The organism is Emticicia sp. GW821-FHT11C11, from assembly GCF_058808615.1.
The window spans coordinates 980,418-1,211,103 of sequence record NZ_JBXARV010000002.1 but is presented as its reverse complement, the minus strand read 5'-3'; the positions used below and the strand labels follow the sequence as shown (position 1 = coordinate 1,211,103).

The 230,686-nt window shown below is 41.0% G+C and carries 181 protein-coding genes and 1 pseudogene (2 of these 182 only partly in view); 85 read left to right on the top strand and 97 right to left on the bottom strand.

Features of this window, described 5'->3' with window-relative positions; genetic code table 11:
* Both AC1RRY_RS15015 and tpiA read left to right on the top strand, forming a co-directional pair.
* A protein-coding gene (locus tag AC1RRY_RS15015; protein WP_492819375.1) for a GNAT family N-acetyltransferase crosses the window boundary here: on the top strand, positions 1–634 show its end. It extends 1,280 nt beyond the left edge of the window; the window shows 634 of its 1,914 coding nt (coding positions 1,281–1,914); the start codon falls outside the window, past its left edge; the stop codon is at positions 632–634.
* Positions 635–689: 55 nt separating this feature from the next.
* On the top strand, positions 690–1,451 hold the full coding sequence (gene tpiA, locus AC1RRY_RS15010) for a triose-phosphate isomerase (protein WP_492819377.1): 762 nt from the start codon (positions 690–692) through the stop codon (positions 1,449–1,451).
* Positions 1,452–1,485: 34 nt separating this feature from the next.
* Here the strand turns inward: tpiA and AC1RRY_RS15005 are convergent, their stop codons facing one another.
* The 7 genes from AC1RRY_RS15005 to AC1RRY_RS14975 form a co-directional block, all read right to left on the bottom strand.
* Positions 1,486–2,172, bottom strand: coding sequence for a TVP38/TMEM64 family protein (locus tag AC1RRY_RS15005; protein ID WP_492819379.1), 687 nt, complete (start codon positions 2,170–2,172; stop codon positions 1,486–1,488).
* Positions 2,173–2,235: 63 nt separating this feature from the next.
* Positions 2,236–2,835 carry a hypothetical protein gene (locus AC1RRY_RS15000; protein WP_492819381.1) on the bottom strand — a complete coding sequence of 200 codons (600 nt, stop codon included), beginning with the start codon at positions 2,833–2,835 and terminating at the stop codon, positions 2,236–2,238.
* Positions 2,828–3,298 (bottom strand): hypothetical protein, encoded by a 471-nt coding sequence (locus AC1RRY_RS14995; RefSeq protein WP_492819383.1) that lies wholly within the window; start codon positions 3,296–3,298, stop codon positions 2,828–2,830. Before AC1RRY_RS14995 ends, AC1RRY_RS15000 begins: the two co-directional genes overlap by 8 nt.
* Positions 3,299–3,457: 159 nt before the next feature.
* A complete protein-coding gene (gene proB / locus AC1RRY_RS14990; RefSeq protein ID WP_492819385.1) occupies positions 3,458–4,495 on the bottom strand; it encodes a glutamate 5-kinase in 1,038 nt (345 codons plus the stop codon).
* 89 nt (positions 4,496–4,584) lie between these two features.
* Positions 4,585–5,331 (bottom strand): ribonuclease III, encoded by a 747-nt coding sequence (gene rnc / locus AC1RRY_RS14985; RefSeq protein ID WP_492819386.1) that lies wholly within the window; start codon positions 5,329–5,331, stop codon positions 4,585–4,587.
* A gap of 9 nt (positions 5,332–5,340) precedes the next feature.
* A complete protein-coding gene (gene fabF / locus AC1RRY_RS14980) occupies positions 5,341–6,588 on the bottom strand; it encodes a beta-ketoacyl-ACP synthase II (protein WP_492819387.1) in 1,248 nt (415 codons plus the stop codon).
* Positions 6,589–6,670: 82 nt separating this feature from the next.
* Positions 6,671–6,907, bottom strand: a complete 237-nt coding sequence (locus AC1RRY_RS14975; protein WP_492819388.1) for an acyl carrier protein — start codon at positions 6,905–6,907, stop codon at positions 6,671–6,673.
* A 230-nt stretch (positions 6,908–7,137) separates the two neighbouring features.
* Here AC1RRY_RS14975 and kdsA point away from each other — a divergent pair, with 230 nt between their 5' ends.
* The 3 genes from kdsA to AC1RRY_RS14960 all read left to right on the top strand — a co-directional run bounded on the left by kdsA (position 7,138) and on the right by AC1RRY_RS14960 (position 9,625).
* Positions 7,138–7,953 (top strand): 3-deoxy-8-phosphooctulonate synthase, encoded by an 816-nt coding sequence (kdsA, locus tag AC1RRY_RS14970; protein ID WP_492821287.1) that lies wholly within the window; start codon positions 7,138–7,140, stop codon positions 7,951–7,953.
* A 167-nt stretch (positions 7,954–8,120) separates the two neighbouring features.
* Positions 8,121–8,450, top strand: coding sequence for a DUF3467 domain-containing protein (locus AC1RRY_RS14965; protein ID WP_492819389.1), 330 nt, complete (start codon positions 8,121–8,123; stop codon positions 8,448–8,450).
* A 206-nt stretch (positions 8,451–8,656) separates the two neighbouring features.
* The gene (locus AC1RRY_RS14960) at positions 8,657–9,625 is read left to right on the top strand and encodes an alpha/beta fold hydrolase (RefSeq protein WP_492819391.1); all 969 of its coding nucleotides are present in this window, start codon (positions 8,657–8,659) and stop codon (positions 9,623–9,625) included.
* A 111-nt stretch (positions 9,626–9,736) separates the two neighbouring features.
* Here the strand turns inward: AC1RRY_RS14960 and AC1RRY_RS14955 are convergent, their stop codons facing one another.
* The 11 genes from AC1RRY_RS14955 to AC1RRY_RS14905 form a co-directional block, all read right to left on the bottom strand.
* Positions 9,737–10,408, bottom strand: coding sequence for a hypothetical protein (locus AC1RRY_RS14955; protein WP_492819393.1), 672 nt, complete (start codon positions 10,406–10,408; stop codon positions 9,737–9,739).
* A 15-nt stretch (positions 10,409–10,423) separates the two neighbouring features.
* The gene (locus tag AC1RRY_RS14950) at positions 10,424–11,725 is read right to left on the bottom strand and encodes an LVIVD repeat-containing protein (RefSeq protein WP_492819395.1); all 1,302 of its coding nucleotides are present in this window, start codon (positions 11,723–11,725) and stop codon (positions 10,424–10,426) included.
* Between the two features lie 221 nt (positions 11,726–11,946).
* Positions 11,947–13,167: a serpin family protein gene (locus tag AC1RRY_RS14945; RefSeq protein WP_492819397.1), complete on the bottom strand. Its 1,221-nt coding sequence runs from the start codon at positions 13,165–13,167 to the stop codon at positions 11,947–11,949.
* A 33-nt stretch (positions 13,168–13,200) separates the two neighbouring features.
* On the bottom strand, positions 13,201–13,656 hold the full coding sequence (locus tag AC1RRY_RS14940; protein WP_492819399.1) for an META domain-containing protein: 456 nt from the start codon (positions 13,654–13,656) through the stop codon (positions 13,201–13,203).
* A 291-nt stretch (positions 13,657–13,947) separates the two neighbouring features.
* A complete protein-coding gene (gene lhgO / locus AC1RRY_RS14935) occupies positions 13,948–15,147 on the bottom strand; it encodes an L-2-hydroxyglutarate oxidase (protein ID WP_492819401.1) in 1,200 nt (399 codons plus the stop codon).
* A 202-nt stretch (positions 15,148–15,349) separates the two neighbouring features.
* Entirely contained in the window at positions 15,350–16,606 is a 1,257-nt protein-coding gene (locus tag AC1RRY_RS14930; protein WP_492819403.1) for a YdcF family protein, read from the bottom strand.
* Positions 16,607–16,671: 65 nt separating this feature from the next.
* Positions 16,672–18,198, bottom strand: a complete 1,527-nt coding sequence (locus tag AC1RRY_RS14925; RefSeq protein ID WP_492819404.1) for a RagB/SusD family nutrient uptake outer membrane protein — start codon at positions 18,196–18,198, stop codon at positions 16,672–16,674.
* 14 nt (positions 18,199–18,212) lie between these two features.
* Positions 18,213–21,470 carry a SusC/RagA family TonB-linked outer membrane protein gene (locus tag AC1RRY_RS14920; protein WP_492819406.1) on the bottom strand — a complete coding sequence of 1,086 codons (3,258 nt, stop codon included), beginning with the start codon at positions 21,468–21,470 and terminating at the stop codon, positions 18,213–18,215.
* A gap of 193 nt (positions 21,471–21,663) precedes the next feature.
* A complete protein-coding gene (locus tag AC1RRY_RS14915; RefSeq protein WP_492819408.1) occupies positions 21,664–23,781 on the bottom strand; it encodes a carboxy terminal-processing peptidase in 2,118 nt (705 codons plus the stop codon).
* A gap of 139 nt (positions 23,782–23,920) precedes the next feature.
* Positions 23,921–25,219, bottom strand: a complete 1,299-nt coding sequence (locus AC1RRY_RS14910) for a UDP-N-acetylmuramoyl-tripeptide--D-alanyl-D-alanine ligase (protein WP_492819410.1) — start codon at positions 25,217–25,219, stop codon at positions 23,921–23,923.
* Between the two features lie 176 nt (positions 25,220–25,395).
* Positions 25,396–25,884: a hypothetical protein gene (locus tag AC1RRY_RS14905; RefSeq protein WP_492819412.1), complete on the bottom strand. Its 489-nt coding sequence runs from the start codon at positions 25,882–25,884 to the stop codon at positions 25,396–25,398.
* A 234-nt stretch (positions 25,885–26,118) separates the two neighbouring features.
* Between AC1RRY_RS14905 and AC1RRY_RS14900 the strand changes: the two genes are divergently transcribed.
* From AC1RRY_RS14900 to AC1RRY_RS14875, 6 genes are all read left to right on the top strand, one after another.
* Positions 26,119–27,384, top strand: a complete 1,266-nt coding sequence (locus tag AC1RRY_RS14900; RefSeq protein ID WP_492819414.1) for a M14 family zinc carboxypeptidase — start codon at positions 26,119–26,121, stop codon at positions 27,382–27,384.
* Positions 27,362–28,144, top strand: a complete 783-nt coding sequence (locus AC1RRY_RS14895) for a carboxypeptidase-like regulatory domain-containing protein (protein ID WP_492819416.1) — start codon at positions 27,362–27,364, stop codon at positions 28,142–28,144. Before AC1RRY_RS14900 ends, AC1RRY_RS14895 begins: the two co-directional genes overlap by 23 nt.
* A 7-nt stretch (positions 28,145–28,151) precedes the next feature.
* On the top strand, positions 28,152–30,929 hold the full coding sequence (locus AC1RRY_RS14890; protein ID WP_492819418.1) for a family 78 glycoside hydrolase catalytic domain: 2,778 nt from the start codon (positions 28,152–28,154) through the stop codon (positions 30,927–30,929).
* A 9-nt stretch (positions 30,930–30,938) separates the two neighbouring features.
* Complete coding sequence (locus AC1RRY_RS14885) at positions 30,939–31,499, top strand: transposase (RefSeq protein WP_492819420.1); 561 nt, start codon at positions 30,939–30,941, stop codon at positions 31,497–31,499.
* A gap of 95 nt (positions 31,500–31,594) precedes the next feature.
* Entirely contained in the window at positions 31,595–33,058 is a 1,464-nt protein-coding gene (locus tag AC1RRY_RS14880; protein ID WP_492819422.1) for a UDP-N-acetylmuramoyl-L-alanyl-D-glutamate--2,6-diaminopimelate ligase, read from the top strand.
* A gap of 131 nt (positions 33,059–33,189) precedes the next feature.
* Positions 33,190–34,647, top strand: a complete 1,458-nt coding sequence (locus AC1RRY_RS14875) for a serine hydrolase (protein WP_492819424.1) — start codon at positions 33,190–33,192, stop codon at positions 34,645–34,647.
* A 15-nt stretch (positions 34,648–34,662) separates the two neighbouring features.
* On the opposite strand, the gene AC1RRY_RS14870 is transcribed toward AC1RRY_RS14875, so the two are convergent.
* From AC1RRY_RS14870 to AC1RRY_RS14830, 9 genes and pseudogenes are all read right to left on the bottom strand, one after another.
* Positions 34,663–35,268: an OmpH/Skp family outer membrane protein gene (locus tag AC1RRY_RS14870; RefSeq protein ID WP_492819426.1), complete on the bottom strand. Its 606-nt coding sequence runs from the start codon at positions 35,266–35,268 to the stop codon at positions 34,663–34,665.
* 109 nt (positions 35,269–35,377) lie between these two features.
* Positions 35,378–36,448, bottom strand: a complete 1,071-nt coding sequence (leuB, locus tag AC1RRY_RS14865; protein WP_492819428.1) for a 3-isopropylmalate dehydrogenase — start codon at positions 36,446–36,448, stop codon at positions 35,378–35,380.
* A gap of 62 nt (positions 36,449–36,510) precedes the next feature.
* Positions 36,511–36,897 (bottom strand): annotated as a pseudogene (locus tag AC1RRY_RS14860) (GxxExxY protein).
* 29 nt (positions 36,898–36,926) lie between these two features.
* Positions 36,927–38,444, bottom strand: coding sequence for a hydroxymethylglutaryl-CoA lyase-like TIM-barrel protein (locus AC1RRY_RS14855; RefSeq protein ID WP_492819430.1), 1,518 nt, complete (start codon positions 38,442–38,444; stop codon positions 36,927–36,929).
* 51 nt (positions 38,445–38,495) lie between these two features.
* Positions 38,496–39,092 carry a 3-isopropylmalate dehydratase small subunit gene (gene leuD, locus AC1RRY_RS14850; RefSeq protein WP_492819432.1) on the bottom strand — a complete coding sequence of 199 codons (597 nt, stop codon included), beginning with the start codon at positions 39,090–39,092 and terminating at the stop codon, positions 38,496–38,498.
* Positions 39,093–39,152: 60 nt separating this feature from the next.
* A complete protein-coding gene (gene leuC / locus AC1RRY_RS14845) occupies positions 39,153–40,553 on the bottom strand; it encodes a 3-isopropylmalate dehydratase large subunit (protein ID WP_492819434.1) in 1,401 nt (466 codons plus the stop codon).
* 218 nt (positions 40,554–40,771) lie between these two features.
* Positions 40,772–41,614: a helix-turn-helix transcriptional regulator gene (locus tag AC1RRY_RS14840; RefSeq protein WP_492819436.1), complete on the bottom strand. Its 843-nt coding sequence runs from the start codon at positions 41,612–41,614 to the stop codon at positions 40,772–40,774.
* A 3-nt stretch (positions 41,615–41,617) separates the two neighbouring features.
* Positions 41,618–42,376, bottom strand: a complete 759-nt coding sequence (locus AC1RRY_RS14835) for an ABC transporter ATP-binding protein (RefSeq protein WP_492819438.1) — start codon at positions 42,374–42,376, stop codon at positions 41,618–41,620.
* A 70-nt stretch (positions 42,377–42,446) separates the two neighbouring features.
* On the bottom strand, positions 42,447–43,178 hold the full coding sequence (locus tag AC1RRY_RS14830; protein WP_492819440.1) for an MlaE family ABC transporter permease: 732 nt from the start codon (positions 43,176–43,178) through the stop codon (positions 42,447–42,449).
* A 124-nt stretch (positions 43,179–43,302) separates the two neighbouring features.
* Here AC1RRY_RS14830 and AC1RRY_RS14825 point away from each other — a divergent pair, with 124 nt between their 5' ends.
* A complete protein-coding gene (locus AC1RRY_RS14825; protein WP_492819442.1) occupies positions 43,303–44,010 on the top strand; it encodes an SDR family oxidoreductase in 708 nt (235 codons plus the stop codon).
* 110 nt (positions 44,011–44,120) lie between these two features.
* Here the strand turns inward: AC1RRY_RS14825 and pdhA are convergent, their stop codons facing one another.
* From pdhA to recF, 3 genes are all read right to left on the bottom strand, one after another.
* Complete coding sequence (gene pdhA / locus AC1RRY_RS14820) at positions 44,121–45,137, bottom strand: pyruvate dehydrogenase (acetyl-transferring) E1 component subunit alpha (protein WP_492819444.1); 1,017 nt, start codon at positions 45,135–45,137, stop codon at positions 44,121–44,123.
* A gap of 213 nt (positions 45,138–45,350) precedes the next feature.
* Complete coding sequence (rpsJ, locus tag AC1RRY_RS14815) at positions 45,351–45,656, bottom strand: 30S ribosomal protein S10 (protein ID WP_101724935.1); 306 nt, start codon at positions 45,654–45,656, stop codon at positions 45,351–45,353.
* A 184-nt stretch (positions 45,657–45,840) separates the two neighbouring features.
* A complete protein-coding gene (gene recF, locus AC1RRY_RS14810) occupies positions 45,841–46,944 on the bottom strand; it encodes a DNA replication/repair protein RecF (RefSeq protein ID WP_492821289.1) in 1,104 nt (367 codons plus the stop codon).
* Positions 46,945–47,071: 127 nt separating this feature from the next.
* Here recF and AC1RRY_RS14805 point away from each other — a divergent pair, with 127 nt between their 5' ends.
* The 6 genes from AC1RRY_RS14805 (at position 47,072) to AC1RRY_RS14780 (ending at position 53,615) form a co-directional block, all read left to right on the top strand.
* Complete coding sequence (locus tag AC1RRY_RS14805; protein WP_492819446.1) at positions 47,072–48,424, top strand: sugar porter family MFS transporter; 1,353 nt, start codon at positions 47,072–47,074, stop codon at positions 48,422–48,424.
* 313 nt (positions 48,425–48,737) lie between these two features.
* Complete coding sequence (gene atpD, locus AC1RRY_RS14800; protein WP_492819448.1) at positions 48,738–50,243, top strand: F0F1 ATP synthase subunit beta; 1,506 nt, start codon at positions 48,738–48,740, stop codon at positions 50,241–50,243.
* A 5-nt stretch (positions 50,244–50,248) separates the two neighbouring features.
* Complete coding sequence (atpC, locus tag AC1RRY_RS14795) at positions 50,249–50,491, top strand: ATP synthase F1 subunit epsilon (protein WP_492819450.1); 243 nt, start codon at positions 50,249–50,251, stop codon at positions 50,489–50,491.
* A 164-nt stretch (positions 50,492–50,655) separates the two neighbouring features.
* Positions 50,656–51,645, top strand: a complete 990-nt coding sequence (moaA, locus tag AC1RRY_RS14790; RefSeq protein WP_492819452.1) for a GTP 3',8-cyclase MoaA — start codon at positions 50,656–50,658, stop codon at positions 51,643–51,645.
* Between the two features lie 57 nt (positions 51,646–51,702).
* Positions 51,703–52,146 (top strand): peptidylprolyl isomerase, encoded by a 444-nt coding sequence (locus AC1RRY_RS14785; RefSeq protein WP_492819454.1) that lies wholly within the window; start codon positions 51,703–51,705, stop codon positions 52,144–52,146.
* 92 nt (positions 52,147–52,238) lie between these two features.
* On the top strand, positions 52,239–53,615 hold the full coding sequence (locus AC1RRY_RS14780; protein ID WP_492819456.1) for a protein-disulfide reductase DsbD family protein: 1,377 nt from the start codon (positions 52,239–52,241) through the stop codon (positions 53,613–53,615).
* Here AC1RRY_RS14780 and aat read toward each other — a convergent pair.
* From aat to AC1RRY_RS14755, 5 genes are all read right to left on the bottom strand, one after another.
* Complete coding sequence (gene aat / locus AC1RRY_RS14775) at positions 53,605–54,243, bottom strand: leucyl/phenylalanyl-tRNA--protein transferase (protein ID WP_492819458.1); 639 nt, start codon at positions 54,241–54,243, stop codon at positions 53,605–53,607. The genes AC1RRY_RS14780 and aat overlap by 11 nt on opposite strands.
* Positions 54,244–54,303: 60 nt before the next feature.
* Positions 54,304–55,311, bottom strand: coding sequence for a toxin-antitoxin system YwqK family antitoxin (locus AC1RRY_RS14770; RefSeq protein WP_492819460.1), 1,008 nt, complete (start codon positions 55,309–55,311; stop codon positions 54,304–54,306).
* Positions 55,312–55,483: 172 nt separating this feature from the next.
* The gene (locus tag AC1RRY_RS14765; protein WP_492819462.1) at positions 55,484–55,981 is read right to left on the bottom strand and encodes a DUF2911 domain-containing protein; all 498 of its coding nucleotides are present in this window, start codon (positions 55,979–55,981) and stop codon (positions 55,484–55,486) included.
* Positions 55,982–56,053: 72 nt separating this feature from the next.
* Positions 56,054–56,791: an ABC transporter ATP-binding protein gene (locus AC1RRY_RS14760; protein WP_492819464.1), complete on the bottom strand. Its 738-nt coding sequence runs from the start codon at positions 56,789–56,791 to the stop codon at positions 56,054–56,056.
* Positions 56,792–56,862: 71 nt separating this feature from the next.
* Entirely contained in the window at positions 56,863–59,322 is a 2,460-nt protein-coding gene (locus AC1RRY_RS14755; protein WP_492819466.1) for a hypothetical protein, read from the bottom strand.
* 232 nt (positions 59,323–59,554) lie between these two features.
* Between AC1RRY_RS14755 and AC1RRY_RS14750 the strand changes: the two genes are divergently transcribed.
* Together AC1RRY_RS14750 and AC1RRY_RS14745 are read left to right on the top strand one after the other, a co-directional pair.
* On the top strand, positions 59,555–60,214 hold the full coding sequence (locus AC1RRY_RS14750; RefSeq protein WP_492819468.1) for a phosphatidylserine decarboxylase family protein: 660 nt from the start codon (positions 59,555–59,557) through the stop codon (positions 60,212–60,214).
* Between the two features lie 29 nt (positions 60,215–60,243).
* The gene (locus AC1RRY_RS14745) at positions 60,244–60,594 is read left to right on the top strand and encodes a YraN family protein (protein WP_492819470.1); all 351 of its coding nucleotides are present in this window, start codon (positions 60,244–60,246) and stop codon (positions 60,592–60,594) included.
* Here the strand turns inward: AC1RRY_RS14745 and ruvB are convergent.
* A complete protein-coding gene (gene ruvB, locus AC1RRY_RS14740) occupies positions 60,591–61,616 on the bottom strand; it encodes a Holliday junction branch migration DNA helicase RuvB (protein WP_492821291.1) in 1,026 nt (341 codons plus the stop codon). The two genes, AC1RRY_RS14745 and ruvB, sit on opposite strands and share 4 nt — an antisense overlap.
* Before the next feature lie 161 nt (positions 61,617–61,777).
* A complete protein-coding gene (locus AC1RRY_RS14735) occupies positions 61,778–64,345 on the bottom strand; it encodes a PKD domain-containing protein (protein ID WP_492819472.1) in 2,568 nt (855 codons plus the stop codon).
* A 399-nt stretch (positions 64,346–64,744) separates the two neighbouring features.
* Between AC1RRY_RS14735 and AC1RRY_RS14730 the strand changes: the two genes are divergently transcribed.
* From AC1RRY_RS14730 to AC1RRY_RS14710, 5 genes are all read left to right on the top strand, one after another.
* On the top strand, positions 64,745–65,797 hold the full coding sequence (locus tag AC1RRY_RS14730) for a PorP/SprF family type IX secretion system membrane protein (protein ID WP_492819474.1): 1,053 nt from the start codon (positions 64,745–64,747) through the stop codon (positions 65,795–65,797).
* Between the two features lie 350 nt (positions 65,798–66,147).
* Entirely contained in the window at positions 66,148–67,626 is a 1,479-nt protein-coding gene (locus AC1RRY_RS14725; RefSeq protein ID WP_492819476.1) for an APC family permease, read from the top strand.
* 277 nt (positions 67,627–67,903) lie between these two features.
* The gene (locus AC1RRY_RS14720; protein WP_492819478.1) at positions 67,904–68,908 is read left to right on the top strand and encodes a hypothetical protein; all 1,005 of its coding nucleotides are present in this window, start codon (positions 67,904–67,906) and stop codon (positions 68,906–68,908) included.
* 200 nt (positions 68,909–69,108) lie between these two features.
* Positions 69,109–71,022: a hypothetical protein gene (locus AC1RRY_RS14715; RefSeq protein WP_492819480.1), complete on the top strand. Its 1,914-nt coding sequence runs from the start codon at positions 69,109–69,111 to the stop codon at positions 71,020–71,022.
* A 457-nt stretch (positions 71,023–71,479) separates the two neighbouring features.
* Positions 71,480–72,889 carry a hypothetical protein gene (locus AC1RRY_RS14710; RefSeq protein ID WP_492819482.1) on the top strand — a complete coding sequence of 470 codons (1,410 nt, stop codon included), beginning with the start codon at positions 71,480–71,482 and terminating at the stop codon, positions 72,887–72,889.
* A gap of 95 nt (positions 72,890–72,984) precedes the next feature.
* Here AC1RRY_RS14710 and AC1RRY_RS14705 read toward each other — a convergent pair whose 3' ends face one another.
* The 3 genes from AC1RRY_RS14705 to msrA all read right to left on the bottom strand — a co-directional run bounded on the left by AC1RRY_RS14705 (position 72,985) and on the right by msrA (position 75,940).
* A complete protein-coding gene (locus tag AC1RRY_RS14705) occupies positions 72,985–73,389 on the bottom strand; it encodes a small multi-drug export protein (RefSeq protein WP_492819484.1) in 405 nt (134 codons plus the stop codon).
* Between the two features lie 388 nt (positions 73,390–73,777).
* The gene (locus AC1RRY_RS14700) at positions 73,778–74,992 is read right to left on the bottom strand and encodes a pyridoxal phosphate-dependent aminotransferase (RefSeq protein WP_492819486.1); all 1,215 of its coding nucleotides are present in this window, start codon (positions 74,990–74,992) and stop codon (positions 73,778–73,780) included.
* A gap of 297 nt (positions 74,993–75,289) precedes the next feature.
* Positions 75,290–75,940, bottom strand: a complete 651-nt coding sequence (msrA, locus tag AC1RRY_RS14695; RefSeq protein ID WP_492819488.1) for a peptide-methionine (S)-S-oxide reductase MsrA — start codon at positions 75,938–75,940, stop codon at positions 75,290–75,292.
* 174 nt (positions 75,941–76,114) lie between these two features.
* Between msrA and AC1RRY_RS14690 the strand changes: the two genes are divergently transcribed.
* From AC1RRY_RS14690 to gldJ, 3 genes are all read left to right on the top strand, one after another.
* Positions 76,115–76,996 carry a PPK2 family polyphosphate kinase gene (locus AC1RRY_RS14690; protein ID WP_492819490.1) on the top strand — a complete coding sequence of 294 codons (882 nt, stop codon included), beginning with the start codon at positions 76,115–76,117 and terminating at the stop codon, positions 76,994–76,996.
* 186 nt (positions 76,997–77,182) lie between these two features.
* Entirely contained in the window at positions 77,183–80,533 is a 3,351-nt protein-coding gene (gene mfd, locus AC1RRY_RS14685) for a transcription-repair coupling factor (RefSeq protein ID WP_492819492.1), read from the top strand.
* Positions 80,534–80,628: 95 nt separating this feature from the next.
* Entirely contained in the window at positions 80,629–81,903 is a 1,275-nt protein-coding gene (gene gldJ / locus AC1RRY_RS14680) for a gliding motility lipoprotein GldJ (RefSeq protein ID WP_492819494.1), read from the top strand.
* An 89-nt stretch (positions 81,904–81,992) separates the two neighbouring features.
* Here gldJ and AC1RRY_RS14675 read toward each other — a convergent pair whose 3' ends face one another.
* Complete coding sequence (locus tag AC1RRY_RS14675; RefSeq protein WP_492819496.1) at positions 81,993–82,679, bottom strand: ComF family protein; 687 nt, start codon at positions 82,677–82,679, stop codon at positions 81,993–81,995.
* A gap of 36 nt (positions 82,680–82,715) precedes the next feature.
* On the opposite strand from AC1RRY_RS14675, the gene AC1RRY_RS14670 reads away from it, so the two are divergent.
* The 9 genes from AC1RRY_RS14670 (at position 82,716) to AC1RRY_RS14630 (ending at position 96,862) form a co-directional block, all read left to right on the top strand.
* Positions 82,716–83,072: a hypothetical protein gene (locus AC1RRY_RS14670; protein ID WP_492819498.1), complete on the top strand. Its 357-nt coding sequence runs from the start codon at positions 82,716–82,718 to the stop codon at positions 83,070–83,072.
* Complete coding sequence (locus AC1RRY_RS14665; protein WP_492819500.1) at positions 83,069–83,836, top strand: exodeoxyribonuclease III; 768 nt, start codon at positions 83,069–83,071, stop codon at positions 83,834–83,836. Before AC1RRY_RS14670 ends, AC1RRY_RS14665 begins: the two co-directional genes overlap by 4 nt.
* 157 nt (positions 83,837–83,993) lie before the next feature.
* Positions 83,994–87,320, top strand: a complete 3,327-nt coding sequence (locus AC1RRY_RS14660; RefSeq protein ID WP_492819502.1) for a DUF4175 family protein — start codon at positions 83,994–83,996, stop codon at positions 87,318–87,320.
* A gap of 197 nt (positions 87,321–87,517) precedes the next feature.
* The gene (mnmG, locus tag AC1RRY_RS14655; RefSeq protein WP_492819504.1) at positions 87,518–89,380 is read left to right on the top strand and encodes a tRNA uridine-5-carboxymethylaminomethyl(34) synthesis enzyme MnmG; all 1,863 of its coding nucleotides are present in this window, start codon (positions 87,518–87,520) and stop codon (positions 89,378–89,380) included.
* Between the two features lie 74 nt (positions 89,381–89,454).
* On the top strand, positions 89,455–91,077 hold the full coding sequence (locus AC1RRY_RS14650) for an Ig-like domain-containing domain (RefSeq protein WP_492819506.1): 1,623 nt from the start codon (positions 89,455–89,457) through the stop codon (positions 91,075–91,077).
* 548 nt (positions 91,078–91,625) lie between these two features.
* The gene (locus AC1RRY_RS14645; RefSeq protein ID WP_492819508.1) at positions 91,626–93,425 is read left to right on the top strand and encodes a tetratricopeptide repeat protein; all 1,800 of its coding nucleotides are present in this window, start codon (positions 91,626–91,628) and stop codon (positions 93,423–93,425) included.
* Between the two features lie 174 nt (positions 93,426–93,599).
* Entirely contained in the window at positions 93,600–94,829 is a 1,230-nt protein-coding gene (locus AC1RRY_RS14640; RefSeq protein ID WP_492819510.1) for a M48 family metalloprotease, read from the top strand.
* Between the two features lie 155 nt (positions 94,830–94,984).
* A complete protein-coding gene (gene accD, locus AC1RRY_RS14635; RefSeq protein WP_492819512.1) occupies positions 94,985–95,827 on the top strand; it encodes an acetyl-CoA carboxylase, carboxyltransferase subunit beta in 843 nt (280 codons plus the stop codon).
* Between the two features lie 57 nt (positions 95,828–95,884).
* A complete protein-coding gene (locus tag AC1RRY_RS14630) occupies positions 95,885–96,862 on the top strand; it encodes a radical SAM protein (protein WP_492819514.1) in 978 nt (325 codons plus the stop codon).
* A 7-nt stretch (positions 96,863–96,869) separates the two neighbouring features.
* Here AC1RRY_RS14630 and AC1RRY_RS14625 read toward each other — a convergent pair whose 3' ends face one another.
* Positions 96,870–97,154, bottom strand: a complete 285-nt coding sequence (locus tag AC1RRY_RS14625) for a putative quinol monooxygenase (RefSeq protein WP_492819516.1) — start codon at positions 97,152–97,154, stop codon at positions 96,870–96,872.
* 183 nt (positions 97,155–97,337) lie between these two features.
* Here AC1RRY_RS14625 and AC1RRY_RS14620 point away from each other — a divergent pair, with 183 nt between their 5' ends.
* The 3 genes from AC1RRY_RS14620 (at position 97,338) to fbaA (ending at position 100,232) form a co-directional block, all read left to right on the top strand.
* A complete protein-coding gene (locus tag AC1RRY_RS14620) occupies positions 97,338–98,012 on the top strand; it encodes an SGNH/GDSL hydrolase family protein (RefSeq protein WP_492819518.1) in 675 nt (224 codons plus the stop codon).
* A 40-nt stretch (positions 98,013–98,052) separates the two neighbouring features.
* The gene (locus AC1RRY_RS14615; RefSeq protein ID WP_492819520.1) at positions 98,053–98,970 is read left to right on the top strand and encodes a polysaccharide deacetylase family protein; all 918 of its coding nucleotides are present in this window, start codon (positions 98,053–98,055) and stop codon (positions 98,968–98,970) included.
* A 179-nt stretch (positions 98,971–99,149) separates the two neighbouring features.
* Entirely contained in the window at positions 99,150–100,232 is a 1,083-nt protein-coding gene (fbaA, locus tag AC1RRY_RS14610; RefSeq protein ID WP_492819522.1) for a class II fructose-bisphosphate aldolase, read from the top strand.
* A 60-nt stretch (positions 100,233–100,292) separates the two neighbouring features.
* On the opposite strand, the gene AC1RRY_RS14605 is transcribed toward fbaA, so the two are convergent.
* Entirely contained in the window at positions 100,293–101,096 is an 804-nt protein-coding gene (locus AC1RRY_RS14605; RefSeq protein ID WP_492887644.1) for a Rossmann-like and DUF2520 domain-containing protein, read from the bottom strand.
* A gap of 599 nt (positions 101,097–101,695) precedes the next feature.
* Here AC1RRY_RS14605 and hemE point away from each other — a divergent pair.
* Positions 101,696–102,721, top strand: a complete 1,026-nt coding sequence (hemE, locus tag AC1RRY_RS14600; RefSeq protein ID WP_492819524.1) for a uroporphyrinogen decarboxylase — start codon at positions 101,696–101,698, stop codon at positions 102,719–102,721.
* A gap of 184 nt (positions 102,722–102,905) precedes the next feature.
* Here hemE and AC1RRY_RS14595 read toward each other — a convergent pair whose 3' ends face one another.
* The 4 genes from AC1RRY_RS14595 to AC1RRY_RS14580 form a co-directional block, all read right to left on the bottom strand.
* Entirely contained in the window at positions 102,906–104,213 is a 1,308-nt protein-coding gene (locus AC1RRY_RS14595) for an energy transducer TonB (RefSeq protein WP_492819526.1), read from the bottom strand.
* Complete coding sequence (locus AC1RRY_RS14590) at positions 104,206–104,787, bottom strand: RNA polymerase sigma factor (protein WP_492819528.1); 582 nt, start codon at positions 104,785–104,787, stop codon at positions 104,206–104,208. Before AC1RRY_RS14590 ends, AC1RRY_RS14595 begins: the two co-directional genes overlap by 8 nt.
* A gap of 108 nt (positions 104,788–104,895) precedes the next feature.
* Positions 104,896–105,732: a hypothetical protein gene (locus tag AC1RRY_RS14585; protein WP_492819530.1), complete on the bottom strand. Its 837-nt coding sequence runs from the start codon at positions 105,730–105,732 to the stop codon at positions 104,896–104,898.
* 107 nt (positions 105,733–105,839) lie between these two features.
* Positions 105,840–106,622, bottom strand: coding sequence for an enoyl-CoA hydratase/isomerase family protein (locus AC1RRY_RS14580; RefSeq protein ID WP_492819532.1), 783 nt, complete (start codon positions 106,620–106,622; stop codon positions 105,840–105,842).
* Between the two features lie 172 nt (positions 106,623–106,794).
* Here AC1RRY_RS14580 and AC1RRY_RS14575 point away from each other — a divergent pair, with 172 nt between their 5' ends.
* Positions 106,795–108,783, top strand: a complete 1,989-nt coding sequence (locus AC1RRY_RS14575; RefSeq protein ID WP_492819534.1) for a KUP/HAK/KT family potassium transporter — start codon at positions 106,795–106,797, stop codon at positions 108,781–108,783.
* A 20-nt stretch (positions 108,784–108,803) separates the two neighbouring features.
* Complete coding sequence (locus tag AC1RRY_RS14570) at positions 108,804–109,865, top strand: NAD-dependent epimerase/dehydratase family protein (protein WP_492819536.1); 1,062 nt, start codon at positions 108,804–108,806, stop codon at positions 109,863–109,865.
* 60 nt (positions 109,866–109,925) lie between these two features.
* Here AC1RRY_RS14570 and AC1RRY_RS14565 read toward each other — a convergent pair whose 3' ends face one another.
* From AC1RRY_RS14565 to AC1RRY_RS14550, 4 genes are all read right to left on the bottom strand, one after another.
* Positions 109,926–113,333 carry a DUF7133 domain-containing protein gene (locus tag AC1RRY_RS14565; protein WP_492819538.1) on the bottom strand — a complete coding sequence of 1,136 codons (3,408 nt, stop codon included), beginning with the start codon at positions 113,331–113,333 and terminating at the stop codon, positions 109,926–109,928.
* 109 nt (positions 113,334–113,442) lie between these two features.
* Positions 113,443–115,848, bottom strand: a complete 2,406-nt coding sequence (locus AC1RRY_RS14560; protein ID WP_492819540.1) for a TonB-dependent receptor — start codon at positions 115,846–115,848, stop codon at positions 113,443–113,445.
* A gap of 377 nt (positions 115,849–116,225) precedes the next feature.
* Positions 116,226–116,753 (bottom strand): YceI family protein, encoded by a 528-nt coding sequence (locus AC1RRY_RS14555; RefSeq protein ID WP_492819541.1) that lies wholly within the window; start codon positions 116,751–116,753, stop codon positions 116,226–116,228.
* Positions 116,754–116,914: 161 nt separating this feature from the next.
* A complete protein-coding gene (locus AC1RRY_RS14550) occupies positions 116,915–117,958 on the bottom strand; it encodes a quinone-dependent dihydroorotate dehydrogenase (protein WP_492819543.1) in 1,044 nt (347 codons plus the stop codon).
* Positions 117,959–118,385: 427 nt separating this feature from the next.
* Here AC1RRY_RS14550 and AC1RRY_RS14545 point away from each other — a divergent pair, with 427 nt between their 5' ends.
* The 5 genes from AC1RRY_RS14545 (at position 118,386) to rpoN (ending at position 126,895) form a co-directional block, all read left to right on the top strand.
* Positions 118,386–119,006 carry a TetR/AcrR family transcriptional regulator gene (locus AC1RRY_RS14545; RefSeq protein ID WP_492819545.1) on the top strand — a complete coding sequence of 207 codons (621 nt, stop codon included), beginning with the start codon at positions 118,386–118,388 and terminating at the stop codon, positions 119,004–119,006.
* 22 nt (positions 119,007–119,028) lie between these two features.
* Entirely contained in the window at positions 119,029–120,357 is a 1,329-nt protein-coding gene (locus AC1RRY_RS14540; protein WP_492819549.1) for a TolC family protein, read from the top strand.
* Between the two features lie 56 nt (positions 120,358–120,413).
* Positions 120,414–121,586, top strand: a complete 1,173-nt coding sequence (locus AC1RRY_RS14535; RefSeq protein WP_492819555.1) for an efflux RND transporter periplasmic adaptor subunit — start codon at positions 120,414–120,416, stop codon at positions 121,584–121,586.
* A gap of 156 nt (positions 121,587–121,742) precedes the next feature.
* The gene (locus AC1RRY_RS14530) at positions 121,743–125,132 is read left to right on the top strand and encodes an efflux RND transporter permease subunit (protein ID WP_492821295.1); all 3,390 of its coding nucleotides are present in this window, start codon (positions 121,743–121,745) and stop codon (positions 125,130–125,132) included.
* Positions 125,133–125,422: 290 nt separating this feature from the next.
* The gene (gene rpoN, locus AC1RRY_RS14525) at positions 125,423–126,895 is read left to right on the top strand and encodes an RNA polymerase factor sigma-54 (protein ID WP_492819557.1); all 1,473 of its coding nucleotides are present in this window, start codon (positions 125,423–125,425) and stop codon (positions 126,893–126,895) included.
* A gap of 65 nt (positions 126,896–126,960) precedes the next feature.
* Here rpoN and AC1RRY_RS14520 read toward each other — a convergent pair whose 3' ends face one another.
* Positions 126,961–127,644, bottom strand: a complete 684-nt coding sequence (locus AC1RRY_RS14520; RefSeq protein ID WP_492819559.1) for a response regulator transcription factor — start codon at positions 127,642–127,644, stop codon at positions 126,961–126,963.
* Between the two features lie 66 nt (positions 127,645–127,710).
* The gene (locus AC1RRY_RS14515) at positions 127,711–129,645 is read right to left on the bottom strand and encodes a sensor histidine kinase (RefSeq protein ID WP_492819561.1); all 1,935 of its coding nucleotides are present in this window, start codon (positions 129,643–129,645) and stop codon (positions 127,711–127,713) included.
* A gap of 152 nt (positions 129,646–129,797) precedes the next feature.
* Here AC1RRY_RS14515 and AC1RRY_RS14510 point away from each other — a divergent pair, with 152 nt between their 5' ends.
* Genes AC1RRY_RS14510 through AC1RRY_RS14500 form a run of 3 tightly spaced genes read left to right on the top strand, consistent with a single transcriptional unit; the run spans position 129,798 to position 133,044 of the window.
* Positions 129,798–130,646 (top strand): SGNH/GDSL hydrolase family protein, encoded by an 849-nt coding sequence (locus AC1RRY_RS14510; protein WP_492819563.1) that lies wholly within the window; start codon positions 129,798–129,800, stop codon positions 130,644–130,646.
* 15 nt (positions 130,647–130,661) lie between these two features.
* The gene (locus AC1RRY_RS14505) at positions 130,662–131,963 is read left to right on the top strand and encodes a flavin-containing monooxygenase (protein ID WP_492819565.1); all 1,302 of its coding nucleotides are present in this window, start codon (positions 130,662–130,664) and stop codon (positions 131,961–131,963) included.
* Positions 131,964–131,967: 4 nt separating this feature from the next.
* Entirely contained in the window at positions 131,968–133,044 is a 1,077-nt protein-coding gene (locus tag AC1RRY_RS14500) for an aminotransferase class I/II-fold pyridoxal phosphate-dependent enzyme (RefSeq protein WP_492819567.1), read from the top strand.
* Here AC1RRY_RS14500 and pyrR read toward each other — a convergent pair.
* Positions 133,041–133,574, bottom strand: a complete 534-nt coding sequence (pyrR, locus tag AC1RRY_RS14495; protein WP_492819569.1) for a bifunctional pyr operon transcriptional regulator/uracil phosphoribosyltransferase PyrR — start codon at positions 133,572–133,574, stop codon at positions 133,041–133,043. The genes AC1RRY_RS14500 and pyrR overlap by 4 nt on opposite strands.
* Positions 133,575–133,709: 135 nt before the next feature.
* On the opposite strand from pyrR, the gene pth reads away from it, so the two are divergent.
* The 3 genes from pth to AC1RRY_RS14480 all read left to right on the top strand — a co-directional run bounded on the left by pth (position 133,710) and on the right by AC1RRY_RS14480 (position 135,697).
* Complete coding sequence (gene pth, locus AC1RRY_RS14490) at positions 133,710–134,270, top strand: aminoacyl-tRNA hydrolase (RefSeq protein WP_492819571.1); 561 nt, start codon at positions 133,710–133,712, stop codon at positions 134,268–134,270.
* A 241-nt stretch (positions 134,271–134,511) separates the two neighbouring features.
* Complete coding sequence (locus AC1RRY_RS14485; RefSeq protein ID WP_492819573.1) at positions 134,512–134,973, top strand: hypothetical protein; 462 nt, start codon at positions 134,512–134,514, stop codon at positions 134,971–134,973.
* A 178-nt stretch (positions 134,974–135,151) separates the two neighbouring features.
* Entirely contained in the window at positions 135,152–135,697 is a 546-nt protein-coding gene (locus AC1RRY_RS14480) for a hypothetical protein (RefSeq protein WP_492819575.1), read from the top strand.
* On the opposite strand, the gene AC1RRY_RS14475 is transcribed toward AC1RRY_RS14480, so the two are convergent.
* The 6 genes from AC1RRY_RS14475 to purQ all read right to left on the bottom strand — a co-directional run bounded on the left by AC1RRY_RS14475 (position 135,694) and on the right by purQ (position 140,406).
* A complete protein-coding gene (locus AC1RRY_RS14475) occupies positions 135,694–136,446 on the bottom strand; it encodes a TPM domain-containing protein (protein ID WP_492819577.1) in 753 nt (250 codons plus the stop codon). The two genes, AC1RRY_RS14480 and AC1RRY_RS14475, sit on opposite strands and share 4 nt — an antisense overlap.
* A 37-nt stretch (positions 136,447–136,483) precedes the next feature.
* On the bottom strand, positions 136,484–136,918 hold the full coding sequence (locus AC1RRY_RS14470; RefSeq protein WP_492819579.1) for a TPM domain-containing protein: 435 nt from the start codon (positions 136,916–136,918) through the stop codon (positions 136,484–136,486).
* Positions 136,919–137,006: 88 nt separating this feature from the next.
* On the bottom strand, positions 137,007–137,588 hold the full coding sequence (locus AC1RRY_RS14465) for a LemA family protein (protein ID WP_492819581.1): 582 nt from the start codon (positions 137,586–137,588) through the stop codon (positions 137,007–137,009).
* Positions 137,589–137,701: 113 nt separating this feature from the next.
* Positions 137,702–138,982, bottom strand: a complete 1,281-nt coding sequence (locus AC1RRY_RS14460; RefSeq protein ID WP_492819583.1) for a DASH family cryptochrome — start codon at positions 138,980–138,982, stop codon at positions 137,702–137,704.
* A 123-nt stretch (positions 138,983–139,105) separates the two neighbouring features.
* Positions 139,106–139,717, bottom strand: a complete 612-nt coding sequence (gene udk, locus AC1RRY_RS14455; RefSeq protein ID WP_492819585.1) for a uridine kinase — start codon at positions 139,715–139,717, stop codon at positions 139,106–139,108.
* Positions 139,718–139,719: 2 nt separating this feature from the next.
* On the bottom strand, positions 139,720–140,406 hold the full coding sequence (gene purQ / locus AC1RRY_RS14450; RefSeq protein ID WP_492819587.1) for a phosphoribosylformylglycinamidine synthase subunit PurQ: 687 nt from the start codon (positions 140,404–140,406) through the stop codon (positions 139,720–139,722).
* A 157-nt stretch (positions 140,407–140,563) separates the two neighbouring features.
* Here purQ and AC1RRY_RS14445 point away from each other — a divergent pair, with 157 nt between their 5' ends.
* Positions 140,564–141,712, top strand: a complete 1,149-nt coding sequence (locus AC1RRY_RS14445) for a nitrilase-related carbon-nitrogen hydrolase (protein ID WP_492819589.1) — start codon at positions 140,564–140,566, stop codon at positions 141,710–141,712.
* Between the two features lie 6 nt (positions 141,713–141,718).
* On the opposite strand, the gene AC1RRY_RS14440 is transcribed toward AC1RRY_RS14445, so the two are convergent.
* Both AC1RRY_RS14440 and AC1RRY_RS14435 read right to left on the bottom strand, forming a co-directional pair.
* Entirely contained in the window at positions 141,719–142,096 is a 378-nt protein-coding gene (locus AC1RRY_RS14440; protein ID WP_492819591.1) for a DUF983 domain-containing protein, read from the bottom strand.
* Between the two features lie 7 nt (positions 142,097–142,103).
* Complete coding sequence (locus AC1RRY_RS14435) at positions 142,104–142,898, bottom strand: sulfite exporter TauE/SafE family protein (RefSeq protein WP_492819593.1); 795 nt, start codon at positions 142,896–142,898, stop codon at positions 142,104–142,106.
* Between the two features lie 220 nt (positions 142,899–143,118).
* Here AC1RRY_RS14435 and AC1RRY_RS14430 point away from each other — a divergent pair, with 220 nt between their 5' ends.
* The gene (locus tag AC1RRY_RS14430) at positions 143,119–144,732 is read left to right on the top strand and encodes an amidohydrolase family protein (RefSeq protein WP_492819595.1); all 1,614 of its coding nucleotides are present in this window, start codon (positions 143,119–143,121) and stop codon (positions 144,730–144,732) included.
* Positions 144,733–144,778: 46 nt separating this feature from the next.
* Here the strand turns inward: AC1RRY_RS14430 and AC1RRY_RS14425 are convergent, their stop codons facing one another.
* The gene (locus AC1RRY_RS14425; RefSeq protein ID WP_492819597.1) at positions 144,779–145,513 is read right to left on the bottom strand and encodes a glycosyltransferase family 2 protein; all 735 of its coding nucleotides are present in this window, start codon (positions 145,511–145,513) and stop codon (positions 144,779–144,781) included.
* Between the two features lie 304 nt (positions 145,514–145,817).
* Between AC1RRY_RS14425 and dinB the strand changes: the two genes are divergently transcribed.
* Positions 145,818–146,858, top strand: a complete 1,041-nt coding sequence (gene dinB, locus AC1RRY_RS14420) for a DNA polymerase IV (protein ID WP_492819599.1) — start codon at positions 145,818–145,820, stop codon at positions 146,856–146,858.
* Positions 146,859–146,910: 52 nt separating this feature from the next.
* Here the strand turns inward: dinB and pyk are convergent, their stop codons facing one another.
* On the bottom strand, positions 146,911–148,362 hold the full coding sequence (pyk, locus tag AC1RRY_RS14415) for a pyruvate kinase (RefSeq protein WP_492819601.1): 1,452 nt from the start codon (positions 148,360–148,362) through the stop codon (positions 146,911–146,913).
* Between the two features lie 541 nt (positions 148,363–148,903).
* Between pyk and AC1RRY_RS14410 the strand changes: the two genes are divergently transcribed.
* Both AC1RRY_RS14410 and AC1RRY_RS14405 read left to right on the top strand, forming a co-directional pair.
* Positions 148,904–150,055, top strand: a complete 1,152-nt coding sequence (locus tag AC1RRY_RS14410; RefSeq protein ID WP_492819603.1) for a 2-isopropylmalate synthase — start codon at positions 148,904–148,906, stop codon at positions 150,053–150,055.
* A 111-nt stretch (positions 150,056–150,166) separates the two neighbouring features.
* On the top strand, positions 150,167–151,210 hold the full coding sequence (locus AC1RRY_RS14405) for a S66 peptidase family protein (RefSeq protein ID WP_492819605.1): 1,044 nt from the start codon (positions 150,167–150,169) through the stop codon (positions 151,208–151,210).
* Between the two features lie 66 nt (positions 151,211–151,276).
* Here the strand turns inward: AC1RRY_RS14405 and AC1RRY_RS14400 are convergent, their stop codons facing one another.
* A complete protein-coding gene (locus AC1RRY_RS14400) occupies positions 151,277–153,811 on the bottom strand; it encodes a M14 family zinc carboxypeptidase (protein ID WP_492819607.1) in 2,535 nt (844 codons plus the stop codon).
* A 181-nt stretch (positions 153,812–153,992) separates the two neighbouring features.
* On the bottom strand, positions 153,993–154,382 hold the full coding sequence (locus tag AC1RRY_RS14395; RefSeq protein WP_116983209.1) for a TraR/DksA family transcriptional regulator: 390 nt from the start codon (positions 154,380–154,382) through the stop codon (positions 153,993–153,995).
* A gap of 307 nt (positions 154,383–154,689) precedes the next feature.
* Between AC1RRY_RS14395 and AC1RRY_RS14390 the strand changes: the two genes are divergently transcribed.
* Both AC1RRY_RS14390 and AC1RRY_RS14385 read left to right on the top strand, forming a co-directional pair.
* A complete protein-coding gene (locus AC1RRY_RS14390) occupies positions 154,690–155,967 on the top strand; it encodes a Glu/Leu/Phe/Val family dehydrogenase (RefSeq protein WP_492819610.1) in 1,278 nt (425 codons plus the stop codon).
* A 175-nt stretch (positions 155,968–156,142) separates the two neighbouring features.
* The gene (locus tag AC1RRY_RS14385) at positions 156,143–156,562 is read left to right on the top strand and encodes a nucleoside-diphosphate kinase (RefSeq protein WP_492819612.1); all 420 of its coding nucleotides are present in this window, start codon (positions 156,143–156,145) and stop codon (positions 156,560–156,562) included.
* 114 nt (positions 156,563–156,676) lie between these two features.
* On the opposite strand, the gene AC1RRY_RS14380 is transcribed toward AC1RRY_RS14385, so the two are convergent.
* Positions 156,677–157,570, bottom strand: coding sequence for a sugar phosphate isomerase/epimerase family protein (locus tag AC1RRY_RS14380; RefSeq protein WP_492819614.1), 894 nt, complete (start codon positions 157,568–157,570; stop codon positions 156,677–156,679).
* 118 nt (positions 157,571–157,688) lie between these two features.
* Between AC1RRY_RS14380 and AC1RRY_RS14375 the strand changes: the two genes are divergently transcribed.
* Positions 157,689–158,501 (top strand): helix-turn-helix domain-containing protein, encoded by an 813-nt coding sequence (locus AC1RRY_RS14375; protein WP_492819616.1) that lies wholly within the window; start codon positions 157,689–157,691, stop codon positions 158,499–158,501.
* A 2-nt stretch (positions 158,502–158,503) separates the two neighbouring features.
* On the opposite strand, the gene AC1RRY_RS14370 is transcribed toward AC1RRY_RS14375, so the two are convergent.
* The 3 genes from AC1RRY_RS14370 to AC1RRY_RS14360 form a co-directional block, all read right to left on the bottom strand.
* Positions 158,504–159,490 carry a Gfo/Idh/MocA family protein gene (locus AC1RRY_RS14370; protein ID WP_492819618.1) on the bottom strand — a complete coding sequence of 329 codons (987 nt, stop codon included), beginning with the start codon at positions 159,488–159,490 and terminating at the stop codon, positions 158,504–158,506.
* A 272-nt stretch (positions 159,491–159,762) separates the two neighbouring features.
* Positions 159,763–160,992 (bottom strand): isocitrate dehydrogenase (NADP(+)), encoded by a 1,230-nt coding sequence (locus AC1RRY_RS14365; RefSeq protein ID WP_492819620.1) that lies wholly within the window; start codon positions 160,990–160,992, stop codon positions 159,763–159,765.
* Between the two features lie 162 nt (positions 160,993–161,154).
* Positions 161,155–164,367, bottom strand: coding sequence for a carboxypeptidase-like regulatory domain-containing protein (locus AC1RRY_RS14360; RefSeq protein ID WP_492819622.1), 3,213 nt, complete (start codon positions 164,365–164,367; stop codon positions 161,155–161,157).
* A gap of 132 nt (positions 164,368–164,499) precedes the next feature.
* On the opposite strand from AC1RRY_RS14360, the gene AC1RRY_RS14355 reads away from it, so the two are divergent.
* From AC1RRY_RS14355 to AC1RRY_RS14345, 3 genes are all read left to right on the top strand, one after another.
* Positions 164,500–165,543 (top strand): DUF3089 domain-containing protein, encoded by a 1,044-nt coding sequence (locus AC1RRY_RS14355; RefSeq protein WP_492819624.1) that lies wholly within the window; start codon positions 164,500–164,502, stop codon positions 165,541–165,543.
* Between the two features lie 166 nt (positions 165,544–165,709).
* The gene (locus AC1RRY_RS14350; RefSeq protein ID WP_492819626.1) at positions 165,710–166,777 is read left to right on the top strand and encodes a mannose-1-phosphate guanylyltransferase; all 1,068 of its coding nucleotides are present in this window, start codon (positions 165,710–165,712) and stop codon (positions 166,775–166,777) included.
* 7 nt (positions 166,778–166,784) lie between these two features.
* On the top strand, positions 166,785–167,357 hold the full coding sequence (locus tag AC1RRY_RS14345) for a hypothetical protein (protein WP_492819628.1): 573 nt from the start codon (positions 166,785–166,787) through the stop codon (positions 167,355–167,357).
* Between the two features lie 72 nt (positions 167,358–167,429).
* Here AC1RRY_RS14345 and AC1RRY_RS14340 read toward each other — a convergent pair whose 3' ends face one another.
* Entirely contained in the window at positions 167,430–169,994 is a 2,565-nt protein-coding gene (locus AC1RRY_RS14340) for a TonB-dependent receptor (protein WP_492819630.1), read from the bottom strand.
* Positions 169,995–170,450: 456 nt separating this feature from the next.
* On the opposite strand from AC1RRY_RS14340, the gene AC1RRY_RS14335 reads away from it, so the two are divergent.
* The 6 genes from AC1RRY_RS14335 (at position 170,451) to secDF (ending at position 180,295) form a co-directional block, all read left to right on the top strand.
* Positions 170,451–171,401, top strand: a complete 951-nt coding sequence (locus AC1RRY_RS14335) for a sensor histidine kinase (RefSeq protein WP_492819632.1) — start codon at positions 170,451–170,453, stop codon at positions 171,399–171,401.
* The gene (locus tag AC1RRY_RS14330) at positions 171,398–172,153 is read left to right on the top strand and encodes a LytR/AlgR family response regulator transcription factor (protein WP_492819634.1); all 756 of its coding nucleotides are present in this window, start codon (positions 171,398–171,400) and stop codon (positions 172,151–172,153) included. Before AC1RRY_RS14335 ends, AC1RRY_RS14330 begins: the two co-directional genes overlap by 4 nt.
* Positions 172,154–172,177: 24 nt before the next feature.
* Positions 172,178–174,994, top strand: coding sequence for a PQQ-dependent sugar dehydrogenase (locus tag AC1RRY_RS14325; protein ID WP_492819636.1), 2,817 nt, complete (start codon positions 172,178–172,180; stop codon positions 174,992–174,994).
* Between the two features lie 23 nt (positions 174,995–175,017).
* Positions 175,018–176,700, top strand: coding sequence for a carboxylesterase family protein (locus AC1RRY_RS14320; protein WP_492819638.1), 1,683 nt, complete (start codon positions 175,018–175,020; stop codon positions 176,698–176,700).
* A gap of 142 nt (positions 176,701–176,842) precedes the next feature.
* Positions 176,843–177,217, top strand: a complete 375-nt coding sequence (locus AC1RRY_RS14315) for a hypothetical protein (protein WP_492819640.1) — start codon at positions 176,843–176,845, stop codon at positions 177,215–177,217.
* A 102-nt stretch (positions 177,218–177,319) separates the two neighbouring features.
* Positions 177,320–180,295: a protein translocase subunit SecDF gene (gene secDF, locus AC1RRY_RS14310; RefSeq protein ID WP_492819642.1), complete on the top strand. Its 2,976-nt coding sequence runs from the start codon at positions 177,320–177,322 to the stop codon at positions 180,293–180,295.
* A gap of 69 nt (positions 180,296–180,364) precedes the next feature.
* Here secDF and AC1RRY_RS14305 read toward each other — a convergent pair whose 3' ends face one another.
* On the bottom strand, positions 180,365–181,249 hold the full coding sequence (locus AC1RRY_RS14305) for a MerR family transcriptional regulator (protein ID WP_492819644.1): 885 nt from the start codon (positions 181,247–181,249) through the stop codon (positions 180,365–180,367).
* A 289-nt stretch (positions 181,250–181,538) separates the two neighbouring features.
* Between AC1RRY_RS14305 and prfB the strand changes: the two genes are divergently transcribed.
* A protein-coding gene (gene prfB, locus AC1RRY_RS14300) for a peptide chain release factor 2 (RefSeq protein ID WP_492819646.1) occupies positions 181,539–182,613 on the top strand; the annotation gives its coding sequence in 2 pieces (ribosomal slippage) (positions 181,539–181,598 and positions 181,600–182,613; 1,074 coding nt in all).
* Positions 182,614–182,674: 61 nt separating this feature from the next.
* On the opposite strand, the gene lgt is transcribed toward prfB, so the two are convergent.
* On the bottom strand, positions 182,675–183,565 hold the full coding sequence (gene lgt, locus AC1RRY_RS14295) for a prolipoprotein diacylglyceryl transferase (protein WP_492819647.1): 891 nt from the start codon (positions 183,563–183,565) through the stop codon (positions 182,675–182,677).
* Between the two features lie 255 nt (positions 183,566–183,820).
* On the opposite strand from lgt, the gene argC reads away from it, so the two are divergent.
* A complete protein-coding gene (gene argC, locus AC1RRY_RS14290) occupies positions 183,821–184,789 on the top strand; it encodes an N-acetyl-gamma-glutamyl-phosphate reductase (protein ID WP_492819649.1) in 969 nt (322 codons plus the stop codon).
* Between the two features lie 154 nt (positions 184,790–184,943).
* On the opposite strand, the gene AC1RRY_RS14285 is transcribed toward argC, so the two are convergent.
* A complete protein-coding gene (locus AC1RRY_RS14285) occupies positions 184,944–185,465 on the bottom strand; it encodes a KdsC family phosphatase (protein ID WP_492819651.1) in 522 nt (173 codons plus the stop codon).
* A 185-nt stretch (positions 185,466–185,650) separates the two neighbouring features.
* The gene (ahcY, locus tag AC1RRY_RS14280) at positions 185,651–186,964 is read right to left on the bottom strand and encodes an adenosylhomocysteinase (protein WP_492819653.1); all 1,314 of its coding nucleotides are present in this window, start codon (positions 186,962–186,964) and stop codon (positions 185,651–185,653) included.
* 339 nt (positions 186,965–187,303) lie between these two features.
* Between ahcY and AC1RRY_RS14275 the strand changes: the two genes are divergently transcribed.
* On the top strand, positions 187,304–189,061 hold the full coding sequence (locus AC1RRY_RS14275) for an SMP-30/gluconolactonase/LRE family protein (protein WP_492819655.1): 1,758 nt from the start codon (positions 187,304–187,306) through the stop codon (positions 189,059–189,061).
* A gap of 69 nt (positions 189,062–189,130) precedes the next feature.
* Here the strand turns inward: AC1RRY_RS14275 and AC1RRY_RS14270 are convergent, their stop codons facing one another.
* The 4 genes from AC1RRY_RS14270 to AC1RRY_RS14255 all read right to left on the bottom strand — a co-directional run bounded on the left by AC1RRY_RS14270 (position 189,131) and on the right by AC1RRY_RS14255 (position 193,693).
* Positions 189,131–190,255, bottom strand: a complete 1,125-nt coding sequence (locus AC1RRY_RS14270) for a Gfo/Idh/MocA family protein (RefSeq protein WP_492819657.1) — start codon at positions 190,253–190,255, stop codon at positions 189,131–189,133.
* A gap of 20 nt (positions 190,256–190,275) precedes the next feature.
* Complete coding sequence (locus AC1RRY_RS14265) at positions 190,276–191,184, bottom strand: TolB family protein (RefSeq protein ID WP_492819659.1); 909 nt, start codon at positions 191,182–191,184, stop codon at positions 190,276–190,278.
* Between the two features lie 72 nt (positions 191,185–191,256).
* On the bottom strand, positions 191,257–192,846 hold the full coding sequence (gene nadB / locus AC1RRY_RS14260; RefSeq protein WP_492819661.1) for an L-aspartate oxidase: 1,590 nt from the start codon (positions 192,844–192,846) through the stop codon (positions 191,257–191,259).
* A gap of 76 nt (positions 192,847–192,922) precedes the next feature.
* Complete coding sequence (locus AC1RRY_RS14255; RefSeq protein WP_492819663.1) at positions 192,923–193,693, bottom strand: SDR family NAD(P)-dependent oxidoreductase; 771 nt, start codon at positions 193,691–193,693, stop codon at positions 192,923–192,925.
* Positions 193,694–193,870: 177 nt separating this feature from the next.
* Between AC1RRY_RS14255 and AC1RRY_RS14250 the strand changes: the two genes are divergently transcribed.
* From AC1RRY_RS14250 to AC1RRY_RS14215, 8 genes are all read left to right on the top strand, one after another.
* On the top strand, positions 193,871–195,265 hold the full coding sequence (locus AC1RRY_RS14250; RefSeq protein WP_492819665.1) for an MBL fold metallo-hydrolase RNA specificity domain-containing protein: 1,395 nt from the start codon (positions 193,871–193,873) through the stop codon (positions 195,263–195,265).
* A 172-nt stretch (positions 195,266–195,437) separates the two neighbouring features.
* On the top strand, positions 195,438–196,322 hold the full coding sequence (locus tag AC1RRY_RS14245; protein ID WP_492819667.1) for an NAD kinase: 885 nt from the start codon (positions 195,438–195,440) through the stop codon (positions 196,320–196,322).
* Positions 196,323–196,391: 69 nt separating this feature from the next.
* Entirely contained in the window at positions 196,392–197,432 is a 1,041-nt protein-coding gene (locus AC1RRY_RS14240; protein ID WP_492819669.1) for a DUF6089 family protein, read from the top strand.
* 22 nt (positions 197,433–197,454) lie between these two features.
* Entirely contained in the window at positions 197,455–198,234 is a 780-nt protein-coding gene (gene porG, locus AC1RRY_RS14235) for a type IX secretion system protein PorG (protein ID WP_492819671.1), read from the top strand.
* 181 nt (positions 198,235–198,415) lie between these two features.
* On the top strand, positions 198,416–199,171 hold the full coding sequence (gene uppS, locus AC1RRY_RS14230) for an undecaprenyl pyrophosphate synthase (RefSeq protein ID WP_492819673.1): 756 nt from the start codon (positions 198,416–198,418) through the stop codon (positions 199,169–199,171).
* Between the two features lie 11 nt (positions 199,172–199,182).
* Positions 199,183–201,840: an outer membrane protein assembly factor BamA gene (gene bamA, locus AC1RRY_RS14225; protein ID WP_492821297.1), complete on the top strand. Its 2,658-nt coding sequence runs from the start codon at positions 199,183–199,185 to the stop codon at positions 201,838–201,840.
* Between the two features lie 137 nt (positions 201,841–201,977).
* Positions 201,978–202,535 (top strand): OmpH/Skp family outer membrane protein, encoded by a 558-nt coding sequence (locus AC1RRY_RS14220; protein ID WP_492819675.1) that lies wholly within the window; start codon positions 201,978–201,980, stop codon positions 202,533–202,535.
* Positions 202,536–202,542: 7 nt separating this feature from the next.
* Positions 202,543–203,142, top strand: coding sequence for an OmpH/Skp family outer membrane protein (locus AC1RRY_RS14215; RefSeq protein ID WP_492819677.1), 600 nt, complete (start codon positions 202,543–202,545; stop codon positions 203,140–203,142).
* 69 nt (positions 203,143–203,211) lie between these two features.
* Here the strand turns inward: AC1RRY_RS14215 and AC1RRY_RS14210 are convergent, their stop codons facing one another.
* The 4 genes from AC1RRY_RS14210 to AC1RRY_RS14195 form a co-directional block, all read right to left on the bottom strand.
* A complete protein-coding gene (locus tag AC1RRY_RS14210) occupies positions 203,212–204,447 on the bottom strand; it encodes a thioredoxin family protein (RefSeq protein ID WP_492819679.1) in 1,236 nt (411 codons plus the stop codon).
* Between the two features lie 181 nt (positions 204,448–204,628).
* Positions 204,629–205,657, bottom strand: a complete 1,029-nt coding sequence (locus AC1RRY_RS14205) for a sugar phosphate isomerase/epimerase family protein (RefSeq protein WP_492819681.1) — start codon at positions 205,655–205,657, stop codon at positions 204,629–204,631.
* Positions 205,658–205,689: 32 nt separating this feature from the next.
* The gene (locus AC1RRY_RS14200) at positions 205,690–208,419 is read right to left on the bottom strand and encodes a PQQ-dependent sugar dehydrogenase (protein WP_492819683.1); all 2,730 of its coding nucleotides are present in this window, start codon (positions 208,417–208,419) and stop codon (positions 205,690–205,692) included.
* Between the two features lie 27 nt (positions 208,420–208,446).
* Positions 208,447–208,806 (bottom strand): DUF3471 domain-containing protein, encoded by a 360-nt coding sequence (locus AC1RRY_RS14195; RefSeq protein WP_492819685.1) that lies wholly within the window; start codon positions 208,804–208,806, stop codon positions 208,447–208,449.
* Positions 208,807–208,918: 112 nt separating this feature from the next.
* Here AC1RRY_RS14195 and AC1RRY_RS14190 point away from each other — a divergent pair, with 112 nt between their 5' ends.
* Positions 208,919–209,683, top strand: a complete 765-nt coding sequence (locus AC1RRY_RS14190; RefSeq protein WP_492819687.1) for an NUDIX hydrolase — start codon at positions 208,919–208,921, stop codon at positions 209,681–209,683.
* A 47-nt stretch (positions 209,684–209,730) separates the two neighbouring features.
* Here the strand turns inward: AC1RRY_RS14190 and glpK are convergent, their stop codons facing one another.
* The 3 genes from glpK to AC1RRY_RS14175 all read right to left on the bottom strand — a co-directional run bounded on the left by glpK (position 209,731) and on the right by AC1RRY_RS14175 (position 213,665).
* Positions 209,731–211,227, bottom strand: coding sequence for a glycerol kinase GlpK (gene glpK / locus AC1RRY_RS14185; RefSeq protein WP_492819689.1), 1,497 nt, complete (start codon positions 211,225–211,227; stop codon positions 209,731–209,733).
* Between the two features lie 67 nt (positions 211,228–211,294).
* On the bottom strand, positions 211,295–212,554 hold the full coding sequence (gene fucP, locus AC1RRY_RS14180) for an L-fucose:H+ symporter permease (RefSeq protein WP_492819691.1): 1,260 nt from the start codon (positions 212,552–212,554) through the stop codon (positions 211,295–211,297).
* A gap of 190 nt (positions 212,555–212,744) precedes the next feature.
* Positions 212,745–213,665 (bottom strand): sugar phosphate isomerase/epimerase family protein, encoded by a 921-nt coding sequence (locus tag AC1RRY_RS14175; protein WP_492819693.1) that lies wholly within the window; start codon positions 213,663–213,665, stop codon positions 212,745–212,747.
* Positions 213,666–213,936: 271 nt separating this feature from the next.
* Between AC1RRY_RS14175 and AC1RRY_RS14170 the strand changes: the two genes are divergently transcribed.
* Positions 213,937–214,443, top strand: coding sequence for an RNA polymerase sigma factor (locus AC1RRY_RS14170; RefSeq protein ID WP_492819695.1), 507 nt, complete (start codon positions 213,937–213,939; stop codon positions 214,441–214,443).
* Positions 214,444–214,592: 149 nt separating this feature from the next.
* Here the strand turns inward: AC1RRY_RS14170 and AC1RRY_RS14165 are convergent, their stop codons facing one another.
* The 11 genes from AC1RRY_RS14165 to AC1RRY_RS14115 form a co-directional block, all read right to left on the bottom strand.
* Complete coding sequence (locus AC1RRY_RS14165) at positions 214,593–214,949, bottom strand: phage holin family protein (protein ID WP_492819697.1); 357 nt, start codon at positions 214,947–214,949, stop codon at positions 214,593–214,595.
* A 152-nt stretch (positions 214,950–215,101) separates the two neighbouring features.
* Positions 215,102–218,140, bottom strand: a complete 3,039-nt coding sequence (locus tag AC1RRY_RS14160; protein ID WP_492819699.1) for an efflux RND transporter permease subunit — start codon at positions 218,138–218,140, stop codon at positions 215,102–215,104.
* A 111-nt stretch (positions 218,141–218,251) separates the two neighbouring features.
* Positions 218,252–219,301 (bottom strand): efflux RND transporter periplasmic adaptor subunit, encoded by a 1,050-nt coding sequence (locus tag AC1RRY_RS14155; RefSeq protein ID WP_492819701.1) that lies wholly within the window; start codon positions 219,299–219,301, stop codon positions 218,252–218,254.
* A gap of 11 nt (positions 219,302–219,312) precedes the next feature.
* Positions 219,313–219,891 (bottom strand): NAD(P)H-dependent oxidoreductase, encoded by a 579-nt coding sequence (locus AC1RRY_RS14150; RefSeq protein WP_492819703.1) that lies wholly within the window; start codon positions 219,889–219,891, stop codon positions 219,313–219,315.
* Between the two features lie 30 nt (positions 219,892–219,921).
* Entirely contained in the window at positions 219,922–221,268 is a 1,347-nt protein-coding gene (locus AC1RRY_RS14145) for a TolC family protein (protein ID WP_492819705.1), read from the bottom strand.
* A gap of 84 nt (positions 221,269–221,352) precedes the next feature.
* A complete protein-coding gene (locus tag AC1RRY_RS14140) occupies positions 221,353–221,787 on the bottom strand; it encodes a PaaI family thioesterase (RefSeq protein WP_492819707.1) in 435 nt (144 codons plus the stop codon).
* Between the two features lie 53 nt (positions 221,788–221,840).
* A complete protein-coding gene (locus AC1RRY_RS14135) occupies positions 221,841–222,458 on the bottom strand; it encodes a TetR/AcrR family transcriptional regulator (protein ID WP_492819709.1) in 618 nt (205 codons plus the stop codon).
* Between the two features lie 162 nt (positions 222,459–222,620).
* Positions 222,621–224,165 (bottom strand): bacillithiol biosynthesis cysteine-adding enzyme BshC, encoded by a 1,545-nt coding sequence (bshC, locus tag AC1RRY_RS14130; RefSeq protein WP_492819711.1) that lies wholly within the window; start codon positions 224,163–224,165, stop codon positions 222,621–222,623.
* 204 nt (positions 224,166–224,369) lie between these two features.
* Positions 224,370–226,136 carry an AMP-dependent synthetase/ligase gene (locus tag AC1RRY_RS14125; RefSeq protein ID WP_492819713.1) on the bottom strand — a complete coding sequence of 589 codons (1,767 nt, stop codon included), beginning with the start codon at positions 226,134–226,136 and terminating at the stop codon, positions 224,370–224,372.
* A gap of 58 nt (positions 226,137–226,194) precedes the next feature.
* Entirely contained in the window at positions 226,195–228,687 is a 2,493-nt protein-coding gene (gene priA / locus AC1RRY_RS14120) for a replication restart helicase PriA (protein ID WP_492819715.1), read from the bottom strand.
* A gap of 232 nt (positions 228,688–228,919) precedes the next feature.
* Positions 228,920–230,260: an Nramp family divalent metal transporter gene (locus tag AC1RRY_RS14115; RefSeq protein ID WP_492819717.1), complete on the bottom strand. Its 1,341-nt coding sequence runs from the start codon at positions 230,258–230,260 to the stop codon at positions 228,920–228,922.
* 148 nt (positions 230,261–230,408) lie between these two features.
* Here AC1RRY_RS14115 and AC1RRY_RS14110 point away from each other — a divergent pair, with 148 nt between their 5' ends.
* On the top strand, positions 230,409–230,686 hold the 5' portion of the coding sequence (locus AC1RRY_RS14110; protein ID WP_492819719.1) for a metal-dependent transcriptional regulator. 379 nt of this gene lie beyond the right edge of the window; only the first 278 of its 657 coding nucleotides appear in the window; its start codon is at positions 230,409–230,411; its stop codon lies beyond the right edge, outside the window.

Below are 230,686 nucleotides of genomic sequence, written 5' to 3'. Positions count from 1 at the left end.
GCTAAACAAAGAGATACTGATGCGTTTGCATGAATCAGGCATAGCAGCACCCTCTTACACACTGCTTCACGGCAAATATGCCATTCGTACTAATATTACTAATCATCGTACACGACAGGAAGATTTAGATTTATTGATAAACACCATCATTAGCATTGCCGAAGGGCTAGTTGTAAAAATCATTGAGTTCGATATGAATAATCCAGTGCATCAACAGGCATTTAAGGAAATTAATTATAACTGGATAAACCGATACTTTAAAGTGGAACAGGGAGATCTGGACTCGCTGGAAAACCCGGAAAAGTATTTCCTGGCTACCGGCGGTGCTGTGTTACTGGCTTGCTGGGGGGATGAAGTCCTGGGAACATCTGCCCTGAAACCTATGCCCGGCAACAGTTTAGAGCTCTGCAAAATGGGTGTAAGTGATGCCGCAAAAGGTTTAGGTATTGGTTTCTCCATAGGGCTGGCCGCTATCAGGAAAGCCAAAGAACTGGGTGCTAAAAGATTGTATCTGGAAACAAACTCACAACTTAGCCCTGCTTTAAATCTTTACAAAAAGCTGGGTTTCACAAAGGTTGAAAACTTCTCTTCGCCCTATGAGCGTGCAGATGTAGCCATGGAAATGTACTTATAGTTTTTCATGAAAAACTGTTATCTTCGCAATTCAAATAATCAAAGACAATAATTATATGAGAAAAAAAATTGCCGCTGGCAACTGGAAAATGAATAAAACTTTTGAAGAAGGCCAAATCCTTTTATCAGAAGTAGTTAATATGGCTAAAGACGAAATCGTGAACCCTAACGTGCAGATTGTAGTTTGTGTTCCGTTTCCGTACTTAGGCACTTTCGGAAAACTGATTGATACTTCTAAAGTGGCTTTGGGTGCTCAGAACTGCTATCCAAAAGCTTCAGGAGCTTATACCGGCGAGGTTTCCGTGCCTATGCTACAATCAGTAGGTGTGCAGTACATCATTATCGGTCACAGCGAACGTCGTCAGTATTTCAATGAGTCTGATGCATTTCTTGCTGAGAAAGTAAATGCCATCCTTGAAGCCGGATTAACACCCATTTTCTGCTGCGGTGAAACCCTTGAACAACGCAACGAAGGTATCCACTTTGATTTCGTGTCAGGTCAGTTAACCAATGGTCTTTTCCATTTATCAGCTGATGATCTGAAGAAAGTAGTTATTGCTTACGAACCGATCTGGGCTATCGGAACAGGCGTAACTGCCAGCAACGATCAGGCGCAGGAAATGCACAAAGTGTTGAGAGACCATCTGGCTTCGAAATACGGTGCTGAAGTAGCGGAAGAAATCAGCATTCTCTATGGTGGTAGTGTAAACGGAGCAAATGCAGAAGAACTATTTGCCTGCCCAGATGTAGACGGTGGCCTGGTAGGCGGTGCTTCGTTAAAATCGAGAGAGTTTGTAAATATTGCTAAATCGTTCTGATATATACAAGCGTGTCAGGGCTTGCTCTGACACGCTACTTAACAGATTCGGATTTCTTTTTGCGTGGCTGAAGAAAATAAAATATACCTGCTACCGACGCCACTAATAACACAATCAATAGTATCTTCTGCATACTCCCCTCATTTGGGTTCTCTAATAGCTTTCTGATTTCATTGGCTTGAAGCCCCGTCCAGACAGCCAATAGTGTCCGAGGAATCATTCCCAAAAAACCTCCCAACAAGATATTCCTGAGCTTAGCGCCCGACAATGCAAATACAAAATTAGTTAAGACAAAGGGTATTACCGGCGATAACTTGGCAAAGAAGATAATTTTAAACTCCTGCTGCTGAATGTTCTCCAATATTTCCCTTACTTTTTTGTTCTCGGATAAATAATTTCTGAACCGATCTTTATCCAGCTGACGTACAATGGCATTTATCAAAAAAATTGCTGCCATATTCATGACAAATAGAGGTACAATAGCTCCCCAACCCAAAAAATAACCAAAAACCAATGCCAGAAAAGTAGGTGGTGTAATAGCCAATGCACAGGAAACACAGCAAAGTGCTGTAATAAGTGCCCATGTTTGGGCAGTATAGATTCCTATTGATGCCTCATGCCCAATTACCCAAACAGTAATAATTGAGGTGAATATCAACGGCACAACCGTTAAAAATATAGATGAAACAAGGGCAAAAGAATATTTTTCGGCGTTTTTCAAGTGAGAAGAATTATAATTATACGCCGCAAAAATAAGCGTTAAAAAGACCTAAAGCTAAAGATATCAAAGAAGAAATCCGAAGCGGACAACAATAGGTGAGTTGTTCCCCCCTAATCCCTGCGGACTGACAAATCCACGATTCGGGTATCCGAGATTATACATCAGTGAGATAAAACTCCCTCTGTTACCCCCACGACCCTGATAGAAACCGGCGCCTATGAGCGGCGAGCCCTCCCATTTCTTTTTTACGTCGGTATACGGTGTATTCGGATTAAAGGAATAAAACTGATTCGAGTAGGCATTCATCATCTCATACTCTGCATGAAGAAAAACAGATCTGAATACCTGCTGCCTTACAAAAAGCTTGGGGCCATAAACAAAATTTCCGTTTCCATTAAAAACACCCTGATAGATAATGTTAGCGCCCAATCCGGCAACTGTTCCTTTTTCGCCCAGTTCGTATCCAACCATGGGTGACACATCAATATAAAAAGCGCCAAAGAAACCCAGCCATAAATTGCCGCCATAGCGTAGTTTTTCTTTCCAGATTGGTTTGGGTTGTTCAAAAAATACGGGTTTCTCTTTTTCCTGAGGCTCTTCTTCCTGCGAAAATGCCGCAAAAGCACAAATAAGTAAGGTAAGGGTTAAAAAAGCTTTACGCATGTGTTAAGGCTGTTTCTTGTAAAAAATCAGGCAGTTTAATGGTCTCCAACAATTGTTCTTCAAGCATATTTGCCCACTCTAGTAAATAAACGATTACATCTTCACGAACATTGTGACGCAAATAGCGTTTTTCTAAAGGTAACCTCGACAAAATCTCTTTATCCGAAAGTTTCTCCAGATTCTTCAGGTCTTCTAAAGAAAATCCGGCTGTCAGCATTTCAAAAATAATCAGGTCTATCGGCATGGCGCTTACGCCGCAATAATCATTCAGTTGCTCGTTCCAGTCACCTCGACCCTGCATGGCATAGGCATGTTTTTGCGCTTTGTTTTTTTGCGTAATCTCCTGAGCCAGATTACCGCAATTGCAACTACCCATGTGTCCCCACATATAATGACTGCCCGATTGTAATTTATCGGCCGTACGGCGAAGTGCCTCTATTATTTCTATTCTTGCCTTTGCCATAGTCTTAATATTTGCAAGGTTTCTACTTTATATCAAAATTAATAAAGTTTAAGACTTCTGCTTATCCGATTTCCGGAAATCCTTTCGCTTGACTGACGAATGGTTGGTTATCTCAAAAGAATCAATAAGCGAACTACAACTTCGCTTCACAAAAAGGCCTCAAATCAAAACTATATCGTTGGCATTGGCTACTTCAAAGTTTTGCGTGCTCAAGTTGGCTTGTAACTCGGCTGAGGTTACTTTGATACGTGCTACACCTACCATAACCCCATGTCCGTCTGTTATTTCTACTACCTCCCCTACCTCAAATTCGCCTTTTACTTTTCTGATGCCCACTGCCAGCAGACTATTCCGTTTTTGAAGGGCCTTTACTGCTCCGGCATCAATTTGCAAGGTACCTACGGTAAGGCTTCCACTAGCCAGCCATTTATTACGCGACGACAGATTAGCCTCTTGCGATAAAAATTCACTACCGGCCTCCCCTTGTAATGCTTTCAGGATACCATCCTGCGTTTTCATACCGAAGATTATCACCCTGATACCCATGCGAGTCGCCAGTTTGGTAAATGTCAGCTTTGATGCCATCCCCCCTGAGCCCAGGGCGGATTTACTGTTATCTACCAGGCCAAGTATCCGGTTATCTATGGTCTCAATTTTTCTGATAATATTCTTCTCTTTATCTAACAGCCCTCCGACAGAAGTACAAATCATCAGCGTTTCTGCGCCAAATCCGGTGGCTATTAGTGTGGCCAGCTCGTCGTTGTCCGAAAACTTCAACTCACGGTTGCTCACCACGTCGTTTTCATTGGCAATAGGAATAATCCCGTTTCTCCACAATTCCTGATAGGTTTCTTTTAGCTGTAAAAACTGTTCACGGTTACCAAAGTGCTGGCGTTCGCACAAACTCTGGGCAATCTGTATGTTGTATTGTGAAAAATACTTTGAATAAATATTCAGCAGAAGCGGATTACCAATTGCCGCTGCAGCTTTTCTTTCGGCAATTTCACCAGAATATTCTTTAATAAAATGCTTCCCTGCCCCTACCGCTCCGGACGACACAATTACGATATGATACCGCGCGTGCAATTCCGAAACCTGGCGGGCTATATCGGCAATAATGGTTTCGTCTGGCTCACCATTGGCCTGAGTAATAGAGGCTGTTCCGAATTTAATGATAAGAATAGGCAATTGGCTCATTTGAAGGGGCTTAATACGGGTAACTCAATACTGTTGTCTCTCTACTATCATAGTAACCAAAAAAGACGCAAAGTTTTGCGTCTTTTTTGTTATGAAGATTTTATTTCTAAACTTTCACAGGCCCTTCGGGCTGCTTCCTGTTCGGCTTTTTTCTTGTTCCAGCCACCTCCTGTGCTAATGGCTTCTCCGTTTACTTTTACCTGAGCCACAAACTCTTTATGGTGATGCTTGCCGTTTTCCTGCACAATCTCAAAAACAATTTTCTTGCCTTCCTGTTGTGCCCAGCTTAGCAGAATACTCTTATAGTTGGTGTTCGTCTGAATAACCGTATCAAGATCAAAGTAATTGGCAATCAGTTTTTTCAGAATAAATGTTCTTGTAAAACGGAATCCTTTGTCAAGATAAATGGCCCCAATCAAGGCTTCCATGGCATCGCCATACATCGAAGTACGATTATGCGCAATGCGCTGGCCGTCAAACTGAATCAATTTCTCTAAACCGATTTTCCGTGCTACCTGATTCAACGATTCACGGTTTACAATTCTTGACCGGATTTCAGTTAAGAAGCCTTCGTCTTTGAACGGATACTTCTTGAAAAGATACTCGGCCACTATCATTCCCAGCACTGAGTCACCCAGATATTCGAGTCTTTCGTTCGATTCACGAAACCCCCCGATATTGGTTTCCTTTGACGCTGAGGTATGTCGAAAGGCTAATTGATAGAGCAAAGGATTACTCGGCTTATCACCAATAATTTGCTCTACAGCTTTTCTAAACTCTCGTTCTTTTGAACTTGTTTTGAAAAATCCCCAAAAATTACTAGCCTCCGACAACACGTTTCGAAATTAGATTTTCTTAAATATTAGCGTAGCATTATGTCCGCCAAAGCCAAAACAATTACTCAAAACTACATCAATTTTTTTTGATTTCGCCACATTTGGAGTTAAATCTATTCTTGAATCGATCACTTCGTCGATATTGAACAGATTTATGGTTGGAGGAACAACCTGATTCTGAATAGCTAAAACAGCCGCAACAGATTCAACCGCTCCTGCGGCTCCGAGTAAGTGCCCTGTCATTGATTTGGTTGAACTGATACTCATGTTATAAGTATGGTCACCAAACAATTGCTCAATGGCTTTAATTTCCTGAGGATCACCCAATGGTGTTGAGGTACCGTGCGTGTTGATATAATCAACTTCTTCCGGCTTCATATTGGCGTCTTCAAGCGCATCCTGCATTGAAAGGAATGCACCGTAACCTTCAGGGTGTGGGGCAGTAATGTGGTAGGCGTCTGACGACATCCCCCCCCCTACTATCTCACAATATATTTTGGCTCCACGTGCTACTGCATGCTCATATTCTTCCAGAATCAACGCTGCACCGCCATCACCCAAAACAAAACCGTCACGGTCTTTGTCATAAGGTCTCGAACCTGTTGCAGGGTCGTCGTTTCTTTCAGACATGGCACGCAAACCGTTGAAACCACCAATACCCGCTTGAGTAATGGCCGCTTCAGAGCCACCGGAAATACAAATATTAATTCTACCTAGTCGTATGTAATTAAATGCGTCTATAATTGCATTGTTGGTAGAAGCACATGCCGATACAGTAATGTAGTTAGGGCCGCGGAATCCGTATTTAATTGAGATTTGTCCCGAGGCACTGTCGGCAATCATTTTCGGAATGAAAAATGGATTAAACTTGGGTGTTCCGTCACTATTAGCAAAGTTAATCACCTCTTCTTCAAAGGTTTTCAGACCGCCAATACCCGACCCCCAGATAACACCGGCTTTATTTCTATTGATTTGTTCTAAATCAAGACCAGAATCTTTCACAGCCTCGTCGGCTGCTACCATCGCATACTGGGTAAATAAGTCCATTTTACGGGCATCCTGCCTTGGTATAAATTGCGTGACGTCAAAATTTTTAACTTCGCACGCAAATTTTGTACGGAATTTACTGGCATCGAACTTGGTGATAATGGCTGCGCCACTTACTCCGTTTGATAATCCATGCCAGAATTCCTCTACCGTGTTACCGATAGGCGTTATAGCCCCCAATCCTGTTACAACTACTCGTTTGAAAGCCATAAAATGAGATTTGAAGTTTCAAAGTTATAAAGTTTCAAGTTTCAGGCTAACATCATGAAACTTGAAACTTGCAACTCGAAAATTATTTAGAATTTTCTTCCAAGTATGTAATAGCCTGACCAACGGTCTGGATATTTTCTGCCTGGTCGTCTGGAATTGATACGTTAAATTCTTTTTCAAATTCCATTATCAATTCTACAGTGTCTAGTGAATCTGCCCCTAAATCATTGGTAAATGATGCCTCAGGAGTTACTTCCGACTCTTCAACGCCGAGTTTTTCTACGATAATTTTCGTTACTTTAGATGCAATTGCTGACATTTTGAACTGTAGTTTGGTGAAAAACGACTGCAAAGAAAGTGCTTTTCGGTGAAAACAACAAAATACGGGAAAGTTTTTTAGTATCGGAAAACTTCCGACATTTGTATTTGTTTCTCTATTAAAGCCTGAAATACAAAAGAAATTTTGGAAAAATGGTTGAGAATAGAAATATTCCATCAATTAATTCTGAAAAACCTATTTAAAAGTAGGTTAAAAAAATAATTAAAGTGCTGAAAGTCAATCAATTAAAAAATCAGAGTTCTGGCAATTTCTTTCTAATTGCCGGCCCTTGTGTGGTAGAAGGCCATGATATGGCTCTTGAAATTGCCGAGAAAGTAAAGAAAATTACCGACCGCCTGGAGATTCCGTACATCTTCAAGGCTTCGTATCGTAAAGCGAACCGTACCAAATTAAATTCATTTACCGGTATCGGAGATGAGCTTGCCCTGAATATTTTAAAAAAGGTAGGCGATACTTTTGCCTTGCCGACTGTAACCGATATCCATGAGTCGGACGAAGCCGCTCTGGCTGCTCAGTTTGTTGATGTTTTGCAGATACCGGCCTTTTTGTGTCGTCAGACAGAGCTACTGGTAGCTGCCGCACAAACGGGCAAAGCCGTAAATGTAAAGAAAGGACAATTTATGCACGGCTCAGGCATGGGCTTTGCTGTAGAGAAAATTAACGCTGTAAACCCCGAAGTGCAGGTAATGCTGACAGACAGGGGTAATTCTTTCGGCTATTCTGATATTGTGGTAGACTACCGCAATATTGTTGAAATGCAGGCATTTAACGTACCTGTTGTGATGGACTGCACGCATTCTCTTCAGCAGCCGAATCAGTCATCTGGTGTTACGGGTGGTAAGCCCGCCTTGATTGAAACCATCGCCAAGGCTGCCATTGCTGTTGGCGCTGACGGGATATTCATAGAAACACATATGGACCCTTCGATAGCGAAGTCGGATGGTGCCAACATGCTCCCATTGGACAAGCTGGAGGCACTTTTAGAAAAACTGGTCAGAATACGCGAAGCTATTGCCAAAAAATAGTTTTTTCACCCTAAAGAGCTCCAAATAAGGCTTTTTATGAGCCAAAACGTCATTCTACCACTCAATAACAATTGCCGATTCTATTTCTTTTTTTCATAAAAGATTCGTTACTTTTGTTATATTTACAGGTCAGTTTGTCTCCTAACCACTAAATATTTTTTATGCACATGGCAAAAAAGAAAGATGCTCTGGAAGAGCCGGAACAACAAATAAATATAGAACTATCGGAAGAAATGGCAGAGGGGGTATATGCGAATCTGGCGATGATTGCTCATTCAAATACTGAGTTTGTAATAGATTTTATCCGTCTGATGCCGGGCGTTCCAAAGGCAAAGGTAAAGTCACGTGTGATTCTCACTCCGGAACACGCCCAGCGTTTATTAACCGCTCTGCAAGATAATATTTCAAAATATGAAGATAATTTTGGCACTATTCGCCAAACGAACGAGCCCATGCCGTTTCCGATGAATTTCGGCGGCCCGATGGGTGAAGCCTGATATTTACCGGCTCCTCAGCAAAAAAGCCTTGGATTCAGTTCTATGGCTTTTTTTGTTCCGGGTTAATGAGATGAACAAAAAAAAGACCCTGTGAAAACAAGAATCAAGAGTAAGAATATCGTTTTGGCTACAGAAATAAATATATTACATTAGATTAAACAAAGCTGTGATTCTACTAATACCTTTCTTTCGAAATACCTGACAAAATGAAGCCATTAACCTTTACACTACTACTGATTATTTCAACCACCCGGCTTTCACTGAGCGCCCAAAGCTATCAGGATTACAAGCAATCATACAAGGATGTGGTATATAAAATTTCAGAGACCGGAGACTCTCTGCTGCTTGATGTTTTTCTACCTGATATGCCCAATTCAAGTCGGAAAATTCCGGTCGTGATACTCATACATGGGGGCGCATGGGCAGAAGGAAACCGTTTGTTGGAAACCATCTATTATATGCAAGAGCTAAAGAAGTCTCTCAATAAAGCAGGGTTTGGCGTAGTAAGCCTTGACTATAGACTGGTGAGTAAGACCGTTCATTTTCCAGCCCCAATCGCTGACTGTAAAGATGCGATACGCTGGGTAAGAGCCAATGCCTCAACATACAACTTTGACCCCGACAACATCGGTTTGTGGGGCGGTTCTGCAGGAGGGCATCTGGCATTGCTGGCTGCCTACACAAATGATCAGCAATGGATGGGAGATTCAGGGTTGGCTCCGGTTTCTGCTCATGTAAAATATGTGGTTGATAATTTCGGCCCAACAGACATGAATGAAATTCTCAGAACAGAAGCAAGCAGGTTCTCTATCTTTTTAGCCAGAATCTTTACGCGTAAATTACTGCCAATCAGAGAAAAATTAATCTACGCGATTACCGGCTATTCTATAAATGATGACAAGGAAAAAGTAATTGAAACTGCCCGATTGTATTCACCCTTACTGTATGTTAGTTCTGCGGTGGTTCCTACAATTATATTTCATGGCACAAAAGATAAGGTTGTTCCTATCGGCCAGTCAGAAAAGTTATACCAGTTATTGAATACCAGTGGTGTTAAAACTGAATATGTGGTAGTTAAAAACGGTGATCATGGATTCAATAATATATCCAAAGCCGAGACCGACGCATTGGTTCAGCAGGTGGTAAATTATGTTATCGCACAAACGCAACGATAGACATTAAGTTTCATTGAAACGCTAAGCATGCTTCAGCTACATGCATTAAAAAACCAGTGAAGTTTCCTCCACTGGTTCATTTTTTTGACCTGAGCGCTGGATAAGCCCTCATTAAAACTCTATCCCAAGCCTGAGAATCAGCCTTTTATACTTTCTTTCTTCTTTCGATTCATTCCAGTAAATGCCATCTCCCTGCCGCTCTTGTCTATATTCTGCCTGCTGGAAACGATACCCCAGATTAATGAGCCATGCTGACCCACTTCTCATAGGCAAACGATAACCTACTGTCGGGCTGATTAACAACCCTCCGGTGGTCTTAAACCCTGTATTATCTTCATTCAGCCAGGCTGTAGAATAGCCTACGTCCAGTCCGCCCATCAAACTACTGCTTCCTTCCCTTTTCTGAACTATATTTCTGCGTACACCCAGCGCTAAGGGCATCAGTATCGTTTCGCCGTATCCATCTACGCCAACTGTTATACCCGCTGCCGTTTTACTGTCAATGTATACCCCATTGAATGTTTGTGCAGAAAAGTTTATTCTTTTATTTACCTGGTATTGCACGGGAGAACTGGTGAGTGGTACAGGGTATGGGTACCATCCTCCATAATACACCTGGTGTTTAGTTCTGCCAAACAAGGCGCCAAACTCAGTCATGTTTACGAACTTATACTTTTGGAAAAATTTCTCTTTCGTTTCCTGTGCTACTGCACAATTGCTGCCGATAGCAAGTGTAACAAGCAAAAGGCATACTCTGGTTATATAATACTTATTATTTTTCATCTGATGTACTGCTGATTAAGGGTTAGTTTTTACCGGAATTACACTCAACAATTTCATGTCTTTCGGATTAGTGGCATCGTACTGGTACAAGCCATCTTTACCTACCATCAGCAGGTGCTTTCCATCCAGAGGAATCACATCAAATGCGTCCATTCCCTTAATATGTTGCTGCAATTTGATATCAGAAGCACTGGTAGCATCAAACGATTTCAGCCCGTATTTACCCTCAGAAATAAAAAGAGTCGGGAAATCTACACCCAATCCTGCCGGGTTCTCCAGTTCGTAACTTTTAATTAATCTGGGCGACGAAAGATTGGCCACATCTATTACATCAAGACGATTGGGAGCAGCCCCACACCATCCTGTACGAAGCGTTACATAGGCTATGTCGTCATGAACCACAACAGGGTCGCAGGCACGGGCGTGCTGAAACATTGACATCAACTCCGGCTTGGAAGGGTTCTTATTGTCGAAAATATATAAGCCCGTGTTGGAGCCTATGAATAGTTTATCTTCATACGGAAAAATGGTTTCGATACCCCACGACAAATTAATCTTGTTTTCCTGAACAGGCTGATTTAATGTTTTAATATTAAAAAGAACAAGGTCGCTTTGAGATACCGTATAAAGGAAATCGTTATACAGTGTAAATCTTGCCATAGAGCCTCCCCGGCCGGTACTGCTTACCGACGAACCATTTGAAGCTGTTGGCCCTCTGGAACCTGAATAACTGCCTAAATCAAAATAATCATAATATATCGGGTTAGGATTAACTACCGTAAAACCACAGTTTGAGCGAAATTTGTCGGTTATGATTTTTACCTCATAGTCGGTCACAAATTTGTTATTAACATTATAGTACCAGGTTACACCATCGGCCATGCCACTAACGAAAACATCTTTTACCCTGCCTGTTTCTTTGATATTCTTAATGTCGGTAATATCAAAAGTAACTAAGTCCATGTAGCTGTCCGTATATAAGGTATTGTCTTTTACGGCCATGTCTATTACTCCCGGTATTTTCAGAAAACCAATATTTTCGGGTTTCTGTGGGTTAGAATTATCAATGATGTGCAGCCCTTTCTTGATCTCGTTTACGAAGATGTAATTGTCTTTCACATAAATCTTCCCCAGATTGCCCAGCTCCTTTGGTATTTGTAATTGTATGCCTGTTCGTATCTGGTCAACAGGAAGAGAAACCGACATAGTGGTTCTATACGTTCGGGTTGTTTCGCAATCGTCTGTACAAGACGTATTACCTGCAGCCATGCCCATACCGAGTATAACCCAAAGACATTTTAAGTAGATTTTTTTCATAGTTCTAATCATTATACAGTTTATAGAAAAAAACCATGTGTATAGAGAATAATCTGATATCACATGGTCTGGGGATTTATTTTAATATGATTCCGGTTAATTTCCCGGGCTGATTCATACAAAACAAGGTTTGTATGTTTGGACTTCTTTTCCGGTTCGATGAACTCCGAAAACACGAATGCAGATGCCGGGGCATGAAGCCCCGGCATCTGCACTAAAAATTAAAGATTTGATATTTTACCCGAAAAGAGAATCGTATTCGACTGCTTCTCACTGATAACAAACAGGAACGGACGGTTACAAATTACCTTAGGATAAGCCGGCAAAGAAGTAACCACAACGCCAATAGTTGTTACGGCAGCGGCCTCGGTACCTTTTTCGTCAATGCCTACATACGTATTTTGTTTCACCATACCCACTTTTAGCTGGCCGGCCGAGCCTGCCATTTTTGATAAGTCGGCTCCATTGGTAAAGGCGGCATTAATACCCATTTCCATCAATACTTTTTTCAGATCTGCTTCATATTCCAAAGTGAATTTCGGCAAACCCACCATTACCTGTTGTTCTCTTAATGCGCCGTTGAGCTCTTTCCATTCAGTGGTAGAAAAACCGGCTAACGTTGCATCGGTTGATTTATCGGGCAGAATCACTGTCATTACATAATTACCATCTCCATAAGGTAACTCTACGGCCTGATAATTATCGCGTTTGGCATACTTCACATTTTCGGTCATGTTCATCATTTTCACACTCTTCGTTCCTTTTGTACCTGTGAAGTTCTCGTTTTGAGTATTGGCTTCTTTGAACCGGGTTTTCCAATCGCCTTTAAAATAAAGGGCGTTCATCAGAAACAACATCTGGTCAGAATCTATTTCTTCCAACACTTTCTTGATTTTACCGTTGGTGTTATCACTAGCCCAGTTGTTAATTTTGTCGACAGTACCTTTATCACCAAAGTTTTCGATAAAAGCGCCGGCATTAAAGTACGTTTTCAGATTGTCGATATACGACTGATTGACCTTAAAATCGTTTCGGTACCAAACCGAATTGGCAATGGTATTTTTTACTTTTGGGTCACTAAGGGGCAGGTTTTCTATCAGATCTTTATAGATACCATTTGTGACAGACAAATCAGACGAAACCCTCAGGGCTTTCTGAATCTCGTCTTTTGTTTGGGTATCTGCTCCATTGAGCAGCATGCCTAATGCAATGTGTAGACTTAGCGGGGAAACAAAATAACTTTTATCGGGTGCCTCTATGGCATCGTGTTTTTTCCAGAAATCAAAAGCAAACTCACTGGTCTGGTCTGAAAAAGTACCGGGTATTGCCTTCAGCTGATTGTTAGCTTTCTCCGTATCTAGCGATATCTGGTTTTTCTCACTGCAGCTTACCACAGTAAGCGCGCAAACGGAGGCTAACAATGCAATTTTAAGCGTTTTCATAGTTTGGTTGGTTTTTAAATAATCAGGTTATACTTATTTTTTCTCGAAGTATAAAGCTTCGTTTGCCGGTGCAGAAAGATACAACACAAGAATGTTTTTGTCTTTAAAATCATATCTTTCCACTCTCTTCAGGCTTTCATAATAAGTCATTTCAAAAGAAGTGGCTTCAAAAGTACCAGCTATTTTGGTAGTACCCACTGCCGGAACTTTCATTGTTTTTTTGCTCTCATCAACTTCTGGTTCTGCAAAATAAAAGTTTACTGAGCTTCTGCCGTTGATCGTGAGTTTGTTCTCTTCATTCTTAATCTCCATCGACACATCATATTTGGGTGCCTCACCATCCGCATATCCTTTAAATCGCCATTGTCCTAAAAGATTTGATGTCTTTAAGGCATCAAACGAGGGGTTGTTGCTGGCTTCTATGGTCTCACTTTTACATGACACCATCCATAACATACCAGCCATTAATATAATAATCGCCTTTTTCATCGGAATAATTTTCTTTCTGTTGCTTTTAATTACCGTTTAAACCGGGTTGTAATACTCAGTCGGCCAAGGGAATGAACAAACGAGAATGTTCTTCCCCTGACTTAAACAAGTGTTTTGACTGAGGCTCAGTACCCTTTTCAACTTCATAGATACTTTTTTATCAATAATGGTTGGAATAACCCCTGTTTTTATCCGATAAAATGTCAAAAAGCCCGGGTGTGTCAGACACACCCGGGCTTAATTATCTGCAGAATCTACATGCAAATGAATCTGCTGTCTACCGAAAACGGTTCAGAATCGTTTCAAAACCAGTTGGCTTACTGTCTGGCCGATTGAAAGAGAAGAGGTTGCAGCCGGTGATGGCGCATTGCACACATTCACTGCACGCTCGTTTTCGAAGATGGCAAAGTCGTCTAACAATCCTCCATCATAATCACAAGCCTGGGCTCTTACACCGGCACCGCCGGGAATCAGATCATCTTCCTGAATTTCGGGTATTAGCTCCTGTAAAGCCTTTGTAAAGGCAGCTTTAGAAAATGAGCGGTACATTTCACCTAAACCTGTTCGCCAATACTTAGCGGCCACTTTACGGAAACCACGCCAGGCGAGCGTTTCAAACAGTTCACTTAAATTGATGTCTGATTTTTTGTAGCCTTCTCTCGCAAATGCCAGCACAGCATTCGGCCCGGCCTCCACCCCACCGTGAATCATACGGGTGAAATGCACGCCTAAAAACGGGAAGTTAGGGTCTGGAACGGGATATATCAGGTTTTTAACCAGATATTGTTTTTCGGGTTTTATTTCAAAATATTCTCCCCTGAATGGCGTAATCCTCAATCTTTCGGCACGCTCGTCGGTCATTTGTCCTACCTTGTCAGAGTATAGCCCTGCACAGTTTACCACCAATCTGGTTTCATACGAACCTCCATCGGTATTTACAACTGAACTATTCCCTTGAGAGGTGATACCCGTTACTTTTTGTCCGAAAACTATTTCTCCACCCAATTCAAGTGTTTTTTGCAGATATTTTTCACAAACTTCGGTGTAATCTATGATTCCTGTCTGAGGCACAAAAAAACCTTTCAGACCATTTACATGCGGCTCATATTCTTTCAGTTGTTCCTGATTGAGCATTTTAAATCCTTCCAGACCATTCTGTTTTCCACGCTCAAAAAGCCCGTCAAGAATTGAAATCTGTTCAGGGCGGGTAGCCACCACTATCTTACCGCACAGGTCGTATTTTATGTCTTCATTCTGGCAGAAATCAAGCAGCATTTCATATCCTCTGATACAATTGGTTGCCTTTAAACTGCCGGGTTTGTAATATAAGCCTGAATGAATAACGCCACTGTTGTGTCCTGTCTGGTGTTGGGCAACCTTGTTTTCTTTTTCAATAATCAACAGTTTCAAGTCTGGTTTGCCCTGTTTGATTTTCAAAGCGGTGGCAAGCCCGACAATTCCTCCACCAATAACAATTATATCGTAGGTCATATTCAGATTAATAAAGCGGTTTTTGCTGCAAATATACAACAAACCCCTGTTTTATTTGAACTAAAGGCCTCTAAAAAGCAGACATGGGGGCCGTTAAGTATTTGCTGACCATTATTTTCATTTGCTCTCCATTCAACACCGACATAACAAAAATGTCATCCATTGATATGGATGACATTTTTGTTATATACTGAACGCAATTCTAAGGATCAAGCGGATCATAAGGATCCATATGCAAACACTCGATTACCGGATAAAACTCAATTACGTGATTTGAAAGTTGCTTTTTACGGGTATAAGGAGTATAGCCTAGCTCGCGCATATTTCGTGCATCAAAACTATTTACAGCTGAATATTTTGTTTGCGACATAGAGGTTACAAACAACGATGGCATGTCCACAGGAATACCATAGCGGATCATCAAACGAACGGAGTTTCGAATGTTTGTAGTAGTATGTCTTGCCTGTGGCTCAGCAATAATGGCCGAAGCCGGAATATTATACTTTTCCATCAGGTATTTTTTCATTTCTACTGCTTCATTGTACGTTGTCTTGAATGGATAGCAGTAACCGCCTGTTGGAATAATAAAGGGTGCATCGCCTGCCAGATAACTGCGGGCGGCTGCATCACAATGTAGTTTTCCTTCATGGCCAATAGGTATGTATAACTCAGGGCCGGCTCCGGGAAGTACAATGGCCGCATATTTGTATTTCTTCCAATCGGTCTTTTTAATTTGTTCAAAGGCCGCTTTGTTTACGCCTTTCTCCAAAGGTTCAAGACGCGCCGGTTCATCCCGATCATTTGCCTGCATCAATTGCATGGCTACAGCCAACGACGGTTTATAAAAAACATCAAAGCTGTTGCTGGTTTCACTGAGTGATGCCATCATGTCTTTCAACATGATACGATAAGAACGGGAGTTTACGACATAACTTGCGGAGTCAATGTGCGGATATCTCATTTTTTTACCAATGCCAAACTGATTGATAATGTAATCCATACCATAAAAGCACTGGTTCCATGCTTTGGCCAATAAGACCTCGTTTGATAAGCCAACAAAACGCTGATAATAACCAGAGGGACGCAAGTGCCCATCAATCATTTTATCGAAAACTTTTTTATTGGCATCATAAACCGAGCGTAGTTCTTTCGCAAGTGCGGCCGTATCTTGTTTCCAGAAGAAATCATTCAGCAACGATGAGGGACGGGAACAAGTATCTGCCACATGTGCTTTCAATACCTCCACTTTCTTTTGCAGAAAACTTTTCAAAGCTGCATTACTGGTCAGTATCGTTTTTACTTCCGGGGTTTTATCAATAACCGTAATCAGGTAAAAATTTTTGTCAACTGTTAAATCACCTGAAGAAAGCAGAAGGTAATTTTTATTGTATCCTTGTCCTGCCGCATTCATTATGAACAGTATAGCAAAGGAGAGTGTGTACAGTAATTTTGTTTTCATAGTTCATCTATATTAAAAAAGTAAAGAGGGTAATGCAGAATCTGCATTACCCTCTTATATTAAAATCAATAACCCGGGTTCTGATACATTTTTACAGGATCAAGTTTCTGTTCGTCGAAAGGAATCGGGAAGTAGATATCCTTTGTTGACACGTTTTTCAAATCAGAAATACCGTAATCGGCCTGAGTTTTACTTTTGAAATAGTCTACAAAACCCTGAGGACTATCACCAAAAGCACGGAGTAAATCAAATAGCCTGTGGTTTTCAAAAGCAAGCTCTGATCTGCGTTCGTGCAGGATAGCCAGTTTCAAAGTAGGATATTTAGCATGATAGGCTGCATCAGACGCTGCGTAGTCAGGCAAACCTGCACGCTTACGCGCCTGGTTCAAATAGCTAATTGCATCTGTAGTGTTTCCTAGTTTTTCATTTACTTCGGCAAGCATCAATACGATGTCTGCATAACGCATTAAAATAAAATCATTACCTCCCCAGCTATTTGCACCGGCAGCATCGCTTGCATCGCGATACTTGGTAACAAACCAGGCTTTTGCGCTAGCATGATCCGCCCATTTCACCGAGAAATCTTTTCTGATGTCTCCTGTTTCATATTCGTTCACTAAGTCAGGATTAACAAAAAAGCCACGACCGGTTGATGGTCTTTTAGAGTTAATTGTTTCACCGATCGACTGATTACGATACGCAATACCAGAGGCATAGTTCTGATCGCCTTGTCTGTAAACAATCTGGAAAATAATTTCCGGGTTAGTATTCTTTTTCGCAACATCGAATACATCTGCGTACGGGACATCTGATAATTGTCCGAAGCTTCGCATCGCATAAGCGGCTTCCAGATACTGTTTTGCTTTCGTGAAGTTCGCTTGTTTATCATTCGTCAAGACCGATCCCATGGTAAGATAAACTTGTCCAAGTAAACCGTTGATTGCCGCCTTACATGTACGGCCTTTGCCTGCTGCAGCCTGAATGTTCGGTAAATCCGAACTCAATGCGCTTGTCAGGTCATCGGTAATCTGTTTGTAAACAAGTCCTTTTTCTACTCTGAACGTGCTGGCTACGATTTCGTCATAAGAAGTCACGAATTTAGTTACCATCGGTACATCTCCCCATTTGCGCACCAAATGGAAATAGGCCAAAGCACGAAGGAAAAGCGCCTCTGATTTATAGATAGCACGATTCTTTTCGTCGGTGAACCTGATGGCCGGATTGTCGATGTTCGACAATACATAATTGGCACGTGATACTATGGTATACAAGGCATTCCAATGGCCTGTCATTTCAGGATTAGTAGGTACCAACGTGAAGTTAGTGAACTGGAAAGGCGTACCTGCTGACGACTGGTTGTCTGTACGGCCTGCATTATCAGAACGTTCTTCGCTGTATAAATCGCTCGTTTCTCCAAGAGCGCTGTTGCTCCTGATTGCGTTATACACGCCCGCTACTGCTTTTTGAACATCTATTTCTGAAGAGAAAAATTTATCGCTGGTAATAGCATTAGGGTTTTCTATTTCCAGATAATCCTCGCACGACGAAAACACAAACGCAACTAATATTAATAATAAGCTAATCTTTTTCATGATCCAAATTTGTTTTAGAATTGAACTTTTAATCCGGCATTGAACGACCTCATCAACGGATATTTACCATAATCTACACCCGGAGTCAGGTTTGATCCGTTGTTATAATCCACTTCCGGGTTATATCCTCTGTATTTTTGAGCGGTGAACACGTTATCAGACGAAACGTATATACGTACATTTGAAATCGCATTCTTTGTAAGTGCTGCCGTGTTCCAATTGTAGCCGAGGGTTATGTTGGTAATTCTAAAGAACGAACCATCATTCAAATAAAATGTCGACAAACGTGTACTGTTACTTTGTGTACCACCACGCGCAGCACGGTAGATTTCGCCATTACCTGGTCTTTCAGGTGTACGGAAACGTTGGTCTACAATAGCATACTGGTTGCCTGATCCTTCCATGTTCAGGTTGTAATAGTTCTGACCGTCGAGCACCATGTTACCGTGTGTACCGTTAGCAGATACCGAAATGTCAAATTTCTTGTAACGCCCTGAAAGGTTGAATGCATAAATGAAATCAGGATAAGGGTTGCCAATGATTGTTTTGTCAAGATCATTCACAATACCATCTTTGTTTGTATCTTCAAATAGCAGGTCACCCGGCTGAATTTTTGTACTTTGCGCTGCTGAACGTGCAGGAATGTTGTCATTTACATCCGGGGCATTATTGATAGCATTTGCTTCTTCCTGCGTTTTCACCATACCTGCTACTTTAAATCCGTAGAACATACCGACCGGTTGACCTTCCATGGTGATGTGTGTATCATAACCACGTTCAGCACCTCTGGTAAGAATAGTAGAGGCTCCTCCTAAGTCAAGTACTTTGTTGCGGTTCACAGAGATATTTCCGCTGGCACGCACTTCATAATCGTTAGATGATAGGATAACTCCGTCCAATTGAAGATCGAAACCACGGTTATTGATTTTTGAATCCGGTAGGTTGGTCAGCATCGAAGTAGAACCTGACACAGCCGTAATCGATTTTGAGAACAAAAGGTTGTAAGTGTAGCTATCGTAGTAGTTAGCTATAACCTGCAGACGATTGTTGAATAAGCCTAAATCAAGACCAATGTTGGTTTGCGACGTTGATTCCCAACCTAATTTATCATCGCGGAAAGCTCCCGGATACATGGCTGTTTGCACGGCATTACCGATAACCGTACCGGTTTTACCCACTACCTGCTGAAAATTGTAAGCACCAATACCGTTGTTTCCACTCACACCCCAACTGGCCCGGAACTTCAATGAAGTTCTTTCACCCACCAGGTTTTTGTAAAACGATTCATCAGAAATCGTCCAGCCACCGGAAACAGAAGGGAAATAAGCCCAACGGTTTTTAGGACCAAAAAGTGAAGAACCATCACCACGGAAGGATGCCGTTAAGTGATAACGATTTAAATAATTAACGTTCAGACGTCCGAAACCGGAAGACATAGCATATTGAGTGATACCCGTTGAACCTCCTCTTGAAAAGTTGGCAGGGTCCGAACCACCACCTGTGATGTAAGGCACTTTGTCATCCGTGAAACCATTGGCAGTTACATTAATTACATCAGTAATGTGCGACTGAGTAGAAGCCCCCACCACACCACTCAAACTGAAATCGCTAACTCTTTTATTGAAGTTCAGTGTAAATTCTGTCAAATAATCGCGCTCATCTGTACGGGTATTTTGAGCATTGGCCGCAGTAATTGCCTGAGGTGAGTAAGGAGCATTAACACCTGATGTGATACTTGTAGGACGGTAGTACTCCCAATTGTTTGTATAGTTATACGTGCCAAAAGACAATTTAGCTGTCAAGGCCTCTATGATTTTGTACTGTCCGTATACATTGTAAGTTGATCTCGTTGTTTTACGGAAGTTCTTCACCATCTGTGTGTAAGCCATCGGGTTTTCGATGTCGCTTTGAAAAGCATAGTCGTTTGACTGTGATGACATTTCGTATTGTGCCGGAGTGCCATCTTCGTTGTATGCTTTAAGGAAAGGAAGATAGATCAGAGCTGCTAAGCCCGGGCTTTGATGGAAACGCCCTTCGCTTACTTCGTTGTTTTTTGTATCAGTATACGCCAGATTAGCCCCTAACGTTATTCTTTTTGAAACATCAACATCAATATTAGAGCGCAAATTGTATTTCAACATGTCGGTGTTGAGCATAATACCTTCCTGATTTTGATAACCACCCGAAACGGCATAACGCACTCCGGTTCTGCCACCTGCAATAGACAAATTGTGTCTGTGGTTCATGGCATTGCGATAAAGTTCATCTTGCCAATCGGTGTCGTATTCAGGTTTTTTGATTGTCCCTGTAGCAAAATCATACATATAATCAGGGATTCTGATTGTGTTCGCATTTACGTTGTTGGTCCGGGTTGTACGTACGGTGTTGTTGTCCTTTACGTATTCGTCTGACCAAACTTTACCCTGCGAAATCACCAAATCTTTGTAGGTCTTGTTGTGAGCATCTACAAACAGATCAAAAAATTGTTCCGCATTCAGCACTTTCACTTTGCGCGAAAGCTGGTTAATTCCAAACTGGTAATCGTACGTTACCATGGTTTTACCTTCTTTTCCTCTTTTTGTGGTAATCAGAACCACTCCACCTGAAGCCCTTGAACCATAGATGGCAGCTGAAGCCGCGTCTTTCAAAACTTCAATAGATTCTATATCTTCCATGTTAAGGAACAAATCCCCGTTAGCCGGATAACCATCAATCACGTACAATGGATCTGAACTTGCATTGATGGAACTTGTACCACGCACACGAATTTTTGTGGTGTTATAAGGTGCACCGCTCACTTGAGAAATCTGAACACCTGCTACTTTACCTACCAATGCCTGGCCAACGGTTGGTGTAGTAAGGTTAAGTTCACTTGCTTTTACGCTGGCAATAGCGCCAGTGATATCGCTCTTACGCATCGTTTGATAGCCCACTACTACCACTTCCTGCAGTGAATTCACATCATTTTCCAATGCAACATTTACATTAGGGCTAGCTGATACTTCAACTGTTTTGAAACCGATAAATGAAATAACAAGAGAAGTTGCATCGGCAGAAACAGATAGTGCAAATTCTCCTTTTGCATCAGTCAGTGTTGCTGTTTTTGTTCCTTTTACCTGAACCGTAGCACCCGGCAACGGCTGGCCTGTTGCAGCCTCCGTAACTTTACCTTTTACCTGACGGCCTTGTGCCGCAGCAGGTAGCGCATAGTATGCTAACAATACAAGGCATGTTAACGTTGTGAGAATTGATTTGAGTACTTTTTTTTCCATTGTGAGATGTTTTAGAATAAATTTCCCGCAAAAGAAAGAACCCACTATTAACACTAAATCACCATCATGTAATCTAATTGTTATTAAGTAGGGGGGTGAAGAATAAAGTAGCAGTAAAACCAGAGCTGATATAAATAAAAAAAGAGGCTGCCAAAAGGCAGCCTCTTTTTTTATTTATTATTATGGAATCAGCTTAGTTTTTAACCGCCATTCCTTTTTGTTGAATCATGTCATCCATCACATTGATGGTCTCGTTCATGTATACATCTTTCTTAAGGAAATTAATCCAGAAGTCGTTACGGTCTTTTTTCAGGGAATCAGAATTAATGATTGTCAGGTCGCCAGCCAGATTAGCTACTGATAAGTCTGCTTTCAATTTGGTTAAGTCTCTCACCTTACCCGCTACATCTTTTATCTCTTTCAGTTGTACTTTATATTTCTGTAATTCTAACGAGCGTGATGTTTTACGGTTATCAGCCAGAATATTAGTATTGTTCTCTATTTCTTTGAAAACATTATTGGCTGAAAGGCGCTCTCTGCTTTTTTGTTGTAAAAGAGCTAAATCAGGAGCACTTGTCCAGGTCTGGTAGTTTGCCTTAGGCATTTCGTCCCAAATCAATGCATTGGGGGTGTCTTTTTCGCGCATTTTGTAGGCTTCATATAAGCCCGTTAAAACGATGTCAGACTCCACTCCTTTCAGCTGGGTTGCACCCCCATTTACACGGTAATACTTTTGCAATGTAAGATGCACTGCGCCTAAATCACCGGCTCCGCTGCCATTACTCATGCCCCCCACAGGAAACGCTCTTTGCACGGTACCTTTACCAAAAGTTGATGTCGAACCAATTACCACCCCACGTTTATAATCCTGAATTGCCGACGCAAAAATCTCGGAAGCTGAAGCGCTACGTTCATTGACCAAAACAGCCAATGGGCCATCATACAAAACAGACGGATCGTTGTCACCCATTTGTGAAGGACGCCCCGCGCGGTCACGAACCTGAACTACCGGGCCGGTTTTAATAAACAAACCCACCATGTTTACCACTTCCTGCAAACTTCCGCCTCCATTGTCACGAATATCAATGATAATACCGTCTACTCCTTCTGCCTTCAGCTTTTCTACTTCTTTCGCTACATCTTTTGAGCAACGAGCCGCCTGCGGGCGTTGAAAATCGGCATAGAATGCCGGTAAATCTATTAGCCCTATTTTGTATTTGCCCGAGTTGATAACAGCACTTCTGGCAAAAGTTTCATCAAGCTTTAATTCGGCACGGGTAATTGGCACAACTTTTTGAGTACCGTCAGGTTTCTGTATTGTCAGCCTCACCTCTGTTCCTTCTGCACCCCGTATTACTTTTACCGCATCTTCAGTGGTGAAGCCCGTAATATCTTCAGGTTCAACTGCTCCCTGACCAACTTTCAGAATAATATCATTCGCCTGTATCTCGCCCGATTTCCAGGCAGGCCCGCCAGCTGTTATACTTCTGATCTTTATTTTGTCGTCTTCCTGCATCAATAAAGCTCCGATTCCGAAGAAGCGGCCACTCAGTCTTTCATCAAACGCACGCTTTTCTACCGGAGGGAAGAAATCCGTATGCGGATCCATTTCGTTAGTAATCGTTCCTACAAAAACCGCAAACCTCTCATTTTCATTAAATTTATTCTTCAGGCGGTCAAAATATTTGTCCATTGCCTTTTTCACTTTGTCACGGGCTTCCCGTTCCAGCACTTCATTACTTTTGGCAACAAAATCTGCTTTGGTTTTACTTTTCTCCTGCTGTTCGAGCAAATCATTGTATCGCTCTATGGTTTGCCATTTCAGATATTTTCTCCAGCGGTCTTTTCTGTCGGCCTCGTTTGAAGCAAAGTTTACTTTGTCCCAATCCAATTCTATATTTTCTTCTTTGTCAAACGAAAACGGTTTGTCTATCTGCTGTTTATAGATATCTTCGGCCTCTACCAAGCGTGCTTTGTAGATTTCTTCTACCGCTGTAAAGAAGTCTAAAGACGAACCGTGAATTTCGTCATCGATTCTGCTTTCGTATTTACGCAGTTTGCTGATATCTTTTTCGAGCAACACCCTCTTGCTTGGGTCTAGTCTTTTCAGATACTCTTCAAATATTTCTTTAGAAAACTGATCGTCGATTTTCTTCGGGCTGTAATGCCCTTGCTCAAGCATTGCCCCTACCGTACGCAGAATGATTTCGTTTTTGGTGGGTGGGTCATCATGCAAAGGCATGGCTGCCATAAAAACAGCACCAATGATTCCGCCTACAAGAGCTAATGATAAAATGTGTGGCTTTCTCATATATAAGATCTCCTCGGGTTAAATAATATTCGTTAAATTTTCCTTACTCAAAAATCAATCTATTCTAGAACGAAAATTTACCAAATAAATTTCGGCAGATTATTTAAAATTGATAAAAGGATATTTTCAGGTATAAACGCTACTGAAAACAGGGTAGCGTACTTTCCAGGCCCATTCCGCGGGAACCCTTAATGAGTATAAAGGAGTTTTGTATGTGCCTGTCTAATAGCCAATTATGTAGTGAAAATTTATCTGGAAAATAAAACGCTTTCGGAAGATGGTCTAGTGCCGAGGCCATTAGTTTTCCGGCCAGAATCACCAGATCAAAATCTCCTTTGGCTACCAGTTCACCGATAGCCGTATGCTCGGCCGGAGCATCTTCACCCAACTCCAGCATGTCGCCAAGAATCACCACTTTCTGCTTGTCGGTTTTCAGATTGATGAAGTTCTGAATAGCCGCCGACATAGAAGACGGATTAGCATTATAGGCATCTAACAAAATACTATTGGTTCCTTTCTGAATAATCTGAGAACGGTTGTTGTCAGGATTATAGGCACTAACGGCATCGGCGGCGGCGTCAATCGTAACACCGAAGAATGCGCCGATAGCTACTGCTGCTGCTATATTTTCAAAATTATACCAACCCGGCAGATTGGTAGTGTATGTCTGTGGGTCAAGATTCGGCTTCTGAATAGAAAAAACAACCGCCGGTGAATCTTTTACCAATACCAGTTTATTGTCATTCAGGTACTGAACGCTGTGTTTAAAATTCCGGCTTTGCGCCATAGCCAGCAAACTCTCGTTTTTAGCATTGACAAAGACTGTTCCACCGGATTTCTCCAGAAAATCATACAACTCACCTTTGCCTTTCTTTACGCCTTCTACTCCACCGAAACCTTCCAGATGCGCTTTACCGACATTGGTGATAAACCCATGCGTGGGCTCACAGATATTGCATAAGTCTCTTATTTCTCCCTGATGATTCGCTCCCATTTCAATGACTGCAACTTCGTAGGAATCATCAAGCCCCAAAAGTGTAAGCGGTACGCCTATGTGGTTATTCAGGTTTCCCTTTGTATAATAGGTTTTGTATTTTTTCGATAATACAGTTGCGACCAACTCTTTTGAAGTAGTTTTGCCGTTAGAGCCTGTCAGCCCGATAACCGGTATGCTGAATTGCTGGCGATGGTAATTGGCAAGTTTCTGAAAGGTATGGAGCACATCATTTACCAGAATACAGGCCTCGTTAGTAGCGTATTTTTCTTCATCTATTACTACATATTTTGCTCCTTTCTCCAGTGCCTCATGTGCAAACCCATTGGCATTGAAATGATCGCCTTTCAATGCAAAAAACATAACTCCTTCACTGATTTTGCGCGTATCTGTCGAAAACCCGGCACAGGTCTTCCATTTTTCATATAATTCAGCTATCGACATTACTCTGTTCTTGTAAGATTTTAATTTTTGTAAATTTAGTGTTAAACTCTAAAAAAACGCTCAAAGCACAATTCATTTCTTTTGCAATCAGGCTTTAGGAATCTTGTTCTGTATTAAAAAACAAAAAGTCCCCGAATTTCGGAGACTCTTATGCCTATTAACAAAAAACATGATGCTTATTTATTAGTTACTTCCCCTTTAGGGTCAATGATTTTATCGAAAATCTTAGAACCGTTCGACAACTGAATATGAAACGCATTGGCTTCATAAAACTCTCCGAACTTTTCTTTCAGGTCTACTTCCAGCACGTGGTCTAATATGGCATCACATTCTACACCAGTGCCATGTTCCAATGAAACCACCAGATAGACTGTTAGTGGGTACGATTTACGCATCACTCCATCCCAAATAACTTTGTAGTTGCTGGTCACACAACCGCCTGTTACCCATATTTTCAGGATATCGTTTTCACGTTTTACATCTTTTATTTCAAAATGTCTGCTTTCTCCAGAGGTGCGAGCCTGCATAATTGCGTTATACTTTGTTTCGCTTACTTCAAAGGCAACTGTGCTTTTGTCGGGGGTGGGCTCGGTTGCTTCAGGTTTACATGAGATAATTGTTAGCAGCGCGATCAGGCTAACAAAAATTTGTGTGATAGCTTTCATAATTCTTAATTTAAATAATAGTATAAAATTAGCTTTTAGTGAATGATTCTCTTTTGGGCAAAGTAGTTGGAATTATCCATGAAATATTAAGATGAGTGTATTATGCCCTCCGGCGGCTTGTGGTTTGAAAATAAATCATATTTTTGTTTTTATACTCAATAAAGTACTGATTTTATGGTTCTTCCTCTCAAACGCCTTACCTTTGTTTTTATAGCTTATTTTTTCTTAAACAGTATGTCGTTAATTGCCCAAACGCAGAATTTCTCACAGGCTTTGTTTGAAAAATACGATGCTTTCAAAGAGCCTGCTCTTACTCACAGGCGTTTCAAACATAAAGACCTTGTTCCGTTAATTCAGAAACTGCCTTTTGAAAAACAGGTGGTCGGGAAATCGTTTGAAGGACGAGACCTTTATCAGATAAAACTGGGCACCGGGCCGGTTAAGGTTTTGTTGTGGTCACAAATGCATGGTGATGAGCCTACGGCAACAATGGCACTGACAGATATCTTTTTATTCTTTCAGGCAAAAAATGATGGCTTCGAAGCGCTGCGACAAAGCATACTGACTAATACTACCCTCTATTTCGTACCCATGCTTAACCCTGACGGAGCCGAGCGCTATCAGCGACGCACCGCCACTGAAATAGATATGAACCGGGATGCACTGCGTTTTCAGACACCTGAAGGGGCATTGCTGAAAAAATTGCAGGATGAACTCAACCCTGAATTCTCTTTTAATCTGCACGATAAAAACACACGTTATAGTGCCGGAAAAAGCAATAAACAGGCAACCGTTTCTTTTCTGGCCACCGCTTATGATTTTGAACGAAGTTGGAACCCGACGAGAACCAGAGCCATGCAGGTAATCTGCCACATGAGTGAGGCTTTGCAGCCGTTTATTCCGGGGCATTTAGGCCGTTGGAGCGACGAACATGAACCCCGTGCTTTTGGTGACAACGTATCTAAATGGGGAAGCAGCCTGATACTCATTGAGTCGGGTGGTTATAAAGATGATACCGAAAAGCAGTTTATAAGAAAACTGAATTTCGTGGCCATTCTTACGGGTCTGCAGGCTATTGCTGAGAAATCTTACACCCACTATACACTTGCCACTTATGAGGCTTTGCCTAATAACGACCGCTATCTGTATGATTTGCTGATACGGAATGCCGAGTTTGATTATAATGGTAAAATAGTAACTAAAGACATAGCCGTTGACCTGATAGAAAAAAATACGCGCAATGCGACGAGTTTTAGCATCACGAGCGTTATTGAAGAAATGGGCGACCTTTCTACCTTCTGGGGTATTAAAGAAATTGATGCTGCCGGGCTAAGAGTAAGGCCTCTGGCCGATTTCCCCGAATTAATAAAAACCTACGCTTTATCAAAACAAGCTACTCAGGACAAAACCCTGAACCTGAACGAAAAGGCAAACTTTGTGCTGGCAAAGGGCAATGAAGTTAAATACGTAATTCTGAATGGACAAATTAAACAGCCGTAAAGGCAACAATAAATTAGCCGGTCTTTTTTTCTTTCTGTTGTTGGTAAATACAAATGTATTGGCTCAGCAAACATATGTTCTGGGCAGAGCTATTGACAAGACAACCCAAAAGGGGATTCCCTCCGCAACTGTTGTTAACAAAAATACCAAACAAATTACCCGCACAAGCGAGAACGGAAATTTCTTAGTAAAAGCATCCAAAGGCGATTCTATTAAGATCTCTTCAGTTGGCTATAAAAATGCAGGCATTGCCTGGGACGGGGTTACCAACGAACCCACGATAGAAATGCCTCAGGATGCAATCATACTGCCTGAAATAACTATAAAAGACAGACGATTGGAGGTGATCAGAAAACAGATTGATGAATTACTGGCAGCACCCGAAGCATCTACCAAATTCAAATGGAAAGATATCTCTAATCTCATCAACACCAATGTTTCTTCTCCGGGTGGCGGAATCGGCATTTCGATTGACGGACTCTATCAGCTTTTCAGCAAAGAAGGCAAGACACGCCGCAAACTGGAAGCCATGAAGCAGGAGGATTTACGAAAACTGCTTGTAGAGTATAGATACAATTCTGAATATGTTTCTTTTGTTACCAAACTGAAAGGGCAGGAATTAAAGGATTTTATGAAGTATTGTAACCTCCCCGACAACTTTGTACTTACTGCAAACGACTATGACTTAACGTTTGAGGTATTCCAATGTCTGGATGAATTCAAGCGGCGAGCTACTATAAGAAGGATTACGCAACCTTAATACCCATATGCAAAAACTCACTTTTTCTTTTTTCTGCTTTCTGTTTTTCCATTTTTCTTTTGCTCAAACTATTGAAAAGCTTCGTTGCGAGTATTCTGAAAACCCATTGGGCATAGATACACAAAAGCCTCGTTTGTCGTGGCAAATATCCTCCCCTATCCGTGGCACTAAACAAACGGCTTATCAGATCCTTGTCGCCGATACGGAAGAAAATCTGAAAAAAGACAATGGAAATATCTGGAATTCAGGCATGGTAAAATCAGGCCAGTCGCTGTGGATTAGCTATGCCGGAAAACCGCTGGAATCGCGCAAAAGATATTTCTGGAAAGTAAAAATATGGAATGAGAAAAATAAAGTTAGCACCTACAGCACCGCTGCCTGGTGGGAAATGGGTCTTTTACAGAAAAACGACTGGTCAGCCCATTGGATTGGTAAAAAAGGTACCGAAGGCAAACCGCCTAAATCGGTTGAATTACAAAAAGAGTTTCAGTTAAATAAACGTGCCGTTAGAGCCCGGATATATGTGACAGGTCTTGGCGCTTACCACCTGATATTTAACGGTAAAAAAGTCGGTCAGGATTACCTGACTCCCGGCTGGACACACTACCTGAAAACCGTTCATTATCAGACTTACGAAATTGATGCCGAAGACCTGACCATTGGTACAAACTTCATTACTGCCACCCTCGGCAGTGGCTGGTGGAGCAGTGGCTTAGGTTGGGGCGGAGGTAAATTTGCTTATAGTGATGGTCCATGCCGATTGCTTTTCCAGATGGAAATGGAATTTTATGACGGCTCTCGTCAGACCGTTATCTCTGATGGCAACTGGAAGACCCGTCTTTCTCCTATTGTATCCAATTCACTCTATAATGGTGAAGTATATGAAGGCCGACTGGAATATGGCAAAGACTGGGAAAACGCCACTATACTTGATGAATCAGATAACAGAACCACTCTCTTTGGCCCTAAGCCCGAAGACAACAGAAGTGATGAGGCGGAAACATTCAGCACCAAAAACGTGAAACTGATTGCAGCCGTTGCGCCTCAGATTCAGGTAATGCAGGAGATAAAAGCCGTTAAGATAACCGAGCCTCGTAAGGGGCGTTATGTATTTGATTTCGGGCAGAACCTGGTGGGCTTTACACACCTGAAAGTAGAAGGCAAAGCCGGAAAAGAAATTGAAATGAAATTTGCAGAATTGCTGACTGATAAAGGTCTGGCTGATCAGGCTAACCTACGTAGCATCAGACCAACCGATAAGTATATTCTGAAGGGTTATGGCGTAGAAGAATGGGAACCTAAGTTTACCTATCATGGATTCCGTTATGTTGAAATAGAGGGGCTGCCTAAGAAACCCGACGAAAACACACTTGTGGCAAAGGTGATTTATAACAATGTTCCATTTACCGGAAGTTTCGCTACCTCTAATGACCTGCTCAACAGCATTTACAAAAATATTACCTGGGGGCAGCGTGGTAACATGCACAGCGTGCCTACCGATTGTCCGCAAAGAGATGAGCGGTTGGGCTGGATGGGAGACGCACAGATTTTTGCTCCCACCGCCAGTTATATCATGCAAATGAATGGCTTCTTTGCCAAATGGGTGCGCGATATCACCGACTCTCAACACTCATCCGGTTATGTGTATGACGTCAACCCTAAAATTGTAGTAGGTGGGCCTTCGAAACCCGCATGGGGCGATGCACTGGTGATTGTGCCTTACAGAATGTATCAGTTCTATGGCGATAAAGGCATTATTGAAGAAAACTACACCGCCATGAAAAACTGGGTAGAATATTTGAATAACCACCCAAACACCAAACAAAACGGCATATATCATTTTCAGGCAGGAGATTTTTATGGCTATGGCGACTGGGTGCCGGTTGAAAAATCACCAACCAAACCTATTGGTGGTAGCTATCAGTTTTTCTCGAACAAATTGTTAGCCGAAATGGCTATGATAATCGGTAAAACTGCCGATGCGCAAAAATATGAAGCAATAGCAAAGAAAGTAGCCGACAAATACAATGAGCTCTATTTTGATGCGCAAAGTAAAAACTATGAGGGTAAAACACAAGGCGCTAATCTGATTCCGTTGAGCCTGGGTATTACCAAACCGACCGACCGGGCAGATGTAGCTAAAAACATTGCTGCCAATGTAAGAGAGAAAAATGACCACCTGACAACCGGATTTCTTTCAACAGAAATGCTGTTACCAACCCTGAGCGATGCCGGCGAACACGAGCTGGCCTATAAAGTAGCCACCCAAAAGACATACCCCAGTTGGGGATACATGATTGAGAAAGGCGCTACTACCATGTGGGAGCTATGGAACTCTGACACCGAAAAACCAGAGGGCATGAACTCGCGTAATCACTTTGCTTATGGTTCTATCGGCGAGTGGTTTTATTCTTATCTGGCTGGTATCAGATTAGACCCGCAAAGTGCTGCCTTCAAACATTTCGTGATTGCCCCTATGCCCGCCGGAGATCTGAAATGGGTGGAAGGGAAGTACGAATCAAGTTATGGATTGATTACCTCAAACTGGAATATTCAGGATTCTAAATTTACACTCAAAGTGAGTATTCCTGCCAATACTTCAGCACAGATCCAATTGCCGTTGGCGGGCAAAGCCTCTCCTGTTATTAAAGAAAGTAATAAACCGATATTAGTTGGTAACAAGGCCCCGAAGATAAAAATACCCGGAGTTACGTTCCTGAATATTGAAAAAGACAAAGCCATTTTTGAAGTACTAAGTGGCGAGTATACGTTTACGGTGGAATAATTAATTATTATGTCCTATCATCCAGATATTCATCCCCGTCGTTCGATTCGTTTACAGGGCTATGATTATTCAAAAGAAGGCCTGTATTTCATAACCATTTGTACTAAAGATTGGCTTTGCATTTTTGGTGAGATTAAGGAAAACCAAATGATATTGAATGAATTAGGAAAAGTTGCGCATAAATGCTGGATGGGTATCCCGGGTCATTTTCCAGATGTTTTTCTGCACGAATTTATTATTATGCCTAACCATGTACATGGCATTATAGAATTACGACCTGATTATCTAAAACCAAAAGTAGGGGTTCAAAATTTTGAACCCCTACAACCAAAAATCAATCAATATCAGAAAATCATACCGCGTTCCATTGGCTCAATTGTCAGAGGGTTTAAAATCGGGGTAACAAAATCGTATCGAGAAAATGCCTTTCCAATTTCTCTTCCTCAAAATCAACTATGGCTAAGAAATTATCACGAACATATCATAAGAAACGAACAGTCTTATAATACCATTTCCAACTACATCTGCAATAATCCATTAAATTGGAAAGAAGATAAATTTTATATGTGATATATTTGCAAAGGGTACTTATTCATAGGGGTTCAGAATTTCGACCCCCTATCATGGTAACTATTCCTTAATAACTAATCAACCAAACGATTCATATGATCCTAAGCGATATCCTATATAAAGTTTCTCTGCTGGCTGTTTCAGGTAAAACAGATATTGAGATTAAAAATATTGTCTTTGATTCTCGTCAGGTACAAAACGGAAGCCTTTTCGTAGCTATTGGCGGCACACAGGTAGACGGACACAATTTCATAGAAAAAGCTATCGAATCAGGTGCCTCTGCCATTATCTGCGAACGGATGCCCGATATTTTATACGAAAATATCTGCTATCTGCAAGTTGAAAACTCTTCCCGTACAATGGGCCTGGCAGCTGCTAATTTCTATGGCAATCCGTCAAAAAAACTAAAACTGGTGGGTGTAACCGGCACCAACGGTAAAACGTCAACGGTTACTTTGCTTTTCCGCTTGTTCCGGAAACTCGGATATCGTTGTGGCTTGCTATCTACTGTTCAGAATCAGATTGATGATGACATTATTCCGTCTACACATACTACACCCGACTCTGTAAAAATCAATGAACTGCTCCATGACATGGCTCAAAAAGGTGTTCGCTATTGTTTTATGGAGGTCAGTTCTCATTCGGTAGTACAGGAGCGCATCGCCGGGCTTCATTTTGCCGGTGGAATATTTACGAATATCACTCACGACCATCTCGACTTTCACGAAACCTTTAGTAATTATATAAAGGCAAAAAAAGGATTTTTCGATCAGTTGCCCGCATCGGCTTTTGCGTTGGTCAATACCGATGACAAGAACGGAAAAATCATGATTCAGAATACCGCAGCAAAAAAAGAAACCTACTCGCTGAAAAACATCGGCAGTTTTAAAGGCAAGATTCTGGCCTGCAGTTTGTTCGGGCTACAGATGGATATTGATGGGCGTGAAGTGTGGTTTAAGTTAATCGGTGCCTTTAATGCTTATAATCTGCTGGGCGTATACGGTGCCGCTGTATTGCTTGGCGAAAATGCCGATGAAGTACTTATGCAGCTTTCAGACATCACGCCGCCATCAGGCAGATTCGAGCAGGTTGTTTCACAAAACCATATTGTAGGCATTGTAGATTATGCGCACACGCCGGATGCCCTGAAAAATGTACTGGAAACCATTGTTGATCTGCAGGAAGGCAACCAGCAGATTATCACGGTTGTGGGTTGTGGCGGTAACCGCGATGCTGCCAAACGCCCCATTATGGCTGAAATCGCCAGTCGCCTCAGTAACCGGGTTATTCTGACTTCTGACAATCCAAGAAACGAAGACTCCTGGTCTATACTCGGACAAATGGAAAGCGGTGTTCCGGTAATTTATGTTAATAAAGTACAAACCATCGAAGACCGTCATGCGGCAATCTTTGAAGCGGTCAGAATTGCCCGTCCACAGGATATAATCCTGATAGCTGGTAAAGGCCACGAAACATATCAGGATATAAAAGGTGTGAAGTATCATTTTGATGATAAGGAAGTGCTACAGGAAGCTTTTACCGAGATTTGGGGGAAGTAATTAAGCATTAATTTTATAAACGGGGTCTGGTAGTAATCTATCAAACCCCGTTTTTGTTTTAATCTGTAACCTTTTCGCACATCCAGCGTTTACAGGTATATTTTCATTAACCGCTTTATCACCTATTCTGTATGCCATTAAGCTTCTCTTTCTTCAAGCCACTTCTTTTACTGGCAGTATTATTCGCTTTTAATGTTGCTTATGCACAAAATAAGGTTCAGGAAATAGAACAATATATTCAGCAATATGTTGATAATGACTTGTTTAATGGAAATGCGCTGGTAGTTAAGAACGATAAAACAGTCTTTCAGAAATCATACGGCTTTGCCAACAAGGAATGGAATATTGCTAATAGTGCCGACACAAAATTCCGGATTGGTTCTATAACCAAGCAATTTACAGCCATGCTTATTATGCAGTTGAAGCAAGCCGGCAAGCTTAATCTTCATGAGAAAATCACTACTTATCTGCCTTGGTACCCTAAAGAAACGGGTGACATAATCACCGTACATCACTTGCTGACACATAGCTCGGGGCTACCTAATTATACAGACAATGCTGATATTATTAATGACATTAATACTCATAATTACTCTGCTGAGGAAATCGCGAAGAAATACTGTGTCGGAAAACCGGAGTTCGAACCCGGAACAAAATTCAAATACTGTAATACGGGTTACTATTTGCTGGGTTTAATTATAGAGACTCTCACCCAAAAAGTCTTTAGAGAAGTATTGCAGGAAAAGATATTAGACCCTGCAGGCATGAAAAATACAGGAATGGATGTGCCAACTCAATTAATAGCTAATAGAGCTGCCGGGTATAGTTTTGGATTTGAAGGATATAATAATGCCGATTATATCAATCCTGCAACGGCCACTTACGCCGCAGGAGGGCTTTACTCCACTACCCAAGACCTCTACTTATGGCAACAGGCGTTGTATGGTGATAAATTACTATCGAAAGAAAATAAGGAATTGATGCTTACACCTAATCTTGGAAATTATGGTTATGGAATGTATATAGTAAAAACAAAAACCGATACCATTATTGGCCATAATGGTGGCTTGAGTGGCTTTTCTTCAAGCATGCTCCGCTTCATGCATGATCATATCGTTGTCATACTTTTCGATAATACCCGGGTTGATAAACGGGGAAATCTGGAGAATATCACTTCTGGCGTAGTCAATATCTTACAAAATAAACAACCCGCACCATTACTAAAATCAATGCGGGTAATCATGATTAATGCGATTGAGAAAAGTAGTGGCGAAGAACTGGTTGTGCTCTATAAAAAGATAAAGTCTGAAAAGACCACGTACGATATATCGGGAGGAGACACCTTTCTGAACAATCTGGGCTATCACCTGCTGACGCACAACAGAGTGAAAGATGCTATAGCCTTCCTGAAATTTACTACTGAAGAGTATCCTGAATCTTCAAATGCCTTTGACAGCTACGCAGAAGCATTAATGAAAGACGGCCATAAGGAAAAAGCAATGCAAATGTATCGTCGATCACTTCAGCTAAATCCAGACAACAGCAATGCTGCTGCTCAGATTAAAAAGCTTGAGCAAGCATCAAAATAAGTACAGAGTCTAATCCTATTTTTTAGGTGCGGGTTTTTTTGCAGCCGTTGTCGGCTTAGGAGCAGGAGCTTGTGGCTTCGGTGGTGGTGTTGAGCCTAATTTCAACAAAATGGCATCAGACAGGTTGTCATTGTCGTTTGCATAAAGCAATACAGGGGTCGACTCTCTGTTGGCGCCATCTACGTTTCTTCTGAAAACAAATTTATATCCTTTTTCGGCAGCTACTTTCTTGGTAGTGGCATCTACTTTATCGCGAATCTCTTTATATCTCGTTTGGATCAGGTTTTGCAGTTCTGCTTCGGCACTTGCCTGATAGTCGTCAGCTACTTTTTTCAAATCCTGTACCTCTTTCAGAGCACCATTTAATGACTCGGTAGTTACATTCGTAATGTCTTTCAGCGACTGCTGATACAACGCATATTTTCCCTGATACACTTTAGCTTTTGCTTCTAATTGCGCTGTGAACTCCTCCCGTTTTGTAGCTACCTGGTTCTGCAAATCTTTAACCTCTTTTAGATTTACCATTACATAGTCATCATACACATACCCGATTTTTGGGAGTTGAGCAAACGATACCTGACTAACCAAAGCAGTAATAAGAACAAGAAATAACTTTTTCATTGGAGGCGTTTAAGTGATTTTTTATCAAAATTAGCTAATAATTCTAAAGAAAAAAAGAGCGAGCCACAGAAGGCTTCTGTGGCTCGCTTATTAATAAAACCTCTGCAGGTTATATTCTTTTTAAAATCTCCTCTCCTATTGCATCAGTTCCCAGAATCATTTCTTTAGGCGTAGATGCATCGGCAATATCACCGGTACGGAAGCCCGCTTTCAATGTCTGTTCAACTGCCGAAATAATAGCTTCACTTTCGGCTTTCAAGCCAAATGAAATATCAAGCATCAACGCTGCCGATAAAACCGAAGCCATCGGATTTGCCAGACCTTTACCCGTAATATCATGTGCTGAACCATGAATTGGCTCATAAACACCGGTGCTGTCACCTATAGAAGCAGAAGCCAGCATACCCATAGAGCCTGCAATCTGTGAGGCTTCGTCAGTTAGTATATCACCAAAAAGGTTTGCTGTAACTACTACATCAAATTGTTTCGGATTCTTGATCAGCAACATGGCTGCTGAATCTACGAATTGATGCTCAACCGTTACTTCCGGATATTCTTTCGCTACTTTTTGCACTACTTCTCTCCACAAACGACTGGTTTCCAATACATTGGCTTTATCAACCGACATCACTTTTTTGCCACGAGTCATCGCAGCATCAAAGGCTTTACGCGCTATGCGTTCCACTTCGTAACGGCTGTATTCGGCAATGTCATAGGCAGTATCACCATCGTTTTTACGGCCTTTTTCTCCGAAATAGATATCTCCCGTCAACTCCCGGAAAAACAGTATATCTGAACCTTTCAGAATCTCAGGTTTAATGCTTGATGCGCCCAATAGTTCGTCAAACAATTTAATAGGACGCAGGTTGGCATAAAGACCTAATTCTTTACGCATTTTTAAAAGACCTTGCTCCGGACGAACTTTAGCTGATGGATCATTGTCATATTTAGGGTGGCCTACTGCTCCGAAAAGCACGGCGTCAGCGGCGCGCATTTTTACCAGGGTTTCTTCCGGCAGCGGGTCTCCTGTGGCTTCAATGGCTACGTGGCCAATGAGGGCCTCATCGTAAGTGAACTCGTGACCGAATTTCTGAGCTATCTTCTCTACTACTTTTTTTCCGACGGCTGTTACTTCCTGCCCGATTCCGTCTCCGGGAACAACTAAGATATGTTTTTTCATTTAGACTGATTATTTGTTTAACCACGGAGTTACTCAGAGTTTTGCACGGAGTTTCACGGAGTTTATATTACGAATCTTTTTATTCCTTCTTTTAAACTTGTCACATTAAAATTCATTAAGTACCCTAATTTATATTTACCTAATCTCATATAAGTTAATACTTGAGCCCGATGAATATCATTGATGGCCTCAACGGATTTTATTTCTAGTACTATTTGATTTTCAACTAAAATATCTATTCTGTATCCACATTCAAGTTTTACTTCTTCAAAAACCAATGGCATCGGCTTTTCTTTTTCGGCAAAAATGTTCGCCTAAAACAATTTATAAAACAAACATTCTTTATAGGCACTTTCTAAAAGTCCTGGCCCCAAAGCTGAATGAACCTCATAAGAAACTTTTAATATCCTACCAGATAATTCATTTAACTCTGTGTAACTTAGTGCCATAACTTCGTGAAACTCTGTGGTTAAAAAAATTAAAACTGAACCAAATTCAACATTTTCTGGGTGGCTTTAATGGCTGAAACCGTCTGGTCAGAATCAAGGCCGTGGGTTTTAAATTCCTTATTGTTGTGCTCCCAGGTAATGATTGTTTCACAAAGCGCATCCGTTTTACCTCCGGGCGGAATCCGCACGGCATAGTCCGTCAGCATGGGTAGTATTATTTTCTTTTTGTCATAAATCTTCTTCAGCGCATTCATAAATGCATCATACTGGCCATCCCCCTGTGCATTTTCCTCAAATACAACCCCATCAATTTTCACCTGTAAGGTTGCCGAGGGGCGAAGATTTCTTGAATGAGTCAATACATAGTTCATTACCTCTACTCTCTCTTCAATAGCGTTGGTATCTATTACGTCAGAGATAATATAAGGCAGGTCTTCTCTGGTCACAACCTCCTTTTTATCGCCCAGTTCAATAATACGTTGTGTAACCTTTTTTAGGTCGTCAGGAGGGAGTATAATACCGAGCTCCTGCAGATTTTTCTCAATATTCGCCTTGCCCGAGGTTTTACCTAGCGCATATTTGCGTTTGCGACCGAACCGCTCAGGCATCAGGTCATTGAAATACAGGTTGTTTTTATTGTCGCCATCGGCATGAATACCCGCTGTTTGGGTAAATACATTCTCTCCAACCACTGGTTTATTAACCGGCACCCGGAAACCGGAAAACGTTTCTACAATTCTGCTTACAGAATACAAAGACTCTTCAACAACCGATGTTTCTACGTCAGGGAAAAAATCATTCAAAACTGCAATGGTACTTGCCAAAGGCGCATTCCCCGCACGCTCACCCATACCGTTCACAGTCAGGTGTAATCCCCTGGCACCCGCCCGCACGGCTTCCATTACATTGGCTACACTAAGATCGTAGTCATTGTGCGCATGAAAATCAAAATGATGATTGGGATACCTCTGAACTATGGCATGTACAAATTCGTATGATTCTTTAGGAGTAAGCACTCCCAATGTATCGGGCAACAATACTCTTTCTATGGGTTGCTTTGTGAGAAAATCAAGGTACTGAAATACATAGTCACGGGAATTTCTCATGCCGTTGCTCCAGTCTTCCAGATACACATTACATTTAATATCTTTCGATTTTGCCAAAGCAATCACCTGGGCTATCTCATCAAAATGCTGTTCCGGTGTTTTCTTTAGCTGATGCGTAAGATGATTCAATGAGCCTTTGGTGAGCAGGTTCATTACTTTAGCTCCGGCTTCCAGCATCCAGTTAACTGACGTCCCTCCGTCTACAAAGGTTAAGACCTCTATTTTGTCGAGCAGTCCGTTTCCTGCTGCCCAGGATGTAATTTTCTTTACGGCCTCAAACTCCCCATCCGACACTCTGGCAGAAGCGACCTCCAGGCGGTCTACTTTTACTTCTTTTAATAATAGTTGGGCAATGGTAAGTTTTTCGGTAGAAGAAAAAGACACTCCGCTGGTTTGTTCACCATCGCGGAGTGTGGTATCCATTATTTCTATATATTTCATTTTGCTGTTGCTTAAAGCAGTGGTTTTGTTGTCTCCTGTGCCGGTAGCTGATTAGTAGAGACTTTTTTCAGCAAATGTTTTTATTTCGTCTTTCATGGCTTGCAGATAATCGAGGTCGTCATAGCCGTTTATCAGGTTATCTTTCTTATATCCGTTAATGGCAAAGTTTTCTTTTTCGCCGGTAGATACAATCGTGATGGTTTGCTCAGGCAAGCTTACTTCCAGTTCTGCTTTAGGGTCTGCTTCTATGGCCAGAAATATTTTATCCAGAAACTCAGGACTTACCTGTACAGGCAGAATGCCCACATTGATGGAATTACCCTTGAAGATATCAGCAAAGAAGCTTGACACCACACAACGGAAGCCGTAGTCATAAATAGCCCAGGCAGCGTGTTCACGGCTTGAGCCACTTCCAAAGTTGCGGCCACCTACCAGAATCTTGCCAGAATATATTGGGTTGTTCAACACGAAATCCGGTTTGGGAGTATCGTCTGAATTATAGCGCCAGTCTCTGAACAGGTTGTCGCCAAAGCCTTCACGTTTAGTCGCTTTTAAGAAACGGGCAGGTATGATCTGGTCAGTATCCACGTTTTCGATAGGCATGGGCACTGCCGTACTTTTCAATACTGTAAATTTATCGTAAGCCATTTGTCGTAATATTTTAATGTCAGACGCGTCGTTGGCTTGCCTGACAATCGGTGTTTTTGTTTAGATTAATTCTCTTGGATCGGTTACCTTTCCGGTTACAGCTGCTGCTGCTGCTACCAAAGGACTTGCCAGCAAGGTACGTGCACCTGGCCCCTGACGACCCTCGAAGTTACGGTTTGAAGTAGACACCGCATATTTACCTGCCGGAACCTTGTCGTCGTTCATAGCCAGACAAGCCGAGCAACCCGGTTGACGCAGTTCGAATCCGGCTTCCTGTAATACATCCAGAATGCCTTCCTCTTTAATTTGAGACTCAACGATATGTGAGCCCGGTACTAACCATGCCGTTACATTGTCTGCTTTTTTGCGACCTTTCACAATCGATGCAAAAGCGCGGAAGTCTTCAATACGACCATTGGTACAGCTGCCTAAGAAAACATAATCGATAGACTTCCCTATGATCTGCTCGTTTTCTGCAAAGCCCATATAACCTAACGATTTTTTATAGCTGGCTTCGCCGTCTTTTACCTGACTGGCCATTGGAATATTTTGTGAGATACCTGTACCTAAACCAGGGTTTGTACCATAGGTGATTTGTGGTTCAATATCTGCGGCATCAAAAGTATACTCTAAATCGAAAACGGTGCCTTCATCGGTCGGTAGGGTTTGCCAGTATGCCACCGCTTTATCCCATGCTTCGCCTTTAGGCGCCAACTCTCTGCCTTTCAGATAATTGAATGTAGTTTCGTCAGGCGCTATGATACCTCCTCTGGCACCCATCTCGATTGACATATTACAAACCGTCATACGGCCTTCCATACTCATGTTTCTGAAAACCTCACCGGCATATTCTACAAAATAACCCGTTGCCCCTGCTGCCGTTAATTGAGCAATAATATAAAGCGTTACGTCTTTTGGCATAACTGCCGGCCCTAATTTGCCATTGATGGTAACACGCATCTTTTTAGGTTTCGGCTGCATGATACATTGCGAAGAAAGCACCATTTCAACCTCGGAAGTACCAATACCAAATGCAATAGCACCGAATGCTCCGTGGGTAGACGTATGAGAGTCGCCACAAACAATAGTCATGCCCGGTAAGGTAATACCGTTCTCTGGTCCTACTACGTGTACAATACCGTTTTTCTGATGCCCAAGGCCCCAATGAGAAATACCGTATTTGGCTGTGTTGGTCTCCAGCGCTTTTAACTGATTGGCTGAAAGCGGATCTGAAACCGGCAGATGCTGATTAATGGTAGGTGTATTATGGTCGGCGGTAGCAAAGGTACGATTCGGGAACAGTACATCAATTCCTCTGGTTTCCAGACCTAAGAAAGCCACAGGGCTTGTTACTTCATGAATAAAGTGACGGTCGATAAAGAATACATCGGGGCCGTCTTCAATTTTACGAACGACGTGCGCATCCCATACTTTGTCGAATAATGATTTTGGTGTTGACATTTTATATTTAAGCGTTTTTATTTCGTGATTATCGGAGAGGTAATTTATTAACCTGTCTATTTTATAAATCCCGTCCTTACATTAATACCGGCGAAATCTTATTGTTGGTAATCTGATATTTACCAATCGTTGGATTCGCCAGAATTTAACAATACAAAATTGAGTATAATAAATCAATAAGGATTAACGTAATACGACCAAAAAATAATGTTTTTGGTTCATTGGTTTTTCTTGGGCGTAAAACCGTATTTTTCTTTGAAGGCTTTGATGAAATGAGAAACGCTCTCGTAACCAATCTCAAGGCTGATTTCGGAGACGTTTTTAGGTGTATTTTGCAGAAGAAAAGAGGCGTATTCCAGCCGTCTGTTTTTAATCCATGCGGCGGGTGAGGTATGGAATTGTAATTCGAAATCTCGCTTAAAAACCGACAGACTTCTACCTGATATTCGAGCCAGCTCGCTGATAGACAGTGGTTTAAGATAGTAGTTTTCGAGCAGATAGGCCAGGTCTATTTTCTGACCCTGATAAATTTTGAAGAGCGTTTTCTGGAATTGTCCTGTGCGGTCAAGCTCAAGCAGATGCAGCATTAACTCGTTGAATTTCAGTCTCAGAAACTGATTGAGTAGGTTGGTTCTGGCACTGAAAAAGGGAATGAGCGAATCGACAAACTTATCAAAGTTCTCGTTGCTTTCAAGGCTGAGTATTTGTTCAATCGTACCGTCCGGAGAGTCTTCGAACAGTGAAAGGTTTTGTCCCACAAATTCTTTCAGCAGGTTTTCAGGAAAGAAAAAAACAAGGCTGCGGTAGTTGCTATCAATCGATTCGTTCATGGAATAGCACCCACGCTGGAAGAAAAGAATCTGCCCCTTTTGCACGTGAATGTCCTGTGTAGGAGAAATAAACTTCTTTTCGCCATCCAACACATAAACAATGGCGTGCTCTTCAAAGAAAATCTCATTGCGCGATGGATAGACATTGTTTCTATATGCCACGAATGTCATTTCCTGAATCTTGAGTAATTCAAACTCATTGGCGCTGATGGAAGACGGAACCCTGAGCATTGCCTATTTCTTTTTATCACCTCTCATTTTCTGCAAGGCTTTATTGGAAAAAACGAATTCTTCCAGCTCCGGAGTGGTAACATCAAGAATGGTCTGGCTGCTGCCCTCCCATATTTTTTTCCCTTTGTATAGAAACATAATGTAGTCGCCAATCGAGAGAACCGAGTTCATATCGTGCGTAATAACTACAGTGGTAGTTCCATACTCTTCGGTTATCTCCTGAATCAACTCATCAATCTTAATAGATGTAAGCGGATCAAGGCCGGAGTTGGGTTCATCGCAAAACAGATATTTCGGGTTCATCACAATTGCCCGGGCTATGCCTACCCTTTTTTTCATCCCGCCTGATATTTCCGACGGCATGCGGTTTCCTGTTCCCTCCAACCCTACTCTTTGCAAACAAAACTCTACCCGATCTTTTTTCTCTTTTTCCGGCATTTCGGTGAGCATGTCTAAAGGGAACTGTATATTCTGATGCACGGTTTGTGAATCGAATAGAGCCCCCCCCTGAAAAAGTACCCCCATTTCGCGGCGGATATCTTTCTTGTCTTCCTCTTCTCCCAGATAAAAATCACGGCCATCATAAAGCGTCAAGCCACCTTCCGGCCGCACCAGGTCGAGCATACATTTCAGAAGTACGCTTTTTCCGGTGCCACTTGCCCCAATAACCAGACTTATCTGTCCTTTTTTAAAAACACCACTTACATTATCTAAAACCTTGCGGTCGTTGAAAGACTTTGAAATGTTTTTTACTTCTATCATATAATCTCAATCCTGAAAAGAATGCTGTAAAGAGTAATAAAAATTAGGACTATATGGTCTCATATACTCCTCAGGTCAATAATTCAGCCAACAGATAGTCGGCAATTAAAACAGCTATACAACTATTGGTTACGGCTGACGTACTGGCCTGCCCTACTTCTAATGCGCCACCCCTGGTATAATATCCTTTAAAGGCGGAAATAGTAGAAATCAGAAATCCAAACACAAAGGCCTTTATAATGGCAATGAAAACGTTGAATGGAACAAAGGAGTATCTGATACCATATATGTAATCTTCAGGGGTAATGATTCCCGTTAGTGTTCCGGCAAGGTATCCTCCCAGAATTCCAAGAAATCCGGAAAGAATAGCTAATAATGGAAACGTAAACATGGAAGCCAATAATTTGGGCAGCACCAAATACGACGCCGAGTTGATACCCATTACCTCCAGCGCATCTATCTGCTCGGTGATTTTCATGGTTCCCAGTTCCCCGGCAATGTTCGACCCTATTTTTCCTGCCAATACTACGCACATAAAAGTAGATGAGAGCTCAAGCAGGGTCATGTCTCTCACGATATTACTTACAACATATACCGGTATTAATGGGCTCACCAGATTGGCTCTGGTCTGCACGCAGGTAACGGCTCCGATGAATATGGCTACAATGGAAACAATCAGAATTGAACTGACACCAATACCCAGGCACTCGTCCATAAACCTATTCCAATAAACTCTGAATGTTTCACGTCGGCTAAATAGTTTACCCAGAAATATTAAATATTCTCCTACTATTGATAACATACTTTTAAAATAAGTTTTTAACGATCTTTGCAAAGATAACGAATAGTTAATAACGAATTTTACTTCATAAGGTTTATATTCAAAAACCAAAGCCATACCACAAAACACTTTAACAGAGCATATCATGAGTAGAAAATTGATAGTAGTTTCAGGCGGTACCAGAGGAATCGGTCGGGCCATTGTCGAAATCTTTGCAAAAAACGGCTTTGATGTCGTTGTCTCAGCCAGAAAAGAGAATGATTTAAATGAATTACAGAACCACATAACAACCCAATATAAGGTTAACTGTTTTACCCACGTGGCCGATCTGGCCGTAAAACAAGAGGTGTTGGGATTGGTGCGTTTCGTTCAATCGCTTAACAGACCCGTAGATGTATTGGTTAATAATACCGGCAATTTTATTCCGGGAAATATTCATGAAGAAGAAGACGGTGTACTGGAAAGCCTGATTGAAACAAATCTGTATAGCGCCTATCATCTTACCCGAGGACTTATAACGAATATGATTGCACAAAAAAGCGGCTATATATTTAATATGTGTTCTGTAGCCAGTTTGGTGGCTTACCCTAACGGAGGGTCATACAGTATTTCAAAATTTGCCTTGCTCGGTTTCAGTAAGTGCCTTCGGGAAGAGATGAAACCTTATAATATTAAAGTGACGTCTATCATGCCGGGAGCTGTATTGACCGATAGCTGGGCGGGCGTGGACATTCCGGCTGAAAGGTTTATGCAAACAGAAGATGTAGCCAAAACCATCTGGACAGCCTATAGCTTATCTGACGGAGCCGTGATTGAAGAAATTGTGATGCGCCCGCAGAAGGGGGATTTGTAGCATACAAAAGCAATAAAGCCGACCAGTCAAGGTCGGCTTTATTCAATATTTTATGAAAACCATCAGCGAATAAATTCGATGAAGGTTCATGTAATGAGTCCAATCATTAACTACTCTCTCAGGAAAGGATAATCTGATTGTACATAGATATCATCAAATGCAGTTTCAGCTTTAGGGTATTGAGATTCTTCTGCAAATTTTACAGATTCTTCTACTTTCGCTTTCACACGGATATCGATTTCTTCCAATTCTGCTTCGGTAGCAATGCCGTTAGTTAAAATACGGTCGCGGCAAAGTTCTACCGGATCACGGCGTTTCCATTCTTCCACTTCGTCTTTTGAACGATATTTCTGCGGATCCGACATTGAGTGACCGCGGAAACGGTATGTTTTAAACTCAAGGAAAGTTGGGCCTTCGCCTGCTCTGGCACGGTCGGCGGCACGTTTTACGGCCTCGTGTACCATCTCTACATCCATAGCGTCAACCGGTTCGGCAGGCATGTCATAGGCCTCACCAATGGTGTAAAGCTCTCTTACATTAGAGGTACGCTCCACAGATGTACCCATAGCATAGCCGTTGTTTTCAACTATAAATATTACCGGTAGTTTCCAGGTCATAGCCATGTTAAAAGCCTCGTGCAAAGCTCCCTGACGAACGGCGCCGTCACCAAAATAACACATACACAGGTTTTGTGTGCCTTTATATTTTTCGGCAAACGCAATACCTGCACCCATCGGAATCTGCGCACCTACAATTCCGTGGCCACCTATAAAGTTTACTTCTTTATCAAAAATGTGCATCGATCCCCCTTTACCTTTGGTTGTGCCGGTTTCTTTTCCGTACAACTCAGCCATAATTCTGTTAGGGTCGGTACCCAATGCTAAAGGATGGCCGTGGTCTCTATAGGCTGTAATCCACTTGTCGTCTTTGGTTAAAGCTGAAACCGCTCCTGAAGAACAGGCCTCCTGCCCGATATATAAGTGACAAAATCCACGAATCTTTTGCTGTCCGTATAACTGTCCGGCCTTTTCTTCAAATTTTCTTTGAAGAAACATAGACTCGTACCAATACATATATGTTTCTTTAGAATATTTTACTTTTGGTGCTTTTTCTTTCGTAGCTGCCATCTCTGATTCTTTTAATAATTAAACGTTATTTTGCTTAGTATGAAGCAAATTTAGGAATTAAATCATTATCGACGAAAAATATTGAGATATTCTGTTCATTTATATAGCTAATCAGGGGAAATTATCATCTGAGTACAGGATACTTTGTAAAGTAAAAAAACAAAAAAAGCCTCTGAGTTGTCTCAGAGGCCTATCGCATCAATTAAGAGATAACTACACTTTAATCTCTACGTCAACACCACTTGGTAATTCCAACTTCATCAACGCGTCAACAGTTTTCGGGCTAGCCGAATAAATGTCGATCAGACGTTTGTAAGTACATAACTGGAATTGCTCACGTGATTTTTTGTTAACGTGCGGAGAACGCAATACAGTGAAGATTTCTTTGCGAGTAGGCAACGGGATTGGCCCGCTAACAACTGCTCCTGTAGATTTTACAGCCTTCACAATTCTCTCTGCCGATTTGTCCACCAGGTTGTGGTCAAATGACTTTAATTTGATTCTGATTTTTTGTGACATTGGTTCAAAATTTTTTAGATGAACCCCTCCGAAAGAACCATTTGCTTCAGAAAGGGGCAAAAAAGACACTGCATTAACGCAATGCGGGTGCAAAATTACACCGATTTTTCGTATTTCTAAAGGTAAATATGAAAAATTGCAGAGAAAAGGTGTAATGAAAACGGAGAACGCGAAATATTTCGCGTTATGATGCTATCGTTTTAAGGTTAGCAATTGTGAAATATTTCACTTCGGCATCAACCTGCTCCAGAATTTTCTGCGTGCGCTCAGGCCGGGCATCAGTGATAAAAACCTGCCCGAAAATATGGTTATTAATGTTATCAATCAGGCTGTGGATCCGCCGGTCGTCGAGCTTATCAAAAATATCGTCCAGCAGCAAAATGGGTTTTACCTCTTTCAGCGCTTCAATCATTTCAAACTGAGCTAATCGCAACGCCATTACAAACGATTTCTGCTGCCCCTGTGAACCGAACTTCTTGATAGGATAAGCATCAATCTCAAAAACATAATCGTCTTTATGGATGCCTTTGGTGGTACGTTGTGCCCTAATGTCTGTCTGGCGATTCTGGCGGAATTCCTGCTGAAAATCATCACCGGCTACTTCTGACTCATACACAATTTCTACCTCCTCCCTGCCCTCGCTTATCAAGGCATAATGTTTTTTGAAAACCGGCAGGAAAGTATCCATAAATTCTTTCCTTTGTTTATAGATATACAACGCCAGTTTGACCATAGGATCAGAATAGGTATCCAATAAGTCGTGGTCAATAAAGTTGCGCTCGGCGAATATTTTCAAAAGGCTATTTCTTTGCTCAAGAATACGATTATATTGCTGATAATTGGTGAGGTACTCATTATCCATCTGCGAAAGCACCCCGTCAAAAAAACGTCTTCTTTCTTCGCTTCCTTCTTTAATCAGTTCGGTGTCGTCAGGTGCAATCAGCACTACAGGAAACTGCCCTATATGGTCGGCTATACGTTCGTAGGGTTTCTTTTCATACATAATCACTTTGCGCTGTCCCCGCTGAATAGAGCAGGTAATCTGATGGCTGTGACTATTTTTTTTGAAAATACCGTCAATCAGCATATAATCGGCCTCATGATTAATACTGAGTACATCCTGATGATGAATAGCACTTTTGCTTAGGGCAAGAAAATAGATGGCGTCAAGCAGATTTGTTTTCCCACTTCCATTCTCACCCACAATACAATTTACCTGCGGTGAGAAAGTAAACGTGGTTTCTTCGTAATTTTTAAAATTAGATAGATAGATTTTCTCTAAAAACATGCTACTGACTTCGATAACAAACAACAGAGACTGAGCGTCTCTATACCAATCCATTTTACGAAATTACATAATATTTCCTGAAAATTCAGTTTATTTGTATAACCCAATCTATTTAACCTATGTATTTATGAACAAAAATCTTCTACTTTATTTTATTGCCGCAGTAGCCGCTACCGGTGGGTTATTGTTTGGTTTTGATACTGGTGTCATCAATGTGGCTCTCCCCTCTCTGCGCGAACGCTTTAACCCAAGCCCAGAAACCGAAGGCTGGATTGTGGGCGCTGTTCTGGCTGGAGGCATGCTGGGGCCTTTCATCAGCGGGCCGTTGACTGATGTGCTTGGCCGGAAAAAGATAAACATTGTGGCTTCATTGATTTTTGTGATCGGCTCTGTTATCACAGCCGTTGCTCCGAGTATTTCGTTTCTGATTATCGGCCGTTTGTTTCTGGGGCTAGCCATTGGTATTGTGGCCTCAACAGTGCCACTGTATCTGGCAGAAATTGCCCCGACTCATATGAGGGGGCAATTGGTTACATTCTTCCAGCTGGCTATTACCATCGGTATATTATTATCTTATGTTGTAGGGTTTTTCTTTGCCGAACAAGCTGACGGCTGGCGTAATATGTTCTGGGCAGGGTTTGTCCCGGCTGCTATTCTGTTTCTGGGTATGCTCTTTGTACCCGAAAGCCCTCGCTGGCTGATAAGCAAAGGTCGCGATGCCGAGGCGTTGACTGTATTGAACCGTTTGAGGGAACCTGCACAGGCTGAGCATGAATTGACACAAACCAAAAGAATAGTAGAGAACGAAAAACACAATAAAGCAGACTGGAAAATGCTTTTCAGCAAGCGTTTACGTATTCCCTTGTTTATTGCAGTAGGTATTTTCTTCATTCAACAGTTTTCAGGCATTAATGCCATCATCTACTTCTCGACCGATATTTTCAAAAATGTATTTCCGGAAGGAAACACCGCCGCACTGGCGACAGTGGGTGTAGGTATTACCAATTCAATAGCGACTGTCTTTGCTGTTTTGTTTCTGGATAAATGGGGCCGCAAACCCTTACTCTATACCGGCCTGATAGGTACGGCCATTTGTTTATCAAGTGTAGGGCTGGCTTTTTATTTGAAAGATTCGCTCGATGCCGGTCTGCAGCAATTCATGCTGGTTGGCGGTGTTTATACCTATATTATTTTCTTTGCCATCAGCCTTGGCCCCCTGGGATGGCTTTTGATTTCGGAGATTTACCCTTTAAAAATACGAGGCTTTGCCTCAAGCATGGGTAGTTTCAATCACTGGGTTTTCGATTTTTGTGTAGCCTATACCTTCCCGATTATGGCCGCTACCTCTCTCGGTACCAATGGTGGTATATTTGGTATTTATACCGTTGTAGTATTATTCGGTCTGCTTTTTGCCCGCTTTGTTGTTTTTGAAACCAAAGGTATGAGTCTTGAAGACATTGAAGAGAAATGGAAGCAATAGCCGCCTGTAACTTTTTTACGTTATATTTTAATACGGCTTTAATTCCATGCGCCAAGGGGTAATATCAGGCTTATAAGGCCGATTCTCAGGCTGTTTAATAAGACAAACTCACGGATTTTTACTACGAACCTTCTTTTGATTTTTTTAGAATACAGTTCGGAAATGGGTATGTTATCTAAAAAAAATACAAAATCCTTGTCAAGATTTTGCTTTTGCAAAGTAGAGTTATTAATTTTGCGTCCCAAAACGAGATGTTGCCGTTTTTAACTCTCATCTTGCTTTCAATCTATCTAAATTTTAAAATACTCCATAAATGGCTAATATTGGTAAAATCTCACAGATTATCGGACCCGTGGTTGACGTGAGTTTTGAGGGAAAAGATTCGTTTATCCCCCCTATTCTTGACGCCTTGTCAGTAACGAAGGCAAATGGTCAAAAAGTGATCCTGGAAGTACAACAACATCTTGGCGAAGACCGTGTACGTACCATTGCAATGGAAGGTACTGAAGGTTTACAACGTGGAATGAATGTTGTGCATTTAGAGTCACCGATTACTATGCCGACAGGCGACGCCATCAAAGGTCGTTTGTTCAATGTGGTAGGTGAGGCTATTGACGGTTTGGAACAAGTTACTACTCCGGGTATGTCAATCCACCGTGCTGCGCCTAAGTTTGAAGAATTAGCAACTGCAACTGAGGTTCTTTTTACAGGTATCAAGGTTATTGACCTTCTTGCTCCTTACGTAAAAGGTGGTAAAATCGGTTTGTTTGGTGGTGCTGGTGTAGGTAAAACCGTATTGATTCAGGAGTTGATTAACAATATTGCCAAAGCGTATGCAGGTCTTTCTGTATTTGCAGGTGTTGGCGAGCGTACACGTGAAGGAAATGACTTACTTCGTGAAATGATTGAGTCTGGTATCGTTAAATACGGTGACGCTTTCAAACACTCAATGGAAGAAGGTGGCTGGGATTTGAGCGTAGTAGATAAAGAAGCTTTGAAAGATTCACAAGCAACGTTTATCTTCGGCCAGATGAATGAGCCTCCGGGAGCACGTGCACGTGTTGCTTTGTCAGGTCTTACAGTTGCGGAGCACTTCCGCGATGGTGACGGCGAAGGCAAAGGTCGTGATATTCTTTTCTTTATCGATAATATCTTCCGCTTTACACAAGCTGGTTCAGAGGTATCTGCCCTATTAGGACGTATGCCATCTGCGGTAGGTTACCAACCAACACTAGCGACTGAAATGGGTAACATGCAAGAGCGTATTGCTTCTACTAAACGTGGTTCAATTACCTCAGTACAAGCGGTTTACGTACCTGCCGATGACTTGACTGACCCGGCTCCTGCCACAACATTTACCCACTTGGATGCTACCACGGTATTGAGCCGTAAAATCTCTGAGCTTGGTATCTACCCTGCGGTTGACCCTCTTGATTCTTCGTCACGTATTCTTTCTGCTGCCGTGTTAGGAGAGGCACACTATAACACTGCACAACGTGTAAAAAATATCTTACAACGTTACAAAGAGTTACAGGATATCATCGCCATCCTTGGTCTGGAAGAGTTGTCAGAAGAAGATAGACTAACCGTGTCTCGTGCACGTCGTGTACAACGTTTCTTGTCACAACCTTTCTTCGTGGCTGAGCAGTTTACAGGACTAAAAGGTGTATTGGTTGATATCAACGATACTATCAAAGGCTTTAACGAAATCATGGACGGGCTCCACGACAATCTTCCAGAATCAGCTTTTAACCTGGTTGGAACGATCGAAGATGCTGTTGTGAAAGGTGAAAAATTGATTGCAGAAGCGAATAAATAAGAACAATGAACTTAGAAATAATTACCCCCGATAAAAAAGTATATACTGGCGAAGTAACCTCTGTTTCTTTTCCTGGTAGCGAAGGTCGTTTTCAGGTATTGAAAGACCACGCTCCTATTGTCAGTACACTTGCCAAAGGTGATTTGGTAATCGAAGCAAATGGTAAAAAACAAACATTTGTAGTAGATGGTGGCGTGGTAGAAGTAGTGAAAAACAAAATTCTGGTACTTGCGGAAGCAGTAGCCTGATTTTTTAGATATGATTAAAAGAGGCTTGGGAGACCAGGCCTCTTTTGTTTTTATAGGAATGTGAGTACTTTTACTGAATGATTTGTTATAGTATTGAGTGATTGGGCGATTCAATGATTTTTTTCAATCACTCATTCACTAAATGGCTCAATTATTAGTCCAATATGCTCATAGATAATCACGGCAGGCCCATCAACTATCTGAGATTGGCAGTTACGGATCGCTGTAATCTGCGCTGCTTTTATTGCATGCCCGAAGAGGGCATACAATACCTGCCCAAGCCGCATTTATTAAGCTATGAGGAGATGCTTCGTCTGGTAACAATACTGGCTTCAATGGGCATCAGCAAAGTACGCATTACCGGTGGTGAGCCATTCCTGAGACGAGACCTGATGCCATTTCTATGGAAGCTGTCAGAGATTGAAGGTATTAATAAAATCAATATCACAACCAATGGTGTGTTAACCGCCCCGCTTGTACCTGAGCTAAAACAACTGGGAGTTAATTCTGTTAATCTGAGCCTGGACTCACTCGACCGCCAACGTTTTTTTGAAATTACGCGCCGTGACGAATTCCCGAAAGTTTGGCAGACGTTGGAGACCCTTCTGGAACATGAGATTCCGGTAAAAATCAATACGGTGGTGATGTCGGGGAAAAATGATGAAGACATTCTTTCGATGGTTGCACTGGCCCGGGACAAGAATATATCGGTTCGGTTTATAGAAGAAATGCCGTTTAATGGGGCCGGGCTACGACCCGAACAAATTCAGAATTTCTGGAGTTATGAGAAGATTATAAACTTAATCCGGTCGGTTTATCCGGAGATGTACCGGGTAGCTGACGAGGCCAACTCAACTTCTTACAATTACCGGATTCCGAACTTTAAAGGGAGTATTGGCGTTATTGCTGCTTTCAGTCGTACTTTTTGTGGCACCTGCAACCGGATCAGGGTAACCCCCACCGGTGTTTTTAAAACCTGCTTATATGATGACGGCGTTTTTAATGTGCGGGATATGATGCGTCAGAAACTTTCTGATGAACAAATTAAGTTATTGATTAGTGAGGCGCTGCAGCAACGGGCTTCAGATGGTTTTGAAGCCGAAAGGAACCGGAAAAGCCTGGTTTCTGAATCAATGACTACCATTGGAGGTTAAAAAAATTTATTTTTATAATTACTAATTTTTAAACGGGTCGTCGTAACGGCAACTATTATGTTAAAGGCAGAAATGATTACCGATAAGGGCACAATGCTTATCGAATTTTACGAAGAGGATGCACCTATTGCAGTTAATAATTTTGTAACGCTTGCAAAGAAAGGATTCTACGATGGATTGAAGTTCCACCGTGTTATTCCGGATTTCATGATTCAGGGTGGTGACCCAACCGGAACAGGTGCGGGTGGCCCGGGATATACGATTCAATGTGAATTAACCGGCAACAACCAGTATCACGACAAAGGTGTTCTTTCAATGGCACACAGAGGTCGTAACACAGGCGGTTCTCAATTCTTTATTTGCCATAATCGCTTCAATACGCAACACCTCGACCGCAACCATACCTGCTTCGGAAAGGTTGTTGAGGGTCTTGAAATAATTGACACGATTCGTCAGGGAGATAAAATTCAGAAAATAAATATCACTGAAACAGAAGCGTAATTCATAAAAGTTTGTTAAAAACTGCTCGTTCTGAAATATTTCCGGGCAGTTTTTTGTTTACCTTAGAAATAAGTACCAACAACAAAAACCCTATGCAAGAAAGTAATACATTGATTGGATTTCTACTGACCGCCTTTCTGGCTGGCTTTGCCTCTATCTTCATGCCTTGTATTTATCCAATAATGCCTATGACCGTAAGCTTTTTTACCAAGCAGTCGCAGGGTACCGGTAAAGCCACATTCTATGGATTATCCATTATGTTTGTCTTTGCCATTATAGGCCTTGTTGCCACGCTTTTTGGCGCACCATTTCTTAATTTCATTAGTACTCACTGGCTGCCCAATCTTATCTTCTTTGTCATTTTTGTTATTTTCGGAATATCCCTTTTAGGCGCTTTCGAGATTGTATTGCCTCACGGAATGGTAAATAACATCGACAGAATGTCAGAAAAAGGTGGTTTGCTAGGTATCTTCTTTATGGCCTTAACGTTGGTGGTGGTCTCTTTTTCTTGTACGGCTCCATTTGTTGGTTCCTTGTTGATTCTGGCAGCAAAAGGTGAAGTGTGGCGACCTTTGTGGGGTATGCTGGCCTTCGGACTACCTTTTGGTGTAGTATTTACTTCTCTGGCTATGTTCCCGCAATGGCTGAAAAGCCTGCCAAAATCTGGTGGGTGGATGAACGAAATGAAAGCCGTTTTTGGTATTCTTGAATTTGCTCTGGCTTTGAAATTCCTTTCGAACATTGACTTAACTTATCATTTCAATCTGATTTCGCGTAATATTTTCCTTATAATCTGGATTGTTATTTTCGCAGCAATAGGGTTATATATATTGGGAGTTATCCGTTTACCTAAAGATAGTAAGGTTACTAAATATAGTTTTCAGCGCGTTGCTTTTGCAGTGTTGTTTTTTGCGTTTGCAGCCTATATGGTGCCCGGTGTTGTAAAAGGAAAAGAGCTTAGTCTGTTGTCAGGGCTGCTGCCACCTAAAACATTAAGCAATGCTCCTATTGATGGCTCGAAGCTTCGCGCACTACCGCATGACTTACAGGGTTTCTACGATTATGACGATGCTCTTGCTTACGCCAAAGAAGTAAACAAGCCGTTGTTTATTGATTTTACAGGATATGCCTGTGCCAATTGCCGCAAGATGGAGGAAAACGTGTGGCCAAAACCGGAAGTTCTTGAAAGACTAAAGAACGAATTTGTGATTGCTTCGTTATATGTAGATGATAAAAAGGCTCTGCCGAAAGAAAAACAATATGTTTCTAAGTATGACGAAGAACTAAAAGAAACAATTGGCGACAAAAACATTGATTTTGAGATTACCAAGTATAACAATAATGCGCAGCCTTATTATGTTATTGAAGATACAAATGGTAAGTTGATTGTTAAACAACCCATCGGTTATAGCTCTACAGCCGATTTCATTAAGTTTCTAGACGAAGGAATTACTAATTTTAAGAAGTAATATCATCGGTCGATACATTGAAAAAATGCTCTGCATCTGATTCTGCAAATCTTATTTTGCTATCAGTTGCTTTTTTCAGCATTCGCATGTACTCTACCTTACTGATTTCAATGGCTCCGAAGCGCTTTACGTTGTCGTTGATAAACTGGGTGTCGAGCAATTCAAAACCTTGTTTAATCAGTAGCTCCATCAGATAATTAAATGCGACCTTAGATGCATTAGGCGCCGTATAAAACATCGATTCACCAAAAAAGGCAGCCCCGATAGCCACGCCATATAGCCCTCCTACCAATTCGTTATTAAGATACGCTTCAATGCTGTGCGCAAATCCTATCTGATGCAAACTGGTATAGGCTTCAATGATTTCATTCGAAATCCAGGTCTCTTCCGAATCCGGGCGAGGTTTGGAGCAAGCTTCCATCACTCTGCGGAAATTATGGTTTATCCGAATTTCAAATAATTGTTTATTAAGAACAGGTCTGAGCGATTTGGGAGGTTTATACGTGTGGATGGGAATAATGGCCCGGGGATCGGGAGAGTACCAGTAAAGAGTTCCATCCGAGTCGGCCATTGGAAAAATACCATTTACGTAGCCATAAATCAGATCGTCAGCAGACAGTGGAGTCATGAGGTTTTTGTAAGACGCTTAACAAAGATAAATACAAAATTGAGACGAGCAATACATCTCTCAATTCTTCTTAAACTTCGGCGACTCATAAATCATTTTTCCTCTTTCGTCGTATTCTCTGATTATGTAAGACTCAAACTTGGTATCGAAACAGTCTTTGCCGTATTGTACTTCTTTTTTGCGTCTGTTTCCTGTAGGATAATACTCTACCCACTGCCCTACTCTCACGCTATCGTCCATCATACCTTGTTCGGCCAACGTTCCGTTTTCGTTAAAAAGAAAATACTCGCCACTTACCTTATCATAGTTTACTGGTATCACTTCCTTCATTTTCTGCTGCGAGCCATCGTAATAACTTATGCGGGCATCGCGTGCAAAACCTTTATCATAGTATTCTTTGTTGAGCAGATTATTGTTTTTGTCATATAATTCCCAGCGGCCATGTTTCGTACCCATGTAGTACCACCCCTCCTCTACCAGCAAATCACCCTGATACTTTTTGTAGGGTCCATGCATTAAATCATTTTTGGTTTTATCCCGGCCTATCCCCTCCACAATTCTATTCGCCTTGTGGTCGAACCAATACAAATGGCGGCTGTAATTGTCCGGTTGTTTGTATTCCTGCAAAGTATAAAACTCTACATAGGTAAGCATACTGCTACTGCCTTGACTAACCGTCTGCTTTTTAACTTTTATGCCTTCATAATCACGGCCATTAAATTCTTTTTTATAACTTCTCAGCTCTTTTCTTACTTTCTTAATACCCTTTGAAATTTTTAAACCCAGATCCGGCAATGTTTCTGTAGCCAATTTCCGGGCATCTTCTGTGTTCGAAATACTAAAACTGCCTGAAGGCAACGATGTATTCTGCGACCCTAAAGCAGACGAAGCACCTGCTGAACCGGAAGCCGATCCGGACACCTTGGGGCCGCTTACTTCAACAGCATTTTTTAATATATCTTTGGCTGTTCTTCTTTTCGCTGTTGGCACGGCACTTGGCGTTTGTGCCATGGCATGTGTTGCAACCAGAAAAGAAATACTAACGATGATAACGGGTAGACCTCTCATTTTTTATAAATACCTTTTTCTTCTATATACAAACGAATGCCCTGCTGAAAAATTTTATTGCTCTTATTTCTGCCGGGTAAAAATAACTTATTTCACGCCAGACTCAAGCATCAGAACGCAAAAAAAGCAGAAGCACACGCCTCTGCTTTTTATCACTACACTTACCTAAACCCTAAAACTCCATGGGAACACTAACACTTGTCGTGTCCCAGGCGATGGTTAAAACCTTATCATCAGTAGTGATTGTTAGCTTTTCAACCGGCTGAGCCAATGTTTTTACAGGCACTGCTACTTCTACTACGTTTTTGTCTTTGATTTTTTCGTAGCCATAAGCACCCCATTGTTTCAACTCACTGTTCAATATGATTGTCCACTCTTTTTCTCCCAATTTAGAGAAAAGTGTGTATGTTCCTGCTTTTACTGATTTACCACCAAACTTCACATCTTTATGAAAGGTGATTTCAGTTGCTTCGTCAGCTCCTGTTCTCCATACGGTTCCGAATTTTTCAAGACCGCCAAAAATAGTACGTCCTTTTTTTGATGGTTGACCGTAAGTTACCTTTACATTTTTACTTTCAGCCGTTACATGTGGACTGGCTCTTTTCTCCTGAGCAAAAACTAAAGATGTAATTGTAAATAGAAATGATAGTAGTAATACTGTTTTTTTCATAGTTGTTAAAATTAGTTATGGTATATGGGATTAACGAAAAAGGAACTTGTTTAGTTTAATATCGCTTTGAAATTATTCTTTTGTTTTCTCGGCAAATAATTTGGCCATTTCCCGTGGATTGGTTGGTTGGGCGTTTATTTTATCTGATTCTACCAGGCCATCTCTCAGGCGGACAATCCGGTGTGAGTACTTGGCAATATCTTCTTCGTGTGTTACCATCACAATCGTGTTTCCTTTCGAATACAGCTGGTCAAATAATTCCATGATTTCGTAGGATGTCCTGGTATCCAGGTTACCGGTAGGTTCGTCAGCTAATAATATACTCGGATCATTTACCAGAGCCCTGGCAATAGCCACACGCTGGCGCTGGCCACCCGACAATTCGTTAGGTTTATGATGCGCGCGGTTCTCCAAACCTACGTTTTTCAAAGTCTGCATGGCTTTTTCTGTACGTTGCGACTTTGTGTATCCGGCATATATAAGTGGCAATGCCACGTTTTCTAAAGCAGATTGACGAGGCAAAAGATTGAAAGTCTGAAAAACGAAACCAATTTCTTTGTTTCTTACTTCGGCCAGCTCATTCTCACTCATGCGGCTTACATCGTGATTGTTCAGCACGTAGCTGCCGGCAGTTGGAGAATCCAGACAACCAATAATATTCATTAATGTAGACTTACCAGAACCCGAAGGCCCCATGAATGCTACATACTCTCCCCTATCTACAGAAATTGTAACCGATTTCAGGGCATCTATTATTTCGCTACCCATAATGTAGCGCTTCGAAATATTGGTAGTCTCGATTATTTTCATTTGCAATTATGAATGAGTGAGTATATGAGGTGGCTTGCAAAACCTCGGTATTTCATTTCAAATATATTCCATCATTCAAAACCAACCTTGCTTTTTTCCATCAATGCTTTTTGGGCTTGATAGGTGGAAAAAAATGCTTGATAATCGGTTGGCGGTATTAATAGCTGTAGCTTTTCCAGACCATCTTCGGCGTAATTTTCCATTCCTATTTTCAACGATTGCAACACATACAACTTCCATAGCCCGGCATTATCGTCGTTTAATTGAAGTGCCTTAAAAATAAGATTGTATGCATCATTAGGCCGGTTAAGTTTTGTATTATAAAAATCAGTCACTTTATTGATAACGCCCGGATTCAGCGGATTAGCAGAAATGGCTTTGTCGAAATCATTTTTGGTTTGGGCATTCTTAAGCGACTCTTCTGCCTGGGTCTGTAGATACTCGGTCAATATTGACTGGTAGTCCTGCTTTTGTAATACCTCTACCGAAACTCTGTCGCTGGCAAGGGTTAAATGTTTAATAGCCTTATCAAAAATTCCTTGTTGCAAATACCACATACCCACTACCTGATTATATAATCGTTTTTTTGCTGTTGAATCATTTGCTAAAATCGTTAGTTGTTTGATTCCCTCTATTTTATTCTCTCGATAATAATTCTGCGATGCAATGGCAAATTCTAAATCTTCATAAAAATCCAGATTGTTCGCCTTTTGCTGCATTCGTTTTAAGTCCCGGGCCGCATACGGTGCTTTCTGTGTATTACTTACAGTACTATTATAAATCAGCGCAAACCGGCTTACACTCAATGATGAGTCTTCCGATAGCTTCAACTGGGTTTCGGCTTTATCAAATTCCCCAATTTTCAACGCCCTGAGATTTGCCTGTAGACTTGCGTCTGTACTATTGCTCGCGTATACGCGATTCTCAGCATTCTCGTTTTTGCTGTATTTTACCTGAAATGCCAGAATGTTTGCTTCGGCTAAATCGCACTCTGTACAATTTTGCTTAGCCAGTTCCAGATAATGCCTGGTCGAGTCTATTACTTTTGTTTTTTCATACAACCACCCTAGGTTGGTTAACAACGGTTGGCTATCCGGAAATTTTCTTACGCCTTCTTGCAAAGTAAAGAGCGCATCAAAAAACATATCCTTCTCTTGCAGAATTTTACTTAACCCGGCATAAGCATACGGGCTTGGATTTTTCTCAAGCGCACTTTTCAAAAACACTCCGGTGTTTTCTTTATCACCAACAGCCATCGCCAAAGTTGCTAAAGCATAATTCGATTTGTGATTCCGTATATCAGCGTGAAGTGCTTCTTTATAAAATGCTTCTGCATAAACCAGATCATTGCCCGCCTTGTAGTAATCGGCAACAGTATTGAAGTATCCGGCCGTTGCCTGATGGTATATGTAAAAGTTCTTTAACGAGAAAAGAGTAACCATACCAACTATAGCCCCTAAACGAAAAAGTGAAAATTCTAAAAACTGCGGCTTATACAAAATCCGATGAACGGGTAATCCTTTTTGCATGGCCTGTATAAAATTGAGAATAACAAACATTGCAAATGCAAAGCTAATTACGAGGTGAGCCGTTAAGATAAAATTCTGCAGCGCATCTATGAGTGGATCATTGCCCGATGCGAACACCAGACCAATGGTGGCAGTGGCAATAATTGCCAACCCAAGGTAGAGCCATGCACCGATGGTTCTGAAATGAAAACTGTCTGACTCCTCCGTGATATTTCTGAAACCCCAGATACCCAGAACCGTAGAGATTATATAAAGGATAATCGGATTGACGGACAGGATATTCCAGTCAATATATTTATGTCTCTCCAAAAATATGAGCAGCACATTCAGCAGGTAAATTCCTGAGATAATCAAAAAGCGCCCCAATGAGCTTTTCCCTCTGATGCCCGAATTTGACACAACCCAAACAAGCCCGGCTACTACTTCATGACCAATCAGCAAAATGAACAACGCAGTTAAAACCATAGCTGCCAGCAAGCCATAAGATGCCAGAGCTAAAAACGGAAGATGTGTCTTTGAAAAATAACCTATTACTCCGGCAGCAATAATACTGAGAAGTAAGAACGCTAAAGCTCTTTGGGGAAACCCTACCCTTGGTGCAAAATTATTAAAGTAAAAGGCTAAGCCCGCATACCCAACAAAGGCCACAATAAACCCGGACTGATTAGTGATGTTAAACACTGTCTCCAAATGAAAGGTAATCAGGATTCCGGCCAGCACTACCATTCCCCCTAAAAACCAATACCGGGGCATGGCAGAAACGGCAGCCAGCAATAAAATAAGGCCGATAGTATATAACCCTATAAATCCATACGTAGCTAATGTATTAATTTCCATCATGGAGGCGATAAATCGCTCTTTTACCAGATACGCATTCCCATTAATGGTAAATTTTAACTGTCCGTCAGAAAAACTGTCGGTTATTTTAGGTATTTCGTCTAACTCGCTCAGAATATCCCAATGCAATACGTTGTCTAAACCCAAGTAGGTGTATACAGACATTGCAACTATCGAAAAAAGCAATAATATCAAAACCGTTACAAAAATACCTCTTTCTGTTTTAGGCCAATTTTGCCAAAAAAACCACTGATGCATAAACGCTTTAATGTTTTTCCACCTGAAAACCCACTTATCCACAGGTTATTCACATGTTCTTATAAATATTTGAGCTGTGAAGATAACGCAAAAACATTGTTTGATTATATTTGCGCATCCAAAAAACCAATATATTAACATGACACTGCATAAAGAGGGTACAGGAACTATTTCTTTGACTATAATCGGTTTAGTAATAATTAACGGATTGGTAAGATATTTTTTACCTGACAACTCGCTTGTTCATAATATACTCATCGGTGCCAGCATCGTTTTTCTTTTTATTATACTTCAGTTTTTTCGTAAACCAACGCGTACTACAACCGTAAATCCCAAGCAAATAATTGCACCTGCCGATGGAAAGGTAGTGGTTATTGAAGAGGTAGTAGAAACAGAATACTTTAACGCCCCGCGCCGGCAGGTATCTATCTTTATGTCGCCCATCAATGTTCATATCAATTTCAATCCTTTATCAGGCATTGTTTCTTATTTTAAGTATCATCCCGGAAAATTCCTGTTTGCCTGGCATCCGAAATCAAGTACTGAAAATGAAAGAAGTACTATTGTGGTAAAACATGAGAATGGCACTGAGGTTTTGTTCCGTCAGATAGCAGGCGCCTTGGCCCGCAGACTATGCTGGTATGTGAAAGAAGGACAAAAAGTAGAACAGGGAACTGAATTCGGTTTCATAAAATTTGGCTCAAGAATTGATATATTCTTACCTCTGGATGCTAAAATTCTGGTAAATATTGACGATAAACCTGTAGGTGGAGAAACCGTTATTGCCGAATTATATTAATCTTATTTTTGCTGTAACTTTTGCGATAAATGGCTCAACATAACGACACCGGAGACAAAGCGGAAGAAATGGCAGCCGGATTTCTGCGTAAAAAAGGCTATGAAATCCTCGACAGAAATTACGTTTTTGGTAAGGGGGAAATAGATATTATTGCTAAAAAAGACGACTGGCTGATATTTGTAGAGGTAAGAGCACGTTCTGAAGTATTGCATGGGTTTCCGGAACAAACCATTTCAAAGTCAAAGGCAGGGCTGATTATTAAAACAGCCGAAAATTATGTTTTTCAAAAAAACTGGCGTGGCAAAATTCGCTTCGACATCATAGCTATTATTGTCGGCTCTACTTTTGAAATCCGTCAATTTGAAGACGTATTTTTTTAAAACAGCTCCCCCATTTTGTATTTAGGTAGAATATTCAGGTGTTTAAATGCTTTTTCTGTCGCCTCCCGGCCGCGGGCAGTTCGTTTCAGATATCCTTCCTGTATCAGAAACGGCTCATAAACCTCTTCAATAGTTTCGGCTTCTTCGCCTACTGCGGTGGCAATGGTCGACAAGCCCACCGGCCCCCCCTTAAATTTATCAATAATAGTCTGCAGAATCCGGTTATCCATTTCGTCCAGCCCATCCTGATCAACATCCAGTGCGGTCAGTGCCATTTCTGCAATGGCAAGTGTAATTTTACCATCACCTTTCACCTGTGCAAAATCGCGTGTGCGTCTTAGTAAATTATTAGCTATACGTGGTGTTCCCCTGCTTCTACGGGCAATTTCAAAGGCCCCATCTTCACTGATCGGCGTATTTAATATGTAAGAAGATCGCTTAATAATTTTAGTTAGCAAAGCAGAATCATAGTATTCTAAGCGGGAATTAATACCGAATCTGGCACGAAGCGGTGAAGTAAGCAACCCGGCTCTGGTTGTAGCGCCAATCAATGTAAATGGATTCAGGCCAATCTGCACACTGCGTGCATTGGGGCCGGAATCAAGCATGATATCTATTCTGTAATCTTCCATTGCTGAATAGAGATACTCTTCAACAACCGGATTCAGGCGATGTATTTCATCAATAAACAGCACATCAAACGGTTCCAGATTTGTCAACAATCCGGCTAAGTCACTCGGTTTATCCAAAACCGGGCCAGAGGTTATTTTTATATTGGTGCCTAGTTCGTTAGAAATGATATGTGATAATGTGGTTTTTCCTAAGCCCGGAGGACCATGCAGCAACACATGATCAAGCGCTTCTCTTCTTTGTTTTGCTGCCAGAACAAAGACTTTCAGATTTTCCAGAATTTTGTCCTGCCCGGCAAAATCATCAAAAGAAAGAGGCCGCAGCGCTCTTTCTATCTCTTTTTCAACGGGCGACATTGTCTCACTATCACCTTTTATATAATCTTTCCGCATGAACTCTCTGAGAAACGCTCTCTTTTTTTCTATCAAATATACAACATTTTCGAGGGTTTAGTACTTAAAAACCCTTTAACTGTTGTCGTTCTATAATTTATAATTACGCCCTCGAAAGTATAAAGAGCGCTTGAAATGAAGAATCTATTATTTGAAAAATGCTATTTGACTAACAGGATGCCACCGGTTTTAGTTATTTTCGGTCGATACGGGAAGTAGCGACTTTTATAACTCACTACAAAGGCATAAAGCATGGGCGCCATTATTTGCCCCTTATAGGTTCCATCCCACATGTTTTCAGGCTCAAGAGATTCAAAGATAATTTCGCCCCACCGGTTATAAATCTTGAGGTCGAAATCTGATATATGAGCATTGGGGAGTTCAAATTTGTCATTGACACCGTCGCCATTGGGGGTAAATACTTCCGGCACAAAAAGCCTTGGCTCGCATCCTTCTTTCACCAAAACGGTGTCAGCTGTGGCACAGGCAACAATTTCTCCGCCTCGGGTCTCAAACGTGTTAGACACCAAAACCCGGTATCTAGCTAATGCGCTCACCGTAATGGTTGGTGTGGTTTCTCCGGTCGGGCTCCACAAATACTTTGGGTTATATGCCCGTTGTACTTTAGGGTCTAGCACTAAAGTAGCTCCTTCAAGCACACACACAAAGGCCGAGTCAGGTAGATTAATACGTGGCAATGGCTTAATATAAACCGTGTCGGTCACTATAAATGTGTTACATTTTTCTTTAAGCAGATTTCCCAATATCGGTATATTGATATTTTGGCTGAGAAGCGTTTCTGAAAAAACCTCTACAGTCATCTTAATAATGTATCGCCCTTCTTTTTTATAAATATGCGACACCTCTTTCCCTTTTGCTGTATTACCATCGCCAAAATCCCACGACACCTCCGCTTTCATTGGGCTACAGACGCCTTCTGTCTTAAAAATAGTTGGCTGGTCCTGGCAGGTGCCCTCAAAGGTTGCGCTCAGGCCATCCCCATCCTGTTGTTGTTTTGCGTGCACTACGTTTGGTAACCCAACATGACTTGTACCTAAAACCTCGGCACCAAAACCATTGTTAATGGATATATATCTTATTACTGTGGCATTCCCTACCTCTTCCGGTCGGGAAATATACGGAATCCTCTCGCTACCGTCTACAGCCATATAGATAGCTCCTCCGGAACCGACATTAGTCGGACCCATTTGTAACGCCCCAAAGGCCATCGTTACAGACGAATCTATTTTTATTATTTGGGCAGCAATGGTTGCTGTATCTGCCAGATTAAGGTTCAGTTGATACAAATACGACTTCTCTCCTTTTGTGGGATCCCCCCTTAATGTAGTATATAGGATGTCGCCACTTTGTGAAAACTCTACACCATAAACTACCGGCGGGGCTTTCACTCTCAAATTGATGGTGTGCGTATAGGTCAATTCTCCTGTTTCGGCATCAATTTCATATATTTCTACATAGTTTTTTCCATTCTTCACAAAAGTCATTGCCAGTTTTTCTCCATCAGGTGATATCTTCATATAACCCGTTGTATCTGAAGGCACCATCCCTATTGCCTGAATTGTCTCCTTCGTTCCAGTAGAATCTATCTTTAATATTCTGAATTCGTTGGTGTTGCTATTGTGGGTATAAACCAGAAAACCCTTTTCATCTTGTGTCTTTCGTGCAGCAATTTGTTGCGTGCTGGAGATACTTACCGGAATATCTTTTTCTACTACAGCTCCCTGCCCATTGTTACGCCGGAGATCAACAACGCTGTATGACAGCATGCCCGTAGTTTTATTTAAAGTATATACATAATACAGGTGATGCGGGCATTCATTACATGTGCTTTTAGGAATAATGATAGACGACTGCGCAGATGTATTAGTGCCCCCCAAATCGCTACTGGTCAATGGCGGAACAAACGCCAGTGGTTTATCATCCTTACCATATATTTTTACTCCGTCGGTATAGAGAACCAGACTCCCTTTGGGGTCATATACCATCGCCACGCCTTCCGGAGAATCGATCGGGTTGTCTTTCGTGGACTCCACAGGAATATATATCGGATCTTCCTCATCCGGGTCTTCAAACAAATCTCCCTGATTCGCCAGCGTATCTCTAGGTAATGTCGTTGCAGGATTTATACCAAACTCTAATGTAGCACCGGTACCGAAATACCATTTTTCGCCACCTCCGCCACCTGATGACTGCAAACAAAACTTTACATTGATTTTGGCAACTCTGGAACATTGGCCTGTGGGGTCAAAGACTTCTACAGAATAACAACCGGAAGAGTCTACATCTATGGTAGGAGTCGTTTCCCCATTAGGAAACCACAGATAGGTAACACCTGCAGGAGCCGGAGAGCCCCCTTGCAATAAGTTGTAGGGGTTTAATTTAAGCGTCTTACCGTCACAAATAGTAGTATCTGCACTCGTTTTCTTAAAAAATTTAGGTTGTACCGGCGGTTCACTGATTGTAATTTCTTTAGTAACTGGCGGTTGCTCAACTCCCCCTACGGTTCTGATCAAGGTTACGGTATAAGTACCTGCTTGTGAATACGTATAATTCGGATTGCGGGTGGTGGCAATATCTGACGTCGTGTTTAGGTCGCCAAAATCCCACTGCCAGGCTGTAGCATTTTTATCTTCGTCGAAAAAAACAGTAGGCTCACTGCAATCTGCACTAGCAGCACCACCCCCAGGATTAGAAACAGGAGGACTCACGCACTTTTTTCCGCCAACATAAAACTGACAAAAAGAAAAATGCGATATAAAAGATAATGTGGTCGTGATTAATAAAACCCTTAGATTAGTACCAATACCCCCCCGCATAGTTCGTATACATTATGATAAATACTAAATCAAAACAGAAAGTTACGGTTTATTCTAAAAATTTAACGACAGGCAAAGTAAATTTATTTGATAACTGCGGTTAAACATTTCATGCTACTAAACCAGATTTTTTGTAACCTTTACACCAAATACCATGTTCAAGACGTTAATTTATAAACAACTGCTACAAGAGCATTGTTTTGTATTATATACTATTAGTAAAACCAGACCTTTGCTTTTGGAATAGATTTTGCTTTAGTTATTCTTCATTATTTGCTATTGAAACCGGCAATGAGAAAATTATATTTAAGGATTATCATTTTGTGTTTTATATGCTTTAATTGTCTGGCGCAAGACCCGCAGTTTTCGCAGTTTTATGCTGCACCACTGTTTCAGAATCCTGCTTTTGCCGGAGGAGCCTATGCCACCAGATTAATAGCCAATTACCGTAATCAATGGCCTTCTATTAATGCCAATTTTGTTACGGCGTCTTTTTCTGTTGACCATTATCTTGAAAACCTGAATAGTGGAATCGGCTTGTTAATAACCAACGATTCACAAGGCCCCAACAGACTCCAAAGTACTGATATAAGTGCTGTTTATGCTTACCAAATACGATTAAGTGAAGAGAATTTCCTTCGATTAGGTGTGCAGGGTACCTACTCAAACAAAAGCATGAGTTATATGGGGCTTACCTTTGGAGATCAATATGATAACCGGGGATTCATCAATGGAAGCACAACTATTGATCCGCTGGGGCCTAATGGCAGCAATGTGCCCACTATTCATTTTGCAGATTTCAGCACCGGTGCTTTGTTTTATAACAGTAATTATTGGATAGGGTTATCTGCACACCATATTAACCAGCCGAATTATATTTTCCAGACATCTGAAAACAGCGCAAAATCATATCTGCCTATGAAATTAAGTGTCAGTGGCGGTGTGAAAATACCCTTGTTTAACCCATATACCACGGCCGCAAATGCCGACAAAGAATTATCTGTGTCGCCTGCTTTTTTATATAAAAGACAGGGCAAATTTGATCAGCTGGATCTGGGCTTTTATGCTACCTATTCACCCTTAACGCTAGGACTTTGGTACAGGGGTATTCCGATTAAAAAGAAAGACATTACCCGTACTAATCATGATGCACTGATTTTCTTAGTTGGTGTGCGCCAGGATAGTTTTTCAATTGGTTATAGCTATGATATCACCGTTTCAGGTTTAGGCATTTCAACCGGTGGCTCGCATGAAATTTCTATCGCCTATCAGTTCGAACCGGTTATCAAGAAGAAAATCAGAAGCAAAAAAATTAAAAAGGAGTTGTCTTGTCCTAAGTTTTAATCATTAGAATATTGCTGCAGAAACTACACTTCAACAGCCTATCCACCTCCCGCTCTTTATTTTACAGATTTCAATTCGTTATCAAATACACCTTTCTTCCGCAAAGACGCTCTTTCCGTTTGATCGTTTGAAAACCTCTCCTTTTTTATTCTTTCAGGGTAGTAAAAACCGCTGCATTTTTGAAGATTAAAATTTAAAATGCTGGATGATGGAATGCGATTTTTTTAAGTAAAAAGCTGAAAAATAAAAGATTATTTCGTTTTTTGAATAAACAGTTTGGAGATTCAACCCATTTTTGCATTATATTGCAATATAATTCGAAAACAAACCAAAAACATCCTAGAAATCTTATGGAAAACAGTATTTGGCGTAAAAAGCCAATGTCTGCTTACGAGGCAGATATTAAAAATAACCAACTCAAGCGGATAATGGGTAAGTGGAGTCTTACCGCCATTGGAATTGGGGGTATTATTGGAGGGGGTATATTTGTATTAACAGGTACTGCTGCTCATTACCATGCCGGACCGGCATTAGCACTTTCATTCATAATAGCTGGTATCGGTTGTGTTTTTGCCGCTCTTTGCTACTCTGAATTTGCTTCTATGCTTCCGGTTGAAGGCTCGGCTTATGCTTATGCCTATGGTACTATCGGTGAGCTTTTCGCATGGATTATCGGATGGGGATTGATTTTGGAATATGCCATGGGCGCCATGACGGTAGCCGTGAGCTGGTCGGGATACTTCAATAAGTTGGTTCATTTGTTTGGTATTGATATTCCTTATTATTTACGTAACGACCCTTGGTCGGCGGCATCTTATGCACAAGCCAATGGTCTTGAGCCCGCAGGTTTTGCTCTTAACTTACCTGCTTTTATTATTACCTGGTTAGTAACCTGGATTCTGGTAAAAGGTATCAAAGAAGCAACGAACACCAATAATATGATTGTAATCCTGAAATTAGCTGCGGTTATATTTGTAATTATTGTAGGGGTTTTCTTTGTAAATTATGATAACTGGAAGCCTTTTATTCCTGAGCCAAGACTGGTTATGCATGAAGACGGAATAGCCAAGGAAGCCTACGGTTGGAAAGGTATATTTAGTGGTGCTGCGGCAATTTTCTTTGCCTATATCGGTTTCGACGTGGTTTCTACTTCAGCCGGTGAAGCCATTAATCCTAAAAAAGACATTCCTTTTGCCATTATTGCTTCTTTGTTAATTTGTACTATTCTATATATTCTGGTTTCTTTAGTGTTAACCGGAATGATTAATTATAATGATATTGTAGGTGATGCACTTAAAGCACCGGTGGCTATTGCTTTCGATAAAGTAGGGCAACCCTGGGCTGTATTTATTATTACTGCTGCGGCCACAGCCGGTTTGATTTCGGTAATGTTGGTAATGATGTTGGGCCAGACCCGTGTATTTTTAGGCATGGCAAAAGATGGTTTATTACCGAATTTCTTTAAACAAGTACATACAACCTGGCAAACCCCTTGGAAAAGTACGCTTCTGGTAGGGCTTTTGGTTTCTTTAGTGGCCTCTTTCACCCCTATCGGTATTTTAAGTGATATGACTAGCTTCGGTACTTTGTTTGCTTTTGCTATGGTTTGTCTGGCGGTTTTACTTCTTCGCTTCAGAGAACCGAATCGTGAAAGACCGTTCAAAACTCCGATGGTGTTTATAATCGGCCCACTAGGTATCATAACTAACTTTGCTCTGATGCTTCTTTTAGACAGCAAAGCGCAACAGTTTGCTGTTGCCTGGATGGCAATCGGATTTATTGTCTATTTCTTATATAGTCGCAAGAAGAGTAATCTGAACAAGTTATAAAAGTTAATGTCTATATTTAAAAAAGGGCTTTCTAAATATATTAGAAAGCCCTTTTTTATTGTGTATAATCGTTTTCCTATATCATTACCGGTCTTTTTTAGTTTATGATTAAGTCTGTTTAAACATGTTTGGTTTAATTTTGTTTTTATAAAAAATGTGATGCATTTTTTACTCTACACATAGTTTTAATAATTTTGCAAGAAACTGATCAAAAAAATTCCAATGGCTGCTAATCATGCGCCAACTCAGTAGGTATAGCATTCCTTGTTCATATTCTATGAAAACAATTGACATACCCTTAAAGAAAAATCAAAAAATAGATGCGTGTATCAGTTACTTTGGCAAACCCTACCAGACCATTGTTACAATCTTTAGTTTATTAGAGCACAATGCCGAATACCTTGATAAAATTTATTTAATTGTTGATAAAAACCAACCTTATCCAGATGCCTGGGAAGGGATTTCGAAGATAAAATATCTGTTTAAAAAAAGAGGATTAATCATTTATTATCCAGATCATTTTTTGCCCTATATAGAAGATCACGATCCGGCTGCTTTGACGGAAAGTCAACGAAAAAGTATTCGATATCAATTTGCCTTAGAAGCTACCAATAAGCCTTTTCTTTTATTATTGCATAATGATATATTGTTTCGTGATAAAATCATTGACAAGCTTCTAAATACATATTACGAGTCTAATGACAGCCGATTGGTCGGAGTTGGCCCCATTGGACAATGCTGGAATTGCCCCGCTTTCAGTGCCCGTGTTTGTAATTCTTTAAAGTTTCCTACCTATATTCCTACTCAGGAAGAAGCCATGATGTTATATTCAACTTACGAGTCTCCAAGAAAAGAACGAGGTTTGCGTACTATCCATGAAGGCCGGTTTTTTCCTATGCCTGAATGCCGGCTAAATGAGCATTTATGCCTGATAAATACTGCCCTATATCATGAAGCAACCCTACCGAAAGGATTAGCTCCTTATTTTGGCGGACTCTGGAACGGAAGCGATACTGCCAGTGCCTGGTTTTACAATCTGGTTCATAATAAATATAATTTTAAACATTTCTATTATGAACCACGGGCAATACATGCTCCCTTTAGTAGCAGTAATAATGGTATTGGAGCAGATACAAAACGGGACATCTATGATTCTATAGAAACGCAGTCTTTTCAATATATGAAAGCGCACTATTTTTCTGAAAAATTTAAATGGTCAACGATTATTTCGGGCAAAGCTTTCGGTTTTTGGAAGAGGTTACAATTGAAATTGATGCTTTAATAAACCATAGAAAAACCGCATAAATATTAATTTTCTTTTTGAGGACTCTCTTTTTTGTGCTAATATGCGCCTCCCTTTTTAATTATCAAGACTTAATTTCTTAAAGGAATATAGCTACCTTTATCCGCCCTTTAATACCTTTTCTGCGCTGTCAGGAAAACGTCTTATAAATATTATCCGGAAAAAGATTATACAGAAAAATGATGCGGTTTTTAAAATCTGAGATTCAACTAATTTACATAAAGCTTTTCTATATACTAATACTTCTTATCTTAGTATTTCCTCATTTCAGAACTTATGAAAAACCAGAAGAAGGCCTTGATAATTCCTGGAGAATTGCGCTTGAACTTGTAAAAGAAAAAGGGCTCATTTATGGACAAGACGTTATCTTTACTTATGGCCCTTTAGGTACATTAACTCAACGGCTCGCTATTAGCAGCACTCCTCAAGAAATTTTCCTGTTCGATATCTTCTTTTTAATCAATCTTGGCATTTTATTTTATTTTCTACTTCCCAAGCCATTGCGATTATATCAACTTATTATCCATTTCGTTATCTTCCTTTTTGTTTCTTCCATATTTGGCGAATGGATTCATTTTCTTTTTTTCTACTGTTTTGCTTTTTTCGGAATCCGTTTTCTTTTCGTCAAAAACCATTGGCTTCTGTCTTACTCTATTTTTATTGGCATCGTTACTTTCTATACAAAAGCCAACTATGGAATTATCAGCTTGGGCACCGCAGCAATATTAATTGTCTATTTGTTTTTAACCAAACGGCTTACAACCAAAGAATTTACCCTGTACCTTATTGGTAGTATTCTGATTTTGTGGTTTATGTCGGTGGTATTGAAAACCAATCTTCCGGGCTATATTTCTTCGAGTTTTAAGGTGATAGACGGATACAATGAAGCACAGTCGTTATTTGTGCCCGGCCGGCTAAGAATAATCTCTATGGCTTTTATAATCTGGGGGGGCTTGATTTCGGGTGGCGTTTATTATGCCGTAAGATATCTTAGAAACCAGGGGAAATTAACTGTCCCTTTTCTTGACACTGTTTTTATCTGGTGCTGTAGTGTGGTTTTTTCATTTGTATTAATCAAATACTCGTTTGTAAGAGCTGACAACGGGCACATTACTGCCTTTGTTAAATTGGTAACCTTACCACTTCTTTTTTTGCCGGTTTTCAGCAAGAGTAATTTGCTAAAGACTTGTGGCTGGTCTTTAATTGCCTTAAATATTTGCTCTTATTTAATTCTTTACCGCCCCATTTTTGGCGAAATCCGGTTTTCAATTCTCGAAAACCTGCATACTAAATACTATGTGCTTCCCGAATACTTCCGCAATATTTCTAATAAACCAAAATATAATTTTTCAAGTTCTTATCCGGTCGACGTACTTAAATTGATCGGCAACCGGCCTGTTGATATAGTACCTAACGAGGTTTCTGAGATTTATTTTAATAAACTTAATTATGAGCCTCGTCCGACGCTTCAGTCTTATCAGGCTTATAATGAATACCTTGACACTAAAAACAGAGAGAAGTACTTGTCGGCAACCGCCCCAGATTTTGTGGTTTATGGAGTAGAAAGTTTAGATCAGAAATACGCATGGGGTGATGAAACGCAAACGCTGTTGGCGTTATTGGAACGCTATAAAGTAGTGAAAGCCTGGAGAAACCGGCTATTATTACAAAAACAACCCTCTATAAAACCGTTAATACCGGTAAAGAGTCAAGTTTCAACGCTCAAAATGGGTGAAGAATACAGCGTTCCGTCTGATAGTTCGGCTAATATCATTAAGGTTTTAAAAGTAAAGAGTTCCTACAATTGGTTTGGAAAACTTCTTAATCTTTTCTTACAACCCTCTCATCTTACTTTGACCATTACAACAGAAGACGGTAAAAAGACATCTTATAATACCGTCCCTATTTTGTTGGAAAAGGGTTTAATTGTTAACTCCAAAATAGAAAATGTACAAGATGCCCGAGAATTCTTTGAAAACGCCATTGTTCCAAGTAAGTCTATAAAATCAATCAATATAAACGAAAATGTCAATTTCTCGGCTGGTTTTTCAACTGAATTGATATTTGAACTTGTTTTTTATAAAAAGGAATAGTCTTTTAAATGTCCAATTTTTACTTTACTTTTACGAAGCACCTTAAACCGTGTATTATACTTGGCTTTTGTGTAGAATTACATAAGGCGTACTGTTTTTTGATTTCGGTTGTCTGTTAAAAATTAAATACACTGTCATTAAACACCTCTGGAAACCCTCTTCGTTTTTTATGATTTTTTTTAACCCTATGAAGTCCCAAACGTAACCTTTTTTTCTCTTACTATTAAAATCTATACCAACCAGAATCATGTACGCACGTAAATCCTCCATTTATTTGCTTCTCCTGTGTGTTCCGTTTATTAGCTTTTTATTCATTTTTTTCTTTTTTGGATCGAATATTCCCTTTGAAGATGATATACGTATTTTACATTCCGTTTTGATTGATTTGCCTGATGCCAGTGGTTTATCCAGAAAAATCACCTTGTTTTTCCACCCCCACAATGAGCATCCGGTGGTCATGTATAAGCTTGCCATATGGGTTTATCATTTCATATTCTCCGGCATCAATATTAAAACCATTAACTTAATAGGCAATCTTCTGTTCTTATTGTCTTTTGTCTTTTTTTACCGCCAGCTAAAAATTATCAAAGCATCCTGGACCTGGTTAATACCGATTCCCTATATAATACTCTCATTGTTTTCGTATGAAAACGCTCTTTGGGCGCTTTGTTCTTTCCAACACACAGCCATTCTAACTTTTTTTATTGGGGGTTTATATTACTGTGTTTTATACCGCGAAAACACCTCTAAGTTTTATCTGGGTCTGTTCTTTTTGCTTTGCACCAGTCTGAGTAGTGGAAACGGTTTTTTAGGCTTTATTATCGTGTTTGTTACTTTATTGTTTGAAAAACGATTCAAAAGCGCGCTCATAGTTGGTATTCTTCTGGGTATGGTTAAGTATTTTATTCTAAACGGTCTGCCTTTTAATCAACCTATGGCATTCCAAGAGATTTTGCGTTCTCTCTCTATTTTGTCCGGCTCTATCATTGAAACCTCAGAAAAAACCTACATTGTCTTTTTATTGGGTATTATCGTTCTTTCCACTATCTCTCTGTTTGTATTGTATACCTTCTTTGCTAAACATACGCGCGAAGACCGGCTGTATTTTATCATCACAAGTGGAATCTGCCTCTTTGTTATTGGAACATTCCTTGGCTTAGCTGCATTTAGACCCATTCGTTCTTCTGAATTTGCCGATAGATACCGTGTTTACACCCATTTACTCTGGGTTGGCCTATATTTGTTTTTAATTCCTTTCTTTATTAAATCTAATTTCCGTCAATATTTTTCCCGTCTGGCAATAGTGGGTGGTGTTTTCTATATTCTTTATTCTTTTTATTCTGCATTTCCCCGGGTATTGATTGCTCATCATCAAAGACAAGCTATTTCTTTCAACTATTATAACGCCCATACATGCTTTAGCGGGTGTTCTTATATAGACTATTTTGATAAAACTTTTAATACTCTGGCCGATAAAAATATCTATCATTTACCCCTGCCTGTTTATAGTTACAATGGCGTGGAAAACAGCCCATTGATATCTGCTTTAAAAGTTAAAAGTATGAACGCTGAAACACTTTCACTGGCATCAGAAACCGGTAACTATGCTAAGGAAGGTGCCATTTTTTTACTTCTGACCAACTCTCGAAATTCTTCTATGCTTGTTCCGGTATTGAATATGCGTAACAGACAGTTTCTAAGACCCGAGAAAACGTTTTTTAAGGGTTTCAGAGTTGAACTTCCTAAAAAATGTTATCCTGAAGATATTTACACTATATCCATAGCCACCTGGAAAAGCGATAAATTTGTTGTTTCTAAAAGCAAGTTTTTATTTGATAACCGGCAAAGCCCTGCTTTGTCAAATTAATCTTCTGCTTTGGACATTGCGGCAGTCTTATAGTGAAAACAAGAAAGCCGGATAGTGTATCACTATCCGGCTTTCTTGTATGTTTCTTTCAATTATTATCCCGTAAAAATATGTCGTGCATAATACAGAAATAAACTCTGTATAACACCCCAGACACATGCGCTTATAAGCATGTTTAAAAGAATTTCTTTCTTTTGATACCTGAACGCTATTGCTAAAATCGCCCCAAGTATCGGACTAAAAAGTATCGGTGTCAGAAAAGAAATACCTATCAATCCGAATTTCCTTCTAACCCTTATCGCTATCCTGTTTGATCTGGTAAATACACGCCGTTTTGTTTTTCTTTGAAAAATACCAGAAAATAATTGCCCTATCTGGCTTCCAAAGAACGTTATCAGCGACACGGTAATCATCATGCCAACAACCGAACAGATGGCGGTCTCAACCCACGTAATTTTCAGCGCTAACCCTGTTATCGGGCCTCCGAAAAACTTTATCATACTCGCCAAAATTACCGAAATATACTTAGCCACTTCCATTGTTTATCTTCTTTTATATGATAATTGCTTATCATCTTTCTTCCCTATGGACTTTAAACAGTAACACCAAAGTTTCAATAAAGGTTAAACAAAAAGTTATTTTTATTGATTTTTGTTTAAAATTATAAAGAACCGCCCATGTGTGAAACTAAATCTGATAAGATTAATCTTTTCTTCATTTTTCTCAATAAATAATCCCCTATCAAATGTGCTATACACGATTTGCTTCTACATGCGTTTGTTCAATTTACCTCGTTTATACATTTTAAATGTATTATACTTTTAAAGTTGTTCTGATTAAAAAAGGCATCTTTTCAGATGCCTTTCTACGACCACCCAATCTCTTTTATTACTTCAGCGTTGCTAAGGCTGCTTTTACTCGGGCCATAGCCTCTGTAAGTGCCTCATCTGATGCCGCAGTTGAAATTCTCATACACTTAGGGGCTCCGAATGAACCGCCTCCCACCATGGCCACGTGTGCCGTCTCAAGCAACCACATACATAGCTGGTCTGCATCCTGAATCGTTACTTTACCATCAGACTTGCCAAAGTAAAAACTAACGTCAGGAAATGCGTAAAACGCGCCCTCTGGAACATTTACCTTCAGACCGGGAATATCCTTCAACAAGCCAATCACCAACTCTCTACGGCGCAAATACGCCTCTTTCATCATTTGTGGTGCCGACATATCTTCCCAGGCCACTACAGCGCCTCTTTGAGAGATAGAGCTTGTTCCGGATGTTACCTGTCCTTGTAGTTTCTCTACGCCATCAGCAATCCATTTAGCTGCTGCAATGTACCCTAAGCGCCATCCGGTCATGGCAAAACCTTTTGCGAAACCGTTTACGGTAATTACTCTGTCTTTAATTTCAGGAATAGATCCGATACTGAAATGTCCTTCTTCGGTGAAATTGATGTATTCATAAATCTCATCTGCCAGCACAAATACATTTTCATGATATTGAAGCACTTTCGCTAAAGCTCTCAACTCTGCTTCACTGTAAACCGACCCGGTAGGGTTGTTTGGCGATGCATACATAACTACTTTCGTACGGTCAGTAATAGCTGCCTCCAGTTGTTCAGGTGTCACCTTGAAATCATTCTCAAATGCCCCTTCAACAACTACCGACTTTCCTTCGGCCAGTTTTACCATTTCAGAGTAACTGACCCAGTAAGGGGCAAGAATTACGACCTCGTCGCCCGGATTCACCAGACACTGTATTACGTTAGCCAGTGAGTGTTTAGCTCCTGTAGAAATAACAATATTTTCAGGCTTCCAATCCAGATTGTTTTCCCGCTTGAGCTTGTCTGCAATTGCCTTACGGAGTTCTGGAATACCCGCTACCGGTGTGTAGTGGTGGAAACCATTATCAATAGCTGCCTTGGCAGCATCACAAATGTGCTTTGGAGTTTTGAAATCTGGCTCTCCGACAGATAAATTAATGACTTTGTGTCCCTGGGCCGCTAATTCGCGCGATTTTTTCGACATACCAAGCGTGGCTGATTCTTCCAACGCATTGATTCTGTCAGCGAGTAAATTCGCTGTTTCAACTAATGCAGACATGATTTTTTGAAATGAAAAGTATAATATTTTTTTATCTTCCAGCTCAAGTCATTAGCTTTTCTATTGATGGCTAAGTACTTATCACTAAAATTCGGCTGCAAAATTAGCTTCTTTAAAAGAGAAATGCCATCTTTTTCTATTGTTTTCACAATTTTTGCTCTCCGGCTACTTATAAGCCTTTCAAAACCTCTTTTTAGTTATATTCAAAATCTGCATTTATGTGCACAAGAAAACCCGACATAAATAAAAAGCGCCCATATTCTGTCTGAATATGGGCGCTTGTATCAAGCTGTTTTCTTATTGTTTTTTCTTTGCCAATTTATCTTTGAAAACCTTTTCGAATTTTTCAACTTTTGGTCTTACAACCAGCTGACAGTAGGGTTGTGTGCCATTTTCGTTAAAATAGTTCTGATGATAATCTTCAGCTACGTAAAAGTCTTTCTCCGGCTCAATGGCTGTTACAATTGGTGCATTAAAAATACCTGCAGAATTCAACTCTGTTTTATATTTTTCAGCCAATGCTTTCTGTGTTTCATCATGGTAAAAAACAACTGAACGATATTGCGTGCCTATATCATTTCCCTGACGGTTCAATGTAGTGGGGTCATGTGTTTTCCAGAAAACCTCCAATAGTTCTTCGAAAGATATTTTCTTTGGGTCATAGGCAATACGCGTAACCTCTACATGGCCTGTTGTGCCTGTACAAACCTCTTTATAGGTAGGGTTTTTTGTGGCTCCGCCCATGTATCCCGACTCCACCTTTACAACACCTTCCAGCCTCTGAAAAACGGCTTCTACACACCAAAAACACCCTGCTCCGAACGTCGCAACAGCTGTACCCTGTACTGTTTCCTGATTCATTTTCTTGTCTTTTTTATTATTTTGATAGCCTGTCAGAGCCATGACACCAACAATGACTCCGAGAAATATGATTGATAGTATCTTCATTGTTTTAACAAAATTTCCTGATTGAACGTTTACTAAGAATCAAACGAATTATTCGGCGTTTCAGTTTACAAAAGCATTTGAATTTTCTGCCTTGGTTAAAAACCAAAATCAGGAAACAATATATACATTTAAGAAAAAATACATCGCAATCTGTTACCTGACCTGTGTAATTCTATGAAAAAAATTGACACTCACGATTTCCTGTTTGATGGCGCCGGTAAATTTTCAATTGACCAGACCAAAACCAAAATTAAAGATTTTTATGAGAACAAAGAAGATTATGACACTTCTTTAGCTGATATGAAACGGCAGATAGACGAGCTTCAGAGCATGATGTATGCGCATAACAGATATGGTGTATTGGTTATCTTACAGGCCCTTGATGCCGCGGGGAAAGACGGCACTCTGAAAGCTGTTTTCTCGGGTATTAATCCTCAGGGACTTAAGTGTTACTCTTTTAAAAAACCTACTGAGACCGAGCTGGAACATGATTTCCTTTGGCGAACTAACCTGCACTTGCCAGAGAGGGGTAGTATTACTGTCTTTAACCGTTCTTACTACGAAGAAGTCCTGGTCGTAAAGGTGCACCCGGAAATAGTCACAAAAAGTCAGCGCTTACCCCATGAACTAACCGATGACCTTGACAAATTATGGAAAAAGCGGTATGAAGACATTAAAAACCTGGAGATTTATCTGCATCATAACGGCATCAGAGTAGTGAAATGCTTTCTGAATGTATCGAAAGAAGAGCAGGCGCAAAGATTAATTGAGCGGATTCAGGACCCGACCAAAAACTGGAAATTTGATGAGAATGATTTGAAAGAACGGACTTTCTGGAATGAATATCAGCAGGCTTATGAAGACCTCTTTAAAGCCACTGCAACCGACAAGTGCCCCTGGTATGTGATTCCGGCCGATGACAAGAAAAATATGCGCTTAATTGTCGCGAAAATCGTTCTTCAGGAGTTGAAAAAACTACGCATAGGTTATCCGGAAATAGATGAGACTCGTCGAGATGAATTAAAGAACTTGATAGATATTATTCAATCTTCATAATGTTCTTCGTCTTAGGTATTCAGAAAAACAAATGCTGATACCTGAGCTAAAACGATATTCGGAATTGCTTCATAAAGTATTACTATGCCCAAAAGTAAGTATGTCATTTATTTTATAATTTTGCAGTAAAATTCAGGACGCAGAAAACACATTCGCGTCCCTTTACTATTTACAAAAAATTGCCCTGTGGAAGTAAAAGAACTACTAAAAGTTTATAGTGAAGACAGTTTTATACGAACTGCCGTTGAAAATATAAGAACAAATAGCTCCCTGCAATTAAAAGGACTCTCCGGCAGTCTGGATGCTATTCTTGCAGCTGTAAACTACGAACTCAATCCTCAGCATAATCTTTTTATTCTGAACGATAAAGAAGATGCCGCCTATTTCTATAATGATTTGCAGAATTTGTTAGGCGAAGAAAACGTGTTTCTTTTTCCGATGTCATACAAGAAGCCTTATGAGTATGAAGAAATCGACAATGCGAATGTGCTTCAAAGATCTGAAATTCTGAATCAACTGAATAACGACAAGGCAAACCTGCTTATAGTTACTTATCCGGAAGCTCTGTCCGAAAAAGTAATTAACCGGAAATCGCTGATTGCCAATACTTTACAGATTAAGATAGGAGAGACCCTCGACATTAATTTCATATCAGAATTACTTATTTCTTATGACTTCGAAAAGACTGATTTTGTGTATGAGCCTGGTCAGTTTTCTATCCGTGGGGGTATTGTCGATATTTTCTCTTACGCATCGGAGTATCCGTACAGAATTGAACTTTTCGGAGACGAAATAGATAGCATAAGATTGTTCAACCCGGAGTCGCAACTATCGATGCAAACAGTCAGTCAGATTAACATTATCCCTGATGTTCAGAGCAAATTAATCAAGGAAACGCGGGAATCGTTCTTCAATTTTATTCGCCAAACAAGTGTTATCTGGATAAAAGACGCATCTTTTTGTTTTGAAGTAATTGATGAATGTTTCCAACAGGTAGAAAACCATTTTCAACAGATTTTAGCACGCAGCGGAGGCATACAGATTATTCAAAACCCTGAGGCGTTATTTGAAACCCGCCGTGGAATACAGAACGAATTCAGGAAGTTCAAGATTATCGAATTTGGTACCAAAAGTTATTATAAAGAGGCCGAAAAAATATCATTTCAAAGCAAAAATCAGCCTTCATTCAGCAAAGATTTCAAGCGCCTGATTGATAATATCAAAGAGAATCAATCAAAACAGTTTACTACTGTTATTACTGCTGAATCAGTCAAGCAATTAAGTAGGCTGCATTCCATTTTTGAAGAGATTGATCCCTACACCAAATTTCAATCGCTACAGGTTTCATTGAGAGGAGGGTTTATAGACGAACAAACGAAAGTAGCTGTTTATACAGACCATCAGGTGTTCGACCGGTATCACCGCTTTAAGGTTCGCGACAAGTTCAGCAAATCTAAGGCGCTCACAATGAAAGAGTTAAAGTCATTGCAAACCGGTGACTTCGTAACTCATATTGACTACGGTATCGGTCGTTTTGCCGGGCTGGAAAAGATAATGGTCGGCGATAAAGAGCAGGAAGCCGTAAGACTTATTTACAGAGACAACGACATCCTTCTGGTTAATATCCACTCTTTACACAAAATAGCCAAATATTCCGGCAAAGAAGGCGCACCTCCGGTCATGAGCAAACTGGGTTCTGCGGAGTGGGAAAACAAGAAATCAAGGGTAAAAAAGCAGGTAAAAGACATAGCCAAAGAGCTGATTGCTCTCTATGCCAAACGCCGCATGGCGCCCGGGTTTGCTTTTTCAAAAGATGGATTCATGCAGGCAGAACTGGAATCTTCTTTCTTTTATGAAGATACTCCCGACCAGGCTAAAGCTACCAGCGATGTGAAAGAAGATATGGAAAAGGCGTATCCTATGGACAGGCTGGTGTGTGGCGACGTAGGCTTTGGGAAAACCGAGGTGGCCATCAGAGCGGCTTTCAAGGCCGTGGCAGATAGCAAACAGGTAGCTGTTTTGGTGCCTACTACGATTCTGGCCATGCAACATCATAAAACGTTTGCTGAGCGCCTCTCAAAATTGCCGGTGAATGTTGACGAAATAAGCCGTTTCAGAACAACTAAAGAGATTTCGGAAACATTAAAGAAACTCAAAGAGGGTAAAACAGATATTCTGATCGGAACACACCGGATACTAAACAAAGACATAGAGTTCAAAGACCTGGGTTTGCTTATTATTGATGAAGAGCAAAAATTTGGTGTAAAAGCCAAAGACAGGTTGAAAGAATTGAAACTGAACGTAGATGTGTTAACACTTACGGCGACCCCGATACCCCGAACATTGCATTTTTCATTAATGGGTGCCCGCGATTTGTCGGTTATTTCTACACCACCACCTAATCGACAACCTGTTACCACAGAAGTACACGTTTTCAGAGAAGAAATGATCCGCGATGCCATCAGCTATGAACTAAAACGCGGAGGGCAGGTATATTTTGTTCATAATCGGGTAAATGATATCGAATCGGTCGCTAATATTATATTAAAGCTTGTTCCTGATGCTAAAATCGGTGTCGCTCACGGACAAATGGATGGTGACAAGCTGGAAAAAGTGATGATGAAATTCATTGAGGGTGACTATGATGTGCTGGTTTCGACCAATATTATCGAGTCCGGTCTTGATATCCCTAACGCCAACACAATTATTATCAATCAGGCGCAGAACTTCGGTATGTCAGATTTGCATCAGATGCGGGGCAGGGTAGGGCGGTCAAACCGCAAAGCATTCTGCTATCTGCTTACACCCCCTTCATCGGTTTTGTCGAGTGATGGCCGTAAAAGATTGCAAACACTGGAAGAATTCTCAGATTTAGGCGATGGGATCAAAGTTTCCATGCGGGATTTAGATATCAGAGGAGCCGGAAATCTGCTGGGGTCTGAACAAAGTGGGTTCATTAACGACCTGGGATATGAAACCTATCATAAAATTCTGGATGAGGCCGTTCAGGAATTGAAGGAAACCGTATTTAAAGACCTCTTTATGAAGGAATTAACGGCTTCTGCTGCTGATTTGCGACTGCCAGATTGCCAGATTGAAACTGATCTACAGATAATTATTCCGGAAAATTACGTAAGTAATATCTCTGAACGTCTTTCTTTGTATAACCAACTTGATAATATTGAAAAAGAAAATGAGCTGACCGCTTTTCAGTCATCAATCATTGATCGATTCGGTCCAATGCCTCCGGAAGTTGAAAATATTGTGAAAATGGTCAGAATCAGATGGAAAGCAGAACAGTTAGGATTCGAAAAATTAACTTTAAAAAACAATATCCTAAAATGTTATTTCGTTTCCTCAGAGAAAACTGAGTATTTTCAAGCAGACAAGTTTGGTAAAATTCTGGATTACATAAAAAATAATCCGAAGAGGTGTTCACTGAAAGAACTAAAATCAAAACTTCTTCTTACTGTTGAAAATTTACAGACCATCGACGATTTAGATGTACTATTAAGCAGATTTGTTGGAAAAGATTGATCTTTCGTAAAGTTTGACGCTCTTTATACTAAGATATATACGCCAAATAACCTATTTTTGCAAAACGAATTCTATTAACACAAATCATTCTGAAAATGAAAAGAATACTTTTTAGTTCGATTACAGGTGCTTTAGCCCTAACGCTTATACTAAGTGGTTGTTCGAGCAAAAAAAGAACCAGCATTAATCCGGGGAAAAACAGTAACGCTACCGGTATTGCTTACGCTAAAGAAAATAAAGGGAGAAAAGCTAGAAATGGACAAGCTGCTGATGGTTTTCAGGTAAATTCTTTCAAAGGTCAACCGGCCGGGCCGAATCTTGTATTTATAGAAGGCGGTCGTTTTACGATGGGAACGGTAGAGGAGGATGTGACCTACTCGCGCGATAACCTCGAAAGAACGGTAACGGTATCTTCTTTTTATATGGATGAAACCGAAATAACTAACCTGAACTGGCTTGAGTATCTTCACAGCATTCTGAAAGATTCTTCACAGGAGTTTTATGAGTCTGCATTACCCGATACTACTGTTTGGCTAAATAAATTATCATTCAACGATCAGTACACCGATCAGTACCTGCGCTATCCGGGTTTCAGACTTTATCCGGTTGTAGGTATTACATGGGTTCAGGCCTCAGACTATTGCAAATGGAGAACCCGTGCAGTAAATAGCGAAATGGCTGCTCGTTTTGGCCCTAAAGCTTCAAGAAGAGACCGCAGAAACCCTACCGCTGCGGCACCACAGGCCAAAGTTGAGAGTCGTTTAGCTATTGAGACCGGAAATGTACTGCCGAGTTATCGTCTTCCAACAGAAGCCGAATGGGAATATGCTGCAAAGGCCATGATTGGCACACAGTATATGGACGAGAACCAGGCAAACCAACGCATTTATCCTTGGGATGGATCTTCGTTGCGCAATCCTAAAGGCAGCCAAAAAGGGGCGATGCTCGCAAACTTTAAACGTGGTCGTGGTGACTTTGCCGGTATCGCCGGGCACCATAATGATGGAGGTATCATAACTATGGAAGTTTATGAGTTTCCTCCGAATGACTTTGGGCTTTACAATATGGCCGGTAACGTAAATGAGTGGGTGATTGACCTATACCGACCAAACTCTTTTCAGGATGTAAATGATTTGAACCCGATTCGTCGCAATGACTATATGGACGAAGAAAATCTTTATGACAAAAAAGGATTTAACTCATTGATAGACAACAAGTTACGTGTATATAAAGGTGGTTCGTGGAACGATGTAGCCTATTGGCTATCACCCGGTACACGCCGTTCTCTTGATCAGGATTCTTCTACTGCTACCATTGGTTTCCGTTGTGCCATGATAGCCATCGGACCTAAAGGAAAACGCAAATTATAAGAAAAAATACGAAATAAGGAAACCCTGTCAGAGCGGCAGGGTTTTCTTATTTCGTACCAATCCCCTTTTTGTTTTGCTACAGCCAATTCTCAGTCCGCTTCTGCAATCGTAATTACAGCAATTTCTGCACATCCATTTGCCAATAATACTCTTCCGAACGATTCAATCGTGGAACCGGTCGTCAGTACGTCATCAACAATTGCTATTCGCTTACCTTTTATTTTATCAAGGTCAATTATTTCAAAAACGTTTTTGGTATTCGTGAAACGTTCAAAGCGACTCTTTTTTGTTTGAGTAGATGTATTTGTCGTTTTCCTGGCGATGGCCGCATCGTAAGGAATCTCTAACATATTTGACAATCCCTCGGCAATACAGTTTGCCTGGTTGTATCCACGTTGTTTTTCTTTTTCCACATGCATGGGTATACCTGTTATCAAATCTATTCGTTTATCAAAACCTGCCTCTTTTAAATCTCTGCCATATAGCTCTCCTAATAATGTGCCTAATTCTGGTTTGTTCTTATATTTTAATTGATGCAACAAGCGTTGTACTTTTCCTTTCTTCGAAAACTTCAGATAAGATACCGTAAACGAAACCTCTATTTTGCCCCAAAACCGGTTAGAAATACTCACATTCTCTTTTCTGTGCGTATTTGTTTTCGGCAAATTAACCAGGCATTGCGTACAAATCAGCTTTTCTCCTCCCAAAAGCGTATCTCCACAAGCTTCGCACGTTTTCGGATATATTATATCTATCAAATGATTTATCCATTTCATATGCTTTCACTAAGTTTGTATAAAAAAAATTCGTGCATGACAGAAGACGTTAATTTAAAAGAAAACTGGCAAACATTATTACTATTTCTAAAACAAAATCTGGGGAAAAAGCCCGTTGACCTCAATGGTGTACTATTTGTTATTGGTGTTCAGGAGTTAGGAAAAGGGAAAAAGTTCTTTACAAAAGAAGAAAAACAGGATTTAATGCATATTGCTATTTGCAAAGTTTTGAGTTATGGCGGATATTACGAGCTCGATGGGGTAGATGACAGCGGCTGGCCCCATTGGAAATCGATAAAACCATTACCCAGTTTTGATTTATTAGCACAGGAAAACCTCCTAAAACACTTTGTGATAGAGTATTTCAGAAACGAAGTCGGACTACATATATGAAAATTATCAGCTACAATGTTAATGGCATACGTGCCGCCATCAATAAGGGATTATTAGATTGGCTAAAAATTACTCAAGCTGACGCTATCTGTTTACAGGAAATTAAAATTTCAGAAACAGAACTAGTCGCTCCCGCATTTGAAGAATTAGGCTTTCATTGCTACTGGTTTCCTGCGCAGAAACGGGGCTACAGTGGGGTGGCTATTCTTACAAAGATTAAACCCAAACACGTTGAATATGGAATAGGCATACCAGATTATGACTTTGAAGGTCGTATAATACGAGCCGATTTTGAAAAATTTTCACTTTTATGCGCCTATTTTCCGTCTGGAACCACCGGAGATATACGCCAAAGCATTAAAATGAAATTCCTGGACGATTTTTACGTTTATATTGAAGAACTCAATAAAATTATACCTAATCTTATTGTTAGTGGCGATGTAAACATTTGTCATACAGAAATAGACATACACAATCCGAAGTCAAACGCCAATTCTTCAGGATTTTTACCGGAAGAACGCGCATGGGTGGGCAAATTCATTGGTAACGGTTATATAGATACGTTCAGATTTTTTAATACGGATCCACATCATTATACCTGGTGGTCTTATAGGGCAGGGGCAAGGGTTAAGAATCTGGGCTGGCGTATCGATTATCATTTTGCATCAAAACCCATGGAATTGCATTTAAAAAGTGCACTTATTCATCCTGATTTACATTGTTCTGACCACTGTCCCATAGAGCTTTGCGTAGAATTTGAATAAGATTCTACTTGTGTATACGTCAGTTTATCGGGAATATTCTTTATGCTATTTTATAAAATGAATATTCCCGTCGACTAAAACGAGCGTCTTTCCGTTAAAAGATAGTAAATTACACTTATTGAGTCTTTGTCTTTGAAACTCCTTAAATTATCATGCTATGCCGGCTTCAGTAAAAGCTCTTTTCGAGAAGATTGATGAGTACAAACGCCAGTATTATAAAAACCTGCTGATCAAAGGTTTTTTATTTACTCTGGCCTTATTACTCAGCTCTTTTTTGATACTCAATGCTATTGAGTATTTCGGCCGTTTCAGCTCTTTTGTCAGAGGAGCTTTACTGTTAGCATTTATAGGCATTACGCTTTACTCTGTTATTTTCTGGGTTATAAAACCCATTATGTTCATTCTGCACCTGAATGAGCCTCTTACTTATGAAAAAGCTGCCAGCGAAATAGGAAAATTCTTTCCTGAAATAGGAGACAGGCTCTTAAATACGCTTCAACTCGCGCAGTTTTCAGAGAAAGAAAATGCTCTATTACAGGCGAGTATAAACCAGAAATCGCAGGAATTAAGGTTTATCCGATTTGCTGATGCAATCAAGATAAGTGAAAACAAAAAGTATCTGAAATATACTTTACCTCCATTGGTTCTTGTATTACTGATTGCTGCCGTTTCACCTAAGTTTTTCAAGAGCAGTACAGAACGGATTGTTTATTTTCAGAAAGACTTTGCTGAAGAAGCTCCTTTCAAATTCGAAATAACTAACGATGAACTAAAAGCCGTAAAAAATGAAGATTTTATACTAAATCTCTCGTTAATTGGTAATGCCGTACCAGAAGCAGTATACCTGGTTGCTAACGATAGAAAGTTTAAAATGAGTTCTATTGATGGCAAAAAATACTCATTTACTTTCTCAAAAGTACAAAATCCTGTTGATTTTCATTTTCTGGCTTCCGGTTTCAAATCAAACGAATTTGAGCTTGAACTTATCAGCAGACCAAACCTGCTTTCCTTTGATGTCGGATTAAATTATCCTTCATATCTGAATAAAGCCAACGAAAGTTTCAATAACGTAGGCAATTTAGTAGTGCCTGAAGGAACCACCATTCAATGGAATTTCAAGGCGGTTAATACTGATTCTTTGTTTTTAAGTTTTGATAATGAAGGTAAGGTTCTGGCAAAAGACGGATTCAGAGATAATTTCTCTTATGTAAAACGGATAAAGGGCTCATCCTCTTACCAAATCCATCTAAAGAATACCTTTAGTAGTAATCGGGAAAGTGTCGATTTCTATATTAATGTCATTCCTGATAAATACCCGCAGATTCAACTGGAACAGCTAAAAGACTCTACATTGTTCAATTACATTGTATTAGGAGGAAATATCACCGATGATTACGGATTGTCACAGTTCAAATTATTCTATAAGACAATCAGAGACGGCAATCAGAATCAGGCCTATCAGTCTATAGACGTTGCCTTTAACCGATCTCAAATTTCTCAGAGTTTCTATTATCAATTGCCCTTAACCGATTTACAGTTAAATCCGGGTGACAAAGTGGAGTATTTTCTTCAACTTTGGGATAATGACGGTATTAATGGTGCGAAAAGTACAAAAACGTCACTGATGACACTTTCATTACCATCAGCTAAATTATATGATGTTGAAATTGAGAAGGCCAATGAAAAAACAGAGGATATGCTCAAGAAGCTGAATGATAAATCAAAGAAGCTGAAAAATGAATTAAATGCACTTGAGAACCGGTTAAAAAGTAAAAAAGATCTTGATTTTCAAGAGAAGAAACAACTGGAAGAATTAATAAAGAAACGCGATGATTTAATCAATGAACTGAAAGCATTACAGGAACAATTCGACCAGATGCAGGAAAAATCTAATCGGTTTCAACAACAGAGTCCACAACTTCAAGAGAAAATGCAGCAGTTGAAAAAACTGATGACCGAACTGATGAACAACGAAACCAGCAAGATGTATGACGACTTGAAAAAACTGCTGGACAAAGACATGGATGAAAAGACCATAGAACAATTAGAAAAAATAAAGAATAAAGAGCGTAATATGGATAGAGAGATAGATCGCACTTTAAAGCTCTTTAAGCAATTACAATTGCAGCAAAAGGTAGAAAAGGCCGTAAAAGATTTAGAAAAACTGGCTGATAAACAAGACCAGCTCGGTGATGAAACACAAAAGGAGGATAAGGCTGGTAAAGACACCGCGGATGAAAAAGGGGAGAACAAAGATGAAGAACTGGAAAAAGAGCAAGAAGAGCTTTCAGAAGAGTTTGATGATCTGAAAGAAAAAATGCAGGACATTGATAAGCTGAGCAAAGAACTGAAAAAAGATTTTGATTCTAAGAAAGAAGAGCAGCAGGATGTATCGAATGAACAGAAAAACGCACAAAAGCAGCTTCAGCAAAAACAGAAATCATCTGCCTCGAAAAGTCAGAAGAAGGCGGCCAATAAAATGAGGAAAATGGCTCAGGAAATGTCTGAAGCCATGCAGAGTCAGGAAATGCAGGAAATGGATGAAGACATAGAGGCTTTACGGGCTATTCTTGAAAATCTTGTAAAACTTTCGTTCGATCAGGAGGCTTTGATGAAAGACTTCCGGAACATGACAGTTTCTGATCCGCGCTTTGTCAAGTTATCGCAAGATCAGTTGAAACTTCAGGATGATGCTAAAATAATTGAGGATAGTCTTTATTCACTTGCCAAGCGTGTATTGCAGATACAATCATTCATTACCAAAGAGGTAACCTCTATGCGTAATTCAATGGACGAAAGTGTTAAATTCATTAAGGAAAGAAAGTTAAATGTGGCCTCGGCTAAACAACAATTTGCCATGACCTCCATTAATAATCTGGCTTTAATGCTGAGCGATACTTTCAATCAGATGCAACAGATGATGGCTAATGCAATGCCGGGAAGTGGGAAAAAGGGAAAGAAAAGCCAGAATCCTTCTCAAATGCCTTTGGGTGAAATGCAACAGAAACTGAATGAAGGTATGGAAAAAATGGGGCAGGGGAAGCCTGGTAGGCAGATGTCAGAAGAAGCGGCACGTCTGGCACAAGAACAAGCACGATTGCGTAAGATGATTCAACAAATGCAGGAAGATTTAAAAGGGACAGAAGTTGGTAAAAAACTGGGCAATGAACTGAAAGACCTTGAAAAAAGAATGGATGAAAACGAAACAGATCTGGTTAATAAAAGAGTTAACCCTGAGCTAATGAAACGTTCGAAGGAAATTCAGACCCGCTTGCTTGAAGCCGAGAAAGCCATTAAACAACAGGAAGAAGATCCTAATCGCCAGTCACGTACTGCACAACAGTATAGCCGTCAGGCTCCACCATCAATGGAGAAGTTTCTACAGGAGAAAGTGAAGCAGGTAGAACTTATTAGAACGGTTCCACCTAATTATACACCCTTTTACAAGAAACAAACTGATAATTATTTCAGAAAAATCAAGTAAAATATTTCCCTTTAAATTTACAGGACACTCTTGTACGTGTCCTTTTTCATTCTGTACCTTTGCATTTGAACTTATTTATGTATTTATCCATTAAATAAAAACAGTTTATTCAGAAGAACAATAGCTGTTTCACGTGGAACACAAGACACTTTTTAAACCTAGGTGTTTCACGTGGAACAATAATCAAAATATAAATAATGTTTCCAGAGTATGATGTAATAGTGGTTGGTGCCGGTCATGCCGGATGTGAGGCCGCTGCAGCTGCGGCTAATATGGGTTCATCGGTATTATTGATAACCATGAATATGCATACCATTGCACAGATGTCCTGCAATCCGGCAATGGGTGGTGTGGCGAAAGGACAAATAGTAAGAGAAGTAGATGCACTTGGCGGACAGTCTGGTATCATTAGTGACAAAACAATGATCCAATTCAGAATGCTGAACCGTTCTAAAGGCCCTGCCATGTGGAGTCCAAGATGCCAAAGCGATAGAATGATGTTTGCTCAGGAATGGAGAGATACATTAGAAAGTATTCCGAACCTGGATATCTGGCAAGACATGGCTGTTGGAATACTCGTAAAAGATAATAGAGCCGTGGGTGTTAAAACCTCAATGGGTATAGAGATAAACGGTAAATCTGTAGTGTTAACTAATGGCACTTTTCTTAATGGTAAAATACACGTTGGAGAAAAAACATTTGGCGGAGGTAGAACAGGAGAGAAGGCTGCACATGGAATTACCGAACAATTGGTTGAACTTGGCTTTGAATCCGGTCGTATGAAAACCGGTACTCCCCCAAGGGTAGATGGTCGCTCGTTAGACTGGAGTGAAATGGAAGAACAAAAAGGAGACGAAAATCCGGAAAAGTTTTCTTATACAGATACGCCAAAGCTAACTAAACAAAGAAGCTGCTTTGTAACCTATACGAATGAGAACGTACATCAGGCTCTGAGAAAAGGCTTTGACAAATCTCCTATGTTTAGTGGTAGAATAAAAGGACTGGGGCCACGGTATTGTCCATCAGTAGAAGATAAGATTAATCGTTTTGCAGACAAGGACCGTCATCAGATATTTGTAGAACCTGAAGGTTGGAATACAGTAGAGATGTACATCAACGGATTTTCAACTTCACTACCTGAAGATGTACAATATGACGCGCTTCGTTTAATTCCCGGTTTTAAAAATGCAAAAATGTTCAGGCCTGGCTATGCCATTGAATATGATTTCTTTCCGCCGACACAATTAAAGTTGACGTTGGAAACACACCTGATAGAAAACCTTTTCTTTGCAGGTCAGATCAATGGAACCACCGGCTATGAAGAAGCTGCTTGCCAGGGATTAATTGCGGGTATCAATGCGCATAACAAAGTTCAAGAAAAAGAAAGCTTCATACTGAAAAGAAACGAAGCGTATATAGGTGTGCTAATTGATGATCTGGTAAATAAAGGTACAGATGAGCCTTATCGCATGTTCACTTCCCGTGCCGAATTCCGTACGCTGTTAAGACAAGATAATGCCGATTTACGTCTGACACAAAAAGGGTATGATATTGGTCTTGCCTCACAGACACGCCTGTATAGAATGACTCTGAAAAAAGAAGAATCCGAAAAACTGGTAAAATCGCTAAAGGAAAAGAAGATATCCCCGGATCAAGCCAACGGTTTTCTCGAATCAATAGACTCGGCAGGGTTAAGAGAAAAATCTTCTTACTATAGCATATTGAAAAGACCGGAGATTGAGCTTGAAGACATAAAAAAACTGAGTGATGAAATAAATTCATACCTCAGTACGTATGATCAAGAAGTGTTGGAACAAGCCGTGATACATGTAAAATATGAAAGTTACATTGAGAAAGAATTGCTAATGGCTGAAAAAATGTCTAAGCTTGAAAATCTTAATATAGTGGCTACCATTGATTACGACAAATTAACCTCCATTTCAATTGAAGCCAGACAAAAATTGAAGAAAATAAAACCGCAAACGTTGGGTCAGGCGTCCAGAATCAGTGGCGTATCACCTGCTGATATCTCTGTACTAATGGTACACTTAGGTAGATAATATTATTAAATTTTCTTAATTACCCTCAAATGTTATTTGAGGGTTTTATTTTTGAGCAATCAAAGTAAACAGTAATGCTAAATAAAAATCTTAATAAAATAATAGTAACACTGATCAGTAGTAATTTTCTATTTGGTTGCGCACAGTTTGTTCCACCAACAGGAGGGAAGAAAGACGAAAATCCCCCCAAACTAAGCCAGTCTGTTCCTCAAAACAAGCAGACAAATTTTAAAGGAAAACAGATAGAATTATACTTTGACGAATTGATTGATGTAACTTCTCTACGTCAGGAATTAATTATTACGCCCGAAATAGAAGGTTATTATGATGTAAAGCCCAAAGCAAATAGTGTAGTGCTTAAATTCGACAAACCCTTTAAAGATAGCACCACTTATACTTTCAATTTTAAAAGAGGTATTAAAGACCTAAATGAAAGAAACGAAGCCCGCAATCTGAAGATAGCTTTCAGCACCGGGGCAAAGATAGATTCATTAGAGTTGCTGGGTAATGTCAAAAACCTTTTTACTAATCAACCTATACTGGATGCGCAGGTTTCTTTATATGAAGTTCAGGACTCTCTCAACCTCAAAAAAACAAAGCCCAACTACTTCACAAAAACCGATTCAAGCGGAGATTTTAAATTCGAAAACCTTAAAAAAGGGAGATATCGTTTGTATGCATTTACCGATAAAAACAGTAATTTAAGATACGACAACAAATCTGAATTAATTGCCTTTGTAAAAGATACCATTAAGCTGGACTCTAATATAGCTGATATCAATATGTCTTTATACATGGCTAATAATGACAAACCAAAAAACCAGAAGACTTTACAAAGGGCTGAAGACTTTACGATAATTTATGATAAAAGTATCAAGTATTACAGCGTATCGTTTGTCAATCCGATTGACAGTATTCCATATTCAGCTCAAAGAAACGAACTCAGATTTTATAATATTCCGCTTAAAACTGACACTGTAAAAGTAAACATTACTGTGCGCGACTCTGCAGATAATGAGTTATCTCATTTACAAAAAATAAAATTCAGAGACCAGGAGAAAAAAAGAAAAGAAAAAGGAGAAAACTTTACCTTCGAAGTTGACCCTAAAGCTAAAATTCCGGTAGAAAAAAATCTTACTTATGAACTTTACTTTGATACACCCATTAGCAAAACTGATCTAAGCAAAATTCATATTCTAAGCGATACTATCAAAAATGAACCTCTTGACGAAAAGTCGTTGTCGTGGAACATATACAAAACACAACTGACAATAAATAAAGAAGTAACCGCTACAAGAGAAATAAAATCGATTTTCGATACCGGGGCATTTATAAGTATCAGGGGCGATTCAAGCAAGAAAGTACTTATGCTGAACCCTATTCTTAAACCTGAAGATTATGGAATTATTGAAGGGATTATTACGGGCAATGAAGATAATAAAATCGTGCAATTGGTAGATGAAAACTATAAAATAGAGGCAGAGCAGAAAACAAAAGATAAGTTCTACTTTATCAACGTAAAACCAGGTGCCTACCTGATACGCATTATAGCAGATAAAAACAATAATGGCCAGTGGGACTATGGCAATGTTGAAAAAGACATTGAATCAGAAAAAGTTTACTTCTCTACAGAGGTAATACGGGTAAAAGCCAACTTTGAACTAAGAGACATAAAAGTTGATATTTCTGATAAATAATTCTGATATTAGACATTATCAAAGGGAGTGGAGAATATATTCTTCACTTTTTTTTTGTATAAAATCAATGCAATCATATAACTAAATATTTAGTTATATGATTGCAAATCAGTCCATTTTCATCAAAAAAACTAGTATTTCTGTGGATAAGACTGTGGAAACCATATTGATAGTGTAGGCAATACAAAGGTTATCAGTGTGGGTAATACAAGAGGGAAAGTGGGAAGAAAAAATTCATTGTGGAATACGCCTAAAAGTATCTCATTTTCCTCAATTCACACCTGGTGGATTAACGTGGAAACATCATGTTGATTATTATATCCGCTTTAACAATAAACCTTCGCTTCCAAATGTATATAAGTTCTGTCTAAGCTGATTATCAATAAAATAAGTGTGGAATAACAAAATAAATCTGTGGAAAAACTGATTATTAAAATGAATAGTTGGATAAGCATTTTCCACAGATTATATTTATTCACATTTCCACAAGCCTAACAGTTAATAACAACAATAAAATACTTTTTTACTTTTATTTTTTTCCGGAAAACATGAAGCGGTTTATTTTAGTTTTTGTGATGATGTCAATCGGAATAAGCCTGCGTGCTCAGGATATTGAATTGGCCAATGAATATTTCAAGCAAGGGGAATATGAAAAAGCCAAAGATATTTATGTGAAACTGGCGCGGGATAAAAATGCAGTGAGAGTAATCCATACAAATTACATTCAAACATTATATAAATTAAAAGACTGGGACGAGGCCGAAAAATTCCTGAAAAAGCAGATTAAAGCCAACGAAATGTTTATAAGTTACCGGGCCGATTATGCGATGCTTTTGGAGCTGACCGGTAAAATGGAAGAATCTCAAAAAGAATTCAATAGTTTGATTGATCTGGCTGCTCGGGCCGATGGTACGCTATATGAACTACAGGATTTTCTGTATAAAAACAGTAAAACCGAACAGGTGATACAGTTATTAAAAAAAGCCAGAGAATTATCGAAAGATGAGAATAAATACTCCATTTTCTTTGCAAGAGCCTATCTCTACAATGGACAGAAAGAGCCCATGATAGACGAAATGTTAAAATATGGCTTAACAGAAGGAAATACGGATTATGTAAAAGCGACGTTTCAGGATAATCTGAAAACTGAACCGGAAATAGAAATGCTCGAGAAGGTGCTTTACAGCAAGGTACAGCGGTTTCCGAACGAGCAATACTACGTTGATATGCTTATATGGCATTTAGTGCAGCAGAAAGAGTTTAACAAGGCTTTTGTACAGACAAGAGCGCTTGACAGAAGATTTAAACTCGAAGGGCAAAAAGTATTCGAATTGGCACAGATGACTTTAATAAACAGAGATTTCAAAAATGCCATTCAGATGTACGAGTATTTGATGAAAGAATATCCGCAAGGTCAGTTTTATCCATACGCCCGGCGATACTCCATATATTGCAAGGAAGAAGTAATTAAAACCACTTATCCGGTTGATTTATTACAGATAAGAGGGCTTATCAAAGATTATCAGAGTTTGTTTGCCGATTTGGGTCAGAATCAAAAAACCATGGAGGCCATGCGTAATACAGCGCAGCTCTATGCTTTTTATCTGAACGAAAGAGATACAGCCATTGTAGTACTTGAAAAAGCCATCAGCATTGCCGGTGGTGATGTTGGTTTCAGAGATAAGTGTAAAATGGATCTGGGTGATATTTATATACTGAAAAATGAACCCTGGGAGGCAACCTTGTTGTATTCACAGGTAGAAAAATCGCAAAAAGAAGACTTTCTTGGACAGGAAGCTAAACTGAGAAATGCCAAATTACACTACTACAGCGGTGATTTTGATTTGTCAAAAGAGATTCTTGATATATTAAAAAAAGCAACTACGCGTGAAATTGCCAACGATGCCATGCAGTTAAGTTTGCTCATTCAGGACAATATTGGACTAGATACTACCGAAGCGGCCATGAAAGAATACGCTTCTATTGATTTATTGCTTTTTCAGAATCGGAATCAGGAAGCGATAGTAGCACTAGAAAATGCGTTTCAGAAATACAGAAACCATACATTGGCAGATGAGATTCTTTGGTTGAGAGCCAATACTTATCTGAAAATTAATCAACCAAATAAAGCACTTGATGATCTGGAACTGTTGAGAAAAAATTACAATTATGATATTCTGGCCGATGATGCCCTGTATCTTGAAGCTAAAATATATCAGGAAAAATTCGGTCAGAAAGATAAAGCCATGGAGTTGTACCGCGAAATACTTCAGAATTTTCCAGGGAGTATATACAGCGCCGATGCCAGAAAAAGATTCAGAATTCTAAGGGGTGATGCAATAAACTGATGTTTTTTACATTAATAGATTAAATAAGTCTCATAATGCCATTTATGAGACTTATTTTTTTGAATAGTACTAACATAACCCCTACCTGACTATTGAATAGACCTCTCCCCATTATTCTTCAAATAAGCTAAACAATAATTAACCATGAAATTCAGGTTATTAACATTGTCCACAATGTTATACACATCATGTTCTTTTGTAAATGCACAGGATAACGAGGTCAAAACCTTAGGTTATAATTACTACGGACAACGGATAAACGAAAAAGCCATTTGTAACATGGTGAGCTTTCGATCGAAAGAAGTAGCAGAGAAAGCAGTAGAGGAGATTGTGCGCAGAAGTGGATTAAAACGGAATTTTTATGTGATGGAATGCCCTAACACCGATAACTGTTTTGCCGCAGTAAACGGACAAACCCGCATTATTGTCTACGATGGGGCATTTATGAAAAAAGCAAACGATATTTCTAAATCTGACTGGGGAGCATTGAGCATTCTGGCACATGAAATAGGGCATCATCTGCAAGGCCATACCATTATTGAAGGCGGAAGCGATCCTCAAAAAGAGCTGGAAGCAGATGAATTTTCCGGATTTGTGATGTATCAGATGGGAGCTTCGTTAAAGGAAGCTCAGGCAGCTATCAGCAGATTAACTTCAGACTATGATGGGGGGACACATCCGCCAAGAGGCCGTCGGTTAGCAGCTATTGAAAGAGGATATAAAAACGCACAGGATTTGTATCCGAATGTGAAGAAAAACGATGGAGCAACGATTACTAACGTGCCAAACAGGCAATCATCGGAAGAAATCAATACGCGCCAGCCAGCCACTTTACCTGAAATCAGGCGCCCGGGGGTTGTGATTGTGGATAATGTGGATAAAAATGTGAATAAACCCACAGACCCCATCAGAAAAACGGGAGAAAACAGGAGTGATACGCCTGAAATAGCCAAACTTGAACCGCGAACTGTGGATAACTCATCAACAATTGTTAAAAATCCAGCATGTATTGAGGGTGACTGCGCCAATGGCTTTGGTAAAATGATCAATATTAAAACATTGGAAAGATACGAAGGCGAATGGAGTGACGGGAAAAGACAGGGTAGGGGGATGGAGTACTATTCAGATGGAGAAAAGAAATACATTGGCAATTTTCTGAATGGTAAATACCATGGTTACGGAACATTTTATTACAAAAATGGCGATAAGTATGTTGGTAAGTATAAGTCGGGTCTGATGAATGACGAGCGCGGCTTTTTTATTTACAACAATAACATCCGTTTGGTTGTTAAAGTAGAAAACAATAAAAGAACAGGTAAAGCAGTGCGTTTATTTCCGGATGGTCGCAGAGAGCTGACCTATTTCATTAACGATTTGGAAAGAAAAGCCTATTTAGGCAATTAGTATAGTTTTTTTGATCAGATTACAGCGGTCTGGTACTGCCATTATCAGCTTTTTTTATCAGATAAATAAGTTGATACATAAAAAATTAAGAAGAAAGCTTTAAATCAAAACCTAAGATTATTTACCTTTGACCCCTCAAAACGAATTTTTCTGATATGTCTTGGTTTAAGCGAACTGTCAAAGGGATTCAGACACCAACCGAAATGAAGCGCGAAGCTCCTGACGGATTGTGGTATCAATGTCCGAATTGTAAGAAAGTAATGCATACGCGTGAGCACAAAAACAATGCTTTTACATGTATCCATTGTAACTACCACGAAAAAATTGGCTCGGAGGCCTATTTCAATATATTATTTGACGAAGGTGTTTATACAGAATTAGATGCTAATTTGCGTTCAGGTGACCCGCTCCATTTTGTAGATACGAAACCCTATCCGGATAGAATCCGTTCGACCGAAAAGAAATCAGGTTTAAAAGATGCAGCACGCACGGCACATGGAAAGATGGCCGGCTCTGATATTGTAATTACCTGTATGGACTTTGGTTTTATAGGGGGCTCGATGGGCTCGGTTGTAGGTGAAAAAATAGCCAGGGCTATAGAATATGCCCAGAAACATAAGATACCATTTCTGATGATTTCGCGCTCTGGTGGAGCCAGAATGATGGAGGCAGGTTTCTCTTTGATGCAGATGGCAAAAACATCTGCGCGTTTAGCACAGTTGGCAGAGGCAGGTATTCCATATATTTCGCTTTTGACAGATCCGACAACCGGAGGTGTAACCGCTTCTTATGCCATGTTGGGCGATTTCAATATATCAGAGCCCCAGGCACTTATTGGGTTTGCGGGTCCACGTGTTATTAAAGAAACCATAGGCAAAGAATTACCGAAGGGCTTTCAGACTGCCGAGTTTGTTTTGGACCACGGATTTCTTGACTTTATAGTCGATAGAAAAGATTTAAAAGATAAGCTGGCAAGCTTATTGAAGATGCTTGCTTAATCTGTTGTAGGGTAAAATCATACTTATCACCCACCACAAAACTAAGTTTTAGATAGTATGAGACTTATCAAGCATCCTGTATTGTGTAATTACTACATTACATATCGATGTAATGCTACCTGTAGTTTTTGCGACATATGGGAGAAGCCCTCCCCATATATCACCATTCAGAATTTCAAAGAAAACCTGAGAGACCTTAAAAAATTAGGGGTAAAGGTTATTGATTTTACAGGTGGTGAACCTCTACTGCATCGCGAACTGGATATTTTGTTATCAGAAGCCAAAAGTGCCGGAATGATAACCACAGTAACAACCAATTGTTTGCTGTATCCGAAATACGCCGAGCGGTTAAGAGGAAAAATAGACATGCTTCACTTTTCACTGGATTCGCCAGACGAAGAAGAACATAACCAATCGAGAGGGGTTAAGTGTTTCGATAAAATAATGGAATCTATTGAAATTGCGAAGTCGATCGGAGAAAGACCCGACATACTCTTTACAGTTTTTGAGCAAAATGTAGAAAAAATTGAGCGTGTGTGGAAAGAGATTACCTTACCCAATAATCTGGTACTGATACTCAATCCGGTTTTTGATTATAATGCAGTAGAAACGGGTGGAAGTCTTTCAGAAGAAACCCTTAAAAAACTTTTGTGGTGGGGCAAACAAAAAAATGTGTACCTGAATGAAGCCTTTATAAGCCTTCGCCAGAATGGGGGCAATCATATAGATAATCCCGTTTGCAAAGCGGCATCAACCACACTCGTAATATCTCCCGAAAACAAACTGGTGTTGCCTTGTTATCATTTAGGCACCGAAAATTTTACGATAGAAAACAATCTGTACGAATTGTACCAATCTGCAGCCGTGCAGGAAATTGTTGCAATGGAAGGAAAACTGAAAGAATGTGAAGGGTGCGTAATCAATTGTTACATGCAGCCCTCATTTGCTGTAGAAATCAACAAATACTTCTGGAAAGCCCTACCCAGTACTCTCAAATACAACTATATCAAGAGTACCTGGAAACAACTGATTTAAGATTTTTTTATACTTTAGATAAGAAAAACAACTCTGCCGGCGACTCTAGCAAATCTTCAGCTCTGGCAGAAAACTCTGCGATATGTACATTAGCCAGATGGTTTTCCAGACTTTCTTTGTCTGTCCAGTTTTCATAAAAGAAAAACATTTTAGGGTTGTCGTTGCTTTGGTGTAGCACATAATCAATACAGCCGGCTTCTTCCAAAGTTGGCGCTACCAAAGCAAACAGAGAGCTTTTGGCTTCTTCAATTTTTTCTTCTTTTACCAGAATCTTGGCTATTACAGTAAGCATATCAATAAGATGTTGATGAGAAACAAAACCGTATCAAAAATAGAAATTTTATTTTTTGAAAGAAGTGTTTTTTTTACACAAATTAAAAAATAACCAGGCAATTAATCCGGCCTTTGACAATACCACCAAAAAGACTAATTTTAGCCGCATAAAAATAGTGTAACCGATTCAACCCTCAAATAAATGAAAAACTCTCTGAAATTTCTCTCTCTATTTTTTCTGTCAATAGTAATGTTTTCAATGAAACAGGATAAACCAACCAAAGTGATTTTCTTTGGTGACTCTATAACCCAGGCGGGCATTGGCCCCGGAGGTTATATCACAAAAATGAAAGAATCTCTTGAAAAACAGGGTATCAAAAGCAAGTATCAGCTGATAGGCGCAGGCATTGGCGGAAACAAAGTTTATGATTTATTTCTGCGTATGGAAGAAGATGTACTGGCACAAAACCCTGATGTTGTAATTATCTATATAGGGGTAAACGACGTATGGCACAAAACAAGCCATGGTACAGGAACCGATGCTGATAAATTTACAGGTTTCTATAATGCCATCATCAAAAAACTGCAATCGAAAGGCATCAAAGTTATTTGCTGTACACCGGCAGTAATCGGTGAGCGCACCGACAGCAGCAATCCGCAGGATGGAGACCTTAACTATTATTCAGGATTAATCAGGAATATTGCCTCTAAATATGATTGTCCGCTGATAGATTTAAGAAAGGAATTTTTAAGCTATAACCTGAAAAATAATCCTCAAAACAAAGAGTCGGGTATATTGACAACCGACAGAGTGCATCTGAATGACACCGGAAACCAGTTCGTAGCCGACTTGATGATGAAAACCATCTTAAAATAAAAAAAAATTCGGGGCGCATTCGCGCCCCTTTTCTGTTATTATGAAAAAGATCATTACTTTATTCGTCTTTCTATGTTTGGAACGTGCCCATGCGCAGAAGCAAATTGCCATCACAATTGATGATTTGCCGTTTGTAGGCGAGAAGTCACTTAAACATGCGCAGGAGTCAACCGATAAGCTGTTACAAAAAATCAGAAAAAATAATATCCAGGCAGTGGGTTTTGTGAATGAAACAATGGCGCTGAAAATCGGCGAAATTGATGCCAGAGTAGCACTGCTGGAAAAATGGCTGGAGAGCGGCAATTTGTTGGGGAATCATACGTTTTCCCACCCGTCGCTTACCAATACCTCACTCGAGGATTTTACGGCCGATCTATTGAAGGGAGAAATCATAACTACCAGGCTCAACAAAAAGTATAATCATAATAAAAAGTATTTCCGCTATCCGTTTTTGCATGTAGGAGCCGATAGTGCGAAGCGATATGGTTTCGAAAAGGTATTGAAAGACCACGAGTACATCAATGCTCCGGTTACTATTGAAGCCGACGACTGGTATTACAACAAGGTTTATATGGACGCCATGAAAGCCGGAAACCAAAAATTAATGAAAGATGTTGCAGAGAAGTACATTAAGCATAATATAGAATATTTTGAGTACTACGAAAAATATACTCAGGAAGTAATCGGCCGGCCTATCAGGCATATTTTTCTTTGCCATGCAAACGCACTGAATGCAGATTATTTTGACGAATTGTGCAAGGTAATGACCGACAGGGGATACACTTTCATCACGCTTGACGAAGCACTGAAAGATGAAGTGTATAAACACCCGGACACAGTTCTCGTAAAAGGCGGATTTTCATGGTTGCACAGATGGAGAATAACAGATAAGAAAAAAACGAACCTGAAAGAAGTAGAGATTCAGGCCGATATCAAGGCGTTATATGAAGGGAAATGAGACTTTTTCTGTATTCATGGGCTTTAATTATACGAAGGATGCAACAGCCGGAAAGTAAAGTTTTCACTGTTTTCTGCAACTAATTTTTCAAAAATATCTAATTTGCATAAAATTTATAATAGGCTTCATCTACATATTTATAATAACATTTTTTCTCTTTAAAATTCAAAAAACGTAACATGAGTCAATCTTTGATTAAGCCGGGCGTAGTTTCAGGTGAAGCACTTGCTGCTTTATTGCGCCATGCCAACGAAAACGATTATGCCCTACCGGCGGTCAATGTTGTGGGAACAAACTCAGTAAACGGTGTGATGGAGGCTGCAAAAGCAGTGAATTCGCCGGTTATTATTCAGTTCTCAAATGGTGGTGCATCTTTCTATGCAGGAAAATCTCTTCCAAATAAAAATCAGGAAGCCGCTATTGCCGGAGCAACTTCAGGAGCTATACATGTACACCAGATTGCCGAAATGTATGGTATTCCGGTGGTTTTACATACCGATCACTGTGCGAAGAAATTATTGCCGTGGTTAGACGGTTTGTTAGATGCAGGAGAAAAATATTTCGACCAACATGGAAAACCACTATTCGGTTCTCATATGATTGACCTGTCGGAAGAACCTATTGAAGAAAACATTGAAATATGTGTGAAATATTTTGAGCGTATGGCCAAATTAGGCATGACACTCGAAATTGAGCTAGGTGTAACAGGTGGAGAAGAAGATGGCGTGGATAACTCGGATGTTGACAGCTCAAAGCTATATACCCAACCATCAGAGGTGGCATATGCTTATGAAGAACTAAAGAAAGTGTCTCCGAACTTCACTGTTGCAGCCGCATTCGGAAACGTTCACGGAGTATATAAACCGGGTAATGTAAAGTTACAGCCAATTATTCTGAAAAACTCTCAGGATTATATCAAGGAAAAATTCGGCACAGGAGATTTACCTGTCAACTTCGTATTCCATGGTGGTTCTGGTTCTTCACGTGAAGAAATCAGAGAAGCTATTAAATACGGTGCGGTAAAAATGAACATTGATACTGATGTACAATGGTCAACATGGGAAGGAATCCTGAAATATTACAAAGACAAAGAAGGATATCTGCAGGCTCAGTTAGGAAACCCTGAAGGAGCAGACTCTCCGAACAAGAAATACTATGACCCACGTGTATGGCTTCGCAAAGGCGAAGAAAGCATGATAAGCCGTCTGAAAATAGCTTTCGAAGACTTGGATTGTATCAATCGTTGCGAAGGGCTGTATTAATCAGTTACAGGGGTTCATTTTTAAATCATCAGTCTGTTTGCAGGCTGATGATTTTCTTTTTCAGGAATGCCATTTGCGAATACTGTCGCTTAATATTTCATATATTTCGAACAAATCCGGCTGGTCATTCAGGTACATCAGGTGGTTATGGATAGTTGATTTATCTCCACGCACGGCTGGCCCGGTTTGTACATCGGCCGGATGTTCCGCCAATAGCGCTTTCTGAAAAGTTTCTTTGATCAGAGGTTTAAGTAAATCAAACTCCAGGTTTTCTTCAGAGGTAATCTCCTTGGCCAGTGCCAGCAAATGATTGGTGAAATTGCAGGCAAAAACAGCAGCCACATGCAAAACCTTCCTTTCTCTGGAGCTAATAAGATAAACCGTGTTACTCATGCTTTGCGCCAATGTGACCAACTGTTTTTCAGCAGCGGGTTCGTCTGCCTCAATACAAAAAGGCACCTCTTTCATTTGCATTCTCTTCTGAATACTGAAAGTCATTAAAGGATAAAATACACCACATCTGACAGGTAAATCATGATGAGCATTTAGCAGACTTTGCAGATCTGCCAGACTTTTTGTTCCTGAAGTATGCGCCAGAATAGCGTTTTCCGGTAAGACCAGCATTGAACAAACTTCGGCAATGGCATCGTCAGAAACAGCAAGTATAAAAACTTCAGCTTTACTTTCAGAAAAATCGAGATCTGTTTTAGGCACCGCTTGATAGAGCATAGAAGAAAGTGCCTTTGCTTTGGCCTGCTTTCGGCTGAACACCTCACATATCTGGTTGTGATGATCTTCTAAAGCAATACTTAAATGCCAGGCTACATTTCCTGCACCAATCATAGAAATCTTCATCTTGTGTATTCGAATTTGTTAATATAAATGCTGTTTACAAAAATCAGGAAAAAACGGCTTTATAGTTTTATAATTAACAAAAAATATGTGTTTTTTTAGAGGAAAGAGCAGTTTATATAGCCTATTAGCAAATAAAAACCATCTGAATAGGGTGGAGAATGCATAAAAACTTTTAAGGCATGAAGAGGTGGGATAAATACCTCGGACAAAAAAAGAGGTAAAAATATTGGCGTAACCAAAATAACTTTTTATTTTTAAGAAACTTTCGGATTTAGTAAATCAGAATTAGTGCAGAAAATAAGCATCAGAACGCAATACACAGGCATACGGAACCCGTAAAATAATGTGAGCCTGAAAAAAATATAGAGAACTTTATTAAGAAGTTCGAGCCCGGTTTTCGAAGGAAAACAAGGTGAAAGAGTAAGTTCCTGAAAGAAAAAAATTTTACACCGTTAACTGCTGTAAAATAATTAGAATCACAAACACCTAGTAGAATTACAACGACTTTCAGGTTAACTGACCGCCATGAGGATTGCCCTCATGGCTTTTTTTATATAAATATGACTGCCACCCCGAGCAGTACTTTTTGTTTTTTTTATCTTTGCGACATGAAATTACAAAACGATTTACTTTTACGTGCAGCCAAAGGGGAGCATGTAGAGCGTGTACCTGTCTGGATGATGCGCCAGGCGGGTAGAATTCTACCTGAATATCGTGCCGTAAGAGCACAGGCGGGGAGTTTTATAAAGTTAGCTACAACACCGGAATTAGCGGCAGAGGTAACGATTCAACCGGTTGATATACTGAAAACGGATGCAGCCATTATTTTTTCGGATATTCTGGTAGTGCCCGAAGCCATGGGGCTACCCTATGAAATGATAGAAGCGCGTGGTCCGGTTTTCCCGAAAGTAATACAATCAAAAAAAGATATTGATGACCTTAAGGTAAGTGAACCCGAGACAGACCTGGGGTATGTACTGGAAGCGATTGATATAGTAAAAAAAGAGCTCAACGGGCGGGTTCCTCTGATTGGCTTTGCCGGAGCGCCGTTTACCATCTTTTGCTATATGATAGAAGGCCGCGGCTCAAAGACATTCTCGACTGCAAAAAAGATGCTCTACTCTCAGCCCAAACTAGCCCATCTGCTGCTTCAAAAGATAACCGACAGTACCATTGCATACCTAAAAGCACAAGCGCGCCACGGGGCCGATTTGGTGCAGATTTTCGATTCATGGGCGGGCATCTTGTCGCCGGATCAATACCGGGTGTTCTCATTACCCTATATAGCACAGATTTGCGATGCTATTAATGAAGTTCCGGTAACCGTTTTTGCCAAGGGAGCCTTTTTTGCCCGTAAGGAAATGTCGAAACTGAGCTGTTCGGTTGTGGGTATTGACTGGAATATGGATATTAAAGAATCAAGAAAAATGATGCCGGATAAAACATTACAGGGCAATTTGGATCCTTGTGTTTTATATGCATCATTTAAGGAAATCGAGAAACATACCAAAAAAATGCTGAAGGCATTCGGAACACAGCGATACATCGCCAATCTGGGGCATGGAGTATACCCGGATACTGACCCTGAAAAAGTGAAGTGTTTCTTTGAAACCGTAAAGGCATATACAGTATAAACGAAAAGAAGCCGCCTCAAACATTAATTGAGGCGGCTTCTTTGTTTTATTAACCTGATGTAGGAGTTTGGTTTTTCAAATGTCAGGAGCTTTATGAGTAAGTATGCAGAGAGTCAGACCAGAGGAACAAAATAACGGCTTTTTGAAACAACGCTTTGTTTATACCCTAACTGACAACGTATTTCTATCGGAATCGGACAACTACCTGTTTTGAGCCAGATATGGGGGTTTCATCTTTTGTTGCCGGAAACCATTCCGGGCCCTCTTTTATTAATCGGATGGCCTCTTCATCATAACCGGAACCCAGACTTCTGATAATAGAAAAATCGGATAATTCGCCCTTCTCGCTTACTTTGAAACCAACCACTACTCGCCCTTTAGTTCCAGATTTCAGCAGACCATTCGGCACTTTTATATTTTCTTTCAGATATAGTTCAAATGCTTCCCAGCCGTATTCGGGCTTTGCAGGACTGGCTTTTTTTTCAAATATAATTTCATTAGGGCTGTTTACAGAAATTTTTGGCTTATTCTGTAAGTCTATGGTTTGTTTGCTGTATATCACCGTGCCAGATTCAACACTTTTTAATGGTATTTCCATCTGGGGAAGCAAAAGACTGTTAAATACAATGATGTCTCCTCTTCTGGCGCCTTTCAAATTGAACAGGCCCTCGTCATCGGTTTTTACACCCGTAATTTTACCCCTTATATGAACCGTTACTTCTTTTATGGGTTCGTGGTCTTCATCCAATACTTTAGCAGTTATAGTAGCCGTACCCAATCTGGATTCTCCAATTTTCGGGAGGGTATAATCTATTAATTCATCCTTTTCTATATTAGCTTTGCTGTCTCCCGCAGTTGGACTCGCCGATGGTGTCGATGGCAAACCCTCTGCTATTTTTTCTCTCCGGGTATTTTTTGTTTCTTCTATAATCGTCTCAACGCCCTTTCCAGCGAACTCTGTTGCCTCCTGGCTCTTATGCGTGGTTGACGTTGTTTTGGGTAAATCTTGCTGTTTGTTTTTTATTGTGTTCTTTTTTCTTTCCTCAGGGCTTATTGTTGATTCCGTTAATGTCGGTTCCTGTATGTTATCGTGCGGGCTTTCTTGTTTTATTAAAGCCGAAACCTGTGTTTTTTCTGCCGGGTCTTTCATCCAATAATATACTCCTACAAAAGCAATTAGCAAGGCGGCAGCTATCCCTGTTGGCAACCACTGTCTTGTAACTTTTGAGCCCGGGTTTCGGCTTATTACAGATTTTCCGACTCTTTGCCGAAGTCTGGCTGTTAAATCTTCCGTATTTTTTTGTGTAGCTATTGTGTCTTCTTTGAATTTTTTGAATCCCTCTGAGGCATCTGCATAGAACGGCTGTTCGAGCAGAATTTTTTCTACCCGATTCATTTCCTGAAACGTCATTTCACCGGCCTCGTATCGTTTTAAATCTTCGGCCGTAAGAGTTTTTTGTTTCAAAAGTGTTCTTTTAGTCTGCTTAGCCATTATTTGTTTTTTCTATGCAGATTTTCAAATTCCGCTTACCATTCTGAATATGACTCTTTACTTTATTCAACTCAAAACCTGTGTGTTCGGCTATTTCATTATAGCATTTACTCTGGATATAGAACATTTCTACACAGCTTTTTTGCTCAATTCCCAGTTTTTCTATGCACGCTTCTAGTTTTTGCAAATCAGTTTCTAAATCCGTGCTTTCATCTGTTTGATGCACCAGGTCTACTTTTTCCATAAAGCCATCTTCCAAAACTTCCAAACTTCCGACTTTTATCTTCTTTTCTCGCAGTTGCATCAGGCAATAATTACGTGCCACACTGTGTAGCCAGCTTTTAAAATTACTTATCTGATGTTTTTTCAGATCCTGAATCAATTGCTCAAAAATCTCCATTGTGGCATCTTTGCTTTCTCCCTCATCGCGCAGGTATTTATAGCAAACCGCAAAGACCATTTCCATGTGTTTTTCATACAATTCTCCGAGCAAATTCAAATCCCCGCTTGTCTGATACGCCGTGAGATACTCGGCATCAGTGCGGGGATTCGATTTTCTCTTGAAAAAATGCATGTGGTTTCTTTTGAGAGTTTATCGGGTGAATTTAATCTTTTTCAAATCGTATCAAAATAATCGATTTAAACAGACAATAAAAAAACCCTGATTTCTCAGGGCCTTTTATTATTGTTTGCATTTATAGGTATAAATTTCTTCTTTTTCCTGTGGAGCTTCTTTTCCTAAGGTAGTTGTAATCTTTATTTTGGACGGATATCCTTCTGCGGTATATTCATATTTATAAGAGGCCTTAACTTCTTCCTCTTCAAATAGTGAAGTCCACTTACTGCTTACAACATTATTTGCATTGAATAATGTTGTAAGGTTCTCACCAAAAAGAACACCCAATATTGTATGTACTAGATATGCTTTTGAAAGATTCGCGTTACTATAGACATTCGGCTTATCGTCAAAACTTGTGTTTTCCAATACTTTAACTTTTACACCCTGAGCGCCAACAGATATACTCTTTATGTTATTTTTTGAATCATATTCGAAAAATGTACTTGCGCCTTCTTCTTCTTCAGAAACATAAGTGATTTTTTCAACCTGACCTTTTGCATTGGTTGTGTAGATATATTCCGAAGGGCCATCCTCTTGTGCTGGTCCCATGCTATTATATGTTGCTTTAGCAATGTTCCCTTTAGTATCATACGTGTATTTTATATTTTCATCAAACCCGAAATCTGAACTAATTGTCATTTTTGTCAAACGATTTTGTGAATCATATTCAAATCGGGTACTGTCTTTTCCTTGTATTTGGGCTACAAGCAAATTTTTGTCGTTATACATAAACTTAGTGACAATCTCTTTTCCCTCTTCAGTGTATTTAAACTCGTCGACATAGCACTTGATTGTTTTAGCGCCATCAGGATTAACAAGAGTGCCACCGCCTTCTTCACAAGATAAAAGAGCAAAAGTTGAAGACACTGCTACAGCAATAAGCAGGAATGTTTTTTTCATTTGGGGTCGTGTTTAATTTTTTGATAATAGTCTGCAAAAATAGAAAAAAATACGCGATTCACTGAAAATATCCGAACACGAAAAGTGTTCTTTTTTTCATTGGGTTCTTATTTACCTCTAAATGCAGGCTTTCTTTTTTGCAAAAAAGACATTACTCCCTCTGCAAAGTCGTGCGTCTTGCCCAGTAAGTCCTGATTGACAGCCTCTTGTTCAAGTATTTCGTCAAGGGTACTGTCAAATGTTTGATTCAGCACTTTTTTCATTAGTCCTATTGATCTTGTCGCGGCTGTTTTATAAAAAGAGGTCAGTTCATTTACTGCATCATCTAGGTTTTCATAAGGTACGGCTTTACTCACCAAACCCATAGCTTGGGCTTCGTCCATATATACTTTGCGTCCTGTGCTGCATAGTTCAAAGGTTTTTTGCATGCCGATGATACGTGGCAGAAAAAACATTGAGCCGGCATCGGGCATTAAACCTATTCCTACAAACAATTCACTCAGGTATGCTTCTTCATTGGCTAGTATGATGTCGCAGGCCAGTGCTAACGACATACCAGCTCCGGCAGCAACGCCATTCAGGCGACATATAACCGGTTTTTCAGCATTGCGGATAGCCCGAATCATTGGGTTATAATTTTCTCTTAACGAATCTCCCAAAGGAGCCGGCCCATTTTCGAGTCCTGCCTTTAAATCAGCGCCGGAGCAAAAGGCTTTGTTGCCTGCTCCGGTTAAAATAATTGCTCTTATCTCGTCGTTATCTGCCGCTGTTTCTACCGCTTTTGTTATTTCATTTATAAGAGGCGAATTCAGTGCGTTATATACCTGAGGCCGGTTCAGCGTAATGGTTGCTATATTCTCTGAAACCTCATAAATTATATTTTCATACATAATTGATAATCAAGATTTTATTATTTTATAAAATTAATCTGCTCTAAAAATTGTTATATTATATACACAAAAACGACAACTAATGTGACTTCTCAAAACATTTTCATTTAATTTTTATCGGAATTCACATTGAAGCGATATATTTGCGAACTTTTTTTAATTTTTCTCCAAAATGGAAGTGAATCAACCGTTAAGCGGTAATGGTAGTGGCCACCACCACCACAATCTTGACAAAATCTCTGTTGCCGGATTTCTCATTGCATTAGGTATTGTTTTTGGTGACATTGGAACATCTCCTCTTTATGTTTTAAAAGCCATTGCAGGTACCGAAAAAATCAATGAAGAAATCATTTTCGGGGCCTTATCCTGTGTTTTCTGGACACTCACGCTTCAAACTACTTTTAAATATGTATTCCTTGTTTTAAGAGCCGATAACAGGGGAGAGGGGGGTATTTTCTCTTTATATACACTCGTGAGGCGCCATGCCAAATGGTTAACAATCCCGGCTATTATCGGGGGCAGTACCATGCTGGCCGATAGTGTTATCACACCACCAATCTCTGTATCATCAGCCGTTGAAGGTCTTACCAAGATATATCCTGATATACAGACCGTTCCTATTGTTATTGCCATTTTATCTGTTTTGTTTCTGGTTCAGGCTCTGGGTACCAATGTTGTGGGTAGGGCGTTCGGGCCAATCATGCTGGTTTGGTTTATTATGCTCGGCATTTTCGGTTTTCTGAATATTGCCAAAGACCTGAACGTACTTAAGGCTGTTAATCCTGTTTACGGGCTTCGGCTTCTGACACACCATCCGGGTGGGTTCTTTTTACTTGGCTCTGTTTTTCTGTGTACCACCGGAGCAGAAGCGTTATATTCAGACATGGGCCATGTGGGCCGGGCCAATATCCGCATTATGTGGATATTTGTTAAAATCTGCCTGTTGCTCAACTATTTCGGGCAGGGGGTGTATGTAATGCAATTGAAAGGTCAAACGATTGATACCCGCAATCCGTTCTACGATATTATGCCGGAGTGGTTTTTGCCTTTTGGTATTGTTATAGCCACCATGGCAGCCATTATTGCCAGCCAGGCCATGCTTACGGGGGTGTTCACCCTGATTTCAGAAGCCATTCGACTGAATTTATGGCCTAAAATAAAAATCAACTTCCCGTCAGATCAGAAAGGACAAATCTACGTACCAAGCCTGAATATACTGCTTTACATCGGGTGTGTGGGAGTAGTCTTATACTTTCAGAAATCATCTTTGATGGAGGCCGCATACGGCCTGGCCATTGTACTGACCATGATGATGACCACGTTCCTTTTCAGTTATTATTTGTACGCTAAAAAGGTAAATATGTGGCTGGTTCTTATCTATTTCTGTTTATTCATATTTATCGAAGCCTGTTTTTTAATTGCCAATCTGCAGAAATTTACTCACGGTGGCTGGGTGTCAATGCTTATTGCTGTTATCATGATTTCAATTATGTATATCTGGCTGAGTGCCTCTAAAATCAAGGCGCGTTTGACAGAATATGAAAAACTTGATAAATACATTGACTCGTTAAAAGAATTAAGCAATGACATTACCGTTCCAAAATATGCCACTCACCTGGTATTTTTAAGTAATGCCTCGCGTGCATCTGAGATTGAGAATAAAATTATCTATTCTATTTTCCAGAAACGACCTAAACGGGCCGATGTATATTGGTTTGTGCATGTGGATACGCTCGACGACCCATATACAATGGAATATAAGGTAAAAGCAATTGCTCCTGACGATGTGTACAAGGTGAATTTCCGCTTAGGTTTCAGAGTTCCCAATAAAATAAATCTATACTTTAAAAAAGTATTGGAAGATATGGTGAAGTGCGGAGAAGTTGATATCAGAAGCCGCTATGAGTCATTAAATAAACACAATGTAATTGGCGATTTCCGTTTTGTGGTTCTTGAGAAATTTCTTTCTTATGATAATCAGCTGTCTTTCTTTGAAAATATGATAATGAAAGCCTATTTCTTCATTAAAGAATTTACGCCGTCAGAAGATAAGTGGTTTGGCTTGGATAGTAGCTCTGTTAAAGTAGAGAAAGTTCCTTTGGTGATTCGACAGGCCGAAAACATTAACCTGAAACGGGTTCCGTGGCAGGCAAATAATTGATTATACATAAACCCTGAAATATGCGTATTTTAATTACAGGAGGGGCCGGATTTGTGGGCTCTGCTTTGGCTATTGCGTTAAAACAAAATTACCCGTCTTACGAAATTTTCTGTCTTGATAATCTTAAAAGAAAAGGGTCTGAATTAAATGTGGCGCGTTTGGGAAAACAGGGAATCACATTTATTCATGGCGATATCCGAAGCAAAGAGGACTTTGACTCATTGCCTGAAGTAGACACTGTTATTGAGGCTTCGGCCGAGCCTTCTGTATTGGCAGGGTTGAACGGGTCTCCTGACTATCTGATAAATACCAACCTGTTCGGAACGGTTAATTGCCTTAACTATGCGGTCAGATGCAAGGCCAATTTTATTTTCCTTTCTACCAGCCGGATTTATCCGATAAAAACCATCGAAACACTGGATTTTTCGGAATCTGAAACGCGTTTTGAATTAACCGATAACCAGACTGTTAAAGGTGTTTCGTCAAAAGGTATTGCTGAAGATTTCCCACTCGACGGTGCCCGCTCTTTATACGGAACAACAAAACTGGCTTCTGAATTAATCATTCAGGAATACAACGAATTCTATAATCTGAAAACGGTTATCAACCGTTGTGGGGTTTTGACAGGCCCCTGGCAGATGGGTAAGGTAGATCAGGGCGTAATGGTACTCTGGATTGCCAAACACTTTTTTGAGCAAAAACTTTCTTATATTGGCTATGGTGGTAGTGGTAAACAAACCCGTGATATGCTTCATATAGCCGACCTGTATCGCCTGATTGACTGGCAGCTGCACAACATAGATCAAATAAACGGTGAAATATTGAATGTGGGTGGGGGTGTTGAAGTAAGCGCGTCTTTACAGGAACTTACACAGATATGCCAGAAAGTTACCGGTAAAACTATTCCGATCAGTCAGGTCGCTGAGAATCGTCCGGCTGATATCAGATTATATGTTACCGACAACTCGAAAGTAACGGCACTGACGGGCTGGAAACCGGAGATAGGTATAGAACAGATTGTGCAAGATATAACCGTCTGGCTCTCTGAGAACCGCGAGGCGCTGGAGCCCATACTTAAATAATTACTCAAAACAAAAGAGCTGCTTTTCGAGCAGCTCTTTTGTTTTGAGTAAGCAATGCGTTTACTTTTTCAGGCTGGAAAGAAACTCCACCATATCTCTGATTTCTCGTTTCGACATCAGCATGCCCATGGGAGGCATACCCGACGGCATGTTCTCTCTTTTGGCAATACGAGCTACCGGAATAATCAACGGCTCAGCATCAGAAGTGGTAATAGTCAATTCTGTTTCTGTTTCTTTAGCCAGTGTACCGGTTATTTCCTGTCCGTCTTTTAGTTTGATTGTAACAGAGCCAAAGCCAGGAGAAATTCTTGCGCTAGGCTCAATCAAGGCCTGCAGAATCTGTTCACGGCTAAGCACATCTCCTATATAAGTCAACGGAGGGCCAACGGCACCGCCTACATTTCCTAAAGAGTGGCATCTGACACATTGCCCGGTCGAATTGGTATTGAAGTATTGTCTTCCGGCAAAACGATTGCCTCCGAATAGTGCTTCTCTGAATTCGTCCATCGGCGAATTATGTGCACTATTAGCGGTCAGTTTTGCTTTCAGTGTTTCGGAACCGGTCGCATCAACCGCTTCTTTCAATTCTAATGCGATATTCGGCGATAATTTTTTATCAATAAGTTGAGAAACCAGATCTTCCAGTATTACCTGTGTTTTGTCTGCATCCATTTTAGTAAGTACCGCAAGCATCTGTTGCTGTTCTTTTATACCTCCTTTCGTAAAGATAGAGTTCACTATAGCAGGTAAAGACTCTTTCGTTACGTTCGAATTATTTAATAATCCCAGGGCGGCCGTTCTTACGTTCTCATCCTTGTCGTCCATTCCTTTTTTCATTACCACATCCATTTCCGGATATTTCAACGAGTTTAATGCAGATAATATGGCGGTTTTTACTTTGGCATCAGTACTGGCGTCATATATAGCAACTAATTGGCTATTGGCATCTGAAATATTCAAATCAGCTAAAAGACCGGCAACGGCAATCAGCGTTTCAGGATTTTTTTCTTTCAAAAACCCGGCAATATGAGGATACACCTTGTTTTTGGCTAACGCCGGGTCCCTTTCAATTTTACCACGATAGCGGCCGTCTACACGGTCAAGTACTGATGGATTAGCCCACGAGCCCAGTGTCGCCAGTGCTTCTGCTTTCAATTCATCTTTGATATCGGTTCTTTTGGCAAAATCAATCAATAAATCTAATTCTTTCTCTCCGCCTACTCTCAAAGCTGCATTAATGGCTCTTCTGATGATAACCTCAGATTTGAAACGTTTGTCTTTCAAAGTTGCGGCTAATGCAGGCAAAGCGGCGTCAATTGAGAGGTCGTCATTAATAGCTCTTGCCGCTTCTGCTACAATGTACTCATCAGTATCGTTTAAGAATACAGCAACATTCGGATCTTTTAATCTTCTTAATACCAGCACAGCCGCAGTTCTGAGCGCCTTGCTTGAATTGTTAGACAAAGCAATAATCTGATCCGTTTGCCCGATTCTCGACAAGGCTAAAACGGCCGCATGTCTGATATACAAATCGGTGTCATTATTGGCCTTCAGCAGGTCAATCAACGGAGCAACGGCTTCCTGATTAGCGGTGCGTCCCAATGCCTCTGCTGCAAAGAATCTCACACGTGCGTTTGAGCTTTTTAATAATGGAATCAAAAGACCACCAAATGTATTAATGCGAGCATCTCCGATTATTTTCGCCGCTTGTGCTACTATCTCTTCGTCTTTGTCGTCCAGTAGTGCTCCCAAAGGAATGCTATAGGTTTTATTTAAGCGCGACAATTGACCAATGCCCCATATGCCATGAATACGTGCCAGTTGATTCTCTTTTTGTGCAATAGCCTTGTTGAATATGGCAAAGCCATTTTTGTCTCTTTTGGCTAATTCAAACTGAGCTTTCTGACGAATACGCATGTCTTCGTATGACAAAAGAGTATATAACTGATCATCCGTTTGTTCCGGATATTTCAATTGCATTAATCGTTTGGTTTCTTCCCTTTGCGCTTTCAGGTCGTTTTTATCGGCATTTACGTCAATTTTCCATACACGGCCATAGTTTTTGGTTCCCCAACCGTTAATCCAGTCGGCTACGTAAAGGGCTCCGTCCGGACCGAAACGGATACCTGTCGGTAAAATACCGCTTACTACGTCTTTTTCGCTGTCGAACACAAAAGAGGCACCTTTAGGTTTAAGACCAAACGACCAGATGTGTGAGCGGGTAGGAGTACCCACAAACTCTACCAAGAAGAACTTGTTTTTCCATTCAGAACCTAAGGCTGTGCCCGGGTTATAGACCATACCGGTAGGGCCGTTATGGTAATTTCTGATTGGCGGAATGATGTACGCGGCTTGTCCGTCCCAACGTGGTTTGTATAAGCCTTCATCCATCCAGACTTTGTATTTGTTATTTTTAGGATCAGTATATTTACCGTATTGCCAGTTAGAGCGCCAGCCGGCATCAGAGCCTTCTACTACGTGTACTAATCTTTCGCTTTCGCCGGGATGGTCACCATCGTTATCTGACGAAATCAGGTTACCGTATTCATCAAAAACGAATTCATGCGTATTGCGTAACCCTGCAGCAAAGATTTCAAAATCACTGCCATCAGGATTTGAGCGTGCTATGATACCCGAGTTGGGGTGTTCATGTTTTTTGCCGTCTTTAGTAGTAACATTAGCGCCGATGTCACCGATGTTCCAGTAAATTCTGCCATCGGGACCTTCTATTAGTCCAGACATGCCGTGGCCACTAAAACCAATATGAATGCCATAACCATGGCTGATAGAAGTTTTAGAGTCTGGTATTCCATCTCCATTTTTGTCTGTCAAACGCCACACATCTGGAGCTATACCAACAAACATATCGTTTTCTCTGACCAATATCCCTCCGGCCACATCCGTGATTTCATTTGAGAAATCACTCAGTATTCTTGTAGAGATATCAGCAATGCCATCTCCGTTTTTATCTTCAATGCGCCAGATTTCATCTTTTTCAACAGCCAGGTCTCTCCAGTCGTGTGAACCATCTTCGTTCAAATCTTTCAGCCATTCGTTTTCCTTGCTTTTCTCAGGAGCGAAAGTGCTCTTTAAAAAAGCGCGGCGGTCTTCAACCGTTTGTAAGCCGATAGATGGTGTCATCCAGTCGCGGTGCCCACGAATATCAAATTCAGAGTTTTTCTGTCTGTTAGTACGGGTCAGATACACACGTCCCCAGTCATCAATGGTCATGGCAACGGGGTCAGGAGCAAGCGAGTCAGACGCCCAGAGTGTCATCTGAAGCCCATCGGTTAATTTAGCTGCCGTTTTTTCGCGGATTTCTTTCGCTTTAGCAACTGCCTGTACGGGGTCTTCCGTAACTACGATTGGCTTATCTTTGGTCGTAGAGGTACGCATACAGGAAACCACCAAAGCAACAGATAAAAGCAAGATAGGAGTCTTGCTTTTGAAGATGTTTTTAAAGGTCATGAGGTTTAATAAATGTTAGATATTGAAATAGAGCCGAAAATTAACTAATTCTCTTAAATATCGAACATTGCTAAAGCGTTTTTAGCAAAATTTCACGACATAGAGTGGTTTAATTGCTACTTTTCTCCAGATTTTCGAAATTAAACGGATTACTGCGTTCATCTCTTTTTCTTAATCCGAAATTATACCGCAGGTTCAGGCCAACCCTGCGTGTATCGCTCCGACGGGATCCAAAAGCAGAGATGCTACCCTGATTGATAGTAAAATCGTTTTTGTTGGTATAAAAGACATCGTTCATGCTGAGATTGACCATAAGTTTTTTATCAAAAAACTGTCGGTTAATACTCAGATTCAAATTGCCGAAGTTGCTCAATTCATAAAACTGCTGTTGTCCTTTCATCCGGAAAAAACCATTCAGGCTAATGTTGGTGAGTTTATCCAGCTTAAACTGATGAAAAGTAAAGAAAGACCAGCTGCCCCTTTGAAAAGACAGGGGAGCGTTTTCATACAAACCGTTGTAGTCATTATAATTATACTGGGCTCCGGCTACGAAGAAATAGCGGCTAACAGGAGGAACAGCACCTAAAATTCTGAAGTAAGTCTCCTGGTTTTTGCCCAGGTTGTCGTAGGTCCGGTAGGCAAGGCTTGGGTTGGCCGGGTTCTGGTAAATTACATTCGTAAAAATATCCTGGGTATAGTTACGGCCTACTGCAAAAATCGGGCGGTCGTCCACGCTGATATTTACTTCATAGTTTTGTGTGAATTGCGGCCTTAATGAAGGATTCCCGACTTCATACAAATACTGATCAATAAAGCGTGGTGAAGGATTGAGGTATTCATAAACCGGACGTGTGATAGAACGGCGATGCACCAGATAGGCGCGCATGTCATATCCTGCAATTCTGGCTAATTTGCGACTCAGATAAACGTACGGAAAAAGGTCTGTTCTTTTAACCTTAAACGAGGTGTCGGTTGGAATAATCTGATGCCCATTCATGTTGGTATTTTCAAGCCTTACTCCGGCTTTCAGAATAAATTCGCCAAAACTCTTCGATACCTGTACGTATGCGGCATAAATCTGCTCATTATAATTGAACTCATTAGTTCTTGAGAAATCAATACTTTGCAAATCACCGGCTTTGGTGTAATAGTTCGTAGCGCTTTTGAAAACCTGAAAAGAGGCTTTAAGGCCCGACTCTAACGTGACTTTATAAGGAAGCTTGAATTTGACATCGGTTTGTGCTGCCAGAAAATTCCGGGTATTGCCCAAATCACCCGTGCCGCCTCTTGCTGGGTTGGCAGGTACAACATAAGCCGTATTGAAAACCTGATCGGTCTTGTTATTAAAATAGTTGTAAGATACATCGCTTGTCCACTCAGAGCCTAGAGAGTCAATCTTGTATTTAGAAGAAACACCCTGATTAACCGAATAGTTATTACCCCGGCTGCTGGTAGTATTGATGTTGTCGGTTACAATTTCTGCCGTGTTCAGATTACGGATTACACTTTCGTTGCTTGCCGAAGAATTATTCTGATTGTAACTCAGGCGCCCGTCATAATTAAGCTCCCATTTTTTATTAAGCTCGTATCCGAAGCCAAAACCGGTATAAATCATATTACCAGGGAAAGTAGTCAATGCTTTTTGCGACAACTCTCTGTCGGCCGAAAAACGGCGGGTTGTTTCTATTTCCTCAAAACTGTTTCGGTGCGAATAATTAAGATTAAAAAATGAGGTAAGTTTGCCGCTGCTGTTATTCAGGCTTGCACCTACAAACTGGTTTCCGTACCGGCCCTGATTCATGCCGGCATTCACACTGCCGGTCAAGCCTATTTTTACTCCTTTTTTCAGAACCACGTTGACGATACCTCCGCTGCCGCTGGCATCATATTTTGCTGATGGGGTACGCAAAATCTCTACTTTCTCAATACTGTTGGGGGGTAGACTTTTTAGAATAGAGGCGATATCGGCAGTGCTCATCTTTTGCTCACGTCCGTTAATGTAGATAGTTGCCGGGCTGGAATTGCTTAGGTAGATGTTTCCATCCTGATCTAAAAATAAGCCCGGGATTTTTTCCATTATTTCGTACGCACTCGTGCTGGTATTGGCTATCGGCTCGGGGTCTACTATTGTTTTATCGTCTTCCTGCTGCATGAGCGGTTTGCGGGCGGTAACTACTACATCGCCCAGCAATGTGTTATCCGGCTCCATTACAAATCTGATGGTTGTAAATTTATCAGCAGTACGGATACCTTTCAGCAAGGATTTAAAGCCAATAGAAGTTGCTTTAAGGCTATATTGTGCATTAGCCTGTAAACTGAACCGGGCAATACCGAGGGTGTCTGTGGTTGCATTAATAACTCTGGTGGTATCGGCACGGTTCACAATGCTGACGGTTGCACCAATAATCGGGCTTTGATTCTTTTCGGCCAGTTGAATGCTAACAGGTACAGATTGGGCAAATGCGAGAAGCGGAAAAATAACAAAAAGGTAAAGTAATGTTATAGCTTTTTTCATAAGAAAACAGTATTGAAATTGTTTTCGACAAAATTAGCCAAAAAAGGAGGTGTATTTGATTAAAAAAAGCTAAATGTATCTGAAATGAAATGTTTTTGTAGAAATCTAATAAAAAATATAATCTGGCAAAGAATCTGAAAAGGTAGCGGCGAAATAATGGATAGGTTAATATCTGCTTACAAGCCAATTAATTGATAACGAAAGAAAAAACAAATAATTTTAATAAAAATATTGTGTTTCATAAAAAATCCATATATTTGACTTAACATTTCATAAAACAAGCAATAAACCTAAACTAAATCATACTTTTTAAAAAAGAAAACCCCTGCCGAAAGGTAGGGGTTTCTTTTTTGATTTTAGCTGCGGGAAGGCCATTTTTAACCTTTCACAACCTGAATATTCAGTATCAGTTTTACATCGTCACTTACCACAACACCACCTGCTTCTGTAACTGCGCTCCAGGCTAAACCAAAATCCTGACGGTTAATCTTACCTGCAATTTCAAATCCGGCTTTTGTTTGTCCGTAAAAATCTGTCATCAAACCACCAAACTCAGCTTTCAATGTTACCGGTTTAGATACGCCGCGTATAGTCAAATCACCGTTTAAGGTATAATTTTCATCATCTACTTTTTCAAAAGAGTCAGATACAAAAGAAAGTTTCGGGAAACTGGCTGCATCAAAGAAATCGGCCGATTTCAGGTGTCCGTCTCTTTGCTCTTGCCCTGTCGAAATACTGTCGATATCTGCCGAAAACTTGATACTCGCTCCGTCAAAATCGCTATCGTTAGTAGTTTCTACAGTACCTTCATAAGAACCGAAAGTTCCGGTTACGGTTGAAATCATCAAATGTCTTACTTTAAACTGTACTTCTGAGTGAGAAGCATCAATAGTCCATGTTGCCATTGTTGTAATAGTTTTATTAGTTATAATTTTTTTATTCGTGTTTTTACATTGTATGTATATACATAGAAAACAAAAACCAACTGAAATAGTTCAGATAAACAAAAAAATCATTTGGGGCGCCGAATGATTTTTTTGTTATAACCAATAAGTATTAAATAATGTTATAGTTTTTCTTTGAGTATTCCGTCGCAGATTTCTTTGACAAGGCCGGGGCCTTCATAAATAAAGCCGGAATAAATCTGAATGAGCGAGGCGCCTGCTTTCAGTTTTTCGATGGCATCTTCGGCAGAGTGAATACCGCCCACACCTATAATAGGAAATGCTCTTTTCGATTTTTCAGACAGATATTGTATTACTTCTGTAGAACGCTTAGCCAGAGGCTTGCCACTCAGGCCACCTGCGCCAATGGTTTCTACGTCTTCTTTATCAGTACTTAGCCCTTCCCGGCTAATGGTAGTATTGGATGCAATAACACCCGAAATACGGGTTTCCTTTACAATCTCGATGATATCATCCAACTGTTCGTTTGTCAAATCCGGAGCAATTTTGAGCAGAATAGGTTTGGGCTTTGATTTTCGGCCGTTGTCGCGCTCTAATACTTTTAATAAATATTTTAAGGGTTCTTTTTCCTGTAAAGCCCTTAAGCCCGGCGTATTGGGCGAGCTAACATTGACCACAAAATAATCTACGTATGGATACAGGTCATTAAACGCTTTCAGGTAATCATATACCGCTTCATCGTTTTCGGTGGTTTTGTTTTTACCGATGTTGCCGCCGACGATGACCTTCGTTTTTCTTTTACGCAGTTGACTTGCTGCCGCCGAAGACCCCTCATTATTGAAGCCCATACGATTAATCAGCGCTTCGTCCTGTTTAAGTCTGAAAAGCCGCGGTTTGTCATTCCCAATCTGGGCTCTGGGCGTAACAGTGCCTATTTCTATAAACCCGAAGCCAAGATTAGTCAACTCGTCAGTCCAGATACCGTTTTTATCGAAACCGGCCGCCAGCCCTACCGGATTTTTAAAGCGCAAGCCGAATACTTTTCGTTCCAGTTTGCGATCTTTTTTTTCGAAAATTAATCTTAGAATAGAAGGGGTGAAAGGAATTTTGCAGACAGCCTTCAGGACGTCCATTACCACATAGTGAATCTTCTCGGCATCGTAACGAGTCAGATAGGGAAATACAAATTTTTTATAGAAACTCATTAAAAATCAGGTGCCTTCTAAGGGCAAAGTTGTTGTAAATAAAAATGTGAAATATCGGTCGGATAGGAGAAATCTGGAATAGTACGCAAAATTACAACATAAGGGGCAATTTCCGCAAAGTTTTAACTATTTGATTTACAGCGCAGAAACACACATAGAAAAAGTGCAATTTTTTGTTGGCATATAAACAAAGGGATTGTTTTGATATTTAACCGAAAACAGCTTTATATCCTTTAAAGATAAGTTTATCAGCAATTTTTTGCGGTTCATCATTATTCAATTGGCAAATACATCGGCAGCTATCATTTTTGTGCATCGAAAAGAGTTCTAAAAAAAATTATAAAAACTTTGAACCTTTTAAAAGTTTCCATAGTTTCTTCGCTTAGATAACCTTACTATAATGATATAAGAAGCATAGAAAATGTAAATGGAAATACAAGAAAGAATTTTAAAGACTGCCGAAGCGCTGTTCCGGAAATTTGGAATCAGGAGTGTATCCATGGATGACATTGCATCGGAACTGGGCATTTCAAAAAAGACGATTTATCAGAATTTCGAAGACAAAGATTCGATCGTTCATGAAATTGCACGCCAGAATATGATGTGCGACATAGAAGAGTCTGAGCGGATATATAAAGATTCGGCAAACCCGATTGAACAGGTCTTTAAAGAAACGACGTTGCTTCGCAAACAAGCATCAACCATTAATCCGGCCGTGTTTTATGATCTGAAAAAGTATCACCCTAAAACATGGCAGCTATTTCAGGAATACAACAAGGTTAACTTTTTGGAAATAGTTAAACAAAACCTGAGAGAAGGAATAACACAAGGGTATTACAGGGAAGACATCAACGTTGAGATACTTTCCCGCCTGCGACTGGAAGAAGTGGAGTTTGCGTTTAGCCGTGAGGTTTTCCCTCCGGAGAGTTTTAATCAGATGGATGTACATACAGCGCTCATTGATCATTTTTTAAGAGGAATCATGACTTCGAAAGGTTTGGATTTTTACGAAAAATGTAAGCAGGATGCCGACCTTGAGCACATATAAATTTAATAAAACAATCAACTATATGAGAATAAAATACCTTGTTTTTTTCCTAATCTGTGGAGTTACCGCAAGTGCCCAACAGACCTTTACTCTGAAGGAAGCTGTGCAGTATGGAGTAAAGAACCACCTATCCGTAAAAAATGCCGAGTTGGATATCATAGGAGCTGAGCTGACAATCAAGCAAATCAAAGCGTCTGGTATGCCTCAGATAAACGGGCAGTTTTCTTACACCTACAATGCCATCATTCCTACGCAGCTGATAGACGCCAAAAACTTTGACCCCAATGCTCCGGATGGCGCCGTAACCAAATTCAAGTTTGGTGTGCCTTGGGCAGGACAAACCGGTATAGGGGTGAATCAATTGATTTTTGATGCCACCTGGCTGGTTGGTCTGAAAGCCGCTCCGGTGTATCGCGATCTAGCACGCAAAGGCGTAACTAACTCTAAAATTGCCATTGCCGAGAATATCACCAAAGCGTATTATTCGGTTTTGGTAGCAGAAGAAAGAGCAAAGATTCTTGATTTGAACATTGCCCGCATCGATTCATTGATCAAAGAAATGAAAGCCATGAATCAGCAAGGGTTTATTGAGAAAATTGACCTTGATCGCTTGGAAGTGCAACGCAATAATCTTTTGACCGAAACGCAGAAGGTAAAAAACCTGATAATTTTAAGCCACTCACTTCTTAAGTTTCAGATGGGTATCAAGCTGGATAGGCCAGTTGTATTGGCCGATAAATTGTCTGACACCAATATTAACACCTTGGCGCTTACAGAATCTCAGGCAGTTGAATACAACAACCGTATTGAATACTCGACCCTGATGGTGCAAAGACAACTGGCGCAGTTGGACATGGAGCGTACGCAAAAAGGAGGTATTCCTAAGCTTTCTTTCAATGGGTCGTTCGGTGCCGGGCATAGTAATACCAGATTTAATCCTTTTGAGCGCTGGTTTGGTTCTTCGGCTTTAACCCTTGGTATAAACATACCTATCTATGATAGCGGCCTTAGAAAAATTCAGATGCAACAGCAGCAGATTGCTTTAACCAAAATTGACCAGAATGCGGTGCTTCTGCGTGAATCTTTCGATTTTCAGGCGCAAACAGCAGAAATAAATCTGAAAAACGGTTTAGAGAGTCTGAATATACAACAAAGGAATCTGGATCTGGCTCAGGAGGTTATCAGAGTTACTAAAATCAAATATCAGGCCGGAACCGGAACCAACATTGAGGTTGTAAACGCCGAGTCGGCATTGAAAGAGGCACAGACCAACTATTTTGCAGCTTTGTACGACGTACTAATCTCAAAAGTAGACCTCGAAAAAGCGATGGGTAAATTATTTGTAGAGTAGTCATAACATTATTCACAATCAATCACGATTTCAAGCATTAATAAAACACATTTCGCATGAAAAATATATCTCTTATTAATTACGGGACCAAAACAAAGTTTTCGAATATAGCTTTTGCCTTAATTATTATTGTACTGGTTTCGGCTTGCTCAAAAGGTGGTGGCAATGGCGTAGAGCAGAAGAAAGAAGAACTGGCCAAACTACAGGCAGAAGAAAAAACGATTTCAGAGAAAATACAGAAGTTACAAGCAGAACTAAAAGTGCTTGATCCTAAGCAAGAAGCAGAAAAAGTGCTGAGTGTAACCGTTACACCCGTTTCAGCACAGAACTTCCAACACTTTGTTGAGTTTCAAGGCAGATTAGATGCTAAAAACAACATTTTTGTTTCTCCGCAAGTGGGTGGTGCCATCACGCAACTGTTTGTAAAAGAAGGCGATTATATAAAACAAGGACAAACCATTGCCACTATCGACAATTCGGTAATGAAACAATCTCTTCAGGAAATTGAGGTACAACTGGAAACGGCCAAAGTTTTTTATAACAAACAAAAGAACCTTTGGGATCAGAAGATTGGTACAGAAGTACAGTTTATTCAGGCTAAAAGCAATGTAGAAGCACTTGAAAAACGTTTGGCTACTTTACAAAGCCAGTTAGCGATGACAAAAGTTACTGCACCGATGAACGGATTTGTGGATGAAGTCCGCCAGAGAGCTGGTGAACTGGCTGCTCCGGGGCTGGGCATTGTGAGAATCGTTAATTCAGATAACCTGAAAGTAGTAGCACAAGCGGCCGACAGCTATGCAGGTACTATTAAACAAGGAGACGTAGTGACCGTGAAATTCCCTGATCTGGGTAAAGAGACTACTGCTAAATTGTCGTTCGTAAGTCAAACGGTTAATCCGGCGTCACGTACTTTCACTATTGAGGCATCAGTTCCTAAAATTGATCCGCAGTTGAAACCGAACATGACGGCCGTTATGAATGTAAACGACCAGAACAAGAGCAATGCCATTATTATCAATAGAAACCTTATTCAACAGGATGAGAGCGGCAATATTGTATACGTGGCGGTAACAGAAGGTGGGAAAAGGCTAGCGCGTAGCCGTAAAATCACTACCGGACTTACTTATGGTGGCGACATTGAAATTGTATCAGGATTACAAACCGGTGATTTACTAATCACACAGGGGTATCAGGATTTAGTGGACGGCCAACCCGTTAGCTTCTAATCAGGAACGAAAAAGTTAAGAGGGCGGCTTTATCTGCCTTCTTACTTTTCGGAGTCTTCAAATCAAAAAATTCAAAAAAATCATAAAAGCCTTCAGTGGTTTTGGATTATGGAAAAAGACAATTTACAAAAACAGGATCTTCCGCATGGTAGTGGAATGATTTATAATATGATTAGATGGCTGGGGAGCAACCAGACAACGGTCTACATTTTCACGGTAATGATATTTCTGTCTGGTTTAGGTATCTACTTCAACCTTCCGAAGGAGCAGTTTCCGGATATCAAAGTACCGCAGATTTACGTACAGACTATCTACTTCGGTACGACACCGTCTGACGTAGAAAACGTAATCAACAAACCGATTGAAAAGCAGTTAAAGACCATAAGCGGTGTAAAACGCATAAAATCAAATGCACTACAGGATGTTTCGGTTATTCTGATAGAATTTAATCCTGATGTGCAGGTTGAAGCTGCTTTGCAACGTGTGCGTGATGCCATCGACAAAGCCAGAAGAGACTTGCCACAGGCGCTGGATAGCGGCCCAACGGCTCAGGACGTAAACTTCTCGGAGTTTCCGATCATGAACATCAACTTGGCGGGTAATTTCCCTCTTGAAAAATTAAAAGATTACGCTGAAGAATTACAGGATGACATCGAGTCATATCCTGAAATCACGAAAGTAGATATTGTAGGTACCCTGAACAGAGAAATTCAGATAAATCTGGATTTATACAAAATGCAGTCGACCGGTTTGACATTCTATGACATACAATCGGCTATTCAGGGAGAAAACATCAACATTTCGGGTGGTGACCTGAATGTAGACAACGTTCGCCGGACGATTCGTGTAAAAGGAGAGTTCAAAGATGTATATCAGATTCAGGACGTGCAGATTCGCAGTTCTACCGGTGCAACAGTAAGACTGGGTGACGTAGCCGATGTAGTTGACAGCCACGAAGAACAACAGGATTTTGCCCGTCTGGATGGTAAACGTGTTGTAACACTCAATGTAATTAAAAGAGCCGGTGCAAGTGTAATAGATGTGTCGGAGCGTATTGAGCAGTTATTGGAGAAATATCGTGAAGAACGTTTCCCGAGAGGATTAGAAGCAAGAATTACTGCCGATACCTCAGAGCGTGTGAAAAGTGAAATTGCCGACTTGATTAATACGGTAGTTTTAGGGTTTATTTTCGTGGTAATCGTGCTCATGTTCTTTATGGGTGTGAGAGATGCGGTTTTCGTAGGGCTATCTGTACCGCTTTCAGCGCTAATTGCGTTTATCCCGTTGTGGTTCTCGGGTTTTACCCTGAACACCATCGTGCTTTTCGCCTTTTTGCTCGGTTTGGGTATCGTGGTTGACGACGCCATTGTAGTTATTGAAAACTCTCACCGGTTATTTAACCGGTTCAAGAATCTGAGCATTAAAGAAGCGGTGAGTCTGGCGGCATCAGAGGTGTTCCTTCCTGTATTGTCAGGTACGCTAACAACCATTGCACCGTTCTTCCCGCTATTGTTCTGGCCGGGTATTGTGGGCGAGTTCATGAAGTTTCTTCCGATCACACTTATTTATACGCTTTTTGCGTCGTTAATCGTAGCATACGTAATTAACCCGGTTTTTGCGATGTCGTTCATGCGCCGTCATGAAGATGAGCAGCATGAAGATACTACCTTCAAGTCTATCCGTCGTCCGCTTATTATTATGGCGATAGTTGCGGTGCCGGGCTACCTGATAAATGTTGGTATAGGTAACTTCATAGTGTTGATGGCCATACTGTATGCATTCAACCACTTTGTATTGACACCGAAAGTGATTATACCGTTTCAGGATGGTGCCTTGCCACGTTTTAAAAATGCATATAGAAAACTTATTGCATGGATTATAACAGGGTATCGTCCGATATTTGCCGTAATCAGTATGTTTGGCTTGTTGATTTTTACATTTGTGATGCTCGGAATCGTTCAGCCAAAAGTGATTTTCTTCCCTAGTGGCGAGCCTGACTATATCTATGTATACAACGTTATGCCGGTAGGTACCGATGCCCGGGTAACCGACTCGGTGACGAAAGTAATCGAGAACAAGGTATTTGGCGTGATTAAGAAAAACAAAGCAGAGGCGGCCATCAACTCGGTTATTTCTAACGTGGGTAAAAATGCCGGGGATCCGTTTAACCCTGATCGTTCTGCAACGCCGCAAAAATCGAAGGTAACGGTTGCCTTTGTGAAGAAAGAAGAGCGCGGTGAAATTTCATCAGCGAAACTTCTGGAAGAAATGAGAAACGAGATTAAGGGTATTCCGGGAACGGAAATCTCGGTTCAACGTGAAAACAACGGGCCTCCGACCGGTAAACCTATTTCAGTTGAAATTATGGGAGATGATTTCAATCAGTTGATTCAGCTGGAGAAAGAAGTCCGTAAGAATATTGAAAAAGAGGGTATCAAAGGTATTGAAGAATTAAAGTCTGACCTGATTACTAATAAGCCCGAAATTATCATAGATGTTGATAAGGTAAAAGCACAACGCGAGGGTATCAGTACATCGCAGGTGGCATTGGCTGTTCGTACTGCCTTATTTGGAGCAGAGATATCGAAGTTCAGAGACGATAAGGATGAGTATCCGATACAATTGCGTTTGAAAGAAAATGACCGTAACCAGATTGAAAAACTACTCAGCATGAATATCACTTACCGTGATATGAACATGGGTGGTACGTTGCGTCAGGTACCTTTAAACTCAATTGCCAATATCAGTTATTCAACAACATTTAGCCAGATTAACCGTAAAGACCAGTCCAGAATCATCACGCTGGGTTCAGAAGTACTGAATGGTTACAATGCGAACGAAATAGTTGCCGAAATACAAAGTAAAGTAATTGACCGGATGACCGTTCCGAGTGGCTACTCTGTGAAAATGGGTGGTGAACAGGAAGAGCAAATGGAGTCGATGATATTTTTGATGGGCGCTTTAGGCGCAGCGGTATTGCTGATCTATCTGATTCTGGCAACACAGTTCAACTCGGTAGTAAAACCAATCATTATTTTCGTTACTATCCTGTTGTCGTTCATTGGCGTATTCCTTGGTTTCATGGCGTTTGGTATGACATTCTCGATTATTATGTCTGGGGTAGGTATCATTGCACTGGCAGGTATTGTGGTGAAAAACGGTATCCTGCTGATAGAGTTTACCGATGAGTTACGCGAAAGAGGGTATCCGTTGAAACAGGCGATTATAGAAGCCGGAGGGGTGCGTCTGACACCGGTATTGCTGACAGCCTCTGCCGCGGTATTGGGTCTCGTGCCATTAGCCTTAGGCTTAAGCATGGACTTCGTAACGCTGTTTACTGAACTGGATCCTCATATCTTTATCGGAGGTGACAGTGCGGTGTTCTGGGGTATTCTGGCCTGGACAATCATTTTCGGTCTTACATTCTCAACCATTCTTACATTGGTGATCGTGCCTTGTATGTACTATATCAATGAAAGGGTAAGAGATAAGTATTTCCGGAAAAACAAGAAAAAGTCGACAGAAACCAGTGAAGCGATAGCTTAAAAGCAAACCACTGTAAAAACAGGTATGATACCCCGCAAGGCAACAGGTTCTTGTGGGGTATCTTTTTTAAAATGAGTGATATTTTTACGAATTTTCCTGGCAGCGGGTAATCTCTTTATAATCAACAAGTTAGTGATATGTTTTCTGAGAATTACATTTTTTTTTGAGTGAAAGTTTGCGCATTAGATAAAAAACATATTCCTTTAATTATTAACACGCATTTTTTGGCACGAAAAATGTGGAGAAGGTGTCTCGATGACACGGAGATAAAAGAAAAAAGCTTGTAGTAAATGCAGAAATTAAGTCTTAATCAATCACTTCAACAAAGGCTGTCTCCGCAACAGATTCAGTTTATAAAGCTATTGCAGATACCAACGGCCGAGCTGGACCAAAGAATAGAAGAGGAGCTCGAGATCAATCCGGCGTTAGAAGAAGGAGTAGATATGGACGACCGCGTGAAAGATGAATATGATGATGACTATAGCGATGATTATGATGACTACGGAGAATATGATACCTATGAAGGACTTGACGTAAAACAATACCTTGACCAGGACGACTACGCAGGTTATAAAATGTATGGAGACGGCTGGGGAGATGAAGATAAAGACGTGATGCCCGTAGTGGCATCCAGTACACTGGCGGAGTCATTGGTGCAACAGTTGGGCTATCTGGGACTAGACGAGAGACAAGAAGCAATAGGTTTGCAGTTGATTGGCAGTATTGAAGAAGACGGCTACATACGTCGTCCCCTGCGGTCAATCTCAAATGATATGGCTTTTACGCAAAACATTTATACGAATGAAGAAGAACTGGCAAGCATTTTAAAAAAAGTCCAGACTTTTGAACCCGCCGGTATAGGTGCCAGAGACCTAAGAGAATGTCTGTTATTGCAGTTGGAGAGAAAGAACCATGATGACGAAGATGTGCAGGTTGCCATCAGGATAATTACAGATTATTTCGACGAATTTACCAAGAAGCATTACGAAAAGATTCAAAGACGTCTCGATATTGATGATACAGCCATGAAAGAGGCCATTAGAATTATCACACGGTTGAATCCGAAACCGGGTAATAACGGTAGTGGAGATAGTACCGCGGCGTATCTGATGGCGGATTTTATCGTGACCAACAACAATGGGAAGCTGGATGTTATTCTTAACTCTAAAAATGCTCCCGAACTGCGCGTAAGCCGTTCTTTTGCAGAAATGCTGGACACCTACGATAAAACCGATAAAAATGGTTCGGCACAACACAAAAGTATAAAGGAAACAGTAACTTTTGTAAAGCAAAAACTGGATGCGGCCAAATGGTTTATTGATGCCATTAAACAACGCCAGCAAACACTGCTAAAAACTATGAAAGCTATTGTGGAATACCAAAGGGAGTTTTTCCTGGATGGTGACGAGTCCAAGCTTCGCCCCATGATATTAAAAGATATTGCGAATCGGATTGATATGGATATTTCTACGGTTTCAAGGGTAGCAAATAGTAAATCGGTTCAGGCAGATTTTGGGATTTATCCGCTTAAATATTTCTTTTCTGAAGGCATAGCTACTGATTCGGGTGAAGATGCGTCGAGCCGGGAAGTGAAGAATATTCTAAAAGAGTTGATAGAGAATGAACCTAAAAACTCACCGCTTTCGGACGATAAACTCGAAAAGATACTGAATAAACGAGGCTACAATATTGCCCGCCGCACAGTAGCCAAATATCGCGAGCAATTGAATATTCCTGTTGCCCGCTTGCGTAAACAGTTATAATATTGGGCTATTAAAAAAGGGCTGTAAATTTTGTTTACAGCCCTTTTTTAATGCAGGTAATTCTTCTATCCCACAATCAACTTAAAACCCTCGCCATGCATATTCATGATTTGAACGGAAGTGTCCTCTTTCAGATGTTTCCGTAGTTTTGTGATATAAACATCCATACTCCGGGCATTGAAATAGCTGTCATCTCCCCAAATGAGCTTTAAAGCGAAACTTCTGCTGACAGACTGATTTTTGTTCTGGCAAAGAAGCTTCAGTAGTTCTGATTCCTTCGTTGTTAACTTAGCCTGATTACCATTGTTCGACAAAGTGTTGGTCTGGGCATCGAAAGAATAAGTGCCAATCTGGAAAGCTGAAGCCGGCGACTCTGGCTCCTGCTTATTGATGCGGCGAAAGATGGCTTTCATACGCATCAGCAACTCTTCCATACTGAAAGGCTTCGTGATGTAATCATCGCCCCCCACCTTAAAGCCCTGTATTGTATCTTCTTTCATTGATTTTGCCGTCAGGAAGATAATCGGCACTTCTTTATCTTTCATACGTATTTCTTTCGCCAAAGAAAACCCGTCTTTTTTAGGCATCATTACATCGCAGATGCACATATCATAATTGCCTTTTTCAATAAACATCTTGATTCCTTCTTCGCCATTTCTGGCCAGGTCGGTATCAAAACCTTTGGCGTTCAGATATTCCTGTAAAAGCATGCCCAGATTGGGGTCATCTTCCGTCAATAAAACTTTCATAGTTTATACGCACAAGGCGGTTAAAAACCGGCTGAATCATTTATCAGACAGTTGGTAAAGACAATATTATACTCTTTTGGCATTCAGTGGCAGATATACTTCAAACCTGCTGCCTTCGCCGGGTTTACTTTCCACCTGAATCATACCCTGATGCGATTCAACCATTTTCTTTACGTAGCTTAACCCCAGCCCAAAGCCTTTTACATCGTGCAGGTTTCCGGTTGGTACTCTGTAAAAACGTTCAAAAATCTTGTTCAGCTGGTCTTTGGTCATACCCATACCTTTATCAGCAATAGAGATTTTCAGGTAATCATCAACATTCTCGGTTTTAATTGTAATCTCCGGATTTTCCGGCGAATACTTATTGGCATTGTCGAGCAAGTTATAGATAATATTGGTCAGATGTACATCGTCTGCTTCAATTTCCGGATTTTCAGCATTCAGTTCCAACTCTACAGTTCCGTTTTTCTGTTCAATCTGCACACTCAGGTTGTGGAGTACCTGTTCTATGGTTTCGTGTATATTTACATGTTCCAGTTTCAGCTTTACATCGCCCTTATCCAGCAGCGCCATTTGCAAGACTTTTTCTACTTGGGTGCCCAACCGGCGGTTTTCATCCTGAATAATAGTCAGATAACGGTTCATCTTGCCGTTATCTTTCTTCACTTCATTGTCTTTCATCACTTCAACTGCCAGAGATATCGTCGAAATCGGCGTTTTAAATTCATGGGTCATGTTGTTAATGAAATCGTTCTTGATCGTGGCCAGTTTTTTCTGCTTCAGCATCGTATTCACCGATGTATAGAAAATACCACCAATCATCAGAATCAACAGAACAGAACTGGCAAAAACTGTCCACATGTTTCGCAAAATGAATCCTTGTGTGTCGGGGAAATACACATATAAGAAATGATTCTGAGGACCCATGTCGCTGGGGAAAAGCTGGGCCTTGTAAGAGTCTCTGACGAAATTAGGATTAGCGTTTTCGGCAAAAGACGCAAAAATCATATTTGAATTGTTCTTAACAATATATTGATAGGGAATGGCGATACCCTTGCTTTTCAATGTCTTTTTTAGAAGAGTATCTAACGAAATACGATCGAGGCGTTCGTGAATATTCCGCGAACCATGAATCACATCGGTCAAAACGTCTTTTACCAGCTCCGCTTTATTTTTGGTTCGTTCAATGTTTTCCTGCTCGGTAATGATTGAGGTCGAAATATCTTCTCTGGGTTTTTCAAGAGATCTTCGTCTTTGGGGCTTCATCTGAGCCAGATTCAGGCTGTCCAGAGAAGGGATAGTATAAGAATATTCAAAACTCAGAATACTTCCTGTTTTGTCATCTGAACCGATACTTAAAACCTGATGGTTTTCACGGCTGTGCTTGTCGAGGATAAGCACCTGGCGATTGAACTCCTTAATTAGGTCTTCTGCGGTTTTCTGACGCAAAAGATTGTTTTTAATGGGCTGGGTCAAATCTTCGAGAACCATGTTTTGCTCTTCCAGCATTTCTTTGATCAGATCCATCTGGCGAACAGGAATTTCAAACGAAGGCACTGCTCCGAAAACATCTGTAGCGGCAACCGTGTTGCTGCCATTCCGTCGTTTGGAGGTAGACGCCGTAGCGGCTGAAGGATTATATATATTGGCTATATTGGCGCCACTGCCATGAATCGGAGACACCGGAGATTCCGGTCTGAACATTAGGCTGAAATCTTCGGGTTGTTCAACTTTCGAAGGTTTCGGTGTATGTCTTTTCTCTTGTTTTTTCTGGGTAATAGCCAGCAGTTTTTTCTGCTCTTCAATCTTCATTTTCTGATTGGCCAGAAAAATAATCTCTTGCTTCTCTATTTTCTTTACAGTCTCCTGCAGGGCATCGTTCACGTTACGGTCAAATTGCTCCTGTCTTACCGAAATGGCATTTTCAATCCAGTACCATTGAAAGGTTATCAGACCAATCATGGCAATAAGCATAAATATGATAATATTTCTGAAGTTCATTGTCTTACTCTTTGTGCTCAGACCCGGGCTTTAATTAAAAACAAAGTAATACGAAATTAACGCCAATTGAGCAAAAATTTGTCTTATTTAACACTTTTTAACATCAGATATTATCATTAGGTTTACATTTTTAACACTTATCTGTTTGTTGAATGCTTTGGCTCTTTCTTTTTGCTGCGCTTGTCTTTCTGGCTGCTGCTTATGTTTCATTATTGAAAAAGATAACAAGTAATAAACCGGAGAGTTATCCTACCTTACAAAACCGGCAGAAATTAGACCCGACAAAGAAAACGCTGGTATGCTTTGGTGACAGCATTACTCACGGCAATGTAAGTTATGACTGGGTGAAAGATCTGGCTGAAATTTTTCCGGATCTACAGGTTTTAAATGCGGGTATCAATTCTGATCTGACCTTTTCTCTTCTTAACCGCATAGATGATGTAGTGGCGTGCCGACCCGATTTTATCACTGTTCTGATCGGAACCAATGATGTAAATGCAACTCAAACCAAAGAAGCATTGAACAGTTATCAACTAATGGGAAGGATTTCAAAAGAAACCACACCGGATTTTGATTCATTTAAAAAGAATTACCGCGAAATAGTAAACTACCTGAAGCAAAAAACCGATGCACAGATTGCGTTAATTTCACTGCCAGTAATGGGAGAAGACCTGACGCATGAGATAAATAGGAAAGCGGATGATTATAGCGCGTATACTGAGCAACTGGCCAGAGAAGAAGGTCTGGTATATTTGCCTTTCCGGGAAAAAGAAAAAGCATATCTGAGGGCTAATCCAAAACCGGTTACCCGCAGGTTTGAAGAAACCACCAAGCTTTTTACTTTTTCGCTCATCAATCATTTTATTCTGGGTAAAGATTGGGATTATACCAGCACAAAACATGAGAATCAGCTAACACCCGATAATCTTCATCTGAATTCAGTGGCCGGCCGGATGCTTCAGGAACTGGTGAAAACATTTATTCTAACAACCCAACACTAGATTTTTATATAATATATGAAACAGGTATGTATCATCGGAGCGGGATCTTCGGGGATGGTGGCAGCAAAAGCCTTGAAAGATAAAGGGATCAGTTTTGACTGCTTCGAGAAAGGCTCAGACATTGGCGGTAACTGGCGGTTTAATAATGATAACGGGGTTTCATCGGCCTATCGCTCTTTGCATGTCAATACCAACCGGATGGCCATGTCTTATGCTGATTTCCCAATGCCGGGAGATGCACCGATGTTTCCGCATCATTCCAACATCATAAGATATTTTGAAGACTACATTACGCACTTTGGATTGCGGGAGCACATAACGTTTAATACAAGCGTTACGAATGTAATGCTGCAATCTGATAATACGTATGCCGTTACGTTGGATAAAGGCGAAGTCCGTTATTATCAATACATAATTGTCGCCAACGGACACCACTGGCATCCGCGCTTCCCAAACCCGCCATTTCAAGGGAACTTCACAGGTGAAATAATACATTCGCATGAATACAAAGAAGTAGAACAGGTAAAAGACAAAAATGTATTAATTGTGGGTATCGGAAACTCGGCCGTGGACATTGCCTGTGAAGCAGCCAGATTACATACCGGTAACGTTGTGATATCAACCCGCAGCAGTGCACACATTACACCAAACTGGATTTGGAGTATTCCATTTGATAGTTTGTCGAACCCCTTTACTGCAAAACTACCCATAGCTGTTCAGCGGTTTATTCTGTCGGTTGTTCTACGTCTGGCCAGAGGCAGGCAGGAAGACTTTGGCGTACCTAAACCCAAAAACCCATTATTCAGCGAACACCCCACATTATCGCAGGACTTACTGAGCCTGTCGGGAAGAGGTCTGATTAAATTTAAACCGAATATCAGAGAGTTTCAAGGTAAAACCGTCATTTTTGAAGATGGCAGCAGTCAGGATTTTGATATGCTGATTTATGCTACCGGATACAAAATCTCATTCCCGTTTTTAAAACACTATCCGGCATTTGATGTAGAAGAATCAAACGCTATCCATCTTTATAAGAAAGTAATTCATCCGGCATTTCAGCACATGTTTTTTCTGGCGCTTATTCAACCGCTTGGAGCAATTATGCCTCTGGCAGAAGTGCAGGCAAAATGGATTGCTAAAGTGATAGCCGGAGAGTCAGGGCTTCCGTCGAAAGAAGAAATGGAACGCGCCATAGAAAAAGATACCGAAAAACAAGCCAGGAAATATAAGCAGTCGCCAAGGCATACACTTGAAATAGACTTCTTCCGCTATAAAGATAGTCTCCTGAAAGAAATGAAGCGTTCTGCTACAAAATAGAGTTATGTACAACGATTTTACCATACATCAGCTACCATCGAACAAGATTGTTGTCGAAGGCAGGGAGTATCATTTCTTTAGTGGTACGTCTTATCTGGGCATGAATCAGGACGAACAGTTCAGAGAATTGCTGATAGCAGGGCTGCATCAATATGGCATGTCATTTGGCAGCTCTCGTAATGGCAATTTGCAACTGGCAGTATATCAGGAAGCTGAAAGCAAAATGGCTGCATGGGTAGGGGCAGAGAAAGCGCTTACGCTGTCTTCGGGCATGCTGGTCGGGCAAGTGGTGGCGCAATATCTGAAAACACAGCAAGCTGCTTTTTTTTATGCGCCTCAGAGCCACCCGGCTAATTTTCATGAACCGGTCATACAACTATCTGAGATGAGCTTTCAGAATTGGACAGAACAGATAGCACAACAAATAGTAGAGGCTAATGCCAATCACTCGGTTGTGGTGTGTAACTCAACAGATGGTTTACGAGCAACTGCCTGTTATTTTGATTGGATAAATGATTTGCCCGAGGATAAAGCAATTACGCTCATTATCGATGATTCGCATGGTTTAGGGATTACAGGCCCGAATGGAGCCGGTATTTTTCAGTGTATTGCTGTAAAGCCAAATGTCCGGTTTATCGTAGTTTCATCCTTGCACAAAGCGATGGGGATTCCAGGCGGAGTGGTTTTTAGTGATGAACAAACCATTGAGACGCTAAGGCATACGGCTTATTTTGCTTCCTGTTCGCCTGTTGCACCGGCGTATTTATATGCTTACCTGAAAGCAGATGAGATATATAAGCATAATTTTGAGCGATTACAGGAAAACATCGAGAGGTTTTCGGCTCAGTTGCAATCGGCGTTATCATTGTTTAGTTTTCAGCCGGAGTATCCTGTTTTTTATACAACGCATAACAATCTGTATCATTATCTGTATGAGAATGGTATATTCATCTATAGTTTTGCTTATCCTATTAAAACGGGCAAGCCTAATACCAGAATAGTCATAAGCGCCTGGCATACAAAAGAGCAGATTGACCTACTCGCAGAAAAATGCCGGTTGTTTGCTGAAAGTATTGGTTAACCAATTAACCAGATTTTGTCTTCTTCGTGTCCTTGTTCTTTCCACTCTACCAATACGCGTTGGCTATCAAGTGTATTTACTTTCATACCGGTATAATCAGGTTGAATAGGCAGGTCACGCACGTAGCGACGGTTGATCAGGCACAGTAGTTCTATTTTTTCGGGTCGCCCAAAAGCCTGCATGGCATCAATAGCTGCGCGAACCATTCTTCCGGTAGCCAGTACGTCATCTATCAGTATTACCTTCTTATTTTCAATCACAAACGGCACTTTGGTTTCATTGGGTTTCAGCGGGGTGTCTCTTCTGCGAAAGTCGTCACGGTAGAAGGTGGCATCCAGATACCCCAACTTCATAGAAACGCCTGTTTCTTCTTTCAGTTTTTGAGCAATGCGTTCAGCCAGAAATACACCGCGTGGCTGCAGACCCAATATAACAGAATTAGAAAAATCCTTATGGTTTTCAATCAGTTGCTGACATAAGCGGTTAAGCGTGATGTCGAGAAGCGGATTGGCAAGAATGAGTCGTTTCATACAAAAAATAATAAATAATGGAATTGTAATTGTGTGATTGGTGTCTTATGATAAAGATTCTCGTCAAATTTTAGGAACTTTGCTGACAAATTTATCGACTCATTTTCTCATTCACTAATTCGCTCATTAAAAAAAATGAAATATCTGATTGCCGGGCTCGGAAACATTGGTCCAGAATATGCTTTCACTCGTCATAATGTTGGTTTTATGGTGCTCGACCGCCTGGCGGCACAGAATAATTTTAGTTTTAAAATGGAAAGACAGGCCTACACTGCCGAATTTAAGCACAAAGGCCGGCAGATTTACTGTATCAAGCCTACTACCTATATGAACCTTAGCGGCAATGCGGTTAACTATTGGTTGCAGGCTCTGAAAATACCTGTTGAAAATCTGCTGGTGATATGCGACGACCTCGCCCTGCCCTTTGGCAAACTGCGTATGAAAACCAAAGGCTCGCACGGAGGGCAGAATGGATTAAGGAATATAGAAGAAAAACTCGGCACGCAGAATTATCATCGGCTTCGCTTCGGAATCGGCAATGATTTCCCTACCGGAAGGCAGGTAAATTACGTTTTGGAGCCTTTTAGCGAAGATGAAATGAGCCAGTTGGTCGCAAGATTAGACCGCGCAGACGACATAATTACCAGTTTTTGTACGATTGGACCCGAACGAACAATGAATTTTTTCAACGAATGATTGTATTTTTTAAAGAATTTTCACATTTGTTAAATTTGAAATAATATATAAGTTGTATTTTTCTAAGACGAATGATATTCTGAAATATTAAAGAAAAAATACATAAAATTTTGCCTTTCGCTTTGAGTGAAGAATAAATTTAGAACAATATTCGGTGATTGGTCGGTAAGGCCATTTGGATTATATTAATTTTCGCTGTAGTTTTGCATTGTTATCTACAAGATAAAAATAGAACAAAACAATGAAAAATTCATTCAAATCCGTTATATTTGCAGTTACACTTGGGTCATTCTTGATTTCTGCAAATATTGTAAATGCAAATGACCGTGACTCAGCCAAGAAGGAAGTGATGTTGGTAAAAGGTGCTGAAGTAGATTTCGCGAACTTCATGTCGAAAAAAGCGAAAAAATTTGTAAAGACCGAAGATTGGGCTATATTTGTAAATGTTGTTAAATTGTATAATAGCTCTCCGGCCAGATTTATGGCCTTGAGTACAGCACAAAAAGCAGCATTTAATGAAGCAGCCAATAACATTGAAACGAGAGTTTCGAATCTGCGTGGCGAAGAAGCAAAGGCTTGGAGAAATAAAGTAATCGCTACTACAAAGATTATCAATGTGCTTTGGAACTACCAATCAAATGTTAAGCCGGCAGAACCTGAAAACGCAGTAAGCCCGATTGTGGTTGAAATGTTAGGTCGCTAAGGCTTAAATTACAAAGAATCAGAATATTAAGTTTTTCATAGTTTAATAGGTTAGGGTTGAATAGATGGACGCTTACCCCACTGCTTCTGGCGGTGGGGTTAAGTTTTTTATAGGGGTTTATAACAGGCTCCGGAACATCTATCCCCAACATTTGCGTTATACTCAAAACCTCAACCTTATGCGTATTGTAATACTTCTGCTTCTTTTTTTAACCACTGCTTGTGCTGAAACCGAAAACAAAGTACAATCGAAAACCTATTATGATCTGGCAGGTATGCTGACAGAACAAATCGGCCGGCTATCTGCTAAAAAGCCACAGGTCGAAAAATCAGTAGCAATTAAGGATAAACAAGAGAAGATTGTAACCCGTGATATCGATTGGAACAAAGAGTTGGAGCTGTTTCTGCAAACCGATCTTAACAAACAATCGTATCAGTCGGCATATAACATAGAAGTCGCAGGGAATAAGATAAGTTATCAGCGAAAAACAGGCGAAAAGATGCCTGTAAAACATTTACTGATAGTATTTGATGATAAGGGCTCTCCGCAACACATAGAAGCCGAGATACACGCTAAAAACTATCTGTACGAATCAGACAAGAAGTTAACCGCTGATTTCGAGAAGAATCAATTAAGAAACTACCAGATTACAGGCTATCAGCAGTTATTTGTAGGCAGTAAGAAGAACTTCTCCATTGAAGGCAAAATAAAAGGAGACTATTAGTAGTCTCCTCCGGCGCCACCGCCTCCAAAATCTCCACCGCCGAAGCCCCCAAAGCCCCCACCGCTGCTGCCACCGCCAGACCAGCCCCCTGAAGAACTTCCCCAACCGGTATAGGTAGTATAAGGAATCCAGCCACCACCGCCACCGCGGTTGCCGTGGTTTCCGCCCTTACCTTTGCTCAGTATGGCAATAATTACAAAGATTACAATAATAACTACTACGAATCCAAGCCAGCTGCCACCGTCTTCGTCTTCTTCGTCAGACTTGAATTCGCCTTTGGCATAATTAATAATTCTGTCTGTAGCCGCATCAAGGCCTTCATAGTATTTAGATTCCTTGAAGCGGGGCTTTATTTCCTGCTCTATGATGCGTTTGCTGTAGGCATCGGTAATAGAACCTTCCATGCCATATCCTGTGGCAATAAAGACCTTTCTGTCTTCAGGTGCCCAGAGAATGACAATCCCGTTGTTTTTGCCTTTCTCGCCTACGCCCCAGGCCTTGCCTAGCTTGAACGTATATTCGCTGATATCATAAGGCTGAACAGTCTTTACAATAACAATGGCTATTTGAGTAGACGTAGTATCATAATAAGCCTTCAGTTTATGTTCCAGCTGGTCAATCTCACCCGGGCTCAGTAATCCACCTACAAAATCATTGACAAATCGGGCAGGGCTGGGTTTTTCCGGTATATCCTGCGCAAAAGCAATGTTTTGCAACAAAAGGAATAATATAAGCAGTCTTTTAAACATTTTTAGTGGTTGTTTACAAAAAGTAAACATTTATTGGCTAAGGAATAGGGTCGGTTGAAATATCATCCGATATCTCGTTGATATCTTCGGAATGATATGGAAAAAACTTCTTTAGTTGATTTCCTGCCTCACGAATCCCCATTTGCAGGCCTCCGGTGAAATCCTCCAGTAAAAAATATTGTCGCATACTATCTCTGATACCTTCCCAGAAATTTAGTGGAACAACCTTGTCGATGCCAATATCTCCCCATATAGCAAACTTGTGGCTTCCATAAGCCAGATAAAACAGAACACCATTTCTTTGGGCTGTTCTTTCCAGGCAAAGAAACTGAAAAATCTGTTTGGCACGCTCAACAGGATCTGCCGTAGGGCAGGTGTCTTCCACATGAACTTTTATCTCACCCGAGGTATTCAGTTCGGCATCTTTGATTGCTTTCACAATCCTTTCTTTGGCGGATTCGGTCAGAAACATATCTATGAGAAATAAGATGTGCTGAGAAACAAATAACACTTACAGGCCTTTGACAGCCTGTAAGTGCATGAAATATGCTTTTTAAATATTAGAACTTAACCGTTGGGGCAGCTTGTGCAGCATCAGATGCTTGGAAGAAGCCCTTCTCACTAAATCCAAAGATTTTTGCGAAGATAACAGTCGGAAAACTTAAAGCAGAGGCATTGTAGGTTTGAACCGCCGAGTTAAAATCGTTACGTGCAACCCCTATCCGGTTTTCTGTGCCTTCCAATTGAGACTGCAGCTCCAGGAAGTTCTGATTGGCTTTCAGTTGCGGGTATTGTTCTACTGTAACCAACAGACGGCTCAAAGCCCCGCTTAGCTGGTCTTGTGCGGCCTGAAACTTCTGTATGTTTTCCGGCGTAAGATTATCCGGGCTTATTTGCATAGAGGTGGCTTTTGCCCGGGCCTCTATTACTTGTGTAAGCGTAGTTTTTTCAAAGTCAGCGGCTCCTTTTACAGTATTTACCAAATTCGGAACCAAATCTGCACGGCGTTGATACTGTGTTTGCACGTTTGCCCATTTGCCTTTTACCTCCTGATCTTTTCCTACCAGCCCATTATAAGACGAACAGCCATATACACTCACAAGCAAAATGATACCGAGTATAATTAAGGTGCTTTTTTTCATTTTCGAGTAATTTTGTTTTTTATCTTAAATTTTAATTCAAATGTAATAATTTGATGATGATATTCAAGAAATACATTATTATAAGTGGACTAAAACCGCTATAAACGGACGTTTCAGGCAGGCCATAATTTTATGTATTCTTCCAAATCAGTAGCTTTTGGTTGTTCAGGTGCTCCGTCTTCCTCAAATGCTTTATCAGTATAGGCTATCTGATTCCAGTTACCCCAATTACTGCACACATCGTAGTCAACCAATATGTTTTCAAAGTAAGTAGCTCCCCATGTCCAATCAATGCCCAGGTCTTTTGTCAGATAAGCGGCTACTGCTTGTCGTCCGTAATCGGGCATATAACCGGTTAACCGGGCTTCGCGCATACTGGCATCTACAAAAGCTACGCCGGTTTCACCATTTACCCAGGTATCAAAAGTGGGGCGGTGCCGGCTCCATTGTTTCATGAGGTCGTTTTTAGTACCACTGGCTTTAAATAGACGTGTGCCATATTTCAATGCCGAAAAATGAAAGAAGTCACGCCAAAGCAGCTCATAGATCATCCAATTGGTCGAATCATTGTTCACTACTTGCGCTTCATAATGTTTTACTTCTTCGTACACCTTTCTGGGCGAAATACAACCCAGGCTCAACCATGGAGAAAGCTTTGATGAATAATCGGCACCAGTTAAAGTTTTCCGGTTTTTTTTATGTGTTTTCAACAGGTTTTTCTGCCAGAAATATTCATTTAGTCGTGCTAAGGCGAAGGTTTCGCCTCCGGTAAAATCAAAAGCTACACGAGGATCAATAACCGGTTCTTCATCAAAACCCAATTCCTGAAAAGTCGGAATGTTTCCGGGTTCTATGTCTGTTATCGCGGGAAGCTGCCCGGGCGACTCAAAGGTTTTTCGTACTTTAGTTGCCCGCTCTATCTTTTTTCTGAAGTCGCCGAAGGAAGCCGGAAGGAAATTAATTTGAAAAGGGAGATCGCGTGCATGAAAAAGAGTAGCCGACCAGACTAGTTCAAGTTCAATATTAAGCGGCTTTAGTAATTTTGACAGAGAGGCTTCAATGGTGGTTTCATCCTGTGTTACTTCTTTGCCGGAGTATACTGCTGATGCCTCAGAAACTTTAGCAATCTGCGCAATGATATCTTCGGCATTTCCCGTTCTCACAATTAATTCAGAGCCTTTTTTCTGCAGGTTTTTTCTCAGATCCTCAATGGCCTCCAACAGAAATTTTGTTCTGAAAGGCCCTGTTCTTTTAAAACCCAGGAAATTGTTTTCGAAATAGCGCGTATCAAAAATATAAACCGGAATCACATTTCCTGCTTTTGATGCCTGTAAGAAGGCTTCGTTATCATGGAGCCTTAAATCATTTCTGAACCAGAAAATTATATTTTGCATGAGTGTAATTGAAGTATATGATAGTGTGTTTTATTGTCTGCAACAGGCCTGGTATCTATGGTGTTTTATAAATACAGCGATCACGGTGTAGAAAAAAAGCCCTCTGCGAGAGGGCTGAATGATTTATAATTTCGTTTTTAAAAAGGCTGTTAAGATTTCCAATCCTTTTTCGAAATGCGTATTATTATTGATAATAACGTCGGCGTCATATTTAGTGGGTTCAATGAACTTTTCGTAGGTTGGTGCTACGTGGTTTTCCCAACGGTACAAAACATCAGTCAGATCATAGCCTCGCTCATTTCCGTCACGGATAATCCTGCGTTTAATCTTCACGTGCTCGCGGGCATCAATAAATACTTTTAAATCGAGCAGGCGGGATACCTCAACCGAGTGGAAAACAAAAATACCCTCTACCACAATAATAGGTGCAGGGTTAAAAACAAGAGTCTTCGGAACAATGCTTGGATTATTGAAAGTATATTCTTTCTGCCTAACTACGTTTCCGTTTTTCAAATCCTCAATATGTTGCGCATACAATCCGAAATCTATCGCTTCGGGTAGGTCGTAGTTCTCAATGTTGTTCTGGTCTTTGGGCACAAGAGCCTGTGGACGATAATAGTTATCCTGAGAAATAAGACAGATATCCTGAGCAGAAAAAGCACTTAACAACTGATGCAGAAAGTATGTTTTTCCTGATGCACTTCCGCCTGTAATACCTACGATATAAGGATTCATTCTTAAGCCAAAACTTGTGTAACTTGTTCCAAGATAAAACGACCGTCAATGTTACCTAACGCTTCGTCTGAGGCACGCTCAGGGTGGGGCATCATGCCGAATACATTTTTTCCGGCATTGCTTATTCCGGCAATGTTTTCAATACTGCCATTCGGGTTAGCTTCCGTAACAATGTTACCGGCCTCATCACAATAGCGGAACAACACCTGATCGTTATCGTTGATTCGCTTCAGTGTGTCTTCATCGGCAAAGTATCGGCCATCGCCATGTGCAATCGGAATTTTATAGGCTCTTTGGTCTAAGCCGGCTGTCAGAAGCGCTGACCCACTTTGTGGTTTCAGATAAACATTCCGGCAGATGTATTTCTGCGCAATATTTTTCAATAAAACACCCGGTACAAGCCCTGCTTCAGCTAAAACCTGGAATCCGTTGCAGATACCCATTACATAGCCACCTTTATTGGCATGGGCAATTACCTCGTTCATTACAGGAGAAAAGCGGGCGATGGCGCCAGAGCGGAGATAATCTCCATACGAGAAACCACCGGGTAATATAATAAAATCACAACCTTGCAGGTCATGGTCTTTATGCCAGATTTTAACAATTTCTTGTCCGAGATTGTGTCGGAGTGTAAAAACGGTATCGTCTTCACAATTGGAGCCGGGAAATACTACTACGCCGAATTTCATAACTTAAAATCCCGAAAACGTGCTGGGGGATCGTTTTGTTTTTAGTAATAAAGAAATTTTACACAAAATTATGAAAAATCTATAGCATTCAGCGTAAGAATTTTCAGAAATTGCTTTCAAATATTCAAACGCAGTCACTATCAGTATTAGTATCTCAATGAAAACCGCAAAAAAAACACTTCTCTTTGCCGGCGTGGCAGTATTGCTGGTATTAGCCTTTTACTTGGTCTGGGCCAATACAAGGTTGGGGTCTGAACTAAAACAAACCTTTAAGATAGAAGCCGCGGCGTCTTACGGAGATTCGAGCGCCAGAGGGAATCTGATAGGTGTACAGGCTTTTGTGGAGCCGGTTGATTATGCATCTGAAGAAAACTTCCGCAAAAAAGTGCATTTCTACCTTGATGAAGCCCAAAAGAAAAACTGGTTGATTCCGGGTAAATCAATTGTGGTGTTTCCGGAGTATTTCGGAACCTGGCTGGTAACCATGCAGGAAAAAGAAAGTATTTATTATCACACAGCAAAGATAGAAGAGGGTATGCAGACCATGGTATTGAGGAATGCCGGTAAATTTCTGACTACTTTTTTAAAGAGCCCCGACCAGGTACAGGATAAGGTAAAATATAGTGTATTTGCCATGAAGGCCCCGGTTATAGCCAAGGTGTATCAGGATACGTTTGCCGCTCTGGCAAAAGAGTATAAAGTAACAATTGTCGGCGGGTCTGTTCTTTTGCCCGACCCTGTTGTTGAAAACGGTATACTGAAAACAAGAGCCGGCCTGCTGTATAACACCTCTGTTATTTTTGAGCCTGACGGTAAAACAAATCCGCAGCTGATTAAAAAGGCATTCCCGACAGCCGATGAATTAGGATTTATTTGTCCGGTAAAGCCCGAAGATATTCCTGTATTTAATACTGCTGCGGGCCGCATGGGCGTGTTGATTTGCGCCGATGCGTGGTTTTCGGAGGCCTATCATACATTAAAAAACAAAAAGGCCGATTTTGTAATAACGCCGTCTTACTCTAATGGATTCGGGTATTGGCAACAACCCTGGAGCGGATATTCGGGAGCCCAGACACCAGAAGACGCAAAGGCAGACGTAGGAAAAATCTCTTTAGGCGAAGCCTGGGTCAAATACGCCATGGGCACCCGCGCCAAAGAAGAAGCAGGTGTTAAAAAAGGAATCAACGTTTTTCTGCAGGGAAACCTGTGGGATCTGGGTGCTGACGGCTCTACAATCGTTTTGAGCGATTCGGCACACGCAACACCGTATGTAGGTAAATCAGCCCTGATAAATGTGTGGCTTTAATAGCCTCTACAAAGTTTTTTTCTCTGGGTCGTATTTATTAAATGCCTGCAACCATATAGAGCGAGACAAACGATAAAGAAGCGGGAATAAAAGAAAAGTAAGTGCCAGATACCCCAGAATATACCACAGCCAGTCAACCCGGTCTTCAAAAAACACATAATAGGCCACAGTAGCAATTACAAACAAGGCAATATTAAATATATAACTCACATACATTGCGCCATAAAAAAAACCTATTTCTCTTTCGTATTTCAGTCCGCATTTGGGGCAATGCTTATGCATGGCAGTCATCTGTTTAAGCGCATACGGATTCTGATTAACAAAAACTTCTCCCTCGTGGCAACGCGGGCATTTCATTTTTATGGCAGCTTCTACCTTGTTCATTTAATCTTTAGTTTAATAGTGTTTCTTTAATGATAATCCAGCACCCCATTATAAGAATAAACCAACCAAAAGCCGGTTTTAGTTTCTCGCCGTCTATTCTTTTTGATAAATAACCCCCTATCAATACACCGCTTACCGTACACCCGACAAATTTTAAAAGGAATGTCCAATCTAAAATGACCCCTGCCGAGAAGTCGCCAATTGCGCCAAAGAGAGAATTGATTGTGATAATCAACAGCGATGTACCTACGGCTTTTTTCATGGGTAACTGGGCAAAAATAACCAAGGCCGGAATAATCATAAAACCGCCTCCGGCGCCCACAAATCCGGTTAGAACCCCTACCAGAATCCCTTCCAGAAAAATAAGCCAATAACTTACCTCAGGGTTAATCATTTCTTTTGCCTCTTTCCGGCTTTTAATGGTAGAGTACGAAGCGCCTATCATCAGTGTACCAAAGAGCAGCATCACCATTAGATTTTTGCTGATCGTAAATTGTTCAGATTGGTAAATTACTTCAGGCATGCGGTGTATCACATACTTACGCATAATGAAAACCATGATAAACGCCGGAAACGAAAAAAACAAACCTTTGCGAATATCAATAAGCCCTTTCCGGAAATAATCTATCGATCCTGCTAACGAGGTAATACCAACAATAAAAAGCGAATAGGTAGTAGCCGTGGTAGGGCTAATACCCATCATATAAACAAGCACGGTTACCGTAAGAATAGAGCCTCCGGCGCCGATTAATCCAAGTGTGATGCCGATTAAAAAAGCCAGACAAAAGCCTATTATTTCCATAGATTTTAAATGACAAAAATTTTCTTTTCAATAAGCCGTAGCTTTCTGAAAATGGTGCAATTTAAAGAAATGCAGTCAAAAAACATTGGTAATCATTGTATTTTTCAAATATACCATCTCGCTAGAGATACTATTTTTCAAAATACTGTATAAAAAAAACCGGAGGCTATAAAATTGTCCTGAATCCTGATTATTTTTGTTAAAAACCTACCAACAGCGCATGTACAAGAAAATTACACTTCTTCTGAGTTTTGTTTCTACAACAGTGTTTGCCCAGATTGAAAAGGCTCCACCCAGAGCTGAGGGCGAATACACCAATCGTTTAATTATCAGAGGCGTAACACTCATCAACAGTACAGGTGCTCCACCTGTTGGCCCTGTAGACATTGTTGTTGAAAAAAATAAAATAGCGCAGATCCGTCAGGTAGGATATCCGGGCGTGCCCATTGAGGACAAAAGCCGTCCTAAACTGAATGCAGGCGACAAGGAGCTGGATTGTACCGGAATGTACCTGATGCCGGGTTTTGTAGATATGCACGGACACATAGGCGGCAAAGCCCAGGGTACTCCTGCCGAATATGTTTTTAAACTCTGGCTGGCGCATGGCATCACTACCATTAGAGACCCTTCGGCAGGTAATGGACTCGACTGGACATTGGATCATAAAAAGAAAAGTGACAACAATGAGATAACAGCCCCACGTATTAAAGCCTATACGGCCTTCGGCATGGGTAGCGATAAGCCTATTACAACACCTGAAGAGGCACGCCAATGGGTGAGGAATAATGCGGCTAAGGGCGCTGATGGCATTAAGTTCTTCGGAGCAGCCCCTGATATTTTTCGTGCGGCATTAGAAGAAAACAAGAAGATAGGTCTGCGGTCGGCCTGTCATCATGCACAACTGGAAGTAGGCCGGATGAACGTATTGGCTACAGCTAAGGCCGGGCTAACCACTATGGAGCACTGGTATGGGCTACCGGAAGCCCTGTTTGATGAAAGAACCTTACAAAACTACCCGCCTGATTATAATTATAACAATGAGCAGAACCGCTTTGAGGAAGCCGGAAAACTCTGGAAACAGGCTGCGGAGCCGGGTTCTCCCAAGTGGTATCAGGTAATGGACGAGTTGTTGAAGCTGGATTTTACACTAGACCCAACCTTTAATATTTATGAGGCCAACCGCGAACTAATGCTGGCGCGCAGAGCCGAGTGGCATGACGAATATACGTTGCCGTCGGTATGGCGGTTTTATGGGCCCAGTCGTATTTCGCATGGGTCTTACTGGTTGAACTGGGGAACCGAACAGGAGGTAGCGTGGAAAGAAAATTATCGTATCTGGATGCGGTTTGTGAACGAATATAAAAACAGAGGAGGGCGCGTAACCACGGGGTCTGACTCCGGCTACATTTACCAGCTATATGGTTTTGCGTATATAAGAGAACTGGAGTTGCTACGCGAAGCAGGCTTTCATCCTTTAGAGGTTATCAGGGCGGCTACGCTGAAAGGCGCAGAAGCTTTAGGTATGGCAGATCAGATTGGTTCGGTGGAAGTAGGCAAATTTGCCGATTTTGTAATAACAGAAGAGAATCCTCTGGCTAATCTGAAAACGCTGTATGGCACAGGCGCTATAAGGGTAAATGATAAAAACGAGGTGATAAGAGTAGGAGGAGTGAAATATACCGTGAAAGACGGTATTGTGTATGATTCCAAAAAACTGTTGGCCGACGTCCGCAAAATTGTAGCCGATGCCAAAGCGAAAGAAGGGTTTGAAATTACGCAACCCGGAGTTCCGCAAAAAACGCCTACAAAAGTGCAGGGTTCAACCAAAAACTGACAGAGAACAGAAATGGCGTTAAGCACCTGCTTAACGCCATTTCTGTTTATTTCTTTTTATAATCTCCCCGGGAAAAATGCTTCTCGATCCAGCAGTACATCAGAATAAAGAAATAGCGGCTGCCCATTTCCTTAATCTTTAATTTTGATTCGCCATACTTCCGGTTGGTCCAGCTATTGGGCACCACTGCATAGGTATATCCGCGCACAATAGCTTTTAAAGGTAGTTCAACGGTTAAATTAAAGTGGTGAGATAAGAAAGGCTTAATACCTTCAATTGTTTCTCTTTTATATAACTTGAAAGCATTCGTAGTATCGTTATATCTGATACCCATCATGCTTTTGATAATAAAATTGGCAATGCGATTGATGAATTTCTTCAATGGCGGATAATCAATGACTTTACCGCCTTTCATCCAACGGCTGCCATATACGGCATCAACATTCTCGCGAAGCATTGTCTGGTAGTATTTCACAAGATCTTCGGGGTCGTCAGACATATCTGCCATAAATACAGCGACACAATCACCGGAGAATCGTTCTAAACCATAGCGAACAGCATAACCAAAACCGTTAGGCCCTTTGTTGGTATCGAAAGTCAGCGTCGGGATTTCCTTTGAAAGCTCCTGGAGAACATCCAGGGTGTTGTCTTTAGAGTTATCGTTGGTTACCCATATTTCGTGTGGAATGTCGTGTTTTTCCAGGCTTTCATATAAGGCTCGAAGCGTTTCAGGAATACTTTCTTGTTCGTTATAGGCAGGAATAACAACGCTTAGTTTCATTATTTTCTAGTATAAAATATAGTAAGTCTTTATGAGATAACAGACCTGGATGGCTCAGTTAGTTGTTTCAGGCGTTAGAACCACAAATGTCTGAAAACTAAGCATAAAATCAAAACAGCATGAGAAATGAAATGGATTAAGCCGGGGGTATAGTCAAAGTTTTACATGTGAATTGACAAGAAGAATCGTTTTTTATATTTACGATATAAGTTTAAATATTGTAAACAATGGTAACTTTACTGAAGGAATAAAAAAGTATTGCCTGATTCTACCAGAGGTGTTTCGTAAAATTATTCATATTGACATGGATGCTTTTTTTGCATCGGTAGAGCAAAGGGATTTTGCCGATTTGCGGGGGAAACCTGTAGCCGTAGGAGGAAGCAGCGAACGGGGAGTTGTAGCGGCGGCCAGTTATGAAGCCCGGAAATTCGGCGTTCGTTCAGCCATGTCGTCCAGAATTGCGAAACAGAAATGTCCGCAACTGATTTTTGTAAGGCCCCGCTTTGAAGTATACAAACAGGTATCGCAGGAAATCAGAGAAATTTTTCTTGAGTATACGCCTTTGGTGGAGCCATTATCATTGGATGAGGCGTATCTGGATGTAACCGAGAACTTGAAGGGCATCGAAACAGCAACACAGATAGCGCAGGAAATAAAAGACCGGATCAAAGAGAAAACCGGGCTTACAGCATCGGCCGGGGTTTCGGTAAATAAGTTTTTAGCCAAGATCGCCTCAGATTACAGAAAGCCTGACGGACTGTTTGTTATAAAACCAACGCAGGCTGAAAAATTCGTAGAGAATTTAGAGATTGGCAAGTTTCATGGTGTCGGGAGGGTTACGGCTGAGCGAATGAACAAAATGGGGATTTTCACCGGAAAAGATCTGAAAACCAAAAGCGTGGATTTTCTCACCAGTCATTTCGGCAAAACGGGCAGCTATTACTTCGACATCGCCCACGGGATCGATAACCGATTGGTTAATCCGGACAGTATCAGAAAATCTATCGGGGTGGAGAATACTTTTGATAGAGATTTTACAGAACCGGACGACCTTTACAGAGAGATGGACGATATTCTGGAGCAATTATGGCGGCGAATGAATCGCATAAAAGCCTATGGCAAAACGATAACACTTAAAATAAAGTTTGCCGATTTTGAGAACATCACCCGTAGCCGCACTTCTCAACTAACCATATTGGAAGAAGCCCTTCTGGCCAAAATATCTTACGAAATGCTTCATGCACTTCTGCCTGTGCCAAAGGGGGTAAGATTGTTGGGTATTTATCTTTCTAATCTTGAATTTGAAGACGAAATGGTGGGTCGCCAGTTAACCATAGGGTTCTAACGAAAAGAGCCCATCGTAACGACGGGCTCTTCCTGTATAGATTCGATTAGTATTATTCTACTTTGCTTAATTTTATAGTATTGGTGCGGTTGTTTTCCTGCAAAGGCATACTCAAAGTATTAATAAATGAGTCGCCGGCTTGCAACTCTCCTTTTTCTACCAATACATCACGGATATTACTTACTACTTCTTCTACAGTTTTATCTTTCAGATGATTGTATTTAAGTGCAGTGATACCCGAATATAAACTTAATTGTGTTAAGAGCTTTTCATTACCGGTAAAGATAAACGTACTGGCCTTTGGGCGATGATGCGATAAACGAACCGCAGTATAGCCGGAAGTTGTAATGCCGATAATGGCTTTTACACGTAAATCGCGCGCTAAACGGCAGGCATTCATTACTACGTTATCGTTTTCTTTTTCTTCCGACACATAATCATCCTGTGTAACACGGGCGTGGTGGCGGTAAAATAGTTTTTTCTCGTCAGCCTGTTCTTCTATTTTCTCAATGGTTTTAACCATTGTTTCAACAGCCAGAATAGGATACTTACCCGAAGCACTTTCTGCACTTAGCATTACGGCATCGGCACCGTCTAAAACGGCATTAGCCACATCACCCACTTCTGCACGTGTAGGACGAGGGCTATCAATCATACTTTCCAGCATTTGTGTAGCCACAATTACCGGTTTTGCAGCAAGATTAGATTTTTCAACCAACGCTTTCTGGATCCACGGTACATCTTCTGACGGAAGTTCCACACCCAGGTCTCCACGGGCTACCATGATACCGTCTGTTGCGGCAATGATAGAATCCATATTATCAACAGCTTCCGGTTTTTCAATTTTCGCAATTACCTTTGCTTCTCTTCCCTGCTCTTTAATATAGTTCTGGATATCCTTTATTTCTTCGGCTGTTCTCACAAACGATAGTGCAATCCAGTCAACATCATTTAATAAACCGAATTTTAAATCTTCCCAGTCTTTTTCGGTAACTGATGGTTGAGAAATATTCGTATTGGGTAGGTTTACACCTTTCTTTTGTTTTAAAAGACCCCCATACACCACTTCGGTAACTACATCCATTCCCTCAACGCCTGTTACTTTCACTTCCAGTTTACCATCGTCCATCAAAATTCTTTCGCCCAGTTTCACGTCATGGTACATGCCTTTGTAAGGTGTACTTACGCGATTAGCGTTTCCTACTATATCTTCATTGGTAAATACCAGTTTGTCGCCTGTAAAAATCTCAACCCCCTCGTTTCCTTTTTCCATGAGGCCGATCCGGATTTTTGGCCCTTGTAAATCCTGTAAAATAGCACATTTGAAACCATGCTCTGCGTTTATTTTCCTGATGCGGTTGATACGCAGTTGGTGGTCTTCGTGGGTTCCGTGAGAGAAATTTAAACGGAAAACATTCACACCGGCTTTTGCTAATGCCAATAACATTTCTTCACTTTCTGAAGTAGGCCCGACTGTAGCTACGATTTTGGTTTTTCTATGCATTTTTAAAATAAAATATTTCTTCGCCTTAAGAATGTCGCAAAAATACTAACTATTTATGAGAATTACAGAATAAACCATTTTGATTTCTACAGCAAGTAGGATTTTCAGGAAAAAAGCAGGAGGTGTAAACGCTTAATAGTCAGTAATTTAATGGCTTGTTAAATAATAATAAAAAAACAAATTTCTGCACTTTGTATACGTAAAAAAGAAGCCCGCAGGAAGTAGCAATACGCAAAAGAAGCGTAATAGGAACACAGAATTGAAAAAACACATACTTGCAGGAAACGGGGTTTGTCAGGATTGAAAAAAATGAAAAGAAGTTTTTGCCGAAAAAAAATATTCTGTTAAATTTGTGTCCTTAGTAATCGAACAAACAATTGAAACAAAACGCAATCGCAATTTCACTTCTCCTTCTACTCAGCTTTTCAGTGTGAGAAACGGAGACTTTGTATAAATCAAAAGCCCTTTCTTGCACACGGTGAGAAAGGGCTTTTTTGTGAGAAAAAGAAGTAGTAAAAATAACTAAACACCTCATTAAGCAATGAGCCAAAAGATTTATGTTTTCGACACCACCTTACGAGATGGAGAACAAGTTCCCGGTTGTCAGTTAACGACCGTAGAAAAGGTAATGATTGCCAAGCAACTCGAAAAACTGGGTGTCGATATTATTGAGGCTGGTTTTCCGATTTCAAGCCCCGGTGATTTTAATTCGGTTGTAGAGGTATCAAAAGCTGTAACAGAACCGACCGTTTGTGCCCTGTCAAGAGCAATTAAAGGTGATATTGATGCTGCCGCAGAAGCTCTGAAATTTGCCAAACGCCCGCGTATTCATACGGGTATCGGAGCGTCAGATATCCACATCAAACATAAATTCAATAGTACTCGTGAGCAGATTATTGAGCAGGCTGTTGCAGCTGTAAAGCATGCTAAAAAATATGTGGAGGATGTGGAGTTTTATGCAGAGGATTCCGGTCGTGCAGACCTTGAGTTTTTAGCAAGGCTGACAGATGAGGTAATAAAAGCAGGAGCAACAGTAGTAAACCTGCCTGATACAACCGGTTACGTGCTGCCACATGAAATGCATCAGCGTATTTCGTACATCATGAATAATGTGCCTAATGTTGATAAAGCCATTATTTCGATGCACAATCATAACGATTTAGGATTGGCTACGGCTAACACGATAGCGGGTATTCAGGCCGGAGCAAGGCAGGTAGAGGTAACCATTAATGGTATTGGTGAGCGTGCCGGTAACACTTCGTTGGAAGAGATAGCCATGATTCTGAAAGTACATAAGTCGCTGGGGTATCATACAAACATTGAAAGTACGATGCTTTCACCCATGAGCCGATTGGTTTCTGAAACCATGCGTATGCCGGTACAAGCCAATAAGGCTATTGTGGGCCGGAATGCTTTTGCGCATTCGTCGGGTATTCATCAGGATGGCTTCCTTAAGCATACCGAAAATTACGAAATCATAAGCCCGCAAGAAGTAGGGGTTGATAAATCATCAATTGTGCTAACTGCCAGAAGTGGCCGCCATGCCTTGAAACACCGCCTTGAAATGCTGGGCTTTAAGCTTGACAAACCCGAAATTGATTATACCTATAGCCGTTTCCTTGACCTGGCCGACAGAATCAAAGAGGTAAATGACAAGGATCTGGTAATTTTAATGAAAGAGACCGTTTCCTGATAAATAATCGTATCGACCAGGATAAGGGAGTTTATGAATCATTCATAAACTCCCTTTTTTTATTTACTTTGCATAGAGATTTTTCAAGCCCAACAGACTTTACCTGAACAAATGCCTGATCGACGTCACTTTCTCAGCTCAACCCTGCTGGCAAGCCTGGGGTTGGCTAACCTGAGTTTTTCACTTACTGAAACCCGGGGGAAAACACTAAAACCTGCTGCCCTGAAAAAGGGTGATACTATTGGGCTGGTTTGTCCGGCCTATTCAGCGTTTATCAAAGAAGATGTACAGATAACTATAGAAAGCCTGGAGGCGCTGGGCTTTAAGGTGAAAACAGGTGCTCATCTATTCGATCGCTACGGGTATCTGGCCGGAACAGACACAGACAGGGCTGCGGATATCAATAACATGTTTGCCGATAAAAGCATCAGTGGTATCATGGCCATGCACGGGGGGTGGGGCTGTGCCAGAATTCTGCCCTTGCTGGACTATAAACTCATACAGAAAAACCCGAAAGTTTTTATTGGTTACAGCGATATCACTGCGTTGTTGCTGGGTATTTATAGCCAAACGGGTCTGGTTACTTTTCATGGGCCGGTGGGGTCTTCTTCATGGAACGGCTTTTCGGTTGAAAACTTCAAAAATCTGTTGATAGAAGCCAATGCCGTGCAACTGACCAATCCGGTAAAAAAGGGAGATAACCTGGTACAAACCGAAGACCGGATATATACCATTAATCCGGGCATAGCTACAGGCCGGCTGATAGGGGGAAACCTCACGGTGCTAAGCCATATACTGGGGTCGCCTTATGTACCCGACTTCAAAGGTAATATATTGTTTCTGGAAGACGTAGGAGAAGATATTTACAGGATTGACCGGATGATTACCCAACTGAAAATTTCAGGGCTACTTGGCCAGCTTTCAGGTTTTGTTTTCGGTAAATGTACGGATTGCCCTCCCTCAAAAGGAGGATATGGTTCTCTGACCATGGAAGATATTTTTGAAGATCATATTAAGCCGCTTGATATACCGGCCTTTTCAGGAGCTATGATAGGGCATATCAAAGATAAATTTACAATACCGGTAGGTATAGAAGCCACCATTGATGCAGCCAAAGGAAGCATTACATTACAAGAAAGCGCAGTTAATAAGTAAGACAAATAAGAAGCCCTTTCAGACATTCCTGAAAGGGCTTCCTGTATTTTTAATAGATGCGATTAACTATTCTTCCTCTCCGCTAAAGCGACCACCACCAATGGTATGGCCAAAGAAAAGCGCATTCAGGAATAACTTATTGGTTCCGTACCAGAATGCCCGGAAGTTCGGATTCTCCGACATCAGAATGATTTTTCCTGCGCCAAGCGTTTGCGTAATAACGGCTGGAGAGTTTTTAATCAATGCCTCGTTCTTGGGGTGCACATAACCGGCAATCAGCGGGTTTCCGGTAAAAATAATCGGTGTGTTGTAGGGGTTCTTGGTGTCTTCAAAGAAGATGTTGTTATCTTTAAACAAAGCTAATTTTTCCTGCGAATACCCGAAGCAGATCGGGTGAGTAGGGTCAATTTTTGTTTCGAAGATGGTACCTGCTGTTTCCATTGCTCCATTATACTTTTCCTGCGAAACATAAGACCTTTTTCCGCCGGCATTGTTATCGGGTCTTGGCTTCACCGTTATCGAACCAATCTTCTTGTTTGCTGCCCATTCTGCCGCGTCAGTCATGGCTACCAATACTCCACCGCCCTGAATAAAGCGTTTGATTTTCTCATCCGACAGGTTGTTGTAATTACCGCCCGAAAGCACAATATGGGTGTATTTATCCAGATTAACCCTGTTTACAGTTTCAATATCTGAGAAAGTCAACGGAATGTTAATCCGTTGGTCAAGCAAGTGCCATATTTCGCCGGCATCGTTCGCATTTACACCCGGGCCTGCTACCATTAATACTTTAGGCAGTTTCAATTTGCGGAATTTCTCACTGCCCAGGTCGATTCCAGCGGGTGTCAGACCGGTGGTAGTGGCATAGAAATTGACACCATCCCGTTCAGCAAGCGTTTGTAGTAAAGCCCCCGGGTCGTTACCATTGCCTACAATCTGTATGGTTCCGTAATCAAATTTTTGCTCTTTTCCCCCCACAATAGCTGTTAGCGGTTCTACGGCCACTTTCAATGTAAAACCTTTATCGAGTAGCTCATAAGCGGTTCTTGGAGCAAAATAGCTATTCCATTCAAAGAAATAGGCGTAAGTACTGCTACCATACACTTTTCCTTTCGGAAACTCATTTATGTTCACTTTCTCGCCTAATGAAACAGCTGTTTTAGCCTCTGCCGTAGGCACATTCATACAATATTGCAGCGACCAGGCCGAAATATCATAGAAAAGGCTATCCTCAAACTTAGTGCGTTTTTCAAACATCGACTTAATAAGACGGTGTTGTGGCTGATTCGTCGGTACTACAAATGAAGCGGTTTTATCAAATGTTGAACCGTCAACGGTTTCGTCTTTAGCCAGTTTATATACATCTATCTGATTTCGCTTCAGCATATTCACCATTTCCCAGGTTCTGATGGCATCTTTACTTCCTCCAAAAACGTAGGCTTTCACGGCATCAGCAGAGCTTTCTTTGTAGAAACTGCGCATGTGTTCCAATAACTCTACGCGCATTTCACGGGCTGCTTTTAATGTAGAGAGTGTGGCAGAAACCTGATTTCTGATAGTGAAAGGAAAGCTCAATAGGCCATTGGCGGTTTCTTGCAAATGCCCGCGGGAAGAAGCCTGCTCAAACAGAATACCAATAGAACCGTTTACATCAGGTAGGGTAGAACCCTTACCATAGTAAAAGTCATCGTAGTTTTCCTGTGTATAATAAGCCGAATTGATTTTGTCTAAGCCTGCTGCATGATATTTCCCGATTTTGGCGGTTAAATCAATGTTGCTTTTGGGTGTAAGCGGGTGCGTACGGGCAGGTATACCGGGTTGAAAGAAGAAAGTAGACCCGCTTCCCATTTCGTGGTGGTCGGTCAGAATGTTAGGTCTCCACTCATAGAATTTTACGAGGCGGCCTTTGCTTTCGGGCATTTGTTGGTAGAGCCAGTCGCGATTCAAATCAAACCAGTAATGATTGGTACGTCCATTCGGCCATGTTTCACTGAATTCACGGCTGTTTATGTCACTTACCAGAGTGGTGCTACGGTTAATATTTACCCAGGTAGCAAAGCGGTTTCCACCATCGGCGTTGATGCAAGGATCAATCAATATAATAGCATCATTCAATAAAGAGTCAATTCCTGCTCCCTGAGCAGCAGCCAGATAATAGGCCGACATCAGGTTTGAGTTAGTTCCACTGGCCTCATTGCCATGTACCGAGTATCCCATCCAGACAACAATCGGCATTTTTTTCAAATCCAAACTGCCTGATTGTGAGGGATTAACCAGTTTCTGGTGCTCGGCTTTTATCTGCTCTAGTTGAGAATGATTTTTAGGAGAGGTTACTGTTAGTAACAAAAGCTCCCGGTTTTCGAACGTTTTACCGTAAACTTCCACCTTAAATCTGTCTGAAAGCCTCGCCAGCTCTCTCATGTAAGCGTATTGCTCATAAGGTGTCACGTGTTGCTCACCAACCTGATAACCGAGAAATTGTTTCGGTGTAGGTATTTTGGGGTTATAGCTTACATGCTGCGGTAGATAGTAACTGTCTGCTACTTGCCCGAAAGAGTAAAACTGTAATGTGATGAAGAATAAGAGTAGTATTTTTTTCATGAAAACAGAATGAGTAGTTTATTAAGCAATTAAATACTTTTCTGCCTAAAAATACAAAAAGCCTCTGACAGAGAGGCTTTTTGTATAGACAAAGAGTCTGTAAACCTTAAAGTTTTTCAAAAAGGGGCCATTTAAGCCCTTTATTGCATTTAAGGAATCTATGTTAATGTATGTTCAGCAATCAATTAGATGCTTTTAGTTTTGCCTCAATAGTTTGTTGGGTATGAGGTACGGCTCTTAAGCGCTCTTTTGGTATCAGTTTACCGGTATCTTTACAAATACCGTAAGTGCCGTTTTTAATACGAATCAGGGCGGCTTCCAATTGTTGAGCAAACTTCTGCAGACGACCTGCCGACTGGCTTAACTGTTCTTTTTCACTCACATCAGCACCATCTTCCAATAATTTTGTGCTACTCGATGTGTAATCGGTACCGTTGTCATTCTTACGACTCAGCGTTTCTTTAATAAAATTCAGCTCATTTCTTGTCGCTTCTAATTTGTTGGTAATGATTACTTCAAATTCCCGTAGCTCCTCTTCTGAATAGCGGGTTTTTTCTTCAACTACAGCCATAATCGTAATGCAGTAAATTGTTAAAAAATGGGTATATGTTTAAAAAACGCCACAAAGATAGCGTTTTTAAAGCCCTTAAACAATGCCTTGTGGAAAATATTGGGCATTTGATAAAAAAATTTATATTAAGGTAATCTGTTAAAAGCGATAAAATATTTGGCGATGAGAAGAATTGTCAGTTAAGGATTGCGTTTATTCTTAAAAATGAGCACAAAGCTGTTTTTTTGTAAAATTTAACGATTTTAAGAAATACTTTCTTTTTTCTAAGTTTGCACCCAAAAATCATCAACATATAGCATATTCTGTTATGAATTACATAGAACCGGCTCCCATAAAGGACAAAGAAAATCCTCTGGAGTCAATGATGTCAAGATTTGATGCGGCGGTAAAGATTTTAGGTATCAGTGAAGAGATGTATTACATCCTGAAAGTACCTGCGCGTCAAGTAACTGTTGGGTTGCCTGTTACCATGGACAACGGGCAGATCAAGGTTTTTGAAGGTTATAGAGTAATCCACTCAACCATATTAGGGCCTAGTAAGGGTGGCATTCGCTTCGACCCTGCCGTGAATATCGATGAAGTACGCGCCTTAGCTGCCTGGATGACCTGGAAATGCGCAGTGGTTGATATTCCTTACGGTGGTGCAAAAGGCGGAATTGCCTGTAACCCACGTGAAATGTCTGCCGGTGAAATGGAACGTTTAATGCGGGCCTATACAATAGCAATGCTGGATATTTTCGGGCCTGATAAGGATATTCCGGCGCCTGACATGGGTACCGGCCCTCGCGAAATGGCCTGGCTGATGGATGAATATTCAAAAGCCAAAGGCATGACTGTAAACGCTGTAGTAACCGGAAAACCATTGGTGTTGGGAGGCTCTCTGGGTCGTACTGAAGCAACCGGGCGTGGCGTGATGGTATCGGCGCTTTCGGGTATGGAAAAGCTCCGGCTGAATCCCTACCGGGCTACTGCTGCGGTGCAAGGCTTTGGTAATGTGGGCTCACATGCGGCACAATTACTACAGGAAAAAGGAGTAACCATTTGTGGCATCAGCGATATTTCGGGGGCGTATTATAATGCCCGCGGCATAGATATCGAAAAAGCAATTGCCTATAGAAATGCCAACAAAGGAAGCCTTGAAGGTTTTAAAGAGGCAGAGTTGATAAGCAATGAAGAACTGCTTTCGCTTAATGTGGATGTGCTGGTACCGGCTGCAAAAGAAGATGTAATTACGCATGAGAATGCCGCAGGTATTCAGGCAAAACTGATTGTGGAAGGTGCCAACGGCCCAACATCTGCCAGTGCAGACGAGATTATCAATGAGAAAGGCATCATGGTAGTGCCTGATATTCTGGCCAATGCGGGGGGTGTTACAGTTTCGTATTTTGAATGGGTACAGAACCGTATCGGATACAAATGGGCATTAGATAGAATCAACCGTCGTTGTGACCGTATGATGAAAGATGCTTTCGATAAGGTGTTTGAAACTTCGCAGAAACATCAGGTATCAATGCGCCTTGCAGCATACATTGTGGCGATAGATAAAGTAGCGAGTACCTACAAATTCCGTGGGGGGTACGGTTGATAAAACGATACTGATTACAATAAAAACAGATTGCTATAAACCCATTTGCTGTTATATCTGCAAATGGGTTTACGGTATGTATATCCCCCCAATTCATACTTAATTCTCCCGAAACAGTTTAAGGAATGCGCAGAATTGAGTATTTTTGCAGAAATTATTAAAAAATCAAACAGATATGGCAGGAAACAGAACCTTTACGATGATTAAACCACATGCTGTGGCCGATAATCATATTGGTGGAATTACAGCAATGATTGAAGCCGCAGGCTTTAGAATTGTAGCAATGAAAAAAACGCAATTGACCCCGGCTCTGGCAGGTAAATTTTACGAAGTACATAAAGAGAGAGGTTTTTATGGAGAGTTGTGTGAGATGATGTCGTCGGGCCCGATTGTACCGATGATCCTGGAAAAAGAAAACGCAGTGGCAGACTTCCGTACGCTTATCGGAGCAACTAATCCGGCTAATGCAGAAGAAGGAACAATACGTAAGATATATGCAAAGTCATTAGGAGAAAACGCTATTCATGGTTCAGATTCAGACGAAAACGCAGCTATAGAAGGTGCATTTTTCTTTGGAGTGACCGAACAATATTAATAATTTTAAGAAGAGACGGGTCTTACCATATTCCGGCAAGACCCGTCTCTGTTTTTTAATAGTACCGAATTAATGGCGATTTCAAAATTTTGTGGAAAAAGGAAACGGTTTTTACTATAAAAGAATGTTATTCCGCACATACTTGGCGCTTTTTTCAATGCAATAAAGGGCGTTAGGCACATAATTGTTGCCCTGTTCTACAAAAACGTGCTTCACTCCGGCCAGTTGGGCATCAGCAAAAAACTCTTCGAAATTTATGGTTCCCTCCCCAACAATGGTGTGTAAATCACGGTTGGTTTTGTCCATGTCTTTGATATGCCAGCATACAAACCTGCCGGGCTGCTGAGCAAAATAGTAGTGTGCTTTGTGTTTAGACGTATGCGAAATCCAGTATAAATCCAGTTCAAGCTTTACCAGTTGAGGGTCTGTTTCATTCAATATAATGTCATAGCCTATTTTGCCGTTGTGGTCAATAAACTCGAAATCATGATTATGGTACGCCAACTGTAGCTTTGCCTTTTTAATTTGTTCGCCTATTTTGTTCAGCTTTCCGGCAATTACTTTAAATTTCTCAATACTACGCGATTGCGGGTCAAGCCATGGCCATACAATGTAGTCTTGCTTCAGGGCAGAAGCACCTTCAATACATTGATCAACATATCTTGTTAAATCATCATCCGTTTTACCGGGCAGCATGAACTTGTCAAGGTCGTAATGTCCGCTTGAAGTGGTCAGATTATTATCGTCCAGTATTGTCTTCAGCTCGCTGGGTTTCATATTCCAGTAATACTTGTTGAGGCCGTAATTAAAGCCATAGGTTTCTACTTCCTGATAACCGAAAGATGCCACTTTCTGAAGGGTACTCCGGACATCGGCAGCCATTTCTTTGTGAACCGTATACAATTGTAAGCCTAATTTGAACTTGCTTTTGGCAAAGGCCTGAGAAGAAATAATACTTCCGGCAGTAATTAATCCTGCTTGTTTAAGAAATTCTCGACGGGTAGTCATAGTGGTTGAATTAAATTTTAATACTTTTGACGGATGCTTATGTAGCAAAATTAGATAGCAGAAAACGGGCAGGATTGTAAAAAAGCGAACGAAATAAAACAAGAGTTAATTTTAACTGATGGAAACACCTTTCATATACAAAGAAAGTTATGCAAATGCTGAGCTGAGTAGGTATATTAAAAAATACTGGATGTTAGATAATTCACGTAATTCTGCTCCGCTTGTCAATAAAAGTGTGGTTCCGAATGGTTGTTTTAATATTGCTTTTATTTCAGGAGAAGGCATCTGTATCGACAATGGGTTACGTCGAAATGTATTGAAAGAAGGGATTTATTTGTGCGGGCAGCTAAAGTCCAGCATAGACATTTGTATTGAACCCTTCTCAAAAATTATTCTGGTGCAGCTTTATCCGTGGACAGTCCCCATGTTTAGTAATTTCCCACAGGAACAAAGTACTGATAGCTATGTACCACTAGGCGAAATCAACAGGCTGTTGTCAGAAAGGCTTAGAGGCGTTGATTTGTTTGATGAAGCCTATATAATTGATTTTTTCCGGACACAGTTTTCCTCTTTTCTTCAAAAAAACACCGGAGCTTACATTGTACAGGAGTCTTTTGAACTGATAAAGGCTAATAGTGGAGTTCTTAATATGCAGCAGCTTAGCCAGTCGCTTCGCTGTTCCACCCGCTTAATCGAAAAAAAATTTAGTCAGGGTGTCGGTATGAGCCCGAAAGAATATGCAACCATTTTCAGAATCAGAGAAATGATTGATTGTTTGTCAGCGGGTAAATTTTCTGAATCGATGGCACAATTAGCGCTGGCCTATGGTTTTTATGATCAGGCACATTTTATAAAAACGTTCAGGAAAATAGCGCTTACCTCACCGGGCAAATTTGAAGCCGATAAATACCTGTTAGCCTATCGGCAATAAAATTATCCGTCTATACCCTCGTAAAAAATACCCGCTTTCTGGCGTATTTCATCTAATAAGCTTATTAATTTCACGCTCATCGAAAGCGGCATTTTTACACTCTCTTTCTTATTGTTTCTTAAACAATTGTTCACTTCTTCAATTTCATAATTATAGCCACGGGTTTCTCTTTCAAACGAAAACGTAATCGGTTCTTTGTCTGTTTCATAGAGTGTAAGGGTTTTGGTTTCGTGAAAACGCTCGGGTAGATGAATGTATCCCTTTTCACCATAAATGAGCGCCTCTGTACGGGTTCTTGAGGCAAAAGTGGCGTTCAACAAAGCAGATGCCTGAGGATACTTAAAAACAAAACTTGTTGTTTCATCCACTCCTGTTTTACCCAGCGTAGCAAAAGCCCGAACATCTGCCGGATACCCCAGTAACAAAAGAGCAAGATAAGCAGGATAAACGCCAACATCAAGTAAGGCGCCACCTCCTAAAGCAGGGTTTAAGACACGTCTTTCAGGAATGTGCGGTGCCACAAACCCGAAGTCTGCCTGAATCGTTTTTACTTTTCCGATTCTGTCTTCAGCAATTAGCTCCAGTGTTTTTTCTATGGCCGGAATAAACCGGGTCCACATAGCCTCCATCAGAAAAGTATCATTCATCCTTGCTGCTTCTGCCATTAGCTGTACCTCTTTCAGGTTCATGGCCATAGGTTTTTCACAAAGCACAGGCATTTTGTTGTTCAGGCACAATAGGGTGTTTGCCGCATGAGAAGCATGAGGTGTGGCAACATAAACAATGTCTAAATCCGGGGTATTGAAAATGCCACTATAAGTGTCATAATAATGCGGCACATTGAATTTTTGTGCAAAGTTTTCAGCCCTTTCCAGAGAAGTTGAGGCAACAGCATGTAATTGTGTGTCGGGTACTTTTATTAAATCTGTTGCAAATTTTTCAGCAATCTTACCGATTCCGATAATTCCCCACCGTATTGTTTTCGCCATTTTCTTAAAAGATATAATCAGAAGCCGGAACCTATCGGGCTTCGAAGTTTATAAATATTTTTTTCGGAATAAGAGTTTAAATGTAGGTAAAAAACAGTTTACGGAACAATAAGTTTTGGATGAATCTGTTTCCGGTATTACCAGAGAGAAGAAAACATTCAAGATTGGCAGATAAGGCATTAGGAAATTAAGACAGTTGTACTGCCTGATATAAAACAAAACACCCCGGCTATCATAACCGGGGTGTTTATCAATATATAATACTCAGAGTCTTATTTACCTAGTTTTACTTTCAGGTTTTGGTCTAATGCCTCTAAGAACTCTTCAGTATATAAATAGTGTTCGCCATGATTTACTCTGTTGCCATGGATACACACCGCTAAGTCTTTAGTCATTTTGCCAGACTCAACCGTTTCAACGCAAACTTCTTCTAAAGCATGACAGAAGTCGATTAACTCCTGGTTGCCATCTTTTTTACCACGGAACTCCAATCCACGGGTCCAAGCAAAAATAGAAGCAATCGGGTTAGTTGAAGTCGGTTTTCCGGCCTGGTGGTCACGATAGTGGCGGGTTACGGTTCCGTGTGCTGCTTCTGCTTCCATAGTTTCTCCGTCCGGAGTAACCAATACAGAAGTCATTAAACCTAATGAACCGAAACCTTGTGCTACTGAGTCAGACTGCACGTCACCATCATAGTTTTTACAAGCCCAAACGAATGAACCATTCCATTTCAAGGCCGAAGCCACCATGTCGTCAATCAGACGGTGTTCGTAAACTATACCGGCAGCCTCAAATTTGGCTTTGTAATCTGCCTGATAGATTTCTTCGAAAATATCTTTGAAACGACCGTCGTATTTTTTCAGAATGGTGTTTTTTGTAGATAGATACAAAGGCCATTTTTTGTTAAGCGCTACATTGAAGCATGAGTGCGCAAAACCACGGATTGATTCGTCTGTGTTGTACATTCCCATGGCTACTCCGCCCCCTTTGAAGTTATACACATCAAATTCTTTCACGGTACCATCAGCACCTTCAAATTTCATAGTTAATTTACCAGGACCGTCTACCACGAAATCGGTTGCGCGGTATTGATCGCCAAAAGCATGACGACCTACGATGATAGGGGAGGTCCAGTTAGAAACTAAACGAGGCACATTTTTACAAACAATCGGCTCGCGGAAAACAGTACCATCCAGAATATTCCGGATTGTACCATTGGGTGATTTCCACATTTGTTTCAGATTAAACTCAGTTACACGGGCTTCGTCAGGAGTAATAGTAGCACATTTGATACCCACGCCATATTTTTTAATGGCATTGGCAGAGTCAACGGTTACCTGGTCGTTCGTTTCATCACGATACTCAACACCCAGGTCATAATATTTAATATCTACGTCTATATAAGGCAGAATCAATTTCTCTTTAATAAAACGCCAGATGATTCGCGTCATTTCGTCTCCGTCAAGTTCAACAACGGGATTAGCTACTTTAATCTTATTCATGATAATGAGTTTAATTAATAAATACGGTTGTAAAGTTATAAACAGAAAGCGAAAAAATCTTAATAATATCGAATTTTCTGTTTCGTATCAGTAAAAAAAGAGCCTCCAATCGGAAGCTCTTTTTAACTTAAACCAAAGAAAATTATGAAAATTAATAAAATCTTATTTGTTCAGAAGCTCATCAAACGATAAAGCTACGTAGTACATCGAACCCACAGAAGCACTACCATAAGCCTGAATGTACGGCTTGCCACCAATGTTTGTACCACCAATTTTAAGGATAGATTTAATACTAGGGAGCTTCAAGCTCACCTGTGCATCTATGTTGTTGATAGCAGGTACAGGGGTGTTGGTAAAGGACTCCAGTCCGGTTGTAGTAGGCTGGTTGAAACTAGCCTGCCACAAGAAAGCATTCTGATGTTTGAAATTGATATTAAAGCCGACTCTATTGCCGCTACCCAGTCTTTTACCAAAGCCAAGGTTATAACGATATTCAGGGGTGTTAAAGCCCGCATACTGTTGTTCGGCTGATGGCGTAAAGTTTTTCAATTGGTTGTTAGCAATATTACCGTTTACAAAGAAACCTTTACTCAGCGAATAGTTCAGACCAAGCGCCCAACCATCAACCTTGATTTCTTCAGTAGTATTAACCGGTCTTGAATAACCTTGTCTGGTTGATGCACTAGATACACCAGACTCAATCGGTAAGCCCGGGCCAGCCGCCTGGGTAGGCACTACTATTGATACACCACCGATGAAGTTTCTGTAAGTACTGGTATAATAATAAGCATCTACAAACAATCTTTTGGCAATCAAACCTTTGTAACCGATTTCAATAGATTGAATACGTTCAGGTTGAAGAGGCTTGGCTTTATATTTATTCAGAGTAGCTAAAGCATAGGCAGGAGCAACCTGCGCTGCAACACCCGGTACATTGGCCGCTAAAGCCTTTTGTAATTCAGCATTGAAAGCAGGCTGGAAGTTAGCCGCCATTGCACCCGGAAGCGCTGCATTAACACCTGCCTGAAGATTTTGAGCCAGCGCACCAGGAAGATTAGCAGCAACACCTGCCTGAATAGCAGCAGGAGCAGACTCCGGTGGAATTTGTCCTGCTTGAACAGCAGCGTTAACCTGCGCAGTTACACCGGCAGTAACCTGTTGTGTGATAGCGGCAGTTACACCGGCAGTAACTTGTTGTGTAATGGCAGCAGTTACACCCGCTGTAATGGCCGGAGTGGCTTGTGCTGTTACAGCCTGTACTGCATAGGCTTGTGCCTGTGCTTTTACTGCATCGGTTATATATTTCAATGGATTCGCCGAGAAATCATTCAATACCGGCAATGCGATACCGTTGTTCAGATTATATCTGGTAACGAATTCCGGTAAACCACCAATCAGTGTACCGGCTGGCGTTTTTAAATCAATATACTGGTTCTGAGTAGTAGGAATTCTGAAACCGGTTTGGTATGACAAGCGAATGTTGTGATCACCAAAGGTTGCTACCCCAGACACACGAGGAGTAAACTGACCTTCGAAGTTTTCGTTTTTATCATATCTTATTGACGCAGTCAGCTTGAAATGGTCTTTGAATAAACTCTTAGCAGCTTGTAAAAAAGCACCATATTCATTGATACCGATGGTACCGTCTCTGCCGTCTTTTTTGTCAGCAAACAATGTTCCGTTGGAACGTAACTCATATTTTCTGAAGTTGGCTCCGGCCAAAAGGTCAATGAATTTAACCTGATTTTTAAAGTTATAAACACCTTCTGCATGATACAGGTTGGTTTTGTCCAGAAAAGCGCCACCACCTTCAACAATCGGCTTTTCTCTGTATTTATCCAGAAGAGCATCGTAGGCAGCTGTTCCCGGTTGTGGCATTCCCTGATCTGCCACACTGCGTGCTGTAAGGTGAGCTTGGTCAATAGCCATACCACCTGTTCTTGCCTGTACAAAAGCGCCTACGTATTGTCCGAACCACGTTTCATGAGGTTTAATCTCATTAAGCATTGAAACAGCGGTTAATCCGGTGAAGTACGACTGGCCAGAGCGCTCCTGAGTGGTATAGGCTCTTAGTGTGAAATTGTCGCCTTTTAATTCAAGTTTGGCTTGAGTAAGATTAAAATTTCTCAAAGAATAACGGCCTGTTCCTGTATAAGCAGTAGTACCATAACCATAGTTAACCTGTGCAATGGCCTCTACTTTTTCGTTGATCCGGTAGTGCAAAGCAACATTGGTTTTAAAGCTTTTGGTATTGTAGTCAATCATGTCTACCTCTTTAAAACCGGTACGGCTGACGTTCGTATTGGCAGGGATAAGTCCTGCTGCTGCTGAGGGAAGCAAGCCGGCACTGATCATGCTATTGGCAACGGTTGTCATATTGGCTTGTACTTCATCGCCATATATATTCATACCGTCATAATCAGTTTTTACACCTGTTCCTCGTGAACCATTCTCTACACCACCTAAGTTCAGGTTGGTGTAGTTGTTTGCCTGCCAGTCTTTGGCAGTTATGTAAGACAAGTTAACTTTGAAAGCAAACTTATCATTGAATGCTTTGGCATAACGAAGCGATAAATCTTGGAAAGGAGTGGTAACTGTAGTACGGTTTGAAGCCGTCATCACACCACTTTTAGCGGTAGCGCTTAATCCCTGATATAAGAAAGGGCTTTTGCTGTTCATCAGTATTAAACCATTAATGGCATTAGGGCCATATAAAGCCGAAGCAGCTCCCGGAAGTAATTCAACGCTCTCAACGTCTAATTCCGGCATACCTACTATATTATCAACAGGGAAATTAAGACCCGGAGCCTGGTTATCCATTCCATCAATCATTTGTACAGTACGCGGGTTTCCGGTTGCACCGAATCCACGCATGTTAATCGATTTGAATAGTAGACCCTGGGTTGTCATATCAACACCCTTCATGTTAGCAAGTGCGTCGTAGAACGATGGAGCGGCTGCTTCGCGAATGGCTCTGATATCCATTTTTTCTACCGCAACGGCCGACTTCATAACGGTTTCTTCAACACGAGAGGCAGCTACTACTACTTCCTGCCCCAGGATAGCCTGCTCTTTCAGGGCAATATTAATGGCAGCGTTATTTCCGGAAACATTTACTTCCTGACTTTCGTAACCCACCGAAGTGATTACTATGATAAAGGGAGGAGGGGTAGAGGTACTAAACGAGAAACTTCCTTTGGTATCGGTAATAGTACCAATTACCTTACCTTTTACCTGCACGCTTACACCAATAAGTGGCTCTTTAGTAACAGCATCAGTAATAGTACCTGAAACTTTAGTTTGAGCAAAGACCAGTTGGGTGATAAATAAGCAACAGATTCCGAACAACAATTTTTTTACGGAAAGTTTGTACATGGGGGTATTGGTTAGTGAGTTAACAAAACGTAATTTTGTGTCAAACATAGAAAAGAAAATAATAATATGCAAGCATACTATCGGCAGATTTTATAAAAATTTTACAATTTTACCAAAAAATAATCATATAAGATGAGAAAAGGGTTTTTTCCATATTTATTTTTGTTTTTTACCTTGATAAACGGGTTTGTTTATGCCCAAAAACACGTAATTCTCCACTCTGGTTTCGATTCTACCCGCATTCCGCCAACGCCAGATTATAACCTGAAAGAAACCTGGGCGGCTTTGCCGGACAAAGAAGATGCTGCAGATAAAATACCCTTAAAATCTACTGTAAAAGATAATCAGCAGGACGCAAAAGCGGATGTTTTCTTTCTTCATCCTACCATTTACACTTACGCTCCCAGAAACAGGTATCTCTGGAATGCTGATGTAAATGATCAAGAACTGAACGCAATGGTTGACGAGTCTACTATTCTGAATCAGGCCACAGCTTTTAACGGCTCAGGAAAAATATACGCACCCCGATACAGGCAGGCTCATTATTACAGTTTTCTGACCAGTAATGAGGAAGATAAAAAACAAGCGCTCGATTTGGCCTATACTGATGTGAAATCGGCGTTTGAATACTATCTTCAACATTGGAACCAGAACCGCCCTATTATCATCGCTTCTCATAGCCAGGGAACAGTTTTGGCCAAGCGCCTGCTGAAGGAGTTTTTTGATGGGAGACCCTTACAGAAACAATTGGTAGAAGCATACCTGATAGGTATTGCTACTACAGCCGACACATTCGAAAACATTAAACCGAGCCAGTCGGCAGATGACATCGGGGGTTTTGTTTCCTGGAATACCTTTGCAAGAGATTATTACCCGCCTTATTATGAAGACGGGTTAAAGTCTGCTGTATGTACCAACCCTTTATCGTGGAAGCTCGATGAAGATTTTGTATCAAAAAAAGAAAATAAAGGTGGCGTTGGTCTGCATTTCACATTCGTAGAACAGGCAGCAGATGCGCAGGCGCACCAAGGCATTTTGTGGATTAATAAACCTTATGTAAGAAGCAGAGTATTTTTACGGACCAAAATATGGCACCGGGCTGACATAAACTTATTTTGGATGAATATCAGAGAAAACGTAGCTTTACGTGTAGAAAAGTATTTGAATCAATATTAGCACACAATTAATACACTTCATAAAACCAGATAATTATTTAACCTTAAGTAATATTTTGGTAAGGCTGCATCAAACAAGGCATTTACCCTTTCTGCCTTCACAATGAGATCGACTTACCTGAACCGGGCAAATTACTGGGGCACTATTTTAACACTAGTAGATTTTGATGAAAAATAACTACGTAATTATAATGGCTGGGGGTGTCGGAACGAGATTCTGGCCTTTTAGCCGTACAACCAACCCAAAGCAATTCCATGATGTTCTCGGAATCGGCAAAACAATGATTCAACAGACTGTTGAGCGCTTTGAAGGAGTTTGTCCCACAGAAAACATCTACATTGTTACGAGCGAGGAATATTATCATATAACCAAAGAGCAGTTGCCTTATCTGTCAGATGATCAGATATTGCTGGAGCCGAGTCGCAGAAACACAGCGCCTTGTATCGGATACGCCTGCTATAAAATTGCTTCTAAAAATCCGGATGCCAATATTGTAGTGGCGCCGGCCGACCACATTATTCTGAAAGAAGAAGAGTTTCGTAGAAGAATCAATATAGCCTTGCATTTTTCAGAAAAGAATAATGTGCTGATTACGCTGGGCATTAAGCCGACCCGTCCTGACACAGGCTATGGCTATATTCAGTTTGCAGAGACCGAAGGCGATATAAAAAGAGTAAAGACCTTTACTGAAAAGCCGGATCTTGAATGGGCCGTTAAGTTTGTGGAAAGCGGAGAGTTTGTGTGGAATGCCGGAATTTTTATCTGGAATGTGAGAACTATCAAAAAAACCTTTGAAATGTTTTTGCCCGAAATGGCAGAGGCTTTTGAAGAAATCAAGAAAGATTTCTATTCGGAGCGGGAAGCAGAAGCGCTTAAAAGAGCGTATCCGCAATGTAAAAGCATATCGATCGACAACGGTGTGATGGAAAAAGCTGAAAATGTATTCGTAGTGCTTTCTGATATCGGTTGGTCTGACCTGGGTACTTGGAAATCGCTCTATGAGATATCAGAAAAGGATGAACACCAGAATGTAGTAGATGGCAATACCCTCTTGTATAACACACATAACTGTATTGTAAAAACGCCTGATGACCGATTGGTAGTTATTAACGGTCTGGACGGATACATTGTAGCTGAGTATAACAATGTACTTATGATTTGTCGCAAGGAAGACGAGCAAAAGGTAAAAGAATTTGTGGCTACGGCAGGAAACAAAGGAAAAGAATTTGTTTAAGAGAAGCATGAAAAAAAACACGGTTTTAATACTAGGCTTGTTTCTGGCTCAGTCGGGGTGTTCAAACCCGCAACGCCTGGATACCACAGAGGTGAAAGATGAGATGGAAGGTCACAAAATAAAAAGAGTGACTCCGGCGCAAATCATGGAGCAGGTCGAGACACTGGGTAGCCGGATAGCCACTGATTTGACAACCGATTTGGAAGAACAGATGAAAGGGGCGTCGAAAGAAAGAGCGGAAGAAATATGCCGGCTGAAAAACATGCCAATGATAGACTCATTGTCCGGAAAATATAACCTGAAAATTCGTTTATTAGGCAAACCGGATATTGAAAACAACAAAGCTCTGTATACCAAAGAAAAAGAGGTGCTGGAAGCCTACGCAGATGCATCGGCTCAGAATCAAGTATTAAGCAATAACATTCAAAGCATCGGGGATTCTCTTTTTATTTATACTGCGCCTATTAGTGCCGCTAAAGGTGCAGGCAAACTTTGTTTTAATGATGAATCCGGTTTTGCTGTCTGGAGTATTGTGTTGAAAAAACAGGAGGTAGTAAAAAACATAAAGCCTAAAAAATAGAAAGAGAGCTATCAATAGTAGATAGCTCCTTTAACTAAAACAAAACTATAAAAAACCTAATTTTGAAAATCCTTAGTTGTTCATGTTATTGCCTTCTCCAGCTTTCACATCATCATTCTTCACTTTACTTTTCTTTTCAACCATTCTCATGTTACCAATTTTATAACTGAATGTCAGTTTCACGTTCTGGTTATAGATATTGTTGATGCTCACCTGATTAAACTGTGCTGAGTTCGAGGTCGATTTCACTTTCATCCCACCCAGAAAGTTCTCTGTTGCCAGACCAAGGCTTCCTTTTTTGTTTTTGAAATCTTTTCTGAAACCAAGTGAGTACATATAGAAGCTACCTTGTGTACCCTGCAATTGTATCTGGTTACCGCGGAAGAAACTAAAACCTTGTATACCCCATCCGTTTTTCAACTGTACCTGTGTTTGCAGGCGTCCGCCAATTACAATACCATCGTTGCTGATAAGCGATGAATATCCGTCGGCACCTTGTACCTGTCCTTCAAGATAGTTATAGTACAAATCGATACCGGCATTTACCGACCATTTTGGCGTGATGTTGATGTTACCGAATATATTAGTACCGAACATTTGCTGTTTTCCGACGTTCTGGAAAGTAGTAACAATGGCACCTATCAATGTATCAGAAGGCGCGCTCAAACGAAGGATAGAATTGTTAGTCAGACGGCCGAATACCGAAGTATTCAGATAAACTTTTTTAATGTTTGAACTGGCGCTCAATTCGAAGTTGTCAGTTATTTCCGGACGAAGGCTTGGGTTACCAATGGTAATGTTCTGAGGGTTAGCAGCATTAAAGTTCGGGTTCAGCTGTTGCAAGCCCGGGCGTTGAATACGTTTGTTGTAAGCAGCTTTCAGAGTGGTAGAACCAATAGTTTTCGAAACGTTCACACTTGGTACCAGGTTGCCGTAAGCCGGAATATCAATAGCTTTTGTCTGATCCTGTGCTTCAATAGTAGTATACTCATAGCGTGTACCTATTTTGAAAGTATATTTATTCTTGGTTGAATAAGTATATGACAAATAACCTGACGCAATATTTTGCGAGTAATCTAATAAACCTGAAGGATTCCTTGCATCAGTGGCAAAGTCACCTGTTGGGCCTGCAATCAGATAACTGAAATCACTGTTTACCTGACGGAAGATTCCTTTCAAGCCCACTTCAAACATCTGGTTTTGTTTGATAGGCGTCTGGAAATCGGTTTGCAACGTAACTTCCTGATTAGTGTTACCGTTCAGGTTTTTCTGACGGCTTACCAGATTGCTCGATTCGTTCAGTAAATCAGCAAGGAAATTATTTTTAAGATTACTTTTACTATACTGTGTTGAAATCGACCATTCTTGTGATGGCTTGAATGTACGGATATAATCCAGGTTCACATCAACCGAGTTTGACAAATCTTTGCTGTCAACATTTCTGTAAGACGTTGAGTTAAATACGTTGTTGGTATATAGATTGGTTGTGAAGTCCTGTGTTCTGATAAAATTACGCGTACCAAAGTTAATACCTGCCGTCAATGACTGGTTTTTAGAAATGTCATAATCAAACCCTAAGTTATAGCGGCCAAATAAACCGTTATCAAAGGCATCAGCTGTTTGTTTGGTTAATACGGTACTACCATTCAATACTGTACTTTGGTCTAGCGAAATACCCGCCTTGTTGTAAAAAGCACGGCCACCGCCACCCATTGATACACCCAATTTGCCTTTACGGATATTACCGTTCAAGCCTAAGTTAGAGCCACGGATCCCCGCACCTGCGTCAAGATTCAGCGTTAAGCCCTCAATAGTACTTTTCTTGGTGATGATGTTAATAATACCACCCGAACCTTCGGCGTCATATTTGGCCGATGGAGAAGTGATTACCTCAACTGATTTAATCAGTTCAGAAGGAATCATCTTAAGGGCATCAGCAATGCTGCTGGCAATAATAGTAGATGGCTTGTTGTTAATCAGAACCCGGATGTTCGAAGTTCCGCGTAATGAAACGTTACCGTCAAGGTCAACGGTCAATAAAGGTACTTTACGCAACACATCGGCAGCATCGCCACCTTTCGAAGTAATGTCTTTTTCTGCATTATAAACCAGACGGTCTACTTTTTCTTCAATCATTGATTTTTCGGCTGTCACCGTTACCTCATCCAGTTGTTTGGCGCTGGTCGATAATTTAATCACGCCCAGATCAATGTCTTTTCCTTTTTCTACTTTTATGTTGTCAATGGTTTTATCAGCATATCCGATAAAACTGATAACCAGTTTGTATTCGCCAACGGCCACTCTTGTTAATGAGAATTTTCCTTTCTCGTCGGCCATGGTTCCGTCTACTACCTTGTTAGTTGCTTTGCTGTGAAGAGCAATATTAGCGAATTCTACAGCCGTGGTAACCGCTTCGTCAACCACAAAGCCTGATATTTTCGAATTACCCTTAGGGGCATTACCATCAAGGTTCAAGGTAGGTGTTTGTTGTGCATTATTTGGTCTTCCGTTGCCGTCTCCTCTTTGGCCGCCCATACCGCCACCGCCGGGTCTACCTCCGCCGCCACCGGGAAATTGTGCTGAAGCCGAAAGACCGGTGAGAACAACCAAACTTAAAATAGTGATAAACTTTTTCATTGTCGTATTTTTTATAATTTGTTTTTTGTCGCTTGTTATTGATAACGGCTACAAAATAAAGGGGTGGTTTTTGTACATTTTTAGGGAATAGATGAAAGGTTGAAGATTGAAGATGAAAGATAAAATGATGCTTATGAATGCTTTAAAAGGGCAAAAAACTACTCAAAATCTGATTTTGATTGCGCGTTACGGAGTTTTGTCGTCAGACTTCTAACTTTGGTCTGTTTAATGCTAATTGAATTATTTTAATAGTATAGATTTGTTTACACTTTGTACTTTTCCCATGATAGGTGTTTAGGGTATACGTAACTTAAAAAAGTACAAAAATTTATCAAAACAATTTAACAATCAATGACTATACTAAACAGAAAGATATCTTATCAACATCTCTTCCGCGTATTGTTTCATCTATTATTTTGGGGCGTGTGGTTAGTTTGGCCCATTATTAATGCTTATATGAACGATACCGAAAGAGACCGGTGGTATATAGAACACATCGTTCCCTTATCTACTACGCATATTCCTCAGTTTTTTATCAACACCTTAATACTGATGCCCTATTTTCTTCGGAAACGAGGCGTAGGGTCTTATGTGTTTTCGGTAATTGTGCTGAGTTTTGTATTTGTACTCATTCAGTATTTGCTGAAACTCTGGTTGTGGGAAACCGCTCTTGATATGAATGGTCATAAAATTTCTATTTTTGAATTCAAGACCATGTTTCCGGTTCTTTTTGTAAGTGCTGTAAGTACGGTTTACGGGCTGATTATTTACATGGGTGATCAGGAGAAAATCAAGCAGGAAGAAAAACAGGAGAAACTGCAGGCCGAGTTGTCTTTTCTGCGTTCACAGATAAGCCCTCATTTTATTTTTAATGTACTCAACAGCATTGTATATCTCATACGTACGAAATCAAGTGCAGCCGAGGCGGTAACCATCCAACTTTCAGAACTGATGCGCTATATGTTGTATGAAGCCGATGATGAGCAGGTGTCGCTGGACAAAGAGATCAACTATCTGAACAATTATATTGAACTGCAGAGGGTAAGATTTGAAGAAGATGTTGAAATAAACATGAAGGCAGAAGGTAACATAGGCGCTCAGATAATAGAACCTATGTTGTTGATACCATTTGTAGAAAACGCCTTTAAACATGGTGTGGGGATGATAGATTTGCCGGTGATTGATGTGCTGGTAAGGTGTAATGACAGCGAATTGTTTTATGAAGTAAAAAACAAAATAACTCCTGAATTACCCGAAGATAAAGACAGCAGCTCGGGCATCGGACTAAAAAATGTAAAACGCCGGCTGGAACTCTTATATTCCGATAAGCATAAACTGGAAATAAGAAAAGAGAACAATTGGTTTGTGGTTTCTCTGTTTTTACAACTAAAAACAATTGGCTCATGATACTCAAATGCATTGCCGTTGATGACGAAAGTATGGGACGGAAACTTCTGGAAGAGAACATCAAGCAGATACCTTTTCTGGAACTGGTACGTACCTGTAAAAACCCTTTTGAAGCCATGCAGGCTTTGCAGGAAGAAAAAATAGACCTGATGTTTCTGGATATTCAGATGCCGGGTATGCTAGGAACCAAGTTTCTGCAGAGTTTGCGCGAAAAACCAATGGTTATATTTGTAACAGCCTATGCCAATTATGCGGTTGAGAGTTATGATTTAGACGTGATAGACTACCTGATGAAACCCGTAAGTCTGGAAAGATTCACCAAAGCGGCCTATAAAGCATTGGAACTGCACCGTAAGAATACGACTACAACAGCCACCACTCCTGCCACTACCACCACAATAACCGAACCCGTAGCTAAAGCGGATGAATTCCCCGAATTCTTTTTTATTAATGTAGAGTACTCTTTAGTAAAAATTACCATTAAAGACATTACACACATAGAAGGTCTGAAAGATTACATCAAAATCTTTTTAACCACCCAGACCAAACCTATTCTTACTAAATCTACAATGAAGGCAATAGAAGAAAAATTGCCACCCAAACAATTCATGCGTATTCATAAATCATTCATTGTGAATACTGACAAAATCGAATCAATTAGAGGGCAGAGAATCAAGATAGGAACTTACGATATACCGGTGAGTGAGTCGAGCATAGACGAATTACTAAAACTATTGAATTATTCCAAATAAAACCCGTTTACCGTTTTTAATACTATGATACAGTACAAAAAGTTTACAAGTCTCTTTGTAACGGGGCTTTTTGTTGCCCTGAAAAGTCTCGCGCAGGCTCCTGAAGAAAACAGATTCACCAAAGTGGTGCTGGCTGAGAAGCTGGACGAACCCATGGAAATGGCATTACTGAAAGACGGGCGCGTTTTGTTGGTAGAACGAAAAGGGGCTTTGAAACAATATAACCCCGCAACAAAGGAAATAAAAACACTGGCGACAATTCCGGTCAATACCAAGTATACCAATCGTGAGGGAGTGAAACGTGAAGCCGAAGAAGGCTTAATGGGTTTGGTGCTGGACCCGAACTTTGAGAAAAATCATTGGATTTACATGTATTATGCTGATACTGATGTAGCTAAACACGTATTGGCTCGCTGGGAGCTGAAAGGAGAAGAACTGGTGGAATCATCAAAGAAAATACTGCTGAATGTACCGACCCAAAGAGAAGAGTGCTGCCACACAGGAGGCGGCATGGTATTTGACAAAGCCGGTAATCTATACCTGACGGTAGGAAATAACACAAGTAATAGTAATTCTGACGGATACGCACCCATTGACGAACGCCCCAATCAGGAAAACTGGGACGACCAACGCGGAGCTTCCAACACTAACGACCTCCGCGGAAAAATCCTGAGAATTAAACCGGAAGCCAACGGAACATATTCCATTCCGAAAGGCAATCTATTTCCTGTAGGAACCCCTAAAACCCGTCCGGAAATCTATACCATGGGTCACCGTAATCCCTGGAGACCAAGTATCGACAGCAAAACAGGATACCTATACTGGGGAGAAGTAGGCCCTGATGCCTCTAAAGATTCAGAACGCGGCCCTCGTGGTTATGATGAGTTCAATCAGGCCAAAGGCCCGGGCTATTTTGGCTGGCCGTATTTCATAGGCGACAATAAAGTATATTCAGACTGGGACTTTGTTACCAACAAAATCAAAGCCGAGTCGAAGTTTGATCCTTCTAAGCCTATCAACGATTCACCTAACAACACAGGTCTGAGAGAGTTGCCTCCGGCTCAAAAAGCATTTATCTGGTATCCTTACGCTATTTCAGAAGAATTCCCGCTGGTGGGTAGCTCGGGCAGAAGTGCAACCGGTGGCCCGGTGTATCATCGTTCAGACTTCCCGTTCGCGAAACGCCCTTTTCCTGATTATTATGAAAACAAATGGCTGATTGTAGAGTTTATGCGTGGCTGGATTATGAGCATAACGATGGACGAAAACGGCAACTATAAATCAATGGAACGCTTTATGCCAAATACTGATTTTGGTAGTGCTATTGATATTGACTTCGCACCTGACGGTGACCTATATGTACTTGAATATGGAACGGCTTGGTTCAGAGGCAACGACAACGCCCGCCTGGTAAAAGTTGAATACAACGCCGGTAACCGCAAACCGGAAGTACAGCTTGCTGTCGATAAAACAGGTGGAGCGATTCCGTTAAAAGTTAATTTCTCTTCTGCCGGCACAACTGATGCGGATGGAGATGTGCTTAGCTATCAATGGACAGTAAGCAACAAAACCACCGGAACAAGAACTTTTAAAACGGCAAACCCAGCCGTAAGTTTTGACAAACCGGGTATCTACAAAGCTACTCTGACTGTAACAGACGCCAAAGGAGCCAAAAACAGCAAATCGCTGGATATAAAAGTAGGAAACGAACCACCAACTGTTGCGTTTGATATCCTGAAAGGAAACAGAACTTTCTATTTCCCCAATCAGCCGATTGAGTATGATGTGAAAGTAACAGATAAAGAAGACGGCAGCCTGAGCAATGGCAAAATAAAGCCTGAGCAGGTGGCAGTTAATATTGACTACATGCCTATTGGCTATGATAAAATTGAGGTTTCTCAAAACCATAGAGGTGCCGACGCAGCCGCTTTTGCTTCTACAGGGCAGAGGTTAATCAATGCAAGTGATTGCAAAGCCTGCCACGTGATTGACAAGAAGTCAGTTGGCCCAAGCTATACTGATATTGCCAATAAATACAAAGGAAACACCGCAATAATAGATCAACTGGCCAAGAAAGTAATCAGTGGTGGTATGGGTGTTTGGGGCGAGCATGCCATGAGTGCACACCCGCAGCTTCCGCTAAGTGATGCTACCTCAATGGTTGAATATATTCTGAGCATCGGCGAGAAAAAGGTGGTACAGTCTCACCCAACTAAAGGTAGCTATACTACAGCCATACCTGCCGGACAAAAAGAAAACGGTTCTTTTGTGCTAAGAGCTTCTTATAAAGACAGAGGTACCAAACTGATGCCTGCCTTGCAATCTGAAGAGACCATTGTGTTGAGAAATTCACTGTTAGACCCGGAACTGGCAGATAAAGCGAAAGGAACGCAGAAAGTAATGACACCGTCAAAGTCTTTCTTTATAGTAGGTAACGATTCTTACATTGCTTACAACAAAATAGACTTAACCAGCATAGACCAGATTGACTTCTACATACAGGCAACTACCCGTGTAGGCGCAGCCGGGGGGGTAATAGAAATCCGTCTAGATTCACCAACTGGGCCTTTAGTCGGCAAAACGGGAATGATTGAGGTAAAAGAACCTGCACCTTTCCGTCCGCAGGCTAATAATGGAGCACAACAAGCCCCACCACCTATTCCCGGTGTAAGACAAGATATGCAGATGGCCGTAAGAAGAGGAACTGTGTTGGCACCTGTGAAAATATCATCAGGCGGTACGCATGACATTTATTTCGTATTCAAAAACGAAAAGGCGCTATCCACTCAAATTGTAATGCAGGTAATGGGTATTGATTTTAAAAGTGGCGCAAATCTGTAACACGATTTAAATTCTATAAAACTATGAAAACCTTAAATTTTAAAACAATCCTGATGGCATTAGTGCTGTCAGGATTGCACTTCATTGCTTTCGGGCAAAAACTGGCTCCCGGTCCGCAGGTTCTCACTTTCCGGTCAGATGTTGACGATACCGAGCAGCCTTATGGTTTGTATCTGCCCAAAAACTACAACCCAAAGAAAAAATACCCATTGGTGGTAATGTTACATGGAGCGGGCTCTAATCACCGGTTGGCTTTACGCCGGGTATTTGGTAAAAGTAACGCCGAAGGGGAGTCTGATGTAGAAGCCAGTCGTTATTTTCCGGAGTGGAAAGATGTTAATTACATTGTTATAAGTGCCTATGCCAGAGGAACAATGGGGTATCAGGGTGTTGCTGAAAAAGATGTGATGGACATGCTGGCTGATGCAAAAAAACGTTTTTCAATTGATGAAAACCGTACTTACCTTACCGGTTTATCAATGGGCGGCGGCGGAACCATGTGGATAGGGTTGAGTTATCCGGACATCTGGGCTGCTATTGCTCCTGTTTGTCCTGCCCCTCCCGGCGGAACACTCGAAATGGTACCTAATGCATTGAATTATCCGGTTTATTTCTTTCAGGGAGATCAGGATCCGGCTGTAAAAGTTGACTCAACCCGTAAATGGGTGCAACGCTTCAAAGATGCAGGTGCTCAGGTAGAGTACACAGAGTACCCCGGCGTGAAACACAACAGTTGGGAAAATGCCTATAAAGATGAATTTATATTCGACTGGTTCTCTAAATTCAAAAGAAACCCGTATCCTGAACGCGTGCGTTTTGCCACTAGCCAGTATAAACATAATAAGGCTTACTGGGTAGTGCTTGATGAATTTACACCGGGTACTACTGCTTTGATTGATGCGAAATTTACGGCCAGAAATCACATTGAAATAAGCACAAAAGGACTAAAAACCTTTACATTAAACCTGACAGGTCACCCGAGCTTTAAATCAAAATCTCCAATAGAGTTGATAATAAACGGGCAGACAATCAGAGCCGAAACAGGAGCGAATGTAACACTTACCCAAAATAATAACTCATGGGCGATTAATACGTCCGGTACTTTAACATCGGCCAAGAAACCGGGTGCAGAAGGCCCCATGACAGAGGCCATAGCCGACCGCCATATTTATGTCTATGGTACCGGTGGGAACCCTTCTGCCGACGAACTGAACAAAAGACGCACTGAAGCGCAAAAAGCAATGGAGTGGTCGGTTTACAGAGGCGACTTTATTGGTAGAGTAATGGTTTTTCCACGTTTACTGAGTGACAAAGAAGTTCGCCCAAGTGATATTGAAAGCTCTAATCTGATTCTGTTTGGTACCAAAGAAACCAATAGCCTGATTGAGAAATTCAGTGATAAGTTGCCCGTAGAACTGAAAGCGTCTGCCACAGATTACGGGCTGGCGTATGTGTTTCCGATAGGGGCGCGCTACGTGCTGGTTAATTCAGGTCTATCGTGGTGGACAGTGAGCGAAAATCCCAGTGCCATGTCTCGCCAGAACTCGCCTGCGCCTATGAATGTACTGGGCAGATTTCAGGACTTTGTTCTCTTTAAAGGTACTATTTATAACGTAGTGGCCGGAGGCAGATTTAACAATGACTGGACCTTGCCGGGTACAGAAGCAGATAAAATGAAATTGTCAGGAGTAGTGGTCTTCAAATAATAAATGCGGTTCATTCATACAAAACGTGCGCTATATCTACCGTATTTTCAGATATACCGCACGTTTTCTATTTGTATCTTTTTAAAAATTTAGTGTCAGGTTTGACTTATTTCGTGAAAATCTTGTAGCTTTGTCACCCTAAATGAGGAAAAACTCTTACATATCGCGTTCTTTCGGACTTTTAATGTTCGTCATGGTGGTTATGACGAGTGTTTTGAGCAAGCAGATTTGTCTCAAACATTCGAACGAAACCCCCGTTGCCGTTCAAAAGTCTGCCTCTGAGAAATCTGATAAAAAAGACAACTCAAAGGAACAGACTGTTGTAAGAGCAGTAACACTTGAGGTGGTTGTACCGAGCCATGCTTTTGATTTCGGTAGTTACGCCATCCTTATTCCGCTTCCGCAAATTATCTATGTAGTAGTTGAAACGTCAGTTAAAACTATTACCAAGCCTCTTTACAGATTATCTTATTTCGAAAAGCTATATGAGCATTATATAGCACCCAACGCCCCATAGTATTGTATGCGCTGTCTGGCGCGTTCTTCTTCTTGATTATTGTCATGAGTTCTTCATGATGCTTTTACACGAAATCAGTTTTATATTTAAATATACCCTCTAATGAACAACAAAGGTGGAATTATAGCGCTTTTGGTTGCCTTCCTGACAATCAGTGCTTACTTTTTATTACGTACCTGGAAAGCCAACGACATCAGAAATGATGCTGAAGCTTTTGCTACAGACAAATCAGGAAAGATTGACTATGCCAAAAAACAAAGATATCTGGACTCTTTGTGGAAACAACCAGTGTTTTTAGGCACAACAACAGAAGATCTTACCAAACAGGAATTAGGCTTAGGACTTGACCTTCAAGGTGGTATGAGTGTGATTCTTGAAGTTTCTCCTGCCGAAATCGTTCGTTCTTTGGCTGCCAGCGCAAGAGATCCTAAAGTAGCAACAGCCATTGAAAATGCGCAAAAAAGAGCAGTTACCAACAGTACAAATTTTGTTGATTTGTTTTCTCAGGAATACAAAAAACTAGCTCCTGATACCAAATTGGCTAATGTATTTTCTAATAGTTCTAATCGTGGTACGCTAAGTCTTGAATCTTCAGACAACCAGGTAGTCAATTACATTAAGAAAGAGGTAGATGGTGCTTTTGATCGTGCCTTCAGAATCATTCAGACTCGTGTTGATAAATTCGGGGTATCTAACCCTAACCTGCAAAGATTATCAGGTACTAACCGTATTCAGGTTGAGCTACCGGGTGTTGATAATCCTGACCGTGTACGTAAATTATTGTCAGGCGCTGCTAAACTGGAATTCTGCGAAGTATATACCATGCAGGAGATTGCTTCATCGTTTGATGGCCTTGCCGGTATCCTGTTGCAAATGGACATCGACGCCAAAAAGAATGAACCACAGGCAGCAGCCAAAGATACAGTTGCTAAAGCAGCAAATGACACAACCAAAAACAGCCTGAGCGCTCAGCTTAAGGGTGATGCGAAAAAAGGAGATACTACCGCTTTGGCACAACGCCAGAATAACGCTTTCAGTAACCTTTTCATCCCTACAGGTTATGGCGTGGCTATTCGTACCAAAGACATTGCTCGTGTGAAAGAAGTAATGGACCGTTCAGATGTTCGTGCTTTGTTCCCGGCTAATGCCAGCTATGTGTTCGACATCAAACCTCGTCCGAATGGCACCAATGTGAGTGAAGAGATTGTAGACATGTATTTCGTGAAAGACCTGGGTAAAGCGCCATTAGAAGGAGACGTAATTACCAACGCTAACCAGGATTATGATGAGCGTGGAAAACCTGCGGTTGAAATGCAAATGAATGCGGAAGGTGCCAGAAAATGGAAAGCGCTGACAGGTGCCAACATTGGCCGTCCGATTGCCATCATTCTTGATAACTACGTGTATTCTGCACCTAATGTAAACGGAGAAATAGCTGGTGGACGTTCGAGCATTGCCGGTAACTTTTCAGTAGAAGAAGCGCAAGACTTAGCCAACGTATTGAAAGCAGGTAAATTACCTGCGCCAACCAATATTATCTCTGAAGACATCGTAGGGGCTACGGTAGGTTCTGAGGCAGCTCAGGCAGGTATTATCTCTTCATTAATTGGTTTGCTGGTAGTATTGGGCTTTGTATTGATTTACTATAATAAGGCAGGTGTAATTGCGGATATCGCACTTATTGTCAACCTGTTCTTGCTTTTAGGAGTAATGGCTTCATTTGGTGCAACACTTACTTTGCCTGGTATTGCAGGTATGGTATTGTCAGTCGGCGTATCGGTGGATGCCAACGTACTTATCTATGAGCGTATCAAAGAAGAGCTGGCATTGGGTAAAACCTTTAAAGATGCGGTAAGAGACGGTTTCAAAAACGCGATGTCGTCAATCATTGACTCTAACGTAACTACACTTATCACAGGGGTTGTGTTATTCGCTTTCGGTACAGGTCTTATCTTAGGGTTCGCTACTACGCTTTTGATAGGTATTTTCACTTCATTGTTCTCGGCAATTTTTATTTCAAGACTATTGTTTGAATACTATATCGGTAAAGGAAAAACTGTTTCATTTACTACCAAATGGTCAGAAAAACTGTTCAAGGATTCGAAATTCGATTTCGTATCGAAGCGCAAATTATACTACACTATTTCAAGTGCTATTATCATTGCAGGTATTATTTCAATTGCCATTAAAGGTTTCGGTTTGGGTGTAGATTTTCTGGGTGGTCGTACATACATCGCCAAGTTTTCACAAACAGTAAACACGGAAGATATCGAACAAGCGTTGAAGCCTACATTTGAAGGACAAGCGATTGAGGTAAAAACTTTCGGTGGCTTCGATCAGGTGAAAATCACTACTCCTTACAAAATCGAGAATACTAATACAGAGGTTGAAGATCAATTACAATCTAATATAAACAAAGCTTTAGCTAATGTAAATGGTAACTCGGGTAAAGTGATGAGCTCGTCTAAAGTTGGGCCAACTATTGCCAACGATGCTATCTGGGGAGCAGTGAAGGCGGTGTTAATATCGATGATATTGGTATTTGCCTATATCTATATCCGGTTCCGTAAACTTGCCTTTGCTTACGGGTCGTTGGTGGCCTTGTCGCACGACGTACTCATTATCCTCGGGGTCTTCTCTATCCTGCGTGGTTTCTTACCATTCTCGCTTGACGTTGATCAGGCTTTTGTAGGTGCGGTGTTGACTATCATGGGGTATTCAATGAATGACACCGTCGTGGTATTTGATCGTGTTCGTGAGTATCTGGCTGAAAAGCGCGATGTGAAAGAAGATATCCCGACCGTTATTAACAATGCCTTGAACAGTACATTAAGTAGAACAGCCGTAACCGGATTCTCTACCTTGCTTGTACTATTGGTGTTATTGATTTTCGGTGGTGAAACCATCCGTGGTTTCGTATTCGCCATGTTTGTTGGGGTAATTGTAGGTACATACTCTTCGTTATTCGTAGCTACGCCTATCGTTGTTGATGGTATGCAACGCGATATGAAAAAAGAGGCTGAAAAGCTAGCCGCAGCTCCGGTAGCAATAGAGACCAAAAAGTCTAAAAAAGCATAATAGCTTAGGTATATAATAGTAAACGCCCTTGCTTTTTTTAAGCAAGGGCGTTTTACTTTAGGCAAGTCTTCAATTTCTGTGCTCGGCAATTTCGATTAGCTGGTCAAGATGCGTAATAATTTTGGTGCCGGGGTGGGTTTTTATCCCCTGACCTATCACCTGATAACCAGTGAGTAATATCTGAATATCCGGAAATTCTTTCTCCAGGCGGCTCACATATATCTGGGTTTCGTTCTGGGCAGGAGTAGAAGTAATGGCCGTAAAAATATAGTCAGGCTTTTGTGTTTCGCAGACATACACAAGCTCGTCGAAAGGCAGAGTCTGCCCTAGATAGACAACTTTATTGTTTCTGGCTCTGAGCACATAATGGGCAAATAATAATGATAATTCATGCAGTTCTCCGTCAGGCAGAAACAGGACAAATTTTTTAGATTCGGCATTAAGCCTGGGTACTTGTCCGTCTATAGCTACAATCAGTTTCTGCCGGATCAGGTTAGAGATAAAGTGCTCCTGAGCCGGGCCAACAGAGCCAGTCACCCACAAAATACCGATTCGGCTCAGAAATGGATAAATGATATTAGTCATCATGTCTTCAAAACCAAACGAGAGGATGCTCGCTACCATTATCTTCTCGAATTGTGCCTCATCGAGGTCAATCATGGCAATGGTCAGTGCATGAATTTGATCCGGATAACCAAGTTTTTTTTCAGATACGCTGATTACTTCTTCAGATAATTGTTCGGTAGAGAATTTAGCAATTTCAGAAATCTTGTATTCGTGTTCTTTCAGTAGCGCAATATTCAGTACTAACTTCAGGTCATGGTCGTCATAAATCCTTATGTTTGTATCTGTTCTTTTAGGGGTTATAATATTATAACGTTGTTCCCATATTCTGAGCGTATGAGCTTTAATACCTGATAGATGCTCTAAATCTCGTATGGAGTAGTTACTCATTATTTTTCAGGTTTTCTATTCAAGGGTGGTGTTTATATAGTATGCCGCCGACATTTCGCTTGAAAATTTTATTCACAATTGTCAGAAAGGAATCCGGCATTAAAGAAAACAATTTCATTTTTATGGTACAGATATAACACAAAAAAAATTGATTTGTTTGAAAAAACAGCTGCCAGATTAATATCTGTAACGCCGAGCGAAAGATAATGAATAAAATTAAGTAATTTTGCAGGCTGATTCTGAAAAGGAAGCAGCACTTTTTAGTAATAAAATAATTATAAACACAAATATGACTACCGAACAATTGAAGGAGTTAAAAGCCAGAGTAGCGGCTTTAAGGGGGTATCTTTGACTACGATAGCAAGAAAGAACAATTAGATGACCTCGAAAACCAGACGGCCCAACCGGAATTCTGGACAGATGCCGAAAAGGCCGAAAACGTAATGAAACAAGTGCGTGCACTGAAAGGCTGGACAACCGGTTACGAAAAAGCCGAGAGTGCCGTGGGTGACCTCGAGACCTTATTCGAATTCTTCACTATGGGTGAAGCCACAGAAGAGGAAGTAGACGAAGAAGGCAGGAAATTCAATGAGATACTGGAAGAACTGGAATTGAAAAAGATGCTTTCGAACGAGGAAGACCAGTTTAGTGCAGTGCTCGAAATAAATGCAGGTGCCGGTGGAACCGAAAGCCAGGACTGGACAAGCATATTAATGCGTATGTATATGATGTGGGCCAATAAAAAGGGCTACAAAGTATCGGAACTGGATTATCAGGATGGTGATACGGCGGGTGTAAAGTCTGTTTCATTGCAGATTGAAGGCCCGATGGCCTATGGTTTTCTGAAATCAGAAAACGGGGTGCATCGTTTGGTGAGGGTTTCACCGTTCGATTCCAATGCACGTCGTCATACCTCATTTGCCTCGGTATACGCTTATCCTTTGGTCGATGATACGATACAAATAGAAATAAGAGACGCCGATATCGAAATCCAGACATCGCGTTCAGGTGGTGCCGGTGGGCAGAACGTAAACAAGGTGGAAACCAAGGTGCAGTTAACCCACAAGCCTACGGGTATTATGATTACGTGCCAGATAGAACGTAGTCAACATGCCAACCGTGAACACGCGATGCAAATGTTGAAATCGAAGCTGTATCAGCTGGAGGTTGAAAAACGCAATGCTGCCAAAGCAGAAACTGAAGCCGGCAAAATGAAAATAGAGTGGGGGTCTCAGATCAGGAGTTATGTATTGGACGACCGCCGTGTGAAAGACCACCGGACGAACATTCAGACGTCGAACACGGAAGCTGTTTTAAATGGAGAGATTGATGAGTTCATCAAAGGCTTTTTAATGGCAAACTAAGTGTTACCGATGGTTACAATAAGCAATAAGCCCCGTAAGGAAACTTACGGGGCTTATTGCTTTATTTTTTAGAGCTGGTCTTTTCAAATGTATGGGTTGAGTAATACTCGGCATCTTTTCTCCCTTTGGTAAGCGAATATATGAGAATACCGATACCAAATAAAACAACAGGGATACTCAGAAGCTGACCCATATTCCAGAACATATTGTCTTCAAATGTCTCCTGATTTTCTTTCAGGAATTCGTAGAAGAAACGCAAGGTAAATATCCATACCAGAAATGTACCTACTAATAATCCGTGAGGTGTTTTTTCTTTAAATCGGTTCCAGAGAAAGAACAACAAACCCGCAAGAACCAGACATGACAGGGCTTCATATAGCTGTGCAGGGTGGCGGGTAAAAGCCTCGGGAGTCATTTTTAACGACCCGTCAGGATTCAGGCTGAAAGTATTGAAACGAAACGCCCAGGGTACATCGCTCTGTTTACCTACAATTTCATGATTCATCAGGTTTCCTAAACGGATAAAGCAACCGCCTAAAGCAGCAGTTATCGCAATACGGTCGGTTACCCACAGAAATGGCTGATCTTTATGTCTTCGGCTATAAAGAAACAAAGCTATTAGTATACCTATGGTAGCCCCGTGGCTTGCCAACCCGTTATAGGGCGGCACAATCATATCAACCAGAAATTTCGCGGGGTCTTGAAGAAAACTATCAAACTCATAAAAGAAATAATGTCCGAAACGAGCACCAATCACGGTGGCTATAATCATCACAAACAAAAGCGCATCAAGATCTTTTTCCGGTTTCCCTTCTTTTTTGAAGACATGGGTCATAATCTGATAGCCAATCAGAAAGCCGGAAGCAAATAATAATCCATACCAGCGCAATTCAAAACTACCAAGTTTAGCAATAATAGGATTGACATTCCAGGGGATTTCTAAAAATACCATTTGACAGGGGTTTGATTTTTTTCCAAAAATATAAGTTTTATCTGATACATAAGTGCAAAATTTTAAAGACCGGGCTAACAAACATTTAAAAAATCTTAAATTTGCAGCAGAAACTTCTGCAAACTATCTGTTGTTATACTTTATACCCGGTAAACAGGGTGTTTTTAGTACTAATAATCCGTTAACTGAGACATTACTTTTTCGCAATCAGCTTGTGCAAACGTACAGCATTGCATTAACTATTTTACTTGTTTTATGAAAATCAATATCGGAATCATTGGAGGAGCGGGATACACCGGAGGAGAATTGCTCAGAATATTACTGAACCACCCCAACGCCAACATAGTATTTGTAAACTCTAAGAGCCAGGCCGGTAAACCTGTATACGTTACGCATGGTGATTTACTGGGAGAAACAGATTTAGCATTTGCCGACGAACAGGATTTCAGCAAAGCCGATGTATTGTTTCTTTGTTCAGGACATAACGAGTCGAGAAAGTTTCTGGCTGAAAACGCTATTCCTGAAAAAATAAAAATAGTTGACCTGAGCACCGATTTCCGTGATGAAAGCAATGGCTTTACCTATGGCCTGCCTGAACTCCAAAAAGACAAAATAAAGACCGCCAGCAAGATTGCTAACCCGGGTTGCTTTGCTACCAGTATAGAACTGGCTTTGTTACCACTTGCCAAAGCAGGGGTATTGAAAGAAGATGTGCATGTGAGTGCCATTACGGGCAGCACAGGGGCGGGGCAATCGCTTTCTGCAACCACACATTTCAGTTGGAGAAACAATAACATTTCAATCTACAAGGCGTTTACTCATCAGCATCTGAAAGAAATCAACCAGAGTATTCAATCATTGCAGTCAGATTTCAGCAAGGCGGTTAACTTTATACCTTACCGCGGTAACTTTACCAGAGGTATTATGGCCAATGTGTACACGAAGTTTGAAGGAACAATAGAAGAAGCGCAGGAGCTATATAAAAACTTCTATGAAGGGCACCCTTTCACACACATAAGTGATGAGTCTGAAATAGATTTAAAGCAAGTGGTAAATACCAATAAATGTATTCTGCATCTGGAAAAACATGGCAATAACCTGTTAATAAGCAGTATTATTGATAACCTGACTAAAGGGGCATCGGGCCAGGCTGTGCAGAATATGAATCTGATTTTCGGATTAGAAGAAACAGCAGGACTGAAACTGAAACCTGTCGGGTTTTGATAAAACTGTTGTACTTTCACCCAATTAATTGGGCGGCTACCTGAACAAAGGTTTTTTTTGTATATACAGACCGACTTAAGTCGGTATAAACATTAAAACTAACCTTTGTTTCTGTAGCCGGTGAATTTATTCGCCGTATATAAAATGTAAGAGATTAAAATATCTTCATCCATTTTCCCTGTTCTTTCATTACCATTTCTATTACCTCTCTTACAGCGCCCTTACCACCATCTTTAGTTGAACGATAATTGGCAACTTCTACAATTTCGGCTACGGCATCTGCCGGGCAGGCTGAAAGCACATTTCTGTGTTTCATAATCTCCCAATCAGGTAAATCGTCACCCATATAAATGGCTTGTTCGGCCTTAAGGTCATTATCTATCAGATACTGATCGAAAACAGAAAGCTTTTGATCGGTGCGTACGCCCAGAAAAATATCTTTTATACCTAACGGCGACAGTCTTTCGCGCACGCTCTCTTCTTTCCCGCCTGATATAATGGCAATATTATAGCCTGACCTCACGGCCTTACCCATTGCATAGCCGTCTTTCACATTAAAAGTACGGGCCAGTTCGCCTCCTCTTAATGCTATAACGGTCGAATCGGTCAATACGCCGTCTATGTCTAAAATAAAGGTAGTGATTTTACGAAGCTTCGATTTTAATTTTAGGTTCATGAAAAATGACTTGGTTTGAAGCACAATATTCGTTTAAATTCGATTAATTCCGGGTTGATTTTTGAAAATAAATTCTCACAGGGGTTTATTTCTCTAAAAATTTCTGAGGTTGTCTGCCATCATCAGAATAAAAAAGCGGAGGCTTCTAAAGAAACCTCCGCCCGATGTTTTATCAATACCGTTAATCAATAACGATACATTTCTGATTTGAATGGTCCTTCAACTGCCACACCAATGTAAGCAGCCTGGTCGATATTCAGCGTATCTAATTTAGCACCTACGTGAGCTAAATGGAAAGCAGCTACTTTCTCATCCAGTTGCTTAGGTAATACGTACACTTTCTTCTCGTATTTTTCACTGTTATTCCACAATTCTAATTGCGCCAGTGTCTGGTTTGAGAACGAACACGACATCACGAATGATGGATGGCCCATTGCACAACCCAAATTTACCAGACGGCCTTCAGCCAGAATAATTATTTCTTTACCGTCAATTTCATACATATCAACCTGTGGTTTGATAGTCGATTTGGTATGACCATAGTTTTGGTTCAACCAGGCCATGTCGATTTCGTTATCGAAGTGACCAATGTTACAAACCACGGCTTTGTCACGCATAGCTTTGAAGTGACGGTCACGGATAATATCGATGTTTCCGGTAGCTGTTACAAAGATGTTGGCACGGGTAGCGGCTTCGTCCATAGTAACTACTTCATAACCATCCATAGCGGCTTGTAATGCACAAATCGGGTCAATTTCAGTAACCAATACTCTACAGCCTGCTCCACGTAATGAATCGGCTGAGCCTTTACCCACATCGCCATAACCGGCTACTGCAGCAACTTTACCTGCCAGCATTAAATCGGTAGCACGACGGATGGCGTCTACTAACGATTCGCGACAACCGTATTTGTTGTCGAATTTAGACTTCGTTACAGAGTCATTTACGTTAATGGCAGGAAGGTGCAAAGTGCCGTTTCTCTGGCGCTCATATAAACGGTGTACACCGGTAGTTGTTTCTTCCGAAAGACCTTTGATGTCGCCAATCAGTTCCGGATATTTATCAAAAACCATATTGGTTAAGTCACCACCATCATCAAGAATCATGTTCAATGGTTTTTGTTCTTCACCAAAAAACAAGGTTTGCTCAATGCACCAGTCGAATTCTTCGGCTGTCTGACCTTTCCAGGCATATACCTGAATACCGGCAGCGGCAATGGCAGCAGCGGCGTGGTCTTGCGTTGAGAAGATATTGCATGACGACCAGGTCACTTCTGCGCCCAATTCAACCAATGTTTCAATCAAAACGGCTGTCTGGATGGTCATGTGCAAACAACCTGCTACACGAGCACCGGCCAATGGTTTTGAAGGGCCATATTCTTTACGGATCGACATCAAACCCGGCATTTCTGCTTCGGCTAATTTGATTTCTTTGCGACCCCAATCGGCCAATGAAATATCTTTTACTTTGTAAGGAACGTAATTTTTTGCTGCTGACATATCTTTAAGTTAATTTATCCTTAATAAAATGTTAATATGGTTGCTTTTTCTAAAATTGATGCAAAATTAGGATAATTTATTTTCAAAATAAATAATACTTGGATATTTTATTTATTGCACATACTCCGGACCATGGTTTTTGCAGATTATGTATTAGAACTTAAGCCATTACGTCTCCCAGTCAGTTATTACCTAATGTTCTTCAGGGTTATATTTTTAGCAGTTAAATCATTATTTAACAGTTAAATAGAGATGTATATTATTGAGCAGCAATAATTTAGATTCGAAAGTTTTTATTACATTTGGTTAATCTATTCACCTATTTCTTCTCAGTATTCCATGAAAAAAATATTGATAATCCTGTTTGCCTGCTGGCAAATGGGTGCCTATGCTCAGACTCCCACCGAAAATTATCCCGAAGACCCCGCTTCTGTAGAGCAGGCAGGTGTACCGAAAGGTGAAGTCCTTAAATTTGAGTTTCAGGATTCAAAGATATTCCCGGGTACCTGGCGAGAATACTGGGTATACATTCCGGCACAATATACGCCCGACAAACCTGCCTGTGTGTATGTTAACCAGGATGGCGTACAATGGAAGGCCCCGACCGTGTTCGATAACCTGATTCATAAGAAAGAAATGCCAGTTACAATCGGTGTCTTTGTGATGCATGGCAGAGTGCGGGCAGCCAATACTGAAACAGCGCTCGACAGATTCAACCGTAGTTTTGAATACGATGGTCTGGGTGATGCCTATGCAAGATTTATTCTGGAAGAGTTGCTACCTGAAATAGAGAAGAAAAAAACCAGCGACGGACGACCAATCCGCCTATCGAAAAATGCCAACGACAGGGCCATTGGGGGTGCCAGCAGCGGAGCCGTTTGTGCCTTTACAGCTGCCTGGGAACGACCGGATGCTTTCTCAAGGGTTTTCAGTACCATTGGTACCTATGTGGGTCTGAGAGGAGCAAACGAATATTCAACCCTGATTCGTAAATATGAGCCGAAGCCAATCAGGATATTTTTACAGGATGGAACCAACGATTTGAACATTTATGCGGGCGATTGGTGGAAAGCCAACGAAACGATGGAAAGAGCGTTAACTTTTGCCGGCTATGAAGTGAAGCATGTGTGGGGTGAAGGCGCACATAATGGCAAACATGGCACTGCTCTTTTCCCGGAAGCCATGCGGTGGCTCTGGAAAGATTATCCTAAACCGGTAGCGATTGGCAATTCTAAAAATCAGTTTTTGAGTGATATTCTGCTTGAGAACCAAGGTTGGGAGTTGGTAGGAGAGGGCTACACTTTTACAGAGGGCACAGCAGCCAATGCCAAAGGAGAAGTATTTTATCAGGATATCCCCAACTCAAAAACATATAAGGTAGGCCTGGACGGCAAACTGACTACTTTGGATATTGATGCGAAGAAATCCAGCGGTACAGCTTTTGGTGCTGATGGCAAACGGTATGTAGTGGCAGGAGGAACAAAACAGATTTTAAGCTACGATCTGTCAGGTAAAGAAACCATAGTAGCCGATAACCAGACAGGAAACGACATTGTAGTAGCTAAAAACGGGAACATCTACATAACAGCTCCCAATGGTGTCAGCAACCCGAGTAAGCTGTATTTAATAAGGCCGAATGGCGAAAAGGTAGAGGTAGATGAAGGACTAAAGTTTGCCAACGGACTGACTCTTTCGCCGGATCAGACACAACTGTATGTAACTGAATCGGCCTCTCATTGGGTGTGGGTGTATCAGATTCAGCCGGATGGGCGACTTGCACATAAGCAGAAATTCGGCTGGCTGCATGTAAGAGATGTGGATGAAAACGCCTGGTCTGATGGCCTGAAATGTGACCGCGACGGAAGAATTTACGTAACCACGCTTAGCGGAATACAGGTACTTGACCAGACCGGCCGTGTCAATGCCATTATTCCGGTACCTAAAACCAAAGGTCAGGTATCTAACCTGTGCTTTGGCGGCCCTGATTTTGATACAATGTATATTACTTGTGTAGATAAGGTGTATCGCAGAAAAGTGAAAGTAAAAGGTGCCAATACATTTGATATACCGCATAAACCGGCAGCGCCGAAACTTTGATAAATAGTAGGCTTTAAATAAAAATAGCTGTGTCTCGAGAGGCACAGCTATTTTGTTTGTTGCATATATTTACACCAAACTAATCTTCTTCCCGGTTTGGGCAGCTTCATAAATAGCCAATAATATCCTCGCGTCTTTCAGACCCTCTTCTCCTGAAATGTGTGCAGGGAACATTTTGGTTTCCTGAAACTCTCTGCTTATTGCCTCGAGCATATTGGCCTGATGATGCACGATAGGCAGATTTAACTCACCCTGACTGGTTCGTCCCTTGATTGGCCCATAGCTGTAAGCAGGGCTGAGGTGTATAAAGCCTTTGTCGGCAGTGATAAACAGTTGCTCAATATTGGTTTTATAGGAAGTAAAGCCATTGACAGTTACAGCCTCCGGAAAATCAAACTGCCATGAGAGAGATTCTTCCACGTCTTTGAATCTTTCAGGGTCTGTAATAGGGCCAAATTGTGCCGAAACCGCCAGCGGTTCGCGGCCAGTTACATAACGGGCAGCCTGGACGCAATAGACGCCTACATCCATCAGCGGGCCACCTCCGGCCATAGACTTTTTCAATCGCCATTGCGTTGGGTCACCGATTCTGAAACCAAAGTTCGATTGAATGAAACGCAGGTCGCCAAAAACTTTCTCGCGGCTCATCCGGATAACTTCCTTTGTAAAAGGCTCAAAGTGCATGCGGTATCCCACTCCCAGTTGTACACCTGCATCTTTACAGGCTTTTATCATTTCTTCACATTCTTTTACCGTATTGGCCATAGGCTTTTCGCACATCACGTGTTTGCCAGCTTTGGCTGCCCTGATTACGAATTCAGGATGCATCGAATTCGGTAATACCACATACACAATATCAATATCTTTGTTGTCGGCGATCTGGTCGAAATTCTGATAGTTGTATACATTCTTTTTCGGAATGTTATACTTTTTCATCCATTCTTCGGCTTTTGAAGGAGTCCCTGTCACGATTCCTGCCAGGTAGCAATTCGGCGTTTGTTCTAACCCTACCGCTAATTGATATTTAGCATAACTACCAAGGCCTACCAAAGCAATGCCCAGTTTCTTGCCTTCATATTTAGGTTTAGGTTCCGGAATACTCACCAGAGAGGGTATGGTGAAAGCAGCAGCAGTGGTGCCGAGTCCCACGCCCAGATTTTGAATAAACGAACGACGAGATAGATTTTCAGCCATCGGAGTAAGGAATTAAGGGTTTATTTATCTACATGATAAGTTACAAAAGCCAGTTTTTTGCTGTCCGGCGACCAGCTCGGTACATTGATTGTTCCCTGCCCACCGAAGAATACGTCTGTCAAATCTTTTATTTTTCTTGTCTTCAGATCCATTATGCGCAGTTTTACATCTTTACCGAAAGGATGTGCCGCTTTCTGGTCTTCCAGGTAAGTAATAAATACAATCCATTTGCCATTAGGTGAAGGATGTGCAAACCAATTGCTGTACTCGTCGTTAGTCAATTGTTCTTGTTCACTGCCATCGGGTTTCATGCGGTAAATGTGCATTTTTCCGGTGCGATGCGAATTAAAATAGATGTATTTGCCATCATAAGAGTATTCCGGGCCGTCGTCCAGACTTGGGGCATTAGTCAGTCTTTTTTCTTCACCACCGTTTACAGGTATGCTGTACACATCAAACTCTCCGTTTCTTGAAGCACAATAAACCAGTGTTTGTCCGTCGGGTGATATACCATGCCAGTACGAAGGAGCTTTTTCTGTAATCAGTTGAGGCGTTCCGCCTTCAATAGGGAGTGTAAAAATGCGCGAAGAGCCTCCTGGAGTGCCTTGCATGCGGCTATCGTTATGGCTGATGATGAGCATCTTGCCGTCAAAACTGATACCGTGGTCATTATTGCAGCGGTTAGCAAAGTCGGTATTGATAGTACCTTGTTTCTCACCGTTTACTGCTATTTTTTCAAGAAGTCCGCCTGAATTGATGATAAAGTATTTTCCGTCTCTCGACCAGTTCGGGGCTTCAAAGTGGCGTTTTTCTTTAAGTAAGGCAGTTCTTTTGCCCGTTTTTATGTCAATGGTTTCTAGCGTACTTTCAACATTTTTAGGTGCCTGGGCAAAGACGGCAACAGGCAATAGCAGGAGTAGAAGTTTCATAGAATTGAGTATATGAGTTTATAGATTGAATAGAAATCAAATATACTCAATTTTCAGGTAACACAATACGTGTTATAATACCGAATTCTCTGGCTTACCCCCTAATTTATAAGGGTAGTCTGTAGTGTAATGCAATCCCCGGCTTTCTTTGCGCTTCATGGCACAGCGGATAACCAGTTCGGCACATTGTACTAAATTACGGAGTTCGCAGAGTTTTACCGAAAGCTTGGTTTTTTTATAAAACTCCTCGGTTTCATCTTTAATCAGCTTCAATCTGCGCAAGGCTCTTTCCAGACGGAAATCAGAGCGTACAATACCTACGTAGTCAGACATCATTCTTTGTAATTCTCTCAGATTATGAGTAACCAGAATTTCCTCGTTCGATTGCTCCGTACCAAATTCATTCCAGTCGGGCACGTTCTCCTGAAATCTTATTTTATCAACCTCATCTATAGCCTTGTGTGCAATTATGTTACCGAAAACGGCAGCCTCAAGTAATGAATTAGATGCCAGACGATTAGCGCCATGCAAACCGGTAGAAGAACACTCACCGCAGGCAAATAACCGATGAATGGTTGACCGCCCGTATTCATCAACCAATATGCCCCCGCACAGGTAATGAGCAGCAGGCACAACCGGAATCATATCTTTGGTGATATCAAGCCCGATGCTCAGGCATTTTTCATAAATATTTGGAAAATGCTGTAGAATTAACTCTTTAGACTTGAACGAAATATCAAGATAAACGTGGTCTTCACCCGTTTTTTTCATTTCGGCATCGATGGAACGGGCAACAATATCGCGGGGAGCCAGAGAACCGCGAGGGTCGTAGTTTTGCATAAACTCCTCGCCTTTTTTATTTTTAAGCACGCCGCCTTCTCCTCTTACAGCCTCGGTTATCAGGAAACTCGGGTATTCACCCGGGTTATAAAGAGAAGTCGGATGAAACTGTATCATTTCCATGTCGCGCACCCGGCCTTTGGCTCTGTAAATCATGGCTATACCGTCGCCGGTAGCAATCACAGGATTCGTCGTGGCTGAGTAAATATTTCCTGCTCCCCCGCTGGCCATCAGGGTGACTTTCGATAAAATGGTTTCTACCTGCCCGGTATGTACATTCAGGGCATATACGCCAAAACAGGTAATATCGTTGGTTTCGCGGGTAACTTCTATACCCAAATGGTGTTGGGTTATGATTTCTACTGCATAATAATGAGTCAGAATTTCAATATTCGGATTTTTACTCACCTGCTCAAGCAGTGCTCTTTCTATTTCTTTACCCGTAATGTCTTTATAGTGTAAGATTCTTTTCTCAGAATGCCCTCCTTCACGTGTTAAATCATATTCAGAGCCATGCTTATCGAAATTAGTGCCGTAGTCAATCAATTCCTGAATGCGGTCGGGGCCTTCAGTCACTACAATTTCCACTGTTTTCCTGTCGCAAAGCCCATCGCCGGCAATGAGCGTATCATTGATATGTTTTTCGAAGGAGTCAGTTTCAGCGTCAAAAACGGCAGCGATACCTCCCTGAGCATATTTAGTATTGGTTTCGTCGGCATTTACTTTAGTTAAAATCAAAACCTTTCCTTTCACCGCTGCTTTAAGCGCAAAGCTCAAACCAGCAATGCCGGAACCTATTACTAAAAAATCTACTTTTTGCATGAGATAAAATTCGAATAATTTTCAATAGAACATTATTGAGCAGCAATCTGTTGCGATAAGCCGAAAATCTAATCGCTTAATTATTCAGCTTTACAAATCCGCCGTCAATCAGATAATCACAACCCGTAATAAACCCGGCCTCGTCCGAGCAGAGATATACTGCCAGCGAGCCAATCTCTTCCGGTTTTGCCATACGGCCGATAGGCTGTGTTTTTGAAAGTTTATCGAACATTTCTTTCTCTTTGCCCGGATAAGTTTTTTTCAGAAAACCATCTACAAAAGGAGTGTGTACACGGGCCGGAGAGATACTATTGCAACGTATGTTATATTTCAGATAATCTTTAGCTACCTGTAAGGTCATGGTGTAAACAGCCCCTTTGCTCATAGAGTAAGCAAATCTGTCCGGAATCCCAACCGTAGCCGCAATAGAAGCCACATTCAGAATAACGCCCCCGTTGTGTTTCATGTAAGGTATAACCGCCTGCAGGCAATTGTAAGTACCCTTTACATTTACGTTAAAAACCTTGTCAAAGTCTTCCTCGCTTGTGGTTTCTACTGTTCCCACATGAGCAATACCGGCATTGTTTACCAGAATATCTATGGCGTTTTCTCTGGCTATTTTTTCAATTGCTTTCTTTACTTCTTTTTGCTTCGAAACATCTACTTTATGAAAATAGGCTTCGCCGCCATTGGCATTAATAAGGTCAGCTTCGCGTTCGGCCTGATCAATGTTTAACTCAAATATGTGCACCGTTGCTCCCTGCTGCGCAAATAGTCTGGAAATAGAAAGACCTATGCCGCTCGCTCCTCCGGTGATAATAGCTACTTTGTTATCAAGACGAAACATTTTATAGAAATTTTATGGATTAAATTCGTATTTGTCTGCAAAATTTTCGTCAAAATTAGCAGTCAAATCTGTAAGTAAAAATATTTATAAATACATTTGTCAAAATGAGAAAAGTATTTTCACTTCGCTTTTCTCGTAAATGTTTTTATTTGTTGTGGATATTATTTGAAAAACAAAATGAAAATTCAATTCTACGGAGCGGCGCAAAGAGTAACAGGTAGTAAACATCTTATTACAACCCGGAAGGGAACACGAATTTTATTGGATTGCGGATTATTTCAGGGAATTAACACGTCGGAACTAAACCTGCAATTTGGGTTTGACCCCAAAGAGATAGATATTCTAGTGCTGAGCCATGCACATATAGACCACACAGGGCTTGTACCAAGGCTGGTAAAAAAAGGTTTCAGGGGTGATATATACGCCACCTATGCTACAAAAGACCTGTGTGAAATAATGCTGTATGATTCAGCGTATATACAGGAAAGAGACTTGGAGCGTGTCAACGAAAGAAGGCACAAAAGAGGAGAACCGCTGTTAGAACTGCTGTACTCAGAAGATGATGTGACCCATGCTTTGGCTTTGTTTAAAACGGTGGGTTATCGTACACCGTTTTATCTGGAAGAAGGAGTAAAAGCAGAATATTACGATAGCGGGCACATATTAGGTAGTGCAGGTATTTATCTGACCTTTGAGGAAGAAGACCAAACTCAGACCTTGTTTTTTACAGGAGATGTAGGCCGACCTGACGATAAAATTCTGCGTAGCCCTGAGCCGTTCCCTCAGGCCGATTACATTATTTGTGAATCAACCTATGGCGACCGACTACATGAGCCTGAAATAGACATGAAAGCACATCTGTTGCGGATCGTGCACGACACCTGTGTTGTTCGCCGGGGTAAACTAATCATTCCGGCTTTTGCAGTAGACCGTACCCAGGAATTGGTATATGCGCTGGATCAGCTATCAAGCGAGGGTAGGCTGCCTAAAATACCAGTATACGTCGATAGCCCGCTTTCAGTAAAAGCAACGATGGTCATGAAAAGGAATGAATCATGTTTTAATCCTGACATACTGGCCTATATCAAACATGATGGTGATGCCTTTGACTTCGATAACCTGCACTATATCAGTGAAGTGAATCAGTCAAAAGCGCTGAATACTTACAAAGAGCCGTGCATAATTATTTCTGCCTCTGGTATGGCAGAAGCAGGGCGCATCAAACACCATATTGCCAATAATATTGAAAATCCCCACAATACCATATTACTGGTAGGATATTGCTCGCCTGAAAGCCTGGGTGCGGCGTTAAAGGCACAACCCGAGCATGTGAAAATATTCGGAGAAGTACACCGGGTCAATGCCAGGATAGAAACAATGGATTCGTTTTCAGCCCATGCAGATTACTCCGAACTGATCACGTATCTGAGTTGTCAGGATGCCTCAAAAGTTAAAAAACTTTTTCTGGTGCACGGCGAGTTACCCAATCAACTAGCATTTAAAAACCGTTTATTATTGGCCGGTTTTAACAATATATTGATACCCGCACAGGGAGAAGCGGCTGATTTATAAAACAAAAGTCCTATCTTTCTGCTTTTATTTCTAAGAAGCCTTAGGTATAGCTGTGAGTCTTGGAGGATTAAAGAAATAAATCTTAGATTTGTGTAAAATTTCAGATGTTTGAGATATTTAACATCTTTGCACTTCATTTGCTATACAAATAGCTCTTTTAATATAATTCCTAATGAAAATCGCCATTCACGGCCGAAAATTCAATGTGGAGTCTGTACATTATGTACAGCAGGTTTTTGATGAGCTAGACAAACATAAGGTTGAAATTCAGCTGTCAGAATCCTTTAAACGTATTTTGCTGCAATCGGGCATTCAGCTAAAATGTAAAAATGTCTATACTACTTCTCAGGAAATCTTTAATGCCGACCTTGCCTTTAGCCTGGGAGGAGACGGTACATTTCTTGAAACGCTTTCGCATGTAGGCAAGCGGGAGATTCCGATTCTCGGTTTTAATTTCGGCAGGCTGGGTTTTCTGGCAGCGGTTTCGTCAGAACAAATCGAAGCAACAATAACACAGCTGGTAAACGGAGAATATGATATTGACGAACGAACCATGCTTTCGGCTTCTTCAGAGACCGAATTGTTTGAAGAAGAAATGAATTTCGCCCTGAATGAAGTAGCTATATCGAAAACCGATACTTCATCTATGATTGTGGTTCATGCTTATATTAACGGTGAGTTTCTGAATACTTATTGGGCTGACGGATTAATGGTTGCTACCGCAACCGGTTCAACAGGCTACTCATTAAGCTGCGGAGGGCCGCTGGTGATGCCACATTCTGCTAATTTTATTATTACACCCATTTGCCCGCACAATCTTTTTGTGAGGCCAATGATTGTATCAGACACCAGTATTATTTCACTGAAAGTAGAGAGCCGGAGTAACAATTATCTGGTATCGATGGACTCCAGAGCGAAAATTATAGTATCAGAAGACGAAGCCATTATTACGGTAAAGAAAGAGAGTTTTAAAGCAAGAATGATACGGATGGACGGAAATAATTTCCTGAATACATTGAGAAATAAACTAAAATGGGGGGTCGACGCCCGCAACTAATAATATTCCTTTTAATCATACGTTAAATAATTCAGACTAACTTTGCTATTCCCAATGAGAATGTACACAATGAAAAAAGCATTATTAAGTGGAGTACTTTGTACTTCTTTGCTGCTATTAAGTATCGGCGAAAGCTTTGCACAAGGAGGTATTTTTAGTAAAAGAAATAAAGCACTGCAATACTCAACAGTTGGTATTGGAGGTGGAACATCACACTACTTTGGCGATTTATCGCCTTACAGAACATTTTATTATGGGGTATTCACCAATGTTCGCTGGAATGCCACCCTTAACTATACAAGACAGCTTACACCTAAGATAGCCGCACGTTTTGCTTTTAATTATGCAAGAATTGCAGGCGATGATTATACTTATGCAAAGGCGAATATGGAAAGGTATAACATGCTTTATTTGAGAAATCTACATTTCAGAAACGATATTAAAGAGTTTTCAATTTCGGGTATATTCAATCTTTTGCCGGCAGCGGGCAAAGGGCAAAAAGGCAGAAATAAAGTGATGCCTTATGCGGTACTGGGAGTTGGGTTTTATGCCCACAATCCTAAAGCAAGAGATACTGCTACCGTTAATGCCGACGGAAAAGTTGTGCTTGGCAAGTGGGTGGCATTAAAAGATTTGCAGACCTCTGGGCAGGGATTAGACGACAATTATCCTAAGGCCTATTCGTTATTACAGGTAGTATTCCCTGTTGGTTTAGGTATTAAATTTAAGGTTACCGAAAGAATGGACATTAATCTTGAAGGCGGATTCAGAATAACACCGTTTGATTATCTGGACGACGTAGGGGCAACCGGGTATCCTGATCCTAACGCTTTGGCAACGGTTACGCCTGCAGGTGTGCGTTTTTCTAATCGAGCCGCAGAAAACATTGCTGCCGGAACCGGCAAAAGCCGTGTACAGGATTTTGCGGATATTGTTACAAAATACTATGGTGCACCCGCAGGTCAGACACCTAAAGATAATGGTCATGGATACGTAGGTTATTCTGCACATACTCCAAGAGGTGTTCCGAAATGGGATAGCTATCTGTTGGTTCAGGTCACATTGAACTACATACTAGGCGATGGTATTAAATGTCCCCCAATTAAGTAAAATATTTTAGTCAATATATCTGGTGAAAAAAAGTCTTTTCCTGATCGTTTGTGTTTTAACATTCCCCCAATTGCAAGCCCAGGTGTGGGAAGTAGGCGCTGGCGTGGGAGGGCTTAACTATAAAGGAGATGTGCTACCTAAGTATAAGCCTTTTGTAGTTGGGTCGGGAGCCAATTTTTTTGGCAGATTCAATTACAGCAAGTCGGTGTCATTAAAGGCAAATGCTGTGATAGGTAAAATACATGGGAACGACGAAAAAATAAATGATCCGTTTCATGAAGTCAGAGGGTTTAGCTTTACTGCCAATATTATGGAAGCAGGCGGGCAGATTGAATACAACTTTATGAACTTCAGAACGAGTGCCTCCAGAATTGTGAATAATTGGACACCCTACGTATTCGGAGGCGGGGCCTATACCATCAGAAGTACAAATTATAAAATAAAGGAAATTATTAATAGCGGCCCAACAGGTGTTACTGTGGGTTATACCGCAGGATCAAGTGACACCCGTGTCAATTCATGGATTTTAGGTATTGGCTTCAAAAAAGAATTAGGCGCGCGGTGGAATTGGGGTATGGAATTTGGCACGCGATGGATTAACGATGATTTTCTGGATGGCTTAGGATATAACAAAGACGGGAAATACGATAGCGGAGAGCCACCTACCAGTGTTGACGGTTATGTTTTAATGAATCTTAAAAGACTCGTGCCCGGAACCAGAGCAAAAGATATGTATTATTATACTAATTTTACAATCAGTTATTTATTCTACAAAATTCATTGCCCCCCAATCAGAAGATAATCCACTCCTTTTATGAATACTGGCGAAAGAATATGCTGTTTTTTGTTAAAAAATTATAACAAAAGTCTACAAATCAGTAAAAACTTATCAAACACAGTTCTTTTTTCCTAACTTTGCAATCCTTTTCATCAATTAACATCATGGTTGGTTGATTATTCACCATTGATAATAGGTTTTTTACGTGAAAGAAAATATTAACCGGAGCAATTTACCCAAACACATAGCCGTTATAATGGATGGCAACGGTAGATGGGCTAAAAAGCAAGGTGCCATGCGGATATTCGGGCATCATCATGGTATCAAAGCAGTAAGGGAGTCAGTAGAAACATGTGTGGAGTTAGGTGTAAAATACCTTACCTTATACACGTTTTCAACCGAAAACTGGAACCGACCGAAGCTCGAAGTTGACGGTATCATGCAATTGTTGGTAAAGACCATTGGTGAAGAAGTACCCGATTTGAATAAGAATAATGTTCGTCTGAAAGCTATTGGTGACTTAGAATCACTACCCAAATCTGCACAGAAAAAATTAAATGAATCGATTGAACTGACCAAGAATAACACAGGCCTGACTTTAACACTGGCACTGAGCTATAGTGGCAAATGGGAGATTGTAGAGGTAACAAAAAAAATTGCTCAACAAGTAAAGGCGGGTACACTAGCCGTAGAAAATATAACTGAAGACGTATTTTCTAAATTACTGGCAACTGGCGATGCCCCGGATGTAGACCTAATGATCCGCACAGGTGGCGATCACCGGATAAGTAATTATCTGCTCTGGCAGTTAGCTTATGCCGAATTGTATTTTATGGATGATTTGTATTGGCCCGAATTTCGCAAACAACATTTATTTGAGGCCATTTACGAATATCAACAGCGCGAAAGACGCTTCGGAAAAACGAGTGAGCAATTACCTTCTGCACTAAAAGAGGTATAAAATATATGATGATGATTTTTATAAGTAAAAAGTATCAGTTTAACCAACCCTCTTTCGGGACCAACACTATCAGAATTAAGAAAGGCATCCTTTTTATTGCACTTTTGTTTTTTTCTACAGGACTATTTGCTCAATTAAGAATTGGTGTGGGGCGTCAGGCGGCTCAGGCTAACAATGGTGTGAGTTATGAAAGGCCTCAGGAATACACTATCTCAAAAATTACTGTCAGTGGGGTGAAATTTCTGGATCCCAATACGCTCATTTCCGTTTCCGGTTTGAATGTGAACGACAAAATTTCGATTCCCGGTGAAAGAATCAGTACGGCTATCCGCCGTTTGATGGAACAGGGGATCATAGAAGATGTTGCCATTAACATTGTCAAAATCGATGGCGATAAAGTAGAGCTTGACATTAACCTGCGCGAAAGACCACGTCTGAATAAATTCACTTTCAAAGGCCTACGCAAGGGTGAGATTGAAACAGTTTCTGATAAGGTAAAAGCGAACAAGGGTAAGGTTATAACCGATGCTTTGATCAAGAATATTCAGTTGACTATCAAGAAAATCTACGTGGACAAGGGTTTCCTGAATACCAATGTGCAAATCAAGCAGGTATCTGATACCATCCGGGCAAATAACGCTACGCTGATTGTAAATGTTGATAAGAAAAAGAAAGTAAAAATCACCGATATTCAGTTGACCGGCGTAGAAGAAATGCCTGACTGGAGAGTGTTGGCGAAACTGAAAAGTACAAAAATCAAGGCTCCTTTAAGAATCTTCACTCCTTCTAAATATGTACCGAAGAAATATGAAGAAGATAAAGAGAAACTGATTGAATATTATAACAAAAAGGGATATCGTGATGCCCAGATTACCTCAGATTCTGTTTTCTCACCAGATGGCAGAAACCTGAAAATAGTGTTGAACGTCAATGAGGGTCACCGTTTCTATTACAGAAATATTACCTGGACGGGCAACTATCTTCGTAAAACAGAAGATTTGCAAAGAATTTTAGCAGTTGAAAAAGGTGACATCTATAATCCGGAAGAACTGAATAAAAGAATAAACGGTATTCCGCAGGGTGACGTGAGTTCGATGTATATGGACGACGGCTATCTGTTCTTTAGCTGTACGCCGATTGAAGTAGCCGTAGACGGTGATTCAATTGACATTGAAATGCGTATTATAGAAGGTAAACAGGCCACGATTAATCGTATCATACTGAACGGTAATACTAAAACCAGCGACCACGTTGTGATGAGAGAACTCTTAACACGCCCGGGTCAGAAATTCAGTAAGACTGACCTGATAGAGTCGCAGCAGATATTGGCACGGATGAACTACTTCGATCCTCAGAAAATAGAACCGAAGCCCGTTCCACAAGCAGATGGTACTGTTGATATTGAATATAATGTAGAAGAAAAGCCTAGTGATAACATCGAGTTGTCTGGTGGTTGGGGTGGTTTGCAAGGTTTCGTTGGTACTTTCGGGGTTGTATTTAATAATTTCTCAGCCAAGAACATTACCAATTTGCAAAAATGGCGTCCTTTGCCTGCTGGAGACGGCCAGAAACTAGCCTTGCGTGTTCAGGCCAGTGGCCGGTTCTACCAAACCTATTCTGTTTCGTTTACCGAACCCTGGCTGGGAGGTAAAAAGCCTAATTCATTTACTGTAAGTGTATTCCATACATCGTCAGATAACCGTGCGTATCAAAGAGCGCTTGAAAGACAATACGGAGCTAATTCACCATATCTTTCTATGTTAGGTGGAACAAGCAGCATGTACAGCGGATATTTCAAAAATACAGGGGCATCGGTTACTTATGGTAAACGCCTTAACTGGCCTGACAGAAACTTCAGTTTCAATGCGTCGTTGTCATATCAGAGATATAATGTAGATAACAGTTACTTTATACCGGGCTTTGCGAAAGGAGTAGCAAATGATTTGTCTTTGATTACTGCCATTTCAAGATATGCGCTTGATAATCCGCAGTTTACACGTTCGGGGTCTCAGTTTACACTATCGGCTACTTTTAACCCGCCGTATTCAGTTTTCAGAGGAACACCGACTGTCGATAAATTTAAATGGATTGAGGGTCATAAATGGATGTTCGATGGAGACTGGTATACACCAATTGTGGGTAAATTCATACTACACGCCAAAGCTAACCTTGGTTTCTTAGGTAAATACAGCAGCAGTTCTGAATACAGTCCGTTCGGACGTTTCATTCTGGGGGGTGCCGGTTTAGGTATGCAAAATGCTATGAACGTAGGTGCTGAGCTGATAGGTTTACGTGGTTATGAAGAAGGTGTTGTGCATGAGCTTTCAATGGATGAAGCCGAAAGGTTCAGAAAAGGAGAAATTACGTTGAGTCGTCTGGGTGGTCTGGCTTATAGCAAGTATACTGCCGAAGTCCGTTACCCGATATCGCTTAATCCTCAGGCAACTATTTTCTTGCAGGTATTTGCCGAAGCAGGTAACAGCTGGGGAAGTTATAAAGATATTAATCCTTTCAAGTTGCGTCGCACGGCCGGTATAGGAGCCAGAATTTTCATGCCTGCGTTTGGTTTGCTTGGTCTTGACTTCGGACAAGGATTTGATCCGATTCCCGGTATCCCGAATCGTGGTCTGAAATCTTTCACATTCAGCATTGGTCAGCAAATCAGATAACAGAAACTTGATTTGTTAAATTCTGTTAACGGAATACGAGCTTTGGTTAAGCTGCGTTAATAAGGCAATTAAGTGCGCAAAAAGACGTTAGTAATAAACTGAAGAAGAAAATATTATCCATTCGTAATTATTTTTGAATGAAAAAGACAATAATTTTGCTATTTTTGGCACTCTTTTCTATTCAGTCTTTTGCGCAGAAGTTTGGGTACATCGATTCGGAGTTCATAACCAGTAAAATGCCCGAATACAAAAAAGCCCAGGAGGAAATGGAGAAATACTCGGAAAAGTGGGTGCTGGATGTTCAGAACAGGTATGCAGAATTAGATAAAATGCGCCAGCAATATCAACAGGAAGAGATTTTGCTTACGGCCGACATGAAACGTGAACGATTGAAGATTCTGGAAGATAAGGAAAAAGAAGTGAAGGAATTGAATAATAAAGTTTTTGGCATGAATGGCTTATTATTTGCTAAGAAGAAAGAAATAATGAAGCCGATTATGGACGACATCTATAAGGCCTGTGAGAAAGTTGCCCGCCAGAAACAGTTAATGTTTATATTTGATAAGGCCTCAGATATGAGCATGATTTATACCGACCCCCGGCATGATTATACCGATTATGTGATGGAGTCTTTAGGAATTTCGTTAAAGGAAGATAAAAGTCAAAATAACCAAGTAACCAAACCAAAAAAATAGTATCAAAATGAAAACAAAGCTTTTTGCCTCGTTGATTGCGGCTTTAATGTTTGTCGGTATTACTGCGAATGCTCAACAAAAAATCGGATATACTAATGTAGATTTTATTCTTAATAGTTTGCCTGATGCTAAAGATATAGAAACTAAATTGAAAACCGAAAAAGCACAATACGACAAATTGTTGCAAGATAAAATCTCGGATTTTCAAAAGAAGTATGAAGATTATCAAAAAAATCAGGCAACTATGTCGCCGGTAATCAGAGCTGACCGTGAGAAAGAATTAACAAACCAGGATACTGCTATTCGTGAGTTCCAACAAAACTCAGAAGGCGCTTTGCAACAAAAACAACAACAATTGTTGGCTCCGGTTTTAGATAAAATTGACAAAACTATCAAAGAAGTAGCTAAAGAAAATGGTTATGTATATGTATTCAATACAGATGCCGGCCCGGGAACCACTCCTATTCTGCTAGTTGCTCCTGATGCAGACAATATTTCTAATCTGGTATTTAAAAAATTGGGTGTAACACCTCCTGCTACTACAGCTGCGGGTAATACAACTACTCCTCCGGCTACAACTCCGGCGGCTACACCTAAGAAAAACTAATAAGTATCAGGTACATAAAAAAAGTCTCAGTAATTGTTACTGAGACTTTTTTTATGGATTAAAACCTGCTTAATTTAATTCTACAGCCAGTTTATCTATACTTTTAGCTATTGATTCTATTACGTTTCTACTGTTGGTATCTCTTGCATTTGCCCGGGCATTGCCAAGACTGCTTTTAGCCAGAGCCAATTCCTGACTTGCCTTCGCTTTATCTCCGGCTTTTTTATACAAACGAGCCGACTCATACCTAAAATTGGTGATGTCTTGCGCTGATGTTAACTGCGGTTGTGCCGTGTTCAGCCACTTGCGCACTTGTGGTGCAAATCGGCCGTCAGGGAAATTGACATTATAAAATGTAACATAATATACCAGCATTTGTGGCTGAGAAGTCTGGCTTACCTGATTCTGAATGAAAGCAAAGGCTTTGTCTTGCCCCTTTTCACGAATCATTGCCTGCGCTTCTATATGCCAGGTGTTGCTGGTTATATATTGCCCGGCACCTACCAACCCCATATACTGCTTCAGTTTAATTACTTTCGCCATAGAATACTTACTTGCTTTAGGGCTATAAATGGCCATTTGTATAAGTAGAGCCATTGCATTGTTTTCGTTGCCTACGTGTCCATCCTCGCCCTCATATTTGCGTGCTGTCGCCAGATTTCTCATCCAGAATTCCGCAAAACCATTATCAACATCCATTATACACTTTTTAACAATAGCCCAGCTTTCTTTTGAGCCGAGTTTATCTTTCGGATACGCTGCATATAAATCGTTCGCTACTCTGACATTCCGAACCGTATCTTTTGTAATCCGGAACAGATAGGTAAGGTCTACCATGGTGCTGATATCGCGGCTACCGGCCTGATATCTCTTCCAGCCATTGCCCGACTGCAAGTTAGGGTCAAGTGCAGTTTTGCCGTGTTGTACTAAACTACTTGGCGTGTTAACAGGGTCGTTGAGATGAATGATGTTTCTGTCTTTATCGAAATACAAAAACAAAGGGTAACTGAGCAGATAGATTTTCTTATCATTCAGAAACTTTACTTGTCCGGCGTCACTCAGATTCAGCTTGTAGTTGATAAAATTCTGGTTGTAAAACTTACCCACCTCCTGATCTTTCAGGGTTGGTTCCAGTTTCAAACAGATAGGGCAACTGGGGTGATAACATTCAACAAAAACAGGTTTGTTCTGAGCCTTGGCTTTGGCAAAAGCGCCTTCAATGGTTGGTTCCCAGATAATGCCCTGCGCAAATACCAACGTTTGAATAAAAATGAGAATAGTCGACAGTAGTAGTGTTTTTTTCATTGAAACAGTGCTTATAAAAGCAGGAAATAGTGTAATTTTTTTAAAGGTTTTTGCCTATTCTGCAATCAGGTATGGTTAAAGATAGAACAGTAAAGATAATAGAATGATTTCGATAATTTTACTAAAAAATAAAGCCATCACCCGGTTAATGATGATGGCTTTAAAAAATATAATTCAGTAATTACGCTAGTTCTTTCTGCACTTTTTCAAGTAGTTTTTTGGTAGCTTTTATACCCTCATCGTTTGACAGATAACTGGTGTCGCCGCCCATGTCTCGCATAAGTCCTCCTTCATATTCAATGCCTACGTAGCCACCTGACCAGCCGGAAGCCTTAATGATTTTAAATATCCTGATAAAGTCAGTATCAATATCTTCACCATCCGGGCCGAATTTATGTGTCTTGGCACTGATACCTTTCGCAAAAGGCATCATTTTGGTTACGCCATCATATTTATCATGTTCTTTTACACATTTGGTGGCCATTATGCCCTTCAAGTCCATTGTGGCAGGCTTGCTTCTTTCGGCACAGAAATTACCAAAGTCTGGCAGAAAACCTTTATTCTTTGCTTTTACTTGTTTCATAACGCCCACCAGCCAGTTAGGGTCGGTAGAGTATCCAAAGTGATTCTCTACAATTACGTTTAACCCGGCTTTGCCTGCAAATTCGCACAACTTCTGATAACCATCGGCAGCCGCCTTACCCACTTCTTCCATGCTTCCTTCTTCTCCTTTGCCCGATAGCGCCGACATGGCGTCACCCCAGTTAACACGGATTGAAGAGCAACCTAAAAATTTGGCCGCGTCTACCCACGGATAATGCGCTTCTACCGCTTTCTGGCGTTTAGCGGCATCTAATGATGCGATGTTTTCGCCATCTACCATTATTAAGTGGTTTTTCATACCCAGATCATCGCAGCGTTGCTTTAGCTCTTTCATATAAGCCTGATCGGTATGCTTATTGTTGAAAAAGCCTGAAACATATTCCAGCACAGATATACCGAAATCGTTTTTTGCTTTGGCCGGGAAATCCATATTTTTCATTTTGCCTGTGAATAATTCAGAAGCAAACGAGAATTCGGCCAGTGAAATTTCGAAGGTGAATTTTTTAGCAGGACCGGCCGCTAAAAGAGAGTCAGGTATTAAGGTTGATAAACCAAGCCCTGCAGTGGCAAGACCTAACTGGTTTAAAAAATGACGACGGTTATTCATGAGGTTGATATTAAAGGTGAATATTTTTGAGATTATGGTTCAAACGTTACTGAAAACGGAACAAACAGTGCACCCTTTGCTTTATCGTTTTTGAAAACAAAGAATAAATCGTTGAAGCCGTTTGTAGCCGGAATGCTGACTTTATGCGGTTTAGGTGGTGTATTACCCGAAAAAGCGTTAGGGTCGTCATTGGGTTCAACAAAATCGGTTTTTCCAAGTAACGGACCATCAGGTGACCCGGTATGCACTTCTACAATTCCACCCTGAGAGTTGAGTTGTTGTTTAGGTGCCGCAATTATAAAGCTAAGTGTTTTTACATCGGTCAGGTCGATATTCTTGAAAGCGGCATAAGTGTTGGCTCCCATGACAATCAGCAGGTTAGTTTCGCCCATCTTAAACTTCATAATGTTTTTCGAAGTTTCAGGAGCCTGTCCCAATAATATGGTCGGGCTTTGCAGTACCACTGTTTTTTCAGTGGTTTGTGCAGGCAAACCATTAGCTCCTTTGTCGGTATAAGACGCCAGAACTTTGTATATTCCCTTGCCGGCATCTCCGCCATCAGGTATTCTGGTGGCAAAGGTGCCTTTAGGAGGCAGCGGTGCCGGAGGCGTTTTTTTATCAGCTAGGCTCAGGATGTATTTTACCATTTGTCCGGCTTCCGGTAAGCCGATATTCGGGTGGGCTGACATAGCCACGTCTCCCCATACACCGGCGCCACCTTTAATGATTTTGTCAGATAAAATGGCTACCGCATTACTGTTCGACTTATATTTTTTAGCCACCTCTGTAAAAGCCGGGCCAATGGATTTCTTATCCGCAAAATGGCAGGCCTTACAATCACTTTTATCAATCAGGTTTTTTCCGGCTGTAAAAGTAACCGGAGCTGCCTGATGACCCTGCGTGGCTTGAGGTGCGTCTTCGGCGTCCTGATAAGTGGCGGTAATTTTCACTTTTGTAGCAGGAATACGTTTGTTTGCAAGGCTTCCGTCTTCCTTGTCTGATACCGTTACTTCATAGGGTATTTCTTTATCGGGGAAAAAGAAAGTTTTATTACCTCCTAGTAACTCAAGCGAAACCTGCGGTGGTTCGTTTCCGGCCTTTATAATCAGTTCTTTGGTGTCTTTTAAGCCTTGCGCATCAGTTACTGTCAGAATAGCCTTGTATGTACCCAATTTGCTGAAAGTGTGCTTAGGGTTAGGGTCGGTTAATATTATTGGTGTACCGCCTGCCTGTGGGCTTATTTTCCATTCATACTTCAGTACGTCTTTATCATAATCTTTCGTTCCTTCTGACGAAAACTGCACGGTTAAAGGCAGTGCCCCCGCTTGTTTGTCGGCAGTGGCAATTACCAATGGTTTGCGGTTACCGCCATTGTATTCAATACGCACCAGTTTAGATTCCGGATTGGCTACAAACCATCCTTGGCCGTATTCCAACATATACAAGTCGCCATTTGGCCCGAAAGCCATTTCAATCGGGTGTTCCAGTTTCAGATTAGGTAGAAAACGCTCCATTTTTACGAAATCCCCCTGCTCATTCATGGTTACGGCAATAATCCAGTCACGCATCCATTCGTAAATGAATAGTTTATTATTGTAGTAGTCGGGGAATGCACGTTTGGCATTGGCAAAGAACTCTTTCCGGTAAACAGGCCCTGCCATAGCACTACGGCCACCCGCACCAAACAGCGGAAACTTTTTCGATTCAGCTGCCGGATACCAGAGAAATGCCTTTTGCGCAGGAGGTAATTCCTGCAAGCCGGTATTATTCGGAGAATTATTAATCGGTTTCTCCGGATTAAACTTCTCGCCTGATTTCTGAGTGGCAAAATCAAAATCCCAGTAAGCTTTGTTATCGCCTACAAAGTATGGCCACCCGAAATTGCCTGCTTTGCGCGCTTGTCCGAACTCATCATCAGCCGCGGGGCCAAGGCCGGTTGAGTCTTTTCCAGCATCGGGGCCTACGTCTCCCCAATACAGGAAGCCGGTCTTTTTATCAACAGATATGCGATAAGGGTTTCTGTGACCCATGGTGTATATTTCCGGGCGTGTTTTAGGTGTGCCTTTCGGAAACAGGTTGCCTTCCGGAATGGTATAGGTGCCATTTGGCTCAGGATGAATACGGATAATCTTACCTCTCAGGTCATTGGTATTTGACGATGATTTCTGCGCATCATAAGCACTTTTACCAGGGCGCTCATCAATAGGTGCATAACCATCTGATGCTCTCGGGCTGGTGTTGTCACCGGTTGACAGATACAGATTCCCTGCGGCATCCCAATCAATAGAGCCACCTGTATGGCAGCACTGGTCTCTTTGGGTAGGTATCTCAAGAATTACTTTCTTACTGTTCAGGTCTAGTGCATTGCCTTTCAGTTCAAAGCGTGCCAGAATGTTTTTGGGTTCACTACCGGCAGGAGAATAATACAGATAAACCCAGTGATTTTTTGCAAAATCAGGGTCAATATTCAGCCCCAGTAAGCCGTCTTCTGCTTCGGGCTGTCCGCCATCAGCAAAATTATACTTTGTGCTAACAGGGATAGAAGCAATAGTGGTTGTTTTCTTTGTAAGAGGGCTATACATTTTAACAAGCCCGTGGCGCTCAATAAAAATGACCCGTTCGTCAGGTAGAACAGCCAGTTCAAGGGGCTCGTTCAGGTTTTCGGTAAGTGTTATTTTCTGAAAGCGGTTTTCTTCGGGTACCTGTGCCAATAATGTAAAAGGCAACAGGCCCCATAGAAAACCTTTGATAAGTGTTTTCATAATTCAATCAGGTTTTTAAAAGGGGGTTTATGGAAGTTTTGTTCCTTCAAAAATCATTCCCTGGTAGTCGAGGGTTATTTTTGTGATTTTCTTTTCTTCGTTACGTTTGAAAGTAAATTTGGCACCGCCATCTTCGGTTTTGAAGACATCTTCCACACCGTCTTCTTTTTTTATTTCACCCCCTTGTCCGCCTGCATCAACCATCAATTTGCCGTCAGTAAGTTTGATTTCCAGAAACTCAAAAGGCAAATCTTCAAATTTGTACTTGCCGGCATACTCACTTAAATCAAAAACCGGTTGCTTAACTGACGAACTGGAAGACGGATCGGGCTTGGCCATTGTAACTGTCGTAGAGGCCAGAAAAAATAATAATAGGATTTTTTTCATGTTAAAAGTAAATTTACTAATGTGTAAAAGCTACACAATATTAGAGAAATTTTCATTGCGTACAATAAACACAAAGATTTTTTTTATTTTTGATTTTCAAACCAATGTTTATATGGATCCACGACTTAAAGCATATTTAGAGAGTACATTAAAAGAGGTATCCATTGATTGTGTGGTTTTTGGATTTCATGCAGGCGAATTAAAGGTACTATTGCTTAAATGGAAAAGCACCGACTCATGGAGCCTGCCGGGTGGCCGTATCTATCTGGATGAAGCCGTTAACGATGCCGTTATCCGTATTTTGCAGGAAAGAACCGGGCTGAAAGAGATTTTTCTGCAGCAATTTTACACCTTTGGCGAAACAGACCGGTACAAGAATTTCGATCCGGAAGTGTTGATGAGGAAAATGGAGCAAACATTTGGTAAAGACTTTTATGATGAAAAATACATGAAACGCAATGTATCAATCGGGTATATGGCGCTGGTAGAATTTGAGCAGGTAATTGCTACACCCGACTGGTATACTGACGAATGTAAATGGTGGGAAATTTCAGCCATACCCGATTTACTCTTTGATCATAATCACATGGTTGAAATGGCCTTGAAAGCCTTGAGGCGACAGGTAAGTTATCAGCCGATAGGCTATAACCTGTTACCTGAGAAATTCACCATGCCTGAGTTACAGCGATTGTACGAAACCATTCTGGGTAAGCAGCTAGACCGCAGGAATTTCCAGAAACTGGTATTAAGCTATGATGTTCTGGAGAAACTCCCCGAAAAGCGTACGGGAGGGGCTTTTAAATCTCCGTTTTTATATAGGTTTGATAAAGAGAAATACGATAAGGCTTTAGAGAATGAAATATCGTTTACTGCCTGATACAAAAAGAGGCGCAACTATCAGTTGGCGCCTCTTTTTGTATCAGCTTATTTTTCCCAGTCGAAAGACCGTTTTACGGCTTTTTTCCAACCTTTATAGAGCTTACTTCTCTCTCCGGCTTTCATTTTGGGTTTCCATCGTTTATCTACACCCCAGTTTTGTATCAGATCATCAAAGTTTGTCCAATAGCCCACGGCTAAACCTGCGGCATAGGCAGCACCCAGAGCAGTAGTTTCAATCATGGTAGGCCTGATGACCGGAACTTTCAGCATATCAGACTGAAACTGCATGAGCAATTCGTTTACGACCATTCCGCCATCAACTCTTAAAGAACTGATTTCAATGCCTGAGTCGCTTTCCATGGCATCGAGCACGTCTTTGGTCTGGTAGGCAGTGGCTTCTAATACAGCACGGGCAATATGGCCTTTATTAACATAACGGGTCAGCCCGGCAATTACACCTCTGGCGGAGGATTTCCAATAGGGGGCATACAGGCCCGAGAAAGCGGGTACGAAATAGGCGCCGCCATTGTCTTCCACGCTTTTGGCCAGTGATTCAATATCTGTACTTTTCTGAATAATGCCGAGGTTATCACGCAACCATTGTACCAATGCCCCTGCAATGGCTACTGAGCCCTCGAGCGCATAATGTACAGGTTGGTTTTCGAACTGATAGGCAACGGTGGTCAGTAAACCATGCTTTGATGGTACCAATTCAGTGCCGGTATTCATTAACATAAAACAACCGGTGCCATAGGTATTCTTGGCTTCGCCGGGTTTGTAACAGGTTTGTCCTACCAATGCCGCTTGCTGGTCGCCCAAATCACCTGCCAGCGGAATACCTCTGAGAACCTCAGAGCTTATTTCGCCATATACCTTACTACTTGGTTCTATTTTAGGCAGCATCTGTACCGGAATATTCATGATTCCGGCCAGTTCTGAATCCCACGACATGGTTTTGAGATTCATTAATTGCGTACGGCTGGCATTGGTTACATCAGTAATGTGCAGGCCCCCGTTGATACCGCCGGTCAGATTCCAGATAAGGTAGGTATCCATATTGCCAAAAATCGCATTCCCTTTTTCAGCTTCTTCTCGCACACCTGGTACGTTATCCAGAATCCATTTGATTTTCAGGCCACTGAAATAAGTGGCTAGCGGCAAACCTGTACGATCCTGAAAAAACTGTGAGCCATGGCTTTTGGTTAGTGTCTTTACCGTATCATCAACCCGGGTATCCTGCCACACGATCGCGTTGTAATAGGCTTTGCCTGTACGCTTGTTCCAGACAACGGTGGTTTCACGCTGATTGGTGATACCGCAGGCGGCAATATCCTCGGTTTTAATGCTTTTTTCTATTCGGGCTACAGCAATTACTTCGAGCGTATTTTTCCAGATTTCTTCCGGATTGTGCTCAACCCAGCCCGGTTTCGGATATATCTGTTCATGTTCTTTCTGTCCGGCAGAAACAATGTTTCCTGTGCGGTCGAAAATAATACAACGGGTACTGGTAGTCCCCTGGTCGATAGATGCAATGTATTTCATAGAGGTTGAATAGTATGGTTGATTCAATAAAGGCAGAGAATGCCCCTGCCTTTATTGTCAATATATCTTATCTGCTGACTTTTGAACCCGAGAAGCCATACCAGGCAATGTAAGCAAACATGGCTACCGGTAAAAGCATTGAAGTGGCAAGAGAAGTATTATCGGCAATGGCACCCATAATAGGAGGGAAGGCCGCGCCGCCTACAATACCCATGATGATAAAGGAAGAACCTAGTTTGGTGTATTTTCCTAAGTCTTTTACGCCCAAAGAGAAAATGGTAGGGAAGGTGATACTCTGGAAAAAGAAAAACACCATTAAAGCATAAACAGCTGGTTGGCCTTTTACCTGTGATGCCACCAGTAAAGCCACTACAATGCCTAGTGAGTAGATACCCAAAAGCACGTTAGGTTTGATGAATCTCATCAGGAAGGTACCTGCAAAACGGCCAATCATGAAAACAATCATGCCAACCGAAAGTAACTTGGCGGCTTCCAGCGTTGAAACGTCGATGGCCTCTATCACAAAATTGATAAACAATCCCCATACGCAACCCTGAACCCCCACGTTAAGGAATTGTGCAAACGCACCCAATACAAAATGTTTGTGTTTAAAAAGGCCACTAATAGAAGCACCAAATGAAGCATCGTCAGCTCCCATATCTTCTGATGAAGAACTTGACTCCTGTATTTCAGGCATTGGGGTTCTTAAAAACAATAAAGCAATTAACAAAACAGCACCCCCTACAAGCATATAAGGTAACTGAACAGATCTGAAACCTTCTTCAACCGATTGTTTGTGTTCACTGAAAACCAGCATACTACCTGCCAATGGCCCTAAGATTACTCCGAGACCGTTAAAAGACTGCGCCAGATTTAAACGTCTTTCTGATGATTCCTGCGGCCCCAACACGGTTGCGTAAGGGTTTGCTGCTGTTTCAAGAAATGCCAGCCCACAAGCCAATATGAATAATGATACCAAAAAGAATGACCACGATTGCGCTTCGCTGGCAGGATACACCAGAAAAGCCCCACCCGAATATAGCAGTAAACCTGCCAGAATTCCTTTTTTGTAGCCCCATTTCTTCATGAAAATTCCTGCCGGAAGCGCCATTAGGAAATAGGCGCCATAGGTAACAATCTGTACCCAGGTAGATTGCGAAATGGTAAGGTTAAGCGTTTCCTGAAAGTGTTTATTGAGTACATCGAGCATACTGATGGCAAAGCCCCACAAAAAGAAAAGACTTGTGACAAGAATAAACGGAACAAGGTAGTTGTTTTGAGTAGCAGTTGTCTGGACGTTTGGTTTGTTCCCGGAAATAGAGGCCATAGTAGTTTTAGGGTTAAAATTTCAGTGTTTTTTGATTGAACAGATTTTGTTCAAAAATGAGAATTTTTTAAGAAATAATAAGACAATTTTTAAATTAATATAAACAGGAGATAATCGTCGGTAGATTTTAGCGCCGGATAATAAAACAGCGAGGTGCCAAGCCTCGCTGTTTTATTGATGTTATTGAAAATCAGGGTAAAAATTGTTTGACATAATTACGGGAAGTAAGAATGGCCGAAGTGATATCGTCGATACTTCCTTCGTAGGCTTTGTCTTCTACTTCTATCACTACCGGGCCTTTATAACGTATGTCTGTAAGAGCAGTAAAGAATCCACGCCAGTTTACATCTCCCAGACCCGGAAGTTTCGGCGAGTGATATTCTAACGGATTGGCCAATATACCTACTCTGTCCAGTTTATCCCGATATACCTTCACATCTTTAATATGAATATGATGCAGACGGTTTTTATACTGATAGATGGGTTTTATTTCATCCATCATCTGGAAAATCATATGCGACGGATCATAGTTCAAGCCAAAAAGCGGAGTCGGGAAAGCTTCAAACATGGCATCCCATACGGCAGGAGAAATCGCAAGGTTTTTTCCACCGGGCCACTCATCGTTTGTAAAGAACATCGGGCAGTTTTCAATGCCTATCTTGATGCCCTCCTGCTCAGCTGTTTCAATAATCGGCTTCCATACTTTCTTAAATGTTATCAGATTATCCTGAATGTTTTTCTTAGGGTCTCGGCCAATGAAGGTATTCATAACAGGAACCCCCAGTTTATTACAGGCTCTGATCACTTTCTTGATATGCTCTATATAATATTCTGCCTTTTGTGTATCAGGATCAAGTGGATTGGGATAATAGCCTAATCCTGAAATGGTGATACCTCTTTCGTGCATGTATTGTTTAATATAACTGATGTGCTTTTCGTCCAGATTATCAACATCAATGTGAGTTACTCCGGCATACCGACGGGCTTCGGAATTGTCTTTAGGCCAGCACATCATCTCAAGGCACGAGAATCCGTTTTTTGAAGCGAAATCTACTACGTGTTCAAAACCAAAATCGGCTAAGATAGCACTTACAAATCCAAGTTTTAACATAATTGCATGAGGGTTGTTTTTCAAGCTGTAAAGTAAATCTTTTTTGTTTAATCCATAAATAATTACAACCGTTTATTCGCTCAAATTTGTCTTATGAATTCTTTTGCGGGGGCTGTTTTTGAGACAGAGCCAATCGTAAAAACAGGCAGATTATGGGCAAAATTTTCTTTTAATAAAATTCCAGTGAAAAAAAAGGGGGGCTTTTGGTATTCTGAAACTTTATTATATAGTTTTGTTTAACACAACAGCGATATAAATAAACAAACAAACCATGACAACTCTTGAATTTAACTACGCCATTTCAAAGACATCAAAGGCTTTAAAGCCCTTTGCCTTTAGATTAACTAAAGACTCTGAGGATGCCAACGACTTATTACAAGACACCCTTGTAAAAGCATTCATGAATCGTGAAAAGTACACCGATGGTACTAACCTGAAGGCGTGGCTTTATACGATTATGAAGAATACTTTCATTACAAACTACCAGAGATTACTGCGGAGAAACACTTTTATTGATACCACAGAAAATCTACATTTTATAAACAGCGCCGAAAGCAGTATTGAGAATGAAGCGTATTCTTCATTTACTATGAGAGACATCAACAGTGCCGTGGAAACATTGGACGAGAACTACAGGCAACCGTTTATGATGCATTTCAGTGGTTTTAAATATCATGAAATAGCACAGAAACTAAAAGTGCCCATTGGAACAGTAAAAAACAGAATTCATATTGCCAGAAAAGAACTAAAAGAAAAGCTAAGCATGTATGCATTTTAGTTCCTGGCATTGATACCAAAGGACAGTCTTGTCCTGATCAGGAGATGATGAGCCTGTAAAGACAGCTTTTATCTGATAAAAGGTTATCTATTCATGGATAATCTTTTTTTGTTGTAGAATGTTGGGGAAAAGCCAAATTACGGAGTTGATTAATCCAGAGGTTGATTCAGATTTTCATCCACAATTTCCTGAATCTGTTCTTTTATCTTGTTCTGAACCTTGTCTTTGGCAAAAACAAATAAGCCCAGAATACTTAGATAGACCACGAAGATAATCAGATAGCCCAACCAGACACTTTTAAGCCAGATGTTGAGCCCCACTGCCAGTAAAATACTCAGGAAAATAATAACGGTGATAGATAAAATAAACAAAACCAGCAAATAAATGGCTTTTACGGCAATGCCTTCTATTTTTTCCTGAAAGCCAAGTTTGGTCAGCTCAAATTTTGCCTCGATGAGTTTGATTACATTCTCCCGAAAGTCACTAAGGTTCAGAAAATCAGCCATATTGTTCAGATTCTATGGATTGTTCAGGTAGCAGAGCCAGACAGATAAAAGCTCTTAGATGGCTGCAAGGTAGATAAAACAAGGCACCTGACAAAAAGACTTGGGAAAATTTCGGAGCGATGCATTAAGACTGCATCGCTCCGAAAGAAGATTTATATCTGCGGAGGCAACAGCTTATACATTACCGGGGTCACGATACGCGTCAGAATCAATGATGATATCAGGCCACCTATCATTACCAATGCTAATGGTGAGTATAACGGAGAATGCTCCAGCACCAGAGGAATCAATCCTCCAATGGCCGTTAGGGTGGTTAATACGATAGGTATAAACCGGGTTTCTCCGGCTTCTTCTATAGCATCGTTGATACTTAGTCCGCGCTCTTTTCTTAAATAATTGGTGTAATCAACCAGTAGAATGGAGTTCTTTACTTCAATACCTGCCAAGGCAATAATACCAACTATGGCAGTAAACGACAGCGAATTGCCGGTGAATAGCAATATCAGAATAGCCCCAATCATACCCAAGGGAATAACTGATAACACAATGATAGTACTCTTGAATGTCTTGAATTCAAGAATCAGAATGGCCATGATACCGAAAATAGTAATCATAATGATGGTACCTAAACCACCGAAAGTTTCCTGCGACCGCTCCACTTCACCTGCCATTTTCAATTCGTATCCTTTAGGTAGTTTAAGTGCTGCTAAGCGCGCACTGGCTTCTTTGGTTACGGTTGGTGTCAGAAAACCACTTTTAATGAAAGCAGATACAATGGTATACCGGTCCCGGTCATAATGGTTAATTCTGTTGGGTGACGTTTCAAAATCGATAGTTGCCACTTGCTTAAGCGGTATCAGATTCCCCATCTGGTTTCCGATAAACATTTTAGGGAATGCATCCATACCTGCACGTTGGCCTCGTGGCAGACTTACATTAATGTCTATTTCGTCTTCATCGTTTTGTTTAAACGTACCCATGTTTACCCCTGCAATACCCATCCGCACAGTTCTGTCGATATCTACCGTCGGGATACCCAGCATACCGGCTTTGTCTTTGTTAATGTTTACTCTTAAATCAACATTTTGTGCTGACAGAGGATTATTAATGTAAATAGTGCCCGGGGTTTCCTTGAATAATTTTTCTACCCGAAACGAAATAGCACGCAGCGAGTCAAGGTTTTCACCGAATATGCGCACTGCTAATGGTGCTTCTACCGGAGGCCCCTGTTCAAATTGGATAACCTTTATTTTAGCGCCAGCATATAGCTCGAATTTTTTGCGTAGCTCGTCAATAAACTGTTCTCTTTCGGGTACTTCAACCTCATCCTGCAATTGCACGAAAATCTGTGCAAAGTTAGACAGGGTTCCACCTACCGGCATTACGTTATAATACACACGCGGATTAGACTTACCCACGTTTGAGGCATAGTTTTTCACGATTTCATGCTTGGCCAGTTCACTTTCTACAAAGCGGGTAGCGTTATTGGTTTCTGAAAGAGTTGTGCCAAGAGGAGTATCGATATTAATCAGGAACTGGGGTTTTTCGGAGCGCGGAAACACACTTGTACCCACTACCGGAATTAATGTGAGGCTTCCCACAAAAATAGCAAAGGCAATCACAAGGCTGATAATGGGATGTTTAAGTGCTGAATGCAATATTTTGCGATACGAACCCTCAATACCTCGTTTCATTAATCGTAGCACTATGTTTTCCTTATGCTCTTCTCTTGGCATTAACTGGCTTGCCAGAAAAGGCACAATAGTAAGCGAAACAAATAAAGAGGCAATAATTGTAGCAATAACCGCCATTGGTAAACTGCGGATAAAATCACCGGCCGCCTCGGGCAGGAAACAAAGCGGTAAAAAAGCAAAGATAAGTGTAGCGGTACAACCCATAACCGCCAGACCGATTTGTTTGGTGGCTTCAATGGCTGCTTGCCGACGAGGCATACCCGAGCGCAGGAAACGGGATATGTTTTCGACCACCACAATGGAGTCATCGACCAGAAGCCCCAACGCAATTACAAGACCTACCACGCTTAACTGATTGATACCAAAACCTGCCAGATCAAGCATGGTTAATCCCATTGCTAATGATAACGGAATGGAAATCATCACGATGATTGATGCCCTGAAACCCAGCGGAATAAGTGTAATTAATACCAGTAAGATAGCTATACCGAAGTCACGCGATAAACCCAGCAAACGGGTGGAAACACTCTTGACCTGGTCAAAGCTCTGCTCGAATTTAATATTCGGCGGAAGACTGTTTTTGAAATTGTCAATAATCGGGCGGATTTTCTCTCCGGTGTCAAAGATATTACTACCGGCTTTCATATTGGCTGTTACGAACACGGCTCGTTTTCCGTTTAACCGGCCGATGTAAGAGTCTTCCTCATAATCCATGCTTATATCGGCTACGTCTTTCAAATAAGTGATACTTGTGCCGGAAGTGCTTACGACCGTATTTTTGATTTCATCAATACTCTCGTAACTTCCGGAGGTTTTTACACTGAATTTCCTACTGCCAATCTCTATATTCCCGGCAGGTATATTGGCGTTTTCAGACTGAATTGCTCCCAGAATCCGGTTTAAAGGTATGCGCAACTGAGCCATTTTATCAAGATTAATAGCAACCCGAACCTGCTGTTTCGGGAAAGCCCAGATTTCAGCAGCCTTAATAGATTTTACTTTCAGCAGGTTTTCTTTTAATAGTTTGGCTTCTTTTTCTAAATCTTTGTAAGGGGTGGTTTCTGACAACAAGGCGCATTGAATAATATTTACTCCTTCCGGTGTATAACGAAGTATATCAACACTGTAAATATCAGAAGGTAAAGAACTCTGGATAGCGTTTATTTCTCTTACTACTTCGTTGTATTTTTCGTCTACATCTACATTGTATTGAAACTCAATGACAATGCTGGCTACGCCTTCGTCTGAAGTGGATGTTACTTTTTTTATGTCGCTGACGCCGGAGAGCCTGTCTTCGATGGGGTCAACCACTAATTTTTCCATATCGGCCGGAGAAGTACCCGGATACACCACAATGATACTATTGAACACCGCCTTTAAGTTCGGGTCTTCGGCTTTGGGCATATTCAACAGAGAGTTGACACCAATGGCCAGTATCATTATAAAGATAATGATAGTGAACTGGTAGTTTTTTACGGAAAATTCTGCTAGACGCATTTGAATAATGAATTAAGTGTAACAATCAGCCAAACAGCTTTGATGGCTTATTTATACAATTGACACGTTTTCTATAGTTGACCAAATCCTGAGAGGATTTGTGAAAACAAATTATTTCTGTACCACCTTTACTTTGCTTTTATCGCTCAGAAAATTGGCTCCTTTGGTAACGATGGATGCACCTTCTGCCAGCCCTGACGTAATCACTACTTCTTTTCCGAAAATACCGCCAATACTTACCGGGCTCTTGCTTACTGTTTTATTATCAGAATTCAGAATATATATGAAGGCATTGGTTTTATCGGCCTCAACCAGTGATTCTACCGGTACGGCTAACGATTCCGGCCCTTGTCCTGATGAGATTTCAGCTTTCGCCACAAATCCTGAAATCAGCTTTTTACCGTTAGGATGAATCTGCAGTTCGGCTTCAAAAGTGCCTGTGGCAGGGTTTACAGTTTGAGCGATCTGCGTAATCCTGGCGCTGAAAGGTTCTCCGGCATAGGCATCCAGATAGACTGTGGCAGCATCGCCGGTTTTTACTTTTACCACATCTCTGTCAGCCAGACCCACATTTACAATATAAGCCGATTCGCCCGTGCCTAATATGAATACCGGAGCAAAAGGGGTAATCAGCTCACCCTGTTCAGATACTTTCCGAAGGATTCGACCGCTCGCCGGAGCATAGATTTTTGATAATTTCTGATTAAACTCAGCCACTTGTACACTTTGACCGGCTACGTCATAACCCGTGGTAGCATCCTGTACATTAGCCAGTGTGGTGGCTTCGTCGGCATAGAGTTTTTTTACACGTTCCAGGTCGCGTTCTGATTTTTCCAGCCCCAGCCGCGCCTGTTTTACCTGTGCATCTATTTCTGACAGGTCTAGCTCAGCCAGTAATTGCCCTTCTTTAACAAATTGCCCTTCATTTACATACACTTTCTTTATCATGCCACCTGTTTTAAAGGCTAGTTTCATTTCTGATTTGGAAGCCAATACGCCACTGGCAATGATGGGTTCGCTTAAAGATTTTTTAGTGACGGTCTGTACCTCAACAGGTAATACCTCTTCGGTCTCCTGGGCTTTGGTTTCCTTTTTTTTGCTGCAACTCACCAGTAAAAGAAATAAGGATGAGTAAATGAGCGGAAAAAATTTCGTTTTCATATATGGTCTGTTTATTTCTGATTAAAACCTGATTTTTCTATTTTTTTGAGCCATTTTTCCCGATAGGCATCTGTTGAAAGCCTGAGCGGTCCTATGGTAGTTGTACTTACGGGTTTTATACCACAAAATTCGAGTGTCATACGTTTCATGGCATAGTAGGTGGGTCGTCCATTCATCAACCAGTAATACCATACAGGTTGGTCGAGTGTGCTGATGATATGGGCTGTTTTGCCAACTAATAGTTTATCCCACCAGAGAGAGTTTTCGCGTTTGGCGAACACAATGCCCGGCAGAAAGACCCGGTCGAGAAAACCTTTCAAAAGAGCAGGAACAGAACCCCACCATACAGGATAGAAGAACACCAGGTGGTCAGCCCATTTAATTTTCTCAATTGATTCGACCAGGTCCGGCTCCAGTTCCATCCGTTTTCTATACCCATAGCGTAGAATTGGGTCGAATGTCAATTCACCGATAATGATTTCTTTTATCTCTGCCCCTGAAGCGGCCAAACCTCTTTTGTAAGCATCAAACAAAGCGAAGTTGAAACTTTCGTTGTCAGGATGCCCTTGTATCAGTAGTACTTTTTTCATAATGGTAGCGAGTTTTATCGGGTAATCAGATTATCTGACAGCCGCGACTTTATCAAGCATGGCTTTTTTTAGTAATATGTCATATTGGGCCAGAGATTCCTGTAAACGGGCCGTGATTACTTCATTCTGCGCCCGCAGATACTCTATCAATATGGCCTGACCATTGCGATAGCGGCTATCAACCACTTTAAAGTACTTTTCGGCTTTGACGGTGCCATCTTTTGCGGTGGGGAGGGTTTTCTGGGCAGCTTCCAGCTCAAAGTAGGCTTGTGAAACCTGTAATTGAATCTGTTTCTGTACTTCATCAAGTTTGGTTTCCAGTATATTCTTCTGGATTTTCGCCTGCTGAATCTTTGATTTTTTTTCATAACCATGGAAAACGTCCCAGCTCAGCCCGATTTGCCCAATGGCATACGCCTGATCTTTGAAAGTATAGCCTGTACCCTGAAAACCCGTGCTGCCACCCACAAAAACCTGTGGCCGAAGTGAGTTCATTTCCTGTAATTTAATAGCAGACTCGCTGGCCTGAATATTGGCTTTCAGTTGATTGACCTCCTGACGGTTAATAATAGACTGCTCACGAACAGCATGAATGTTGGTCTGCGTGTTCATGTCCAGAAGTAGAGTATCTGCAATAATTTCAGTGCCAAACTCACGGTTCATCAGAAAATTCAGATAGGCTCTCGCTGTGTTGCGGTTTTTATCCATAGCTGCTACCTGCTGGTCGAGCTTGCTTACTTCATATTCAGCCGAATAAATCACATCTTTGGTGGCTACGTTATTGCTGACCAGTTTTTCGTTCAGTTTCACAAAATCGCTCAAAATCTTGCGTGAAGCCTCAAATATTTTTTGTGCCTCCAGGGTTTGCAGATACTGCAGATAGGCAATCGTGATATTGTATCGTACTTCGTTTTCTATTATCCGCTTTCTGGCCTCCTGTGCGGTCAGTAAGTCACGCTGGATAAGCAGATTATAGCGGATATCAGTATTGTAAATCGGATACTGGAATGTGAATTTAGTATCATGAAAATTGTTAGGGGCCAATTGCTCGTTCACATTTTCAATCTGCGGGAAATTATTCGAATTAGTCAGTTTGTTCAATGTTGAATAAACCGGATTCAGCAAGTCACCAACGGGAAACGCTAAACGTCGCCCTCCGGCGGCCAGCGTGTAATTAGGCGCAAAAGTGATTTTGGGTGAAAAGTTGGCCTTTGCCTGTTTGACATTCTCCTGAACCTTTTCGATTTCGAGGCTTTCCTGCCGTAAAGCCAGGTTATTTTTCAAGCCTTCCTGAATGTATGATTCGAGCACAGGTGAAGAAATCTGTGCAAATGCCATGAATGGGCAAAGCGCTGCTATCAAGATGATTTTTTTCATATCTCACTGAAGCTTTTTCAATTTATGAACAGTGTTAAGTTATAGGCTCAAATAAACCCGTCGGGTGACGACGGGCTTACAGTATTAAATTTTTACGCTTGTTACCACCATGTTAGAGGTACATTTGGCTACAATTTTCTGGTCGGCGTTCAGAATCTGGCATTCAACATTAATGACAGTCTTGCCGGCTCGGATAATCTTTGATTTTACGAGCAATGTATCACCGATTTTGGCAGGAGCTAAATAATCTATGCTCAGATTAACGGTTGTGTAAAAACTCTCACGACCCAGCATGAATACGGTCATTCCCATTACGTCGTCCATCATTGAAGCTGCCGTGCCGCCATGAAGAATTTTGGCAGGATTGGTCATTTCTTCTCTTACCACAAATTCCACCTCTGCCGAGCCTTCTTCTACTGATACCAGTTTTCCGTTGAGCCATCTGCCCAGGGCCGATGGACTTATTTCGGCGGCGTATTTGCCAACATGTGATTGAAAAAATTCTAAAACTTGATTCATTAGTAATATTTGTCAGATTGTTCTCAAATTACTATCAATAATAGGCTCCGGAATTAAATCGTACCTTTTAATAACTCAACGAATCGCTCGTAAGCATGTTCCAGACGTGGGATTCGCTCACCCTCCTGAAACATCGTTGTTCTTTTTCTTAAATGAATAGTTACCAGACCGTGCACGGTTGACCAAATCATCATGGAGGTGCCTTCCACATCATCTATTTTAAAATATCCGGCGTCTATACATTCACGTACAATATGGCGTAGCATATCAAAGGCTATGTGTCCGTCTTCCCATATTTCTTCGCGGCACTCAATGGTTTCAATCGGTGACGACATCAGGAACATCAATTCATATAACTCAGGGTTCTCAAAGCCATATTGCATGTAATACCGACCCATCGTTGTCAGTCTTTCAAACGGGTCTTTAATATTTAACACCCGCTGAAATTGTTCTATGAGCTTCTGAAATGACTCCTGATGCAAATCAAAAAGTAACTCACTTTTATCTTTATAATACAAATAAATGGTTCCGGGGCTATACTCTATGGCGTCGGCTATATTACGAATGCTTGTTTTCTCAAATCCCTGCTCAATGAAGAGTTTGCGTGCGGCATTCATAATCAGGCGCTTCATCTCATGTTTCTCTCTTTCTTTTCTTTCAGCTATGCCCATTTATGTTAAAATAGTTTGTTAACGATACAAATAAAATGAACGGTGTTCAGTAAAACAAACTTATAGTAATAATTTATATAAGTGGCAGGAATTGCCGGATATGTGGTATTAAAAGAAAAGGCTGCCTCCAATCAGGGGCAGCCTTTTCTTTATTCGGTGTAATCAAATCTCAATAATATTAAAATTATAATCAATCGGGTCTAATGAATCAAGCAGTTTCTGAATAAACTGGTTGTCGCTCAGATAAAAGTTCAGGAAGTTTTCTTTTCTTTCCTGCAAACCACCACCTGGGAAGAGTCTTTCTTTCAAAGCCAGCAACTGGCTCACTGAGCTATCCTGATTACGTTCTTCGGCTCTTTTAATGCGTTTTTCGAGGTGTTCCAACGCATTGATGCTTTTGGCTTTCACACCTTCAACGGGGCCTTTCATAGTTGCTTCAATGATGGTAGCTTTTTTCAGAATCCGCTCGAAAATGTCGTTTATTTCATCAATCTCAAAAGCCAGGCTCAGCGATTTTCTGGAATTCTTCTCAACAAAACCTTTTCTCAGCGTTACCTCATCAGCAAATAGTTCTTCTGCGGTTATGCCCAGCTTATCTATTTTTTTACGGCTTGCTTCATTAACCACCAACGCAAAGTTACGAGGCATCAACAAAGGAAACTGTTCATTGTAATGATCAAGCACACCTTTTAACTGCAACCAGTAAGGCACTTCAGACGGCCCACCGATATAGGCAAGATTAGGCAGGATGACCTCCTGATATAAAGGCCGAAGCACTACATTCGGGCTGAATTTCTCCGGATTGGTATCAATTAATTGCACAATCTCAGTTTCTGAAAAAGTAGTATCAGTATGGAGTACTTTATATTGGTCGTCTTCTTTTACAATTCTTTCGCGCGTACCGTCTTCCAGATAAAAGAAGTTGATTTCCCGTGGAGTGATTTGTGTATGATAGCCAAGCGTGTGGAGTTCGTCCGAGGTTGTTTTTACAATTTTGCTGGCAGAGTGCTGGAGTAAATCGTCTTTAATGACAGAGGAGAAGAGGGCTTTTAAGTCAGGACTATCAGCATCGAGGCATATCAGGCCCTGATCATGAAACAGATGGTTCATGTAACATCGCACGGCATTGGCCAGGGTGTCATGGTTCAGATAGGCATTCTGAAAAAACTCTACTCTTTCAGGTATCTGGTCACAAATGGCTCTCAACTCCTTAGGGTTCATGCGCCCTACGGCTCCTTTCTGGGTGGTTTCCCATTTGTAGTTTTTGCCGAACAGGTTAAAAACAGATATTTCGTCGAAGTCATGGTCTTCACTGGCCATCCAGTAAACCGGCACAAAATTATAATCGGGGAACTCCGCCTTTAGTTTTTTAGCCAGGTTAATAATGGTTACAATCTTGTAAATCACATACAGAGGGCCTGTGAAGATATTCAACTGATGGCCTGTGGTTACAGTAAAGGTTTTATCATCTAGTAGTAAAGAGAAATCGGGTTTGGTATCAATGTTGGCATATTGTTTTTCTAAGACCGACACCAGTGTATGGCGTTTTTCTTTAGTAAAAACTCTCGATTCAATAGCTTTTCGGAATCCTTCGATATCAGGATATTGGTTGTAAAAAGAAGCAAGTGTCTCGTTTTTCGTGATATAATCTAAAAACAATTTTGGAAAAGCCCCAACGGCTTTTAAATCAATGGTCTGCAAGGGCATATATAAGGCTCGATTTCTTTATTTTTCAGATAACAAGAAAATGAATAGACAGGTTTCAAATTACTCGGACAGACATCATTATTTAAACATTAAACTTGATTGCCTGAAAGTTTACGTATAAACCACTAACGAAAATAAAACCTGATTCTGCGATTAAGTCTTTCTTTTTTATTGACACCCCTCAGCGCAATGCCGGCAAGCGCATTAATGATACAGGGCGTCTATCAAATCCTTGTATTTCAGGGTAATTACCTTCCGTTTAGGCTTAAGTGTAGGGGTAATTTCACCATCTTCTATGGTCCAGGGTTTAGGTAAAAGCTCTATTTTCTTGATTTGCTCGTAAGGGGCAAATTCTTTATTGAAACGATTGACTTCGTCATGAATCAGTTTTTGAACATCATGATTCTTAACCATTTCAGCATCGGTAGTGTATGGAATATTGTTTGTTTTGCTCCATTCTTTTATGGCAGCAAATTCGGGCACAATCAATGCCGCCGGGAATTTCTGTCCTTCGCCCACCACAACCATCTGTTCTACATAGATAGATTCTTTAATCTTGTTTTCCAGTACCTGCGGGGCTACGTATTTACCACCCGATGTTTTGAATATCTCTTTTTTGCGATCGGTTATTTTCAGATAACGGCCTTCTTCCAGTTTGCCTATATCACCGGTATGCAGCCAGCCGTCGGCATCTATGGCTTCTTTGGTTAGTTCGGGCAGGTTATAATACCCCATCATCACGTTGGGGCCTTTATATAAAATCTCTCCGTCATCAGCTATTTTCACGGTTCCTCCGTCTATGATAGGCCCTACCGTTCCGATTCGCAAGTCCAGAGGTTGTGTTCGGTTGGTAGCTATAACGGGCGATGCCTCCGTCATGCCATAGCCTTCAGAGACCGGAATACCTGCTGCCCAGAAAACCCGGGCTAAACGTGGTTGTAGTGCTGCTGCTCCAGAGCATATTAGCCGGATATTGCCACCCAGCGCCTCCTGCCATTTGCTGAATACTAGTTTCTGTGCCAGCTTCAGTTGTTGATTATACCACCAGCCTGCATTCACATTAGGGTCATATTTCAATCCCAAGTCCAGTGCCCAAAAGAAAATACGGCGTTTCAGGCCGTCCAATTCATAACCTTTGGATATAATTTTATCATACACCTTTTCAAGCAATCGCGGAACGGTCGTGAAAATCTGCGGTTGAACGTCTTTCAGGTCTTCTGCAATGGTGGCCATGTTCTGGGCATAATAAATAGAAGTACCCGTGCGCATATAGAGGTAAAGTACCATGCGCTCGTACACATGGTTGAGCGGTAGGAAACTCAACGCCCTGCATGAAGGATCAATCGGGAAATAGTCTTTGCAAGCTTCGAAATTGCTGATCAGGTTGCCGTGAGAGAGCATAACCCCTTTGGGTTTGCCGGTAGTGCCTGAGGTATAAATGAGGGTCAGTAAATCATCAGTTTTTATCGACTCTTTAATTTCATCAATGGCCTTTTTATTGTCAGCGGTTTCAACGTCAGATACCTCCTTCCAATGCCGGGCGTCTTTTATTTTATCAAACGAGAAAATATCTTTAACTGTGGGTGCTTGCTCGGCAGCCTCCCGGGCTCTTTCAAGCAGGATTTCGTCGCCTACAAATACATAAGAGATGTCTGCATCCTGAAAAATATACTTGTAATCTTCAACCGTAATGTTCGGATATAGCGGCACATTAATAGCTCCTACCTGCTGCAGACCAAAATCTACAATGTTCCATTCCGGGCGGCTTTCAGAAATAACGGCAATTTTATCTCCTTTTTTAACACCTAATTTCAATAAACCATAACTGAACTGATTAATACTGCTGATAAATTCAATAGCAGAAATCCTGACCCACTCTCCCTTTATTTTTGAAGCAAAAACATCGGGTTTGTTATGGGTAGGAATAGATTCGGTCAGTAAATCAAATACACGGTTGATAGATTGAGACATGTTAACAGGAGGTTGGTCAGAAACAAATTTAAAGAAAATATTCAGGAAGAAACAAATGTTAAACGGGGTCAACATCTACTACGGCATCTACCTCTCTATACGCTTTGTTTTGGCGCAGTTCATCAATGGTGTCTCTTAAAAAAACCTTGGCCGCCTTAATATTCAGTTTGTCTTTTTCCAGTTTTATCAGAATATCAAATAAAAACTTATTTCTGATGCGTTCAATCAGCGCTTTTTCAGGCCCAAGTATCCGCGATTTACCTAATTTTTCCAACAATTTGTCGGCCAGCCAATGTGCAGCTTTTTCAGCTTTTTCTTCTTCTTCGTGCTTCAGTGTAATCGAGATAAGCCTTGTAAACGGTGGATACAGGTATCCTTCTCTTTCTGATATCTCTTCCTGATAGAATCCTGCGTAATCATTTATTACAACTTTTTGCAGGATAGATTGTTGCGTATTATTGGTTTGAATCAGTACCGTACCTTTTTTTGCACGTCTGCCTGCCCGTCCGCTTACCTGTGTAAGCATCTGAAAGGCTCTTTCCGAAGCCCTGAAATCAGGAAAATGAATCATACGGTCGGCATCGAAAATACCCACCAGACTCACCTGATCAAAATCGAGGCCTTTACTAATCATCTGCGTACCCACCAGAATATCGGTACCGCCTTGTTCAAACTCTGTAATGATATTCTGATAAGCGTTTTTAGTACGGGTAGTGTCTAAATCCATGCGTTGTACACGGGCTTCGGGAAACATGATTTTCAGATCGTCTTCCAGTTTTTCTGTTCCAAAACCAACAGTTCTTATCTTACCCGAGCCACAAACCGGACAAGCCTTTGGTACCTCTTCCTTGTGCCCGCAGTAATGGCAACGCAGTTCTTTCGACTGCATGTGGAAAGTAAGGCTGACTGCACACTGTTCACATTCAGACACCCAACCACATTCCTGACAGCTCAGATAAGGCGAGTAACCGCGCCGGTTCTGGAAGATAATGGTCTGTTCTTTAATTGAAAGATTCTTCTGAATACCATTATAAAGCACGCTCGAAAAGTCGTTTTTCATGTTTTTCGCTTTTCGTTCGGCCTTCAGATCAACCAGCATAATATCCGGTAATTGTGCTTCACCAAAGCGTTGATGAAGTTCCACAAAGCCATATTTGCTCGTTTGTGCCTGATAATAACTTTCGACAGAGGGTGTCGCCGAACCCAACAGAATTTTCGCACCTTGTTTCAGACCAAGCATAATGCCTACGTCTCGTGCATGGTAACGCGGGGCAGGGTCAAACTGTTTATAGGATGTTTCGTGTTCTTCATCAATAATCACCAGACCCAGATTATCCATAGGCAGAAATATAGCAGAGCGCACACCCACCACAAACTGGTATCGGCCGTCAATAATGCCCCGCCACACTTCTACTCGTTCGTTGTCAGAGAATTTGGAATGATAAACGCCCATTTTATCGCCAAATACGCGCTTCAATCTCACTACTATCTGGGTGGTGAGCGCAATCTCCGGCAAGAGATAAAGCACCTGCGAGCCGCCTTCCAGTACCTTCTGAATTAAATCAATATAGATTTCGGTTTTACCACTACCCGTAATGCCATGCAGCAACACGATGTCTTTTTCCTGAAAGTTTTTCAGAATAGCATCGCTGGCAGTTTGCTGGGCATCAGTCAGCTCTATTTTCAGAGGTTCCTTTGGAATCTCATCGCCGAATCGGGAAACGGTCACTTCAAATTGTTCCAGAATGCCTTTGTTCAACAGGGTGGCCAGTGCAGAATCAGAAGTTTCACCCTGTGTGAAAAGTGTTTTATCTACACCATCGGTGTTTCTGGTTGATAATTCATGGATAGGCACGTGTTTGAGGTACTCCAGAATTACCGTTTGCTGTTTAGGTGATTTTGTGAGTGAGTCGACCAGATTCAGCACTTCTTCGCTTCCTTCATATCCCCGCTTTAAACGTACTTTTTTAGCAATCTTGGGCTTGTATTTCTCCTTCACCTCCTCATACATAATAATGGCATGTTTGCCTATGAGCGACTTAATCATCGGGTTGATATTTTTTTCGCCAACAAACTTCAGGGCGTCGTCATAAGTAAGAGAAGTATGTGTTTTTAATATTTCCAGAAATTCTTTTTCCTTCTCGTCAAGTAGTTCGGGATAATCGAAATCAGGATTCAATTGTATTCTTGACTGGCTGCTCACTTTCAGTCCTGAAGGCACTGCCACATTCATTACTTCTCCGATATTGCACATATAGTACTCGGCAATCCATTCAAAAAGCCATAGTTGAGAAGCTATAACCAGTGGGTCGGTATCTAATAGTTCAAGAATGTATTTGGCCTGATATTTTTCGGGTGGTTTGGTATGAATCTTCCCCACAACCGCCGTTACAACCCGGTTTTTTCCGAATTCCACAATCACTCTGGCCCCTGTTTTTATGTCGTTCACAAAGTGCCGGGGTACCCGGTAAGTAAACATACGCGGAATCGGTACAGGCAGAATTACGTCGGCAAAGTAGGTGGTTTCAACAGAAAAAAGCTCTTCGGTCATTTTCGGGGAAAAGGAATTTTAAGAATGAAAACAGCGTAAATCAAAGCAAAATTAAGCAGATTATTATAAACGTTTTATATTGACATTTAAGTATAGGGTATCAATATAGGCGAAAACACTTAAATAATAAACAATTATTTGTCCGACTTGATTCAAAAACGGAAGGATATTGATGAAGGGAAATTTGATTAAAAACCCGGGTAGAAGAGTATTACCCGGGTCATTTATAAATCTAGAAAATAGTATCTATAAGTAGGTAGGAGTTCAGGCTGATAATAATAACAGCCACCACCCAGGCAGTGTATTTTATCCATACAGAGTTTACAAATTCACCCATTTTTAATTTGTCTGACGTAAAGGCGACCAAAGGCACTACGGCAAAGCTCAGTTGCAGAGACAAAATTACCTGGCTAAGCACCAGTAAATCAGAGGTACCCTTTTCTCCATAAATAATGGCAACAATCAATGCGGGTACAATGGCTATTAAACGGGTGATTAATCTGCGCAGCCAGGGTTTTAGTTTAATATTCAAAAAACCTTCCATTACAATCTGTCCGGCCAGTGTACCGGTCAGTGTAGAGTTTTGGCCGGCTGCCAGCAATGCTACTGCAAAGAATAAACCGGCCAGTTTTACGCCCAGAATCGGGTCAAGTAAATGATAGGCATCCGTGATGTCGGCTATGTGTTGGTTGTTCGAAAAATGGAATGTGGCCGCTGCCATAATCAGAATGGCGGCGTTGATAAAAAAGGCGATGAACAGAGATGCGGTGGAGTCGATCGTAGCAAACTTAATAGCACTTTTCTTGGCCGGAACCGTGTTTTCGATTTTGCGGGTTTGTACAATGCTCGAGTGCAGATACAGGTTATGAGGCATCACTGTTGCTCCCAGAATACCAATAGCAATGTAGAGCATTTCAGGATTTACGACAATCTGTGCATTCGGTATCAGACCTTTGGCAACACCAAACCAATCGGGGTTTGACACAATGATTTCGTACCCAAAGCAAAGCAGAATGATTAATATCAAACCACCTACAATAACTTCTATCAAACGGAAACCCTTATTTTGTAAAAACAGAATGAAGATTACATCAACGGCTGTAATCACGATACCGTATGTAAGCGGAATGTTAAAGAGCAGATTCAAGGCCACGGCAGCGCCTATTACTTCGGCCAGATCGCAAGCGGCAATGGCAACCTCTGCCAGTATCCACAAGAGAAACGAAACCGGTCTTGAGTAAGCGTCCCGGCAAGCCTGAGCTAAATCTCGTCCAGTTGCAATCCCCAACTTTAATGATAAATGCTGCAATAGCATGGCAAAAAGATTGGATATCAGAATGACCGAAAGCAGGGTATAGCCAAATCTGGCACCACCGGCAATGTCGGTAGCCCAATTGCCCGGATCCATGTATCCGACAGCTACCATTAGCCCCGGGCCGATAAACGCAGAGAGTTTTTTCCAGAACCCTCCCGATTGCGGAACGTTAATACTTCCGTGTACTTCCGGTAATGATAGATTTTCAGTTGTTGTCCTCCAACCTTTATTTTTTTCAGCAGATAATGTCTTGTTCATAGTAGTCCAACTTCACTAAACTTAATTTTATGCAATATTAAACACTAAAATATGTTTATCAAAATAAATTTTTAGATTTGTCTAAAAATTTGATTAATCAGTCAATATTTTTACTTTTGTCATAATATCATCATCATTTTTAGGGTATATGACTTCATTTACAGAGGAAAACTATCTGAAAATAATTTACATGCTCAGCGAGCAGAATGGCGGAAATGAAGTAAGTACTAACGAACTGGCTGAGCATACCCAAACCAAGGCAGCTTCGGTTTCTGATATGTTACGAAAGCTGGCAGAGAAGAATTTTATCAACTACCGTAAATATCAGGGTGTTACACTTACCAAAGAAGGGCAGCACATAGCATTGAGCATTATCCGTAAACACCGCTTGTGGGAGGTATTTCTGGTAGAAAAACTGGGCTTTGG

Coding starts and splice junctions, on each gene's coding strand:
- tpiA (WP_492819377.1), top strand. CDS start 690: ATGAGAAAAAAAATTGCCGCTGGCAACTGGAAAATGAATAAAACTTTT.
- AC1RRY_RS15000 (WP_492819381.1), bottom strand. CDS start 2,835: ATGCGTAAAGCTTTTTTAACCCTTACCTTACTTATTTGTGCTTTTGCG.
- AC1RRY_RS14995 (WP_492819383.1), bottom strand. CDS start 3,298: ATGGCAAAGGCAAGAATAGAAATAATAGAGGCACTTCGCCGTACGGCC.
- proB (WP_492819385.1), bottom strand. CDS start 4,495: ATGAGCCAATTGCCTATTCTTATCATTAAATTCGGAACAGCCTCTATT.
- fabF (WP_492819387.1), bottom strand. CDS start 6,588: ATGGCTTTCAAACGAGTAGTTGTAACAGGATTGGGGGCTATAACGCCT.
- AC1RRY_RS14975 (WP_492819388.1), bottom strand. CDS start 6,907: ATGTCAGCAATTGCATCTAAAGTAACGAAAATTATCGTAGAAAAACTC.
- AC1RRY_RS14965 (WP_492819389.1), top strand. CDS start 8,121: ATGGCAAAAAAGAAAGATGCTCTGGAAGAGCCGGAACAACAAATAAAT.
- AC1RRY_RS14960 (WP_492819391.1), top strand. CDS start 8,657: ATGAAGCCATTAACCTTTACACTACTACTGATTATTTCAACCACCCGG.
- AC1RRY_RS14955 (WP_492819393.1), bottom strand. CDS start 10,408: ATGAAAAATAATAAGTATTATATAACCAGAGTATGCCTTTTGCTTGTT.
- AC1RRY_RS14950 (WP_492819395.1), bottom strand. CDS start 11,725: ATGAAAAAAATCTACTTAAAATGTCTTTGGGTTATACTCGGTATGGGC.
- AC1RRY_RS14945 (WP_492819397.1), bottom strand. CDS start 13,167: ATGAAAACGCTTAAAATTGCATTGTTAGCCTCCGTTTGCGCGCTTACT.
- AC1RRY_RS14940 (WP_492819399.1), bottom strand. CDS start 13,656: ATGAAAAAGGCGATTATTATATTAATGGCTGGTATGTTATGGATGGTG.
- lhgO (WP_492819401.1), bottom strand. CDS start 15,147: ATGACCTACGATATAATTGTTATTGGTGGAGGAATTGTCGGGCTTGCC.
- AC1RRY_RS14930 (WP_492819403.1), bottom strand. CDS start 16,606: ATGAAAACAAAATTACTGTACACACTCTCCTTTGCTATACTGTTCATA.
- AC1RRY_RS14925 (WP_492819404.1), bottom strand. CDS start 18,198: ATGAAAAAGATTAGCTTATTATTAATATTAGTTGCGTTTGTGTTTTCG.
- AC1RRY_RS14920 (WP_492819406.1), bottom strand. CDS start 21,470: ATGGAAAAAAAAGTACTCAAATCAATTCTCACAACGTTAACATGCCTT.
- AC1RRY_RS14915 (WP_492819408.1), bottom strand. CDS start 23,781: ATGAGAAAGCCACACATTTTATCATTAGCTCTTGTAGGCGGAATCATT.
- AC1RRY_RS14910 (WP_492819410.1), bottom strand. CDS start 25,219: ATGTCGATAGCTGAATTATATGAAAAATGGAAGACCTGTGCCGGGTTT.
- AC1RRY_RS14905 (WP_492819412.1), bottom strand. CDS start 25,884: ATGAAAGCTATCACACAAATTTTTGTTAGCCTGATCGCGCTGCTAACA.
- AC1RRY_RS14900 (WP_492819414.1), top strand. CDS start 26,119: ATGTCGTTAATTGCCCAAACGCAGAATTTCTCACAGGCTTTGTTTGAA.
- AC1RRY_RS14895 (WP_492819416.1), top strand. CDS start 27,362: ATGGACAAATTAAACAGCCGTAAAGGCAACAATAAATTAGCCGGTCTT.
- AC1RRY_RS14890 (WP_492819418.1), top strand. CDS start 28,152: ATGCAAAAACTCACTTTTTCTTTTTTCTGCTTTCTGTTTTTCCATTTT.
- AC1RRY_RS14885 (WP_492819420.1), top strand. CDS start 30,939: ATGTCCTATCATCCAGATATTCATCCCCGTCGTTCGATTCGTTTACAG.
- AC1RRY_RS14880 (WP_492819422.1), top strand. CDS start 31,595: ATGATCCTAAGCGATATCCTATATAAAGTTTCTCTGCTGGCTGTTTCA.
- AC1RRY_RS14875 (WP_492819424.1), top strand. CDS start 33,190: ATGCCATTAAGCTTCTCTTTCTTCAAGCCACTTCTTTTACTGGCAGTA.
- AC1RRY_RS14870 (WP_492819426.1), bottom strand. CDS start 35,268: ATGAAAAAGTTATTTCTTGTTCTTATTACTGCTTTGGTTAGTCAGGTA.
- leuB (WP_492819428.1), bottom strand. CDS start 36,448: ATGAAAAAACATATCTTAGTTGTTCCCGGAGACGGAATCGGGCAGGAA.
- AC1RRY_RS14855 (WP_492819430.1), bottom strand. CDS start 38,444: ATGAAATATATAGAAATAATGGATACCACACTCCGCGATGGTGAACAA.
- leuD (WP_492819432.1), bottom strand. CDS start 39,092: ATGGCTTACGATAAATTTACAGTATTGAAAAGTACGGCAGTGCCCATG.
- leuC (WP_492819434.1), bottom strand. CDS start 40,553: ATGTCAACACCAAAATCATTATTCGACAAAGTATGGGATGCGCACGTC.
- AC1RRY_RS14840 (WP_492819436.1), bottom strand. CDS start 41,614: ATGCTCAGGGTTCCGTCTTCCATCAGCGCCAATGAGTTTGAATTACTC.
- AC1RRY_RS14835 (WP_492819438.1), bottom strand. CDS start 42,376: ATGATAGAAGTAAAAAACATTTCAAAGTCTTTCAACGACCGCAAGGTT.
- AC1RRY_RS14830 (WP_492819440.1), bottom strand. CDS start 43,178: ATGTTATCAATAGTAGGAGAATATTTAATATTTCTGGGTAAACTATTT.
- AC1RRY_RS14825 (WP_492819442.1), top strand. CDS start 43,303: ATGAGTAGAAAATTGATAGTAGTTTCAGGCGGTACCAGAGGAATCGGT.
- pdhA (WP_492819444.1), bottom strand. CDS start 45,137: ATGGCAGCTACGAAAGAAAAAGCACCAAAAGTAAAATATTCTAAAGAA.
- rpsJ (WP_101724935.1), bottom strand. CDS start 45,656: ATGTCACAAAAAATCAGAATCAAATTAAAGTCATTTGACCACAACCTG.
- recF (WP_492821289.1), bottom strand. CDS start 46,944: ATGTTTTTAGAGAAAATCTATCTATCTAATTTTAAAAATTACGAAGAA.
- AC1RRY_RS14805 (WP_492819446.1), top strand. CDS start 47,072: ATGAACAAAAATCTTCTACTTTATTTTATTGCCGCAGTAGCCGCTACC.
- atpD (WP_492819448.1), top strand. CDS start 48,738: ATGGCTAATATTGGTAAAATCTCACAGATTATCGGACCCGTGGTTGAC.
- atpC (WP_492819450.1), top strand. CDS start 50,249: ATGAACTTAGAAATAATTACCCCCGATAAAAAAGTATATACTGGCGAA.
- moaA (WP_492819452.1), top strand. CDS start 50,656: ATGCTCATAGATAATCACGGCAGGCCCATCAACTATCTGAGATTGGCA.
- AC1RRY_RS14785 (WP_492819454.1), top strand. CDS start 51,703: ATGTTAAAGGCAGAAATGATTACCGATAAGGGCACAATGCTTATCGAA.
- AC1RRY_RS14780 (WP_492819456.1), top strand. CDS start 52,239: ATGCAAGAAAGTAATACATTGATTGGATTTCTACTGACCGCCTTTCTG.
- aat (WP_492819458.1), bottom strand. CDS start 54,243: ATGACTCCACTGTCTGCTGACGATCTGATTTATGGCTACGTAAATGGT.
- AC1RRY_RS14770 (WP_492819460.1), bottom strand. CDS start 55,311: ATGAGAGGTCTACCCGTTATCATCGTTAGTATTTCTTTTCTGGTTGCA.
- AC1RRY_RS14765 (WP_492819462.1), bottom strand. CDS start 55,981: ATGAAAAAAACAGTATTACTACTATCATTTCTATTTACAATTACATCT.
- AC1RRY_RS14760 (WP_492819464.1), bottom strand. CDS start 56,791: ATGAAAATAATCGAGACTACCAATATTTCGAAGCGCTACATTATGGGT.
- AC1RRY_RS14755 (WP_492819466.1), bottom strand. CDS start 59,322: ATGTCTGTATACACCTACTTGGGTTTAGACAACGTATTGCATTGGGAT.
- AC1RRY_RS14750 (WP_492819468.1), top strand. CDS start 59,555: ATGACACTGCATAAAGAGGGTACAGGAACTATTTCTTTGACTATAATC.
- AC1RRY_RS14745 (WP_492819470.1), top strand. CDS start 60,244: ATGGCTCAACATAACGACACCGGAGACAAAGCGGAAGAAATGGCAGCC.
- ruvB (WP_492821291.1), bottom strand. CDS start 61,616: ATGCGGAAAGATTATATAAAAGGTGATAGTGAGACAATGTCGCCCGTT.
- AC1RRY_RS14730 (WP_492819474.1), top strand. CDS start 64,745: ATGAGAAAATTATATTTAAGGATTATCATTTTGTGTTTTATATGCTTT.
- AC1RRY_RS14725 (WP_492819476.1), top strand. CDS start 66,148: ATGGAAAACAGTATTTGGCGTAAAAAGCCAATGTCTGCTTACGAGGCA.
- AC1RRY_RS14720 (WP_492819478.1), top strand. CDS start 67,904: ATGAAAACAATTGACATACCCTTAAAGAAAAATCAAAAAATAGATGCG.
- AC1RRY_RS14715 (WP_492819480.1), top strand. CDS start 69,109: ATGATGCGGTTTTTAAAATCTGAGATTCAACTAATTTACATAAAGCTT.
- AC1RRY_RS14710 (WP_492819482.1), top strand. CDS start 71,480: ATGTATAAGCTTGCCATATGGGTTTATCATTTCATATTCTCCGGCATC.
- AC1RRY_RS14705 (WP_492819484.1), bottom strand. CDS start 73,389: ATGATAAAGTTTTTCGGAGGCCCGATAACAGGGTTAGCGCTGAAAATT.
- AC1RRY_RS14700 (WP_492819486.1), bottom strand. CDS start 74,992: ATGTCTGCATTAGTTGAAACAGCGAATTTACTCGCTGACAGAATCAAT.
- msrA (WP_492819488.1), bottom strand. CDS start 75,940: ATGAAGATACTATCAATCATATTTCTCGGAGTCATTGTTGGTGTCATG.
- AC1RRY_RS14690 (WP_492819490.1), top strand. CDS start 76,115: ATGAAAAAAATTGACACTCACGATTTCCTGTTTGATGGCGCCGGTAAA.
- gldJ (WP_492819494.1), top strand. CDS start 80,629: ATGAAAAGAATACTTTTTAGTTCGATTACAGGTGCTTTAGCCCTAACG.
- AC1RRY_RS14675 (WP_492819496.1), bottom strand. CDS start 82,679: ATGAAATGGATAAATCATTTGATAGATATAATATATCCGAAAACGTGC.
- AC1RRY_RS14670 (WP_492819498.1), top strand. CDS start 82,716: ATGACAGAAGACGTTAATTTAAAAGAAAACTGGCAAACATTATTACTA.
- AC1RRY_RS14665 (WP_492819500.1), top strand. CDS start 83,069: ATGAAAATTATCAGCTACAATGTTAATGGCATACGTGCCGCCATCAAT.
- AC1RRY_RS14660 (WP_492819502.1), top strand. CDS start 83,994: ATGCCGGCTTCAGTAAAAGCTCTTTTCGAGAAGATTGATGAGTACAAA.
- mnmG (WP_492819504.1), top strand. CDS start 87,518: ATGTTTCCAGAGTATGATGTAATAGTGGTTGGTGCCGGTCATGCCGGA.
- AC1RRY_RS14650 (WP_492819506.1), top strand. CDS start 89,455: ATGCTAAATAAAAATCTTAATAAAATAATAGTAACACTGATCAGTAGT.
- AC1RRY_RS14645 (WP_492819508.1), top strand. CDS start 91,626: ATGAAGCGGTTTATTTTAGTTTTTGTGATGATGTCAATCGGAATAAGC.
- AC1RRY_RS14640 (WP_492819510.1), top strand. CDS start 93,600: ATGTTATACACATCATGTTCTTTTGTAAATGCACAGGATAACGAGGTC.
- accD (WP_492819512.1), top strand. CDS start 94,985: ATGTCTTGGTTTAAGCGAACTGTCAAAGGGATTCAGACACCAACCGAA.
- AC1RRY_RS14630 (WP_492819514.1), top strand. CDS start 95,885: ATGAGACTTATCAAGCATCCTGTATTGTGTAATTACTACATTACATAT.
- AC1RRY_RS14625 (WP_492819516.1), bottom strand. CDS start 97,154: ATGCTTACTGTAATAGCCAAGATTCTGGTAAAAGAAGAAAAAATTGAA.
- AC1RRY_RS14620 (WP_492819518.1), top strand. CDS start 97,338: ATGAAAAACTCTCTGAAATTTCTCTCTCTATTTTTTCTGTCAATAGTA.
- AC1RRY_RS14615 (WP_492819520.1), top strand. CDS start 98,053: ATGAAAAAGATCATTACTTTATTCGTCTTTCTATGTTTGGAACGTGCC.
- fbaA (WP_492819522.1), top strand. CDS start 99,150: ATGAGTCAATCTTTGATTAAGCCGGGCGTAGTTTCAGGTGAAGCACTT.
- hemE (WP_492819524.1), top strand. CDS start 101,696: ATGAAATTACAAAACGATTTACTTTTACGTGCAGCCAAAGGGGAGCAT.
- AC1RRY_RS14595 (WP_492819526.1), bottom strand. CDS start 104,213: ATGGCTAAGCAGACTAAAAGAACACTTTTGAAACAAAAAACTCTTACG.
- AC1RRY_RS14590 (WP_492819528.1), bottom strand. CDS start 104,787: ATGCATTTTTTCAAGAGAAAATCGAATCCCCGCACTGATGCCGAGTAT.
- AC1RRY_RS14585 (WP_492819530.1), bottom strand. CDS start 105,732: ATGAAAAAAACATTCCTGCTTATTGCTGTAGCAGTGTCTTCAACTTTT.
- AC1RRY_RS14580 (WP_492819532.1), bottom strand. CDS start 106,622: ATGTATGAAAATATAATTTATGAGGTTTCAGAGAATATAGCAACCATT.
- AC1RRY_RS14575 (WP_492819534.1), top strand. CDS start 106,795: ATGGAAGTGAATCAACCGTTAAGCGGTAATGGTAGTGGCCACCACCAC.
- AC1RRY_RS14570 (WP_492819536.1), top strand. CDS start 108,804: ATGCGTATTTTAATTACAGGAGGGGCCGGATTTGTGGGCTCTGCTTTG.
- AC1RRY_RS14565 (WP_492819538.1), bottom strand. CDS start 113,333: ATGACCTTTAAAAACATCTTCAAAAGCAAGACTCCTATCTTGCTTTTA.
- AC1RRY_RS14560 (WP_492819540.1), bottom strand. CDS start 115,848: ATGAAAAAAGCTATAACATTACTTTACCTTTTTGTTATTTTTCCGCTT.
- AC1RRY_RS14555 (WP_492819541.1), bottom strand. CDS start 116,753: ATGGCAACATGGACTATTGATGCTTCTCACTCAGAAGTACAGTTTAAA.
- AC1RRY_RS14550 (WP_492819543.1), bottom strand. CDS start 117,958: ATGAGTTTCTATAAAAAATTTGTATTTCCCTATCTGACTCGTTACGAT.
- AC1RRY_RS14545 (WP_492819545.1), top strand. CDS start 118,386: ATGGAAATACAAGAAAGAATTTTAAAGACTGCCGAAGCGCTGTTCCGG.
- AC1RRY_RS14540 (WP_492819549.1), top strand. CDS start 119,029: ATGAGAATAAAATACCTTGTTTTTTTCCTAATCTGTGGAGTTACCGCA.
- AC1RRY_RS14535 (WP_492819555.1), top strand. CDS start 120,414: ATGAAAAATATATCTCTTATTAATTACGGGACCAAAACAAAGTTTTCG.
- AC1RRY_RS14530 (WP_492821295.1), top strand. CDS start 121,743: ATGATTTATAATATGATTAGATGGCTGGGGAGCAACCAGACAACGGTC.
- rpoN (WP_492819557.1), top strand. CDS start 125,423: ATGCAGAAATTAAGTCTTAATCAATCACTTCAACAAAGGCTGTCTCCG.
- AC1RRY_RS14520 (WP_492819559.1), bottom strand. CDS start 127,644: ATGAAAGTTTTATTGACGGAAGATGACCCCAATCTGGGCATGCTTTTA.
- AC1RRY_RS14515 (WP_492819561.1), bottom strand. CDS start 129,645: ATGAACTTCAGAAATATTATCATATTTATGCTTATTGCCATGATTGGT.
- AC1RRY_RS14510 (WP_492819563.1), top strand. CDS start 129,798: ATGCTTTGGCTCTTTCTTTTTGCTGCGCTTGTCTTTCTGGCTGCTGCT.
- AC1RRY_RS14505 (WP_492819565.1), top strand. CDS start 130,662: ATGAAACAGGTATGTATCATCGGAGCGGGATCTTCGGGGATGGTGGCA.
- AC1RRY_RS14500 (WP_492819567.1), top strand. CDS start 131,968: ATGTACAACGATTTTACCATACATCAGCTACCATCGAACAAGATTGTT.
- pyrR (WP_492819569.1), bottom strand. CDS start 133,574: ATGAAACGACTCATTCTTGCCAATCCGCTTCTCGACATCACGCTTAAC.
- pth (WP_492819571.1), top strand. CDS start 133,710: ATGAAATATCTGATTGCCGGGCTCGGAAACATTGGTCCAGAATATGCT.
- AC1RRY_RS14485 (WP_492819573.1), top strand. CDS start 134,512: ATGAAAAATTCATTCAAATCCGTTATATTTGCAGTTACACTTGGGTCA.
- AC1RRY_RS14480 (WP_492819575.1), top strand. CDS start 135,152: ATGCGTATTGTAATACTTCTGCTTCTTTTTTTAACCACTGCTTGTGCT.
- AC1RRY_RS14475 (WP_492819577.1), bottom strand. CDS start 136,446: ATGTTTAAAAGACTGCTTATATTATTCCTTTTGTTGCAAAACATTGCT.
- AC1RRY_RS14470 (WP_492819579.1), bottom strand. CDS start 136,918: ATGTTTCTGACCGAATCCGCCAAAGAAAGGATTGTGAAAGCAATCAAA.
- AC1RRY_RS14465 (WP_492819581.1), bottom strand. CDS start 137,588: ATGAAAAAAAGCACCTTAATTATACTCGGTATCATTTTGCTTGTGAGT.
- AC1RRY_RS14460 (WP_492819583.1), bottom strand. CDS start 138,982: ATGCAAAATATAATTTTCTGGTTCAGAAATGATTTAAGGCTCCATGAT.
- udk (WP_492819585.1), bottom strand. CDS start 139,717: ATGAATCCTTATATCGTAGGTATTACAGGCGGAAGTGCATCAGGAAAA.
- purQ (WP_492819587.1), bottom strand. CDS start 140,406: ATGAAATTCGGCGTAGTAGTATTTCCCGGCTCCAATTGTGAAGACGAT.
- AC1RRY_RS14445 (WP_492819589.1), top strand. CDS start 140,564: ATGAAAACCGCAAAAAAAACACTTCTCTTTGCCGGCGTGGCAGTATTG.
- AC1RRY_RS14440 (WP_492819591.1), bottom strand. CDS start 142,096: ATGAACAAGGTAGAAGCTGCCATAAAAATGAAATGCCCGCGTTGCCAC.
- AC1RRY_RS14435 (WP_492819593.1), bottom strand. CDS start 142,898: ATGGAAATAATAGGCTTTTGTCTGGCTTTTTTAATCGGCATCACACTT.
- AC1RRY_RS14430 (WP_492819595.1), top strand. CDS start 143,119: ATGTACAAGAAAATTACACTTCTTCTGAGTTTTGTTTCTACAACAGTG.
- AC1RRY_RS14425 (WP_492819597.1), bottom strand. CDS start 145,513: ATGAAACTAAGCGTTGTTATTCCTGCCTATAACGAACAAGAAAGTATT.
- dinB (WP_492819599.1), top strand. CDS start 145,818: ATGGATGCTTTTTTTGCATCGGTAGAGCAAAGGGATTTTGCCGATTTG.
- pyk (WP_492819601.1), bottom strand. CDS start 148,362: ATGCATAGAAAAACCAAAATCGTAGCTACAGTCGGGCCTACTTCAGAA.
- AC1RRY_RS14410 (WP_492819603.1), top strand. CDS start 148,904: ATGAGCCAAAAGATTTATGTTTTCGACACCACCTTACGAGATGGAGAA.
- AC1RRY_RS14405 (WP_492819605.1), top strand. CDS start 150,167: ATGCCTGATCGACGTCACTTTCTCAGCTCAACCCTGCTGGCAAGCCTG.
- AC1RRY_RS14400 (WP_492819607.1), bottom strand. CDS start 153,811: ATGAAAAAAATACTACTCTTATTCTTCATCACATTACAGTTTTACTCT.
- AC1RRY_RS14395 (WP_116983209.1), bottom strand. CDS start 154,382: ATGGCTGTAGTTGAAGAAAAAACCCGCTATTCAGAAGAGGAGCTACGG.
- AC1RRY_RS14390 (WP_492819610.1), top strand. CDS start 154,690: ATGAATTACATAGAACCGGCTCCCATAAAGGACAAAGAAAATCCTCTG.
- AC1RRY_RS14385 (WP_492819612.1), top strand. CDS start 156,143: ATGGCAGGAAACAGAACCTTTACGATGATTAAACCACATGCTGTGGCC.
- AC1RRY_RS14380 (WP_492819614.1), bottom strand. CDS start 157,570: ATGACTACCCGTCGAGAATTTCTTAAACAAGCAGGATTAATTACTGCC.
- AC1RRY_RS14375 (WP_492819616.1), top strand. CDS start 157,689: ATGGAAACACCTTTCATATACAAAGAAAGTTATGCAAATGCTGAGCTG.
- AC1RRY_RS14370 (WP_492819618.1), bottom strand. CDS start 159,490: ATGGCGAAAACAATACGGTGGGGAATTATCGGAATCGGTAAGATTGCT.
- AC1RRY_RS14365 (WP_492819620.1), bottom strand. CDS start 160,992: ATGAATAAGATTAAAGTAGCTAATCCCGTTGTTGAACTTGACGGAGAC.
- AC1RRY_RS14360 (WP_492819622.1), bottom strand. CDS start 164,367: ATGTACAAACTTTCCGTAAAAAAATTGTTGTTCGGAATCTGTTGCTTA.
- AC1RRY_RS14355 (WP_492819624.1), top strand. CDS start 164,500: ATGAGAAAAGGGTTTTTTCCATATTTATTTTTGTTTTTTACCTTGATA.
- AC1RRY_RS14350 (WP_492819626.1), top strand. CDS start 165,710: ATGAAAAATAACTACGTAATTATAATGGCTGGGGGTGTCGGAACGAGA.
- AC1RRY_RS14345 (WP_492819628.1), top strand. CDS start 166,785: ATGAAAAAAAACACGGTTTTAATACTAGGCTTGTTTCTGGCTCAGTCG.
- AC1RRY_RS14340 (WP_492819630.1), bottom strand. CDS start 169,994: ATGAAAAAGTTTATCACTATTTTAAGTTTGGTTGTTCTCACCGGTCTT.
- AC1RRY_RS14335 (WP_492819632.1), top strand. CDS start 170,451: ATGAACGATACCGAAAGAGACCGGTGGTATATAGAACACATCGTTCCC.
- AC1RRY_RS14330 (WP_492819634.1), top strand. CDS start 171,398: ATGATACTCAAATGCATTGCCGTTGATGACGAAAGTATGGGACGGAAA.
- AC1RRY_RS14325 (WP_492819636.1), top strand. CDS start 172,178: ATGATACAGTACAAAAAGTTTACAAGTCTCTTTGTAACGGGGCTTTTT.
- AC1RRY_RS14320 (WP_492819638.1), top strand. CDS start 175,018: ATGAAAACCTTAAATTTTAAAACAATCCTGATGGCATTAGTGCTGTCA.
- AC1RRY_RS14315 (WP_492819640.1), top strand. CDS start 176,843: ATGAGGAAAAACTCTTACATATCGCGTTCTTTCGGACTTTTAATGTTC.
- secDF (WP_492819642.1), top strand. CDS start 177,320: ATGAACAACAAAGGTGGAATTATAGCGCTTTTGGTTGCCTTCCTGACA.
- AC1RRY_RS14305 (WP_492819644.1), bottom strand. CDS start 181,249: ATGAGTAACTACTCCATACGAGATTTAGAGCATCTATCAGGTATTAAA.
- lgt (WP_492819647.1), bottom strand. CDS start 183,565: ATGGTATTTTTAGAAATCCCCTGGAATGTCAATCCTATTATTGCTAAA.
- argC (WP_492819649.1), top strand. CDS start 183,821: ATGAAAATCAATATCGGAATCATTGGAGGAGCGGGATACACCGGAGGA.
- AC1RRY_RS14285 (WP_492819651.1), bottom strand. CDS start 185,465: ATGAACCTAAAATTAAAATCGAAGCTTCGTAAAATCACTACCTTTATT.
- ahcY (WP_492819653.1), bottom strand. CDS start 186,964: ATGTCAGCAGCAAAAAATTACGTTCCTTACAAAGTAAAAGATATTTCA.
- AC1RRY_RS14275 (WP_492819655.1), top strand. CDS start 187,304: ATGAAAAAAATATTGATAATCCTGTTTGCCTGCTGGCAAATGGGTGCC.
- AC1RRY_RS14270 (WP_492819657.1), bottom strand. CDS start 190,255: ATGGCTGAAAATCTATCTCGTCGTTCGTTTATTCAAAATCTGGGCGTG.
- AC1RRY_RS14265 (WP_492819659.1), bottom strand. CDS start 191,184: ATGAAACTTCTACTCCTGCTATTGCCTGTTGCCGTCTTTGCCCAGGCA.
- nadB (WP_492819661.1), bottom strand. CDS start 192,846: ATGCAAAAAGTAGATTTTTTAGTAATAGGTTCCGGCATTGCTGGTTTG.
- AC1RRY_RS14255 (WP_492819663.1), bottom strand. CDS start 193,693: ATGTTTCGTCTTGATAACAAAGTAGCTATTATCACCGGAGGAGCGAGC.
- AC1RRY_RS14250 (WP_492819665.1), top strand. CDS start 193,871: ATGAAAATTCAATTCTACGGAGCGGCGCAAAGAGTAACAGGTAGTAAA.
- AC1RRY_RS14245 (WP_492819667.1), top strand. CDS start 195,438: ATGAAAATCGCCATTCACGGCCGAAAATTCAATGTGGAGTCTGTACAT.
- AC1RRY_RS14240 (WP_492819669.1), top strand. CDS start 196,392: ATGAAAAAAGCATTATTAAGTGGAGTACTTTGTACTTCTTTGCTGCTA.
- bamA (WP_492821297.1), top strand. CDS start 199,183: ATGATTTTTATAAGTAAAAAGTATCAGTTTAACCAACCCTCTTTCGGG.
- AC1RRY_RS14220 (WP_492819675.1), top strand. CDS start 201,978: ATGAAAAAGACAATAATTTTGCTATTTTTGGCACTCTTTTCTATTCAG.
- AC1RRY_RS14215 (WP_492819677.1), top strand. CDS start 202,543: ATGAAAACAAAGCTTTTTGCCTCGTTGATTGCGGCTTTAATGTTTGTC.
- AC1RRY_RS14210 (WP_492819679.1), bottom strand. CDS start 204,447: ATGAAAAAAACACTACTACTGTCGACTATTCTCATTTTTATTCAAACG.
- AC1RRY_RS14205 (WP_492819681.1), bottom strand. CDS start 205,657: ATGAATAACCGTCGTCATTTTTTAAACCAGTTAGGTCTTGCCACTGCA.
- AC1RRY_RS14200 (WP_492819683.1), bottom strand. CDS start 208,419: ATGAAAACACTTATCAAAGGTTTTCTATGGGGCCTGTTGCCTTTTACA.
- AC1RRY_RS14195 (WP_492819685.1), bottom strand. CDS start 208,806: ATGAAAAAAATCCTATTATTATTTTTTCTGGCCTCTACGACAGTTACA.
- AC1RRY_RS14190 (WP_492819687.1), top strand. CDS start 208,919: ATGGATCCACGACTTAAAGCATATTTAGAGAGTACATTAAAAGAGGTA.
- glpK (WP_492819689.1), bottom strand. CDS start 211,227: ATGAAATACATTGCATCTATCGACCAGGGGACTACCAGTACCCGTTGT.
- fucP (WP_492819691.1), bottom strand. CDS start 212,554: ATGGCCTCTATTTCCGGGAACAAACCAAACGTCCAGACAACTGCTACT.
- AC1RRY_RS14175 (WP_492819693.1), bottom strand. CDS start 213,665: ATGTTAAAACTTGGATTTGTAAGTGCTATCTTAGCCGATTTTGGTTTT.
- AC1RRY_RS14170 (WP_492819695.1), top strand. CDS start 213,937: ATGACAACTCTTGAATTTAACTACGCCATTTCAAAGACATCAAAGGCT.
- AC1RRY_RS14165 (WP_492819697.1), bottom strand. CDS start 214,949: ATGGCTGATTTTCTGAACCTTAGTGACTTTCGGGAGAATGTAATCAAA.
- AC1RRY_RS14160 (WP_492819699.1), bottom strand. CDS start 218,140: ATGCGTCTAGCAGAATTTTCCGTAAAAAACTACCAGTTCACTATCATT.
- AC1RRY_RS14155 (WP_492819701.1), bottom strand. CDS start 219,301: ATGAAAACGAAATTTTTTCCGCTCATTTACTCATCCTTATTTCTTTTA.
- AC1RRY_RS14150 (WP_492819703.1), bottom strand. CDS start 219,891: ATGAAAAAAGTACTACTGATACAAGGGCATCCTGACAACGAAAGTTTC.
- AC1RRY_RS14145 (WP_492819705.1), bottom strand. CDS start 221,268: ATGAAAAAAATCATCTTGATAGCAGCGCTTTGCCCATTCATGGCATTT.
- AC1RRY_RS14140 (WP_492819707.1), bottom strand. CDS start 221,787: ATGAATCAAGTTTTAGAATTTTTTCAATCACATGTTGGCAAATACGCC.
- AC1RRY_RS14135 (WP_492819709.1), bottom strand. CDS start 222,458: ATGGGCATAGCTGAAAGAAAAGAAAGAGAGAAACATGAGATGAAGCGC.
- bshC (WP_492819711.1), bottom strand. CDS start 224,165: ATGCCCTTGCAGACCATTGATTTAAAAGCCGTTGGGGCTTTTCCAAAA.
- AC1RRY_RS14125 (WP_492819713.1), bottom strand. CDS start 226,136: ATGTCTCAATCTATCAACCGTGTATTTGATTTACTGACCGAATCTATT.
- priA (WP_492819715.1), bottom strand. CDS start 228,687: ATGACCGAAGAGCTTTTTTCTGTTGAAACCACCTACTTTGCCGACGTA.
- AC1RRY_RS14115 (WP_492819717.1), bottom strand. CDS start 230,260: ATGAACAAGACATTATCTGCTGAAAAAAATAAAGGTTGGAGGACAACA.